The organism is Parapusillimonas sp. JC17 (assembly GCF_052180245.1).
In the GTDB taxonomy this organism is placed as follows: Bacteria; Pseudomonadota; Gammaproteobacteria; order Burkholderiales; family Burkholderiaceae_B; genus Parapusillimonas.
Genome location: NZ_CP197474.1, coordinates 2652592 through 2876207 on the forward strand (window position 1 = coordinate 2652592; position 223616 = coordinate 2876207).

Consider the following 223616-nt stretch of genomic DNA (forward strand, 5'->3'; position numbering starts at 1 on the left):
TCCACCGCCTTGCCCGTCATCGGGCCGCACGCTTGCGTAGCATTTGCTACCGGCGCATCTGATATTTATGAAGGCGCGAATTTTACCACCCCTGCCATGTCTTTCATTTCGTACTATGAAAAGTCTTCCAAATGCGCTACAATTGCGTCATGGGGTCGATCCGGCTTCGACGTGGGTCGCGAACCAGAGTAGGGCATGCCGAGCACCAGTCAGCTCGTAAATCCACTGGAAAACTACAAACGCCAACGACGAGCGTTTCGCTTTAGCCGCTTAATGCGGTAAGCCGCTGCACTAATTTGTCTTTGGGTTAGGTAGGGTAACACCTACAGCAGCGTCATTTACAAAGAATCGGACCTGATTGGGTCACTCAATCTGGTCTTAAATCAATGTGAATCGCCAAGGAAGGGCCTGTCGGCAGGCACGCTCCGCGGTTAAAACTCAAAATGTACCGACTAAGCATGTAGAACTGCCTGCAGAGGGCTTGCGGACGCGGGTTCAATTCCCGCCGACTCCACCAGTATTCTTAATAAAATCAGTACCTTACACGATAGCCAACCTCAAAAGTTGGCTATTTTTTTGGGCTGTTTTGGGTAGCATGGTCAGCATTTTGGTCAGCATTTCACTTAGCCCCACAGCCCGCCACCGAGCGGGCTTTTTTGCGTCTGGATCAGCCCGAACACCTCTCCCCCCTAGCCTTGTTATGTCCCAAAATCTGCCGGGCAGTCGGGTCGGTGATAATGTCTTGCTGGCTCACCCGGATTTCCCTCGTCCACAGGCAGCCGGCATCAATCACGGGCCCAGTTCCGGCGCAGCTCGTCAAGAGCGGCACCATCAGGCAGGCGCCCAATAGCCTGATCCACCTGCCCCCGAGATTTTGCTGCGGCCAGGGCATGAGCCGCTTGCCTTGCACGTTCATCTGATACCCCCTGATCGTATTTTGCAGAGCCGTACAGCAGCACGGCGCCGATGATGGCCAAGACGGCCAGCGCGCCGGCCAGCAGCTTCCAGTGGCTCCGGATCAATACCAGTGCGTTAAGCATCATCGGCTCCATAGTTCAGATTTCCGGCCACCCGACGCGCCCAGCCCTTACCGAAGCTGGGCCAGGTCGAAAGCTTGGTGTAAAACTCCAGCCGCGCCGCATTGAAACGGGCCAGCACGTCGGTGACGGTCATGCGCTGCACAGCCGACATCGTCACCGGCCCGATCACGCCATCATCAGCCACGCCGGCCGCCCGCTGCAGAAAACGGATGCTGTTGCCGATGCCATGGTTGACCGCGGCATCGAACACCTGAAAAGCAATGGCGCCGTCGAACTCGTCACACCGGGCCCGCTGCCAGTAGGCGGTGCGATAGATCTCGCGCGCTTGGTCACGGGTGAGTTCCCGAATGGAACCGGTGTAACCCACCTCTCGGGCCGTGCGCAGGGTGATGCCCCAGTTGGTTTCTCCGCCCGGATCATCTGGGTGGTTGACGTATCCCCCCTCGTGGCCGATCAGGCGCTCGAAGGCCAGATCAAACGTGACGGGTGTGCCAGGCGCTGGCAGCGCGGGCGGCAGGATTCTTTCGGGCGGCTTGGTGGTGGCACCAAAAAGATTCGATAGCCAGCTCATTGCGCACCTCGCACATGCTTATAAGCAACGGCCATGACGTAGCCAGCCATGGCCAGGGCCAGCGCTGCGGATCCGTCGCTTGTCCAGCCATCCGCGACGATTCGGCATGCGGCACCCGTGGCCGCAAGCGACACAGCCGACAGGCCCAGACGCTCCATGGTGGTGTCGTGGATCGACTTGGCAACCACCGCCAAGCCAGCGCCACCGGCGACAATCAGCCAGCACACCGCCGATACTGCAGCCTGGACGGTCATGTATATGGTTTGGTCCATGTCATACCCCTCGTCCGCGTATGCGATCGATGACGGCCTGCCAGATCGCGTTGATCGGAAAGGCCTGCACTGCTTCCCATGCCCGGGAAGCGACGGCCATACCAAAGAATCCGACCAGGAAGCCGGTCAGACCCTCGGGTATGCCGAGCCTCATGGAAATGTGTGGGGCGAGGTAGTAGCTGAGCAGTGCGCCGCTGGTCGCCATGCTCAGACGCTCAAGCAAGGTGCCCTGCAGGAATCGCATGGACACCACGGCCCCAGCCACACCCGCCAGCTTGACGGCTATCGCCTCGAAATTTTGCATATCAGCCATCGGCCTCTCTCGGTGGGTAGAAAAGAAAAAGCCCCACCGAAACGGCAGGGCCAGAAATGAAAAGACCGGCTCGGGGCCGGTCTATGCTTGGATGCTTGCGCCTAGGCGGAACATGTCGTCGATGCGTTCCCCAGAGAGCGGGACCAGCGGGGCCAGTGCGGCGAGCATCGCGCTGTCATGGCGCACCTTTCCACGAGCCAGCACCGTCTGCGCGGTGATCTTGTCCAGGCCGTCGGGCATCGCTGCGATGATGTCCTGCACGCGGTCCCAGACGTTCTGGCTTTCGGGGTCCTCGGGGTCGACGGGCGTAGCGCGCATCGCCACCTCGGCTTGCCAGCCTTCGATTTCTTGGGGAACAGGGATAGGTTCCGGCTCGGGCGGCACAAATTCACCGTCCTCATACGTCCACCCAGGCGCGGCCGTTTCTGTAGGCACCAACAAAAAGCCCGGAAGCGTGAATTCCGGGCCGGCTTCGATTACGTTGACGACTTGAGTGCCGTCGATGACTGCTGTTCTCATTTAGATGATCCCCCATATGCGAAGCTCACCACGAGCTCCTGCTCCTGATCGTGGCCCGGTCAGGGTTCCTCCACCTCCGCCGCCCGGGGCTTCGCCGTCCATCCCGCTTGTGGTCTCCCCTGCCGCGCCACCGTCCCCGCCGAAAACCGACACGCCAGGAGTCCTGAGAATTGCGGCAAAGCCTCCGCCGCCAGCGCCGCCGTATACGGAGTTTGCCCCGCGCCTATTGTCGGTTCTTGCGCCAAGAGACCCGGCGAAGATGGCGTCAATGTTCCCATTATCAGACCCCTTGACTGACATCTGCCCTGAATACGGGTCCGCTCCCCGAGTGGTGTCGTCAATCGACACTCGGGTATTTCGCAGGGCTGATCCGGCCGTTAACGCCCCAGACACATTCTTACCGCCATACGCCTGGATGCCCAGAAATGACGAATCTCCCCCGGAGATGCCATCGGTGCTATTTGCAGTGACCGCTGCGCCGCCGCTGCCTATAACCACTGCGCTTACCCCAGGCGGAACAGCGTCAGAGCTAATATTAAATGGAGCGCAGCCTCCGCCGGGGCCGCCGTCGACACTGCCGTTACTCTTACTGCCGCTCGCTCCGCCGCCCCATAGATGGCCGGCAAATGCTGCGTAGCCTGGCGGCTTAACAAATGAGCCGCTTGCAATGTATGTCTTCTTAAAGCCGTTCAACACTATTGATCGCAGTGCCGCGCCGTCGCACTGTATCAGCCTGACTTCGCCCGGATACATGATATAGCTGACCATGCCATCTATGGTTTCAGCTTCATTGGGATCGAGCGTGATGTCCCCTGTGCCGGAGTTTTTCAGATAACAATACCAGCCATCGTCAAGCGCTGCCGCTGCCGCGAAGGTTTGGGTGAAAGTGCCGCTTGTAATGTCAATCAGCCTGCCATTATCGGCGCTCTGTAATTGCGTGTTGCTGGTGCGTGCTACCCGCACCACTGATTGCTTGACATCCAAATCACCCGCGCCCAACAGACTTTGCCCGCCAAGCGTCTTGAGCACCAGAGCGCCAATCTGCCCATTCAGGCTCGAAACTCCTGCAACGGCGCTTACCCCTTGCACCCAGGCGCTGCCGTTATACGCTCGCAGATATCCGGTCACGGAATTGACGTAGGCATTGCCGGCCACCAATGGCGCACCACCTTTTCCCGTTGCGGGGTCGCTCGTGGCGGCCCCTAGCCAGAGCGCGTCAAGATCTGCAAGATTCTGGGCGGATTCGGCGGCCTCTTGTGCTTTGTTTGTGGCGGTCTGGGCGCTGTTCGATGCCTCGTTTGCCTTAGTTACGGCAATGCCGGCTTGCTCCGTCGCCGTGGTCGCATTGTTATGTCCGACAAGGGCGATTTCGCGATTGCGAACGGACATGGCGTTTTCCGAGTCCGCCCAGTCTTTGGCCTTTTGGTTGTAGGTTCCCGCAGGGCGATCTGCCAGCGTCGGGAACGGGGATGCCAGGACGACGTCCGGCACCGGCTGTATGGGTGTGCTCATTGCTTAGCTCCTTGTACTGCGCCTTCAATTCTCAGGGTGATCGCGGCGTGGTTCGGGCCCGCCGCCCTTACGGTTCCCGATACATCTCCAAATCCATTCAGATACTCGTACCTCGGTAGCCCCGACGCGATGAAGGCGACCGGTCGGCCCTGCACCAGGTGCAGGAGCTCGGCGGCGCGATTGCCTTCGTCTGCCGGAACCACGACGGTGCAATTGACGTTATTCGCACTGCCGCGGCGCTTGCGCGTCACGGTGCCGTCCTCTTCTCGCTTGAGGTAGCTGTAGCCCTTTATCTCGGCCTCTGCGTCGTACTCCGTGCCGCCCCAGGTCCCGGCGCCAACGAGCGTGTCCCAGTGACCGATGGAGATCAGCGCCACCTCACACATGGCCCCGCCGGCGGCCGTGATGCTGATATGGACCTCGGCTGCCGGGTAAAGCGGCAGGTTCTGCATGTAATGCTGCGTGCGGCGCTTGAGCGGCATGAAAAGCAGCTCGTATAGGCCCGCAGCCTGCTCCCAGAGATCGGCGTCGTACTCTTCGACCACGTTGCCGCCCGGCTCGTCGTAGATTTTGATGTTCAGGTGTTCGCCCGACATGCCCCACAAGCCGATGCCGGTGAAGAAATCCGGGCGCACGACATACTTGATCTCTCCTGCCCTGCGCGTCACGGTATTGAGCTCAACGTCGAACGCCGCCATGCGATTTGACGGCCCCGCGCGGAACCATTTCTTGGCGTCGGTTCCGGGCTCCACCCCTGTGTTGTCGGCAATTGCGTCCCAGAGCGAATCAGCATGATTGACTTGATCGTCAACCACATAGGCCGTTGAATTGCTCCAGGCGACCTCCCCGACGCTGGAATCAACAACGGGCACCGTAGTGCCCGCCGCGATCATCGCCGCCGTGATCTCCAAGGGGATCAGTAGGACGGCATTTACATCAGTGCTCATAGTGTCGCTGCATCCTCTGTAAGCATGGCGTTGCCGCCGGCGGTGACGTTGTCGAACTGGCTGGCGAACTGGCCAGTAGACCTTTCGATGGAGGCAAGACGACGCTCGAGGCGGGCGTTCTGCTCGCGCAGGGCCCGCAACTCGGTGATAACACCAGCATTACCCCATCCGTTGCCGGTGCCCAGGCCGCGCAAGATGTCGTCTGTCTGCCCTGCCGTGTAGACACGACCGGGCTGGCTGAAATTGACGAGCTCCGGCCCTTCCTCTCCGACCATCGCCCAGCCGGGCAAGGCAAAACCACCAGCGGCGAACTTACGTCCCTCGTATTGACCATAGGTATTCCAGTGGTACTGGGCCCAGGCTTCGGGCGACATGCCATGCGCGACGTCATAGCCTTGCAGGACGTCAGGGTTGGCCAGGAAATAATCCGTGGTCCAGCTCGACGATCCGATGCCGGCGCCGGGAACCGGCGTGTAGCCACCCGCACTTCCTCCGCCACCGCTCACCGGCGCCGCAGCCTTGTTCGCCGCGGCAACGGCTGCCGCCAAGGTCTGAGCAAACGATGCCAACGCTTCGGGAAACGTCAGCACCCCGTCCCGGATCTCCAAGAGGACGTTGTATTGCTCCTTGGCCCAGTTGATCTGCTCTTCGATGGCCGAGATCTGCCGACGTGCTGCTTCTTCGGTCGAGATCGCCGCGCGCAGCTGCTGCTCGAGCGCCGTCAGCGAGTCCTCGCCCACCAGGCCCATGCCGCGCAGAAGTCGGTATTGATTCTCCAGCTGGGTGAGTGTCGCCCGCGCCGTATCCAGCTCGGGCTGGGCGATCCCCTGCAGGGCCTCCATCTCGTTGGCCAGAATGAGATACGCTTTTTGTTGCTCGAAGAGCGACCCGTACACTTGGCCGGTGACGCCCTGCTGGGCGATGCGCAGCGTTTCCGTAAGATCGGCTGTCTGCGGCAGCTGGCGCGTGATGAGTGCGGTCGAGATCACCGCACGCGCCTGGTTGTACTGCATCCTGGCGGCTTCGGTGACTTGGCTGCGCAGATCCGCAACGCCCCGGCCGATGGTTGCGATCAGGCTGCCGAATTCGGATTCGAGCCTCTGGACGGCGGACCGGTACGCGCTCATGGCCGCGTCGGTGGCGCCGAACGACTCCTTCAGCCTGGCAATTTCGCGCTCGCCAGCCGCCACGACTTCGTTATAAGCGGTCGACAGGTCCTGGTAAGACCAGATCTGCTGCTGCAGCGCCCGGTTGCTCGCGTCCAGGGTCTCGAGCTCACGTTGGCGCAATGCGTTGGTGTTGCCAAGCAGGCCCAGCAGCTGAGACTCCAGGCCGGCACGTTCGCGCTCGATGTCGGCGAGCGAGCGGGCGGGTACGGCGACCTCTTCGACCGCTTGGGCGACCTGCCCCGCGTACTGCGCAACCTCGGCAAATGCGCCAGCCGCGCCCATGAGTGTCACATACGCCTGGCGCCCTGCCTCGGTATTGAGGTCCTGTGCCTCGACGATCGCGCGGTACGACGCCAGCATCTGCTCGGTCGAACCCGTGAGTTCGGGTATCACGACGCCAGCCGCAGCCAGGGCCGAGGTCAGGTTGTTGACCGCGATCCCGTGGCGCTCGGCTTCTGAGTAAAAGGCCTGGTAGTACGTCTGCTGCGCCGACAGGAGACCTTCCACGCCGCCAGCCAGTTGCACCAGGCCTGCAGCTGCATCAAAGCTCAGCCCGCGCAACTGCTCGAAAGGCAGGGCCTCGATGGCGGTCAAGAATTGCGTCGCTCCATCGGCGACCGCCGAGAAGCGCGTAGCCAGATCCTGCGCCGTCGCCGCGTCAATGTTGCGCAGGTCGACGCCTTCGAGCATGCCGGACAACACCGACGGCAGTTGGCCGCTGACCGCCTGGAACGCCTCGAGGATCGACAACTGGATGTCCGTCTGCAGCCTGGGCAACATCTCGGCTGAGCTCCACCCGCCAAAGCCACCGAACGTCATGTCGCTGGCTTGCGCTACGCCGATCTGGCGCAGTTGGTCGCCGATGCGCAGCATGCCGCCAGAGGCGACGCCGTTGCGATCGCCCAGGACGCTGGACTCCATGATCGCGTAAAACGACTCGATCCCCGCGTTGACGCCCACCTTGGCGAACAAGTCATTTGCTGCAGCAACAGCGCTTTGTGCTGCGGCAAGGGCTGCCTGCTCGGAACCTGCGGCTTGGCGGTCGTCCACGGCGCTGATGCCGTAGGCACCGCCGGTATAATCGATGGTCGTTCGTTGGCCGTGCCTCGTCTTCGGAGGCCCGCTATCAAAGAGGCCGAAGGCGGAGGCGGCGGCCAGGCCGATGCCGATGTAGGGCGCCGCTGCGCTGAGGCCGGCCATCAAGCCACCGGCACCGGCAGCAGCACCTCCAGCAGCTCCCGCCGCACCGGCAGCGCCAATCCCGGCGCCGACCCCCCCGCCTGCAGCGCCAACGCCAAGGCCGGGAATAAGAGCGCCACCAGTCATTGCCGCGCTGAACGACGTCGTCGCCATACCCGATGCCAGCGCGCCCGCCGCGCCACTTCCGAGCGAGGCCATTACCGACGGCGCAACAGCGGTAATACCGCTCGCGAAGGCCGTTCCAGCAGCCGAACTCAGCCCGGACAGCGCACCTTCCCATCCGCCGTTTGCTGAGATCAGCGCCCCGATGGAATCACCACCCATGGCGCCAACGAGGTTCGCGTAGCCAAGGGATGCCGTGGATGCGCCAGCCGAAGCGCCGGTCAGCGCTTGGTAGCCAGCGCCGAAGAGGGAGTTCAGCGAGCTGGCGTTCTGCAGCATGCCGCCGACGCCGCTTTGTTGTTGCGGGTTTTGGTAGCCGAAGAGCGCGCCGATCTCGTTGGTGACGAAGCCTTGCAACGACTTCATCACCGGGTTGATGAGGATGTTGAAGGTCAGCGACTTAAACATGTCGCGCAGCAAGTCTTTACCGGACTTTCCGCCGTCAAAGATTGCGTCGGTCAGGCTTTGGCCTACGCGGTCGAAGATTTGCTCAACGTCGCGGCTCCAGGCCTCCCACTGAGCTTTCTGAGCCTCCCGGAATTCGAGCTGCTGCTGTTGGCCAGCGATGCCGACCTGCAGATCCTTCAGTTGCTTCAGTGCATGGATCTCAGCCTCGATCTCGCGCACGCGCTCTGTGCTGGCGTTCGACGCGACTGCGCTGGCCTTAGCTGCTTCGAGCTTGGCGAGGGCGGAATCCGTGTCGGCCACGGCCAGGCGCGTGGCGGCGGACTCGGCCAATCCATAGACGCGCACCTGTTGCGTGAGCGTTTTGAGCTGCTCTTGCGCTGACTTTACCTGTTCTTGCGCCTTCTTGACCGACTCGGGCAGCAAGTCTGTGACTTGTTTTGCGTAGGCCGTATTGATCGACAATAAGGCCTTCGTGTAGTCTGCTGCCGAAACCTTGCCGGCTTTATGAGCCTTGCCCAGTAGGTCCAGGTTCTTGTGCAGCTCATCGAGCGCCTTATTCTGCGGAAGGTGCGTTTCCAGCAACGACTTCATCGCGCTGGCGTAGTCTTTCGTTGCCTGGGCCCCGGACTTTAGGGATGCGGTGGCCTTGTCGATTTTGTCGGCGTGCGCCTGGGCCTTGGCGAGATCTTCCGGCGAAAACAGTAGCTTGCCGGCAGCCACCATAGCATCAAGCTGCTGGCGCTGCGTCTTGAGCCCTGCGACGACGGACTGGTCAGATAGGCGCTCGAGGTACTTCTTGCCAGCCTCGTCGGTGCCTGCGAGGGCGTTGTTTAGGGTGGACACACCACCGGCTGCGGCGTTGGCAGACGCGTTCAGTTCGTTGTTCTTCTGGGTCAACTCGCCAATTCGAGCTGCCGTCTCGTTCGCGGTGGCCTGCAGAGTGGACGCGCCCGCCGCAAGGTTGCGGTACTGCTGGGCCTGCTCCGCAGTTACGCGCCCTTCTTCGACCCACTTGTCGATCAGTCGATCAACCGCATGCTCGATCTCGCCGGAAGAAAGCGTCGTATCCGACGTGATCCCCTGCACCTCGGCGCGCATTTGTGAGCGCATTTGCGCAACCGCGCGCGCACCCTTGGCGGTCGTCGGCTCGAGATCCGCGACGAAGTCTGACCATGCCTTGCCAGCTTCCCGCGCCTGATCTGAGTGAAGCTTGCCGAGCGTATCGAGCGCAGCCTGCCGAGATAGCGTACCGAGCTTTGCGAATGCAGCAGATGCGTCAGTCGCCGTGCCAGTGAGGTCCCCCAGTGAAATCCTCGCGCGCGCCGATGCGCCGTCCATGGCGACGAATGCGGCCGCAGTGAGCCCAACAGTTGCGAGCAGGCCAACGGGACCGCCAAGGACGCCAAGCAGCGAACGGCCGGCACCGCCGGCGGCCGCCTGCGCTACGGCAAGGCGCTGCTCGGCCGCAGTATGGGCCGCCGTAGCCGTAGCAAGTTGCGCCCTGCTGGCCGAGAGCCCCTGCTGCGCCTTTGTCTGCGCGAGAGTGATGCTAGTCTGCGTTACTTGCGCAGCGGCAAGCTCAAGCTCTTGCATGGCGGCCGCACGCTTGGCCAGCACATCAGCCACAGTTGCGGTCGTCGCGCCTATCGTCCGGGATGTGTAGAGTGCCAACGCGCCTGACCCGGCCACCAGGCCAACATTCAGCACGCCGCCAAGGTTCTCGCCTAGGTATGCGATGCCGTCGGCCATAGTGGCGGTGACACCATTTACCTCGTTAGCCTTGCCGATGTAGTTGGTGAACTCGTTGGCAACCTTCTGCATCGAGTCGCGCACGGTCGTTGGCATTTCTTCGACCTGCTGCATGATCGGCCCAAGTTGGCCAGCCAATGCTTGCGCTATCAGTTCAACCGACAGCTTGCCCTCGGCACCGAGCTTGCGGATTTCTTCAGCAGCCCTGCCGCTGTGCGCGGCGATGGTGTCGACAATACTGTCCAGCGAACTGTAGATCGTGATCCAGCCATCCGCGTCGAGCTTGCCTTTCTGGAGCGCGACCGAAAGCGCGCGCATGGCCGCAGCGCCACGCTCAGTGCTGGCGGCGTTCGTCACCATGAGGCCCGAGAAGGCGTCGATCGCATCCATTGACTGATCGAGCGACATCCCCATCTGGCGCAGTACTGGCGACAACTGCACGAACGCTTCGCGCGTCTCGTTGATATTCCGATAGGTGGCGTTCGCGCTCTGAACCATCCGAGCCTGCACGCGCTCATACTCGGCCGCGCTCTCCGTCGCCATCTTGATGCGGCTGGCCATCTGGCCCCAATCGTCAGCAACATCGATCAACTTCATTGCTGACAGCCCGCCAACCGCGGCAATGAGATTACGGCGAATAGAGGCCGCAGCGGCCGCCGCCGAGCTTTCCGTCTGATCCAGCGATCGATTCACGCGGTCGACGCCATCGGCGCCAAACTTCGCGTCCCTGCCTGTCTGCGTGTAAGCGCGGCCTGCATCGGCAGCCGAGCGGCCGGCACGCGCCGACGAAGAAGTGACGCGTACGCCGGCGGCATCAAGGGCATCAAGCGCTTTTGCCAGATCTTCCGCGCTCGGCTGCGCCTGCCGACTGTCGATGACAATGGCTAGCCGACTTTCTTGCGTCATGAATCAATCGCCCATAAAAAAGGCCCCAAAAATCCGAGGCCGAAAACGAAAAAACCCGCCAAAGCGGGCCGTAGAAAACAAAAAACCGCCCGAGGGCGGCTGTGGCTAGTGATTCTCTTTAATGCAGCGCAGGAAGTAAGCCTTTACTTCGTTGTCCATGATCCCGTTGAGCTCATAACCTCGGGCGACAAGCTGGTAATCAATAGAGTCTTTGGGAAGGGCGCCGCTGTCGACATAAGCCTGTAAAGCATGCCCGTCACCTTTTGCCTTGGCGCCAAAGATCAACAAGCGTGCCCGATCAAAACGCAGCTCGAGTCGAGCCTCGTGCAGCAGCCCTGTGAGCACTTCACGTACGACCGCCTCGTTTTCCTGCTGCTCGACCGTCTGCGCGAGTGCCGGCGAGCACGCCAGCGCCAGCGCCAGTACCAATAGGTACTTTTTCATACCCCCTCCCGTATCATTTTGACACCAGATCATAGCGCGGGCTGGGAATTTGGGAAGCGTTTGAAGGTTATGCGGATTCTGGTTGAGTGAATCGCATCAAATCCTCTACTTCAAAAATGGCTAGTTCGGCAGCCCTTGGGCTCACCGTTCGTCTCAGCAGGTAGTCAGCCTCATACCGCCTTTTCTTTAACGTCTGCAGTTTCTGGCCAAGCGCGCATGAATGCATTGATAGCGCTTGGTTGGGGACTGTCGGATTGCACAGCCGATGGATCAACCGCTCATGGACGCCAGCCTTACTGTTGCGAGAATCTTTGCCGGGGTACGGAAGCTGGCTGTGGAAGTCCAGGCAGCGATGATAGGCGGCATAGTACGCGCGGCTTATGGCCGCCCGGTCATCGACCTCTTCCTCGGCATGCTCATGCAGCGCACGAGCCAGATCAACTAAATCATGCTCAGAGATACTCATTAGGCGACCCCGAAACAGATATGGAAACTGTCCGGTATCGGCAGCCGATTGACTGCAATCGACTTCGACAGCTTGTCGTTCGCCTCGCAGACCAACCGCGGAGACGCATCGAGCAGGTACTCGATACAGAGTAAAGGTGGATTGTCATGCTCCAGGATTGTGATGAGTGGCGCGCCGACCGGAGATACACCCATTTCCGAGCACAACCTCGTCGCCAGAACAGTGCCGCCCCCAACGTACTCGATGACCTGTTTTACCCAAGGTAGCTTCGACAAATCATCACTTCCGCCCATGGATTTCTCACCCATCTTCCACATCCTGAAGAACTGTTGCGCCACAAAAATCGAAGTCAGGAATAATGTTGTGAATCGTATGAGCCCATGCGTGCCGGCGGATACGAGGCGCTTCATTTCTTGTATGCCAGCGAGCAAACCTATGAGCGCATGCTGTGGCCCAAACTGGGCTTCCTTGCCTGCCCCGATGATCTCAACCGCTACATTTCCAAGCACATTTGGGAACAGCCTTTCAAGACCATCAATCACTGACTTCATGTACTCGCTTAGCGCATGGTCAAGACCATCCATCCATCCCCGCTCTTCCTTGCTGAGAAGCGAGGTATCCCCCCGAACGCCGACGAAGCGCCTTCGCAAGTACTCCACCTTTGCCGCCAACAGTCCGCTAGACCGAATAATCGAATCGATATCCGGCAAGGCCTCGCCAGCGAGCTTTGAGGACTCTCCTCTGATCTTCTCTAATAAATCACACGCTATTGCCGCGGCCTCTTTCGAGTCCATTTGAGCGATTTCTTGTGAGCTTAGGATCTCTGTAGGATCGGCAAACATGGTTAAGCTGACAGCCATCAAACATCGAAACTGTCATGCTACACAGACACAGAAACATTTCAAACTGTAAATGCGTACAGCCCTACCCCTTCCCCCGCTCCTCAGCAAGCGACTCCAACCAAGCATTGTCCAGCAGTTCCAGGGCTCACCCGCGCCCCTCCTCCCAGGTCGCGATATCCTCGGCGTCCAGCCTGAAGATGCATGGGTCGAGTTCATTTCGTGGCAACGGCGATGGCCAGGCTTCGAGCACATCGCTGATATCCCTCACCGATAAGGGCTGCGGGACCGCGAGAGCCTTTTCCATTCCGCCCAATACGATATGCCTTCGAGCCTTGGCGGTTAGCCGGTAGATATTGATGATGTGAGCCACCGTAGGCGTGAGCTCCGGCGGCTCTGGGATCTCTATTCCGAGGCGGGCGGCGATCGCTTGCTGCTTTTTGCTTTGGCTGCCCCACTCGTCGTGCCAGCGGTGGTACTCGAGGACTTTCCCAGGGTTTCTTCTCGCTCCTGACGGGATTCGGCGGCAATCTCACTGGAGACGCGGATTACCCATACGAAGAATTCGATGTTGCCGCGCAAGGCGGCGGCCCCGGCTTCCGGCGTGTAGGGAACGTCGCCGCCTTTTTCGTCCTGGGCGCCTTCCCAGTCACGCAACACAAACTGGCCAAGCAGCTTGCACTGAATGGCGTGCTCGCTCTCTTCGCCCGGCACGACACCCACATCAAACTCGCCGAACTTTGCGTCTCGCGCATTTAAGCGGCGCCGCGCGCGCTCAAGGGCGACTTTGTACTCTTCGTTGTCCAGGCCGCGCAGCAGCACCTTGGTGTCCTTGTCGAAGTTTTCCCACCGTTCAGTAGTGGATACGGTGGCCTGCTTACTGACAATCAATGCCATGTGAAATTCTCCAATTAACGCCACGCCAAAAAAGAAGCGCCCCGAGTGGCGTTAGGCCCGGGGCGCTGAGAAACCCGCCTGCGCGGGAACTCGGTTAAGAGACAGTGACTGTCTCGGAGTCAGATTTGGTCGGGTCAACCGTGCTGTACGCGGTGATGACGGCAGTGCCAGCCGATACGCCGGTGACCAAGCCGCTACCATTGACCGTCGCAACCGCCAGATCGCTCGAATGCCAAGTCACTGCCTGGCTCGCGCCTCCAGGCGAAACGGATGCGGACATCTGTACGGTGTCACCAACGTCGACCTCAGGCGCGCTGGGCGTGACAGTGACGGACGTCGGCGCAGCGGCCGGCGCGCGCGTGATGGTCGGCGCGACCTTAGCCACCGTCCAATTCAGCGTGACCTGGATGATGTCGCGTTTGCCGCCGTTGGGCAGCTCGCCATCGACCTCAATCGACGGGAAGTTGAAGGTGTAGGAATTGCCCAGGCTGTCGGTAATCGGGAACTCGACCTCAAAAGCCTTGCGGCTGAGCTGCTCCTTCCAGATCTGCCAGGCTCGCTTGGACCACGCGAGTGTAATCGTTCCCGTTACGGCGGCTTCCGTTTCGATGATGGCGCCAGGCCCAAGCCGGCCCGATCCGAGGCACCGCTGCAACTGTACGGTGTTATCGATATTGATCGTCATCGCCGACACGCAGGCCGAGCCGGCAAGGGAGACGTCATCAACCTTGATGTCGCCGACCGCTAGGGACGACATGAAAGGCGTCGTTGTAGCAGCCGCGGGGCTGCCAGTTACGAATGTCGTCTCGGCGTCCCGGTAGTCCAGGCACTGGGCTCCGATCGTGAGCGTAACCTTGCCTTCCTCTGGAATATCGATCGCCGCCGTGGCCGCATGCACGCCCTTGAACAAGTGGTATGTGCCGACGTCGGTAAACGCCTTCTGGACGCTGAATGTGTTGCGCACCGCGCCAATCGTGAGAACGTCCGACGCCCACGCCCCATAGAAGGCGGCGGCCAGCCAGTCGTCAAACGTACCGTAAGACAATTCACCGGTGAGGTCGCCCGCAATGGTGAGCCCAGTCACGACCGAGCCCTGGCTGATGCGGCTATCCGTAATTTCGTCAGACACCAGCGTACTGGGCGTGGGCGACAACGTGTTGCCGGTAAGTCGCATGGTTTGCCATGTGCCACTGGCAGGCGTGGTGCCCGGCGTGACTTCCTTGATGCAATGAGATACGACTTTTGCGCCTGAACTCATGATTTTCTCTCCTGATTAGGCATAAAAAAAGCCCGGAATCGGGCGCAGAAATAACAAGCCAGACCGTTGGCCGGGCTTGTTGGGAAAAGAGGTTTTGAATAGTCCTACCCGGCTAAGAACCGGACGTTGACGTTGATCTGATAGAAGCCCGTGCCTTCTGGGCGCCCTGCCGTGTCACCGGCACCTACGTTGACTTGGCTCGCCTCCAGGCATTCCAGGTTGCCCTGCTCCCAGTAAGCGAAGTGCGCTTCAAGGTCGTCGGCCAGTTTGGTCAGTGCCTTGGTTCCCGTACCCTCGCGCGCAAAACACTGAACGACGATGCGCCCGGGTTTGCGGGTGTAGGGCTGATCGGCCATTCCAGCCATAAAGGATGGGCCGTGCAGAATCGATAGGCGGCACCATAGGCCAGCGGCTGGAGGCGTGAATTGGCCAGGCGCATTTGGGTAGTCGATGCTCGACTGCGCCACGCCAGTGAACGCTGCCATGCGGCCCACAATGGCGGCTCGGATTTCTTCGAATGTCATTTGTGCTTTTCCGCTACCGCGTCGAAAGTGACGCCGTAGACTCCAGCAGGGGCTTGAGTGGACCTTCCATCTTCCAGGGCTTCGGCATAGGGCAAATTCGTCTGCACCGTGGATTCTCCATAGGGCTTATCAATTGCGCCGATGACCGCAAGACCTTCGCTGATCGTTTCGCCGCCCGACTTGTCTTGCTTTTCCAGATCAAAGCCTGTCGAAATGCTGTCTACAGTCACTTGGTGGCTGCCTCGAAATGTCCCCTTGTCCACCGGCGACATCATGACGACACCCTGCAGCACCTCCATCGTGAGTATCCGGCGCTGCTTGGTCAGGTCTTCTTCCACGACCTTGATAAATGCGCCAGGAGGCTTGCTCCATCCAGCCATCACGCTCTCCTGATCTGAATCGAATACGAGGCGCCGGCAGGATCCTGCTCAATCTGAATCACCTTGAACGACTCGCCCCCGCGCACAATCGTGTCGCCGATCTTGACCGCATCACCGACGATTTCGGCCTGCAGCGCGGTAATCTTGATATCGGTGCGCAGAATCCGTATGCCGTCGACCACGCGCATATCGAAGCTGCCGAACACGCCCCGTCCGGCGTAGCTCTCCGTGATGGTCGGCCGTGTTTCAGTCACGGGGTCATAAGGCCCCTGCCCCACAACACGGCTCCCGGTGAACTCACTCACGGCGTCGGCAAGGTCGCTATCGAACGCTTCGGCAATGTCGGCGGTGATTTCGTCGCGTAGGCCCATGTCAGTCCTCAAATTCCAACACATCGACCCCTAAGCCGCATGTGTGATTGAATGCCTGCGCAAGCAGCACAGCCTCGGATGCGGTCTTGCCGCAAGCCATTGCCACAAGAGCCTCGCCGGCGCCGCTTCCTCTTGCTGCGAACGGATCACATGAGCGGAAGGGGTGCGGCGAAGACTCGTAGAAATAGACGGCCGGCTTCCCATCTTCGGCGCGTATCACGGTAAGCGTTGCGCCCTCATCGAGTCGCCGGTTGCTATCGGGGTACCGCTCAGGCGCCGCGCCTGCCTCATACCAAGACAACACTTCCATACCGACCGACAGGTTGCCGCTGATGCCAGCAATGCCGTCGCGAACCCTGAATATTTTGCAGACCGAGGACTTGACTGATCCGCATTCCGATTGCCTATCGGCGGCTAGGGCCTTTCCATCCCACGCAATGACAGTCATGCGCGCACCAACTTGATCATGCTGCTATTGCCCAGCCAAGGGCCGAGCAGCGCCAGGGCCAGTGTTTCGCCCGCCGATGTGACCTTATGAGCACTGGAGAACGTTTTCGCGCTCGATACATCGCCAGCCGACACGGATTTGCTTGTTACGCCCATCTCTGTATGTCCATAAATGGTGCCGGCCGCCGCCTCGCGTGCGACTTCGGCCCCGGCTTGAGTCCATTCATCGGGAATAGGGTCGAGCTCGGGCAGATTCTTATTTGTCAGCCATACATTGGCGATCAGGACGGCGCGTTCTTTCTTCTCCGGCGCCGTCCAGGTTGGTCCAAGTAGGCTGTCAACGTCAGTGACGGTGATGTAGGCGATCATGGCTTACGCCTCGACCCAGCCCAGGCGTTTGTGATCGGCCACGCAGGACGAATGCACCTTGATGGTGTCGCCATCTTTGCGCATGGCGATCAGGTGACTATCGTCAGCCTTGGCTTTGGCCGCAGGCTTTGCTGCCTCGGGAGGTTGCGCGGGCACATCAGCCTTGGCTTGCTCGATCAGCCTGGCCCGGTCGTCATCAGGCAGCGCCGCAAACTCTTCTGCCGACAAGCCCGACAGCTCGATGGCTTTCGCTTCAATCGCTTTCGCGTGATCATTAGCCGCTTTTGCCGCGGCTTCGGCGGCCAGCGCGGCCTTCTGTTCTTTGGTCAATCCAGCCATGTCGGCTCCTTGAGTGACGCCGGAGCCCGAAGGCCCCGGCAGGTTGGGTTAGCCCGCCAGAACGGCGATGTGGTCGGGCTTGATGGCGCGGCAGCCCCAGGCCAGGCGAACGTGGTAGACGATCTGCAGGAACTGGCGATACACCGCGACCTCGAACGACAGGCCGGTCACCGGGTCGGTGATGGTGATGGCGTCGTCAGCGGCGTCACCGCCCTCGGGCATGGCCGGCGCACGAGTCGCCAGCACCACAGCCGAGCGGGCGAATGCGACGTTGGGGGTGTAGCTGTTGCCCACCGTCACGGCGCCGCCATCAGCCACCGCGCCCAGAAGCCCAGGGCTGCCGATAGTGAATGCGCCAGGAGCCGCAATGCCGCCATTGACGACGTACTTCTCGCCGCCGGCGCCCACGGTAACGATGTCACCGGCCAGAAGGGTGCCTGTGCCAGTCTTGACTGCCACACTGCGAGCGCCCGCTGCCAGCGCGCCATCGGTAACGTAAGACGCGCCAGTGCCCTTGGTGTGAATGGTGATGGGGTCAGACTGGCGGATGGCCATGTTCATCACGCGGTCGGTGATGCCGTTACGCAGCAGGTCATCGCGCCCTGCCTCATTGACCTTGAACAGGCCGGATTGTTTGCCGCGCAGATTGGCAATGGCAGCATGGCCCAGGACAAGCTGCAGGTCGTTGCGCGGTGCGCCGTTCTCTTCGAGGACACGCAGCACGCCAGCAAAATCCGACAGATCACTTGCCGTCGCAAACGGCGTGGTGCCGGCGGTGCCGTAGGCGCGGGATGCGTTTTTGTATGCTTCCAGCCACAGATCCTTTTCGATCTCGTTCACCAGCTTCCGCATGGCTTGGTAGAAGCGGTCGGCCTGAATGGTGGAGAACGTGCCGGCGTTTTGCAGGCCGCGAGTTTCTTCACCGTTCCAGCGCACGGGCACGTGCTTGGACTTGGTGATCTTGACGGCCACGTCGCCGACATCGGTATCACCGGTGTTCGGCGCGGTCACGCCCGGGGTGTTATCGGCCGCTTCTTCTTCCTGCGTGACAGGAACGATGACCTCCTGATTGAGCGCAGCTCGCTCGATGCTGGAGTTTCGGCTCACCGCGGGGATGAAGCCGGTCAGCTCGCGACTGACAACATCCAGCGCCTCATAGAGGTCGGGAATCAGTTTATTGAGGGTGTTTGCCATGATTGGCTCCTATGGTTGTGCCCCGGTGGGGCGATACGGTTGCTTTGCCGGGGCACGCCCAGCGGATTGGCTTTACTGAGTCACCGTGCCACCGCCCTTGACGAACTCAGCCCGGCCTGCCGGGTCAAGTGCCTCAAAGGCTGCGCGGCCCATGGACTTCTTCCCTGCCCCGCCGCCACTTGGTTGAGCGCCGCCACCGTTGGCGCCGGAGCCCTTGAGAATGTTGTCGCGGTACGGGTATTGGTCGATCAGGATTTCAATGGCTTCGTCGAAGTCGGCGGGATCGCCCATGCGGGTCTTGGAGTAAATCGGGTTGCCGTCCTGGCCGATGGCCACGAGCTTCCCATCCTCGACCTTGAAGCGGTTGCCGAACGTCGCCCGGAGCATGTCTCCAGGCACGGCTACCTTTTCAGTGATGAACTTGGACCGAGCGAAGCTGCCGCCGATGATTTCCTCGTGGAGCTGGCTGCGGAACGTGTCGCGCTCCGTTTCCAGTGCCGTCTTGGCATCGGACAGTTGCTTGATCTGGCCCTTGAATTGGTCTTCGGCAGCCTTCAGGGCGGCGGCCTTGACCTCTTCGACCTTGCCGGCCTGCACGAGCTTTCCGGCATCGATATCCTTCACGGTTTCCAGTGCTACTTTCGCCGCTTCGGGATCTTCGATGCCTTCGAACAGCTTGACCTTGGATTCGGCGGCTTCCGCCCGCTCCCGATAGGACTTGTTTTCGCCAAACATGCGGCTGATGGTGGCTTTCGTGGCTACAGCATCAAATGCCGCTTCTTTGCCATCCTCACCCACAAACACAGGCTTCCCATCGAGCACTTCGGCATACATCTTGCCGTCTACTTCCACGGTTTTCAGCTTCATTTCCTGATCTCCTTGAGCCATCCGGCTCGACTCTTTTGGGGCGTCCGCCCCGACTCACCCGCCGGTAATCCCCCAGGCGGGCATAAAAAAAGCCGCCCGAGTTGCCACAGGCGGCCAAAAGCAAAAGGCCTCACTCGAAAGTGAAGCCCCAGAAATGAGAAAACCCGCCGAAGCGGGTCAGAACATTATTTGGTATTTAATAGGACGCGAAGAAACGACTCTGTATGCCCTCGCATCCTTGCCCTGGTAGCAGCCACTTCATCATCAAAGCCATTTGCGGCGAGCTCATCAAGCTCGTCCCTTAGGGTTCGAGGCGGCTGTCCATCTGCGCGTGCTGGATCCAAGCTGGGCGTCGTATTGCTCTGCATCATCCGATCCTCTGCACCCAACATTGGAGGCGACAGAGCCAAGGCGAAACAAGCACTTTGATTTCCTTAATGAAGTCTTCGAGCGCTATCGTGAATCGAACGCGCTCATGAAAATGCGAGCCTTGAAGGCCTTCGGCTAATTCAGCATCTGATACACGGCCGTACACTTCCCGGTCGAGGGAGCGCACGAACTGTATCTCTCGCTCTGTCATCGCCTTCATTTAATCCTCTTCAGCTCAGGCAGCATCTGGCTGAAGATGCCGCGCTGGTGGCAATGGTAACAAACGTCCTTATCAGTCACAGTGCCGCCCGATTTGCGGCCATTCTTGATGAATGCGCCGGTAACCGTGGTCATAATCGTTCGACTGCCGCAGCGGTTGCACTGGATCATGCCGTCAGGCCTAGCCCGACGCTTCACGCTCTCGCGCAGCTTCTCAGCCGGCGTCATGGGCGGTGGTGGCGGAACGATTTTAAGCATCCCGCCATTTTACGCACCAAACAGCTCTTTGTCCTTCCTTTTGAGTTCGTCAAGCGTCAGGACATTGCCCCGCGCATCGGTGAATCGGTCAATCTGAATCTTCTTGGCCCTGAATAGCTCCGCTCGTGCGGCGCCGAGAATGTCGTCTTGAACGTCTGCCGGCTGATCACGCAACCAGTCAGAAAAACCCAGGTTTGCATCGACCGGCCCGTCTTTGCTCGCCCGCTGGCCAAAAAGCTTGTCTTGGCCCTTGAGCATGGGAATCGAGCTTGAGCGGCATCCCCAGTGCTGCGGGGGCATCGGCCCTTTGCCTACCGGGAACACCTTGCCAGAGAGCGAAGCACATTTAAGCGTTGTCCTGCCATCGAGCGTGGCGACATACATCCATCCGCCAAGAATATCGCTGTTGGCCTCATAAGAATGCTGCCTCGCTACGTTGGACGTGTGGTTGACTGCCGTGCGCACCAGCGAGTCCACGCTTCGCCGCGACCAGTCCAGCAGGCCGTCAGCATAGCCGCTGGCCTTTGTGCCGCGAATCACCCGGATAATCTGGTCGTTCGTTCGCCCCTCGACAATGCCCATGCGGATCGCATCGCGTATCTTCGTCGCGGTGCCCGCCTCTACACCTGAAAGCGCTTCGCGAAGTAGCACGCCCTGGAACGGTCTCGCCATCGCAGCAGCATAAACCGTGTTGGGCGACACCGACGCCAGCGAGGCCGTGACGTGCGCCCGTTCTGCGGCGCTCTTGAGCAAAGCCAGATTAAAGTGAGCTTCGTTCTGGGTGAACTCGCGAAGAGCAGCCTTCAGGTCGCTGCCAACCTCGGTATACAAGGCCTTGAGCTGATTGCTTACCGGAACGAGCAGAGCTTGGATACGTTGAGCTTTAAAGCTCTCGGGCGCTTCCTGCAGCACTTCCTCGATCTGCGCAATCAGGCTTTTGTCTGCCCGGTTCAGTATCGCAATGAGGCGGTTTGCCACGCTGGTCGAATACCTGCCAGTGTAGATTTGATGGCGGGTGACCGCATCCAGCTCACTTGCCGCCATTGTCAATCAACCCAAGAGCTGGGCCCTCTTGCGCCACGGCTTCAAGTTCATCATCAACCTTGATATCTGGCGCCAGCACTCCAATCCGCTGTGCCTGGATGATCGCCGTGCGCTTGGTGATGAGCCCGCCTTGCTGGAAAGCCAGGATGAGCTGACCGGCCGCATCCGACAGTGAGCCCGCCGCGAAGTCCTTGTAGACCGACACGTGGCCGCCGTCGTCACCACCCGACCAGGCCGACATGAACCACAGGCATTGATCAAGGCTGTCCTCGAACGCTTCGACGATACGCTGCAGCTCGCTCTTGTTGGCCTCGGCATCGTTGTTTGCCTCGGTCGCGGAGCGCTGGCCGGGCTGCGGCATCAGCAGTTCGGCGCCTGTCTGGATCATCTGGTCTTGCAGCTTCTCCAGCGACGTTTCGCCGGCGGCAATCGCGGCACCACCGTGTTCGACGTACTTCAGGTCAGCGCCCTGCGGCAGCTTTACTGCCGCCGATGCGCCCACCGTGAGTGTGGAGCCATCCTCGGCGCCGATCATGGCGAGGATCGGAACACGGGCAACGTGCAAAATCGTGTCTTGATCGCTCTGGCTCTGCCAGTGCTTGACGTTCAGGTAGGCCAAACCCATCAGCGGCGAGCGCCCCATCATGAACCCCAGCCGTCGGCCGTAGAACGGCACAAAGGGGATTTCTGCCAGCGTCGTCGTGCCGTCATCGATCAGCACGTATTCTTTTCCTTCGCCCTGCGATTGCCACAGCTCCCAGGCGCCTGGCGTGAGCACGCGAACGCGCTTCACCTGCTTGGTGCCGTACTCGCCATCATCCTCTTCAGCCGCCTCGGCAAGCCGCAACTGCGCGAGCTTTGTCACGCCGCCCACCTTGGCTGTCTTCCAGCCAAGGATCTGGTCGTGCGTCACCTTGACCATGTACGGCCTGGCGCCCAGCTCGCGCTCTTCGGCTAGCGTGCGGATATTTCCCACCCTCGGATAGTCGACCAGGACGCCGGCCAAGCCAAAGCCCAGCACTTCGGCCAGCATCTCGCTGGCGAAAGTGTGCAGGTTGCGGCCTTCTAGATCGACGTCGTCGCACCACTCCTTGATCTTCGCCGGGACGTCGTCGCCGTAGGTCAGGGCCTTGGCAAAGGGCTTGCCAGCCATCACGCCCAACGTGCGCGGAAAGGCGGGGAACAATGTCGCCGTGCTCAGCCGCGCCTTGTAGCTGTCGGCATCCTCGTTCGGCCATTTCGGCAGGAACGTCTCGCCGGCGTCGCGCATGGCCTGCGTCTCGCCCAGCAGAGCAGCAACAATAGGCCAGTTCTTGGCCATCGTCGCCACTTGCGGGGATTGTTCGTAGACTTTCAATGCCATGTCAGATTCTCAGTGGGGTTACGCTGGCGGCGCGCTTCACAATTGGATAGCGGTGCACAAGGAAATACCCTTGCGCATCATTCGGGTGGTCATGCCCGGTCTTTTTGTCCGGCTCACCGTTTTTGTCGTACGCCTGCTGCTCCAGCGCCTCGGTCAGTGTCGGGCAGCGGTCTGTATTGATCTTCCAGCGCCGCTCTGTCTTGTCGTTCAAGATCATGGCGTTGACAGCGTTCACGCGGTCTTTCACTGCCGGATTTCGGCTGTTCACGCGAACCGTGAAGCCGGCCTGGCGCAGTATCGACAGATCAGACTCTGACGCATTCTTGCTGCTGGTGTTCTGACCGCTAGCGTCCGGGTAGATCGCCACGGCATGGCCTTTGTCGCTGAATCGCTCTTTCAGCATCCTCGCCATCTCTGGCGTGTCGCGCACCTTCGTCAGTTCCCCAACCGTAATCGGCTGATCGTCCCGGATCACGTTGATCGTCGCCGTCATGTTCAGGACGTTGAAGTCCAGGCCGATATGCAGTGGCTCACCCTTACGCTCGACTTCGCCGATGTGATTCAGGCGCCGGTCGAAATTCGGGTAGACGCTGCCGCTGGCCAGATTGACAAACAGTCCGCGCAGGTACGCTTCGATCAGCTGCGGCGGGTAAGACTCGCGCAAACTGTCGATGTAGTCATCCGGCAGATTCGCTTCGTTATCGTAGGTGCTCGCGTGAATGAGCCCGTACATCCCCCGAAGCGATGGCTTGTCCCGCAGCTGCTTCACGAACTGCTGATAGACGAACTTGAATCCTTCGGGCGTCGTCGTGACGTCAATACCGTTCTTCAGGCCGTCCAGCTTGTACCGCATCCGGGCGATGATCTTGCGCCAGGCCGTGGCAGCCTTATCGGCCTTCATCACATCCAGCTCATCGATCAGCGCCTTGCCGATCTTGAAGCCAACGATTTCACCCGGCTTTTCCATCGACCGGCAAAGAATCGTCGTTCGATACTGCCGGCCGGCGAACAGGTGAACTTCCTTGTTCGTCTCGTGAATCTTCGTGCGCAGCCCCCAGTCGTGCGCCACCTCTTCAATCGTCGGGTAGAAGATGTCGCGGATCTGCGGGTACGTTGGAGCGAAGTAGCCGGCGTTTACCCCCGGATGCTCCCATGCGTGCTGGCACAGTGCACCGCCACCCACCCAGGTCTTCCCCGAGCCGAAGCCAGCAACAAACGCCCGGAACTTCTGCGGCAGCGCCAGAAACTCAGCTTGAGGCCGGTTCAGTGTCGGGCTGATCGTCGTCACGGATTCTTGCGTCCTTGACGCTTATTTCCACCTTCACAGGCGTTGCGTTGCCGTCCTCATCAGTCGGCTCTGGCTTGTCGCGCCACAGGTCGGGCCGACGGTTCTTCAGCCAGAAGATCATGCTCGTCGGGTCAGGAGGGTAATGCTTGGTCAACGGCGTGATAGTGATCTCGCCCTGGTAGTTGCTGACATGTACGTCCGGGTGGCTGTAGCCGATGGCGCGCTGGAAGAGCTTGTCCGCCACTTCCGCATCTGCCAGTTGCTTGCCCGCCTTTAGGGCCTGTAAAAACTGCGGATGGGCCTTCTTCCAGTTGTTGATCGTCTTCTCTGTCACACCGAAGAAGTCCGCCATCTCCTTGTCGGTTGCCCCGAGCCGGCACAGCTTTTCCGCCTGTTCCGCGAACTCGGCTTTGTATCGTGAGGGTCTGGCCATAGTGCGCCTTTGAGACGCCTATGGGCGCACTCCTTTGTTTGTAACGAAAGTGTGTCTAGAATAGGCATTGCCATCACAAGGAGTAGACATGCCATCTAATGAAGACCTGAATGCCACTATCCGAAGCCTTTCCTCTCATCGCAGCACTCTGGAGATCGAGCTGGACGGCCATCTAGAAAAACTCTTACTCGAATTGGCTGCTCAAATCAAAGCGTGGATGGAGAAGGAAGTAGAGCGACAGATCGCAGCGAATGCGAAACAGTTCAGCGAAATGAGCGATGAGTCGGTGCATCAATTCAAATCGACCCTCGACGCACTCTATTCTAAGCTCCCGCAGCACGTCACCCGCGCCGGCCAGCACACCAAGACCCCACCACATCGCAGTAAGAATGCCGGCACCGCTGACACATTGACCCGAGATTACCTGCGCGAAATATTCGATCTCGTCGCCAGTGAACTGGGAAGGCCGCTATTCAACGCGAACTTGTTTAGCCCAACCATGGCGCCAGGTGCATCTTGGAGACGATCTTGCGACGGGCGTACTTACGAGTTGAGTTCTTGGGTTAGCCCTGAGTGCCCCACCTGCGATGTGTATGTGGCTACCCTTCGGGAATACATTGGAGTTTGCATCGACCTATCCAAAGCGCAAGCACAACTACAACAGGAAAATGCCCTGAGCCGCTGGAAATCAATCTGAACCGCGCCTCATCCACCCCCACCCCGCCCGGTACGTGAACGCATCCAGTGCCGGGTGACACTCAGCCTCTTCCCTCGCCTCGACCCAGCTCCGCCCCTCAACGACAGCGAGCACTTCCCCGTACCAATCCTGATCAAGGATGACTCGCTTGGCCTGGTCGCAGACGGAGAGGCAAAACAGCATCAGCCGTCCCATCCTTCAATGGTTGCGTCGGAGCCCATCACGCACCGGGCTCGACAATACACACGGGAGCTACGGTCATGTAGCGCGCGGCGCGCTCCCGCTTTGCATGATCGACTAGCTGCTTGAGCAGCGACACGACTTCGTCCAGGCGGGAATCGGCCTTCGCGCTGCCGCCATAACAGCGGAGGGTTTCGCTCGTCTCGGCATCAACGGCGACCGTCGCAACTGGGCTAGGCTTGCAGAAGTGTCCGGTTGCCGTGAAGGTTTGCACGCCATCAGCCCCTGCCGCCCGCGCAATCCCCGCCAGATCATCAGGGGTCAAGCTGATTGTGAGGTTGATGCTGGCCAGCCCATTGAGATCAGTCTTGATCCGGTAGTCGGACTGGACCTGGTTGATGTTCAGGCCGAAGTGGGCGCAGATGGCCTTGCCGAGATCGCGGCCGGTCATGAGCTTGGTGTCGGGCATGGAGGTTCCAAAAAGACTGCGCCCGCCGAATCCGAAGACTCGAGCGGGCGCGAGGGGCTGGGTGTGACAGCCTGAGGAGACAACTGGAGCGGATAGTCGGAATCGAACCGATCTCAGCTAGGGATGGCTACCCTGCGACTCACCTTGAGCTTACCCGCGAAAACGAAAAAGCCCCGCCGTTTCGGGCGAGGCTCAGAATCCTAAGCGCAATAAAGCACTGTATCGATAAACAGCATTTTAGAACCAAAAAAGGATCACGTCAATCTATAACGCCGCTTTCCCTGAACAATCCCTCTGCCCGATTCATCGCCTGTTGAATGGCGCCGAGTGTCGCGCTCTGGCCGTCCGCGCCGTTGGTGCCCAATAGGTAGTCGCGCACGCCGCGGTGCATCCGCTTCATTGTGGGATAAGACACGTTGCAAGCCTCAGCAGCATCCTGCAGATTGATCTTGTCGCCGAAGCACCTCGCCACGCACGCAACGCGAATGCCACGCTTCGTGGTGAAATCCGACGCGGTTAGTATCTGAATGGTTCTGCTGTTGGCCACCTCGTGCACCGCGTGCTGGTATTCCGGGTTCATCGACCAGCGCTGAACACGCACCGCCTTGTTCTCGACCACGATCTTATCGCCATGATTGCCGGGGATCGGCACCTGCTTTGGCGAGCAATATGCAACCAGCAAAGCGCATTCGTGATCTGACAGTTGTCCTATCAATCCACGAATCATGCCTGCCTGCGCCGCGCCATCTATACCCGACAGGCCCTTGCCAAGCGGCGCGGGCCCTCCCGCCAGGCGGTTCATAAGCGGTCGATCGTAATGCTGATGGCTGTAATTCAGCGCATAGACGATCGCAGCGTGAGCGCTCGAGAATAGGGGTTCGTTTGCCACTGCACCTCCGAATAATGATTTCATCTTGATATCGGCCTGTTCCGCCCGCCATTCTCGGCCGCGCTCGACCCGCCGGCGCTCCTGCTCCTGCTGGCGCTCGAGGACCAATGCAGGATCTCTGTACTGCCATGCCTCATAGGCCATTGCCGCCACCTCGTCGCATTGATGACTCATACTGGCTTGCGACATGCCTCATCACCGCGCAGCAGGCCATTTCGAACTCAGCAATGGCTGCCGCAAGTGCATCAATTGATGGACCCATAGCCAAAGCAAACCGGTAGCATCTCTTCACCCGCATCAGCTCGCGCTGAGCATGGCTGTGGTCGAACCGCCTTCGGTAGCGCATCTTCATCAGATCCTCCAGTACCACAGCCACCAGGCCAAATAGCCCAGGATGGCTACCCTGGTGAACTCGGTTATCGTTTCCATGCCTTGCCAGCGGCCTCCACAAATAGGGCAACCATCAAAACGATCAGGCCAGCAGCCAGCGGCGCCCAGATCGGGGACAAGACCATCGCCCATGACCACGAGACTACGGAGCCAACTTCGGCCAGCTTCAGGCCGATGAGCATCAGCGCCAACGCGCCGAGGAAAACAAGGATAAGGATCACGCTCACCTCCACACTTCCGGCAGAAACCCGCCGGGCTGTTTGTAATTGCCAATGCCATGCATCGTTTGCATGGGCGGCTGGTCTCGGTCTATGTCGGCTTGACGCGGGTGCTTGGGCAGCTTTGCAGGATCCTGCGGGCGAAACGTCGGCTGGTAGCGCGGGATGCTGGCGGTCTTGGGCGGCTCGGTATGGGTGCCGAGGAAGACATTGATGATGCTGCGCGCAGTAGTTCCGGTGCGCGGCGTGCGGCCAATAGCCAAGCAGATGTCTTGCATGGTCGCGCGGCTGGTAAGGTGCTTGCCCTGCTCTGCCAGCTTCTTGATTGCATCTGCTTTGAGTTTGTAGTCGTTTGCCATAAAACCTCCTTAGATGATGTCGGGTGAGTAGGTGGGCTGTTTGGATAATCGGTAGGCGACGATGTCGTCCCATGATCGTTTCCAGCCCCATGAGCGCTTCATTGCCAAACAATTCACAAGCTGGGCACCCGATCTGAGTTGCAGGTCTACAAGCGCATCGTGAGCAACCGGACTGGGGCCGCCAGCCCACTCATTCCATCCGCCTTGGGCACCGCCCTCTTTCTCTGATCTCATGCGGGTTTCGGGCTGTTTTCGGGCGGCTTGGGCACCGCCCTCCTTCAGCACCCGCTCCAGCTTGGCCGCATACCAGCGGGCCTTGCCGGCGTCTTGTGCCGCGGAGTCTTTATGGCCGAGTCGCCACTGGTAGCGAATCACCTGGCCGCGCAGAAAGGCGATGAAGCCTTCTCGGCCCAGCGCGGCGCGGATTGCGTCGATGCATTCGATGCCGTTCTCGGCGTGGGTGTAGTGAGCTGGACGCTCTACGCCGTCGTGAGTCATGCGACCTCCAAGGTTTCAAGGTTCAGAAGCGTGAAATGCCCCGTCGCATGCCAGCCGGCAGTGTCGATGTGGTGGACGTTGCCAAGTACCGTCACGCGATCGAGGGGTGTATGCCCAACCACAACGGCGCGCACACCTTCCACCGCCTGGGTATTCATGGATTCGATGCGGCCGCGATCCCACATTACGCGGTCACGGGTGTAGCGGTTGAACAGAAGGAGTTCGGGCAGCTCGCCCCAGTCGTTCGTCGGCACGTTGGCATGCACGAGCCCAACAATTCCGGCCTCGGTCTCGACCTCGATGGCGTAAGGCAGCGTATCGAATGCGGCGCCGAATTCCTTCTGGCGTTTATGGTCCATCGCCATGAACCAGTCGCCGCCGTTGGCGCTGTAGTTGCCGGGGTCTACGGGATTGCCCTTGGCGTACCGGATCGCGATGTCTTCGTGATTGCCCCGCACCGCGTGGAACCAGGGCTGTGCCAACCAATCGATGGCGCGCTCACACTCGGGGCCGCGGTCAACCAGATCCCCGACGCTAAGCAAGCGATCTCCCTTGGCGGGATCGAAGCCGATGGCATCCAACGCTTGCTGCAGCCGGGAGAAATGGCCATGAATGTCGCCCACTGCGAAGTCGCGGCCTTTGATGTTGCGCTCGAAGCGCTTAATCATTTGCGTCATGCTCCTAACTCCACAATCACAAATCCCTGCTTCTTGGTGTCCAGGCAGTCGTCCAGCGTCCAAGGCCTGAAAATCTTGTCGTCCACGCCCAGGGCCTTAGCGATGCCGTCGACGTAGTGCTTGATGGCCCCGATGCAGCCCTCGATGTCGCGGTTGCGCCGGTCAGGGAACGCGAACATGACGCTTACCGGCATACGATCCGATGGCGAGAACGTGTGTCTCCCGAGGGCCTGCCGGGCGGCGAGATAACCATCCTGGCGGGCGCGCACCTTCGGGGCCTGGAATGAGGCCCAGTGCTTGCCGCCCTTGGCGTTAGGGAACAGGGCCGGGTTTGGCCAGGGCAAGGTGATGGTTAGGCGGTCTAAGGTCATTCCCTCTCCCCCTTCAAAATTTCCAACGTCAGCGCGCGCTCGTGCTCGGACAATCCCGCCAGGTACGCGTCCTGCTTCTGCCGGCTGGGCCGCAGGAACTTCACGTAGCGGGCATTGCAGGCGATGCAGCCCTTTTGGTAGTAGGGCTGGTGGGTGCAGAGGGCTTGGAGCTCGGCCGGGGTCATGCCGCTCGCCTCCTGAAGCTCGGCCAGTCAAACACGACCAACTTGCCGCCGCCTTCGCGTAACCGGTCAACTACGCGCTCGCCCAGATACTGCGTCAGCGCATCAATGGCCAGGTTGCTGATCACGATGGTCGAGCGCCGGTTCTCATACCTGCCATTGATGATTTCGAACAGGATCAACTTTTCGGTGTCGCTGCCGAACTGCACGCCCACCTCGTCCAGAATCAGCAGGTCCGGATCTATCAAGTTTTGAAGTGCCTCGCGCTCGGAGACGTCGCTGTTGCGCCAGGTTTCCTTGACGCTACGCACGGCGCCCATGACGGACATGAAAAGCGCCGAACGATTGCCACGCATGAGCTCCTTGGCGATGCCGATGGAAAGGTGCGTCTTGCCGGAGCCCACGCCACCGCAGAAAATAAGGCTCACGCCCTCGCTCTCGTCGAATGTTGCAGCGTATTGCTTGGCGATTGCCAGAGCTTTAGCCTGGCCGGGCAGATCGGCGCTGTAGTTCTCCAGGCTGCGATCCTCGAACCTGGGCGGGATTGCGGAGCGCCGGAACAGGTTTTGCAGTCGCGCCCGCTCCCAGTCGGCTTGCTGCTGGGCAATGCGCTCCCGGTCTTCAGCTTCGCGCCGCTCGGCCATGCAGGCCTGGCACCCGGTCCAGCCGAAGCGATAGCGCTGGTCCGTGAAGTCACCATGCTTGTCGCATGAGCGGTTTACGGCCTCGAGGACGTTAAAAACTGCCATCCGCCCCAACTCCCGCGTGGTAGTCTTGTTTTGCAAAGTTTCCATGCTGCGATGCTCCTGCGGCCATTGCCGCCCTATCGTTTTTCATCCATGCCGCCTCAAATCCCTGCCAGCCGCGCTCGACGCACTTTCGCAGCGCCGCATCCAGTGTTATTCCGGCCCGGCCAGCCTCCCGGCGTATGCCCTCAAGAGCCAGCGAGGTCAGCACAGCACGCTTCCGTTTTCGGATTGCCAGGAACTCGTCTGCAACCTGGGCATCAACCCCATGGGCCACCAGGTCAGAAACAGAGAGCGAAGCGGGCCGCGCAGCGGCTGGGCTTTTTTGCTTTGTTTTTTCTTTAAGTGGTTCTTGGTTAATGGTTATTGGTTCTTGGTTAGCATTGCCTTCGGTATGCGTCGGCATAGCGGTCGCATTGCCTTCGCAATGCGGGTCATTTTCTTTCTGCTCGGGCTTAGGCTGCCAACGCTTTGCTGCCGACTCTGCGGCCTTGGTGCTCTTGGCCCGATACGCTTCGATCTCGCGGTCGGCCCGGCTGTTGTGCCAATACCCGTCGCGCAGCTCGAAGAACTCTTTGAGGACCACTTCGACAGCCTCGCGCTCTTCCTCTGCTCGCGCGCCAACCCAACGGCAAAGTTGCGCTTGATCGTCAATGAGGGGGGTTTCTTCGGCGTAGTAACGACGCAGCAGGCGGCTGTATACGGCGTCTTCAACAAGAGATAGGTGCATCGTTGCTTGAGCGTAGTCGCCGATGTTGTGGCTGAAGTAATTCATTCCGCCAGCACCTCGATCTCAAGCGCATACGCTTCGCGCCACACGTCGGCGTGATAGGCCTTCACAGTGCCGTAGTTCGCATCGAAGATGTCGACGGAAGGAATTCCCATTTCGGATGCGGTGCTCTTCAGCAGGCGCCAGTTGAACTTCTGGCCGTGATAGAGCATTTCCATGCGCTTGACGGTGGCGTACTGCCTTGAGCGATCCAGGTCGATAGCGAGCTTGTTTGCTTGCTTCACGGCTTGGCTTGCGGTATTCATGGCTGTAGCTTCACGCCGGCTGCCGATCTCGGCCTTGGTGCGCTCAGCAATTCTCCGGGCCTCGTATTGCTCTGCCCAGGCGCGGGCGGCAGCAGCCGGATCAGCAAAGTCAGGAATAGCGGGGGCGACTTGCGCCTCAAGCTCCTGCCAGCGGTCTACAAGCCGAGCGGTTAACTCGGGGGAAAGCTGAGCGACCACGATGATGCTGTCGCGCTTGCCTTGTTCTCCGGAAAAGACGCATACCTGCATCGGGCGGCCTGCTGTGGTCTTTTCCTCAATTTGAGGGGAAGCTATAACCCCCCTCTTCACAAGAGTTTCGATAGTGCGCTTCACGTTGTCATGGCGCCTTTCCACAAGCTCAGCGATTTCAAGGCTGGTCATACTGATGGCATCAGAAACCACCAAAGCCATTGCATTACCTTTTTGGGCTGGTACAATTTGAGTCATAGTCATTTGCACTTCCTCCTATGCGGTGTGCGAGTGAAGGCCCGGAGCACCTGCCAGTGCTGCCGGGTTTTGTTTTGTATTGAGCTTGGCGGCGCGCACCGGCTCCCACCGGCGCAGCGCATCAAAGAACACCGCCCGCTTCTCTTCCCGGGTCGCGGTCGTTCCGAAATCCAGCCAGTAATGACATGGCCCGCAGCCTGGCACCGAATACCGATCAGCCGCCTTCAGGCCCAGGCCCTTGCCCGTATCGGCCCAATTCCCATGGCAATCAACGACAGTCGGGTCGTGCGGGTCGCGCGCGCATAGGCCCGGTACGCGCAAGTAGCAGAATTCGCCCCTGCAGGCATCCAGCATCTTCTGGTCATGGTGGCCGGCGATCTTGTGCTTGCGCGATGATCTGCGCGTCATTGGGCTGCGCTTGAGCGGCTGGCCGGGGCTTTTGAATGTGCTGTTCCAGGCGTAGGTCATGCCGCCTCCTTCCGCTGCCGCAGTTGGTCGACCTGGTGATAGGCGTCCCACATGCGCAGGCTGGCCAGTCGGGCGATGTTGACGGCTGCGGCCGGTGTCAGGCGGTCGGCATCACGGCAAGGCTTCGCCGGCCGGCGGCATGAGATCCGCAGGCCGTGCGGGGTATCATTGAGCAACAGGACGCCAGAAGACGGGGAGCCGAGAGCGCCCTGCAAGCTGTCATCCCATATGTCGGCCGGCAGTGCGTAGTAATGCTTCCAGACCTTGTGCGGCCACTCTCGCAACTCAAACTGCTGGGCGTACACGTGCCGACGGCGAATGAGCCGGCCGCTGGCGTTGAGGTCGTCTACGCGGAGCGGTGACCCGACGTACTCCTGGCGCCACCACTTGTCCTTCTTGGCGTCAGCCTTCAGGTCGGCGCGACTGATCTTGATTTCGACGTCGATCAGACGCAGGTTTTCGGTAACGGCAAGGATGTCGGCCTCATAGCCCGTCCAGTTGCAATTCGGCACGACAACCAGGTACTTGCGGTTGAAGGTCTGCTGGGCCAGGGCGCTGGCGATGGTGCGCTCAGACCATTTCATGCCGGCACCTCCAGGTCTTTGCGGGTGGGCAGGCTGTCGCCTTCGGAGGGCGGGTCGATTCTTTTGAGGCAAAAAACTTCAAGGCCGTACCTATGATCGATCATTGCCGCGGTGACTTGTGCAACTTCTAGGCAGGAGGGGCATCGTCCAGGGCCACGCATAATTTCCTTCACTCGGAATATTCGACCAGCATCCGAAAAGTTCCCGCAGCAGGGGGATGGCCTTACCACCATCACCAAGTCGCCAGCTTTGATGCTCATACACCGCTCCCTAAGCTCGTCGGGCTCCACTCCACGCCCCTTTGCGTGCCGAAGGCATGCGCCAGCTCGATCAGCTCCGTCATCTGCCTGACCGTCATCTTGCTGGTGCGCTGACCCAGCAGCACCATTCCGCCGTCAATGCCCATGGCCATACGCGTCTCGCGCTTCAGGCTGGCCGTCAAAATGTCCTTCACTTCCTCGGGCGACACTTTCACCAGCTCGCCATTGACGACGAACTCGACCTGCTTGCTGATGTCAGTCAGGACAGACCACATCAGATCGTTCTGAGCCAGCGTGCGGGTCTTCGGGCGGATCTCGCAGCGATAACCTTCGGGGGCCTGCGCGATGGCGTGAGCCGCATTGCGGCGTACCAGAGGGCTGACGAGGTTGAATACCTGCTTGTCCATCACCCCGACCTCCCCTCGGATACCCCCTCCGCAGCGCGAAGTGCATTGCGCTCCATTCGATGCAGGATGACCCGGGCATCGCGCAGCAGCGGCACCAGCTTGTCTGCCTCGCCCTGGCTGATGGATCCGTCGGCGACGGTCTCGGCCGTTACGCCGGCGATTTGGCCGATCAGCATGCTGATATCCAGAAACTTGGATTGCAGCGCCGCGGCCTCACACTTCCAGCCGCCGACCGGCGCGGCCGGCACGGAGTCGACATGCATGCCTTCCAGTGCGCACAGCGCCTGCAGCCAGTCGCGGGCATACTCGGCGCCGCCCTCGTGCTCCTCCATCCATTCGGACAGCAGGCGAGCCATTTCGATATCCATCGACTCGCCGTCCAGGCCGCGCAGCTTCTTGCGCAGGCGTTCTGGATGAATAGACACGCCCCGGCGCTCAGTAAGGAAGCCTGCGGCAGCGACTACCCCGCCCTTGGTCCGGCGCACGCTGTTGTAGAGCACATCGCGCCAATCAGTGTTGGTGTACCTGTAAGTCACAGCGCTGGACCTCCGAGAATTTCAGCGTTTCGCCACGGCGAGGCCTGGCCTAAAGTCACGCCATGGACAAAAAGAACAGGGAACGGGAAATGCGAATACAGGAAGCCGGCGAGGCCAGCCACAATGCGCCCATGGACGAACACATTGCGGATGCGCTCTTTCACCGAGCGACGGACCTCGCCTACCGGCGATTTGGGGAGGCGACGACCGACGACCATATCGAGGCGGCGTACGAGCGTGTTGTCTATAACTGGCAGCGCAGGCTTGGGGATGCCGGTGTCGTGACGGTGCATTGAGTCAGGCATGGGCACTCCCAGCATCCCCGCACGCCGTAGAATCGGAAGCTCTCACACGACCTTCATCTACGACGGGGAGATTCTTATGGACGCAATGGGGTTTATTTCCGGCATCACTCAGGCCGTCTCGGCCTACAGAGCCGCAGCACAGACGCTGGATGATGCGAAGATCGCGGCGGCCACCAATGAACTTCAGGTTCAGCTCACGCATCTCGGGGCTGAGGTAATCGCCATGCAAAATCAAAGCCTTCAGGCCACCGAGCGCGAGCGCGCGCTGCTGCGAGAGAAGAATGACCTTGAAGATCGGATTCGAGAGCTTGAAAAGAAAGTTAGCGAGCGAGAGCGCTACGAGCTGGTTGACGTCCATAAGGGAGCGTTCGCCTACCGCCTTAAGGCAACGAGCGCCGACGGAGAGCCAGGACACTATGTATGTCAGGGGTGCCTGGACAACAAGGCGATGAAGGTTGTACTCCAGCGCCAGCCGGTAACGATGAATAAGGACGCGATATGCCCTCAGTGCAGGACCGAATACTGGTTCAACTGGTTCACGCGTTGAGGAGTTACGCATGGGAGGGCTCCTTATGAGTAACAGCACAGTGAGCACACCACGCAACATGAACGGACAGCGGAACCTCGAACGCATCTGTGCGTCCCGATTCCGACTTGTGCTCGATGACAAGGCCGCGCTCTATCAGTGGATCGACGGTTGTGCGGCGCGGGCCATGGCCGGACATCCATCCGCGCTCCCACCCCTGATTGGTGAGAAGCCACTGCTGGGCTTTCGTCAGACCGGTGAAGTCGAGGTTAGGCATGGGCAACCTCGCTGCTTTCTCTTCCTCCCGGCATTTCACGTAGCAAGGCGGCCAAACGCAGGGCGTCGTTTGCCCCGGCAGGGGTTGACCCCCCTTCCCAGCGAGAAAGGCGTGGCTGAGGAATCCCGGTCTTCCGTGCGATTTCCGACTGAGACAGCCCCGCCGACCTCAGTTTTCGCAGAATGTCAGTTGCTGTATCCATGACCGAATTATGCGTGATTGCATAACAACAGTCAATGCGCACTCGCATTATTCAATGGTGCATAGTTACGAAATGACACCGGCAGAATTTCTCAAAGCGCTCATGGAGAAAACGGGCGACAACCCCAACTCTTTATCGGGCAAATCAAAAGTCACCCAATCCACGATCTATCGATTTGTGGAGGGGGAATCATCCGAGCCCCGCACGAGCACATTCCAGAAGATTGCGCGTGTGTATGGTGTCCCGGCCGAGGCCTTTGTGTCAGAGCGCGTTCGGATGGATGTTGCCCGGCAGCTCGGCCTGATTGATGGTGGTGGCGGACCGAATGAGGACAGCCAAGCGCTCATCCTTCCCGCCCAAGACACGCCACCAGAAGGCTACATCCGCCTGGATCACCTGCCCTACCAACCATCCATGGGCCGTGGGCGTGCTCAAGCGGCCGATCACATCGTCCAGCACATCGATGTGCTGGAGTCGTTCGTGCGTCAGAAGGTGGGAAGCGTCAGCCCCGACCGAATCAAAATACTGACCGGCGTCGGCACCAGCATGATGCCGCGCATCAAAGACCAGGACATCGTGTTCGTGGACATCGAGCATCGATGGATCGACGCGCCCGGTTACTACGTCATCGACGTGGGCGGGCTACTACTGCTGAAGAAGGCCATGATCCTGTCCACCGGCGTCCTGATTCTCCGAAGCGAGAACATCGAGGAATACCCGGACGAGGAACGGCACGATCTACGCAAGGCCGCCGAGACGATCACCGTTTGCGGGAAGGTACTGGCCTGGTGGACCTTGGTGCAGGGGTAGGGTTGCCTGTACAGATCTTGCCGGCAGTGAGGCCTAAGCAGATGGAATAATTTTAAGAATAAATTGTTGTTGATTTTGTAGTTGATGGGTACAATCTCCGAACATCAACTCTCTGCCGCCGTGTGCGCGCCCATCCGATGCTTATCCTGTCCGAATCCGAAGTGAAAGAGTCGCTCGAACCATATTTTGGCGATATGGCGCAGCTAATAGAAATGGCTTTCAATGACTGGCGTGCATCCTCTTTCTCTGCGTCAATGCAGCATGGCAAAGTTCGCGCGAACGTAATTTGGAATCAGTTTCTTTACCATGCCAAGTCTCGATTTGATGCCCATCCAGCCGTTCGCGTCGAGATGATGCAGAACTGGGAAGGCCTTATGGTCGATGGCAAATATTTCATTCGGATGAAGAAGGGAGGGCGTGGGATGCTGTCCAGCAACTACCCAACGCGATCCGCGCTAGAGTTCAATGACGCGGGCGTTGATCTTTTCGATGGAGTGGCGCGCCTCGAACTAATCTATGGACTTGATGATCTTGGAACGGCCATCGATAGGATCATAATTGCGCAGCGGCATAAAAATAAGATCTTGTGGGCGATTGACATCTTCAATACTGGCGATGCAGACATGCAGACTGTTATCCCCATGCCTGTGCAACCTCGCCCGACACCGCCGGCCGCAAGCGTGATCAAGACAAAGCGCACCAAGACGGCGGCAACAAAGTCTGGAACAAACGATGGAAAATAGTAGACAGTTTAGGCCTGATCTAATCGGGGTTCGACGAAGAATGCTAAGCCTGAGTCAATCAGAGCTATCAAAGGAAACCGCTATATCTCAGGCCACAATATCTAAGCTTGAACAAGGTTTGCGAGCACCGAACGAGGCTCAGGTTCAAAGTCTCGCTGACGTGCTTCGATGCCCTGTCTCGTTCTTTTTTCAGAATGAGCGAGAATACGGACCACCGATGAGCGCCCATCCCGTCTTCCGAAAGAAGGCTGCTGTGGGTCAAAAAACCATGGATCGGGTTATCGCAGAGTTTAATGTTCGACTCGCCCATACGCGCGTACTGCTTAACAACGTGGAGTTTGAGCCAGAGCTGGTGCTGCCCAGTTACGATGCGGATGATTATGAAGGGCACATAGAGGATGTAGCGGAAATGGTTCGGCGGTGCTGGTACGTACCGCGTGGCCCTATTGCATCTGTAATGGAGTACCTTGAAAGATCGGGAATTCTTATTATTCCGATGAGCATGGAGTCCGCGAAAATCGATGCTGCAAGCTACAGAATACCGGGTCTCCCTCCTGTCATATTCCTTAACAAGGAGATGCCCGGGGATCGACAGCGCTTTACCTTAGCTCACGAGCTGGGGCATCTTGTAATGCATAGATTCCCAACGCCTTCGATGGAAAAGCAAGCCGATGAGTTCGCTGCTGCTTTTTTGATGCCTAAAGATGATATTGCTTCTCAGTTAAATGGATTGACTCTGACGAAAGCAGCGCAACTGAAGCCGTACTGGAAGGCGTCAATGGCTGCTCTTATTGTCAGGGCAAAAACTCTCCAAAAAATTGACGATGGCGCGTCATCCTATCTTTGGCGGCAAATGTCCATCCAAGGTTATAGGACCAGAGAGCCTAAAACCATCGATGTAACAGCAGAATCTCCCACGTTGATGCCCGCCCTATTGAGCAACTTGACAGAGGAAATGGGCTATTCCGAGGACGATTTAGAGAAAGCCCTTCACCTTCACTATAGAGAACTCTCTGATCTTTATGGTTTCTCCGCACCAAAATCAAGCGGGCTACGCCTCGTAAAATAGCCAGAAGATCGTCACCCCTCCCTTGCGAGGGGTTTTCTTTGCCCGCTCGCCGCGCATAGGCGGCTCTGTAGCCGCCCAGCGCCATCTGAGCGCCGCCCTTGTTCAATGGGCCGGCCCTGGCGAAGGCTCGATGAACAAGTCTGCACTTACACCGAACCGCGCCACCAAAGATGCAATCTGGCGAGCATTGAGCATCCGTCGCCCTGACAGGATTTCGGATACCACTCCTTGGCTACCTATCTCAGGCAGATCGGATTGTGACAAGCCGTGCTGCTCCATGAGAAAGCGCAGCATGTCACGCGGCGAAGCCTGCGGAAGCTGGTGATGCGTGTCGTCATAGTCGGCGATCAGGCCGCTTACCAGGCCGAAGAGATCGGACAGCTCGCCGCCCTCCCCCGCCAGGCCACTATCAATCAGCGCATCAGCCAACTCCACCATGCGCGTGTAGCCTTCATCGTCGTGGATTGGGCCAAGGCCAGTAAGCCCCTGGAGGGCCGCCCAGCTCGCTCGGATGTCGTTCAGGTTCATTTCTTCCAGTCCCCCTTGTCGTACTCGGAATGAGTCAAAACGTGCTTGACGTATGCCAACTGGTGCGCCGCATGTAGGAAGGCGATCAGGCGGTATTTATTGCCGCCGATGTCGAAGACATACAGATCGCCCACCCTGTCCACGCTGCCGAACTGTTGGCGCAACGCTGCAAAACTGTTGAACACATGGGCCTCCATCGCTCTGCGCCACGCCTGCAATGGCACGCCCGCATCGGGGTGCTTGGCGGCGAACTCGACAAGGCGACGGTTGGTGATGACTCTCATGGATTGATTATCTCATATTGAGATATTAAAGCAAGACATTCTCCGATCTGACCCGCCTGTTCTTGGTGGGGTTTATCCTATGCAGAAAATTATGCGTTTTCGCATTGACATTGATTATGCGTTCTTGCATAATTCGCTTAACGCATCACCCAACGCAAAGAACGGCTAGACGGAAGTCACCTAGTAGGGCGAAGACGATGCAGCAGTACCAGCAGAACAGCGCATGGCCGCGCCTTAGAAGAAATCGCCCGCAAGCCCCAAGCGTGAGACTCAGGGGAATGCCCAGCTAGAGCTGCAATCTGGTGGACGGAACGACGCGGTGACAGGGAGAGCCGCTGACCCGACAGAGCCCGACGGCTGGAAAGCGCCTGTGAGACAGATCAGGCAGCGCCAGCTGAATCAAAAAGCCCTGCCGCACGTCGCGGTATCTCGTAGCGTCAGGGCGCTTTGGTAGGGGCATTCATTCGAGTGCCCGGACTGAAGCGGAGAAAACAATGCCCAACGAAGTGAACATCGGCATCAACGGCAAGCAGAAGACGCTGAAGGGTTGGCAAGCAACGGTAGTGATTATTTGCGTGCTGACCATGGTAGGCGTGGGCCTGCTTGAAATTGCATCAGCTATCTACGGCGGCCTGCTCTGATTCATCAGCCGGCTGTCGGCGCTTGGCAATCATGCCTGGCAGCGTAAAGGCATACATGAGGAAGGTTTCAGTGAAGGCCAGCAGCTCAGCCGCTTCCTCACGCGTTACCTCATTCTCATCGTGAACTGAGATATTGCCATCGTCGCGGACGATATGCGCCCATTCGCCCATTTCTGGCGTGATCTTTCCTGCATCCCGAAGCTCATCGATTCTGCCTTTCAGCCACTTTTGAGACTCAGGTAATAAGCGCTTCGTCGCCAGGTCAAGAGCCTTGCGACTCAGCATCTGGGAGGTTTCATGCCTCTTTCGATGCAGGTTCTCGGACGCTTCGATGTATGCGGCGGCTATGCGCTCTGGTACGTGGTCGGGCGCGAGATGGGCTGGTGGCTTCGGATGGGTATCGATAACAAAGAACTCGACCGTCTGGTGAGAGACGTAGTGAGTGCCAGGAACTAGCAGATTCTCATTCAGCCCATGAGGGCCGAAGCCCTCGGTGCTAATAATGTCTACCACCAACCCGCCTTTACAGGCGTTGCACATAAAGAAGACGTTCCATCTCGTCCCTTTGCCGGCCGCAACACTCTCGACGAGCGCCTGAGCGACCGAGTCGAAGGATGTGTTCTCTCTTCCACAGTGCGGACATGTTCCGCTCCATACAGCAAAACCCGTCATGAACGAACTCTCCTATCACCAAAAAGTAATCAGCGACACGCTCGCCTGCGCCGACAGGCCCGAGGCAGCGCTCATGCAGCGCTACGAAACGACAGAGAAAGACGCCAAGGACGCCTTTGTTGTCGCCCTGATTGGCGCCTTAGTCGCAGAGCGCGCTCGTTACCTGACGAAACAATACCTCAATACCGGCCAGCACGGCGCCGATAACAAGGATAGACCATGAGGCCCTCCATAAAACACCAGATAGAGTATGCGATCGAGGCGAATGCAAAGAACGCCAAAACCCTTGTATCCATGCTTGAGCTGTATGGGAAGCTGGAGCCAGAAGGCTGGACGCCGAGAATCTACGACCAGTGCATCCGCGAGCTTTACCGCGTGCAAATGTGTGTAGTCCATCGCGGCCTTATCAATGACCTTTTCCGGCTGGCCGACCAGGTCAATGCAGACGACCTTCCAGATCGACGCTACACATATGACGACGATGGCGATGGGCCGGAGTTCGCACGACAGGATCTCCAGCGAATCAAAGATGCGCTACAGGCTGCACTTGACGGCCTGCCGCCGACATGAGCCATTGATAACACAAGGAGAGAGACATGAGCCGTATGCATTACTTGTTCAGCTACCTATGGGCCCTGGTCTTATCTGCCAATGTTGGAACGATTTACGGCATCGGCAACGGCTTGATTGCCTTTTCGGCGCTTACCTTCACGATCACACTAGTCGACGCTATTCTTTTCGCCCGCGCCACAGGAACCCAACCATGACCACTGAAACAGTTCTGCCCGAGTTCCAGATTGATAACCTGTCTGCCGGAATCTACGGGGCGCGAGCGGACCCCGCAAGAATTGACTTTGCCCGCGCCATCGAGCAAGCCGTCCTGCAATCTCCTGAGATACGGGCGCTGAGGAAGGATGCGGAGCGGTATCACGAGGTTCGCAGCCGTCTCACCGGTCAGTCCTATGACCCCTCGTTTTTCGATGGGCTCTTTATGGTGGGCTGCATGGGCCACCTGGATGACCTTGACGAGGAAGTTGATGCACATATGGGGAAATAGCCATGAGAACTTGGTACGAAAAAGCTGAGGACGAAATCGACCAGCAGCTGGCTGATGGGCTGATCGACGGCAGGGAATACCAGCGCCAAATGCGCGAACTGCGCGCAGAAATGCAAAGCGAGGCCGAGGAAGCTGCACAAGCTGCCTACAACGACGCGATGGGAGGCTGGTAGCCATGACCCATAAAACAAAAATGCCGGAGCCGGACATATTTGACGGCCTGCGGCTCGATGGCTCGATTGCATCACACGCACACAGCTCGGCGAACATGGACGCCTACGCTGATGCGAGGGTGCGGGAGGCGCTGGAACAGGCGGCGGATATTTGCGCAGGAATAGCCATCCCTACACACCGTGACGCTCCGAACAAATCGGCTGCGCTTGAATGTGCTATTGCCATCCGGCGTCTGATACCCCAACAGTAACCGGCCTGCGGGCCGCAAAGGAAAGACATGCCAAATTGGGTCACCGTAAAAATAAAGTCCTCGCCAGAAGTCATCGGCAGCATGATCAACCCGGAGACCAGCCGCATCGACTTTGCCTTGATGCTTCCATTCCCCGGCGATCATGACTGGGACGGGATCTATGGCGATGCCAAACAGATGGCCGAGATTATCACCGGCCAGCCTCTGAGCGATCACCCGCTGATTGCGACAATGCAAGCCAGCAACCGCGCCAAAGCGCGCGTAAGCGAACTGTCTGACGAATCGTTCGAGCAGTTCATCGGCATGCTTCGCAATCACCGTAAATGCGGGTATCTGCACAGCATGGAGTTTGCCCGCGACCAGTGGGGAACGAAGTGGAACGCCTGCGAGCCCAGCCATGACATTACTGCGGGCACAGCGCAATTTGACACAGCATGGTCATGCCCCGAGCCATTGCTGATCGCGCTGTCCGCAAAGTTTCCAGATCAGGAAATCGTCGTGACATATGCCGACGAAGATATCGGAAGCAACTGCGGCACCTTTACCCTGCTGAACGGCGAGAAAGTCGAATCCGACGAAGCGCCACCATGGAGCCAGCAATCCGAGGCGGATAAATCCAAATGGACCCGCTTTGCCTGCGAAGTAAAGGGCCGCGACCCGTCGGATTACGACGACGCCTAACCCTCCCGGCCCGGCCAGCCATAACCACACCGGCCACTCCCCCGCCGCGCCCGTCCTATGCGCGGTGGGGGAGCCATGAAGTATCCATCCGGCCCGGTCTATGCCCCGGGTTCAGCACAGGGACGCAAGCGGGTGGATTCTTGATGGTGAATGCGCAGGCTGATGCGCGCCTGGGATCGAGGGCGTGGAACTGGACAGCCGCTATAGGCCCCAATGCCGGGGACTCCGCAAAGGGCATTATTTGCGGTGGAAGTGGAATTGACCACGAGTGAACCCCACAAGCCGGAGATCAGCGCCGGCCACCATTAACCCGTAACACGGCGGGCCCAGCAGCATCGTTTGCGCCTTTCCTTATATCCCCGGTTGCTTTTAGGCACTTGGGGAGAGAGAAATGGGACACGTTCACGGGGTCGAGCAACCGACCACGCCGCCAGAATTGTCGCTCACAGTCGAGCGCGGGCACCAAAAAATCTACGACGAGACGTACGTGCGCGAACGCGCAGCGGGTGAATACATCCTGCGTAGCGTCTTGCGCACCGGCAGCGGCCTGCTGCACAGCCGAACGGCCACCGGCCAGAAGATCAGCTATGACGCGGGCGATCTGTGGACAGCCCTCACCGAAGACCGGGCGCCCATGGACGCGTATGTGTTGCTTGCGCCCACGACCTCGCCAGGCGCACCGGGTGTGCTGCAGCGTGCCAACGATTTTCTCAAGCCGCTCATCGACGCCTTTGTGGAAGAGCACGCGTGCAACGTCGCCGCCCACACCGCAAACCTCTACCTGATGGGTCTGGAGGAAGCATGTCGCTGACCTACTCCCTCTTCGCCCTGCTTTACGTGCTGGTGAGCCTGGCTATCGCCATGGCCATCGAGCTGGTCCAACTCGTTCGGAGCCAATCATGAAGATCACCGGAACCATCGATGCGTACCTGACCGACACGCCCTACAGGCAGGAAGCCTTTTTGGCCGCTATGAAGAACGGCTCACACTCGGAAGCCGTGGGCGCCTTGAACTTTTCGAACACCCCAGGGATGGAGATCGTCGGCTGGGTGAGGCTGGGCACGGCCACCATCACCGTCGACGTGCCCGACGAGGACGCGATTCGTCTGGGTTACGTCGAGACGCTCAAAGCGAAGAAGGCCCAAGTCCTGGCCGATGCGCAGCGCGAGGTCGTCAAGATCGAAGAGAAGATCCAAAGCCTGCTTGCCATCACCAACGAAGTGGTGACGTCATGAAGCGCCACGCTCGCGGTCCCGCGTTTCCCCGCACCCGCCGTCAGCACAAGTTCGACGGCCAAGGCGGGTTCGCCCCGAACAGCGGCTCGATACCGCCGCGCGTCATTCCGGGTTTGATCGTCTTCTTTCTGGTTTGCGCCGCCGTCGTTAAGATCGGCGCCGTGGTGGGGTTCTGACATGGCTGCCCACGTCTTCACCGTGCGCGCATCCAGTTGGGCCGGCCTGTTCGATTGTGCCCACCGATGGGAAGCCGAGCATCTGCTGGGCATCCGAAAGCCTGCCGGCATGCGGGCGCTGCTCGGCACCGCCGTGCACGCGGGCACCGCCATATTCGACCAGGGTCGCGTGGATGGCAGCGGCGTCACCGCCGATGAAGCCGCCGGCGCCGTGGTAGACACCCTGCGCAATCCCGAGTTCGACGTCGACCGTACCCAGGATGGCTTATCCCTGACCGAGTCTGAGCGCATCGGCCTGACCGCGCACACCCTGTACTGCACACGAATCAGCCCCCAGTTCACCTTCCTTGGCGTCGAGAACAAGCTCGATCCGCTGGAAATCGAATGCAGCAACAAGCTGACGGTAATTCTGACCGGGACCATGGACCGTGCGCGCGCGGCCAAGACCGAGGACGGACCGGTCATCGCCGACGTCAAGACGGGCACCCGCGTCATTGAGGATGGGCGGGCCAGCACACGGGGCCGCGCCGCACAAGTGGGCACCTACCAGCTCATGTACGAACAGACCGAGCGCGTCAGCACGGCCGGCGGCCAGATCCTCGCACTGTCCACGACCAGCAAGCCCGCCGCAGCGGTCAGCAACGTATTCGATGCCCGTCGCGTCATGGTCGGTACCGAACAGGAGCCAGGGCTGATTGAGCACGCTGCCGCGATGTTCAAGACGGGCCTCTTCCCGCCCAACCCCTCAAGCCCACTTTGCAGCCCGAAGTACTGCAGCCGCTGGAACACCTGCCTGTTCCGCGAGCGCTAAACCACACCCACCGGAGACCACCACCATGGCAACCAATATCGCCAACCTGCGCAAGGAAACGGAAACCGCTCCCGCGCCCCGCACCATCTTGCATTACCTGCAGGACGATCCACGCATCGAAAAAGGCATCGCCGCCGTCGCCGGCAAGTTCATGACGGCTGATCGATTCTTGCGCCTGGCCGTCAATGCCGTCAAGAAAACACCTCTTCTCATGCGGTGCGACCCACAGTCCGTGCTGGGCGCCTTCATGGCGTCAGCAGCGCTTGGCCTCGAGCCCAACACGATCCAGCAGCAAGCGTTCTTGATTCCGTACAAGAAACGCGCCAGGGTGAACGGGCAATGGATAGAAACTTTTGACTGCCAGTTCCAGGTCGGGTACCGGGGGTTCGTTACGCTGGCGCATCGCAGTCCACACATCAAGAGCCTTCAAGCCGAAGCGGTCCACGACGGCGACCTTTTTGAGCACATGATCGGCACGAATTCGTTCCTGAAATACCAGAAGTCATTAAAGGATCGTGGAGAGTTGATTGGGGCATTCTCATACGTCAGGCTGGAGAGTGATGTAGAAATGGCAGTCGTGCTGCCGCTGGACGAAATTCTAAAGATCCGGTCAAAGTCGGAAACCTACAACGCCCTCATGCGCCGCATCGATCAAGCGGAAGATCAGAAGGATCGGGAAAAAGCCGAGCGCACCCTTGCGGAAACGCCGTGGGTCATGTGGGAGGACGACATGGCCGCCAAGTCCGCGATCAAGAAGCACGCCAAACAGCTGCCGCTCAATTCCGGCGACTCTCTGTCGTCTGCGGCGGCAATCGACAACGACGCCGAGTCCAACATCATAGACATGGCCGCCATGGCGGATCCGGACGTCGCGCGCGGCGTGGTGCAGGACGGCTATGCGCCGCCCGCCCTGGAGGACAACGCCTCGCCCACGGTCGACATGCCCATTCAACACACTGAGCAGCGCGAAGTCATTCACGTCGACTCGTCGGCGAAAGCACAGGCCAGTGGTAGCCCGGCGCGCAGACAGGAACAATCCTCCCCCGCTCCTGACGCGGAGTACCTGGACGCCGATAAGGTGCTGGCCAGCATCCAACGGGCAAATGACCACGACACGCTTTCGGTCGCCGCCGACAGCATTCAGGACTGCGCCCCGCAACGCCAAGAAGAACTCACGCAAGCCTACCGGGCACGCTTAGACGCGCTCGATAGCGAGCCGAGTCGCCAGCGCCGCCGCGCACCCATCAACGCCGAGTAAGGATCCTTATCATGCGCATAGATCACGTACTCGCCCAGAACATCCTGGGTGTGAATCTCATAGACCTGGAGCTGGATACCCCGGTCACCCTATTTGCGGGCGGAAACCGCCAAGGAAAATCCAGCCTGTGCGAATCCATCCGTATGGCGTTGGGCGAAAACCCGATCCGCGTATCGCTCAAGAAAGACTTCAGCATGCTGGTCAAGGAAGGCGCCAAGACCGGCCGGGCCTCCGTCAGCATTGCGGGCGCGGACTCTGCCATCACGCTCCCGAAGGGAGATCGCAGCGGCAGTGACGGCGCCCCGAGTTACGCCGACACGCCCGCCCTGCCCTTTGTCCTGGATCCCGCGCGCTTCGCCGCCCTGGATACCGACGCCCGCCGCACGTTCCTGTTTGCGCTCACCGGCTGCCATGCATCCGGCAAGGTGGTTTCGGACATGCTCGCAAAACGGGGCTGCAGCTCGGAACTGGTCGCCGAGGTATTGCCGATGCTGCGCAGCGGCTTTCCTGCTGCATGCGACGCGGCCAAGGGCCATGCGCGTGACGCCAAAGCTGCGTGGAAGGCGATCACCAACGAGGCCTATGGCGACAAGAAGGCTGAAGACTGGGAGGCCGACGTGCCCGCTTTCGACCAAAAGCGCCTGGCCAGCATCGGCGCCGAACTCGACAGCGTCCAGTCCAGCAGCGAGCAGGCCGCCACGCTCCTGGGTGCGCTGAGCGAAAAAGCAAAGGCCCATGCGCGCTGGAAGCAGTCGGCCAGCACGCGCCAGCAAGAGGTTGACAGCCTGCCAGGCCTGCGCAAGAAGCTCGAGTTTGACCAGGGCGAACTCGCAAAATGGGAAAAGGAGATCCAGCGGCTTGAGGGCCTGGCCGGCACCGGTCCACGAGAGGGCCTGGTGCACGACTTGGCCCGCGAGCTCAGCGGCGTGCTCGATTCGTTACCGCAAAGCGACAGCTTCCTGGATGGGGCGTATGCCGCGCTGCGTGGGGCGTATGCCGCGCTGCGCGCCTATGAGGATGAGTATGGCCCCTTGGGCGCGAGCGGGGATCCCGACGCCGCCGATAAGCTCGGCAAGGCAACGCAGGCCCGCGACCTGATGGCCCGCGCAGTCGCCAACACGAACCGCGATATCGGTCGGATTGAGTCCATCGAGCAGGCCGAGGACGAGCCTGAAGCCGTTGCGCAGGAATCCATCGAGCAGGCCGAGGACGAACTGGCGCGCTTGCGCGGTGCACGGCAAGAGCTCGACGACGAGCGCCGCCGCCTTGACGCACTCTCTACCGCTGCGCAACAAGCGGCAGACAAAACCAAACGGGCAGCGGCTGAGTACGCCAATGTACAGGCCTGGCTGAAGATCGCAGACGCCTTGGCCCCCGATGGCATCCCGGGTGAACTGCTCTCGCAGGCCCTTGCCCCCGTGAACGCCCGGCTGCGCCAGTCCTCGATCGACACCGGCTGGCGGCAAGTCGCCATCGGCGCCGATATGCAGATCACCGCAGACGGCCGCCTCTATCAGTTGCTATCAGCCTCTGAAAAGTGGCGCGCTGACGCGATGCTGGGCGAAGCGATATCGCACCTGTCCGGCTTGCGCCTGTTGCTGCTGGACGGCATGGACATCCTGGAAGTATCGGCGCGCAGCGAACTGCTTCAGTGGCTCGATGGGCTTGCCTATGCGCGCCAGATCGACACCGCCCTGGTGTTTGCAACGCTCAAAAGCGTGCCCACCGGCCTGCCCGAAACGATGCGCGGGCACTGGATCCACGCCGGCTCGCTGGCAGAGGCCGAAGCCCTCGCATCGTAACCACCGGCATCCCAACAACAAGGACATAACACTATGAATCAGCCTGACATCCTAAGCCCAGTCCAGTTTGTCGAAGATGTGCTGCGCGGCTCGACGGAAGCATTGAGCCTGGAGGCAATCGCCAACAGCGCGGCAATCCCGGCATCGCAGGCGCGCGAAGCCCTCAAGCAACTGGCCAAGAGCGGCCAGATCGAACTCATCCCGGGCGGGCGCAATGGCAACCGCTATGCGCTCCTTCGCACAACGCCAGACACCAAAGAGCCGGACGCCCCGCTCTCGGGCGTTGAAAAGGAGCTTGTAAGCCACTTAGCGGGGGTGACATATCCGGTGCCCACCGAGGGGCTCACGTTGGGGGGTACGGTCATTCCAGCCCCTGCCGCCATCAGTTCCGCCCCGGCCGCCACGGAGCAGCGCTACATGGTGCGCGTGCCAAAGCGCAAGCCTCGGATCTTGCACGACCACGATAAGGCCCAGGCGGCAGCGCTTGCCGCGGTGCGATCTGGCGCCCCTTACGCCGAAGTTTTTCAGCTCATCCCTGCTGGCAAAGCCAATCGTGGCGCTGTCTGGCAAAACCCATAAAGGAACCACACTATGAACCCTGAAGAGCCTATCGAGCAGGAAATCCAGGCAAAGGGCCTCACCGCCCCGCGTATCACGCCCGCCGACATCGAGGCGAATATCGCCAGCGAGCGCTACTTCACTGCCGAGCAAGTCACATTCAGCACGCAAGAGGGAATACCCGACAGTCTGAGAACTTTGACTTTTTGTGTGCTCGTCCTGCAGAACGGTTTCACCGTCACCGGAGAAAGTAACTGCGCAAGCCCCGAGAGCTTCGACGCTGAGATAGGCCGCAAAATCGCCCGGCAGAACGCTATCAACAAGGTATGGCCGCTGATGGGTTACGCGCTCAAAGAGAAGCTCGCTTCCCAATAACGATCAACGGGCGCAAAGGGCCGGCGACAGTATCCCCTCTCCCTCTCCTCGACTGACGCCGTGCCCGCCCACCAAATACACAGGACCATAGACATGAAGAATGAACAAACGGCCCCTGATCCGCGCAGCATGACCGCGCAAACCATCGGGAAAGACCTGCTCTCTGCCTTGGTGACAGAACTGAAGCTGTTGCCGGACGTCTGGGTGAAGATCTCGCAATCCAAGCAGGACGACATCATCGACCGCCTGCGCGATCGGGTCGAGAACAACATCAAGATGGCGGTCCACCTGATCGCAAGCGACGGGCGCACCGTCATCCAGGGCGATCTGGACCAGGTCGTCATCAAAGACGGTGCCAAAGCCACCATCAAAATCGGGCGTGGCGCCGAGTCCTTACTGGAGCCGTACGAGGCGCAAGGCAAGGCCGTGCTGATCGTTGTGGCCGGCCAGCAGCAATATACCGGTGGCATGAACGAGGTCCGCGGCGAAACCGATCAGCGCGGCCTGAATCTCGGCAAGGAATACACGGACGAGGACGGCGCCGACATGCCGGGCGAGATCGTCGACGCTGAAATCAAGGAACTGCCGCCACCCAAGAAGCCCACCAAGAAGGAGTTGAAACAGGCCTTCGATGATGGCTACCAGGCATACGTCGACGAGCGCCCGCAAAGCGACTGCCCGGTCATGGATGGCCAGCTCTGCATCGAATGGGTCAAAGGCTGGAAGGCGGCCCAAGACGAAGACGAGCAGCCCGAAAACGCCGAGCATGAGGAAACCGAGCAATGAGCAATATCGCCCTTTTCTACGACACCGAAACCACCGGCCTGCCCCTTTTCTCGCAACCGTCCGAGGATCCGGCACAGCCGCACATTGTTCAGTTGGCCGCGGCACTGGTCGACCTGGACAGCCGCCAGACCCTGGCCAGCATGGACGTCATCGTGCGTCCCGACGGCTGGACGATCCCTGAAGAGGTTGCCGCCATCCATGGGATCACGACGGAAAAGGCCGCGGACCTTGGCGTACCGGAGCAACAAGCGGTCGAAATGTTCTTTGATCTGTGGCGCGGGCGCCTGCGCGTCGGCCACAACGAGCAGTTCGACGCCCGGATCCTACGCATTGCCCAGCACCGGTTCCCAAACCGATTCACCGAATCGGACTTCGACATCTGGAAGGGGGGGGTTGCCGACTGCACTCAACGCCTCGCCACGCCGATCCTGAAACTTCCGCCCACCGCCAAGATGCGCGCCGCCGGCCGCCACCACCACAAGAGCGCAAACCTTTCGGAAGCCTATGCGCACTTCACCGGTCAGGAGTTGCAGGATGCGCACAGCGCCATGGCGGACGTGCAAGGCTGCATGACGGTGTACTTCGCCATCAAGGACCTGGCCGAGTTATCCACATGAACTGTGCATAACCCTGGGGGCATCCTGGGGTTACGTCACGGATCCGTAATAAACGCGCCGTTGGCCGGTTCCCTGACCAACGATTGAACAGGGCAAGGCGCGCACAGATGCACCCGAGAGGGCCGATCCACAGAGCACCGTGGGAATCCGAATGCCGGTCGAGCGCTGATCTGCAGGAGGTAGGCCCGTGATGATGGGATCGCCACCGAGCCTCCGGTGATGGTCTGGACGGTCAGCTGATCTGGCCGCACCCGCTGCATATATGGCCCGCCGCAGGGTCTGACGCAGCCGCCGGGACGCGGGTAACCTGGCACCCTCACCTTCGCTAATTGGCATTCCTACAAGTGCCAATTGGCGAGAGTGCGCGGGCCCGGGGTTAGCGCCCGGGAAAATCTGAAATCTCCTCCAGTACGTGTAAAGCGGAAAGCTGCTTGATGCTAGCCGACGCACTCTCCCTCTTTCAATGGGCCACCAGTTGCAGTCCGCAATAGCAAACCTACCCCGCACCTAGGCGCGGATCGGGAAACTTAAACGGATAGTGCGCTGCTCTGCCCACCCTATTCCCATCGGAGCCAATCATGACACCCAACGAAGACCGCCCCATGACCGGCGGGGCTGGATGGTGCACGTCCAAGCGTCCGGCAAAGCTCGACCTGAGCGACAACGCAACTCGCGCTGCCGTGGCGTCATGCCTTCGCGAAGGCGGCACGGTGTTTGGCTTTGATCGCGAGGAACTGGCCGATGTCCTGCTCGCCGGCGGCGAAGAGCACGACCTCTACAGCCGCTTGGCTGCATTGATCGAGCCAGAAAACATACAGAGCCAGGACGCCCGGCAGGCGATCTGCGACGAAATCCACGAGCTTGCGAGGGCTGCGGCATGAAGACGATCTGGAGTCGAATCACCCTGGAATGCTACCGACAGCCAGGGGACGAAGAGAAAGCGCCCTGGTACGCATATCCGCTTGCCTTGGCATTCATCGTGGGCGCATATGCACTTGTCCAGACGCTTGACGCGGCGGGGTTCTGACATGAGAGGCGCGACGGAAACGTACAAGTGCGCACGCTGCGGCGACCCATTTACGGCAAGAGTGGCAGACAGAAAACGCGGCTGGGCGCGGTTTTGCAGCAAGTCCTGCAAGGCCATCAAGCAAGAGCAGCGCACTGGCCAATACGCGGCATATCTACACCGACAGGATGGCGGCGAAGAATGTTTCGCCGATGCCCACCTGTTCGATAACACTGAAATGGATAGGTAAAACAATGAGCGAAGTGCTAGAACAAGAATCGACCGAACTGGAACTGCTGCCCTCCCCGGAAACTGCGCTTGAGGTCTACCAACAGCCTAAAGGCCTTGACCCCTACATTGACCGCATTCGCGCCGAGGTTGTTGGCCATGAGCCAGACGTATCAACCGATAAAGGTCGAAAGGCGATCGCCAGCCTAGCTTTCAAAGTGCGCCGCGCCAAGTCTGCCCTGGATGCCCTCGGTAAAGAGCAGGTAGACCGCCTAAAGGACATTCCAAAGAAGATCGACGCCGAGCGCAAGCGTATGCGCGACGAGTTGGATGCTCTGGCTGAGGAAGTGCGCCGCCCGCTGGATGAATGGCAAGCAGCAGAAGATGCGCGGATTGCCGAGCACAAAAGCAACGTGGCGTGGTTCGGCCAGCAGGTTGACGCATGGGCAGGCTCTGATGCGGTAACCATCCGGGAAGCCATTGCTAGTGTTCAGGCCGTGAAGATCGGTGATCCATGGCAGGAGTTTGAAACCGAGGCGCTGCGGGCGAAGGCGGCCGCTCTTGAATCACTAACTGCCGCCCTCGCTGACCGCGAGAAATACGAATCCGAACGGGCTGAACTCGCTGAACTGCGCCGCAAGCAAGCTGAGCAAGAGCAGAAAGACCGCGAAGCCCGCATCGCCCAGGAAGCCGCAGAAAAGGCCAGACAGGAAGCCGAGGCCCAGGCGCAAGCCGAACGCGAAGCCGCCGCCCGCCGGGAAGCGCAAGCAAAAGCCGCTGCGGAACAGGCAGAGCGCGACCGCCTGGAAGCTATCGAGCGCCAGAGGCAGGCCGAGGCCCGCGCCGAAGCCGAAAAACTGGCCGCAGAGCAACGGGCCAAAGATGCCGCCGAAGCTGCCCGGCTGGCCGAGATTGAACGCCAGCAGCAGGAGCAGGCCCGCATCGAGGTCGAGCAGCGCAGGCGCGAAGCTGACCAACAGCACCGCCTCAAGCTCATGGGCGAAGCCAAACATGCCCTCATGGGCATGAACATTACTGAGGAACTTGCCCGGGCCATCGTGTTGAAGATCGCCCGCGGCGAGGTTCCGAATGTCACTATCAATTTTTGAGGACACCATGAGCGAAATCATCGAAATGGAGCGGCGCGACGCCGCTGTAGCCACACAGCAAGATCAAGCCCCGGCGGGCTCGCCGATGGCGATGGCAATTGCCGCCATGCAATCCGGCATGAGCCCTGAGCAAATCGGCGCCATGATGGATTTGCAAGACCGCTACAACGCCACTCAGGCCAAGAAACTCTACGATGAGGCCTTTGCTGCGTTCAAGGCCGAGGCCGTGAGGATCATCAAAGGCAAAGACGTTTCAGCTGGGCCACTAAAAGGCACGAGCTACGCCGTGCTGAATGATGTGGTGAAGGCCGTCACGCCAGCGCTTTCAAAGCATGGCCTGTCCTCCAGCTGGAAGCTAACCCGAGACGAACCCGAATGGATGGAGGTCACCTGCTTCTTACGCCACGTTGGCGGCCACGAGGAAAGCGTCAGCATGGGCGGCCCACCGGACGCCGGGCCGGGGCGCAACGCCATTCAGGCCCGGGCCAGCACCAAGACCTACCTTGAGCGGTACACCCTAAAGGCCATCACCGGCCTGTCTGAGCAGGATGACGACACTGACGGCAACGCTCAGCTCGATAACGCGCTTGGGGATTCCTGGGTTAGCCAGATGGCGCAGGCCGACACACTCGAAGCCGCCGAAGCCACCTGGGCAGCTGGATGCAAGGACATCGACGGCAAGAACGATCTGAATGCCTTCAAGGCATTTCGCCAAGCCTACGCAGACAAGAAGAAATTACTCAAAGAGGACAAATAATGGACGGACTCATTATCCACACAGACCCGCAAGGGTCCGATGCATGGCTGCAGGCCAGAAAAGGCGTCATAACTGCCAGCCGCTTCAAAGACTGCCGCGACAAACTGAAGAACGGCGCACCCTCAAAGAAATGCACAGACTACGCCAGGGACGTGGCGCGAGAGCGCGAAGGTGGCGAACCCATGCCAGTCTTTGTGAACGGCGCCATGCGCCTCGGCACGGAGCAGGAGCCCGAAGCCCGCGCCATGTATGAAATGCGCACCAAAAGCCTCGTCGATGAAGCCGGTTTCATCACCACGGAAGACCGCCTTTTCGGTGTCAGCGTGGATGGCTTGGTGGGCAACGACGGAATCATCGAAATCAAGACCATGGTCAGCAGTGACACGCTCTTTACCGCTTTCGTGGACGGCGATGTTTCCGCCTACACCGACCAATGCAATGGCGCGATGTGGCTGCTGGGTCGCAAGTGGGTAGATCTCGTCCTTTGGGTCCACGACCTGGGCCGCATGAAGATCATCCGAATCAACCGCGACGACGACGAAATCGAAGCGCTGGAATCGGACCTGATGGACTTCGAACGGATGGTCGCCCGGTATCAGCAATCACTCATCAATGCATTGAAGGAGGCAGCGTAATGGCTCAACTCATTGGACTGGCCCGACTCGGCCGAGACGCGGAAACGCGATACACCCCGCAAGGCGACGCCGTCACCGAGCTATCGCTGGCGTTCACCTACGGCAAGAAAGGTCAGGACGGAAACCGGCCGACGCAATGGGTGAAGGGCTCAATGTGGGGCCAGCGCGGCGAGACCCTGGCGCCCTACCTGCTCAAAGGAACGCAGGTGTACGTGGTGCTGGACGAGGCACACATTCAGACGTTCCAGAAACAGGACGGCGGCCAAGGCGTCGCCCTTGTCGGCAAGGTCAGCGCTGTCGAGTTTGCCAGCCGGCCCGAGGGCAGCGGGCAAGGCCAACAACAGACCTCACAGCGCGAGGCCCCGCCTCGGCAACAACAACGCCCAGCGGCCCCGCAGGCACCCGCCGCAAACCTTGCGGATCTGGACGATGACATTCCGTTCTGAACCATAGGCTTTTAATGGTCTTAGTCCATCGACGAGTCATACTGAAGGCGTGTGCGTAGTGTCTCGATTTCGCGCCGCCACGTTGGCTCCATCTTGGATACAGGATCAGCATCCCAGTTCCTGCCTTCCGCGTCTTCTGCATGGGGCGTGATCTCCGCAGAATGCATGGTTAACCGTCCTTTGGCATTCATTACGGCAATTCTGATCTGGTTCAGCGACTGCTTTTTCTTCTGCATGATATAGCCCCCCGCGCCACCCCGGCGCCCACCTGATTCTAACTAGCAGACCCTCCCCTCTCACCTAGAGGAAACCCCTTCCCACCGCCGTGAGGCCTCTGCGCTAGGAACCGGCAGGCCTGGGCCGCTCTGTCAGTGACTCCTTGTAGTCACCCGTATACCCAAAATGCGGTGCTTCTATCTGTTCCGCCATCCAGAAATCGGTAAATGCCGCCACATCTGGCTGGCAATGCCAATAGGCTTTCCCATTGGCATCTATTGCCCACCACCTTGCAAGCGTTGGAGCTTGCTTCCAATCAACCAAATCGTATGCCATGACAGCCTCCGGGTTGTTTATGGATAGGAGCCATTATGTCCGGATTCTGCGTGCTTGGTGTGTCCAGGCAAAAGTTGGAAACAATCGTCTCGCGCCGCGTGGCCGCCTTGGAGCGCCGGCTGAAATGCCCCCCCCGGCCAGGGTCGACCGAGCGGCGTACCAACAAGATCTTGGCAGCCATCAAGGCAAAGCCGCCGCGCGAGGTCGTCTCCCATGAGTTCAGCGCGCCGCAGTTTTGCCGTGACTTCATCGAGCTGGCAGCCAGGCATGATTTCCAGTTTCTGGTCGTGGCTCGTCGCGGCGATCGCGCCAAGGGCGAAACGTTCTGGGTGCCTTATGAGGATTGAGCTGTGATCGCCATTTCTTACGCGTCATTCATCACCGGAGCCGCGATCATCGCGGCTCTTTTCATAACCGCCCGGCAATGAGTGCCTATTACAACGAGTTCGACCCCTACGCGGCACAGTGGCTTCGCAACCTCATCACTGGGGGCCACATCGCGCCCGGCGACGTGGACGAACGCAGCATAGAGGACGTACATCCCGATGACCTACGCAGCTACACGCAATGCCATTTCTTCGCGGGAATCGGAGTCTGGTCGTACGCCCTTCGGCTCGCCGGATGGCCTGATGATCGACCTATTTGGACCGGTTCCTGTCCGTGCCAACCTTTCAGCGCGGCAGGCAAAGGAACTGGGTTTGATGACGAGCGGCACCTATGGCCAGCCTGGCACTGGCTCATCCAGGAGCGCCGCCCTGCAATCATCCTTGGAGAGCAGGTTGCGAGCAAAAATGCAGACCCTTGGGTCGACCTTGTTCAGCTTGACTTGGAGGCCTTGGCTTACGCCTTCGGGGCAACACCGTTCCCGTCTGCGGGCGTCGGTGCGCCGCACATCCGAGATCGTGGTTTCTGGGCAGCAGTGCGTGGAGATCGAAGGCATATGGTTCCCGGTCGAAATGTTCGCGGGATGGCCCACTCCTACCGCCTCGCTTGCGGACAAGGGCGTGAGGTCAACAGAGGGCGGTATTCGGGAAGCGATGCGCAGTCGCGGCCCGGATCTGGCAGCGATGGCCTGCCTCTCGTCTTGGGCGACGCCGAGAGCCAACGACGCGGAGAAGAGAGGGGATCTGGCGCCGGATCCGCGAAACGGTCTGCCCATGCAAGCGCAGCTCGCGGGCTGGACAACGCCCAGCGCCAGCGATTCGACAAGATCGGGCTCAGGGATCACGCCCAAGATGACCGGCAGCTCACTGGCGCAGCAATCCAAGGAGGCTCAAGGACCGGCCCGACTAACGGCTTCTGGCGCGCTGCTGACTGGCTCTTGTGCAGGGATGGAAAGTGGCGGCCAGTTGAACCCGGCACATTCCCGTTGGCTCATGGGGCTCCCGCCCGAGTGGGACGATTGCGCGCCTACGGCAACGCCATCAATGCTCAAGCGGCGCAGGTCTTTATTGAATCTGTAATGGAATCTACATGACTCACACCAACCAAAATACAGAGCCCCCGCCCCATCCGCGCCTCTGGCACTGCCCGCCGGGCTCCACCGTGATCCTGGCCGGCGAAGCCAAGCCCCGCGCTATCGTCCGAATCGATCACCTGCACGCCAGGTTCGCCGACGGCGCCTATGCGTCCCTTTGTCACCCGGTTGACCCGGCCTGCATGCGGTTCGGTGACGGTGCCGGGTGGAGGGTAAGAACGTGATCTACATCTACGGCGTGGCTGTTGCCATCCTTTGCGCTGCCGCCACCCTCTTTCTTTGGATGGGCAACCTTATCCACTGACTGGCTTAATAACCCTGTGGATAACCCGTGGTTACTTCATCAAACTGTAATGAATCCGCGGGGCGGTGGTCCCGTGGTCAAGGAATCACCATGCAAATCAGACCAAAGGCGGACATGAGCCGCGAAGAGGCAATCATGCTTCTGGAGGTGGCGCAGGTCGAGAATGACTCGCTGCGCCAGCAACTGGCCGAGGCCCACGCCACCATCGCCCGAATGGTGGCCGAACTTGAGGCCATCGGCGCCGGCGGCGTCTCCGCCCGGCGCATCACCGATGACGGCGCCCTCGCCGCTTTGCAGGCCTGTGAGCGGACGTACCACCAAATGATCATCCATGGCACACCGGATGCCGGCCACGCGCACGACAAGGCGAGGGCCGCATTCTGGCGGGTGTTTGGCGCACTGGAGGCGTGATGACTGACAAATACGCAGACCTTCGGGCGGCACTGGATGCCCTCAAGCCCGGAAATGCCGACGCCATGCTTGCGTATAGGGTGGCAAGTGATCCCGAAACCATCCTCGCCTTGCTGGATGAGCGGGACAGGCTGCAGGCGGTACTCGCCGAGCTGATCGCATGCGACGACCTGAAAAGACGCATCGCCGTTGAGTCGGCAACCATGATCCCCGAGACGGGCGACGACTTTGCCGAACTGGACCGCCTCATGTCCGACCTCGCGCGCCGTCAGCCAAAGGCATGGCGAGAAGCCCGCACCGCCCTCACCCCGCAGGAGCAGAGATGCGCCTCACGCCTGACGTAATCGACCGCATGATCGGTCAAACGCCCTGCCTCAGATACTCAAGGCTATGCGCACAGTCGGCAAAACAGCGGAGGGCATGTAGCCATGACAACTGATAACAAACCGACTAACGCCACCCAAGAACTACGGGCCGCAGCCGATAGGGCCTACTGCCTTTATATCGAAAAAATGCGCACAACTGAATGCCTTGGATGGGAGGAAAAGGTCAAGTCACGCAAGTTCGGACTGAAAGAATTGGAGGCGCACATCAAGGCTGGCGTTTTTCTTGGTATGAGCCGCGCCCTTTCGGAGGCCGCCGATATTGTCGCTAAACACGCCCAGCCCGTCATGCCTGCGGATGATGAGATGGCAGCCGAATACCAGCGGTGGATCGATGCCCACCATCAGGGCATGGATTACGACGATTTCCTAAAGCAGGAATTGGCCCGCCGCCGCATTGAGAGGGAATAAACATGGAAGCGACGAAATTCTTTCAGGAGTATGGGTACTGGCGCGACCGTGAGCCTCGGCTACGTGAGGTGTCAGAGGCGGAGGTGCGGGAGAAGTATGAGTCGCTTCTGATTGACGTTCTTGACGCTAAAGAAATCATGAGAGCCAAGGGCGTGACGCAAGCGCCATTTTCGGAAATGTTCCGGAAGTTTTCCGCCGAGCCGGTAGTCGCTAAAGCTCCGGTGAAGGGGCCGAGCGACGATGCTATCGAGCATCTTGCAAAGCAATACGACTGCCACACAGCGCCCGGTTTCAAGGGCTTTGCCCGCGCCCTCCTGGCCCGCTACCAAGGCGCACAGCCTGCCGCCGCGAGTGAGCCACCTTGCGGAACATGCGGCGGGATAGGGTCGGTTATCGTTGGTATAGATGGCGGCTCACCAAAAACAAAGGCTTGCCCACGTTGCGCCGCCCACGTTGCCGCACAGCCGAGCGTGCCGCTATCGATGGGCCTGCGATCCGTTGCGGCCGAGCTTCTGGCGTGTTTCGGAGCGTGGGAGCCGGGAGTGCGCGTCTTAGGCAATGTCCAAGCAAAGGATGGCGCAGATCTTATGCAAGCTATTCTCGCCACCCCATCCGCAGACGAACAGGGCCGCCGTGACTGAGCGGATCAAAGAGGTGCTGGCTGTGACAGCCAGATGTTGGAATCTGCCCCGGCCTTGAGCCGGGTTTTTATTGGAGGCTGAATGGCTGAATTCAAAGACTTACTAGGGTTGACCCTAACGGGTGTCGAAAGGATCGGCGACGACGAAATCAAGTTCACGGCAAACGATGGGCGAGTGTTTAAGCTCTATCACGACCAAGACTGCTGCGAAAGCGTTTACATAGAGTCCATTACAGGCGATCTAGACAGACTTATCGGTCACCCAATAACGCTGGCGGAAGAGGCGACGAGCGGCGAGAACCCGCCCGACGCCAAGCCAGAGATCGTCAAGTATCAGGACTGTTTTACCTGGACGTTTTACAAGCTGGCGACCATCAAGGGCTACGTCGATATCCGATGGTACGGCGAGTCGAACGGCTATTACAGCGAGTCCGTGGACTTTTGCGAAGAAGGCAAAAGCCGCTGGGGATAACCGCCCACCACCCAACACAGCGCCCACCGAGGCGCTTTTCTTTTATTTGGGAGCCGATATGGCCGTTCGATACGTGACCATAAGGAAGTTTGCCCTAGAGACGGGCTATTCCGAAGATGCTATAAGGACGAAGATCAGGGACGGTGTATGGCCTGAGGCTAACGTGTGGACGAAAGCCCCTGACGGGCGCATCCTAATAGACATTGAGGGGTATAACGAATGGGTAAGCAGCTCGACGGCGTTCGCCCGGCTTCGGAGTCGAGTATCGAGATCGACTTCTACTACAGGGGCACGCGCTGCCGCGAAAGGCTCCGGCTTAAGCCCAGCCCCTCTAACCTAAAGCGGGCGTCCAATCACCGCGCCGCGATACTGGACGCTATAGAGAAAGGGGAATTTGACTATGCAGTCACGTTCCCGAAAAGCAAGAATGTCGCCAAGTTCGCAGACAAGACGCCCAGCGGCACATTGGCGGAATTCTTAGAGCCGTGGATAGAGAGTAAAGCGCCGACCATCAAGGCCAGTACGGCACTGGACTACCGCAAGATCATCAAAGGCCATCTCATCCCCGCACTTGGCGCTATCCCGCTGGTACGCCTACGTCGCAGCGATGTGAAGGCGATGTGCGAAGGCATCCAAGCGACCAACAAGCGGCTTGCTAATATCTTGTCCGTCCTACGCTCCGCGCTGACTGACGCCGTGACGGACGAGATGATCGACGTTAACCCTATTTCTGGATGGGCATACAAGCGCAACGAGCCGCCATCGGAGGAGGATCACGTTGACCCGTTCACCGCCGACGAGCAAGAAATCATCCTCAAGACGCTATCCGGCCAAGGGCGAAATCTGATTCAGTTCGCCCTGTGGACCGGCCTTCGCACTTCGGAGCTTGTCGGGCTGCGCTGGAATGATATTGATTTCATCAGGGGTGAGGTGCGTATCAGGCGGGCCGAGACGCAGGCGGCAGCCGAGGCGGAAACGCCAAAGACCCGAAGCGGGAATCGAACCGTTAAGCTGCTATCTCCCGCCCGCCAAGCGCTCGAATCGCAAAAGGCGTTCACTTTCCTAGCTAATGAGAGGGTTTTCCATAACCCGCGCACGAATGAGCCGTGGACCGGCGACCAGCCCATACGCAAGACACTATGGCAGCCAGCACTAAAGAAAGCTGGCGTGCGCTATCGGATACCCTACCAAACACGCCACACCTACGCGTCAATGATGCTGTCAGCAGGCGAGCATCCGATGTGGGTCGCGCAGCAGATGGGCCACGCGGATTGGGGCATGATTCGCCGGATATATGGGCGATGGATGCCAGAGGCCGCGCCTGATGCTGGCCGGGCTGCGGAGGCGATGTTTTCCAATGTGCGTGGTCAACATTTGGTCAGCATTGAAAAGGCGAGCTAGTGTTTATGCGGGTTTCCAGACGAAAACGGCGGGTTCAATTCCCGCCGACTCCACCAAGTCATAGAATCCCAACCGGTTTTCGGTTGGGATTTTTTTTCCTGAAACGCGAGTGTTGGCGCGGTTCCGGGCATGGCCTCGCGAGCGGTGGGTATGTTCACGGCCCCGTTTTCGCCCTCTCCCGCCTCTCTGTTCTCGGTTTTTCTCTACTGGGCTCGCGAGCGTTCGCGAGGTCACTTCCTTTGCTGGCGCGGGTTTAGAGGCGGTCGGTTGTGGTCGGAGATTCCTGTAGCAGAGGCGACCGAGCACTATTGCGCGAACGGATTCTCCACTGTAGAATTCTTGTATGTCCTGCTCCGGTGGGCTGGGCCAATTGCGGCCCCGGTTGTGAGCGACCCAAAACGCAAAATGCCTAGTGGTGATACCCAAAGTGGATCTACCCAAGATCGGCATTGATCACATATATCCTTCGCCAGTGCAGGTCTTTTAGTCACGTGCATACGCCCGGTTTAATCGCTCAAACGGCACGCACACTTACGACTGAAAGAGGCTCATATGCGCCATGATGACGATTTTGACTACACCAAACAGGCTGCGGACCATCTTCGCGAGACCGGCGAACGTTTAGGCTTGTGTATTGGATCAGGGCACGCACACATGTTCGTCGCTGCTGCCTTGGGCTATGGCTCGCGCAAGGCCATGCAGGATGACCCCAACGGACCATGGTTTGGCAGTCAATGGCTTAGTCGAGAAGCTGAAAACGTTTCGAAGATCGAAGAAGCAATAAAGAGAATGAATAAAGCGCCTGTCCGAGAGGATCAGGCACCTATGGTTGCCGAGATAGTCCGGGCAGGACTGACACCAGCCTGCCGCGACTGCGGCGAACACAGTTCGCAAAGTTGGCCTCTTGGATATGTTGAGGCTGGTGATAATGCTGACTGGGTCTGCCCGCGCTGCTCGTCTGATGACGCACAGTATGGGCACTGTCGCTGCTGCGGGGACGATGTTCTCTACTTGCTTGATGAGTTGGACGACCAGGGACTTTGCTCTGAACATCGCGGCGAGTTTGATCTCAGCCCCGAAGAAGAGGAAGACTGGGATAGTTACATTGAGAACATTCAGAAAGATGGCTAATAGACTGCCAAAAATCTGACGACGAGCCAATAGGCCCCTCCTGGTAGGGGCCTATTCGTTACCAAGGTGGCAGTGATGATTCACCGTGCTGGATCGGCAAAGATCGTCGCACCGGCAACTATCTGTGCAGATGTACTTGGTGTGTTTTGGCTTTTCAGGGATTGAGTACCCGCATCTGGTCGCCCCAGCCGTTGGGCCAGGGGCGGCGCATCACCCTCTCCAACACCGCGTCGGGCGAACCCGCCAACCGCTCCACGACCTCCGGTGCCAGGAGAGTCATCCGCATTACCCGGCGCACCTGCGTCACGTCCATACCTTCGGCCTCCGCGATCTCGGCCATCGACGCAGCCCGCTGCTCGTCCAAGAGGCGTTGCCAGTGGTGCGCCAGTCCGAGTGCCCGCATCAAAGCTGTGTCCTGCGCAGCCGACCGGGCGTCCCGCTCCCGCGTGGCCTCGGACAGAAATTCCTGCGGCGCGTCCAGGGGATGAAGGTTTCCAACTGCACACCGCCCGCAGGTAGTGGGGTCTGATACGTCACCGGGTCGCCCTTGATGTGGCCGCGATGTTTTTTACTCATGCGCCCTCCTCCTCGAAACTGGCCATCAGTGCGTGTTGTGCCTGCCAATCGACCATCAGGCGGTTTCGCTGGAACCACATCAGCGTCAACCGACGCGGCTGCTTGCCTGCCATGAACTGTTCAATGATATCAGGCGCCAGCATGGTCGCTGCGTAGGGCCGTGTGCCCCCCATCCTGCAGCGTGACCTGACTGGGTCAAGGCCGGGTTGTCATGCAGGCAGTTTGGCTGCAAGCAGTTCGACCTTCTCGATATTGGGCGGAGAACTGAGCAAGGTCGCGGCGTTGGCCATCAAGGCCGCGGCGATCTGGCCGTTCAGATGTGCTTGGCGACCTGCCTCATCGGCAAAGGCATCGAACACACCGAACGTCGAAGGGCCAAACTTCAATGCGAACCAGGCAGTGGTGCCGGACTCGGCGTTGGCGAGCGGCAGTGCGCTGGCCAGGAAGTCGGCAAGCGCAGCCTCCTGGCCGGGTTTGGCTTCGAGACGAACAAACAGGGCGAGCTTGGTCATACTGTAATCCTTTGGGTAAATGGGTTAGGTGAAGGGCTCGACGAGACTGCAGTCTAAGTCTTCATGACAGCCATCTCTATAGGCAATAATGACAACTTTGATATCATTGTTGCCATGAAACTCCACATCCTTGTTTGTGATGGCGTGTTTGATCTGGGGCTTGCGGCGCTCACTGACACAGTGGGCTTGGCCAATGCGATGTCGGGCTCGCTGCCACAGGCTCCCGCGCACATAGAGCTCACTCTGGTGGGCGTGCGGCGTCGCATCCGAACTGCGCAAGGCTTGACGGTCCCCGTGGTCACTGCGCGTGGTGTGCCGGAACCAGACGTCGTGCTCGTGCCCGCGTTTGGTGACAAGATGCCTGACACGCTCTCGGCTCGGCTCACACGCCCCGACGTGCCCGATGCGGTCACCGCGCTACAGCAGTGGTCCACCGCTGGCGCGCACCTTGGTGCCGCCTGCTCCGGTAGTTTCTTGCTTGCAGAGAGTGGCCTGCTTGATGGGCATCGTGCAACGACGTCATGGTGGCTGGGGCCGATGTTTCGGCAGCGGTATCCGAACGTCACGCTGGACGAGTCACGCATGATCGTGAACTCGACACGCTTCACTACCGCGGGTGCCGCTTTGGCCCACGTCGACTTGGCCTTGCGCATCATCCGGGGGCGCAGTCCGGCGCTGGCGGCCCTAGTGGCACGCTATCTGCTGGTCGAGGCACGCAGTTCGCAAGCCGAGTTCGTAATTCCCGACCACCTTGCGCATGCCGACCCGATGGTGGAGCGCTTCGAGTGCTGGGCCAGACGTCGGCTCGCGAAGGGGTTCTCGCTGGCCGAGGCGGCCAGCGCCGCGGGCACAAGCGAGCGCACCTTGGCGCGGCGGCTGCAAAGCGTTTTGGGCAAGACACCGCTGTCGTATTTCCAGGACCTGCGCGTGGAGCATGCCGTCCATCTCTTGCGCACCGGAAACGCGAGCGTCGACCAAGTCGCCGCACAGGTCGGGTACTCGGATGGGGTGACCCTGCGGGCCCTGTTGCGCCGCAAGCTGGGCCGGGGTGTCAGGGAGTTGCGACGCGGTGGATGACCAGAGGCGTTTGGCGTATGTACGGCTGGAGACTGCCAGGAAACTGACGCAGGCCAAACGGCGCATTTGGACAAACTGACAAAACTACTGCCCGCCACGGCGCGCAAGCTCCAGTTTGACCCCGGACAAAGTTTTGCTGGCAATGTCGTGGTTGAGCAAATCAATACCTTGATTGAGCAACGCTGTGCCCTGACGATTCGGCGGCTCACCGACCCCGCCGCCAACAATGACGCAGCCGCCGAGCCCACCGTTTGAACTACCGTGCGGACACGGGTTCGAGGGTTTGGGAATTGAACCGACATCCCATCGCAGACGAGTTTGATGCCCGTTTCCGGCGCTATGTCGGCGAGTCAACCAGCGGGACTGGGTAAGTGCCGCGACGGAGCTAAGGCGCTGGGTCTATGGTGGCGGCAAAGTGCTGCCGGGACTCTTCGCGCGACGAGAGGCTGAAATTTCCTTACTGGACACCAAAGTGTAGGGCATCGAGTTTCTGCGACGCAAATACTTCATGCATCCCATCGTTATTCTTTGCCGATCCCCAGAAGTCCTCAGCTCCAGATCAGTCGCCAGGTTGCAACTCCACGCGCACTTCCCGTGGCTTACCGGCCCGCTCAACCGACAAGACGACAACATCTCCTACCTTTCGGTCGTCAAGCCGTGCGAGCAGTTTGGCGACATCGTCGACGGGAGCGCCGTCTATGCCTGTGATGCGGTCTCCCGGCACGATGCCTTCGGGGCCAACGGTGATACCGCTCAGCCCCGCCTTTTGCGCCGCTGAGCCAGGGGCGACGCGGAGCACAAACACGCCTTGGGTGCCGGTCAGCGCCTGCAATCGGCGGTTGAGCTGCTCGTCTACCTCGATCCCAAGCGCCGGGCGGATGTATTTGCCGGTCTTGATGAGTTGTGGCACCACACGCATGACCGTGTCCACCGGCACGGCGAAGCCGATCCCAGCCGATGCGCCGGAAGGGCTGTAGATCGCTGTGTTAATGCCGATCAGGCGGCCGGCCGAATCGAGCAACGGCCCACCCGAGTTGCCGGGGTTGATGGCGGCATCGGTTTGAATCAGGTGTTCGATGGTCACTCCGCCAGATTCCCCGGGTAGCGATCGATCGAGCGCGGACACGATGCCGTTGGTGAGTGTCCAATCCAGGCCGAAGGGGTTGCCGATGGCGAACACCTTTTGTCCCACCTTGAGGTCTGCGCTGGTGCCGACCGGAACGGCGGGCGGGCGCTGGAAGCCAACGCCGATTTTGAGCACCGCGATATCGTGGGCCGGACTCACGCCGACCAGCGCGGCTTGGTAATCGCGGCCGTCGGCCAGTTTGACCGTGGCCTCCGACGCCCCCTGGATCACATGAAAGTTGGTAACGACGTGACCGGCGTCATCCCAGATGAAACCCGAACCCGTCCCGCGCGGCACGGAAAAGACGTTGCGCGTCCAGGCATCGCGCACCAGTTGGGACGTCGTGATGTAGACCACCGATGCTCGGGATTTCTCGAACAGTTCGATGGTGGCCTTTTCATCAGCGGCCAGATCGCCACGCGGCGTGACGGTGCGCTCGGCGGCTTCGCGCGGACTGAACCAGGCCTCGATGGCGGGCAGGATCTGCCAGAACAGCATGAGTGCGGCAACGCACGCGGTGATGAAGAGCCACCGCCGGACGAATTGATCCGGAGCTGGGCGTTGTGGGTAAGGATCGGGGTAAGCCATGACGGGGGTTCCTTTCGAGTGACTTAACGCCAAAGGCCGCTCAGGCCCCGGCGTGGTGGGCGCATCGGGGCGAACGACCTTGGCACGAGATATTCCGTTTGGAACGGCAGAGTCAGCGATGACTGAGGCGCCAACGCCATCAGGCGCGCGATACGATCCTCTGTCGTCGGATGCGTGCGCAACCAGGACGGTTCGGGATTGCCCCAACCGGGCAACATCCAGGCGCGCCACGAGCGGCTCACCCGCTCGATCTTCGCCAGCGCCGAGGCGAGCCCGTGCGGATCTCCCGTCAGCTCTACGGCCATCCGGTCGGCATCGAACTCTCGCACGCGTGACAGGCCCAACTGCGCGAGCAGTGCCAGTTGCGGCGAAGCGGCCAACAGCAGCAAGCCAAGCCAGTTAATTTCTACGGCACCGGCCAACAGCGCCGGCATACTGATCAGGAGCGTAATCTGACCCAGCAATGCCAGCAGGCTCGTGAGCCGGCTGATCGAATCAGCCAGGCCCATGACACGCAGATCGTCTTGAGCGATGTGTGCGACCTCATGCGCCAGCACGGCTTGCAGTTCCCGGATACTCAGGCTGCGCAGCAGGCCATCAGTGAGGGCAATGGAGGCGTGGCGTCGCGAACCAGTAGCAAAAGCGTTGACGATGCCGCTGGGCACATAGTGGGGAACCGGCGTATTCGGCAATCCGGCGCGCGCGGCCAACTCCCGCAACAGCGACCAGATTGCGGGGGCTTCCTGGTAATGCAAGAGACGGGCGCCATAGAGGCGCAAGGTCATCGCGGAGGCAGCGACAGGTTCGATCAGCAGGGTCAATGCGCAGGTTGCCAGCGCCAGCCAAAGGCCGTTGTCGCCGAACAGCAGACTGCCAGCGGCAGCCGCGATCCCCACCAGGGTCAAAATCAGCAGCACGGTTTGAAAGCGATTGAGCCAGCGGTGCCTCGACCTGGCATCGTGTCGGCCGGCTAGACCAGAAAGGGTCATGGTCCAATTACTCGCTCTTCCGGTCGTCGCGTTCTCGCATGAGCCAATAAGTCAGCCCCAAGGCCAGTATCGTCCCCGCCAGGGCGGCCACTTTGGCAGGATCAACGTCGGGTTCTAGGATGATGAACTTGCGGGCCAGTGCCAGGACCGCGATCAGAATGACGGTCTTGACCTGGATGATGCTTTCCTTACGCTGAGCCACTTTGACGATCGAATGCTTGAATTCCATCGCGATCAGCAGCGTCATGGTGGCACCGAATACCAGCTGGAAAACCTTATGATCCAGTGGATTCAGTGCATCCATGACGAGCAGCGTGAAGACGAGCCGAATCAACTGAATCAGCGAAATCACAATGACCATCGACATGACGCCCGACAGCGTGATGGCAACAACCAGCTCGAAGCGCTCGTAAACCGTCATCAACCGCCACTGGGAGCGCATCTTGTCAAGGGCCGTGTGGCCAGATTCTTTATGCATAAGCGTTGCTCTCTCTTTCAATGAAACGTTAATGGAACGGGGAGTCCGAGAAGACGACTCGATTACACCTGGATTGCCGAGGCAATTGCGAAGCCACCCAGCGCATAATGTCCTGCGCGCCCGTGGCGCCGCCGATGGGTGGATCAGCCTCCTGCACGTCAACCCTTCGTCCCATGCATGGCATCAATCCGGCTTCTGGTCCGGCGGCAGCAATCCCAGCAGATCCGCCTGCAAATGTTGCAACTTGTCGATGCCAGCCCTCAATGCCTCGACACGGCCGGCATTTTTCATTTCACTCAGGGTGTGAGCTAAATGCTGGATGCTCTGATGCAGGACATCGACCTGATCATTGGGATCCTTGCCGAAGAACGTAGGGCGACCACTTTGATCCCGCCAGTATTGGAGTGCTTCGGGTTGAGGCGGCACTTGGGTCTTACCTGACAGATAGTCGATCATCTGGGAAATCCAGACCCGGTGGTCGGCGTATGTGAACGGCACGGGCAGCGCGGAGCGACTGTCAGGTTTGAATCCCTTCCAGGATAAGGGTACCTGCCAGGTGTGTAGCCATTGCTCGAATTCATGCGCCGGCATCGGATGCCCGATGGCATAACCCTGGCCCCACTCGCATCCCATACGCAGCAGCATTTCACCATGCTTAATGGATTCGACTCCCTCCGCGATGCAGTTCCTGCCAAACGACCTTGCCAGTGCCAGTAGCGCATCCAGGATGGCGATATCGTCCGGATCCTCGAGCATGTCGCGTATAAAACCTTGGTCGATCTTGAGCAGGTGCGCGGGCAGGCGCTTCAGATAGGTCAGCGATGAATAGCCGCTGCCGAAATCGTCGAGGGCAAAACGCAATCCCATCCTCTCGCACAGCGCCATCAACTGAGACACTTGAACGAAGTCCTCCACGGCGCTGGTTTCGAGGATTTCCAGTTCAAGGTCTTGCGGCTGGGCGCCGGGATGTCGTGACAACATACCCCGTAGATGCATGATGAAGTCCGGTTGCAGCAAGTGCCGCGCACCGATATTCACGCTGATCGGGACATAAAGGCCGGCCTTGCGCCAAACTTCGATCTGGGTCAGCGCAGCCTCGATGGTCCATTTCCCCACGTCAATCCCGAGCGGATGATTCTCAATGAGGGGTATGAAGGTGGCAGGAGATAACAAGCCACGCGTCGGATGTTGCCAGCGGATCAAGGCTTCGGCGCCCAGCACCTCACCGGTGCGCATGTTGACCTTAGGTTGGAAATAAAGCAGAAACTGCCCATTGGCAAGTGCATTCTCTATGCTGTCCAATCCTTCGTGACGGGTGCGCAGCGTACGATCCTTCTCCGTATCGAAAACGTGATATCGATTCTTGCCGGCTTGCTTGGCACGATACATAGCCTGATCTGCCTGCCGCAGCAGTTGGTCGGCGTCGATATCTTCGCCTTGCGGGTAGTAGCTCACACCGATACTCGCGCTCACCTCGCACAGTGCGTCACCAATCGGTACGGGCTGTGCAGCCACCTCGATCAGGCGATCGAGAATCGGTACGCTGACGGAAATATCCGGCAGGTCGAGCAGAATAGCGACAAACTCATCACCACCAAGACGGGCCAAGGTATCGTCTTCGCGCAACACCTGCGTCATACGCCTGGACAGGACGGACAGCAACTTGTCGCCGACTGCGTGGCCGTGCTGGTCGTTGACCTTCTTGAATCCATCCAGATCGATGAAGACAACCGCCAGGCGCATGCCACGCCGACGTGTCTGACGAATGGCCTGCTTAAGGCGGTCTCCAAGCAATAGTCGATTGGGCAAGCCGGTGAGCAGGTCGTAATGAGCAACGCGTTCAAGCTGTTGCTGGTTCTCCTTCAGCGGTGTGATGTCGGAAAACATGGCTGCGTAATGCTCGATATTGCCCCGCATATCCGGGACTGCACTGATCGTCAGCAGCGCGGCAAACTGACTGCCGTTCTTGCGTCGGCACCAGAGCTCTCCGTGCCAATAGTCGTGCTCACGCAGAGCCTGCCAAACGGTCTGATAGAACTCATCGTCATAGCGATCGGACTCGAGCAGACGAGGTGTCTGACCCATTACTTCCTCCCGCGCATGACCAGTGATCACGGAAAACGCCCGATTGACGTTGACAATGTGGCCTTGAGCGTCGGTAACGAGGATGCCCTCTCCTGCGTGCTCAAAAACTTTAGCCGCAAGGCGAAGCTCTTCCGCGGATCTTCTGCGTGAGGTGACATCATGGATATAGCCGTGCCAGAGGATGCTCCCATCAGGCATGGCTTCAGGCGACGCCTCGCCTTCGACCCAGATCACCCGACCGTCTGGAAACTGCACTCGGTACTCGTCATGCCAAAGCGCGAGTGACTGCCCCGACGCCTGTATGGTTTCATGCACACGGTCGCGGTCTTCAGGATGGAGCGCAGCGAACGCAGGAGTGGCATCTTCAACAACATCCTCCGGTGCAACCCCGTATATTTCCTGTATCCTCGCGCTGGCATAAGGGAAGTGCGAGCTGCCGTCCGGACGAAGACGGTATTGGTAAAGCATACCGGGAATGTGGCTGGCCAACTCTTCTCGCTGTCGGCGCATAGAGTTCAGCGCCTGCTCGACCCTCTTGAGATCGGTGATGTCCTCTACCGTCCCGTCTGCCGCTCTGGGCCGACCAGAGGCGTCGCCCTTGAATGTTGCCCGCAGGTGTATCCAGCGAACCTGCCCTCCGCTGACGATGCGATACCGCAGATCAAGGGACTTTCCGCACATGGCAGCATCCCATGCCCTCTCGAAGAGGGGGCGGTCTTCAGGGTGAACGCACTGCAGGAATCGCTCGAAGGCTATTGGCGCACCAACATCCAGGCCGAGCACGCGGCAGGCTTCATCGGAGCAGGTGAAGAGTTGCGAGCCAAGATCGAGATGCCAACTGCCAAAATGGGCATTCTGGTTAATCTGGCCACAGTGTCGGGCTGAGATTTGAGGAGTCTCGTTCAAAGGTGACGCTCCTTATGGGTGAAACAGAGGTTCCAAAATTTCTGCAACTGGGAACGCATTTCGTCAAAGATTGTGTGGTTGGGGTCGCTATGCATCGCGGCTACGCACTTTCTTCAAGGATCGAACAACTGATAAGCAGGGTGGTTCGCGCCGGGTCATTGCGACAAGCGGGATGTCACCCAGCGCATAATGTCCTGCGCGCCCATGGCGCCCGCCTGACGCCCAATCTCCCGCCCACCTTGGAACAGGGCCAGCGTCGGAATGCTGCGGATACCGAACTGCGCGGCCAGGTGGGGCTCTGCCTCGGTGTTCACCTTCGCCAGCCTGATCCTGGGTTCGAGCTGGCGCGCCGCTTGCTGAAACTGCGGTGCCATCATCTTGCAAGGCCCACACCACGGCGCCCAGAAATCGACTAGCAAAGGAAGATCGCTGCGCTCCACGTGGCGCCCGAATGTCGCCGTGGTCAACTCGATGGGCTCGCCCGTGTACAAGGGCTGCTGGCAGCGGCCACAGTTAGGTTGATCCGCGAGCTTGGCGGCCGGCACACGATTGATGGACTGGCAATGCGGGCAGACGATGTGAAGGTGTTCGCTCATGGTGTGGCCCCTTGGGATGTAGAGAGTGAGGTTCCGGACTGGGGGGGCGCCGACTCGCGGGATTCGGACCTCAGCCCCTGGGTCAGCTGACGGATGTCGTTTTCGTCCAGGGTTTCCCGCGCCAGCAGTTCGCGCGCGCAGCGCTCCAGCACCGCGCGGTTGGTATCGAGAATCCGGTAGGCGCGCTCGAACACGCCCATCACGATGTCGCGGATCGCCTGATCGATGCGCGCCTGGGTGGATTCCGCCACCCGGCAACCACCCTGCGCCAGCTCGGGGACGTCGAGAAAACGCGGCCTCTGTGCCTCAAAAGCAACGTACCCCAAGCCCTCATCCATGCCGAAGCGCGTAATCATGTCGCGGGCGATGTCGGTGGCCCGCGCGAGATCGTCTGAAGCCCCTGTGGACAGCTCGCCAAACACGAGCTTCTCAGCCGCGCGCCCTCCCAGGAGCACGGCGAACTTGTGCTCCAGGACGGCACGTGTCATCAGAAATCGGTCTTCGGTGGGCCGCTGCAGGGTGTAGCCGAGTGCACCGATGCCACGCGGAACGATTGAAATCTTGTGTACCGGATCGGTGCCGGGCAGCGCCAGCGCCACCAGCGCATGCCCCATCTCGTGATAGGCCACGGTTTCCCGCTCCTTCGGATTGAGCACACGGTTCTTCCTTTCCAGGCCGGCCACGATGCGCTCGATGGCGGCGGTGAAGTCTTGCAGTTCCACAGCCTGCGCCTTGCGCCGCGTCGCGTTCAGCGCTGCTTCGTTCACGAGATTGGCCAGATCAGCGCCGGAAAAGCCGGTGGTCAGCGCCGCCACCTGTTCCAGATCTACACCGTGGGCCAGGGTGATCTTCTTGACATGGACCTTCAGGATATCCAGGCGACCTTTCTTGTCGGGACGGTCCACCAGCACCTGACGGTCGAAGCGACCGGCGCGAAGCAAGGCCTGATCGAGGATCTCCGGCCGGTTGGTGGCTGCCAAGATGATGAGCCCCACCGAACTGTCGAAGCCGTCCATCTCGGTGAGCAGCTGGTTGAGGGTCTGTTCGCGCTCGTCGTGGCCGCCGATGGGCCCGCCGGCGCCGCGCGCGCGGCCCAGTGCATCGAGTTCGTCGATGAAGATGATGGCCGGCGCCTGCCCGCGGGCCTGCTCGAACAGGTCGCGCACGCGCGCCGCCCCCACGCCGACGAACATCTCGACGAACTCCGAGCCGGAGATGGAGAAGAACGGCACCCCGGCCTCGCCCGCGACGGCCTTGGCCAGCAGGGTCTTGCCCGTGCCGGGCGGGCCCACCAGCAACACACCTTTCGGGATGCGCGCGCCGAGACGACCGTAGTCCTGCGGGTTCTTCAGAAAATCGACGATCTCGACCAGCTCGGCCTTGGCTTCATCCACACCCGCCACATCGGCAAAGGTGACGCCGGTGTTCTTCTCCATGAACACCTTGGCGCGGCTCTTGCCGATGCTCAGGAAGCCGCCCATGCCCTGCTTCTCGGCAAATCGGCGGAAGAGGAAGAACCAGACGCCAAAGAACGCCACTGCCGGCAAAATCCATGACAGCAGATCGCGCAGCCAGGTGCTTTCCACGACCCGTGCATAGGGAACTTCGTATTTGGACAGGCGCTCAGCCAAATCAGGCTCGACCCGAGTCGCAACGATGGTGGTCTTGACACGGGCTTCCGGCGATTTCAGACGCCCGGTCACGGTACGGTCCGACACCAGCACCTCGGCGACGCGGCCTTCGGCCAAAGCCTTCTCGAATTCGCTGTACGGCACCGGCTCGACGGTCTGCGCCGCTTGCCAGTAGTTCTGGAGCATCAACAGCATCAGGCCGGCAACGATCCAGTAGCCGACGTTCCATTGATCTTTCTTTTCCATGGGCAATGTCCCTCGCAAGTCGTGTCGCTAGAGAATGGGGGTGAACAGACGGGCCACCCCGTCGCGCAAGCGGATGGCCAGCGGGCGGGCGCGCAACGCCATCGCCGATATCTCGTCCGCCGCATCACGGGCGGCATCAAAAAGGGATTCCAGCCGCGTAGACAACGCGGTGTCGTACACCTCCACATTGAACTCGAAGTTCAGGCGCAGGCTGCGTGCATCCCAATTGGCCGAACCCAGGCAGCACCACTTGCCGTCTACCAGCATCAGCTTGCTATGGTCGAACGGGCCAGGCCGTTCGAAGATGCGTACACCGTGCTCCAGCACCTGCCAGTAGTGGGCGCGCGCGGCCCATTGCACCGTGAGATGGTCACCGTTCGCAGGCGTCAGCACGTCGACACGCACGCCGCGCAACGCAGCCGTACTCAGCGCCGCGATCATGGGCTGATCGGGGACGAAGTAAGGTGTCCAAATGCGCACCGAATGCTTCGCCGCGCTCAAAGCGCCCATGAAGGTCCAGCGCATCCTGTCCAGGGCCTCGTCGGGACCGGCCTCGATGCCGCGCGCCCAAGAGGTTCCTTGCTCATCAGCCGTTGCGGGCGATTCGCGCCAGAAACCCTCGCTGAGCCGCTCGCCCGTGGTATCGCACCAATCATCGGTGAAGCACTGCATCAGATGCGCAACCACCGGCCCGCGCAGACGAAAGTGCAAATCGTGACAGGCCTGCTCCGGCGCATCGGGCCGCCAATACGGGCTGAAGATGTTCATGCCGCCGGTGAAACCCGTCTCGCCATCGATCACCAGCAGCTTGCGGTGATTGCGCAGATGCGCGGCATGCAGGCGCGCGGGAATCAACGTCGGGTTGAACGTCGCCGCCGGAACGCCGGCGCGTTGCAAGGCGCGGTAGGCGCTGCGGGGCGTCCAGCGGGCATAGACGTCGTCGATCAGCACCCGCACTTGCACGCCGCGCTCATGAGCCCGGCGCAGCGCATCGACGAACTGCGCCCCGATGCCTTGGCTGTCGAAGATGTACGAGGCCAGGGCGACGCTGTGCCGCGCCGACTCGATGGCAGCGAGCATGGCCGGGTAGGCCTGCTCGCCATCGACAAGCGGCTCGATACGGTTGCCGCCGGTCAGCGACTGGCCGGTGGAGCGCCCCACCAGGTGCGCCAGACCGGCAAGCAGCGGCGATACAGCCTCGGGCATCGTGGGAGAGAGGTCCTGCCGAACAGCAGGATCTGCCCCCGGGAAGCGCCGCCGCGCCCGCCGCTGGTAACGGTTGATGCCGAACAGCCCATACAGCAGCGAACCGCCCAGCGGCAACAAGGTGATCAGCAGAACCCACAGCGTGGCCGATCGAGGGTCACGCTTGTAGATGACCGCGTGCCCCGCTGTGGGGATAGCGACCGCCAGCGACACGAGGGTGGCTGCCCATGTCAGCCCGTTGGGGTCGGACACGACAGCCTCCCATCGCTCAAGATTCGCCGCCCGCCGGCTTCTTCTTGCGCGTAGCCTTGCTCTCGCCGTTCGGCGGTGCCTCGGCCACGTTCGCGGCATCGGGCTTTTCAGGCTCGGCCGGCTGCGCGGGTGGCTCCTTGCGCTCGAAGACCACCCGTTCGGCCTTGTCGTCCCAGCGTGCGCTGGCGTGATCGGCCTTGCCGATACCGCCACCTAGCATCTCGCGCGCCAGAGCGGTTTCCAGCTCGCTGCGGATCAGCCGCTTGAGCTCGCGCGCGCCGAACTCGGGTTTGTAGCCTTCCTCCGCGAAGTGGTCGATCAACGTCTGATCGAAGGCGAGCGTCACGCCCTGGCTGGCGGCGTTGCGGGCCACACGATCGAGCTGCAGGCCGACGATATGACGGATCTCTTCCTTGCCCAGCGCGTGGAAGACGATGATTTCGTCGATGCGGTTGAGGAACTCGGGGCGGAAGTGTCCGCGCAGCACATCCATCACCTCAGCCTTGGTCTTCTCGTATTCTTCGCCGGCGGCACCACGTGCCTTCAGCCGCCGCTGGATGATGTCCGAACCCAGATTCGAGGTGGCGATGATGATGGTATTGGTGAAATCCACCACCCGGCCCTTGCCGTCGGTGAGCCGACCGTCGTCGAACACCTGCAGCAGGATGTTGTAGACGTCGGGGTGGGCCTTCTCGATCTCGTCGAGCAGCAGCACGCTGTAGGGCTTGCGACGCACTTTCTCGGTCAGCTGACCGCCCTCGTCGTAGCCGACGTAGCCCGGGGGGGCGCCCACCAGTCTCGCCACGGTGTGGCGTTCGCCATACTCCGACATGTCGATGCGCAACAGTGCGCCCTCGTCGCCGTAGATGGCTTCGGCCAGGGCCTTGGCCAGCTCGGTCTTGCCGACGCCGGTGGGCCCGAGGAACAGGAACGTGGCTACCGGCTTGCTGCCCTCGCGCAGGCCGGCGCGCGACAGCCGCACCGCATCGGCGACGGCGCGCACCGCTTCGTCCTGCCCGACCAGGCGCTCGTGCAGACGCTGCTCCAGGTGCAGCAGCTTCTCGCGCTCCTCCACCGTCAGCTCGTTCACCGGAATGCCGGTCAGGCGCGAGACGATCTGGGCCACGTGCTCGGCCTTGACCTCGGCGCTGCCCGAGGCGCGCTCGCGCTCCCATTCCTCGACGCGCTTCTTGAGCTCGGCCTCCTTGGCTTCGATCCGCTTGCCGATCTCTGCCGCCTTGTCGTATTGCTTGCGGGCTGCCACGTAGTCCTGCTCACGGCGCAGCTGGTGCAGTTCCGCCTCCAGCTCCTGCACGGCGATCGGACGTGCCGTCGCAGACAGCTTCACCCGGGCGGCGGCCTGATCAAGCAGGTCGATGGCCTTGTCCGGCAAGAAGCGCGCGGTGATGTAACGGTCGGAGAGCTCGGCGGCGGCGATGATCGCTTCCTCCGAGATGCTGACCTTGTGGTGCGCTTCGAAGGTGTCGCGCAGACCACGAAGGATCATCATGGTCTGTGCTACCGTCGGCTCGGGCACCATCACCGGCTGGAAGCGACGCTCCAGCGCGGCATCCTTTTCAATGTACTTCTGGTACTCGTTGAGCGTGGTGGCACCGATCAGGTTGAGTTCGCCTCGCGCCATCATCGGCTTGAAGACGTTGGCCACGTCGAGCCCGCCTTCGCCGCCACCCTGGCCGGCACCAACGATGGTGTGCACCTCGTCGATAAACAAGATGAGTTCGCCCTGGTGTTCGGTCACTTCCTTGAGCACCTTCTGTACACGCTCCTCGAACTCACCCCGGTACTTGGCCCCCGCGACCATGGCGTTGATGTTCAGTTCCACCAAGCGCTTGTCGCGTAATGTCTCAGGCACTTCGCCGGCTACCATGCGCTGCGCCAGCCCCTCGACGATGGCTGTCTTGCCCACCCCCGGCTCGCCGATCAGTACCGGATTGTTCTTCTTGCGCCGGGCCAGCACCTCGATGGTGGTCTCAATCTCCTGTGCGCGGCCGATGACCGGATCGAGCTTGCCGTCACGCGCCATTTTGGTGAGGTCACGCGAGTACTTGTCGAGCTCAGGTGTGTTGGTCGGCGTCTCAGCGCGACCGTCCTCGGCCCCCTTGCCGACCACCTTGCTCACCTGTTGACGCAGCGCCTGCGGCGTGAGGCCATATCGGCGCAGCAGGTTGGCGGCCAATCCTTCGCCTTCCTCTGCCAAGCCGATCAGGAAGTGCTCCGGGCCGACATACGAGTGACCCAGTTCGTTGGACGCCACGAAAGCACGACTCAGTGCATCCTTGACGCGCGGCGACACGCCAATTTCGCCCTCGAACGGCTTGTCACCGCGTCTGGCTTCAGATTCGATCTGTCGCGTGAGATCATCGACCTTGATCTTGAACTGACCGAGGATGGTCTTGATTACGTCGCTGTGGTTCAGTGCCAAAAGCAGGTGCTCGGTATCCACTTCCGGACGACCGAACTCGGCCGCATACTTGGCGGCTTCCTGAAGCAACGCCTCTGATTGCTCGCTGATGCGGCTAGCGAGTCCGCTGCCTCGACGGCGCGGTGCACCTGATCCCGCCGAAGCCGGTTCGCCAAAGGAGGCATCGACCACATCATCGGTATCGGTAGTAACAGTCGTCGACTCGTCACCAATACGGAAAAAGTCGCTGCCCAGAAAGTCCTCAAACAGACCGCTGCGCGCGCCAAACAAGGCTTCCAGCGGAGAAACGGTGCGCTTCTGCTGGCGCACGAGGTGGCGGTAATGATCATCACAGAGCAGCATGGTGCTGTGACGACCATTGAGATTGGCTTCCACCCGCACCGTGGCGGGCTGACCGCAGACTTGGCATTGTTTTCTGGCCATGCTGACACTCCTTAACTTAGAGAGACAGCGAGGCACCTTATGGCACAGTGCCGCGCCGGTCGTTTGATTACTTTCGATGTGAAAAAGTTGGTTGAGGGCGTCAGCTATTGACCGGGATTGAACGCCCCTGTTTTGGTGCACTGACCTCACGCTTGTCCATGGTGATCGTCAGCACTCCGTTCTTGAAATTGGCTTTGATCGAATCCTGGTTGGCATCATCTGGCAGATTCAGGGCGCGCTGGAAACTGCCATAGGAGCGTTCGATGCGGTGAAAGCCACCCTCTTTCTTTTCCTGCTCCTGACGCTTCTCACCACGCACTACCAGCACGTCGTTGTCGAGGGTGATCTGGATATCCTTCTCCTCAACACCGGGAAGTTCCAAAGCAATCTTGTACTGTTTGTCGCCTTCCTGGATGTCCAGGGCCGGCTTCAGCATGCCCGGCCAGTCGGCTGGCAAGCGCGGAACGGCCAGTGCAGGAAATCCAAATCCCCGAAATGCATCATCGAACAGACGATCAATCTCGCGATGCAACTGCAAGATCGGACTGACCGCCCCTCCTGGCACTGGAGCATCATTGCGCTGCACAGGCAGACCAGAAGAGGCGGTTTGCTGCTCCTCCTGCTCTTTCTTGAACCAGTTCCAGGGTGCCAACTTCTTGAAGTCAATGTCCATGTTACACCTCCAAGTAGAGAAGATTCAGTTAACTCGTTTGCCTGCTGCGACGGACATTGCGCGGCTGCGACAAGTCCTGCTCGGGTGATCTCTGCTGTTCACGTTTGCGCATCACCTCCTTCTTCGTGCTGGCTTGCGTCTGATCGGCAATCCACTGATCAAGCTCGCCTCTCCGAAATCGCCATACACTACCCACTTTGAAAGCGGGGATCTTCCCTTTGGCGGCGAGTCCATACAGTGTTCGTTTACCGATCTTTAAATGGACGGCCAACTCATCGAGCGTAAGGATCAATAGATGGCCGGCTTTTATCGCACTTTCTCCATGCTCCTTCATCTGCGCGAGATTGCAAATCTTTGAAAAGATTACTCCGAACAACAAAAAAATCAAGGACACAAGGCATAGATGCTCTTCCCGTTCACACGGATACATGCCAGACGGCCGATCTATGCCCTGACGGGTACCTGGTCAGTCCCGGCGTGTTCCAGCGCTATGCGCAGGAACATCCCCAGGTGGATGTGCTGGTCAGGCAGGACAAGCAACAGGATTGGCAGTGGGTGCAAAAGCGCTTTTAGAAACTGCAGCTACACCGCAAGCACCCAAATGGCCTGAACATTTGGACCTGTGAAGTCACGGGCCCGAGGAAGTCCCGCCGACTGCATGGCTACCTCCTCGAAAATGGGTCCTTGGCACTCGCCGAAATACCGACCAACAATCCCTATCTTGCTCTGACTCAGGAAGGATGACGCGACTCGGGCAGCGACCGTCACCACCGTGTGGCGACGATCAATGCCCCGCGAAGCTGGCAACATTTGGCGAACTAAGCTACTCGGCCCGCGCCAACTCCCGTGCAAGAAACGGAGCGGTTCGGCTGCCAGACTTTCGGGCCACCTGCTGAGGGGAACCCGCCGCCACGATGCTGCCGCCGGCAGCGCCCGCGCCTGGCCCTACGTCGATCACCCAGTCGGCTTGGGCCACCGCACGCATGTCGTGCTCGATCATCACTACGGTATTGCCGGCATCGACCAGGCGCTGCAACTGCACCAGCAGCCGGTCGGCATCCGACGCGTGCAGCCCGGTGGTCGGCTCGTCGAGCACGTACAGGCTTCGGCCGCGCTGGCTGCGCTGAAGCTCGGTCGCCAGCTTGATGCGCTGCGCCTCGCCACCGGAAAGCTCAGTGGCCGGTTGCCCCAGGCGCAGATAGCCCAGTCCGATATCGCGCAGCAGTTGCAGTGGCCTTGTCACAGCGTCTTCACCCGCGAAGAATTCGCTGGCTTCGTCCACGGTCATCTGCAGCACCTCGGCGATGTTGCGCCCGTTCCATTGCACCTTCAGCGTGGCCTCGTTGTAGCGTGCGCCATGGCACGTCGGGCACGGCGCGTACACGCTGGGCATAAACAGCAGTTCCACGCTGACGAAGCCCTCGCCCTCGCAGGTCTCGCAGCGCCCCTTGACGACGTTGAACGAGAACCGTCCGGCATCATAGCGGCGGCGTCGGGCATCGGGCGTGGCGGCGAACAGCTTGCGCACATGGTCGAACAGACCCGTGTAGGTAGCCAGGTTCGACCGCGGCGTGCGCCCGATCGGTTTCTGGTCCACCTGCACCAGACGCTGTACGGCGTCCACGTCGCCCGCCAGATGGCCGCCGGTCGCTTCGATCACTGCCGGCCCTTCGCTGGTGGCGCTTTCGGCTACATCGTCTTCCGGCTCGTGGCCCAGGTGCAGCAGCACCAGCTCCGGCAGGGCCTGCGCGACGAGGCTGGACTTGCCCGAGCCGGAGATGCCGGTGACGGCCGTCAACACGCCCAGCGGAATGCGCGCATTCACGCCATGCAGGTTGTGGCGGTGAATGTCTTGCAGCTCCAGCCAGCCGGTCGCTTCGCGTGCCCGGCTTCCCGGCGCGGGGATCTCATCGAACAGGTAGCGTGCAGTACGCGATTCGGCAATCTTGCGCAGGCCATCCAGCTCGCCGCTGTAGAGCACGCGGCCGCCACGCTCCCCAGCATCCGGCCCGACATCCACGAGCCATTGCGCGCGGCGCATCAGGTCCAAGTCGTGCTCCACCACGAACACCGAGTTGCCGGCGTCGCGCAGCCGGTCGAGTGCGTCGTACAGGGCCTGGCTATCGGAGGGGTGCAGGCCCGCGGAGGGCTCGTCGAGCACGTACACGACACTGAACAGCAGGGAACTCAATTGCGTGGCCAGCCGCAGGCGCTGCAACTCGCCGGCCGAAAGCGTCGGCGTGGCCCGGTCCAGCGTCAAGTAGCCCAGGCCCAGCCCACGCAGTTGGCGCAGGCGTGCCATCACGCCACCGGCCAGGCGCTGCGCGGCGAGGCGCTTTTCTTCCGATAGCGCCGAGGTGCGGCGCACGTCGGGCGATACCGCATGGACGGCGCGACCGGAGGCCGCGCGTTCGGCACGGTCGCGTCGGGTCGCTTCCTTGTCCGTAGCCGCCCCCGCTGCATGGGCGCGGAAATCGCCCTGGGCGATGGGTTCGAGCAAGGCCGCCAACTGGTCCAGCGGCATCTGCATGAACGCGCCGATGTCCACGCCGGCGAAGGTGACCGACAGCGCCTCGGACTTGAGCCGCTTGCCGTGGCAGGTGGGGCACGGTTTGCCCTCCATGAACCGGGATACGCGCTTTCTCATCAGCGCGCTCTGGGTGTTGGCAAAGGTGTGCAGCACATACCGCCGGGCGCCGGTGAAGGTGCCCATGTAGCTCGGCTCCATCTTGCGCTTGAGCGCGGCGCGGGTTTCGGCGGGCGTGAAGCCGGCGTACACCGGCACCGTCGGTGTTTCCTCGGTGAACAGAATCCAGTCGCGATCCTTCTTCGGCAGGTCCTTCCACGGTCGGTCAACGTCGTAGCCCATGCTGACCAGGATGTCGCGCAGGTTCTGGCCTTGCCAGGCGGGGGGCCAGGAGGCGATCGCCCGCTCGCGGATGCTCAGGGAGGGATTGGGCACCATGATGGCCTCAGTCACCTCGTACACATGGCCCAGGCCGTGGCAGGTCGGGCACGCTCCCTGCGGCGTGTTGGGCGAAAAATCCTCGGCGTACAACATCGGCTGGTTGGCGGGATAGGCGCCGGCGCGCGAATACATCATCCGCACCAGGCTGGACAAGGTGGTCACACTGCCCACAGAGGAACGCGCGTTGCTGGAGCCCCGCTGCTGTTGCAGCGCCACCGCCGGCGGCAGGCCGTCGATCGCATCGACGTCCGGCACGCCGGCCTGGTCGATCAGTCGCCGCGCATAGGGGGCCACCGACTCGAAGTAGCGCCGCTGGGCCTCCGCATAGATGGTGCCAAAGGCCAGCGAGGACTTCCCGGAGCCGGAGACACCCGAGAACACCACCAGCGCGTTACGCGGGATGGAGACGTCCACCTCCTTGAGGTTGTTCTCGCGCGCGCCACGCACCTGCACGAGGCCGCTGGCCGCAGCGGTACAAGAGGATTCACCGAAAGAATTGTTTGGCATGTTCTTATCCTGTAGTTCGTCCCGCTCAGGACGGGACTTCCTGAGTGCGGGTGCCGCGGCGGCTGGCTTCGAGCGCTGCGGTGAGAGTGCGGGCGTCGTAGCTGCCGCGCAGGCGGCGACCCTCGATGAAGAACGTAGGAGTGACGTGCGCACCGCTGGCGACCGCGCTGACGAGGTCACGCTCGACACGCTCTATCACTGCGGGGCTGTCGAAATCCGCGATGAACCGATCGATGTCAAGACCCACCTCGGCGGCGTAGCCGATCAAGTCCTCTCGCTCCAGCGCATGCTGACGGGTGAACACGAAGTCCAGCCACGGCCAGAACATCCCCTGGTTCGATGCCGCCTCGGACGCCCGCGCGGCGATCGGCCCGTGGGGGTGGTGCGGCAACTGGCGCACCACATACCGCAGGTCGTCCCCGAAGTGGGCGCGCAGATCGTCCCACGAACCGGTGGCGTGTGCACAGTACGCGCACTCGAAGTCAACGTACTCCACGAGCGTGAGCTGGGCGTCCTCCGGACCGCGGATGTGATCGACCTCCGGATCGACTGGTGGCTCAAGTACCATCGGCAAATCGGCAGTCTCCTCCCCCCACTTGAGAGCGGCGACCTTGAATATGAGCCACCCCAGCAACGTGGCGAGTACCATCGACACGAGCACCCCGACCGTCGCCTGGCGGCCCAGGTCAGAGGTCGTACCGAACGCGAGCCCGATGATGAGCAGCGACACGGTGAAACCGATCCCGGACAGCGCCGCACCACCGAACACGCTCCCCATCCCGACGCCCACCGGCAGGCGCCCCAGTCCGAGGCGGACCGCGGCGAGTGTGATGAGCCCGATGCCCAGGAGCTTGCCGAGCACGAGGCCCGCGATGACGCCCCAGGTCACGGGCGAGCCGAAGGCCTCAGCGAGCAGCCCACCACGCAGGTCCACCCCGGCGTTCGCCAAGGCGAACACCGGCACGATCAGCAGCGCTGTCGGCAGCCGCAGGAACTCGTGCAGCCGCTCGTTCACCGAGATACCCTGGGACAGCCCGCAGTCCACTGCGCGAGCCGATGCGGCACTTGGAGACTGCCAGAAGTCACGGAACAACTGTCTTGCCGCGACGACCTTGTGACGTTGCGTTGCGTAGGCGGGGATCAGCAGCCCCGCGGCCATCCCGGCGAGGGAGGCATGGATGCCGGAGTACACGGTCGCGAACCACAGCACGATCACGATCAACACATAGGGCGTTGCCCGCCACTGGCGGTTGCGCCCTAGCAACCACAACCCGACGAGACTGGCGAGGGCGATCAGCAACGGGACGACCCGGATCTCCTCGCTATAGACGATGCCGATGATGGACACGGCGAGGAAGTCATCGACCACGGTCAGGGTGAGCAAGAACACGCGCAACTGACCGGATAGCCGCGGGCCGACGATCGCCAGGGTGCCCAGCATGAACGCCGTATCGGTACCGACCACCGCCCCCCACCCGTGCAGGCCCTCACTTCCGGCCAGCCCCACGATCAGGACATACACCAGCGCGGGAAGCACGACACCCGCGACCCCCGCGATCAGAGCGAGACGGGCACGGCTGCGGTCCCTGAGCGACCCGTGGGCGAATTCCTGACGCACCTCCAGGCCGATCAGGAAGAAGAAGACGACCATCAGGCCGTCGTTGACCCAGTGATGCAGATCCATGTGCAGGCCCAGCGGCCCGAAGTCAAACCCGACGTCTAGGTGCCACAACTCGAAATAGGCGTTGGATAGCGGCGAGTTCGCCCACACGAGCGCCACAACCGTGACGATCACCAGCAGCACCGCAGCGCCAGACTCCGTGCGTAGATAGTGGGCAACGCGTCTGCGTCTGATATGCGCCGAGGATTCACCGAAAGAAGAGGCTGGCATGTGCTTATCCTGTAGTTTGTGAGATCACGATGGGCTGGTTTCGGATGGACCGATCAGGCGTCCGCCTCTGGCGACGTCTCATCATCGAGCGAGCGCAGCCAAGCGAGTCTTTCTCCCGGCCTGCGCTCAACACCTCTGTCCGTTGGCTGATACCAACCCGGCCGCGCCACGCCCTCGGGAAAATAGGTTTGCCCAGCGGCATAAAAGGCTAGAAATGGTGTCCACTTAAATCAGGTGGACACCATCGCCTTTGGCGTCGGGGCCAGGAAGGTGTGTTGGCCGGACGGATACACAGAATCGGCCAAAAGCGGTCATCAGGGCTGGCTTGAATCGGGGCCGAAGGATTACGCTCTCAGCCCCATAATTGCTGGTCAGACAGTTACCACGATCTTGCCGATCTGCTGATTGGCTTCAAGGAAACGATGGGCATCCTGGATGTCGCTAAGTGCGAATGTCTTTGCGATGATCGGGCGCAACGTACCGGACTTCAACCCTTGCAGAATAAAAGCCTTCGCTCTCTCTAGGGCTTCAAGGTCGGCCACAATCTCTGCGTAGATATAGCCCTTCAAAGTCAGGCTTTTGCCCAGCACGGTAAACAGTGGGAATGGTGTCGGTTCAGAGCTAAGTGCGCCGTACACCAGCAAAATTCCGCCCCGCGCCATGCTCTGCGTGAGAGGTTCAAAGGACGGCCCGCCTACAGGATCGAATACAACGCGAGCGCCTTGACCGGCAGTTATCGTCATAACACGCTCGACGATATCCTCTTCATCGCTGACGATGACATGCGCAGCGCCTGCATCAAGTAGGGCTTGCTTCTTCGCCTGAGTTCGAGTGATCGCAATCGATGTGGCGCCGACCATACGAGCCATTTGGAAGGCGGCCAAGCCAACACTGCTTGACGCGGCGGTAACGATGACAAAATCGCCCTGCCGTAGCTTCGCCTGTTCAATCAATGCCCCCCAGGCGGTGACGTACTGCATCCAAGACGCCGCAGCCTCTTCAAAGGACAAGTTCTCAGGGCTCTTTACCACCAGGTAGGCCGGTACATTGGCCAACTCGCCGTAGGTGCCCCAACGAGCAATATCCAGAGGTGGGATCAGAGCGACCGAGTCACCAATCGTGATCTCGGTTACGTCGCTCCCAACTGCCGTTACGATGCCTGCGGCCTCGTAGCCTAAGCGGCTGGGGAACTCCGCTTCTTGCAGGTATGCGTGATTGCGGAACATCACTTCGGCTCGGTTCAAGCCAATGGCTTTAACACTAATCTGCACCTCGTTTGCTGCTGGTGCCGATACTTCCAGATCTTCCAGCTTCAGAACGCTGGCGTCACCGTATTCATGAATTCTGACAATGCGTGCCATATAGATACTTCGTTAATCAATGGGCCTCGACATACATTCGGAAGGTATCCGGGCACTCGAAAGGTGACGAAAGTTTAGTCATTGATTGGCGCTAGATAAAGGCCTATGATGGCGCATTACTAGAAACAGAGTGTTTATAATGGATCGCCTGACCCAGATGGCCACGTTCGTCAAAGCCGTTGAGCTGGGTTCATTCAGCGCCGCTGCGGACGACCTGAATCTGTCCCCTCAATTGGTAGGGAAACAGGTGAAAATGCTCGAACAACATCTGGGTGTTTCCCTGCTGCACCGGACTACGCGCAGGCAAAGCCTCACCGACTTCGGCAGGGCGTTCTACCCGCGAGCAAAACTGATCCTTGCAGACATGCAGTCTGCCGAGAACCTGGCTGCCCTCACTCGGGGCACACCAAGCGGCCGCCTTCGCATCAACGCGCCGGTCACGTTCGGAATTCGCACGCTTTCGCCACGCCTGCTGGAATACATGGTTCGGTATCCTCAGGTGTCTGTTGACCTAACGTTATCGAACGAACTGGTCGATATCGTTGATGATGGTTACGACGTGGTATTTCGCATCGGCGAGCTGGTGAGCAGTGGGTTGAAGGCAGTGCCACTGGAGCCCTATCAGATGGTTTTATGCGCTGCGCCGTCCTATCTTGCACGTCGCCCTCCCATCATCAATCCGTGGGATCTACAGCAGCAGGAATGTCTGGGGTTTACCTATTCTGATGGCCGCTCACACTGGAGCTTCGACAGTCCGGAGGGGCGTATAGATGTTCCTATTACAAGCAAATTAACGATCAATCAAGGTGATCCACTGCTGGCAGCGGCTGTAGCTGGTCTAGGTGTGGTTCTACAGCCGATAGAGTTGGTTAGCGATGCACTGCGCGATGGGACACTGGTGCGTCTGTTGCCGCAGTACCCAGTGCCGAATACCGCAATGCACATCCTCTATGCCCCTGACCGAAGAATGACTCCAAAGCTGCGCAGCTTCTTGGAGTTTGCGCGTGAGGCTTTTGGGCAGCGAGGCCCTCTCTAACGCACGAAAATCAATGTCTGCGCTATCCGGTATTCGTAAAGGACGACGATTACCGTGGCTCACCGGATATGACCAAGCACCCCTTGCTGAGGAAGTACCTGCTGTAGCACTTCGCGGCGGAAGTCGAAGAACTGAAAGATGCCATGTTCGTTGGCTTGGGGCCGCAGGTCCAGAGCGTGCTGGACCGCCTGATCCAGGAGCGGGTTCTGAATCCCGACCGGGTGATTGGCGGCATGCTGCACCGCTCCGGAAACTGCACCTACAGGATCAACTACCTCATCGGCGACAGAAGCGCGCTGGTCCCGGACGCCAACAGCCCTGTGCCTTACGACCAGGTCCGGCGAGCATTTCGGGAGCGGTTCGTCACCGCCTGATCGAACGTCGGATGAGTGGATGCGGACGCGGGTTCAATTCCGCAAACGGGAATAGAACTGGCGTCCTGTCTGATGCGCTCGGTTGGTGACCCGACCAGGGCAGAACTGGTAGGATTGCGGGCATCAAGGGCCGGATTCCGCACCTTTCTGCAGGAGTTTGCAGCGGTCGCAAGGCGCTGAGTTACATAGGTTTGGCGCAGGGTTCCACCCCACCACCAATACTGAAGCCCCAACTGTTATCAGTTGGGGCTTTTTCTTGTCTGTTTGCGCCGGTTCCGGCGTGTTGTTGGGGGTTCCTGCGAACGCCTGCGGACTTCGCCAGCCGGCTGAATTGGCCGATCCGAGCCACATTTCGCTCTCTCCTAGCCATTCCTCGCTCCCAGGAGCTGGCCCGAAGTCCGCAAAGGCCACAAACTAGCTCCATATAGCTCAACAAGTTACGCGCGGACGAATCAAGCGGTTGGATTGGAGTATTGTTACCCGACGGATACACGCATTAGTTTCAGTACGGATTAGTCGGCTGCAGTGATCGCCCAAAGCCTGGCCCGCTGCTCATCCCATAGCGCTGGCGGATCGACCGCCAGATCAAACAGCGTGACGTGGTTCGGCAATGCGTCGTCCAGGAAAATGTCCGCACCCCCGACTTTCAAATCGCCCGAAGTCTGGCTCGTCCCGACGGCCGCCGGTGCCGCCATGTTGCAAATAGTCGGTATTTACCGACGAAACAGAACATCTCAGCCAGCACTGACCTGCGTCGCGACCGTCTTGGTCGACGTCGCCAGGCACGACTCCTCGTAGGCCTCGATGTCCACCTGCCGGTAGAGCACCCGGCCGCAGAGCTTCAGGAAATTGGGTCCGATCCCTCGCTGCGCCAGCGTTCCAGGGTGGCCTCGCTGATGCTCCAGCGTGCGGCCAGTTGTTTTTGATTGAGGTGAGCGACTTCCATCTTGGTCTCCTTCCGAATGAGTTGGCAGGAGTCCATGAAGGCGCTGTTCCGCTCGCCAGCCAAGCGATAGTTGTGACCATCTCATCCCAATGAGGGACCGTGGCGCAGTTCAGGCATGTATTCGGCAAACTGCGCGACACTGGGTGCAAATGGGTGTCAATTTGGAAGCAAGACACGCAAAAAATTCCCGATCGGGAAATATATAGCTAATCCACGACCTAATCGCACTCAGCATTCCCGATCGGGAAATATCGCTTGCACATAGTCCGGTTGTGGCTGATAATTTCCCGAACGGGAAACTGAGCAAGCCATGACATCCATTCGATCACCCCAACAACTCGGCGATGCACTGCGTGCCGCTCGCAAGCAGCTCGGGCTGACCCAGCCCCAGCTGGCGCTGGCGGCAGGGGTGGGTGTGCGCTTCATTGTCGACCTTGAAGCAGGCAAGCCCACCTTAAGACTGGAAAACGTACTGCGGGTCATTGATGCATTGGGTGGAGAGGTCCAGTTGAGCGGGTGGCCATCATCTGTGACCAATGATCAACGCGAGGGTGGCGACCATGGCGCATGAGCTGGAAGTCTGGCTATTCGCAGATCGTGTCGGCACGCTGGCGCTGGTCGATGGGCGGCTAAACTTTTGCTACGCACCCGGTTGGCTGTCACACAAAGACGCCGTTGCCTTGTCCGCCTCACTCCCCCTGCAAGCGGAGCCGTTCGACGATCGCAGAACGCGCCCCTTCTTTGCGGGTCTTCTGCCTGAAGGGCAAATGCGCCGCCTGATTGCGCAGCAGTTCCAGGTGTCTGGTCAAAACGACTTTGCGCTGCTGGACCACATCGGCGGCGAATGCGCCGGGGCCGTGACCTTCCTTAAGCCCGGCCAGGCTTTGCCTGCGCCAACACGCAGCGATGACGTTCAATGGCTGAGCGACGACGAAGTCGTTGCCATCCTGGATGAATTGCCGCGCCGCCCCATGCTGGCTGGCAAAGACGGCTTGCGGCTTTCTTTGGCGGGAGCCCAGGACAAACTACCGGTGGTCTTTGAGGGGGCACGCATCGGGCTGCCCCTCAATGGAACACCCAGCTCGCACATCTTGAAGCCAGCCATTCACGCGGTTGACGATAGCGTGATCAACGAAGGGTTTTGCATGGCGCTGGCTGAGGCCATGCAGCTCAAGCCCGCGAAATCGAAAGTTCACTTTGTGCTGGATCGCTCGTTTCTGCTGGTTGAACGCTACGACCGACTGATTGATGCCCAGGGGCAGCGGCAACGGCTTCATCAAGAGGATTTTTGCCAGGCACTGGGCGTGGTGCCCGAAATGAAGTACCAGAATGAAGGTGGACCAGATCTGGTCCAGTGTTTTGATCTGGTGCGCAGTGCGACGCGCCCCAGCGCACCGCAAGTCCTGCGACTGCTCGACTACGTGATCTTCAATGCGCTGATCGGCAATCATGATGCGCACGCCAAGAATTTCTCTCTGCTGTACTCAGGCAAGACACCCGTTCTGGCACCGTTTTACGACACGCTCTCGACGGCGGTGTATCCAACCCTGACGCAGAAGATGGCGATGAAAATCGGCAGCAAGTACAAATTCAGCGAAGTCCAGGCGCGGCATTGGGAGCAGTTCGCCGAAGGCGTACGCTTTACCAAGGCGCAGGCCAAACGGCGCATTCTGGAGTTGGCAAAGTTACTGCCAGCGACGGCGCGCAAGCTCCAGTCTGACCCCGGACACCGTTTTGCTGGCAATGCCGTGGTTGAGCAAATCAATACTTTGATTGAGCAACGCTGTGCCCTGACGATTCGGAGGCTCACCGACCCCGCCGCCGACAATGACGCAGCTGCCGAGACCTCCGTTTGAACCACCATGCGGACGCGGGTTCGATTCCGGGTTTGGGATTTGAACTGGCACTGGAACGCAGACGGGTTTGATGCCCGTTCCCGGCGACCGGCATGGCTGGAAAACCTGCTTGCAGGTCTACAATCCGGCAGGCTTTTCGATGGAGTTCGCAATGGTTCGCAGCAGCCCGCAGCGCTTCGATTCCGTACTTTCAATAGTCGTTTGGTGCGGGGTGCTGCCCCACCGAGACCCTGCAGGAGTTCGAATCGTCACGCACGAACCCCCAGAAACCCTCACTAGTCCGCACGGCCCGATGCTAGGTCGTTGATTTTCAACAAGTCGCTCGATCGATCCGCGCTTGCGGACTGCGGACTTCCAATGGGCCGGAAATCTGGCTCGCCCAGACGGCTCTCGGTACCGACACGTTGCAAACAGTCGGTACTTCTCGATAACTACCCGACGAATCGGAACATCTCAGCTAGCCCTGATGTTGCCCCTGCTTGCTGACGCAGCTTGGAAGTTCTGGCTGCAATATTGCCCCCCAATCGCTGTGGAAGGTAGCTCCCTGGCAAGTGCAATCAAGGGGGGATCGCTGCGTAGGGCCGTGTGCCCCCCATCCTGCAGCGTGACCTGACTGGGTCAAGGCCGGGTTGTCATGCAGGCAGTTTGGCTGCAAGCAGTTCGACCTTCTCGATATTGGGCGGAGAACTGAGCAAGGTCGCGGCGTTGGCCATCAAGGCCGCGGCGATCTGGCCGTTCAGATGTGCTTGGCGACCTGCCTCATCGGCAAAGGCATCGAACACACCGAACGTCGAAGGGCCAAACTTCAATGCGAACCAGGCAGTGGTGCCGGACTCGGCGTTGGCGAGCGGCAGTGCGCTGGCCAGGAAGTCGGCAAGCGCAGCCTCCTGGCCGGGTTTGGCTTCGAGACGAACAAACAGGGCGAGCTTGGTCATACTGTAATCCTTTGGGTAAATGGGTTAGGTGAAGGGCTCGACGAGACTGCAGTCTAAGTCTTCATGACAGCCATCTCTATAGGCAATAATGACAACTTTGATATCATTGTTGCCATGAAACTCCACATCCTTGTTTGTGATGGCGTGTTTGATCTGGGGCTTGCGGCGCTCACTGACACAGTGGGCTTGGCCAATGCGATGTCGGGCTCGCTGCCACAGGCTCCCGCGCACATAGAGCTCACTCTGGTGGGCGTGCGGCGTCGCATCCGAACTGCGCAAGGCTTGACGGTCCCCGTGGTCACTGCGCGTGGTGTGCCGGAACCAGACGTCGTGCTCGTGCCCGCGTTTGGTGACAAGATGCCTGACACGCTCTCGGCTCGGCTCACACGCCCCGACGTGCCCGATGCGGTCACCGCGCTACAGCAGTGGTCCACCGCTGGCGCGCACCTTGGTGCCGCCTGCTCCGGTAGTTTCTTGCTTGCAGAGAGTGGCCTGCTTGATGGGCATCGTGCAACGACGTCATGGTGGCTGGGGCCGATGTTTCGGCAGCGGTATCCGAACGTCACGCTGGACGAGTCACGCATGATCGTGAACTCGACACGCTTCACTACCGCGGGTGCCGCTTTGGCCCACGTCGACTTGGCCTTGCGCATCATCCGGGGGCGCAGTCCGGCGCTGGCGGCCCTAGTGGCACGCTATCTGCTGGTCGAGGCACGCAGTTCGCAAGCCGAGTTCGTAATTCCCGACCACCTTGCGCATGCCGACCCGATGGTGGAGCGCTTCGAGTGCTGGGCCAGACGTCGGCTCGCGAAGGGGTTCTCGCTGGCCGAGGCGGCCAGCGCCGCGGGCACAAGCGAGCGCACCTTGGCGCGGCGGCTGCAAAGCGTTTTGGGCAAGACACCGCTGTCGTATTTCCAGGACCTGCGCGTGGAGCATGCCGTCCATCTCTTGCGCACCGGAAACGCGAGCGTCGACCAAGTCGCCGCACAGGTCGGGTACTCGGATGGGGTGACCCTGCGGGCCCTGTTGCGCCGCAAGCTGGGCCGGGGTGTCAGGGAGTTGCGACGCGGTGGATGACCAGAGGCGTTTGGCGTATGTACGGCTGGAGACTGCCAGGAAACTGACGCAGGCCAAACGGCGCATTTGGACAAACTGACAAAACTACTGCCCGCCACGGCGCGCAAGCTCCAGTTTGACCCCGGACAAAGTTTTGCTGGCAATGTCGTGGTTGAGCAAATCAATACCTTGATTGAGCAACGCTGTGCCCTGACGATTCGGCGGCTCACCGACCCCGCCGCCAACAATGACGCAGCCGCCGAGCCCACCGTTTGGGCTACCGTGCCGACACGGGTTCGATTCCGGGTTTGGGAATTGAGCCGACATCCCATCGCAGACGAGTTTGATGCCCGTTTCCGGCGACCAGCATGGCTGAGAAACCTGCTTGCAGGTCTACAATCGGGCAGGCTTTACGATCGAGTTCGCAATGGTTCGCAGCAGCCCGCAGCGCTTCTATTGCGTACTTCAATAGTCGTTTGGTGCCGGGTGCTGCCCCTCCACCAGAATTTCCAATAAAGCCAATAAGTTAAACAATAGCCAACTCAAAAGTTGGCTATTTTTTTGGGCTCTTCCCCATTTTTGACGGCTGGCATCCTGCTTGCTGCGGTTCCTCAAGCTCCGGTCATCCGGCTCGACGAACAGCACGCAGGGAGAATGATTTGAACAAGACTTTCAACAAGGCTCGAACCGCGACGCGTTCCGTCTCGGTTGCCGCTCGCAAGCTCGAACGTTGGGACCGGACGCGCCCCGATTTTCCCGGCGAACACCTCATCGTCGCCTTGGCGGGAATTGCCCTTCTTGTTGCGGCCGGCCGGACCCGCACCCCGATGAGATCGATGCTCTTGACGGCTGCCGGAACGGCCGCCCTGGGACGCGCGGCCAATGGCCGCGGCGGCCTTGCTCGTGTCGCCTCGTGGCTGGTGGGCAAGTAACTGGAACACTGTTCGGGTGGCCCGGCATGAATTGACGCCGGCCTAGCGTCCTGCACTGAGCTTGACCGCATCAAATGCGTTCTGGCAGGCAAACTCTGCGGCGGGCACTGGGCGCCCGAGCAGATAGCCTTGCTGAGAGTCGCAGCCCAGTTCATTCAGAAAATCCAATTGGTCCTGGGTCTCGACGCCTTCGGCCACGATCTTCAGTTGCAGCGCCTTGCCCAGGGCGATGATGGCCGACACGATGGCCGCGTCTTCGGTGTCACGCACCAGCTCGCTGATGAACCCCCGGTCGATCTTCAGCTCGCTGGCGGGCAGCCGCTTGAGATAAAGCAGGCTGGAATACCCGGTGCCGAAATCATCAATGGAAATCTTCACACCCAGCTCATCCAACTGCTCGAGGATGTCCATGCTGTCGTCCACATTACGCATGGCGGTGGACTCCGTGATTTCCAATGTCAGGAATTCGGGCGGGAGCTCGTGCCGCTCGATGGTGGCCCTGACCGTCTCGATCAGATCGGCGTGGGCAAACTGCAGCGGCGAGAGATTCACCGACACAGTCCAGTCGTGCCCCTGCCCACGCCATACCTTGAGCTGCCTGCATGCTTCATTCAGCACCCACTTGTCGATGTCCATGATCAATCCGGTTTTTTCCGCCGTGGGTATGAAAAGATCGGGCATGACCAAGCCACGTTGCGGATGCAACCAGCGCACCAGGGCCTCGGCGCCCTTGATCGGGCCATCCGGATCGTCGTACTTGGGCTGGTAGTGCAAGACCAGTTCATTTCGGTCTACGGCTTGGTGCAGGTCCTGCACCAGTTGCAGATGTTCTTCCGCATTGGCGTTCATCGAAGGGTCGAAGAATGAATAGCCATTGCGCCCCACGTCCTTGCGGTAATACATGGCGGCATCCGCGTTGATCAGCAAGGCTTGAGCATCCAGCCCGTCTTCGGGATAGATGGCAATGCCGATGCTGGTGGAAAGACGCAGCTCGAATCCTTGTATGCTGTACGGCTTGGAAATGATCTCGACGACCTTGGAGGCCAGGGTGGCGACGTCCTCGGCATCGCCGATCTGGCTAAGCACCACAAACTCGTCGCCTCCGAAGCGGGCCACGGTGTCCTCTCCGCGGATGCCTGCCTTGATCCTTTGGGCCGTCTCGATCAGGAGCGCGTCGCCGACAGCATGGCCGTATGCGTCATTCACCGCCTTGAATCCGTCCAGGTCCATGAAGAGCAAGGTAAAGCGGGTCTTGTTGCGCAGCGCCGTTTGCCTGGCCTGCTCGATGCGGTCTTCGAGCAGGGCGCGGTTGGGCAGCCGGGTCAGCGCATCGTGCAAGGCCATGTGTTCCAGCGCCTTGTTGGCCTCATGCAGTGAAAGGTGCAGCGCGCCGGTATGAGAGGCGTGCCGGCTGTCCAGCATGGTGATGATCAGGGCGATGGCAAGCACGGCAATCGTCACCATGGCGACCAGAATGGATAGCCAGTGAGTGTCGACGCCCACGTTGGCGGCCCCGCATATGCTGCCTATCGGAAATTGCGCGGCCTGCATGCCGCTGTAGTGCATTCCGACGATGGCGCAGCCCATGACCACGGCAGCGATGATTTTCAGGATGGCGCGGTACGAGGCCCGGCGTCCCAGGTGAGAGGTGATCCAGAGAGCGGCGCCCGAGGCGCTGACGGCGATGATCAACGACAATGCGAACCAGGCGGGGTCATAGACGATGCGGGGTGTCATCATCATGGCTTCCATGCCCAGATAGTGCATGCCGGCCACACCCAGTCCCATGATGACGGCGCCCGCGCAAAGGCGCGGCATGGTCAGCCTGCGGCGGCAGGCTATCCACAGGGCGAAGGCAGAGGAAGCAACGGCCACCAGCAGCGAAAGCACGGTAAGCCAGGCATCGTAGCCCAGTTCTATCGGCAGGCTGAAAGCCAGCATGCCGATGAAATGCATGGACCAGATGCCCAGCCCCATGGCAAAGGCGCCGCCGCCCAGCCACCAGCCGGCCGCCCTGCCGCTGGTCTTGGTGATCTGGCTGGCCATGCTCAATGCGGTATATGACGCAAGGATGGCGACCAGAAAAGAGAAAACGACCAGAACGGTGTTGTAACTACTTTGAAGCATAAAGTGGAGTCCTGGCGGCCTGCGGGCAATTTGAGAATGATGTTTGGCTGTCCGTGTTGGTGACGAGCATACTTCACTCGGCATCGAAGCTCCACCACCGGCTGCATATCATGCGCCGTGCAGCGTGGCTGCCAGGCCACTGATCCGCGTGGTGGGATGGTCACATTCCAGGGGGGAAATTGAAACAAATTCGAGAATAATTCTCAATTCAATTAAAATCCGTTACCGGCCGCTTCGGTCCATCAGGTTCTGGAGCGTCAGCATTTGCCCCACAACCGACTACGGAGAAAAACAACATGCGAGAAACGACCTATCCAACTTATGCTTGGGCGGTCTTGGCGATAACAAGCGGAATCATGCTGGCGGCACCAGGCCATGCGCAAGAGACCAACGCCGCATCGACATCGGGAACGGATGCCTCTTCCATCCAGACCCTGAACACCGTGACCGTCGTCGGAACCGTCGGCGATCTGCAAAGCCTCGACTTCTACGCTCCGAACTCCAGCGCAGTGCTGAATCGCAAAGACATCGAGGACCAAGGCGCTCGCAAGCTGGACCAAGCCCTGCATTACCAGGCCGGCATCCTCAGCGAACCGTTCGGCGCGGACAACAAGGTGGAATGGTTCAAGATCCGTGGTTTCGACGCTTCCATCTCGCTGGACGGCACGCCCACTACCCCGAACGGATATTTTGTCTGGAAGCCCGAGCTCTTCGGGGTCGAATCCGTAGAAGTGCTCAAGGGACCGAACTCGCTGATTTTCGGCGCATCAGAAGCCGGCGGCGTGGTCAACCTGGTGACCAAACGGCCCCACAAAGAAGAAGCCCTGCTGATGAACGCGGAGTTGGGCTATCGCAAGCGCATGGGGCTGGGCATCGACTACAACGGCATCGCCAATGACGACGGCACCGTCTACTACCGCATCGTCGCCCAGGCGCGCCGCGAGGACGGCATGCAGCGGCATACGGACATGAAGAGCTATTACCTGGCCCCCAGCGTGACCTTCGATATCGGCGACCGTACATCGCTGACGCTGCTGACCAGCATCCAGCACGAAGACGGCCGCCCCACCAACGGCTTTCTGCCTGCTTACGGCACCATCATCGGCACGCCCTACGGCATGATCGATCGCCGCCTGAATGCCGGCGAGCCCGATTTCGACCGACTCAAGCGCACGCAGGTCAGTGCCGGGTGGTTGTTGAGCCATGAGATCTCCGACGACTGGACCTTCACGCAGAACTATAAGTTCTCGCGCCTGAGCGTCGATCAGAAGAACGTGTTCGCCTATGGCTCGGACGGCAACCGCGAGCTCCTGCGCGGCTATACCTTCACGGATGGCAGCACTCGGAACCACTATATCGACAATCGGGTCAGCGGCAAGCTGCGCCTGAGCGACAACATCGAGCTGCTGCACACCGCCGGCTTCGACTATCTGAAATCGGACACGTCCGGCCAGAACAACGGCTTTGGCCTCGCCCCGAATCTGGACATGTTCGCGCCCGTATACGGCGCGCCGTTCACAGTGAACGCCACGCCTTACGATCTGCACTCCAAGCAATTGGGCGTCTATGCCTCCGCCCAATTGCGGGTGGGCAAGAACTGGAACTTCAATGCCGGCATTCGCCACGATCGCGCCAAGAGTCACGGCAACATCAGCGGTGCCGATACCAGCTACGACGTGAGCCGCAACAGCGTCAACGTTGGCGCCATGTACATCAGCGACTATGGCGTCTCGCCCTACATCAGCTATTCGGAATCGTTCAAGCCCGTCGCCGGCGTCGACGGCTATGGCAACACCTACCAGCCCTATGAGGCAAAGCAGACGGAAGTCGGCCTGAAGCTCGAGCCCTCGTGGCTGGACGGTACCCTGACACTTGCCTATTTCGATATCGAGGAAAAGAACGCGCTGATTTCGGACGCGTCCAATATCCAGTCGCAAAGCGGCAAGCGGACCAACAAGGGCGTGGAGTTACAAGGCGATTTCAACATCACGCCAAACACAGCGGTGAAGGCCTCGTACACCCACAATCATTCGCGCCAGGACATCACCGCGGCCCAGACCATCCGCACGCCGCTGATTCCGAAACACCAGGCCAGCCTGTGGATCAGCCATCGCTTCAACCTGCAGAACAGCAACCGGCTGACGGTGGCGGCAGGCGCGCGCTACAACGGCTCGACCGAAGACGAACGCTATTACCCCGGCGAGCGCATCGCCAGCCACACGTTGCTGGATCTGATGATGCAATACCAGTTCAACCGGGACTGGACCTTGCAACTGAATGCCCGCAACCTTACCGACAAAACCTATGTGTCTGGTTGCGATTTCTATTGCTACTACGGAGGCGGCAGGACGATCGATCTGCAACTTTCCTATCAATGGTAGCAGGCCGCGTTCCGATACATGACGGTTTCAAATGAAGCGTGCCACCGCGCACCCGATCGCTGGACTGCGCAGGGCCTCTTCACCGTTGCTTTTCTGGGCATTACCGCCGGCGTACAAATGAGCGATATGGGCCTGCAGGCCATATCGCTTTCCGCCATACAGAAGAGCTTTGGCGTCGGCGATGCCGCCCTGGGCGCGCTGCAAGGGCTGGCCGGCGTGCTGGTCGGAAGCGCGCTTGCCGTACCGCTTGCCCGTTTCGCGGACCGCTTTTCCCGCAAACGGGTGCTGCTGTGTCTCATTCTGGCTTCGACCGCCATGATGGTACTGAGCGCGCTAGCGCCCAATTTTCCGCTGTTCTTCATCGGCCGTTCGGCAGCGGGCATCACCGAGTTCGCGATGGTGCCACTGGTATATTCGATGATTCCAGACCTTGCGCCGGAACGACATCGCGTGCTGGCCAACTTGAGTTTCGCTGCGCTGGTGTCCGCAGGCGCGAGCGGGGGATTTTATTTCAGCGGCGCCCTGCTTTCGTCCGCCGCGGACTTGATTCCCTTGCCGATCGAGCCCTGGCGCAGCGCATTCCTGCTGCTTTCCCTTGCCGGCGCACCTCTGCTGGTGCTCTGCACACTGACCGCGGATCCTCCCCGGAGCATGGGAAATACAGATCTCGCGGCTGATACTTCGTTGAGACGTTTTCTTTGGGAGAGACGACAGTCCATCGGCTTGTTCGTCGGTGCGGCCGGCTGTCTGGTGATTGCCGTACAGGCGATCAGCCAGCTGATTGCGCTGGCGCTGGAACGCAGATTCCATGCCGCGCCCGGCCAGATCGGCCATGCCATGGGATTGATCGTCCTGATGACCAGCGTCGGCTGCCTGCCCATCGCCGGCCTGCTCGACCGGGCGCTCGCGCAACGCCTGGGCCAGGCGGTACGCCCACTGATCATGGGTGTCTGCGCGCTGATCGCGGCGCCGGTGGTGCTGGCGCTGGCCACGGTGGACATGCTCGAGCACGCCTTCGTCATCGTGGGCATGGCGCTGTTCGTGACCAGCACGGCCAATGCGCTGGTTCCCACCATGCTGCAGGATCTCGCCCCCGCTTTCCTCAGGGCGCGCAGCTTCGCAATATGGAGTTTTGTCGTCTCCGTGTTCGGCGCCAGCGGTCCGTTGCTGGCCGGCACGCTTTCCGACTGGGTATTCGGCGGGCAAATGACACGCGCGATTACCTTCACCGCCATCCCGGCCCTCATCGTATCGGCGCTCTGTTCCCTGCGGTCTTTTGTGCGAACAAGAGGCCAGGCACGGGGTCAGACCCCGTACGGGGTCTGACCCCTCAAACGGTGACATGGGGTCAGACCCGGTGCAGGGTCTGACCCCCCAATCGGTGGCATGGGGTCAGACCCCATGCGGGGTCTGACCCCTCAATCGAGCCGCCGCAATCCAGCATGGGGTCAGACCCCGTACGGGGTCTGACCCCCCACACAATGCAGGGCGAACGCCCATAACAATGCCGCCTGCGCGAATTCGCTGTTCTGGTCATCGCTTTCCTGATGGCCGCTGTCGGGATTCAGGCGCAGCACGGCCGGGTTGCCGCTGGTGGAATGATGCCGGATGTTCGCCACCAGCTTCGCCGGCTCCCAGTAAGGGACGCGGTCGTCCTTCAGGCCGGCGGTGCACAGTACGGGCGGATAAGCGGCCCGTCCCACATTTTCGTAAGGCGAAAGAGCCGCCATGTGGTCGTACGCATGCGGGTCCGAAAGCGGATCGCCCCAGTCAGGGCGCAGCAGCGGCACCAAGGGGTGATCCGCGTCGCTCATGGTGTTGAGCATGTCGACGAAAGGTACTTGCGCGATTACGCCCGCCCACAATGTGGGGTCGATATTCATGGCGCCGCTGACGAGCAGCCCGCCGGCCGACACGCCATGGGCCACGATCTTTCCGGGCGCCGCGTAGCCGCTGTCCTGCAAGTACCGCGCGCAGGCGATGAAATCGGTCATTGAATTCCGTTTCTTCTCTCTGCATCCGTCCTGATACCAACGCCGGCCTTTCTCCGATCCGCCTCGCACGTGCGCAATGGCATAGCGGAAACCGGCATCCACCAGCGCGGTGGCTGCTAGGGAAAAGCGAGGCTCGCAGGCTATGCCATAGGCGCCATATCCCGTCAGCAGCAGGGGCAGCGGTGCGTCCGCCCGTACGTCCTTGCGGGACAGCATCGTGATGGGCACGGTTTCGCCGTCGGGCGCCGTGGCATGCAGGCGTTCAACTTGGTAAGCCCCGGGGTCAAAACCGCTCAGGCGTTCCTGCCCCGCCACGGTGCAAGAGCCGTTGGCGAAGTCGATGTCCAGCCAGCGCGGCGGGCTGGCAGGGGCCTGATGCACAATACGCAGCCGCCGGGCATCATACGGTTGCGAGGGCGCAAGATCGATGACATAGGCCGGCTCATCGAAGCCGACGAACGTTTCGCTGCCGTCGGGACGCATCAGCACCAGACGATGCAGGCCGTCCGCCCGCTCGAGCCGCACCAGCATATCGGCAAAAGGCAGGATGGCAACGATGGGCGTGTTGGCGCGATGCGGTACGCGCACGCGCCGGACGGCAAAGCTCGCAGGGTCGATATCAAGCAGCTTGCGGTCCGTGGCGTCGTCGGCATCCGTCAGCATCAGCAGCGTATCGTTCCATTCGTTTATCTCGTAGCGGACGCCGCGCCGGCGCGGCCGCACGAGCCGCAGCGGAGCGGTCTCTGCTTCGGCCGCGATCAAATGGACCTCGCTTGTATCGGGACCGGCCAGCGTCAGCGCGACAAAGCCATTGGCGGCCGTACGGGCCACTTGCATGAAAATGGCCGGATCATGCTCCTCGTAGACCAGCACCGCTACGCCGCCTTCGACCGGTGAGCGGTACAGGCGTGTCGGCCGGCTGTGCGCGTCGCGCCATATCCAGAACAGATAGCGGGACGATGGCGAAAAGGTGAAACCGCCGTAGCCAAAGGCATCGGCCTGAACCACGGTGCGGACGACGCCGCTGGTCATGTCAAGGACACAAATGCGGTGACGATCATCTCCGATCACGTCTTCCGCCCATGCAAAGTAGCGATCATCGAGGCTGGGCTGGTGGTCGGTGGCGCGATAGTAGGCATGGCCGTCCGCACGCGCGCCTTCATCGAACAGCAATTGCGTGTCCCCGCCCGGATCTACGCGGGAAAAAATCCGATGTGCCCGGCCAGCGGGCAGCTTGAAATCGTAGCGCCAGCCCTTGGATGATGCAGGCAGCGGTTCGCTGATCTCGGGGGCCCGCTGCGCCATGTGCTCGTAGAACCGCTCCGCGTCGGCCTTCAGCGGAAGTAAAACGTCCTGCGCATACGCCATCTCGGCCTCCAGATGCTCACGCAAAGGCGGCGGCAGCGATTCCAAAGTGCGCGACCCGGATGGCGGGATATATTTCATCCAGGCATAGGAATCGACACGCACGCGCCCAAGCTGCCGGATCTCATGATCCAGGCGCCGTGCAACAGGAGGGGAGACTTCAGGCCAGGGGGCAGCGGATGCGGACAATGGGGCTAAGGACATGGAGAGGAAGAAACAAGTTGGCGATCTTTGATACTGTAGCGCAGCCTGGGGTCAGACCCCATGCGGGGTCTGACCCCGTCATGGCGGCGAGCGTTGGGGTCGGACCCCGCATGGGGTCTGACCCCTCCTCTGGCGCAAACTGATGGACGTTGGGGTCAGACCCCGTACGGGGTCTGACCCCTCTGGCGCGAACTGGCGCATTTCATCGTTTATATACATAATCTAATTCGATCGTCATTGCATGACCCGTGATCCGACCACTGCCGCCTGTCGAGGGCCGGGAAGACCCATTTGCACAAAGCACGCTACTGGTTGCTTCTGAAGATAGCTGAAAGGCCGAAGGTTTTCATATATGGGGCCGGGATACTGACTGCCGTCTCGCTCGCGCTGGTCGCGGTGATCATCACGGCATGGCTGGACAAAAACCAGGTCGCTCAACGGCATGGCGACGCGATGCGCATCTTCCAGGCGATCAGTGCTGAAAGCAGCGAACTGCTTGACCACCTCACCACGCACGACAAGCTGGATTGCAGCGACGAAGACCTGTTGCATCTCAATACCCATCTTTTGCTGGCCCGCTACATACGCGAGATCGGCCTGCTGGATGCAGACCGACGGCTTATTTGTTCGACCGCCCTGGGCCGTCTTGCGATCCCGATCAAGGGCGACTATCCCGTCCATGTCTCGCGCACCGGCCTGGAACTGTTGAACGGCGTGCCCCTGACGATGGCCGACAAGATGTTCGCGGCCGTCATCATACAGCGTCCGCCCTTCAATGTGGTCATCAGTCCCTACGCCACCGGCGGCATCTACGCCAGCGCCGATGCCGCCTGGCTGCGCACCGCGGACGGCCTGGCCTTGCTCAGCGCAGCCGTCGATCCCGAAACACTCGCAGGCATGCATGAGCGCGCGGGCCGGCTGGAGCATTCCGATTTCGAGCTGCGCGGACTGGGCTACGAGCTGTCCACCGCCACGCCCGGCCTCGACATGGTATTGCAGACACAGCGCAGCCTGGTGACGATAGCCAGGCAGAACGGCATGCTGCTTCCCGCGCTGCTTGCCGCCTCGCTGCTGATCACGGCCCTGGCCGTCGGCACGATCGCCCCTTATGTGACGAAGCTCCGCGATCTGCGCAACCGCATCGGTTTCCTGTGCAATGAAGCCCATCTGTCGCTGGTCTATCAGCCCGTGTTCGACTTGAAGACTTTGCGTCCCGTCGGCTGCGAGGTATTGGCGCGGATGAAGGAAGGCAAGCAGCTGTGGATGCCCGACAAGATGATCCCGGCCATCCTTGGCGCCGGACTGGAATATCGGCTCGATCACGCCGTCACGAGAAAGGCGATCCGTGAGCTGGCGGCATATCTTCCCGCTTGGGACGGCCGGTTCAGTGTCGCCCTGAACTATTTTCCAGAGAGCGTGCGTCCGGACGAACTGATTCCCGTCCTGACGAATGCGTTGCGGGCCGCCGGAAGACCCGACCTGGAGATCTGTATCGAGATCACCGAACACAGCCTGTCCAGTCAACTGATTTCCGAAGTTCGGCGGCTCAAGGAGCAAGGCTTTCTCATCGCCGTGGACGACTTCGGCACGGGATATTCCAATCTGCAGTCCGTCACCAAGCTGTCCCCCGACCTGCTGAAGATAGACCGCTCGTTCATCTACGAACTCGAAGACGCCACGGTACGCTCCAATCTCATCCCCGAGATCATCAACATTGCTCGCGCCATCGACGCTCAAACGGTTGCCGAGGGCATCGAAACCGCGGAACAAGCGCGGCTCCTGGCAGCGGCGGGCGTATGCTACGGACAAGGCTATGCGCTGGCCCGTCCCATGGAGGTCGCGCAATTTGCCGCCTTCATCGCCAAGTTCAGGTAGACGCCGCGCCACCTTGTCTTTATCGCCGCCTTGCGCAACACTGTCGCTTCGATCAACCCATAACCAAGAATCGCAATAAAACAAGGAGACTTTCACGATGAATCTTCCATCGGCAACCGCAACCTTCCGCCGTGCCTTCGCAGCCGGCGCCGCCCTGGCCGCCTTGCTGGCCGCACCGGCAACGACCGCTTTCGCTGCGGATGCAGCGTGGCCCGAGCGGCCGGTGCGCATCATCATCCCTTACGCGGCGGGCGGGGTAAGCGACGTCATCGGGCGCGCTATTTCGGAAAAGCTGGGCGAACGCCTGAAAGCGACTTTCGTCGTCGAAAACAAAGGCGGAGCCGGCGGCACCATCGGCATGGCCGATCTGGCCAAGGCCAAGCCCGATGGCTATACCTTGTCCTTCTCCGCCGTCAGCCCTCTTTCACTGTCTCCCATCTTCAATCCGGTTCAATACGATCCGCAGAAAGACCTGCTTCCCGTCGCACGCGTCATGGTGTCGCCCGTCGTACTGCTAGGAACCAAGTCATTCAAAGGCTCGAATGTCGACGACCTTCTGAAAGCCGCCAAGAGCGAGCCCGGAAGCTTGCGTTGGGCCACGTCCGGCTCCGGTTCGCTGGGGCATTTGATGATGGAGCAGTTCCAGAAACTGGGCGGCGTCCAGCTTACCCATATTCCGTACAAGGGTAGCGGGCAACAAATCAACGATGCCTTGGGTGCCCAATTCGAAGTGGCTTCCATGAACGTCAGCCCTTCCGTGACCTCGCATATCCAGGAAGGCGCGCTTCGGCCGCTGGCCATCGCCGCGCCGGCCCGTGTCGCCTTCCTGCCCGATGTACCCACCTTCACCGAGCTCGGCTACGGCAAGGCAAACATGATGTCGGTTTTCGGCTTTTTCGCGCCGGCCGGCCTGTCGCAGGACATCCTGCAGCGGCTTAATAAAGAAATCAACGCCGTCGTGAACAGCCCCGAGATTCAGAAACTGATGTCCGACAGCAGCAATATCGCGGCGCCGGGTACGCCTGAAGATTTCGCCAAGCAGATCGCCGATGAGTTTGAAGCGAATCATGCCCTGGTCGAATCCGCGGGCCTGAAGAAGCAATAGGCCAAGCCGTGGCCATGGGCCGCCACCGTGACGGCGGCGGTTCAATGGCGGGACTCGGTGGAAAACAGATGCTCGAAATCCTCAAGAGGCATGGGCGCCCCGAACAGATAGCCTTGATAGCTATGGCAGCCGTGCTTTTCAAGGAATTGTCGCTGCGATTCTGTTTCCACCCCTTCCGCGACGACTGAAATGCCCAGGCTGCCCGCCAGAACAATGGTCATCTTGGCGATCTCCGCATCGTTCGGATCGATCAGAATATCGCGCACGAATCCCTGGTCGATTTTCAGCTGATCCAGCGGGAGCCGCTTCAGGTATGCGAGAGACGAATAGCCCGTGCCGAAATCGTCCAGTGAAAAACAAACGCCCCTGGCCTTCAGAACGTCCATTTTTGCGATCACGCTCTCGACCTCGGTCACCAGCGAACTCTCGGTAAGCTCGAGATTAAGGCGATGCGGATCGGCGCCCGTGTTGTCGAGGATGCGCAATACGTCTGAAACGAAAGTATCCTGCCGGATCTGGTTGGCGCTGACATTCACGCACAAAGCCAGCTGCGACATCTGCGGATCCTGTTTCCAGATCGCCAACTGGGCACATGCCTGTTCCAGCACCCATCGGCTTAAAGGGATGATCAAGCCGGTCTCCTCGGCCAGCGGAATAAACCGAGCCGGCGAAATCATGCCCTTCTCGGGATGATGCCAACGCAATAGCACTTCGGCGCCGGTGATCCGCCGGGTGCCGGTGACCTGCGGCTGGAAGAAAAGCGAAAACTGCGATTTCTCCATTGCCAGGCGCAGGCCTCCTTCGAGTTCGACGCGCGCCTTCACCTGGGCCTGCATGTGGGGATCGAAGAACTGCACCTTGTTCCGGCCCGACGCCTTGGCCTGATGGACGGCCAGGTCCGCCCTTTTCAGAGGCTCCTCTATGCTTTCCGGATGGCCGCCGAACAGCGTGATCCCGATGGAGGCCGAACCGCGGTATTCCATGCTGCCGAGCGCATAAGGCTTGCTGAGCGCCTCGGCCATCTCTGCCGCCACGGTCCGCGCCTGGGTGGCCGCTTCGATTCCCTGTTCGCTCAGCCCGTCCAGTATCACCACGAATTCGTCGCCGGCCAGCCTTGCCACGGTGTCTCCTTGGCCAACGCACGCCAAGAGCCGCTCGGCGGCATGTTCCAGGAGCCGATCGCCCTCTTGATGGCCCGCGGTATCGTTGACGGCTTTGAAATTGTCCAGGTCGACAAACAGCAGCGCCCCCTTGCTCTTGTGGCGCTCCGACGCCCGCAGCGCATGATCGAGCCGTTCCATCAGCAGACGCCGATTCGGCAGCTTGGTAAGCGGATCGTAATACGCCAGTGTCCTGGCTCTCTCTTCCGATACCTTGCGCGCGGTGATGTCCATCAGGGTGGCAACGTAATGGGTAATTTTTCCTTTGTTGTCCTTCACGGCCCCGATGGACAACTGCTGCGGGTAGATCTCGCCATTCTTGCGCTTGTTCCAGACCTCGCCATGCCAGGCTCCCCGCTGGATGATGTCGGACCACATCCGGAAATAAAAATCCGCATCGTGCCTGCCCGAACTCAGAAGACTGGGAGTGAGGCCGACGACCTCGTCGGACGAATATCCGGTAATCTCCGAAAACGCCTTGTTGACCTGCAGAATCACCTTGTCGGCATCGGTGATGAGCATCCCGAACTGCGACTCGAAAGCGGTGGCGGTGATGCGCAGGGTATCCTCGGTCTTCTTCCGCTCGGTAATATCGCGGGCGGAACTGAAAATCACCTGCTGCCCTTCCAGGTCGACGATGCTGGATGTGATTTCTACCGGATAGATATGGCCGTCCTTGCGCCGAAAGGTGGTCTCTATGGAGGAGACGTCCTTGGTGCCCAGCAGGCGATCGACGATATTGCGTGCATCATAAGCCGACGTGGTGTGGCTCCAGCAAGAGGCATGCATGCCGGCGATCTCGTCGGCCTCGTAGCCCAGCATCTTGCGGAAGGCGTCATTGGCTTCCAGAAGATGGCCTTCGAGATCCAGGATATGAATGCCATCGCTGGCGTGCTGGAGTAGAGTCTGGCTACGCAGCGTAGCGCCTTCCCTGGAGCTGATCAGCCGCCACAGCACCCAGGAAAAAACGAGCGAAAAGCAAAGAAACAGGCCCGCCAGAATGAACGCCTTTTTGACGTCGTCATGCCATTGAAGCAAATAATCGCTTTCGCCCAGGCCGACCACAACGAACGCGGGCATTGCCGAAAGCCGCCGATAGGCATCGGTGCGTGTAATGCCGTCCGCCGTCTTCTCGCTGTAGAACGTGCCCGACGCCGCACCCGATCGCAGCAGCTGTGCGAGCTCTATGGATCCGCCCACCGCGCCGACCTGGCCCGCGCGCGACGACACCGGCGGATGCCTTGCGATCAAGGCCATGTCCAGGTCGCGCATCAATGCAATGCCATGCGGCCCCAGATCGAGGCCGGAAAGCAAGCCCTGGAAGTAGCTTGCCGGCACAGCCGCCGCAACCACGCCGGCAAAGCTGCCATCGGGATGATTGTAGCGGCGTGAAAATATATGCACCCATGCATTGGTGTCGCGCCCTTGCAGCAGGCGGCTCGCCTGTGTGCCGGCCTGAGGATTGGTTTCATGTCGTTTGAAGAACTCGCGATCGCCGTAATTGGACGTGGCGTCGCGCAAGGCCGCTCGCCCGAATCGTACGGCACCTGATGCGTCCATGACCCGCAAATCGACGACCTCTGACACCAGGTTGCCGTTGGCGCGCAACAGCTGATTCAGCGCTGATTCGTCCAGCGCACCCGATGTTCTCAGTTCCCGCTCGAGGTAGACCTGTATTTCTCTTAGATAGAAATCGACCTGGTTCACCGCGCCCATGACGTTCTGATCGAGCAGCAGCGCAAGGTTCTCCACCGTGGTGCGGACTTCGGCTTCTTTACGCTCGCGTGCGGTATCCAGGGCAAGCGCGAGCAGGCCGATCATGAATATATTCACGATCGCGACCGCGACGATGATCGTTGCGAAAACTGATTTGCTTGCTGTCTTCATGTTGGCCAGTTCTGCGGCGTGATGCCCTACCGCTTGCGGACAGGCGTGCTTCTCATGGGCTTGCTGACTGCATCATAACCAATCCGACGACATGGCGCCTGGCAGGCGCCCGCCCTGCTGCAGTAGAATGTCGGAGCATGAAAACCAAGGCAATCAACGACGAAAGGCATGCAATGCAAGAGCCGGCCCCAAGCCCGCGCACGTCAGCAGTCAAGCTGGAGACCATCAAGCTTTTTCTGATCGGCTATCTTTTGACGGCGCTTGCGTTCACCGCGATCGTGCAGGCATTGACGTTTTTCCAGGCCGAACGCGAGCTCCAGGAACTGAAAATACAGGAACAGGCGAAGGTTGCGAAAACGGCAAGCATCCTGGGCTACCGATTCGACATGATCGCATCCGATCTGCTCACACTGGCCAATGTTCCCACCATGCGCGCATTGGCCGCCGACCCCAGCGACCTGGCGATAGAGCGGTCCGCCAACCTGTTCAGCACGATTTCCCGCGAGAAGGGAATCTATCACAAGATCAGCTACCTGGACGCCTCCGGCATGGAAGTCATCCGAGTGGATCAGCGCGGCGGGCTTCCCGTGGAAGTTCCGGCCGATGTCCTGCAAAACAAAAGCGATCAGTATTTCGTGTCCGCCACCTTGCGCCAGGAACGCGGGGACGTCTACGTGTCGCCGCTGGATCTGAATATGGAAAACGGACAGGTCGAGCGGCCCTACAACCCCACGATCCGCTTCGGTACCCCGCTGTTCACGCCCGGCGGCGAGCGGCGTGGCATCATGATGCTCAATCTGTATGGGCAAACCATGATAGACCGGTTCCGCCAGTTGATGAAGGACGACTACTCGCAAGCCATGCTGCTCAGCTCAGACGGCAATTGGCTGGCCTCGCCCGATCCGGCTCATTCCTGGGAATTCATGCTGAAGAACCCGGCTGCATTTGCTCACCGCCACCCGGCAGCCTGGCAAGCCTTCAATGCCGGGGAAACCGGCCACTGGATGGACAAAGAGGCAGGACTTTTCACTTATGGCACGATGCGTCTGACACACAAGGACGAGCTCCATGCCCCGGGCACCGGCATTTCCAAGAGTGAATACTTCTGGAAGGTGGTGTCGCTGGTTCCGCTTGCCGCAATACCCTCAGCCAGCATCGTCGCAGATGAACTCACCAGAACGATATATATCGCCGGCCTCGCGTTCTTGATGCTGCTTGCCGCGTATGTCTCTCAAACAGTAGTAAACCAACGGCATCTGCGCCGCGCCATCGAGCGCTACAACCGGCGGCACCAGGAAATTACGCAGTATCTGGGAGAAGGCCTGGTCGTGCTCGATAGACAGGCTCGCGTGGTGGAAGCCAACCCCGAAGCCGAGCGGCTGCTGGGCTGGCGCCGGCAAGAGATGCTGGGCCAGAGCGCCGGCACGATTTTTCGTCCGCCCGGCGCAGGCGCGCCACCGGCCCTCTCGGATTCGCATCCCATCCAGGCCGCGGCCAGCACCGGGAAACGCTACCGCAACGAAGACGAAACCTTCTACCGCAAAGACGGGACGGCCTTTCCTGTCGGCGTGACCGCTGCGCCCCTTACCAGCGACGACGAGCTGATGGGGGCGGTCGTTTCGTTTCGCGACATGACGGACATCAAGGCCTATCAAGAAGAGATCCGTCGCCTGGCCTACCATGATCCCCTCACGGATCTGCCGAACCGCCGCCTGTTGATGGAGCGTCTTGGCCAAGCGATGAAAGAGGCCGGACGCAATCAGTACAAAGTGGGCTTGATGTTCCTGGACCTGGATCACTTCAAGCATGTCAATGATGTCTACGGACATGATGGAGGCGACGAGCTCTTGAAAGGCGTTGCCCAGCGTCTACGGCAGGCAGTGCGCGCCACGGATACGGTATCCCGGCAAGGCGGCGACGAATTCGTGATTCTCCTTGCCAAGATCGACGCCGCCGAATCCGCCGGCGCCGTCGCGCGCAAGATACTGGAAAGCCTGCAAGCGCCATTGCCCGTGATGGGCCAGCTCCTGACGGTGCAGGTAAGCATCGGCATCGCGCTGTTTCCCGATCATAGCGATGACATCGATACCTTGATGACGCTCGCCGACGCGGCGATGTACGAGGCGAAACAGGCTGGACGCAATCGTTATTGCCTCAAGGGAACCGCCCCCAGGACGCTTTGACGTTCCATACCCATGGCTCCCGATTGGCAATATAATGAGAACCATTTTCATTCAACAACAAGCTGGAATACTACGTGAATCTCTCTACTCGTCTGATCACACTGGGCAGCGCCCTTGTCTTTTCCGTCCCGGTCGCCGCTTTCGAACTCGCCCATAGCGAGGGTTCTCTGAAACTGGCGAATACGCCCAAGAAAATCGTCACTTTCGATCTGGCTGCGCTGGATAGCCTCAATACCTTGGGCGTCCCTGTCGCGGGCGTTCCAAAATCGGTTTACCAAGGCGATCTCGAAAAATTCAACCAGGCCCCGGTGGTCGGCACCTTGTTCGAGCCGGACTATCCTGTACTGCAAAAGCTCCAGCCCGACTTGATCATCGCCGGCGGCCGTTCGGCGAAAGCCATTCCCGAACTCCAGAAAACAGCCCCCACGGTAAGCTTTGCGAGCGACCCCTCAAACTTTCTTGGCACTTTCAAGACCTCCAACCTGGCACTGGCATCGGCATTCGACAAGAAAGCCCAGGCCGAAGCCGCCATTGCCTCGATAGAAAAGAATGTGGAAGAACTACGCCGCATCAACAAAGGCAAGAAGTCGGCCTTCCTCTTTGTCATGAAAGGCAACGTCATGGCGCATGCGCCGGGCGACCGATTCGGATACGCCTACGAACTCACCGGCACGGAATCCGTCCTGCCCGCGAAAGACCCCAACGCACCGGCGCAGCCGCGCCCGGAACCGGGTTCTCCCGAAGCCAAGGCAGCCGCCGAAAAACGGGCGCAAACCATTTCGGACATCGTCAAGGCAGATCCTGACTGGCTGATCGTGCTGGATCGCGGCGCCATCAACAATGGCGAAAAAACCGCTGCGGACACATTGGCCAAGCACTCCGAACTCAATCAGACGCGCGCCTACAAAGAAGGAAAAGTCTATTACGTGGACCCGAACGGCTGGTATGTCATGGGTGGCGGCCTCAACAATCTGAAGCACATCACCGACAGCTTGCTGACCGCCATGAAATAGCCTGCCCGCCATCAGGCAATGCGCCGTGACGGGCGCTGCTTCTTCTGTATCATAGATGCAGACCCGTCACCCGGAGCAGTATCATGGCATCCAGTCCCGACAACGTCAGCATGGCCCTGTTCTGCGACTTCGAGAACGTCGCGCTGGGCGTGCGAGACGCGCAATACGAAAAATTCGACATCAAGCCCGTTCTCGAACGGCTTCTGCTCAAAGGCAACATCGTTGTCAAGAAGGCGTATTGCGACTGGGAGCGCTACAAGGGCTTCAAGTCGTCCATGCACGAAGCCAATTTCGAGCTCATCGAAATCCCGCACTTGCGGCAGTCCGGCAAAAACTCGGCCGACATCCGTCTCGTGGTAGACGCGCTGGACCTCTGCTATACCAAATCGCACGTCAACACTTTCGTCATCATCAGCGGCGATTCCGATTTTTCGCCGCTGGTGTCCAAGCTACGCGAAAACGCAAAACAGGTCATCGGCGTCGGAGTCAAACAGTCCACGTCCGACTTGCTCGTGGCCAATTGCGACGAATTCATCTTTTACGACGACTTGGTACGGACGGCGCCAAGCAAGAGCCCGCGTCCCAGACGGCATGAGGCCCCCGCCGAAGAGGCGCCCGAAACGGCGCCCGACAACGACAGCGCCGTCCGGGCAACGGAAGATACGGCCACCCTCAAGGACGTCGCCGTCGCCATGGCCGTCGATACCTTCGATGCGCTGCTGTCGGAACGCGGCGAAAGCGGAAAGATCTGGGCCTCCACCTTGAAGCAGGCGATCAAGCGCCGCAAGCCCGATTTCAGCGAAAGCTACTACGGGTTCAAGGCGTTCGGAAACCTGCTCGAAGAAGCCCAGGCGCGCGGCCAACTGACGCTAGGCCGCGACGAAAAATCCGGCACCTATGTATTCCGCCCCGAACCCGCGGAACCGGCAGCCAAACCGCGCCGGCGCCGGCGCAATATGCGTACCCCCCGCAGGTAGGAGGGGTCAGACCCCGTACGGGGTCTGACCCCAAAGAACCTCACGACCGGTGGGCCCGGGGTCAGACCCCATGCGGGGTCTGACCCCCAAAGAGCCTCATGACTTGGCCGGGGTCAGACCCCGTACGGGGTCTGACCCCTCCTTCTTGCCGGCGCGGGCCATGTCGATGAACGACTCCAGATAATCGATATCACGGTCGGCCACGCGCGCGCCCAGGAATATTTGCTTGGCGATACCTTCAGCCCCCAGCCGAATGGCTTTCAAATCCATCTTTTCCTGGTATTCCTCGACGAGCCAGCGTGGCAGCGCCGCCACGCCGCGCCCGCTTTCGACCATCTGCAGCATGATGTCCGTGGTTTCGATTGCCTTGTGCCGTCGCGGCATGATGCCGGCCGGCATGAGGAACTGGGCATAGATATCCAGCCTGTCGGTTGCCACGGGATAGGTGATCAGGACCTGGTCGGCCAAGTGCCTGGGCTCGACATGCTCGGCCGCCGCCAGCGGATGGTTTGCCGCCGCCACCAGGACCTGCTCGTAATCGAAAACTGGTTCGTAGCGCAGCCCGCTCCGGTATAGCGGGTCAGGCGTGACCAGCAGGTCGATCTCGTAGCCGAACAGCGCCCCGATGCCGCCGAACTGGAATTTCTGCTTGACGTCTACATCGACGTCCGGCCATTTTGCAAGATAAGGCGCGACGACCTTCAGCAGCCATTGGTAGCAGGGATGGCATTCCATGCCGATCCGAAGGGTGCCCCGTTCTCCTTGCGCATACTGGCGCACTCTTCCTTCCGCATGTTCCAGCTGCGGCAATACGCGCTCGGCAACACTGAGCAGATACTCACCTGCCTGCGTCAATCTCAGCTTTCTTCCTTCGCGTATCCATATCGCCGTTCCCATCTGCTCTTCCAGCTTCTTCACGGTATGGCTCAACGCCGATTGCGTCAGACAAAGAATATCCGCAGCGGCGGTCAGCGTGCCTTGCCGACGGACTTCTCGGAGTATGGCCAGGTGGATGCGTTCGAGCATGGCTTCAATTTATGAAAAAATATAATCGATCGATGAAACAATACCATTTTATTTCATGATTTGTTCATCCTACCATGGCGATTCCTATCGATCAGAATGAATGGCAAGACATGGTAACGACACACAATCTCGGCTTTCCCCGTATCGGCGCACGTCGCGAACTCAAGTTTGCGCTGGAAGCATACTGGAGCGGCAAATCCAGTCGCGATGCGCTCCGGGAAACAGGACGCCAATTGCGCAAGACACACTGGAGCAAGCAGCAAGGACTGGACTTGGTGCCCGTGGGCGACTTCTCTTTCTACGACCAGGTTCTGGACATGAGCTTCACGCTGGGCAATCTGCCCGAGCGAGTACAGGACTTCCAGGGAGATGCGCTGGACAATTACTTCCGCGTGGCACGCGGCCGCTCGGCATCCCATGGCGACTGCGGTTGCAGCCATGGCGTACAGGCCGGCGAAATGACCAAGTGGTTCGATACCAACTACCACTACATCGTGCCGGAATTCAGCGCATCCACCACCTTTTCGCTGGATGCATCCCGTCTCGTGGCGCAGCTCGACGAGGCGCGTGAACTCGGGATCTCGGCCAAGCCTGTGATTCTCGGTCCCCTCAGCTATCTGTTCATCGGCAAGGCCAAGGACGGCTCCAATCGCCTGGACCTCCTGCCTCGCCTCCTGCCCGTCTATGTGAAGCTGCTGGAAGAGCTCGCTTCCCGCGGTGTGGAGTGGGTGCAGATCGACGAACCCGCGCTGGTCACGGAACTGGAACCAGCCTGGACGCACGCCTATGCCTCCGCCTACCGGGCCCTGGACACCGGCAAGATCAAGATACTGCTGGCCACCTATTTCGGCCAATTGCTGGAAAACCTTCCCCTGGCCTGCGCCCTGCCGGTGCAGGGCCTGCACATCGACGCCATCAATGGCGCGGCGGACATCGAGCCCGCCATCGCCGCCCTGCCCGGCGACAAAGTGCTTTCCCTCGGAGTGGTCAACGGCCGCAATATCTGGAAGACCGATCTCAACCGGGTGCTGGACCTGCTGGAGCCCATACATGCGAAGCTCGGCGCTCGCTTGTGGATCGCGCCTTCGTGCTCGCTGCTGCACGTTCCGGTGGACCTGGACAGCGAAACGGCGCTCGATGCCGACATCCGGTCCTGGCTCGCGTTTGCCTTGCAGAAGCTCGACGAAATCAAACTGCTGGCTCGCGCGCTCAATACCGGCCGCGCTTCGGTCCAGCCGGAACTTCAGGCGAACCAGGCGGCCATCGACTCCCGCCGCAATTCGCCACGCGTGAACAAGCCCGAAGTCAAGGCAGCGCTTGCCGGCATCGATGCCGCCCTGGGCCGGCGCCAAAGCCCGTATCCCCAGCGCGCGGAGAAGCAGGCCGAGTTGCTCAAGCTGCCCGCCTTCCCCACGACCACCATCGGATCCTTCCCGCAGACGGCTGAAATCCGCCAGGCTCGCCAACGGTTCCGCAAGGGGGACCTCGATCTGGCGGCATACAAAGATGCCATGCAAGCCGAGATTGCACGCTCGGTCCGCGAGCAGGAAGCTTTGGGCCTGGACGTGCTGGTGCATGGCGAAGCAGAGCGCAACGACATGGTGGAATACTTCGGCGAGCAACTGGAAGGCTATGCCTTCAGCCAGTTTGGCTGGGTCCAGTCCTATGGCTCGCGCTGCGTGAAGCCGCCTATTCTGTTCGGCGACATTACCCGTCCCAAGGCCATGACGGTCGAATGGATCACCTATGCCCAGACGCTCACGCCGAAACCCATGAAAGGCATGTTGACCGGCCCCGTCACCATCCTGAACTGGTCGTTCGTGCGCGACGACCAGCCTCGTTCCGTGTCATGCTTCCAATTGGCACTGGCCATCCGCCAGGAGGTGCTGGATCTGGAAAAAGCCGGCGTGCATGTCATTCAGATCGACGAAGCGGCGCTGCGCGAAGGCCTGCCCCTGCGCAAATCGCAATGGCTGGAATATCTGGACTGGGCGGTGGAATCGTTCCGCATCACGGCGAACGGCGTCAAGGATGACACTCAGATCCATACGCATATGTGCTATTCGGAGTTCAACGACATCATCGCCTCGATCGCGGACATGGACGCGGATGTCATCACCATCGAGACCTCGCGTTCGGACATGGAGCTGCTGGATGCCTTCGACAACTTCAATTATCCGAACGAGATCGGCCCCGGTGTCTATGACATCCACTCGCCCAATATCCCGACGCAGGAGCACATCGTCGAACTCATGAAGAAGGCGAGCCAGCGCATCCCCGCGGAACGGCTTTGGGTGAATCCGGACTGCGGCTTGAAGACCCGCGCCTGGGCCGAAGTGATTCCCGCGCTGAAGAACATGGTGGCGGCGGCGCAAACCTTGCGCCAAGCCTAGGCAGGCCTAGGGGTCAGACCCCGTATGGGGTCTGACCCCGGCTAAGGTGAAAAGGGTCAGACCCCATGCGGGGTCTGACCCTCGCCAGACGCTATACTTCCGGCCATGGAAAACCAAGCCAAACAAACTTATACGCCTTACGAGTGGCTGGGTGGCGAAGACCGCGTGCTTGCCCTGGTCGAGCGCTTCTACGATCTGATGGACCTCGAACCTCAGTACACCGCCCTGCGCGCCACCCATGGGCCCGATCTGAACCATGCCAGAGAACGCTTGTTCTGGTTTCTTTGCGGCTGGCTGGGTGGTCCTTCGTATTATGTGGATCGGGTCGGTCATCCCATGCTCAGGGCCAGGCATCTGCCGTTCTCCATCGGAACCACGGAACGGGACCAGTGGGTCGCATGCATGGACCAGGCCATGATCGATGTCGGCGTGGACGAAGCGCTGCGGCAACACCTGCTGCCCTCCTTCCGGCACACCGCCGATTGGATGCGCAATCGGGAAGAATGATCGCCGCATGGCGGCCAATGCGCTCAAGGCGCTTCAGACACTGCGCGTGACCTCGGCATCGATGCCTGACAAGGCAGCCATTACATCGTCGCACTGCCTGGGCGTTCGCGGATGTATCAGCAAGGACCATCTTCCTTCCTGCGTTGCGGTCTGCACGCGCTGTATGACCAGTTGGTGGTCGGGCCTGGCGGTCACGAGCCCGCCCAGAAGCATGCCCGCGATCGCACCGAAGAAGACGAAGACGGCAAGACTGCCCAGCGGCGTGGACGTGATCGCCATGATTCCGATGAGATACAGCAATCCCCAGCCGACAATGGCGATCACCGCTCCCGCCACGCCAAGCAACAAATGCGCACGCAACGCGGTCCGAACGATGCCTTGCGGCTCGGGTTCGATTTTCTTGGCGTAATCCTTTTCGTACGGCTTGATCAGGCGGATCTGGGCGGCCTGCAGATGAGCGTTGGAATGAATCGCCGCTGCGGCTGTGGCTGCGCCTTGCTCGGTGTCAAAGACCGCGGCGATTTTCGTCGTCGAGCGTTCGCCAAACAAAACATTCCATACCATACGATGCTCCTAGTGCGGCATAAGCCCTCCACGGAGCGGCAGCAATCTTTGTGCCTGAAGCGTGTTGAGGGGTCAGACCCCATGCGGGATCTGACCCCGGGGCACACCTGAAGCGTCTTGGGGGGTCAGACCCCGTACGGGGTCTGACCCCGGGAACACCTGGAACAGAGGCAGGGTCAGACCCCTTGGGGTCTGACCCTATCCATCAATGGCCGGAGTTCGGATCGATGGGTTCCTTGGAATGGAAGATGGAGTGGTCTTCCTTGCCGGTCACGGACAGTATGCCGGACAAGCCTTTTTCGACGCGCGACAGGGCATGGTCGACCAGAATATAGTTGCCCGGCACGTCGACCTTGAACTCCACCATGGTCGCGCCGCCCGGTGCCACGGTGGTGGTCTGCACGTCGGTCAGCGGGGGGCTGGTCAAGGAGCCCTGGTTGTAGACGCGATCGAACACTTCGCCGATGACGTGGAAGCTGGATGTCAGGTTGGGGCCGCCCACGCCGAAGAAAATGCGCACGGTTTCGCCGACCTCGGCCTTCAGCTTGTATTTATCGGACAGCGCGCTCATGGTCCCGTTGAACATCAGGTGCTCGGGTTTTTCGTCCAGCAGCTTTTCGAGCGAGAACTCTTGCAGGCCGAGCGAACCATGCTTCTGTGCGGTATAGAGCTCACCCTGCATGACATAGAACTCGCGATCGACCTTGGACAGACCTTCTTCGGGCTCGACCAGCACCATGCCGTACATGCCATTGGTGATGTGCTGCGCGACCATGGGCGTTGCGCAGTGGTACACGTACAAGCCGGGATGCAGCGCCTTGAAGGTAAAGCTCTTGGTTTGCCCTGGAGGCACCTGCGTTACCGCCGCGCCGCCGCCGGGGCCTGTCACCGCGTGGAAATCGACCGAGTGGATATGCGAAGAGTCCTTCGCGTTGGCGACGTTCACGGTTACCGTGTCGCCGACGCGTATGCGCAGGAACGGACCGGGCACCTTGTCGTTGAACGTCCAGTACTTGTAGGTGCTGCCTTCCGCCAGTTGGCCCACGACTTCCGTGGTCTCCAGGTCGAAAGTGATGTGCTTGGGCTCACGCTTGCCGACCGGCTCGCCGACAGCGGTGGGATCCTGGGCGATATCCAGGCCCTGGCTTTCCGCCTGCTGTATGGGTTCGCCTACGATCAGCTTGCCGAACATGCCCGCCGCCTTATGGCCCGGCAGGGTGCATAAGTATTCGAACACGCCGTTCTTGTTGGCGCGGAAGACGATGGCGGTCGATGCCCCCTTGCCCGTCAGGTTGTCGGACTTGGCGGAGAATTCGGGCACGGCAATGTCGTGGATGGCGCCGTCGCCGTTGATGAGGTTGATCTGCACCACGGCGTTTTCCGGCACCTGGAGGTCGGGATTCACTTTGCCCTTTATGGTGCCGGCATCGCCCACGAACACGAGCTTGCCGTCTGCGATATTGGTGCGCAGAGTAAAAGTGATGTCCGGCGTATAGGTGACCGACGCGGCGGCATGCGATTCGTGTGCCGCCCATGCCGCGCTTCCCACCGCATACAATACGGCCGCCATTAGAAACAGGCATAACCTTCTAAAGGTATGGCTCAACACAATGCCCATGATTCTTCCTTCCTTGCTACGTTGAATTGAGAACTGCAGTTACAATTCGTTTTGTTTGCCGCAGTTCGAATCGGCGCATGCCCCGGCATGCGCAATCCCCGTCTTTTTATCACGCACTCGATACGCCTACAATGCCCGCCACCGCCACGTCGCTCAGAGAACTCACCCTGCGGGGTATCATCCTCGGCGCCATCATCACCCTTGTCTTCACAGCGTCCAACGTCTATCTCGGACTCAAGGTCGGCCTGACGTTCGCCTCGTCGATTCCTGCCGCCGTCATTTCCATGACGCTGCTGCGCGCCTTCAAGGATTCCAATATCCTTGAGAACAACATCGTTCAAACGCAGGCCTCCGCGGCCGGGACGCTCTCGGCCATTATCTTCGTCCTGCCGGCGCTGCTGATGATGGGATACTGGCAAGGCTTCCCCTTGCTGGAAACCGCCATGATCTGCGCCTGCGGCGGCATACTGGGCGTGGTGTTCACCGTACCGTTGCGGCACGCCCTGGTCGTCAAAAGCGAACTTCCCTATCCCGAGGGCGTCGCGGCAGCTGAAATCCTGCGCGCCGGCCACGCCGATGAAGAAACGTCCGGCAAGCGGAAAGCGCAGGGCCTGCGCGACATCCTCGCCGGCAGCGCACTGGCCGGCATATTCAGCTTGATGGCCAACGGCTTCAAGCTTGCATCGGACGGCGCCAGCTACTGGTTCAGCGCCGGACGCGCCATCTTCCAACTGCCGATCGGCTTTTCTTTCGCCCTTGTCGGCGCCGGCTATCTGGTCGGCATCACCGGCGGCATCGCCATGCTGTTCGGTGTGTTCCTTTCCTGGGGCGTCGCCGTCCCCTGGCTCACTACGCTCACCCCCATGCCGGAAGGCGCCACTCTTGCTGCTTTCGCCACCGACATCTGGGTGTCCAAGGTCCGCCTCATCGGCGCGGGCATGATCGCGGTTGCGGCAATCTGGACCTTGCTCACCTTGATCAAGCCGATGTACGAAGGCATGCGCATTTCCTTGTCGGTACTGAGAAGCGGCCCCGGCTCCAGCGGCGTCGCACGCACCGATACCGATCTGTCTCCCCGGACCTTGCTGCGGACCACCGTCCTGATGATCGTCTTGCTGATGGCCACCTTCTACTCCTTCGTGGCGGAATCGGATCTGCCGGCATCGATGGCCTGGACACTGGTCGTGGCGGGCACCTTGCTGTCCTTCCTGCTGGGCTTTCTAGTGGCTGCCGCCTGCGGCTACATGGCGGGGCTCGTGGGGTCGTCCACCAGTCCGATATCGGGGATCGCCGTCATCTCCATCCTGGCCATCTCCATGATCTTCATCGGCATCGGGCAGGCGCAGGACATGCTCGACAACGAACAGCACGTTCGGTTCTTCACCGCCCTCGCCATTTTCTGCGCCTCCGTCGTGGTGGCCATCGCCGCGATCTCCAACGACAACCTTCAGGACCTGAAAACAGGCTGGCTGGTGCATGCCACGCCCTGGAAGCAGCAAGCGGCGTTGATCATCGGCTGCGTGGTGGGTGCGCTGGCCATCCCGCCCGTGCTGGAACTCCTGTACAACGCCTACGGGTTCATCGGCGCCCTGCCGCGCGCGGACATGGACCCGACGCAGGCGCTTGCCGCGCCGCAAGCCACGCTCATGATCACCATCGCCAATGGCCTGTTCGCGCATACCCTGGATTGGTCCTACATCCTGATCGGCGTCGGCGGCGGCATTGCCGTCATCATTCTTGACACGGTCCTTGCCCGTTCCACCCGCACGCTGCGGTTGCCGTCCCTGGCGGTTGCCATGGGTCTGTACCTTCCGCCGTCCATCGTTACCGCCCTGTTCGTCGGCACGCTCATTTCGTGGTTCGTGAAGAAGAGTGTCCGGGCTTCCGCAAGCAAGACCGGCGAAGACGCGGCACCGAGGCTGGAACAGGCTGAGCGCAAAGGAACGCTTTTTGCGTCGGGCCTGATCGTCGGTGAGAGCCTGGTCGGCGTCGCCCTGGCAATGATCATCGTCGTCTCGGTGGGTTCGGGGGGCAGCGATGCTCCTTTGGCGCTGGCCGGCCCCGACTTCATCCCGACCGCGAAGCTCGTCGGACTGATCGCGTTCGTGGGCATGTGCTTCATTTTCATCAAGCGCGCCCTCAGGCCATGACGACGCGCGCCCTCCATCCCGGCGACACGCCGCAGCACGCCGGCGCTTCGGCCGGTGGACTCGACCTCCAAGTCGCGCTTTATCTGGCTGGCATGGTGGTGCTATGGACGCTGCTATGCGGAATCAGTCACCAAGCGCCGGATCTCGACGGCCTGGAAGAACTCGTCTGGGCATCCAGCCTGGAATTGGGCTATACCAAGCATCCGCCTGCGCCCTCCTGGCTCATGTACTTCCTGACACAGATTTTCGGCCGTCCGGTGTGGCTGCCCTTCTTTGCGGGACAACTGATGTCCGCGCTCGCGCTCTGGTTTCTGTGGCTGCTCGGACGCGAATTCACCACCCCGCGCAAAGCCTTCATGGCCATGATGCTGGTTTCGGTCAGCATTTATTTTTCATTGCGCGGCACCATCTATAACCACAACACAGCTCAATTGTGGTCTGTGGCGGCGAGCACATGGCTGCTTTACCGCGCCTTGAAGCTTCAGGCATTGAGCACCTGGGCGTGGCTGGGCGTGGTATCCGGCTTGTCGATCCTGACCAAGTACAGCGCCGTCATCCAGTTCACCGCCTTTTTCCTGTTCATGCTCCGGCAAGGCAGCTTCCGTGATGCGCGCAACCTGAAAGGCCTCGCCCTCGCCCTGCTGACCTTTGCGATCACCATATCGCCGCATCTTTATTGGCTGGCTGCCAATGCATTCATGCCCCTGCGCTACGCCGACAACTCTCTCGAAGCGGGAGGCCACCTGCAGGCGCTCGGGCATCTGCTGAGTTTCGCGCTGGACCAGCTTGCCCGCCTGAGCCCCATGCTGGTGGTAGGGTTGGCCTGGCACTTCTGGAACAAACGCAATCGTGGCACGCATGACGGGCAGGCCCAGCCGCGCTATGGCGCCCAGTTCACGGATTGGGACCGCTCCTTCCTGCTCTGGATCGGCCTCGCGCCGGTACTCTCCACCATGCTGATCTCTGCCGTGCTGGGAACCAGGCTGGTGGCGTCATGGGGAACGACATTCTTCATGCTTTATGGCTTCTATCTGCTATGGTGGATGCGCGGCGACGAGCGGACCAATCTGCGTCGCATCGCCGTCTTGTGCATTGCCGTGCATGTGCTCATGGCGGCCGGGTATGCGCTTGCCCGCGGACCCTTGGCCTGGCATACAGGCCGCGATACGCGCTCTACGTTTCCGGGCGCCATCATCTCGCAGCAATTGAACGACATCTGGCAGCAGCACGTGCCGCAAGTTCCAATGACGCTGGTGGCATCGGACACCTGGCTCGGCGGCAACATCGCCATCCATCGCGGAATGAACACCCAGGTATTCATCAACGGGAAACTCGAAGAATCGCCCTGGCTCGACGAATCCGGGCCCCTCGCCTGCGGCGCCATGGTGGTGTACAGCCGTGAAACCCGCGGCGAACCTGATCCCGTCCTGAAGGCGCTTCATGCCGCGGCGCCGGTACAGGGCCGTATCGACATTCGATGGTCATCGGAAAAAAGCCCCTGGATCGACCTGAATTGGGGCATCATCCCGCCCGATGAGCAATGCTAGGGGGTCAGACCCTAAATAGGGTCTGACCCTGCAAGCGCGTTTCAGGGGTCAGACCCCGTACGGGGTCTGACCCCCATCCACATGGCCGCCAACCCCAGGGGTCAGACCCCGCATGGGGTCTGACCCCACCCCGCCTAGCGCCATGGCGCCAGGCGATCGCCCAGGAAATCCAGAAAAGAGCGCACCGCCGGCACCAGTCCACGCCGTGAACCGAATACGGCGTGCACGATGCCCGGCTCAGGCGCCCAGTCGTTGAAAACCGGCACCAGCCGGCCGCTCGAGATTTCTTCGTGGCACATGTAGTCGGGCAGCACGCCTATTCCCATGCCACCCATGATCGCGAATTTCAGCGTAAGGAGGTCGTCCGCCACGAAGCGCGGGCGGTGCGTCACCACGTATTGCGCGCCATTGGGCCCGAACAGCTTCCAGTATGCCCGGCCATCGCGCACCGACATTGCGACCGAATCCATCAACGTCAGGTCGCTGGGCTGCTCGGGCTGGCCTTGCCGCTGCAGCTGCTGCGGGCTTGCTACCAGCAGGCCTATCGATGTGCCCAGATGCTTGACCACCATGCTGCCGCTGTCGGCAACCGTGCCGCGTACCCGCAACGCGACATCCACGCCCTCTTCGATCAGGTCCACCACACGGTTGCTGACCTGCATGTGCACATGCACCTGGGGATGAGCGGCCTGATATTCCGGCAGAATCGGCCCGACCACCGTTTGCGCCAGAGTGACCGGACAGACCACGCGTATGATGCCGCGCGGCTCGCTTTGTACCTGTGCCACGGCGGCGGCGGCTGCGCGGGCTTCATCGCGCATGGCGTCGCAATGGCGATAGAAGAGTTCACCAGCCGTGGTCAGGGACAGTTTGCGTGTCGTGCGCTGCAACAGCCGCAACCCCAGATCTTCCTCCAGCTTGGCGACGCGGCGGGACAAGCGCGATTTGGGTATGCCCAGCGCCCGCGCCGCCGCGGCGAAGCTGCCATGATTGACGACTTCGGCGAAGTACAGCATATCGTTCAAATCCTGCATATCCCCTCTATCCCTTTATTGGCCTTATGAATAGGACAATCTAATACGTTTTAGGGCACTTATCAATACTTTGGGATTAATCGATAATTTCTCCATCGCAACATTTTGAACCCATTCTGGAGAAATTCATGAAACTTCTGCACGTAGACTCAAGCATCAACGGCGCCAATTCCGTTTCCCGCAAGCTGACCAAGGACGTCGTCGCGCAATGGCTGCGCGAGAACCCCGACACGCAGGTCGAGTACTTGGACTTGTCGGTCGAGACACCCAGCCACTTTTCCAGCGATGCCATGGGCTTTCGCCTGCCCCCGTCCGACGCCGCGCTGAGCGAAGCACAACAACGCGAAAACGCGCTTTCAGAAACGCTGGTGTCCCAGTTCCTGGCGGCCGACGTCATCGTCATCGGCGCCCCGCTGTACAACTTCGCCATTCCCAGCCAGTTGAAAGCATGGATCGATCGCCTGGCCCAGGCTGGACGCACCTTCAAGTACACCGAGAACGGTCCTGTGGGACTTGCCGGCGGCAAAACCATCATTGCCGCACTGAGCCGCGGTGGCATCTATTCAACGAGCGAAGCCGGCCAGGCCATGGAACACCAGGAAAGCTATCTGAAGACCGTTTTCGGATTCTTCGGCGTCACGGACATCCGCATCGTACGTGCCGAAGGAACCGACATGGGCCCCGATAACCGCAGCAAGGCTTTTGAAACTGCGGAAACCTGCATCAAGGCCGTTGCCACCCGCAGCTTCGAAGCCGAGACGGAAGCCGCCTGAGCAGCCTGAGGGCCGGAACGGTCATGGCGCTACAATGAGGGCCTTGGAATTTCCTCATCGCACCGTGACCGCCTCCCTCTCTTTTTCATCCCTGCCGCTGTCTTCCGCCGTCCTCGATAACCTGGCGCTCATGGGCTATCAGTCCATGACGGACATACAGGCCAAAAGCCTGCCGCTCGTCCTGCAGGGACGCGACCTCATCGCCCAAGCCAAGACGGGCAGCGGCAAGACCGCCGCATTCGGCCTGGGCGTCGTCAATCGGCTTGATCCCGCAAGACTCCAAGTACAAGGCTTGGTCATTTGCCCGACACGCGAACTGGCAGAGCAGGTCGCGACCGAGCTGAGAAAACTGGCGCGTGCGCTTGGCAACATCAAAGTCCTGACGCTTTGCGGCGGCACCGCCGCCAGACCGCAAAACGAGTCCCTGAAATTCGGCGCCCATATCGTAGTGGGTACGCCCGGCCGCTTGCTGGACCATGTCAACCGGGGTACGCTGGAACTCGAAGAAGTCCGCACTCTGGTGCTGGACGAAGCCGATCGCATGCTGGACATGGGATTCTACGAGGATGTCAGCCGTCTCGTCAGCGCCTGCCCGGGAAATCGCCAGACGCTGCTGTTTTCCGCCACTTATGCCGACGATATTCGCCACGCCAGCGCGCCCTTCCTGATGGAGCCGGAAGAGGTCCGGACCGATTCCCTGCATGAAGCGGGCAAGATCAACCAGACCTTCTTCGAGATCGAACCCGAGCGCCGCATGGCTGCAGTCGCGCAACTGCTGGAACATTACCATCCGGTCTCGACCCTCGCATTCTGCAATACCAAGGCCGCCTGCCGCGAGCTGGCCGAATACCTGGTCGGTCGCGGCTTCAGCGCCTTGGCGCTGCACGGCGACCTGGAGCAGCGCGAGCGCGAAGACGTGCTGATTCAGTTCGCCAACCAAAGCTGTTCGGTGCTGGTGGCCACGGACGTCGCCGCCCGAGGGCTGGACATCGATGGGCTCGATGCGGTGGTAAACGTGGAACTCACGCCCGACCCGGAAGTGCACGTTCACCGCATCGGGCGCAGCGGCCGCGGCGATGCGACGGGCCTTGCGCTAAGCCTTTGCGCTCCCGATGAACTGCATCGCGCTCAACGGATAGCGGATTACCAGCGCCAGCCGCTGGCATGGGGCAAGATCAAGTCGCTCAAGGCCGCGGCCGGCAGCAGGCTGCGGGCGCCGATGGTGACCTTGTGCATACAGGGCGGCAAGAAAGACAAGCTGCGCGCCGGCGACCTGCTTGGCGCCCTGACCAAGGACGCGGGCGTCGACGGCAGCCATGTCGGCAAGATCAACATCCTGGAATTCGTCAGCTTCGTCGCGCTGGACCGCGGCATCGCCCGCCAGGCCTATGCAAAGCTCAGCAACGGCAGCATAAAAGGGCGCCGCTTCAAAATGCGCTTCATGGCGGAAGTCTGAGGGGAATGAGGGGTCAGACCCCATAAGGGGTCTGACCCCCGTCTCAGTCAATACATCAAGGCCAGGGGTCGGGCCCCGTACGGGGTCCGACCCCATTTCCAGTGAGGGGTCAGACCCATGGGTCTGACCCCTTCATCTATTCTCTTTTCAGCCAATGCCCGAGCTTGACCGCCTTGGTGCTCAGGTAGGCCTCGTTATGGGGATTGCGGTTTACCTGCAGGGGTAGCCGTTCCGCTACTTGCACGCCGATTTTCTCCATCGCCCGCACCTTGCGGGGATTGTTGGTCATGAGCCGCAGCGAAAATATGCCAAAGTGTTCGAGCATAGGCTTGCATAGATCGTAGCGCCGCATGTCGGCCGGAAACCCGAGCCGTTCGTTGGCCTCGACGGTATCGGCGCCTGCATCCTGGAGATTGTAGGCGCGGATCTTGTTGATCAAGCCGATGCCTCGTCCTTCCTGCCGCAAGTAAAGAATGGCGCCCCGCCCTTCCGCAGCAATGGCCTGCATCGCCGCTTCCAGCTGTGCGCCGCAATCGCAGCGCTGGCTGAACAGCGCATCGCCCGTCAGGCATTCGGAATGCACGCGCGCCAATACGGGAAGCCCATCGCCGACGTCGCCAAGCGTGAGCGCAAGATGTTCCTTGCCCGTGCCTGGGTCGACGAACACATGGATGGCGAATGTGGCCCAAGGCGTGGGTAGCTTGCTGGATGTGATGTAATCGAGCTGATAGCCCGCCGCCGGCTTGCCATCGGAATCTGCCGCGTTCATTGGACTGCCCGCGTCAGCATCATGTTGCGACTGCATAGGTGAAACCTCGAGACTTGAATAGGCCGAAGGTCGACACTCATGCACCTTCGGTCGCGGCGCTCACCGCCGCGACCCCGCATTTTAACGCCTTATACCTTCACTCCCAGATACTTCTCGATCACCGAGTTGTCGGCATGCAGCTGTGCGGGCGTTCCCTCGTACACCATGTGGCCGTTGTTGATGAGATAACAGCGGTCCGCCAGCGACAGCGCAGCCCGCACGTTCTGCTCGACGATCACGATGGTGTGGCCGCTGTCGGCCAATTGCCGGCAGACCTCCATCAGATCGCGGACAATGAGCGGCGCCAACCCTTCGAACGGCTCATCCAGCATGATGATGCTCGCGTTGCGTATCATGGCGCGCGCAATCGCCAGCATCTGCTGCTCTCCGCCCGACAACTGCTTGCCGCGATTGCGCTTGCGCTCGGCCAGCCTTGGGAAGGTTTCATAGATTTCCTCCAGCGAACGCGCTTCCGGGGCCGTCATGGCGGCCAACTGCAGATTCTCCTGGACGGTGATCTGCCCGAAGATGCGCCGCTCTTCGGGGACCAGTTGTATGCCTCGCCGAGCGAGCTGAAAAGGCGAAAGATGCTGGACTTCGGTTCCGTTGTGAAGAATGCGGCCGCTCTTGGGTTGCACCATTCCCATCAAGGACTTGAGCGTCGTGCTCTTGCCCGCTCCGTTGCGTCCCAGCAGCGCCACCACCTCGTGCTCTTCGACGCGCAGCGACACATCGAACAGAATGTGGGAGTCACCGTAGTAACTGTTGATTTTGTCGACCTCAAGCAGACTCATGCTCGTCCATCCCCCCTAGGTAGGCAGCCTGGACCGCCGGATTGGCCCGGATCTCGTCGGGCGTGCCTTCAGCCAGCTTGCGGCCCTCATACAACACGGTGATCCGCTCGGCCAGTTCAAACATCGCGTCCATATCATGTTCCACGATCACCATGCTGCGCCCCTTGCGTATGGACTTGAGCAAGGCAACGACCAGCACTCTTTCCTCGGGTCCCAGGCCGGCCAAAGGCTCATCGAACAACAGCACGTTGGCACCCGTAGCAAGGGCCAGGCCGATTTCCAGCCGCCGCTTTTCTCCATAGGGCAGTTCGGACACCAGCGTATCCGCCTGATGCGTCAGCCCCACGAGCTCGATCGCTGCGTTGACCTGCTCATCGAGCCCTTCCGTATTGTGCAGGCCGCGCAGCATGTCGGTGCGGAACTTGCCGCGCCGCCGCGCCAGGACCGGGATCATGGTGTTCTGGCGGACCGTCAGCGCCTCGAACAACTGATTGATCTGATAGCTCTTGCTCATCCCCAGCTGGCATACTGCCGTGACGCCGATGCCCGTGATCTCCTGTCCCCGGAAATGCACCTGTCCCTCCGTAGTTGGAAGCTCGCCGGCCAGCATCGCAAAGAATGTGGACTTGCCGGCGCCATTGGGCCCGATCACCCCTCGCATCTCGCCTTCGGACAAGGAAAAGTCCACACCGCTCACCGCCGTCAGGCCTCCGTAGCGCTTGGTGATGCCCCGGGCCTCCAGCACCGGCGCGCCGGGCGAGGCGCTGGAATCGGGCGCCACGATGCTCAGCTGCGCCATCGCATCCGGATCGGCTTCGATATCAACCTCGCGGGTGGAATGGCGCCGACGCTTGGCGTAATCGAGGAAACCGCCCGCCACGCCATGGCGAAATACCGTCACCAGAACCACGAACACCACGCCCAGTATCAGCTTCCAATAGGCGCCTATATTGGCAAGCTGCTGCAGCCCTTCGTACAGGTATAGCCATATCGTGGCGCCCAGCAACGGCCCAAGCAAGGTACCGGCCCCCCCCATCACGGTCTGGATGACCAGTTGTGCCGAGGTATCGAGCGAGAAGGCATCGGGCGGCATGTAGGACTGGAACACGCCCAGCAAACCGCCCGCCAGGCCGCCATAGGCCGCGGCGATGACAAACACCGTGAGCTTGTAGCCCTGGATGGCATGGCCCAGCGCCATGGCGCGCTTGGGATTGCCGCGTATCGCCTTGAGCACTGCGCCGAAAGGAGAGCGCACGATGCGCCGCGCCACCACGAAGCCCAGGAAGAAGAACAAAGCCACGAACCAGTACATGGGCCACCCGCTTGAAATATGGATGGTGGTGAATCCCAACTCGATCACGGGCGGCGGCACGCCGGCGATGCCGTTCTCGCCGCCGGTGTAGGTCTTGAAGGCCGAATTCTCGAGGAAATAGAACATTTCCCCGAATGCCAGGGTGCTCATGGCAAAGTAGATGCCGGTGCGCCTCAGGGTCAGATAGCCAATGCACAGGCCGGCCAGAGCGGCGATCACCGTGCCGACCAGCAAGGCAATCAGCATATGGGGAACGATGCCCGAGGTCAGAAGATAGGCGGTCACAAACCCGCCCACTCCATAGAATGCCGACTGCCCGAAGGACAGCAGTCCCGTATACCCGAACAGCAGGTCAAAGCCCAGTCCGAACAATCCCCATATCAGGATGCGGGTCAGCAGGTCGGCGCTCATGCCTAGGTGGGGCAGCACGAAAGGCGCCGCCACGAGGCATAGTCCGACCAGGATTTCGCCGGCTTGCCGGCGTGCGAATGATGGATGCGTAGTCATTATTCTCTGCCCTCCTGCCCCATCAGCCCTTGCGGCCGGAAGATGAGAACCAGCGCCATGACGACAAAGAGCATGACATGGGAGTAGGCGGGATTGAAGATGGAGGTCAGGCTGAGGATCTCGCCCGCGATGATGCCTCCGATGATGGCGCCGGGAAAAGAACCCACGCCGCCGATCACGACGACAACGAATGAGTCGACCAGTATGCGGTGCCCCATGTCGGGCGACAGGGTGACAATGGGAGAATCGATCACCCCGGCATAGCCCGCCGCCATGGCGCCGATTCCGAAGACGAGCAGAAAGGTGCGCTTCACGTTGATGCCCAGCACGTTAACCATCTGCGCATCTTCGATGCCCGCGCGGACGATCAGGCCCAGGCTGGTGCGATACAGGACGAAATACAGCACCGCCAGCGTCCCGGCCGCGATGAAAAGCGCCTGCAGCCGATACAAGGGATAAATGAGCGAACCGATCTGCGCGATGCCCTGCCCCCATTCGGGCGTGGGAACCGACAAGCTGATGCCGCCATAAATGGACCGCACGAGCTCGACCAGTATGATCCCTATGCCGAAGGTGACCAGAATCTGGTCTTCGGCGGGCCTTTGGTAATACATGCGCATGATGCCGCGTTCGATGACCAGGCCCACGAACAGGGCCATCGCCGCCCCGGCGGCAATTGCCGCCAGGAACGATCCGGTCATGGAGTAAGCGGTGAATCCCGCATAGGACCCCACGACAAACAAGGCCCCATGCGCGAAATTGACCACGCCGAGCGTGCCGTAGATGATGGTCAGGCCTGTACTGATGAGCGCCAGCAACAGGCCCGTGGCGAGCCCATTGAACAACTGCGATAAGAATAACGACATGCTCGGCATCCAGAGTCCTCCTTTCTGTTCTGATTGATCGTCTCGGACTATTTCGCTGCCGCGCCTAGATGTAGGCGCCCAGCTTGCAGCCGAGCAGGCCGGGATCCGGCAAAGCGCCCTTGCCATCCACGACTTCGACAATCTCGAAATAGTCGTCGGGATTCTTCATGTCCGCCGGCTTCTTGCCCCGAACGATGGGGAAGTTGATGACGCCCTGGTGGTCGGCAGCACGGAAGGTGACATCGCCAACGGGGCCGTGTCGGACCTCGCCGGCCTCGTAGGCCTTGACCACATCGGGCGGATAGAAAGAGCCGGCGCGCTCGCACGCATCGGCCCACAGCGCGGTCTGCAGATAGGCGATATACGCGGAGTCACGCGGCTTGGCCTTGAACTTCTTCTCGAACGCCGCCACGAAATCCTTGGCAATCGGGTACTTGTCCTCGAGCGTCCACCAGAAACCTGTCGCGCCATAGACGCCCTGCATGATCTCGGGGCCGATCTCCTTTTCCAGGAAGGCAGACATGTACGGCACCACGATATTCATCTTGTCGAGCAGTCCAAACTGCTTGGCCTGCTTGATCGAATTGGCGGCATCCGCGCCATAGGCGATCACGACCAGTGTGTCCGCGCCGCTGTTGGCGATGTTGATCAGGAAGGAGCTGTAGTCCTTGGCGCCCAGCGGATGGACCTGCGACCCCACGGTCTTCCAGCCTTCTTTTTCGGTGAATTCCTTCATCGAATCGTAGGTGGTGTGGCCATAGGTATAGTCGGGAACCAGGTACACCGCCTTGCGGTCCTTGCCCATTGCCTTGGAAAGCACCGGAGCAATCGCCTTGCATGCCGGGTAGGCGAAGTAGCAAAGGCGGAACCCATAGCGCTGGCAATCGACGCCGGTGGTTTCGTTCGAGCCGCTGATCGCCGGCAGGTAGATGGTGCGTTCACGGTCGCAGACTTTCTGCAGGGCGATGGCGACGGCGCTGCTGGTGCTGCCCGAAATCATCATGGCCTTGTTGTCGTGGATGAAGCGGCTGGCCGCCTGGACGGCCGTATTCGGTTTCGTTTCCGCGTCCGCGACCGCCATCTTTACCGTCTTGCCCAGCACGCCTTTCTTCGTCAGCGGGGAAATCTTCCTGATCTCCTCGGCCCCGGCATTGATCTGTTCCACAGCCAGCTCATAGCCCTTCTGCTGGTCGGCGCCCTGAGCGGAATAGGGGCCGGTGATGTCCAGGGTCAAGCCAATGAATACCGAGTCGCCCTGCGCACCGGCCGGATAGTTCCCCACCGGCTTTTTCTCTTCGGCCGCCATCGCCATGCCGCTTGCCCCTGGCAACAGGGCTCCGCCGACAGCGCCGGCGGCACCCATCTTCAACAGCGAGCGGCGACGATTGCCGTCCGAGCCCAGAGCGCTTGATTTTTTGCTGTCTTCCATCCTTCATCTCCTTTATTGCATTGAGGGTGATGCGACAGGATTGCCGCAGTCCACTTGCTTGGTCTTTCGCCAATTCATCGTAAAACGACATCTATCCACGATATTTAACTGGCCCTGCTGTATCCGGTGACGATATATCTGGGCCTGTTGCGACGTCTTCTTTACCCCGCCTTGCCATAGAAATACAATTTGAAACTTACGCAAGCCTTACGCAACTTTCTTTCAGCCACCCTCGGCGACCGTTACAATGCGGAAATGAAGACCTGGATCGTCCTATTGAGCATGCTGGCCATTGCCGCGAGCTGGTGGTGGGGAAAACGACGCCTAGCCTCGTCACAAAAGAATTCCGGAGGCCTGTTACGGTTGATAGGCCGCAGCCTGATGGCAGGCGCCATCACCTACTTTTTCCTGATATCTATGGCATTGATTTATTTGACATTTACCAGCAAATAGCAGGAAAATTCAGGATGAAAGGGAACAAACGCTTGCGCACATCGACAAAATGAAATGTAATGGTCTTTACACTCGGCGCACGAGCCCCCACGACTCGTAACATCGTTCCGCCAGCATAGCTCTACTGAAAGATTTGGAACCATCATGGTCTTTCGATACGTTCGTCGCCTGAGCGCAGTGGCGCTTGTTGCGCTCTGCTCGGCGGCATCGGCCAATTCGGTGCCTACCTGGCCTGTCAGCCCGTCCCGAATGATTCTGGACACGCCCTATGGCACGCTCAATATCGCCACCAGCGAATACATATATGAATCCCGCTTGCGGGTCGATGACAATGACGTCGACCCGCCCGTACGGGGCATACTCAATATCACCTATGCCTTCAGCACGCCCAAGGCGCAGGTCGCCCTGGTCTCGGTCAACAGCGGCAACAACGGCTGCCCCGTCAGCTACCGCTGGGTAGTCCTGGAAAAATCGGGCTATACCGTCACGCCGGAATTCGGCTCCTGCTCCGAACATATCAAAGTGTCGGCCACCGGCCGGCTGTTCACTCTGCAGACTCCCAGTCAAAATCGGGATAAAATCGACATCTACACTTTCGATGGGAAAACCATCAAGCGCCGCAGCGCGCCCTACCGTTAGTAAATACTCATTGACTACAAGCACTCAAGAATCCTGGGGTTTCCTGCACCCTGAATGCCACGGCCAGAACGCCTTGTTGTTTTTCAGCTGGGACCTCGCCAAGACAATCGAGCAGCAATTCCAGCTGCATGCCGGATCCCCGCTTTCCGTCCAGCTCCAAGAAGCCCAGAAAGCCGTTGATCGCCTGCTGAAGCAGTACGTTCAAATCCAGGCGAATCCCACGGCTTTTGAAGGTCAAAGCATCACCCTGCATCTAGAGGAAAGCGAAGAGGCCCCGGGCGAAGCGGTGCTGGCCCTGGAAACGTCTCCTCATCTGGAAAGCCTGATCTTGCAAGTCCAGGCGGACGAGCGCGCGCGCAGCACCCTCAACTGAACGGCGCACGCCGCGGGAACCCATATGACGACACCACCCTGGGGCTATGAAAGAGCCTACTGCACAGGAGACCATGCGCTCGCCCTCTTCCTGGACGACATGGAGCGCGTGGTGGAACACTATGCAAACCTGAACGGCGCGCAGCTCGACGCCCGCGTTTTCCAGGCCCAGGCAGCTGCCAACAAGCTGCTGCAGGCATACGCAAAGAATGCCCGCAAGACCACAGCCTTCAATGATCAGTTCATCGAGATCAAATCTTTCGTGAACGCCGCCGGCCAGACTCAGCTGGTGCCGATATTTTCCAGCGGCCTCAAGCAGGCCCTGATCAGATTGCTGAACCGCAGCAACCAGACCACCAGGCATTGAAAGGGGTCAGACCCGTGGGCTGTCCCCCCGGGGAAAAGGGTCAGACCCTCGGCCGCTCTGTTGAAAGGGGTCAGACCCGTGGGTCTGACCCCGACTCTTTGCCGCCTGGAAAAGGGGTCAGACCCCGTACGGGGTCTGACCCCAGCGCCACAGCTGCTTAGCCGCAGGCCCCGATGGCACCGCATACGGTGCAGAACTCGCATCCGTCTTTCTTGATGACCGCGTGATTGCCGCATTCGGTGCAGCGCTTGCCGACCATGGTCGGGCTGGCGGCGATATGCTGGCGCACGGGTTCGTCGGCGACCACTCCCATGGCGTTGATCGGCATGCCCTCTTCCGTAAGAATGCCCAGCATCGCGTAGCGATGGATCACCAACCGCGCGATATACGCCACGGTGGAAGGATAATTCGCCTGCTTTTCGCTGCCCGGCACGCGTGCAAGGAAGTCGCCGCGCGGTTCCGCGTAATTCAGCAACTTGCGCAGCTTCATGCCGATCCAGGCCGGATCGATGACCCGCATGTCCAGGCTGAGCAGCTTGCACAACCCGTCGAGCGCCACCGGATGCGCCCCGGTCAGCCACATGCTGTAGGGCCGACGGCTGCCGTCGGGCATCTGCAGCTCTTTCAGCATGAGCACGAAATCGTCGTCCGTGGAAGGATTGCGGACGTCGGCCACCCAGGCCAGGGTTCCATCCGTGCCCGTCTTGGGCTCCCGGGGGGCGAAAAGCGCGTTGAGCACCGGCGTGGGGTCATCGTCGCGCACCGCCAGAGCGCCCAGGTCGTTATAGCGCCATTCCACCAGCCTGGCGAAAGCCGCCGTCGCGCTGGGCACCTGGACCAGGTCGCCCGAAGGCGGCATGGGCATCTGGAAGCCGTCGCCGTATGCATGCGCCAGGACCGACAGCTTCTTGCGCAGCCAGCCACGGTCGTTGGCGCGCATGTCGCTGGACAGTGTTTTGGCGATCGCGTCCAGGCCGCGCGGCGGCTGCCCGCCCAGCACCCATACCTCGAACGGCACCTTGTCCTTGTCGGCAACGACGACCGCGAACTCGCCTTGCGGCGAATGGATGGTTTCGCTCACCCATCCCGCTGCCCCTGCCGGCAGCGTCGGACGAGAAGGCCAGCGCAGCGAGGCCAGAGGCGGAGACTTCGCCACCTCGGTCAGGACCAGGCGCTTGTCCTGCTCGGACAGTATGATGGGCTGAGGCGCACTGGCCGGCGCTTCTGGTGTCACAGACAGCACCGCGCCGAGGATGGAGTTGGGGCGATAGGTCGTGATGCCCTTCAGGCCCTTGTGCCATGCCTGCAAATACAAATCCTTGAAGTCGTCGTACGGATAGTCCTCCGGCACGTTGACGGTCTTAGAAATTGCGGCGTCGACATAAGGCGCCACGGCGGCCACCATCAGCATATGATCAATGGCGGAGATCTCCAGGGCCGAGACGAAAGCCTCGGGCAGCTTTTCCGTGTCGCCGCCCATCGCGTGATAGACACGATAGGCATGATCTTCGACGATGTAGTCTTTTTTGCTGCCATCGGGCATGCGCTTGGTGCGCGTATAGAACCACGAAAACGCGGGCTCGATGCCATTGGACGCATTATCGGCAAACGCCAGCGAAATCGTGCCGGTGGGCGCGATGGACGTCAGATGCGAATTCCGGATGCCATGCTTCTTTATGGCGCGCTTCAGTGCATCGGGTAAACGCGACGCGAAGCCGCCCTTCAGGTATTCGTCGGCGTTCAGCAGCGGAAAGGCCCCGCGCTCTTTCGCGAGTTCAACCGAGGCCTCGTAGGCGGCATCACGCATCTCGCGCGCCATGTCGGCGGCCAGGCTTCGGCCTTCTTCAGAATCATAGCGCAGGCCCAGCATGATGAGCGTGTCGCCCAGACCGGTGAAGCCCAGGCCGAGCCGCCGCTTGGCATCCGCTTCGCGCTGCTGTTCTTCCAGCGGCCACTTCGTGGCGATGAGCACGTTGTCCAGCATGCGCACGGCCAGCTTCGTTGCCTTGCGCATGGTGTCGAAGTCGAACACGGCTGCATCGCTGAAAGGGTTGGACACGTATGCGGTGAGATTCAGGCTGCCCAGGCAGCAGCATCCATAATCGGGCAGCGGCTGTTCGCCGCAAGGGTTCGTGGCCTCGATGGACTCGCAATACGACAGGTTGTTCTCCGCATTGATCCGGTCCAGGTAGAGGACGCCGGGCTCGGCCGCCGCATAGGTGCTTTGCATGATGAGATCCCAGACCTCGCGCGCCCTTACCTGGCGATACACCCACATGCCGTCGGCGCGCAAATAAGCGCCCTGGGACTTCAAGTCTTCATTCGGCTCCGTGGAATGCACGAGCTCGAACATGCCGTCTTCTTCGACGGCGCGCATGAAGTCGTCCGTCACTCCCACCGACACGTTGAAGTTGTTCAATTGGCCGCGCTCCTGCTTGGCCGTGATGAACTCCATGACGTCGGGGTGGGTGACATTGACGACCGCCATCTGAGCGCCCCGCCGCGCACCCGCCGACTCCACGGTTTCGCAAGAGCGGTCGAAGACGCGCATATAGGAAAGCGGACCGGATGCGCTGCTGCCCGTTCCCTTGACCCGTGCCCCTTTTGGGCGGATTGCCGAAAAGTTATACCCCACGCCGCCGCCGCGTCTCATGGTTTCCGCTGCCTGAGCCAGCGCGGTATAGATCCCGGGCTTGTTATCGACCTCTTCGGTGATGGAGTCGCCGACCGGTTGAACGAAGCAGTTGATGAGCGTGCTTTGCAGGTCGGTGCCCGCCGCGCTGTTGACCCGCCCAGCCGGGATGAAGCCATGCTTCATGGCCCAAAGGAATTCCTCGGAGAACTTCTTCCGTTCGGCCGGTTCTTCGACCTGGGCCAGGGCTCGGGCGACCCGGGCGCGTACTTCATCGATGCTGGACTCACCGCCTTTTGCGTACTTCTCGATGAGGACCTCGGTGGAAATGGCCTGCGGCTCCGCCAATGCGATGGCTGTACTTTCCATGTGTTGCATAATGTAATCCTGTACGTTATGCCCGCGCGAATCGGCAAGCGGACATAGGTGTATTCCCTGTAAAAAGATATCATAACCAATGAACGCAACCCTTGATGTTCGTTAAATATATGCCTGTCGTCCATCCGACCGAACAACTGCTCGCTCATCGCCTGCTGGTTCTCAGCCAGCGCTTGAACCGGGGCGTCGAGGTCCTGCTGGAAGCCCAGCTGGCTCTGTCGGTGCGGCAGTGGCGCGTGCTGATATACCTGGCCAACCATGCGCCGGATTCCATACAGGCCATCGCCGATTTCTGCCGATATGACAAAAGCCAGAACAGCCGGGCCGTGTCGGAGCTCATCGAAAGAAAGCTGCTGCGCTCGCGACCTTGCCCCGATGATGGGCGCCGCAGCCTGATCAGCTTGACGACAGCAGGCCGACGCGTCTACGAACAAGGTGTGCCGCTAAGCCTGGCACGGCAGAAGCAGCTTACCGCCACGCTCACGCCTGAAGAACTCAAAGCCTTCGAACAAACGCTCGACAAGCTCACCCGCCAAGCCGATCAAGTGCTGCAGCATGCGCAGCATGAAAAAGCACGCCGTCAACCTGCTTCCGAATGAACTTGCAGCGCCTTGGCCCGACTATAATCCGTATGCTGGCGTGGGGTCAGACCCCGCATGGGGTCTGACCCCAAAGACCAGTGCCGGCATTCTCTTGAACGTGAACGCCGGCTGTGCAATTCTCAAGAACAATGCAATGATTCCAAGGGTGGACAATGATGAAAAGAAATAACCTGGGTAGGGGAATGGCGGCGGCCATCGCCCTGGTCGGCATGGGCGCGCTCACTGCTTGCCAAACGCCTTCCGGCTCACATGGGCAGTCCCGCAATTCCGAGTTCAACTGCATTGCCGGAACGATCGGCGGCGCGGTCGTCGGCGGCCTGCTGGGCAGCACGATAGGCGGCGGACGAGGCCGCACAGCGGCCACCGCGGTCGGCATCGGCGCCGGCGGCTATCTTGGCAACACCATGGGTTGCAAATAATGGAGCGCGCTGTCATGAATAAACTTCTCACGCTTTCCTTCGCATTGGCCCTGGCCGGCCCGGCCGCAGCGTTTGCCCAGGGCTCGCACGAAGGCCTTACGCAAGCGCATTTCGATCAGCTCGACACCGACAAGAACGGCAAGGTCAGCGAAGCCGAATACCGGCAGTTCATGGAGGGCGCGTTCGACAAACTCGACACGGACAAAAACGGCAGCCTTAGCAATGCCGAAGCCGGTACCGTGCTCACGCGCGAACAATTCTCCATCGTCGACCGCAACCAGAACGGCCAACTGAATCGGCAGGAATTCATGGATCAGGTCATGAGCGACTTCCATCGCCAGGACCAAAACCGGGACGGCCACCTGCAGCCCTGACCCTGGGCGCCAGGCATACGAAGGATCTCCAGGCATGGGCCTTGCTGGCTGCGGTAGTGCGCGCCAACAAGGAGACCAGCATGGCTCAAGCCAAGATAGAACCGGGCGAAACCGATATTTCGCTAGCCGGCGGGAAAGCTTCACGCAAGCAGGCCGACACCGCTGCGCCGGAGCGCGATTCGCATGCCGACCCGGGGCGCAAGCCCTCGCCGAAAAAGAAGAATGACCAGCCCAAGGCCAGCCCCCTGGATCGTGGCATAGACTTGGGATGAGGCCGAAGGGGTCAGACCTCATGCGGGGTCTGACCCCGTTCAGGATGGCTTGGGGTCAGACCCCGCATGGGGTCTGACCCCTCAACCACTCCATGTCACAAGCCTGTCATGCACATGCGCCATGCTGGCGGGATGCAAAGCATCCAATACATCAGTTTACCGTCGCTGATCGACACCACGGCCAGCCTGCTCGTGGCTTTCTTGCTGGGCGGCGCCATCGGCCTAGAGCGCCAGGTCCGGCAACGCACGGCGGGATTGCGCACGAATGTGCTGGTCTGCACCGGCGCGGCCCTGTTCGTGGACATCGCCGTTCGATTCCATGAGATCCACGGCGGCACGCCCGGCCCCCTGCACGTCCTCGCTTACGTGGTGTCCGGCGTGGGGTTCCTGGGCGCCGGCGTCATCATGCGCGAGGAAGGTAATGTGCGCGGCATCAATACCGCCGCCACCTTGTGGAGTTCCGCCGCGGTAGGCTGCGCGGCCGGGGCCGACCTGCTCCTCGAAGCGGTTCTGGGCGCCCTCTTTGTGCTCGCGGCCAACACCTTGCTGCGCCCGATGGTCAACCGGATCAATCGGCAGCCCATAGACATCGTCATGGTGGAAGCGACTTATTCGATTCGGCTCGTGGCGGATCTGGCGCATCGCGATCAGGCACGCGCCAGCCTGGAAGCCGCCTTCGACGCCGGAAAACTGCCTCTGCGCGACATAGAAATCACGGCCACCCGCCCGGACGAAGTCGAAATCGAAGCCGTTCTTCTGCCCACTTCAGTGGATGGCGACGAGCTCGACGCCTTGCTGGATCGCCTGCGTCGTCTGCCCTACGTACGCCAGGCATTCTGGAGCGCCAGCACGACCGAATGAGACGCATGGGCTGGGGGGGTCGGACCCCGTACGGGGTCCGACCCCAAAAGCCATCCTGAACGGGGTCCGACCCCATGCGGGGTCGGACCCCAAAGCCGACCTGGACGGGTCAGACCCCGCATGGGGTCTGACCCCTCAACCGACAAGCCGGGTAAACAGAAACAACAACAGCCCCACCAGTCCCCCGACCAAGGTGCCGTTGATGCGGATATATTGAAGATCCTTGCCGATATTCAATTCTATCTGGCGCGACATCTCCCTTGCGTCCCAGGCGTTCACGGTATCTCGGATGTGGCGGGTCAGGAATTCGGAAAACTCCGGTGCCAGGGCGCGCGCGATATTTTCCATGTGTCCGTTCAGTGACGCCCGCAGCGCCTGGTCTTTGTCGATCGCCTGGCCTATCCAGCTTCCAGCCGCCCCCAGATTGAGCCGAAGGCTGGATTCCTGCCGGTTCAGGTCGTTCTGCAGCCAGGCGCGCAGGGAAGACCAGATGTCTTCGATATAGCCCGCAAAGACGGCGTCGTTCTTGATGTATTGCTTGAAGGCTTCTGCCTTGCGGGCGGTCTCGGGATCTTGTTTGAGCACAAGAATGAACGATGCCGTCAAGGCATCGAACTTCTTTCGCAGTTCGTGGCCTTTGTCCTGCACGATGGCATTGAGGATGTCGTTGACGATTTTGGCCACCTGATCCGCCGTGTTTTCCCCAAGCCATTCGGTAGGGGCGATCTTTTCCGCAATCGGGTGCCTGCGCTTCAGCCATTGCGCCAGTTGCGCAGCGATCATCTCCCGGGTGCCCGGCTCATCCAGGTAGTCGATACAGCGGAGAATGAGTGCGTCGAGCAGTTCTTGATGGCGCCCATCCTTGGTCAGGGAGTCCAGCAAGGTGGCGCTGGCGCTGGTCAGGTCCAGCTTGTCGATCATGGTATCGAAGGCATCTTTCAAGAAGGCCTGGATCCGTGCGTCATCCGTGATCTTCAAACCACCCTGCAATAGGCGGATCAGATAGACGCCCAGGCGATCGGCATTTTCCCGCTCGATAAGCCATCGGCTGATCAGGCCGGCCGGATCGTGCCGCCGGATGAGCGCGACGATCGAATCCGGGTCCAGGAATTTTTCCTTCACGAATAGAGCTAGATTGCTGGCGATGGCAGTCTGATTGCGAGGAATGATCGCCGTATGGCGCGACACCACGGGAATGGGGACGCGCCTGAACAATGCCACGACGGCAAACCAGTCGGCCAGCGCACCCACCATGGCCGCTTCGGACACCGCTTTCAAGCCGAGTATCCAGACATTGGGTGGACAAAACAAAGTGATCACGAACGTCGTGGCCGCCGCGAGAAACAGGGACAAGGCGAAAATCTTGGCGTTTCTGAGTTCTTGTTCTTTGGTCAGATCAGCGGGCATGTGGCACGGTAAGCGTGAGATTCATCAAGCGGTCAGGCGGATCCGGCGGTCATTCCCAGCGACTCCATGACGACGCGCAAAACGTAGGCGACAATCGCCAGGACGGCGATGCTGCCCGCCCATATCGCAAGCAGCCATGCCAGCCGCGCCGGCCATCCGTTCTTTCCCCGAGGGGACTTGGTGGGCTTGTGCATCAATGGTAGCCCTCCCCCGATTTCACCTTGCCACGGAATACATAGTAAGACCATGCGGTGTACATGAGGATCATCGGTATGATCAGCAAAGCGCCCACCAGCGTGAAGCCTTGGCTTTGCGCGGGGCCCGATGCATCCCATATGCTGACGTCCGGCGGAATCACATAGGGCCACAGGCTGATGCCCAACCCGCTGTACCCAAGAAAAACCAGGATGAGCGTGAGCACGAAAGGACCACCGTGGGGATCGTCGCGCAACGAACGAAGCAAGGCGTAAGCTGTCAGGGCGACCAGCACCGGCACCGGTGCGAACCACAAGAGGTTCGGCATGCTGAACCAGCGATCGGCAATGTGCGGATGCGCCATGGGGGTCCACAAGCTGAGCACGATGATCACGACGAGCAGCCCCAAGGTCAGCGGGCGGGCCAATTGCACCATGCGTCGCTGCAAGCGTCCCTCGGTCTTGAAGACGAGCCACGTGCAGCCCAGCAAGGTATAAGCCACGACCAGGCCGAATCCCGTAAAGACAGGAAAGGGACGCAGCCAGTCCAGGGGGCCGCCCGCGTAGGCGCCGTTTGCGATCGGTATGCCGTCGATGTAGGCGCCCAGCGTTACTCCCTGGAAGAATGTCGCGGTGATCGAACCGGCAATGAAGGCCTTGTCCCAGAAGTGCCTGCGGGACGCGCTGGCCTTGTACCGGAACTCGAAGGCAACACCCCGAAAAATCAATCCAAGCAGCATGAAGACCAAGGGCAGCATGAAGGCACTGAGGATCACAGCATAAGCCAAGGGAAAAGCGGCCAGCAGACCCGCCCCGCCCAGTACCAGCCAGGTCTCGTTGCCGTCCCAGACGGGGGCCACAGTGTTCATCATGACATCGCGGTCGTCTTTGTCCGGCACGAAAAGATACAGGACGCCGATCCCCAGGTCGAAGCCGTCCATGACCACGTACATCATGACGCCAAAGAGAATGATGATTGCCCACAACAGGGCCAGGTCGATACCCATGATGTCACCCCTGCTTCGGTAGCGCAGCCGCAGTATCGTCGGCCGCGGACAGCGGACGGCTGGGCGTGCGGTGCTCGCCCGGCCCGCCTTCCGGCGTGTCCTCGACCTGAGGCACCGGCCCCCTGCCTATGAGCTGCAGCACGTAGGCGGTGCCCGCGCCGAACAAGACGAAATATACGACAATGAACAGTGCCAGGGTGACTGCGAGCTCGGTCGCGCCGTGCGGACTCACGCCGTCGGCGGTGCGCATGACGCCATACACGATCCATGGCTGCCGCCCAACTTCCGTGGTCACCCAGCCTGCCAGTATGGCAACCAGGCCTGAAGGCCCCATGTATAACGCAAAGCGCCACAGCGCACGGGAAGCAAACAGGCGGCCGCGCCATCGCGCCCATGCGCCCCAGGCAGCGAGCGCAATCATCAGCAAGCCCAATCCGACCATCAGCCGGAAAGTCCAGAACACCACGGTGGCGTTTGGACGGTCTTCCGGCGCGAATTCCTTCAAGCCCGGAAACTGCCCATCCCAGCTGTGGGTGAGCAGCAGGCTTCCCACATGCGGAATCTCCAGCGCGAAGTGGTTTTTTTCCTCCTGCATGTCCGGCCACCCTATCAAGGTAAAGGGAACCGCCCTGCCAGGCTCGTTTTCCCAATGGCCTTCAATGGCCGCGAGTTTCGCCGGCTGATGCTGCAGCGTATTGAGTCCGTGCAAGTCGCCTATGAGCAACTGCGTGGGCGCCGCAAACAACAGCATCCACATCGCCATGGACATCATTTTGCGCACCGCCCGGTTATCGTTGCCACGGAGCAGATGCCAGCCTGCCGCCGCGGCGACCATGAGCGCCGTCGCAAGAAACGCCGCCATGCTCATGTGGACCAGCCGGTATGGGAAAGAAGGATTGAAGATGACGGCGACCCAATCGACCGGGACGGCGCGTCCATCGATGATCTCGAAGCCCGCCGGCGTCTGCATCCAGCTATTGGACGCGAGTATCCATGTTGCCGAAATCAGCGTGCCCAAGGCGACCATGAACGTGGCAAACAGATGCAGGCCCGGACCGACTCTTTTCAGGCCAAAAAGCATGACGCCCAGAAAGCCGGCCTCGAGGAAAAATGCCGTCAATACTTCATAGGCGAGCAGCGGCCCTGTGATGCCGCCGGCAAACTGAGAAAAATAGCTCCAGTTCGTGCCGAACTGATAAGCCATGACCAGGCCCGATACCACCCCCATGGCGAAGTTGACGGCGAAGATCTTGAGCCAATAGGCATACAGGTCGCGATAAACGGACTTGCCCGTCTTGAGCCAGCAGGCCTCGAGCACAAACAAATAGCTTGCCAAGCCGATGGTGATGGCCGGAAAAATGATATGGAAGGAAATCGTGAATCCGAATTGAATCCGGGCAAGCATCAATGCATCTGCATCCATAATCGCTCCTTCTGGGCCGTAATCGTTCTGCAGGCTGCCATCGTGCGCAGGGATGCCGGCACAGACACGGTATCACACAATACAAGCGTTTTTGTTCTGCAAGAAGCGAAAAAGAAGCATCAAGAAACGACAGCTTCGTCTGGCACCGCGCAGACGAAGGCAAGCTTATTGCCTTCGGGGTCGCGGCAATAGGCCGCATAGAAGTCGGGCGCATATCTCGGCCGCAACCCGGGCGCGCCCTCGTCCTGGCCGCCGTATTTCAAGGCAAATCGCCAGCATGCGTCAACGATTTCCCTCGCAGGCGCTTCGAAGCTGACCTGACAGCCATTGCCCCAGTTTGCAGGCAGGCCATTGAACGGTGGCGCCACCACGAACGACGGCCAGCGTCTTTCCGGCACACGCCAGATGACGCCGGCCGGCCCGGCGGATTCCCGGTTGTTGATTCTGTGCAAGCCGAGCGGCTCCAGTACATGGTCATAGAAGTCGATGAGGCGTGGCCAGTCTCTTGCTCCTATCTGAATATGGGTATACATATGAACGCTCTAAGCTGCTCGTAGAACTTATCCCCACAAAATGTGAATAAGCCGAGGGATAACCCGTGGGCACTTCAAGAAACTGTAATAAATACGCGGACCTGCGGTTCAGTGGTCAAAGAATCATCCGCCCTCTTTCCGAAGGAGGATCGGGGCTTGAAGCTATAAATCCCTGGCCCTGCCACCGAACGTGGCTGCAAAGCTCGCGACGAATGCGCCCAGCAAAAGCGAGGCGAAGGCCCATAGGAAAAAGGTAGCCGCCGCTTTGCGAGCCTCATCCGCTACTTCTCGCGCCTTTATTTCCACTTCGTCTGCAGCCTTCCTGACTTGCGTCAGTCGCGCCTGCGCTTCCGATTCGCTGACGCCCGCACGCTGGGAAATGACCTTGACCAAATAGGCCTGGTCTTCGTCGGACAATTCACCCTGCGCAAGACTTCTGCCAAGCATCCGGGTGACTTCCCCGCGTACATCGGATTGATTATCGGTCGAATCGGGATCTGTACGGCGCAGCAATGCATCAGCAAAGTAGTCGATGGAGAAACCATCGCTGTCGCCCGCTTGCCCCGCCGCGACGGCAACCGCAGCCGTCCCTGCTCCGGCCATGGAGGCGCCGGCTTTCGCCGTACCCGAAACCACGGAAGCCGCCGTGGAACCCAGTAAAGCCAGGCCCACTACGGAGCTTAATGCCCAGACGAGAAAGCCATGCGCCGTGTCTCTGAAATAGACTTCATCACGCCTTGCGTCCGGCCATTTCGTCCTTAACCGACCCGCCACGTAGCCGGCAATTCCGTAGGCCACGATCTGGGTCACGAACAGCCAGACCACAGTTCCGACTGCGATCGTGGTGCCCGACGCACCATCATTGCGCCATGGCGACGCGGCCAGGAAGCCCAGGCCGGCACCTCCTGTGATCAAGGTCGCTGTCAACGCAGCGCCTATGACAGCGCCTGCTATGACAGCCCCCCATGACACTGCCGAACGTGTGGACTCGCTTAAGACACTTGGATTTTGTACATACCCTGGAGCGGATTCGGTTCTTTGCATGACATGTCCTTTTAATGGTTAGCCACAATTCACACGCCAGAAACTCAATGCCAAAACAATGCCAGCAAGATAATGATCGGAATTGGAACACCCAGCAGCCACAAAAGAATGGATCGCATATTCGCTCCTTTCAATTTTTAGAAACGGGTCGCCATATTTGGCGAGTTCCTCAAGAAATTGTACAGATGGGCGGCATTCAGCCAACTGAAATCACTCAATAAAAAATTTGGCTACTTTTAGTCACCTAGGAGGGGATGTCAGCAGGCTCATCGCCGAGAACTTCGGACGTGGAGCAAATCCGTGACGAGACAACGGCCGCACGGTGCGCGACAACACCGCCATGGCGAGTTCACTGCGCAACGAATCGGCATAACTGGAAGCCGGCATGCAAAGTTTCCAGGTGTAGTGCCTGCAGGCGGAATTGCAGACTGCTGCGCCGGCCTTACGGATCTGCAGTTGTCCACTGAATATGTGGATAACTCTAGGGATAAACGTTGGTTACTTCATCGAACTGTAATGAATCCGCGGGTTTGGGGGGCCCTGGCCAAAGAGTCGCCATGCAATGAAGGCGCAGCCATGGCTCCGGATATACTGGTCGGAACAGCTTGGCCAAACCTTCGATGCAGTGATGGGCACGCAACTGGCTGGACTTGTGCAAGAGAGTCCTGCCCGGAGGCGAGCATGCGCAGACTTGGAGCGCTCTTGATGATTATAGGCGCCAACCTTGTAGCTGGTTCAATAGCCATTGGCTTTTATCTGGCAGCCCTTGGGTGTGCAATGGGCGCGACAGATGGCAACTGCAGCCAGGGAGCCATGGAGCTAATCGCAGGCCTGATGGGGTCCGGCGAGGGCTCGATCTTCTGGGTGGTGATCGTCATTGGTGTACTGGTGTTCTGGAGAGGAAAAAAGAATGCGGTCGCACAGTGCCGGGTGATCGACAGGTTGGCGCCGGCACCGGTTCTGATGCGCCAAGCGCCAGCCGTAGATTCAATCCATTGAGCCTGTCACAGATGCCATCCAGTCGGTTTCGGTAAGCTTCTGAAACCAAGCGTGGCGGAAGCGGCTTCATCAGCGTCCTAGAATAAACGATGACTTTATGCCAAAGCACTCAAGGAGGATGGCATGGACAGCGCAACGCCGGGCTTGGCGAAAGAGGACATCCGTAGATATTTACATGGGATCTGCGAAGAGGCTAAAGATTTGATGCGAGCCTACGACCCGCAACGAATGTTAGATTGGACGAAGACCAATATAGCCGATGGGGCCGCCTTCCAGGCCGATATCCGTATTCAAAAAGACGGCGCCCATGCAGGCAGCGTGGCCGTGACGCTGGAGAAGGACGACATATTGCAACTAGGCGGGCTCTTTGGCACACTGGCAGGTAAAAATAGCATTGCCGACTATTCGCTTGATATAAAAATCAAGGATGTCATTTCACACGGTGCCGACGCTGCGACGGTCAAAGTGACATGGCATGAACACATCGTGTTCCAGATGCCCTCTGGCGCCGGCCAGGATAATAATGGCCGGGTTACCGTCGATGTGAAAGCCGATTGCTGCCACCTGCTTTTACGCGAAGACGGACGCCTTGGCATCGGTTTGACGCTATGCTCTGGCGAGGCCCGCATGCTGAATTCAGACTAAGAGGGGCACACCGCTCCGGCAAACTCACGATTATTCCCGCCCGATAGAGCAGGCCTTCGCGCCTACCCCATCAGGCACGCCGTATGCTCAAGCGTATTGCCATACCCCGCTGGCAGCTCTTAGAGCAACCCGGGATAATGGGACGCTAGGAGTCAACCATGCCTCAAAACCAGCCCAACCAACCAGGGAAGCAACACGCTCCGGGACAACAAGACCAGAACAAGTCTAGTCAGCAGCAAAGCGGGCAGCAAAAGCCCGGTCAAGGCCAATCCGGGCAAAAGCCCGGACAACATAATCCAGGAAAGTAGCCGTCGGTTCAAGCTAACCGCACATGACTGGCTTGGGCCCCTTCAAGGAGGGGGCCTTGCAGGTCCAGTTGACGTTTTGGTCTCGGTAAGAGACAGAGAAGGAAAAGGCCGCTTGATTAAGCGGCCTTTATCTAGCGGGTTTTCTTTTGCTTGCCTATGCTGGCACATGCGCCGGCTTAACCTCGAGCTTCCGCCCCGAATGTTCGGCCTGCCACAGATCATAGTCGGCCTGCATCTGCAGCCACATGATAGCGGTAGGCGCCGGGATCCATTTGGACAGACGAATGGCCAGATCGGGCGTCACGCCTGAGCGGCCGTTAATGAAGCGCGAGAACTGGACACGCGACACGCCCAGTTGCTCCGCGGCCTGCGTCACGGTGAGGCCAAGCTCCGGCAGGACATCCTCCTACAGGATACTGCCCGGGTGCGGGGGATTGTGCATTGCATAGTCATGCTCCTAGTGGTAGTCCTGGTAGTCCACCAAGACGGCGTCCTGCCCTTCGAAAGCAAAGGTCAGACGCCAATTGCCGTTGACCCACCCCGACCAATGCCTTTGTAAGTCGGCACCACGCAATGGGTGCAGTCGCCAGCCGGGCACATCCATATCTTCGGGCTGACTGGCTCAGTTCAACGCAAGAAGCTGCCGTTGAAGTTTGCCAGCATGAGCTGGCCTGGATCGTTCTGAATGCCTGATCAGCATTGAGTCGTAACCGCCCTTCCTTACATATCCCCTTGCCCTCGGCTCGGCGATGACGGCCGGCCGCGGCGCCACCAATGCTCGCTGCATTCGTCACCATCAAGCCGCTGAAGGCGTCGATCGCATCCATCGACTGATCCAGAGACTGCCCATTTGCCTGAAGACTGGCGACAACTGCACGAACGCTTCCCGCAATAAGCCGGGAACCGAAGCTGACCACAAGGCCGCGCTAAACGAAATCTCCCGGCTGCGCCGCTGGCCTCCGGACTGTAGGCCACGTGATGGCCGCCATCATCCTGCGCACCCTCCCAGTCGCGCGCAACGAATGCCCCAGAAGCAAAAACGCCACCGTACAGGGTGGCGTTAAGTGCTTGATTCGCTAGGGGAAAACTGGTGGGCTGTGGGCGGCTCGAACGCCCGACCTACGGATTAAGAGTCCGCTGCTCTACCAACTGAGCTAACAGCCCCCGTGTGCTGCGAAGAACGAAATTCTACCGCGAAAACTTGCTTTATTGCAAGCGGGGTACGAAGCGCGGACCAGACTCCGAAAATGAAGGGGGGTCAGACCCCGTGCGGGGTCTGACCCCTGCCTCCCCTGCCTCTTAAATTTTCTTCGCCAGCTCGGCGGCAAGGCCCACATAGCTGCGGGGGGTCATGGCCTGTAGCCGCTGCTTCGGCTCGGCGGGCAGGTCCAGGCCGGCGATGAATTCCGCCAGGCCTTCGCGATTGATGCCTTTGCCGCGGGTCAAGGCCTTGAGCTGCTCGTAAGGCTGTGGCAGTCCATAACGGCGCATTACCGTTTGCACGGGTTCGGCCAGCACTTCCCAGCAATTGTCGATGTCGGCTTCGATGGCTGCGGCGTTCAGTTCGAGCTTGCCCAGTCCGCGCAAGCAGGCGTCATAGGCCACGGCGCAATAGCCGAATGCCACGCCCAGGTTGCGCAATACCGTCGAGTCGGTAAGGTCGCGTTGCCAGCGGGACACCGGCAGCTTCTCGGAAAGGTGGCGCAGCATCGCGTTGGCGAGTCCAAGATTGCCTTCCGAGTTTTCAAAATCGATGGGATTGACCTTATGAGGCATGGTGGACGAGCCGACCTCTCCTTCTTTCAGGCGCTGCTTGAAATAGCCCAGCGAGACATAGCCCCAGATATCGCGATTGAGGTCCAGGATGATGGTGTTGGCCCGAGCCACGGCATCGAACAGCGCCGCCATCCAGTCATGCGGTTCGATCTGTATGGAGTATGGGTTCTGTTCCAGTCCGAGGCCGTTCAGCACACCTTTGCTGAACGCCGGCCAGTCGATCTCGGGATAGGCGGCCAAGTGCGCGTTGTAGTTGCCTGTCGCACCGTTCATTTTTGCCAGCGGCTGCACGGCCTGCACCGCATCGATGGCGCGCTCCAGGCGTGCGGCGACATTGGCAAACTCTTTGCCCAGCGTGGTGGGGCTGGCCGGCTGACCGTGGGTGCGCGAGAGCATGGGCTGGTCGGCAAACTGGCGCGCCAAGCCCTTCAGGTTATCGCACAATTCCGTCAGGCGCGGCACGATGAAGTCGGAGCGCGCGCGACCGAGCATCAGCGCATGCGAGGTATTGTTGATGTCTTCGGATGTGCAGGCGAAATGGATGAACTCGGCCGCCGCAGCCAGTTGCTCATTGCCGGCCACGCGTTCTTTGAGCCAATACTCGACGGCCTTGACGTCGTGATTGGTCGTTTTTTCGATTTCCTTGATGCGCGCGGCGTCATCCTCGGAGAACTCGGCCACCAGCGACTTAAGCAAGGCCTTGGACGCTTCGGAAAAAGAAGGCAGTTCAGGCAGGCCCGCTTCGGCAAGCCCAAGCAGCCACGCGACCTCGACTTCGACTCGGTGCGCCATGAATGCGGCCTCCGACAAGGATTGACGAAGGACCTTTCCTTTGGCGGCGTAACGGCCGTCCAAAGGGGAAAGGGCGTTCAATTGGCTAAGCTGGTCGGCAATTTGCATCTTGAGTTCACGCGAATGTTGGTCAACAGAGCATTTTAGCATTTGGCCTTTGGACGGCCGCAGGCCCCTACCCCAATTCGACTGAAAAGTCACACGTTTAAAAATTCATAAGCATATAAACGACACATTACCTTCGCCGTCCCGGCCGCACAGCCTATCAAGGGCGTTTCACGGCTAATATGAGTAACGTTCCTGCTATACTTTTTTTGCCTGTAACTTCTGACCTTTGCCATGAAACTTATTGGTTCGCTCACCAGTCCATACGTCCGCAAAGTGCGTGTCGTCATGGCCGAAAAAAAGCTCGATTACGAATTCATACTCGAGGATGTGTGGGCCGAAGATACTCAAATCCAACTCCATAACCCACTCGGAAAAGTGCCCTGTCTGCTCATGGACGACAATGGCAGCTTGTTCGATTCCCGCGTCATCGTCGAATACCTCGACACGCTTTCCCCCGTAGGTCGCCTGATACCGCAAACAGGTCGCGACCGCGCCGCAACCAAATGCTGGGAAGCCATCGCGGACGGTATCCTGGATGCCGCCACAAGCATTTTCATCGAGAACCACCGCCGCGCGCCCGAATCGCGCAGCCAGCAATGGGTAGACCGCCAGCACAAGAAAATCACCGTTGCCCTTGAGTCGATGAATGACAGCCTGGGCGAACAGGCTTTTTGCATGGGCATCAATTTTGGCCTGGCCGACGTCGCCGTCGGCTGCGCCCTGGGGTATCTGGACCTGCGTTTCCCGGAATTGAATTGGCGCTCCCAGTACGGCAATCTCCAAAGGCTCGATGAAAAGCTCCAGACGCGTCCGTCGTTCGTGACCACAGCACCGCCAAGACCCTGAGCGCCCTCGCCGGATGCCTTCCAGGCAAGCAAGACCTCGCCACGGCGAGGTCTTCTTATGCGGCCTCGATCAACAGTTCAGCGATTTCAGCGCCCAAGGCCAGGTCGGCGACCTGGCCGAAATGATGCTGCCTGAGGCGGCCCTTTGCATCGATGAGTATCAGCGTGGGTGTGCCTTGCATTCCGTATGCGCGCATGGTGCGCGGCAAGCCGTCCCGGCCGCCGGGCATGTCGACGCCGACCGGGAAAGTGATCCGGTATTCGTGTAGAAAGGCTTGCAGAGAAGTCGGCGTCATGGCGGCATGGTGCTCGAACACGGTGTGCAAGCCAATGACCGCCAGCTTCGATGACGGGAATGTCTGGCGCACCCTTTGGGCCTGCGGCAGGCCGTGCGTGACACAGCCGGGACAAAGCATCTGGAAAGCCTCCAGGACGATCACCTTGCCCCGCAGGGAATCCAGAGTCGGCGCCTGGTCGGTGTTGAACCATTGTTCAACCTCCCATGCCGGCGCCCGCGGGTGATAGGTCTCGTCCATGTGGCATTCTTCCTAGGCAGGGCCTGTTAACGCTAAAAGGCCCTAGGTTGTAGGCGGAGGGGTCAGACCCCTTACTTGTAGACGGAGGGGTCAGACCCCGTACGGGGTCTGACCCCTGGTTTGCTGTGGCCCTACGCGGTATACCCGAGATACGCTTCGTAGAGCATGTAGCAAGCCAGTGCGAACAGCAGGCAGGCGAACACCCGCTTCAGCGTCGCGACCGGAAGGCTGTGCGCGCATCGTGCGCCAAACGGAGCGGTCAGCACGCTCATGGCGGAAAGCACCAACAATGCGGGCCAATATATATAGCCCAGCATGCCGTCCTGCCCTTGCACCTCTTTGAAGCCGGAATAAATGTAACCCACGCTGTTGGCGACGGCAATGAAAAAACCCAGGGCGGCGGATGTCGCGACCGCGTTGTGCACCTTGACGTTGCTGCGCGTCATGAACGGCACCGACAGGAAACCGCCCCCCGCGCCCAGCAGCCCCGATGCGAAGCCGATGCCCACCCCTACCCCTGCTGTGACGGCCTTGCCGGGCATGGTGCGCGACTGGGCAGGCGGTTTGCCCGAGAGCATTTTGATTCCTGAGTACATGACGAACAGCCCGAAGATCAAGGAGAGCCCCGCACCACTCAGGTAGGAGAAAACAGCGCCTCCAGAAAGCAGCCCGCCCACGATCATGCCGGGCGCCATCACGGTGACGATATCCCACAATATCGCCCGCTTCGCATGATGGGCGCGCATGCTGGATACCGAAGTGAAGACGATGGTGGCCATGGAGGTGGCGATGGCGGCGTGCACCACCAGGTCCTTGGGTACGCCGTACAGCGGAAACAGCATGGTCAGAAACGGAACCAGCATCATGCCGCCCCCGATGCCGAGCAGGCCGGCCGCGAAACCGACCACGGCGCCAAGGCCGACCAAATATAAGATGAAAACTGGATCCATATCGTCCTGCTTAGATTGAGTAAGGGAAACCGGTGATTCGCGCCGCGTCGAGCGCTACGTGATGATACCGCCTCCGAGGCAGATATCGCCGTCGTACAGCACTGCGGACTGGCCGGGCGTGACGGCCCACTGCGCTTGCGAAAATGACAAGCCGAATGTCTCGGCAGAAACGGGATCCAGGCGACATGGCGAATCCGTCTGCCGATACCGCGTCTTCGCTGCGTAGGCGCCGGGCGGAGGCGCGCTGCCGGAAATCCAGCTGGCGTCCTGGGCTTTCAATTCACTGGACAGCAGCCAGGGATGGTCATGCCCTTGGACGACATACAAGGTATTGTGTTCGAGGTCTTTCCGGGCGGTGTACCAGGCATCGGCGGTGCCGTCGCTCCGCTGGCGCCCTTTTACGCCTCCGATGCCCAGCCCCTTGCGCTGTCCCAGCGTGTAGAAAGACAAGCCCTGGTGCGTACCCACCACCTGGCCTTCAGGCGTCTTGATCGGCCCCGGGCTGGTTGGAAGATAACGATTCAGGAAGTCGCGAAAGGGACGTTCGCCAATGAAGCAGATGCCTGTGGAGTCCTTTTTGGCGGCATTGGGCAACTGAAGCGACCTGGCGATGCGCCTCACTTCGGTCTTGGGGATTTCGCCCAGGGGAAACAAGGTCCGGGCAAGCTGGTCCTGATTCAGGCGATGGAGGAAATAGCTTTGATCCTTGGTGTGGTCGATGGCTTTGAGCAACTGGTGCTGAGGCGCCCCGGCCACATCCATGGTCCGGCGCCGGGCGTAGTGGCCGGTGGCGATCAAGTCCGCCCCCAAGGACATGGCATGATCCAGGAATGCCTTGAATTTGATTTCCGCGTTGCACAGGACATCCGGGTTGGGCGTGCGGCCGGCCGAGTATTCGCGCAGGAAATCCGCGAAGACGCGGTCCTTGTATTCGGCTGCGAAGTTCACGGCTTCGATATCGACGCCGATCACGTCGGCGACACTGGCGGCATCGAGCCAATCCTGGCGGGTGGAGCAGTACTCGGAATCGTCGTCGTCCTCCCAGTTCTTCATGAACAAGCCAAGGACCTCGTAGCCCTGTTCCTTCAATAACCACGCGGCCACCGACGAATCGACGCCACCCGACATGCCAATGACGACACGCCCCTTCTTTCCAGATATGTTAGCCATATCGGTATTTTAGCCGTCTTCGTCCAAAGAACCTTGGAACGACTGGTCGCGAATCAGCTCAAGGCCTTGTCGACGACTTCGATCCAGTGGCGCACGGGAGTGGGCGTGCCATTTTGCAGATGCGTGATGCAGCCGATATTTGACGAAACGATGCAATCGGTTTGCGTCGGCGCGATGGCTTGCAGCTTGCGGTCCCGCAGCGTAAGGGATAGCGCCGGCTGCGTGACCGAGTAGGTGCCCGCGGACCCGCAGCACAGATGCGACTCGTTGAAGGGCTGGAGCGCGAAACCCAGTTCCGTCAGCAGGCCTTCGCTGACGCCCCGCAAGCCCTGCCAGTGCTGCAAGGTGCATGGAGGATGGAAGACCGGCCTGTCAGGCAGGCCTTTCAGGCGATGCTTGAGCAGCCCGGCATGCGGCGCAAGGATCTCTGCGATATCGCGCACCTTGTCCACGACCCGCAAGGCCTTGGCCACATAGTCGGGATCGTGCCGCAGGTGATGGGCGTATTCCTTGACCATTGCGCCGCAACCCGACGCATTCATGACGATGGCCTCGACCTTTCCGCTATCGATCAAAGGCAGCCAGGCATCGATGTTGGCACGCATCTGCCGCAGGGCGTCTTCCTGCGCATCGAGGTGAAAGTTGATGGCGCCGCAGCAACCGGAGCCCGGTACGACCCGCGTGCCGATGCCCACGGCATCCAGCACCCGTATGGTGGCGGCGTCGATCGAGGGCATCATGGACGGCTGCACGCAACCGGCCAGCATCAGCACCTGGCGATCATGGCGTTCCACGTCCGCGGGCAACGCGTCGGCCGCGCGAGGCGCAGGCAGCTTGTTCCGGAGCGTTTCGGGAAGGAAAGGACGGAGCATGCGTCCCAGGCTGTATGCGGGTCCGAACAGCGGTGAATTCAGCATGCGGCGCAGGCCGGCGCGCTGCAGTTTCTGCGACATGGGCCTTTCGACTCTTTCGTCGACGATCTTGCGCCCGATGTCGACCAGGGCGCCATACTGGACGCCCGACGGACAGGTCGTTTCGCAATTCCGGCAAGTCAGGCAGCGATCCAGATGCTCCTGCGTCGCGCGCGTCGGTTCGACGCCCTCCAGCACCTGCTTGATCAGGTAGATGCGGCCGCGGGGGCTGTCGCGCTCATCGCCCAGCACCTGATAGGTCGGGCAGGTCGCGAGACAGAATCCGCAATGGACGCAACGCCGCAGGATTTCATCGGCTTCCGTGCCCAGCTCGCTGTCACGAGCCCAAGATGCGAGTTTGGTTTGCACAGTGGTCTCTTAAAAGTCTGGAAACATGCGATTTGGATTGAAGATGCCCGTGGGATCCAGCTCTTGCTTGAGCCGCCGATTGATATTGCTGAGTCCCGGCGACAAGGGATGGAACACGGGTACGTCGGGCTTGCCGGGGCCGTGCCGGAACAAGGTGGCATGCCCGCCAAGCCGGCTCGCTATGGATCGCAGTTCCGGCGCGTCGCTTACCCCGGCGATCCAGCGCAGGCCGCCGTTCCATTCCACAAAAGTCTGGGGGTAATCCAGGGCGCCGGCATTCGACGGCAAGGCCACGCGCCACAGGGGACGCGCGGCAAAAAAGGGGTGGGTGTGATCGCGGACGCTTTCCCAGAAAGAAAATGCTGCGGCGGGATCCATGGCCTCGCCCCCTATTCTTTTTACGCCATTCGCGATCGCCGGTCCGCTGCCTGAAACCCTGACGTAAAGACGGCCCTGCGGCCCGGATTCTTCGGCGTGCCACGCGGTGGCGCTGATCGGCATGGGCAGCCCGCGCCATTGCGAGAAGCGATCCAGCGCGGCGGCCTGGGTCAGTTCCAGGACCACGGTGGCTTCCTCGAATGGACGGGGCGCAACTTTCACGGAGACCTCGACCATGGGCCCCAATATGCCCAAGGAGCCCGCAAGCAGGCGCGAGATATCGTATCCCGCGACATTCTTCATGACTTCGCCGCCAAATGCCAGCACCGAGCCCGAGGAGTCCAGCAGCTTTGCGCCCAGCACGAAATCGCGGGCGCTGCCCGCCGCCATGCGCCGCGGCCCCGACAGGCCGCTCGCGATACAGCCGCCTATGGTGGAAGCGCCGCCGAACCGGGGAGGCTCGAATGCCAGCATCTGGTCCTGCTCGGCCAGCAAGGCCTCTACTTCGCTCAGCAGCGTGCCCGCCCTGGCCGTGATCACGAGTTCGGAGGGCTGGTAGTTCACCACGCCCTGGTAGCCGGACAGGTCGAGCACGGCCGTGTCGTGCACGCTTTCCTGGTCCACCGGCTCGCCATAAAAGCGCTTGGTACCCCCGCCGCGTATATGCAGCGGTCGCTCGGCGCCTCGGGCCGTCATGACTTGCTGACAGAGTTCGGTCAATACGAAATCCATGCGGGCCTCTTAGAAACGCGGCAATTCGGGAAAGCGGATGTCTCCGCCATGGACGTGCATTTTCCCGTACTCGGCGCAGCGCGCCAGAGTGGGTATGACCTTCTCGGGATTGAGCAGCCCATAAGGATCGAAGGCTCTTTTGAAAGCCAGAAAATAGTCGAGTTCCTCACGCGTGTACTGCACGCACATCTGATTGATTTTTTCCATGCCGACGCCATGCTCGCCGGTAATCGTGCCCCCGACCTGCACGCACAGTTCGAGGATGGCGGCGCCGAATTTCTCGGCGCGCTCGACCTCGTCGGCCGAGTTGGAGTCAAAGAGAATGAGCGGATGCAGATTGCCGTCGCCGGCATGGAATACGTTGGCGCAGCGCAGGCGGAACTCGTCTTCCATTTGCTCTATCGCACCCAGGACGCGGCCGAGATGGCGGCGCGGAATGGTCCCGTCCATGCAGTAGTAGTCCGGCGAGATGCGGCCGGCCGCGGGGAATGCGTTCTTGCGCCCCGCCCAGAAGACCAGGCGCTCCGCTTCCGTAGCGGAGACCTGCAGGCGTGTGGCGCCGGCGCCTTGGAACACCGCCTGCATGCGCGCGATTTCGTCCTCGACCTCTTCTTCCGTGCCATCCGATTCGCACAGCAGGATGGCTTGCGCGTCCAGGTCGTACCCCGCATTGACGAATGGCTCGACCATGTGCACCGCCCGCTGGTCCATCATTTCGAGTCCCGCCGGTATGATGCCCGCCGCGATGACATTGGTGACCGCCAGGCTGGCGGATTCGACGCTGCCGAAGCTGGCCATGATCACCCGCGCGCAGGAAGGCTTGGGTATCAGTTTTACCGTGATTTCGGTCACGATGCCCAGCATGCCCTCGGAGCCGATGAACGCGGCAAGGAGATCCAGCCCCGGGCTGTCGGGCGCTTCGGAGCCCAGCTCGACAATGTCGCCGTCTATGGTGACGACGCGCACCCGCAGCACGTTGTGGACAGTAAGCCCGTACTTCAGGCAATGCACGCCCCCGGAATTCTCGGCGATATTGCCGCCGATGGTACAGGCGATCTGGCTGGAGGGGTCGGGCGCATAGTACAGGCCGTAGGGCGCGGCCGCGTCGGAAATCGCCAGGTTGCGCACGCCAGGCTCCACCACGGCGGTAGCCGTCTCCTGGTCGATGTTCTTGATGCGGTTGAGTTTGGCCATGCCCAGCAGGACGCCTTGCGCATGCGGCATGGCGCCGCCTGACAGCCCCGTGCCGGCGCCGCGCGCCACGATGGGAATATTCAATGCCTTGCACTCGCGCAATACGGCGACGACCTGCGCTTCGTTTTCGGGCAGGATGACCACCGGCGGCAACGCGCGATACAAGGACAAGCCGTCGCATTCGTAAGGGCGAGTGTCCTCGACCTTGGACAGGATGCAGTGCCTGGGCACGCTGTCGGCCAGCCTGGCGATCAGTCCGGCAAAATCCGGCGCCGTTTCCGGCGCTGGACTCAACAGGGATTGGTTCATTGTCTCTCTTTGGTTCTTGGTATCGTTTTGTGTTCTACGTCAGTCCAGGCCGTCAAGCCGGGGGAATGATCTTGCCGGGATTGAGAATATTGTGCGGGTCGAAGGCTTGCTTGAGCGCGGCCATGAGGTCGAGCGCGTCCCGGCCATGCTCTGCCACCATGAATTCCATTTTGTGCAGCCCGACTCCATGCTCGCCTGTGCAGGTTCCTTCCATGCGAATCGCCCGCTCTACCAGCCGGCGATTCAATTGCTCGGATTCTTCCCATTCGGTGGGGTCGTCGGGATCGAGCAGCATCAGCACATGAAAATTGCCGTCGCCGACATGGCCCACTATGGTATAGGGGAAGCGGGCCTGGTCCAGCTCGGCCGCGGTTTCGCCCACGCACTCGGCCAGCCTGGAAATGGGCACGCATACATCGGTGGTGCTGGACCGGCAACCCGGACGCAACTGCAAGCCGGCAAAATAGGCGTTGTGGCGCGCCGTCCAGAGCCGGCTGCGGTCTTCGGGCTGCTCGGCCCATTCGAAATCCATGCCGCCGTTGCCGCGCGTGATGTCCTGGACGACTTCCGCCTGTTCCTTGACGCCCGACGGGCTTCCGTGGAATTCGAACAGCAGCAGCGGGGATTCCTTGAGGCTCAGCTTGCTGTAGGCGTTGGTGGCCTTGACCGCCGCGGTATCCATGAACTCGACGCGCGCAATGGGAACGCCCATCTGGATGATTTCGATCACGCTCTGGACGGCAGCGTCGAGAGTGGGGAAATTGCATATGGCCGCGGAGACGGCTTCAGGCTGAGGGTACAGGCGTACCGTGACCTCGGTGATGATGCCCAGCGTGCCTTCGCTGCCGACGAAAATTCGGGTCAGGTCGTAGCCCGCCGAGGACTTCCTGGCCCGGTTGGCGGTTTCTATCACGCGGCCGTCGGCGGTGACCACTTTCAGCGACATGACGTTTTCGCGCATGGTGCCATAGCGCACGGCGTTGGTGCCGGATGCCCGCGTGGCGGCCATGCCGCCAAGGCTGGCGTCGGCGCCCGGATCGATGGGAAAAAACAGGCCGGTATCGCGGATCTCTTCGTTGAGCTGCTTGCGCGTCACGCCCGCCTGGACGGTAACGGTGAAGTCTTCCGGATGCACCGCCAGCACCTGATTCATGCCCGACAGATCCAGGCTGATGCCGCCCTGTATGGCCAGTATGTGCCCTTCAAGCGAGGATCCCGCGCCGTAAGGGATGAGCGGCACCTTGTGATCGTGGCAATGACGCGCCACCCACGCCACCTCGTCGGTGGAGAGCGCGAACACCACGCCGTGCGGCAACATGGCGGGATAAGGAGACTCGTCGCGGCCGTGATGCTCGCACACGGATTGCGCCGTGGAAAACCGATCGCCGAAGCGGCTTTTCAAGGCGTCCAGGAATCCGGCCGGGATTTCCCGGCGCAAATGCGGCGTGTTGGCTGGCGCGTTCATGCTTTCAGACTCCTTGACTTCCATGATGATGTCGCTATCCCGATACTACTGTTTTTTAGGCGTGGCTGCCGATCAGGGCATTTGCTGATTGCGCGCATGCCTGGCGGCGTTTCCGCACGGCCTCGGCAAGACGCTCCAGCACCTGGACCGAAGCGTCCCAGTCGATGCAGCCGTCGGTGATGCTCTGACCGTAAGCCAGCGGCTGACCTTCGACCAGATCTTGCCGGCCGCCCACCAGGTTGCTTTCCACCATGACACCGAAGATCCGCTCGTCGCCGGCTTCCATCTGAGCCGCAATGTCGTCGAGCACGAGAGGCTGGTTGCGGTAATCCTTATTGCTGTTGGCGTGGCTGGCATCGACCATGATGCGCGGATTCAAACCGTTCTTCATGAGCACCTGGCATGCCGCTTCAACGTTTTCCGCATCGTAGTTGGGGACTTTGCCGCCTCGCAGGATGACGTGGCAGTCGTTGTTGCCGACGGTGGAGACGATGGCGGAATGGCCGCCCTTGGTCACCGAAAGGAAGTGGTGCGGCTGCGATGCGGCCTTGATCGCGTCGATGGCGATTTTCGTGTTGCCGTCGGTCCCGTTCTTGAACCCGACCGGGCACGAAAGACCGGAAGCCAGTTCACGATGCACCTGGCTTTCGGTCGTTCGCGCGCCGATGGCTCCCCAGGACACCAGGTCGGCAATGTATTGGGGGGTGATCATATCGAGAAATTCGCATCCGGCGGGCAGGCCGAGGGCATTGACGTCGATGAGGAGTTCCCGGGCGGTGCGCAGCCCCTGATTGATATTGAAGCTGCCATCCAGGCCAGGGTCGTTGATGAGCCCTTTCCAGCCTACTGTCGTGCGGGGCTTCTCGAAATACACGCGCATGATGATCTCGAGCTCGCCCTGGTGGCGGATGCGTTCGGCCACAAGACGCTTGGCGTAATCGATGGCTGCTGCCGGGTTGTGTATGGAGCAAGGCCCGATGACCACTGCCAGCCGGTCGTCCGTGCCTTCCAATATGCGGTGCAGGGCGTTCCGGGCGCCATAGACCGTAGAGGAAATAGCGGTCGTACACGGAAACTCGCGCATCACGTGGGCCGGGGGACTGAGTTCCTTGATTTCGCGTATACGTAAATCGTCTGTATTGTGTGACACAGCTTAACTCCTGGTTTTGTCAGCTAGCGAGCGGTACAAAAAAAGCCGCCTAGCTTCGCTGGCGGCTTTTTGGGAATTTGGTTCTTTTTTACTGCGTACAACGCTTCCCTTCCTCCACCAGCGGTTTCGGAAAAGCAAAAAAATAAAAGAAGAAAAATTGGGATGCGCGGTACATAAGCGTAGATCCTAGCACAGAGTTTCTTGTCTGCCAATCAGAAATTTCGTCGAATTAATCCGCGTGCTATTGATTTGAACTGAAATGATTATATGCGTTATCATTTCAAGGGGTCAGACCCCATGCGGGGTCTGACCCCGGCAAAGCGGCCGCTGCAATGATCTGGGGTCAGACCCCGTACGGGGTCTGACCCCTCCAACACACATGGGGTCTGACCCCTCCAACAAGAAAAGGACCCGCGATGAACGAACGCCTTAAGAAAACCCTGAAGCGCACATTGACAGCATTTGCCGCCGTAGGCGTGCTCGCCTTTCAGGCTCAGGCGGCAAGCCTCGCCGACATTAAGAAGCGCGGCACGGTACGCATCGCCGTGGCCAACGAGATCCCTTACGGCTATATGGACATGGACGGCCAGGCCAAAGGCATGGGGCCGGATGTGGCCAAGCACATCATGGAGCAACTGGGCATACATAAGATCGAATGGATCACGACCAATTTCGGCTCGCTGATTCCCGGGCTGCGTGCCAATCGCTTCGATATGGTCGCGGCCGAAATGGCCATCCTGCCGCAACGCTGCAAGGAGGTTCTATTCTCGGAGCCGAACAGCTCTTATGGAGAAGGCCTGCTGGTCGCCAAGGGCAACCCCGACGACGTCCACACCTACGAAAGCTTCGCCCAGTCGGACAAGAAAGTAGCCATCATGGCCGGCGCCGACCAGTTGGAGATGCTGCAGGCGCTGGGGGTGCCGGCCAACCGCATGGTGACGATCTCCAACAATGCCGACGCCATCTCCACGGTATCGACCGGCCGGGCGTCCGCCTACGCGGCAACCAGCCTGACCGTAAGCGAATTGGCCGCCAAGAGTGACAAGGTGGAAGCGGCAACGAATTTCACGGATCCCGTGATCAACGGAACGCCGGCTCGAAGCTGGGGCGGCTTCACCTTCAGCCAGGACTCCGCCGACTTCCGTGATGCCGTAAACGCCGAGCTTACCAAGTTCAAGCAAACCGAAGGTTGGGCCAAAACCATGTCGCACCATGGCTTCAGTGCCACCGACGCCAAGGAATCATTCAACAAAACGACTGAACAGCTCTGCGCGGCAGGATAAAGCGTCCGCCTCATGAACTGGCTAAGCTATATGCCGCCCTTGCTGGAGGGCGCATGGGTCACGATTCAGCTGACGGTCTATTCCACGATACTGGGCGCCGTATGCGCGTTCGTGTTCGGCATAGGCAAGGTATCGGGAAACAGGCTGGTGCGTGGGGTGGCCATCGTTTTCATCGAGGTCTTCCGCGGCACTTCGCTCCTGGTTCAGCTGTTCTGGCTGTACTTCGCCCTGCCCTTGCTTGGACAGGCCATAGGAATCGACTTGCGCCTTCCCCCCGTCCTGGCGGGAACCCTGGCGCTGGCGCTGAACATCGGCGCCTACGGCGCCGAAGTCGTGCGGGGCGCCATACAGGCGGTGCCGCCTGCGCAGCACGAGGCCGCCAAGGCCCTGGACTTCACGCCGCGGCAGATACTCTGGCGCATTTCGCTGCCACAGGCCATTCCGGAGATGATGCCCAGCTTCGGCAATCTGGCGATACAGAACCTGAAGGATACCGCCCTCGTTTCCTTGATCAGCCTCGGCGACCTGGCTTTCCGCGCCGAGCAGGTCCGGAACTTCACCCAGGACAGCGTCACCATCTATACGCTTCTGCTGTTCATGTACTTCGGCATGGCCCTGGTATTGACCGCGCTCATGAAGATTCTTGAAAATTCCGTGGGGCGCTGGCGCGCCGGGAGGTCCTGAGCATGCTGCTGGGCATAGAATGGGACACCGCCAACAACTGGGTTTTCGCCTGGTCCATCCTCCCCATCCTGTTGAAGGGGCTGGTGGTCACGCTGCAGGCAACCGTCCTGGGTTTCGTCGTGGCCGCCATACTGGGCCTGATTCTGGCGGGGCTGAAGTCGTCGCGGCTGCGCATCGTGTCCTGGCCGGCGCGCTTCATCACCGAATTCATCCGCGACACGCCGCTACTGGTGCAGCTGTTCTTTCTGTACCATGTGCTGCCCGAATACGGCATCGTCCTGCCGGCCTTCCTGACCGGCGCGCTCGCCCTGGGTATCCAGTACAGCGCGTATACGTCCGAAGTCTACCGCGCAGGCATCGAATCCATCGCGCATGGCCAGACTGAAGCCGCGCACGCCCTCGACCTGTCGGCGCTGCGCACCTTCAGTGTCATCATCGTGCCCCAGGCCATTCCGAGGATCATTCCGGCACTGGGAAACTACCTGGTGTCGATCATGAAAGACGTGCCGGTGCTTTCCGTCGTCTCCGTGCTCGAGATGCTCAATGTAGCCAAGATCATCGGCGACCGCACTTTCAATTATCTGATCCCGCTGTCCATGGTCGGAGGACTGTATCTGCTGCTGACGCTGGCGGCGGCGGCCGGCGTGCGCCATCTGGACACCCGCCTTCCCAAGCAAGGACTTCCCCTGCGATGACAAACGACATCATTCAGTTCGACAAGGTCACCAAGAAGTTCGGCGACGTGACCGTGCTCGACGCCCTCGAATTCTCCGTCGCCAAAGGCGAGAAGGTCACCATCATCGGACCCTCCGGCTCGGGCAAATCCACGGTGCTGCGCATCCTCATGACGCTCGAAAATATCGACGAGGGGGTCATCCATGTCGCCGGCAAGCCACTGTGGCACGAAGAACGCAACGGGCAGCTCGCCCCCGCCGGCGAAGACCACCTCCGCGCCATGCGCAAGGAGATGGGCATGGTCTTCCAGCAGTTCAATCTCTTCCCCCACATGACGGTCCGCCGCAATATCACGGAAGCGCCGGTGCATGTGCTGGGGCTGGACAAGCGGAAAGCCAATGAGCGCGCCGAGGAATACCTGGAGCTCGTGGGCCTGTCCGACCAGGCCGACAAGTTCCCCAGCCAGCTTTCAGGCGGCCAGCAGCAGCGCGTGGCCATTGCACGCGCCCTGGCCATGCGCCCCAACATCATGCTGTTCGACGAACCCACGTCGGCACTGGATCCTGAGCTGGTCGGCGAAGTCCTGAATGTCATCCAGCGGCTTTCGAACGAGCATGACCTGACCATGCTGCTGGTCACGCACGAGATGCAGTTCGCCAAGCAGATTTCCGACCGCGTCTGCTTTTTCGACAAGGGCCGCATCGTCGAGGAGGGACCGCCCGAGCAGGTATTCTCGGCCCCGCGCGAAGAGCGCACGCAAGAATTCCTGAAGGGCTTCCTGAGTCCCGAGCCCCATTGACAAAGCAGCCCGCAAGCCCGGCGTATCGCCGGGCTTGCGGGCTGCGCGTCCCGTATGGGCGGGCTCACACCGCCCTGCTTGCCTGCTGCTTCGTCACGCGTACGCCGCCGTCTCCTGCGGAACCAGGGGGTCGAAGCTCTTGCGCGTGGCGATGTGCTCCGGACGCGGACTCAAGCCATACTTGGGTGGTTGAAGCGCATTCTCCACGCTGTTGTAAACCATGAATACGTTCGCGCGTGGCCAAGGCGAGATATTGCCATTGGATCCATGCATCGTATTGCAATCGAAGAAAATGACGGATCCGGCGGTCGCCTCCATTGCCTTGATGCCGCCCTGCTCGGCCAGCAGCCGCAGGCTCACGGGGTCGGGCACGCCGTACTCCTGCTTCTTCAGCGACTTCTCATAATGGCGGTCCGGCGTCTTCCCCTTGCATGCTATGAACTGCATGTGCGAGCCGGGTACGAGCATGAGAGGGCCATTGCAAGCGTTGTTGTCGGTCAGGAGCAGCGAGCAGCTGATGGCGCGCATGCCCGGCATTCCGTCCTCGACGTGCCAGGTCTCGAAGTCCGAATGCCAGTAGAACTCCTTGCCTTTGAAGCCGGGCTTCATGTTCGCCCGGGATTGGTGCATGTAGACCTCGGATCCCAGAATCTGGCGGGCGACGTTGATCAACCTGGGATCGCGTGCGAGTCCGCTCAATAATTCGCTCAACTCGTGCACCCGGAAGATCGAACGTACCGCATCGCTTCCGGGTTCGGTGATGGCTTCGTCCAGTCCGGTGATGGCGGGATCGCTGCTCATGCGCTGCACTTCCTGCAGCAGCGCGGCGACCTCCGGTCCACTGAAGAGATCCTCGATCAACAGAAAGCCATCGCGTTCATAGCTGGCCTGCTGGCGCTCGTCGAGCGCATCGGCATAATTGCCGCCGCCATAGACGACCGGATCCTGCCGGGCAATGATGGCGGCGTTCCGATCCGTACGCGACACATACAGATCCTTGATCGCTGTTTTCATACTGTACTCCTTTGATTCAGGCGGCATCCGACACGGCGGGATAGACGCCTTTCTCGTCGTGCACCTCGAAGCCGGTAAGAGGCGGATTGAAGACGCAAATGACGCGCAATGGCTCTTTGCCGCCGCGCAGCCAATGCTCGTCGTTCTCGTCCAAGGCATAGACGACGCCTGGTCCCAAGGCATACTTGCGGCCGTCGGCAATGGTTTCTATCTCTCCGTCCCCCTCGATGCACCACACGGCTTCAAGGTGATTCTGATAATGGATATGGGTTTCGGTCCCGGGAAAGATGACGGTCTCATGGAAGGAGAAACCCATTCCGTCCTTGCGCAGCAGCACACGGCGGCTCAGCCAGTTTTCCGTCTTGACCTCGTTGTCGGTTCCAATGACGTCCTTGACGTTCCTTACGATCATCGTGCTCTTCCTCCAAGCTTGAATACCTGCGCGCCCGCGGCCGTTTCCGCCAAGACCCGGCCCAGGCCGCGCTCTATGATTTCCAGACCACGCATCAGCTGGTCGTCTTCGATGGTCAGGGCCGGCAAGACTTTCAGGACTTCGTCCTGCGCTCCCGACGTCTCGATCACGACGCCCTCTTCGAAGGCCGCCTTCGCGATCCGGTTTGCCATATCGTGCCCGGGTGGAACCACCAGTCCTTGTATCAATCCCCTGCCCCGGACACTCAGCCCCGCGCGCGGGTAGCTATGCACGATGTTCTCGAGCCAGTCCCGCACCAGGCGCTCCTTCCGTTGTATCGCTCCCGCAAAGCTTTCGTCTGCCCAATAGCTGTCCAGCGCCTGCGCGGCGGTGACGAAGGCCAGATTGTTGCCACGGAAGGTACCGCTGTGCGCGCCAGGCTTCCAGATATCGAGTTCAGGCTTCATCAGCACCAGCGACATCGGCAAGCCGAAGCCGGACAGGGACTTGGACAATGTGATGATGTCGGGCCGGATGCCCAGCGAGTCGAAGCTGAAGAAGTTGCCGGTACGGCCGCAGCCCACCTGGATGTCGTCGACGATCAGCAGCATGTCGTGCTGGCGGCAGAGGCGTTCCAGCTCTTTCAGCCAATTGCGGCTGGCGACGTTCACACCGCCTTCGCCCTGCACCGTCTCGACGATGACCGCGGCGGGCTTGTCGAGGCCGCTGCTCGTGTCTTCCAGCATGCGTTCGAAGTAGGCAATGGTATTGACGTCCGGCCCCATATAGCCGTCATAGGGCATGAAGGTCGTGTTCGCCAGCGGAAAGCCCGCTGCGCCGCGAAACTTGGCATTGGCCGTGACGGCCAGCGAGCCCCCGCTTACGCCATGGAAGCCGTGGGTGAAGGAAACGACGTTCGGCCGGCCCTTCACCTGGCGCGCGAGCTTCAAGGCCGCTTCCACGGCATTGGTGCCCGTTGGCCCCGTGAACTGCAAGGTGTATTGCCAGCCTCTGGGTTTGAGCAAAACGCGCTCGAATGTCTCGAGAAAATACTTCTTCGCCGTGGTCGCCATGTCCAATCCATGCACGACCCCATCCGACTCGAGATACTCGATCAATTTCTGCTTCAGGAGCGGGTTGTTGTGGCCATAGTTCAGCGTGCCGGCGCCACTGAAGAAATCAATGTATTCCTTATTGTCTTCATCGATCAGCACGGAGCCTTTGGCTCGCTTGAAAATGACTGGAAAAGACCGGATGTAGCCCCGCACCTGCGACTCCATCCGGTCAAATATTTTTAAGTCCATCATGTTTCTTCCTCTCTTGGTTATGAAAATCTATGAAAGAGCGGTCCCTTCCGCGACACGATTGGTGCGGAAAAGGGGTTGTTGCTGCTGCAGGGATCATCGAACCGGATTCGGCCCTGGCTGATCCAAAGACCGGAATGGTCCGATGCGAAGCAAAGGCTCATCGTCGTGCGACTGGCCACCGAACAGGTCCGCGTCGAACAAGGGGCTTTCCTTCAAGGGTGCCGACAGATCGCGCGCCAGCCGCTCGAAGACGCTGCGCGATGCCTGGTTGCCCGGACCCACGGTGGTTTCTATGTATTTGACCTGCGCCAGCGCGTCGCGCCGCAGCAGGCGGGTGAGCATATGATGCGCCAGCCTGCGCCCCCGCGCCTCGGCATGCACGGCGACCTGCCAGACAAACAGGACATCGGATCGTTGCGGACGCGTGTAGGCGGAAACGAAGCCCAGCAAGCGGTCTTCCGAACCGGCCACGATGCAGGTCTGGCGGAAGTGCTCGCTGAGCAGGAGATAGGTATAGAGGGAATTGAGATCCAGCGGCGGACACCGCGAGATCAAGCGATGGATGTCGGCCGCATCGGACCGTTCTGGCGCTCGCAGCCAGTACATGTCCCGGTCGCGCGAGGATGCGCTGGCTGCCGGTTCGGGAGATAAGGTTGAAATGCTGGGGTCTGTGCTGGTTTCTAAATTCACACTGCCAATCCGGATTCGGGCAACGCCCCGCTTATGGGCACATCAAGCAGGGGCGATGCAGGTTCTCCTGGAGGATCTGCCGGAAGAGTGCCATCCGACTCCATCAGGTCGACGATGCGCTCGAGCGACAGGGTGATGGTCGCCTGCTCAAGCTCGGGTAAAGCCTTGAGGGCATCGGCCAGTTTCTGCTGCAGCGGCGATGGGGTCTCGCTCGCCAGCTTGACGCCTTCGGGCGTCGCGGAAACGAATACGATGCGCCGGTCTTCCCGGCCGCGTTCGCGCCGGACCAGGCCCTTGTCCTCCAGGCGATCCAGAATGCCCACCACGGTGCTGGCACTGACGTGGATTTCACGGCTGATCGCCGTTGCCGTCAGCGGTCCACGTTCGATGACGGCACGCAGGCAGACCAGCTGAGGCGCCGTGATATTGCTGAATGCAGCCAATTGACGGGAATGCAGCGCGACGGAACGCGTGATGCGCCGCATGGCGCGCAGGATGCGCAAGTCGTACTGCTGCGAAGAGTGGGAGGTCGTCATGGTGACACGAAGGATCAAAAAATAGTAAGGGCCAAAGTCATTTCTACTGAAATGATAAGGCCAGCAAACAATCGTGTCAACGTGGGGTCAGACCCCGTACGGGGTCTGACCCCATGCACAAAAGAAAACAGGGTCAGACCCCGCATGGGGTCTGACCCTTGGTCGAAATGAAGCAGGGGTCAGACCCGGCGGGTCTGACCCTTTGAACGAACTTCAGAGCGTCGCCGGGTAGATTCCGCCATCCATAAGCAGATTCTGGCCAGTGATGTATCCCGCCTGGGCACCACATAAATAGGCACACGCATCCCCCAGTTCTTCCGGATTGCCAAAGCGCCCAGCCGGTATGTTTCGCCTACGGGATTCCATGACCTGATCGAAAGGTACGCCTGATGCCGCCGAAGCGTGTTGCACGAAGCCCTGCAGGCGGTCCGTCAAAAAGGGGCCCGGCAGGAGATTGTTGATTGTCACGTTGTGCTGGATGACTTGGCGCGCCAGCCCCGCCATAAAGCCGGTTAGCCCGCTACGTGCACCATTGGACAGCCCCAGCTCCGCGATAGGCATTTTGACGGCCGCAGACGTGATGTTGACAATGCGCCCGAACCGACGGTCAATCATTGCGTCGATCACGCCCTGCACCAGCGAGATGGGCGTATACATATTCGCATTCACCGCCCGCATCCAGTCTTCCTGAGTCCACGCCCGGAAATCTCCGGGTGGAGGCCCGCCGCAGTTCGTGACCAGTATGTCCGGCCTTTCCGCCGCCTGCAGCGCGGCTTCCCGGCCCCCCGCCGTGGTGAGATCTGCAGCAACGAAGGTGATCTTCGCCCCTGTTGCGGTGCTGATTGCGTCCGCCGCCTCTTGCAATTGCGCGCCTCCCCTGGCTACCAGGATGACGTCCACGCCCTCGCGCGCAAGCGACATCGCGCATGCGCGGCCAAGCCCCTTGCTGGCGCCACAAACCAGTGCTCTCTTGCCATGCAATTGAAGATCCATCGACGAGCCTCCGCCCCGTGTCTATAACGCCATTTATATCCTGAAAGCAACCGTTCGATCGGCACGGACCTTTTCCAGCAGGCCGACCTCCCAACTCAGATACTGGTGCATGGCCTCCTCGATGCCGGTTTCTCTATCATAGGGCCTGTACCAGACATCGTCGGTTTCCGTCAGGAAGTTGGGCGCTTCGCCCGTCAGGCACGACGGCGGAAGAGCATGCACACCACCATTCAAGAAGACGGCATCGTGTCCAAGCGCCCGGGCGTCTTGGGCAGCCAAACTCGATATTTCGCCAGTCTGGCAGGTGAAAACTAGTTGTGAAGTTTTGTCCAGTCCCGCCAACGCCCTGGATAGCCTAGAACGCACCGTCCAGGCGGCTCCCGCTAGATGTGCCTTCCGATACGCTCGCGAATCCCCTACATCGATGATGATGGCCTGCTCCGGGATGGAAGCCAGCTCTAGGGCATGCTCGTCCACGCCAGCGAGGGGCCGCGGCCGCTGCACCAACTTTTCGGGCGCTACTGTGCATACATAGACCTCCCAACCCATTCGATGTAGCCAGGTCGCGGTCATGGGCGCTTGAACGCCATCGGTATCGAACACCACGATTCTTGCATTCCGGATGGGGGCATACTGATCTGTCTGCTGCACCAGTTGACCACCAGGCGCCGATACGGAGCCATCCAGACTGGACCGCTCGAACAAAGCGGGATCGCGGACGTCGAACAGGTAGGTGACTCGCTCGGCATCGCTGCACAAGGATTGAGTCTCGTCAGGAGAAAGAAACCCGATGCCCAGACGCTCGGCTTCCCTGCGCGCTGCTTCCCGGGCACCCGGCGCGACGGGACGATCCAGATAGCTGTCCGTCCGGTCTCGATCCAAGGGCAGCCCGGCCAAGTACTGGCCCATTGTACCGTTCTCGAGTGCGCGCACATTGTTCAAGCCTGCATTGATCAGCGATTGCGCACCGAGAATGGAGCGCGTTCTTCCGGCGCAGTTCACCACGATCGGACCTTCATGCTCAAAAGCTCGAGCTACGAGTTCGCCTCCAGGGCATGAATAGGCACCAGGAATGGACATCATGTGAAATTCTTGTTGCGTGCGGCTGTCCAGAACAAGGATGTCTTGCGTCGTGCGCAGCTCGGCCAACTCCTGCGCTGTGATATGAGGCGTTCCATAATGATGCTCGACAATTTCGCCAAAAGCCTTGCTCGGCACGAAAACGCCAGAGTAAACTGGAAATCCGGCGTCGTTCCATGCCTGCTGCCCGCCCTTCAACACAGCCACGTTGTGGTACCCTGACAATTGCAGCTGCCGGGCCGCGCTTACCGCCAGGCCATCGTCATCGTCGATGAGTACAATTCGTGTATGCGGCGAAGGTAGCCCTAAAGCGATCCGCAACTCGAGCACGGACAAAGGCATGGACGCAGCATGGAAAATATGCCCCTGCGTGTAAACGCCGTTTTCCCGCACATCCAAGATTGCGAACTCTTTTCCATCCGTCAGCATGTCATAGACAGACCGAGCATCGATCCATGGAGCGTAGGTCTCGGGAATCGCCATGAAGCGCGAATAGGCTCCCCCGGTTTCCGAAGTGAAATTCACACGGCCGCTGAGGGTATCCAACGCCCTGCCATACAGGTGCAAATGTAGAGAGTCTTCTTCGGAAACGACTTCTATGGTGTGGAAGACCTCTCCGCTCAACGTGGCGGCATTGCCGGCTCGAACCGTCAGCTCATCCACTTGCTTCAGGATCCCTTGCCCCTCCACGGAGCGGTCGTCTATCCGCTCGAAAAACACATTGTGCTCCTCGCCGAATACGCCTGCTATGACTGCCCAGGTCGTATGATCGTGCGGCGGCTGCTTCTTTCCGGTTTTGCCGGCGGAAGCATAAAGCGCCAAATCACCGTTCAAACCCCGCCATAGCTGATACAGGCCACCCGGCTTTCCGGGACGTAACGAAAACTCGTCCGGGGGGAAGAGCTCGGTCTGGTTGCCCAGCTCTATCAGCAACGGAGCGATCCGCTCGCGCAGTTGCTGGCCGGTATGGCGTACGGCCAAGTCTTCCAATGTTTCCATAAACGTGCGCACAGAATCGTAGCGCTGCTGCATGATACTCATTCAATCCTCCGACAGCGCCGGGCCAGGCGCCGAATTTCCTTGCCTTCCACGGCATTACTGCACTTTGATGTTCTGCTCTTTGATCAGCTTCGACCACATTACCGTTTCCGACTTGATCAAATCGGTGAACTCCGCCGCCGTGCCGACACTGGGTGTCATTCCTAATTGCTTCACTTTCTCGACGATGTCCGGCTCAGAAAAAAGCTTCGAGAAGATTTCCTGGTAACGGTCGACGATGGCTTTAGGTGTATCTGGCGGCGCAATGACTCCAAGCCAGTTGGTGACTTCATAGCCAGGTACCGTCTCTGCGATGGTCGGCACATCTGGAAACCTGGACTCCCTATTTTTCGTTGTCGTCGCGATCGCTTTCAAGCGTCCTGCGGAGATCAACTCATGCGTGGCCGTATCGCCGAATCCCAGCGTCGTTTCCCCGCCCATCGTAGACATGAGAGCCGGGCCTCCACCTTTGTATCCGATTTCCCGCAACTGGCTCGGCGCCATCGCATTCAATAAATGTCCCGTCATGGAATTCGACGTTCCAATGCCCACTGAAGAATATGTCACATCTCTGACCTTGCTGGCCTCGATCACGTCCTTGACCGTATTCAGATCTTTGTTATCGGGCTGCGTCACCAGCATGTAGCCCATCTGCACCATGAGATTGACGGGGGTCAGTCTGAGCGGGTCGTAACTGATGGGCTTAAGCAGAGGCCATATGGTCAGCACGCCCGGACCCGACCAGGTAATGGTTCTACCGTCGGGCTTAGCGTTGGCGACGAACTCCGTCGCGATCAATCCACCCGCTCCCGGTTTGGGCATAACTATCAAAGGCTGGCCCAACTCCTGAGACATGCGCTCTTGCAATACCTGGGATAAGGCGTAGTGTCCGCCGCCAGCCCCGTAGCCAAGAATTAGGGTAACTGGACCGTCGGGCTTCCATGGTTTATCGGTTGCATGCGAGAGCGCCGGCACCAGGCACCCCGTCGCAACACAGATGGCAAGCTTGGTCAGTGCTAGTTTCATCTTTTTCTCCTTTGTCTAATGTCACTTTTGCAATGCCGCCGAATCCCAGTGCGTGGCGACGAACGCGACGCGGTCTCCACTATGTACAACGGGATCACGGCGAATGCCGATGATGATGCAATCCTTGGGAAGCGTGACGTCGCATACAGTACGGCCATGCATGTCCAGCACCTGTCCGATCGCCTGATTTGCCGGTATTGTTTCCCCCGGCTTGCGGGTCGAAAGAAACAATCCCCCTTCCTTAAGGATGACCCATTGGCGTGCCGTGACACGCCTAACCTCCGAACCGGCCTGCGGCGTTCCCTCGAGAATTCCGAGCTCTTGGGCGAGCTTCATCAAGCCGGACACGGCAAGCTCCACGTTCTCCGGGGTGTACCAGCTTCCTTGACCCAGCTCGACCATGAATGCCGGGATGCCAACAAGCAGACATTGATAGTCGAGCGCGCCCGCGATATTGCCGGGTAGTTCGCCGGCGCCACCGATATCCATGCGGCACGAGACGGAGGGTTCGAAATAAGAGGTCATACGCAGTAGTTTTTCTTCCGCCACGGCTCCGCCACCATATACCTTGTAGACGCAGTAAGGCTTGCTATCGTGTATAGACCCCATGGTGTGGAGATTCACCAGACAAGAAGCAACGGACTTGACTTCGCTGAACAAGGCATGCGCCATCTGATTGGTAGTCAGCCCCCCCGCGTTTCCCGGAAAAGCCTGGTCCAGGTCCTGCAAATCCTGCGGTGCAGTTTTCGTATGATTATCCAAGCCGAGAGGGTTAGCCGTGGGAGTAATCACGACGCTTCCCGACATGGATTCGGGCTTCAATCGCCGGCCCAGTTCCACCGCAGCGACGACGCCGTTCAACTCATTGCCATGCACTTGGCCGTTCACCCAAAGGCACGCTCCGTCGGAGCGCCCCTTGACGATCGTCACTGGTATGGAAATCACCATTCCAGAGCTCATGGTGCCCACCCGCAACCGCTCGTGCGCGATAGTCCCGGGTCGCATTTTCTTCAACAATTCGCTGATCATCTATTGCTCTCCTCCTCGATCAATCCAACACTTCGAATGCCTGGCGTAGATCCGCCTGAAGATCCTCGATGTTCTCCAGACCGATGTGCAGGCGCACCAGTGGACCGCGATATGGATCCGATGCGATGCTGCGCTTTCCCGCTGTATCGGCGGGCAGCACCAGACTCTCGTATCCGCCCCAACTCGCTCCTATGCTGAACAAGGACAGGGCATCTATGAAACGGTCGCATTGCTCTTGGCTGCAAGGCTTGAGCGCCATGGTCATCAAGCCCGATGCTCCGCTCATCTGCCGCTGCCACAAGGCATGATCGGGACTGCTTTCCAGCGCCGGGTACAGCACGGTCTCAACCTTCGGCTGCGCCATAAGCCATTGAGCCATCGCCACCCCGTTCTTATAGTGTCGCTCCATCCGAACTCCCAGCGTGCGGATGCCTCGTGCCATAAGATAGGCATCGTCAGGACTAATTGCCAGGCCCTGGACTGCAGCTTCGGAACGAATCTGCAGCCAGAGGTCAGGGTCCACCGTGGCGATCGTGCCCATCATGACGTCCGAATGTCCTCCGAGATATTTTGTAGCTGCGTGAATGGAGACGTCGATCCCGTGCTCGAAGGGGCTGAAGAAAATCGGCGTGGCCCATGTATTGTCCGCCACTACCTTTGCGCCAGCTTCGTGCGCTGCGTCTGCCAGCGCCTTGATGTCCTGCATCTCCATCGTCAGGGAGCCGGGACTTTCGCAGTACACGACGGCAGTATTCGGGCGCGTCAGCGACGCGATATTCGAGCCCGTGTAAAATTCCACCTCCACGCCTCGCGCACGTAAGACCTTCTCGCAGTATTCCCGGCACGGGAAATAGACGTTATCGGGGACCAGGATATGAGATCCTGGCAGCGCCAGAGCATTCAGCGTCGTGGTGATCGCCGACACGCCGGAAGGCGTTAGAACAGCGCGATAGGCGTTTTCCAAAGAGGCGATCAGATGCTCGAGCTCCTTGGTGGTGTATGTGCCTAGCCGCCCGTAACGCACGTTATCAAACTTCGATCCGCGGGTAGCCCTGTAGTCCGCCATGGAGTCGAACACGACCGTGGATGTCCTATATACCGGTGTATTCACCATGCCCTTGCGCGAATCGGAATCGCGACCTGCATGGACCAGGAGAGTACTCAGTTGCATTAGGAATGCCCTATCATGTGATTAATAGAATTAATATGTCATGACTGAAAATCAGGGGTTTCAGCCTAGGTGAAAATTATTCTATTCATCCGAATTGGGATTTACTAATGAATTATTTTGCCCATTCATTATTTGAATTCATGTATCCAAGTAAAGCATGCAAAACGTAGACATAGGACTGCTGCGGACCCTAGCCACGATCGCAAAAACCGGCAGCTTTTCAGATACCGCGGTGCACTTGTGCAAGACTCAGTCGGCAATCACTCATCAGATGCACCGGCTCGAAGAACTGCTGGGCGTGACCCTGTTCAAGAAGCAGGGACGGGCCAGGGTATTGACCGAGGAAGGTCTGCGCGTGGTGAAGTACGCAAATCAGGCGCTCGCTATCAACGATGAGATTTTCCGCGTCTTCAAGCACGGCCAGTTGCAAGGCACGATTTATATCGGATCGCCCCACGACGCCGTCGAATCGCTACTACCCGCCATCCTCAAGTACGCGCGCTCCACGCTGCCTCAGATCAAGATAAAAGTCTGCATAGAGCGGGCACCCACACTGATGGAACAACTCATCACCGGGGAAATTGACTTAGCTATCTCCATTCGCTTCGATCAAGACTTGCAAGGCTTAATACTGAGAAGGTCTCCCACGGTATGGCTCTGCGCAGCCGACTACGTGTACGATGCCAAAGCACCATTGCCGCTTGTCCTCGCGGATGGCGTCAGCATCTATCGCGATATGGCTCTCACAGCGCTGGAACAATCCCATACGCGCTGGGAAATCGTCCAATCCGTTCCCAATTTGGTGGATATCAAAACGCTGGTGCGCGCCGGCCTCGGCGTTACACCACGCTGCATAGACTTACTGACACCGGATATGCGAGTTCTCGGCAGCAAGGATGGCCTGCCTACCCTGCCCGACGTCACTTATCATTTATGCATGCGTCCCCATTCGGCCAACACGCTGGCCCGACAGGCCTACGAGCAGCTCAAGCGAGACTGGAAGCTTATCGATGTCAGCGAGCTGCCGGGAGACGCATGAAAACGGCGGACGTCAATAGATCTGACCTTCGATCGAAATGAAGCAGGGGTCAGACCCCGGCGGGTCTGACCCCAACTCAATCCGACAGCACAGCTTCGATCAGAAATGGCCCTTGATACTTCAAGCCTTGCTCGAATGCCTCGATGAATTCCGATACGGTGGAGACTGCACGTGCCTTCACGCCTAGGCCTTCCGCAAGCCGAGTCCACCCGATATCGGGATTTTCCAGGCTCAACATGCTTTGCGCGTTGCTGCCCATATGCGTCACGCCGACGTTCGCCATCTCGTTCTGCAATATGGCATAGCGGCGATTCGCGAAAATCACGGTGAGGCAGTTCAGGTTCTCCCGAGCCTGCGTCCATAATGCCTGCATGGTATACATGCCGCTGCCGTCCGCCTGCAGCGCGACCACCTTGCGATCCGGGCAGGCGATCGCGGCGCCGGCGGCCAAAGGCAGCCCGATGCCGATGGCGCCGCCCGTCAGTTGAAGATAGTCATGCGGCGAGGATCCATGGCTATGAGAAAAGAAACTGCGCCCTTGCGTCACACCCTCGTCAGTGACAATGGCGTTGTCGGGCAACAGCGCCGCGACCACCCGGCACACCGACTCGCCGTTCAAAGGCCGGGCCGCAGCGACCGGCAAAGCGGGACGCTGCACCGACTCGGGCGCTGCCAGCTCGCCGACGCCAAGCAAAGCCATCAGGCGCTCCAGAGCGTCTTCGATGTCCTGCTGCGGCGAAGCCAACTCGGTGTGACGGCACTCCGCTGGAGCGAGCACGCTGGGCTTGCCCGGATAGGCGAAAAAGGCAACAGGATAGCGGGAGCCAACACAGATCATTTCGCGCACGGATCTCAATCTGGCAATGGCGGCATCGATGGGATAAGGCAGCTTATCGATCGGCGGCGCGCCGATTCCGCGCTGCATGCGTGCGTTGGAGCCTTCGGCAAGCAGATCGGCACCGGTATGGCGAGCAATCGTGTGAGCCAAGGCCAGCGCCCGGCCGTGCAAAGCGCGGCCACCTACGAACAGCAGGGAAGCATCGGACTTCAAGGCCGTCGCGGCCCGCGCAATGATGTCGTCACTTACTCGCGGCGAGGATGGAAATGCGATCTTGGTGGGCTTCAACCCTTTCGGCACGTCGCTCCACGCGACATCGGCCGGAAGGATGATCGTGCTGACGCCCCGATGCGGACGCATGGCGGCCTCGATTCCCTGGTGGATATCCCGCTCGATCGTTTCAGGCGACTCCGCCGTCAGCACATGATTGGATACCGGCAGGGCAATTCCCTTGATATCGCTGGTCAGGGGCGCATCGTAGACAAGATGGTGGCGCGCATGGTCGCCTACGATATTGACCACGGGCGACCGCGCCCTTTTGGCGTTGTGCAGATTCGCAAGACCATTTCCCAAGCCCGATCCGAGATGCAAAAGCGTTGCTGCCGGCTTTCCCGCCATGCGTGCATAGCCGTCCGCAGCCCCCGTGACCACGCCCTCGAAGAGCCCCAGCACACAACGCATGCCGGGCTGCTTGTCGAGCGCTGCAACGAAGTGCATCTCCGATGTGCCGGGATTGGCAAAGCAGACGTCAATGCCATTGATCAAAAGGGATTCGCATAGGAATTCCGCTCCATTCATCCGTAGTTCTCCAAAGAAATCGCTATTGAGTTGCAAATGTGCAGTGCGCTGCCGTAACGGTATATTGGGATCAGACCCTATGCAGATCTGATCCCAATCACTCAGCCCGCGCTGATGGCGCGCGCCGCACGCACGACCATGGGACCCAGCTCGTGCCGCGCGCGGGCGACATCCCACCGAGGTTTGGGAACCGAGATATTGACCGCCGCAACTGGGTAATGATCTTCGTTGAGTACCGCCGCTGCGACATTGACATCGCCCGCGAAGAACTCTTCGTCGGCATAGGCAAAGCCTTCCTCGCGTGCCGTATCGATGATTTGGCGCACCCGGTTCACATCCATGGTTGTGCGCGGCGTATGACGGACGATAGGCGTATGCTCCAGCAGCCTGCCGGCCTCATCCGCAGGAAGACTGGCCAGTACCGCACGTCCGGAGGCGGAGGCCGTGATCGGAATCCGCGCACCGATCGGCATATAAATCGGCACATGCTTGAACGTATGAAGGCGCATGACAAACACCATGTCGCCACCATCCGGCACGGAAAAATTGACACTTTCGCCGCATTCCTGATGAAGGCGGTGAAGAATGGCGTGAGCCGAACGGAATAGCCGCTCTTTCGCCAGATACGAATAGCCAAGGCTCATCGCCTTGATACCTAGCCGATAACGCTTGCTGCCGGCCTGCCTGGTGATGTAGCCGAGTTGCTCGAGCGTATAGGCTACGCGCTGCGCGGAACTGGTGCTTATGCCGACGGTGCGCGACATTTCCTGCAGATTCATGGACTCATGCTGCGCGAATGCCTCCAGGACCAGCAAGCCTTTTTCGAGAGATTGAATGAACAACGGTGAAAGACTCACGCGGCGCCTCTGTACCTTTCCCCATTGACAGCGGGGCAAAATTATTGCCAAAATATTGAATACCGGGAACTAACTATCGCTATTCGATAATTATAGCAATTGATTGAGGAGCTTTGCAAGATGGCACATGCCCGAATATTCAACTACCAGGAGGCGACGGTCATCGATGGTCTCGTGTTTTACAGTGACGGGAACAATCGTGATGTTCGCGCAGGCGGCGTCACCGCGATGAACGTAACTATCACGGAGATGTCCGCGCAGTTCGAGCAGGCGGTACAGGACATCGCCACCTGGAGAAAACGGTGCAGGGAGAATCCCACGTGGATACTCGTCGAACAAATCGCGGACATCGATCGAGCGAAGCAGAGCGGCGGAGTCGGCCTCATCATGGGCTGGCAGAATGCAAAACCATTCGGAGAACATCTTGATCGTATTGCACTGTTCCATGAACTGGGATTGCGCGTGGTACAGCTCACGTACAACGAAGCGAACTTGATCGGAGACGGCTGCCTGGAAACGCGAAACGGCGGATTGAGCCGCTTTGGCATCGAAGTGGTCAAAGAAATGAACCGCATGGGCATGGCAATCGACGCCAGCCACTGTGCGGAGCAGACATGCCTTGATGCGTGCAAATATTCTTCGAGTCCCGTGCTGCTGACGCACGCAAATGCCAACGGCGTCATCAAGCGCCCGCGAAACAAAAGCGACGAAGTGTTGAAGGCGGTGGCCGCAACCGGCGGCGTCGTGGGCTGCAGCATACACGGCTATCTGAATTGGAGGGGCGATCCAGCACGCCAATCCAGCCTCGAGGATTTCGTCGCCAACGTCAAATACATCGGCGACCTGGTGGGGTATGAGCACGTCGGCATCGGCACCGATTTTCCGTCCGTGGATACATACGAAGCCGTCCGGCATGTCATGGTCATGTCCCGCACCAAGTATCCGGCATCGGGGGGCGACCTGGCTGCGGCATTTGGCGACGTCATGGAGGCGCGCTATCCCAGGGAAACACCAACCCCGGCTCAGTTTCCGGTTCTGGCGCAAGCTTTAGAGGACGGCGGCCTGACCGACGTTCAGATCACAGGTGTGCTCGGCAAGAATTTTTATCGCGCGTTCGGCGAATGCTGGAAATCAAACTAATTAAACGGAGACTCCCATGAACAGCAAGAAACTCAGCAGCTTACTGGCCGGCGTGGCCGTACTTTTTTCTGTCACCGGCACTGCACAGGCCTCGTCCTATCCATCGCATCCCATACGCATTATCGTTCCATATCAGGCGGGCGGCTCGACCGATACGGTGATCCGCCGATTCGCCGAAATGGTATCGCCCAAACTCGGTCAGCCAATCATCATTGAAAACAAGGGTGGCGCGGGCGCGACCATGGGCGCCCGCGAAATCGCCAAGGCCAAACCCGACGGCTACACGCTCGCCATCATCCCCAGCCCTGTATTCCGCCTGCCCCACATACAGAATGCCGGCTACGACCCGCTCAAGGACTTCACCTACATCATGATGCTCAGCGGCTACACCCTGGGCGTTGCGGTCAAGGCGGACTCCCCTTATAAAACCTGGGAAGACTTCGTTACCGCCGCAAAGTCCCGCACGAAGGAAATCACCTACGGCACTGCCAGCGTTGGCAGTGCCTCGAATGTGATGATGGAGCAGATCGCTGAACACTATGGTGTCAAATGGACGCACGTACCCTACCAAGGCGAAACCGGAGTGATCCAGGCGGTCATGGGAGACTTCGTCGACGCCTACGCCGGTTCGTCCACCATCGTACCCATGGTCGAGAGCGGCAAGATGCGCGTGCTGGTGACCTGGGGAGAGAAGCGCAGCGCGATTTATCCGGGTACGCCGACTTTACATGAGCTTGCCTCCGAGATCCCGCCCGTCTATGCGCCCTTTGGCATCGCCGCGCCGAAAGGCATTCCCGGCGACGTCATGACCAAGCTTACCAGTGTATTCGAGGAGGTCGTCAAATCACCGCAGTTCGCAGAAATACTCCAGAAGTATGGTCAGGAGCCGGTCTACTTGAACAGCGCGGACTACGCTGCATATGCTGAAAAGACGTTTGCAGAAGAAGCGGAAATCGTCAAGCAGCTCGGACTGGCAAGCAACTGATCCCATATGGAGCCGTTACAGTCTTTGCCGGTAAAAGTCGACGTCGCCATCGTGGGTGGAGGCATCATCGGTATTTCCACCGCGTACGCCCTCACCCGGGCAGGCGTCTCCGTCGCGGTTTTTGAGAAAGGCACGCTCGCATGCGAGCAATCATCACGCAACTGGGGATGGGTCAGAAGCCTGATGAGAGATATCCCCGAGATACCGCTCGCCCTGCTCGCCAACAAGCGTTGGACCGAGATCCAGCAACAAACGGATGTCGGCTTCCGGCAAAGCGGTATTTTGTACCTGGCCCGCACGTCGGGTGAATTGAACGATTATCGCTTATGGCTGGACAAGGCGAAGCCCTTGGGCGTCGACGCCGTCTTGCTCGATCGCGGCGGCGTCTCGGCCCACTTGCCCGAAGCCAAAGAGAACTGGATCGGCGGCTTGTATAGCCAAGGCGATGGCGTCGCCGAACCCGGCCTCGCGACACAGGGGATCGCCGAACTCGCTCGCCGCCACGGAGCGCGCATCTACGAACACTGCGCGGTAAGGGCCGTAGGCAGACAAGAGTCCGGCGTTTCGACGATACATACCGAGCATGGAACACTGGCGGCAAATGCGGTGCTGGTAGCCGGAGGGGCTTGGTCACGGCTGTTTTGCGGGAATCTGGGCATCTCCCTTCCACAGCTCAAGGTACGCGCTTCTGTGCTCAGCACCTTCCCCGTCACTCCACCTTTGGATATCGCTGTCAATGGACGCGATTTCACCTGCCGCCCACGAGCCGATGGCGGATACACTGTCTCGCAATTCAACGCCTCGTATACCGATATCGTGCCTGACAGCTTTCGCTTGTTCCGGCAGTTTCTGCCTGCCTGGATAAAAAACAATGGGCTAGTGAAGCTTCGACTCGGCAAAGCTTTCTTTCGCGAAATGTCGATCAGGCGCCGATTTGGTTCGGATGACATCAGTCCGTTTGAAGAGCACCGTGTCCTTGATCCTGGCCCCATGCAGTCGGCGCTGAAATCGTCCCTGAAAAAACTGGCACAAGTATTTCCGGCTTTTGAAGTGGCAGAGGTGCAGCGCATGTGGGGAGGATATATAGATGTGACACCCGATGCTTTGCCTATCATATCGCCGGTTACAGGACACGCAGGACTGTACATTGCGACGGGGTTCTCCGGCCATGGATTCGGAATCGGTCCGGCCGTAGGGGAAATGGCCGCGAGAATGGTGTTAAACCAAAATCCAGAGATTGATCTCACACCATTTCGGCTATCCAGATTTTGACCGACGTGGGGTCAGACCCCGTACGGGGTCTGACCCCTCACGCAAAAGAAAACAGGGTCAGACCCCGCATGGGGTCTGACCCTTGGTCGAAATGAAGCAGGGGTCAGACCCGGCGGGTCTGACCCCATGAATCAGGCGGTGCCACCGACGGTGAGCCCCTCCATGCGAACCGTGGGCATGCCGACGCCGACAGGGACGCTTTGGCCTTCCTTGCCGCAGGTTCCGACGCCGGGATCAAGGCGCATGTCGTCGCCGATCATGCTGACACGGTTCATGGCATCCGGGCCGTTGCCGATCAGTGTCGCGCCCTTGACGGGATAGGTGACCTTGCCGTTCTCGATCATGTAGGCTTCGGACGCGGAAAATACGAACTTGCCGCTGGTGATGTCCACCTGGCCGCCGCCGAAGTTCACCGCGTACAAGCCCTTTTTCACCGAGGAAATGATGTCGGCAGGCGCGTGCGAACCAGCCAGCATGTAAGTGTTGGTCATGCGAGGCATGGGCAGGTGCGCATAGGATTCGCGGCGCCCGTTGCCGGTGACGGCCATTTTCATCAAGCGCGCGTTCATGGAATCCTGGATATAACCCTTGAGGATGCCGTCTTCGATCAGCACATTGCGCTGCGATGGATTGCCCTCGTCGTCGATATTGAGCGACCCGCGTCGATCGGCGATGGTTCCGTCGTCCACCACGGTGACCCCCTTGGAGGCCACACGTTCGCCGATCCGGCCGGAAAACACACTGGACCCCTTGCGATTGAAATCGCCCTCGAGCCCGTGGCCGACCGCCTCGTGCAGCAGAATGCCGGGCCAGCCGGACCCCAGGACAACCGTCATTTCACCGGCGGGCGCGGGCCGGGCCTCGAGATTCGTAAGGGCCTCGTGCACTGCACGGTCGACATAGGACCGGAGTATATCGTCGGTGAAATAGGCCAGGCTGCATCGCCCGCCTCCGCCGCCGTGGCCCATTTCGCGCCGGCCATTGCGTTCGGCGATGACAGTCAGGGACAAGCGGACGAGTGGCCGAACATCGGCGGCCAGCCGGCCATCGCTACCGGCCACCATAATGACGTCGTACTCCGCACCCAGGCCCGCCATGACCTGGATGATGTGCGGGTCCGCGGCGCGCGCCATGGCTTCGATGCGCTCCAGCAGCGCGACTTTCTCGGGTGCCGACAGCGTGTTGACGGGGTCGATCGCGGGATACAGCGACCGGCCCGGCGCCGGCTCTCCGGTGAGCACTTTCTGCCGTCCGGCGCCGCGGCGGGCAATGGTGCGCACGGTGCGCGCGGAAGACAGCAGCGCGTCGGGCGTCAGCGCGTCCGAATAGGCGAACGCCGTCTTTTCCCCGCTGATTGCCCGCACGCCCACACCCTGCTCGATAGAAAAGCTTCCGGTCTTGACGATGCCCTCTTCCAGGCTCCAGCCTTCGCTGCGGGTATATTGGAAATACAAGTCTGCATAATCGACTTTATGCGTGAAGATCTCGCCGAGGGCACGCGCCATGTGCGATTCGTCCAGCCCCCAAGGGTCGAGCAAAACCGATTTGGCCGTAGCCAGGGCGTTGATGGCAGGATCAGCTATTTTCATGAATCAGGATACCGTATGAATGTTGATTACATCGTGCGATGCTTGAGCGCAGGCAGGGAAGTCCGCACATCGGCAATACGCTGGGGATCGACGGTTCCGCAGATATGACCGGGACCTTCCTCCAGGCATTCCACGATCTCGCCCCAAGGGTCTATTAAAACAGAATGCCCCCAGGTCCGACGGCCCGTTTCGTGCTTGCCGCCCTGCGCCGCCGCCAGCACGTAGCATTGGTTCTCGATGGCCCGTGCTCGCAGCAGGATCTCCCAGTGGGCCGAACCGGTCGTATAGGTGAACGCCGCGGGAAGCACGATGAGATCGAGCTCGCCCATGGCGCGGAAAAATTCCGGAAAACGCAGGTCATAGCAGACGGACAGCCCCACGCGGCCGAACGGCGCATCGAATACCTGGGGCTTGTTTTCCCCGGGCCTGATGGAGATGGACTCGTCATACGATTCGTCACCCTTGCGGAAACCGAACAGATGGATCTTGTCGTAGCGAGCCACCTGTTTTCCAGCGGGATCGTAGACCAGGCATGCATTATAGATGCGGTCCTTTTCCTCGTTATCAAGGGGCAGCGTGCCACCTACGAGCCAGACGCCGTGCTCGCGGGCCTGCCCCGCCAGGAAATCCTGTATAAGCCCGCTGCCCGGCGGCTCTTTGATGGCGAGCTTGTCGGCGTCGCGCCGCCCCATGAAGCAGAAATACTCGGGAAGCGCAATCAACCGGGCGCCATCCCGGGCGGCCGAAGCGATGAGATCCGCCGCTTGGCGCAGGTTTTCCTCGACACTGCTGGAAGACACCGTTTGAATGGCGGCAACGCGAAATGAATTATTCGTCATATTATTCATGGTGATCATGGAACATTATGGTGTCCGTCTTTAAAGAACGGGATTTACTTCTTCATACATATAGCCGAGTCAAGGAATCGATACGACTACGTTAAAATAACTGCGCATTATTAAAATAACTGCGCATTAATAAATATAAATGCCGTATATGGCGAATGGCCTCATCCACATATACGCGTATTCAACATAAAACGGAAGCGTCCAATGGCCCAAAGCTCATACACCACCATAAAGCAGAAAATCGAAAAAGAAATACTCAAGCTTCAGAAGCAGGCGCAGGCCCTGCGTGGCCCGGTGATAACATCGCTCATCAAGACCATGCGCGAGTACGATATCACGCCCGACGACATCGCCGCCGCCTATGCCAGGAAAAACACGCGCGGCGGGGCGAAAAAAGCGGCTCCTGCGGCAGCGGGCGCCAAACGCAGCGTGCCTGTGAAATACAAGCATCCTGAAACTGGCGAAAGCTGGACCGGGCGCGGCAAAGCCCCTCGCTGGCTGACCTCTGCCGAAGCCGAGGGCGCCAGCCGCGACTCCTTCCTGGTCAAGTAAACATTTGGAAACGACGCGCGCCGGGCCACCCCGTGGCCGTCGCCACGGTGCGCCTTCCGCCTCACCGGCGCAAAGGCGTCATTGCCGGACGGCCCTCAGCGCATCCTGTCATAGGTGACCTCGCGCGTCTGGCCGTTATTTCCCGGGAAATCATCGAATACGGCCCGTGCCAAATAGGGCATGATCTGTATCAGCCTGTCGTCGGTGCTGTTATGCACGGCGCTCGACCGATAGACCTCGGCCTTGTTATTGCTGTTGTCCTTGATAATCACGGTGAGCGCATTCTTATATACGGTCACCGGCACATCCCTGGGATAACTGCTCATGAATATGCCGCCGCCCCAGCCGCCGCCATAAAAGCCGCCGAAAGCCGGGCCGAATCCCCAGCCGTCATTCAGATAATAATCATCGTATGTGCGAACCCAGGTTTGAGTAGCGGGATTCCCATATTCGATCGAAACAATGAAACGGGCCGCTCCGGCTGACGGCGCCTCCACCAGGCCGATGGGACCGATCGACGCCCGGACCATGTCGGCAACCGTCTGAAACTCAAGATTATTGACCTGCGTGGGCGCCGGTTCGATCCGATAGCTTGCGCCTTGCGCATTGGCCGGCCATTGCTGGAAACTGGTTACGCTTGCGGACAAAGTCGAAGCGCAACCACTTACCAATACGGCAGCCGTCAGAACGAGGGAAGCGCGCCATGCACCCTTTCCATATTGCTGTAATCTGTTCCACATAAGACCCCCGTGTGTATGCTGAAACCGGACGGAGCAGCGCACGCCATTTTATCCAAAGCGCGCGCCTCAACCTATAGGATAAGACCACGGCGGCGGCTCAAAGGTTTCATATCGGTAAAAATTGCTGCGGTTGTACAATGGCCCGACGGGGCGGCATGCCCCGCAATCCGTAGCACTGATCCATGGCACCGAACATTGAAATAAAAGCCGCCGAACTACCCCAAGACCTCTCCGTTGTCAGGGAACTGTTCCGCGAGTACGCCGAAAGCCTGGATATCGACCTGGGCTTCCAGGATTTCGAAGCCGAATTATCAGCCCTGCCGGGGAAATACGCCGCTCCCGCAGGGCGGCTGCTCCTTGCCTGGACCGGCACGGATGCAGTTGGCTGCGTCGCCTTGCGCCCCATTGACGAAAACACCAGCGAAATGAAACGTTTATACGTAAAGCCGGAAATGCGCGGCACTCGCCTGGGGAGCCGGCTCGCCGCACACATTTGCCAGGAAGCGCGCCGCGCCGGATATTCACGCATCTGTCTCGACACCCTTCCGACCATGTCGGCTGCCGTCAGGCTTTATACGTCGCTGGGATTCAAGCCTACGGAGCCCTACGTGTTCAACCCCATTCCGGGCGCCCTGTTCCTCGCCCTGGATCTGCATTCGCAGGACGGCAAGGAATCATAGCGGGCCCGCCGCCCGAAAAAAATCCCGATGGCCTTTGGAGCAAGACGGCGGCGCCATTCCACTTTGCGGTCGCCAGATCGGTCGTAGACACTACAATAGAGCGTCGAGAATCCATTTCTGTCCAATGCCATGCGTACCGATACCGCGCCTACCATTTCGCGTCACGATTATCAGCCTTATCCATACCGGCTGCCTCATGTAAAGCTCAGCCTCGATCTTGATCCCGCCCGCACTCGCGTGCATGCGCAATTGAATTTCGAAAGCACATCCGCCAGCCGGCAAGCATTGATACTCAACGGCCAGGATCTCGAACTCGAGTCCATCGCGATCGACGGCCGGCCCCTGGCCGCCGAAGAATACCTGCTGCAGGCCGAGACGCTCACCGTCTACCCGAAGACGGAACGCTTCACACTGGATATCGTCAGCGTTTGCAGACCCGAGGAGAATTCCAGCCTCATGGGGCTGTATGTGTCGGGCAACCATTTGTTCACCCAGTGCGAGGCCGAGGGCTTTCGCCGGATCACATGGTTCCCGGACCGCCCGGACGTCATGTCACAATATGAAGTCGTTCTGCGCGCCGACAAGCAAACATACCCCTTGCTGCTGTCCAACGGCAATTTGCTCGCACAGCGCGATCTTCCCGATGGACGCCATGAAGCGCACTGGGAGGACCCGCATCCCAAGCCCAGCTACCTGTTCGCCGTCGTGGCGGGCGATTTCGACTGTCGCGAAGAACATGCGCAAACGCAAAGCGGACGCGACACCTTGCTTCAGGTCTACAGCGACCGGGGCTCGTTCGGAAAAACGCAATGGGCCCTGGACAGCCTGCGCCGCTCGCTCGAATGGGACGAGCGCCGCTTCGGCCTCGAACTGGACCTGGACCGTTTCATGATCGTGGCGGCACGCGACTTCAACATGGGCGCAATGGAGAACAAGGGGCTCAACGTCTTCAATTCGTCCTATGTGCTCGCTGACAAGGACACCGCCACCGACGCCGCGTACCGGGCGATCGAGGCAGTCATCGGGCACGAATACTTCCATAACTGGACGGGCAACCGGGTCACTTGCCGAGACTGGTTTCAGTTGTCGCTCAAGGAAGGCCTCACGGTGTTCCGCGACCAGGAATTTTCCGCGGACATGCTGGCGCACGGCCTCTCGGGCGCCGAAGCCGCCAGCGCGCGAGCCGTGAAGCGCATCGATGACGTCAGCATGCTGCGCATCGCCCAGTTTCCCGAAGACGCCGGCCCCATGGCTCACCCCATCCGTCCGGAAAGCTATCAGGAGATCGGCAATTTCTACACGGCGACCGTGTACGAGAAAGGCGCCGAGGTCATCCGCATGCAGCATACGCTTCTTGGCGAAGAGGGATTCCGAGCGGGAATGGACGAGTATTTCCGCCGTCACGACGGCCAGGCCGTCACTTGCGACGATTTCGTCAACGCGATGGAGTCGGTGTATGTGCGGAAGTACCCCGGCAGGAAGCTCGACATCTTCCGACGCTGGTACGCCCAGGCGGGCACGCCCAGGGTTGCCGTCACCATGCGCTACGACGCCGATGCCCGAAGCTGCGCCGTCACGCTCGCCCAGCGATGCGACCCGGTCGGCATCGAGAAGCTGCAGGATCCTCCCGCCGAAAAACCGCCTTTGCATATCCCGTTCGCCCTGGGCATGCTGGACCGGAATGGCGCGCCACTGGCACCCGAACTGGACGGCACCGCTCAGGACACCGTCCTGCTCGAACTGCGCGATGCGCAGCAGACATGGATATTCAACAATATTCCCGATCGCCCTGTGCTGTCGCTGCTGCGTAATTTTTCAGCGCCGGTCATCGTCGAATACGACCGCCCGGACACCGAGCTGATGTTGCTGGCCCGCCATGACACCGATCCGTTCGCCCGCTGGGAAGCCGGCCAGGAACTGGCCACCCGCCGGCTGCTGGCCATGGTCGACGCGCTGCGCCAGGACCAAGCCCCGGCGGCGGACGAGGCGCTGCTCGATACCTGGCGGCACTTGCTGGTTGATGCGACGCTGACACCCGCCTATAAGGCGCGTGTCCTGAGCCTGCCCGCCGAAAAAGAGCTGCTCGAGAAAACCTCGCCCATGGACCCGATACACGTGGTTCAGGCGCGGCGCCTGCTGCGTGCGCAATTGGGCGAAGCTCTGGCTGCCGAATGGCTGTCCGCTTATCGCTCGGCGCCGGATGACGGCGACTACAGCCCGGATCCTTTATCGGCGGGCCTGCGCTCGCTGAAGAACCTCGCGCTGTCCATGCTGATGGCGGGGGCGCATCCACAGGCCGAAGCCCTTGCACTCCAGCAGTATGAAGACGCCGGCAACATGACGACCCGGATGGGCGCCCTGTCCGCCCTGGTCCATCATTCGAAATCCGCGGAATGCGCCCAGGCGCTCAGCCACTTCTACGAGCAATGGCAGCACGATCCGCTGGTCATGGACAAATGGTTCACCCTGCAAGCGACAGCGCCCGGCACAACGGTGGAAACGGTGCGCGCACTGATGCTGCATCCGGCTTTTTCGCTGCGCAACCCGAACCGGGCCCGCTCGCTGATTTTCCAGTTCTGCATGAACAACCTGGAAGGCGTGCATAATGCCGACGGTTATGCCTTCTGGGCCGAGCAAGTGATCGCGCTGGATGCCTTGAACCCCGAGATCGCCGCCAGGCTTGCGCGTGCCTTCGACAACTGGGCGCGCTTCGCCGAACCTCAGCGCAGCGCCATGCAGTCGGCGCTGCGACACATACAAGACCAGGAAAAATTATCGCGCAACGTCGCGGAAATCATCACCAAAGCCCTAGCTGTCGGAGTAAAAAAATGACACGAAAAACGCTTACCCAGTATCTGGTGGAGCAACAGCGCCGAAAGCAGGCGGTATCCGCCGAGGTACGCCTGCTCATCGAAATCGTCGCCCGGGCCTGCAAGGCCATCGGGCATGCCGTGAGCAAAGGCGCCCTTGGCGGCGTGCTTGGCAGCCTGGACAGCGAAAACGTGCAAGGCGAGGTCCAGAAGAAGCTCGATGTGCTCTCCAACGAGATCCTGCTCGAAGCCAATGAGTGGGGCGGCCACCTGGCGGGCATGGCGTCCGAGGAGATGGAGACCATACACCTGATTCCCAACCGCTATCCGAAGGGCGAGCACCTGCTGCTGTTCGATCCCCTGGACGGCTCCTCGAACATCGACGTCAACGTTTCCATCGGCACCATCTTCTCGGTGCTGCGCGCGCCGCACCATGCCTCGGGCCGCGACATCGAGGAAGCGGACTTCCTTCAGCCAGGCAGCCAGCAGGTTGCGGCCGGTTACGCCGTGTACGGGCCGCAAACGATGCTGGTGCTGACCGTCGGCAACGGCGTGGTCGGCTTCACGCTCGACCGCGAGATGGGTTCATGGGTGCTCACCCACGAAGACATCCAGATTCCGCAACAGACCGCGGAGTTCGCCATCAACATGTCCAACATGCGCCACTGGGAGGCACCCGTCAAGCGCTATATAGACGACTGCCTGGCCGGCAAGACCGGCCCGCTGGGCAAAGACTACAACATGCGCTGGATCGCCTCGATGGTGGCGGACGTGCACCGCATCCTGACGCGCGGGGGCATATTCATGTACCCGCGCGATGAACGCCCATCCGGCAAGAAAGGCAAGCTGCGCCTAATGTACGAAGCCAATCCCATGAGCTTCATCGTGGAACAGGCCGGCGGCGCGGCCACCGATGGCTCGGAGCGCATTCTGGACCTCCACCCGGAGGCCCTGCACCAGCGCGTAGGCGTGGTGCTGGGCTCGAAGGAAGAAGTCGAACGCGTCAAGAAGTACCACGCCTAAGGGTTCGCCCAAGGGGTCAGACCCCGTACGGGGTCTGACCCCACGCCCAATGAAAAAGGGTCAGACCCCGCAGGGGTCTGACCCTATGTCCAATGCGGGGTCTGACCCTGCCGAGGCAGACCCCGCAAGACATTAGTCCAGCGTGAGTATGGTCGCGCCGGTGGTCTTGCGGCCGGCGAGCGCGGTCTGGGCTTCGCCGGCGTCGGCCAGAGCAAAGCGCTGGCCGATGTTGATGCTGATTTTCTTCTTGGACACCAGTCCGAAGAGTTCATCCGCCGACGCCTGCATTTTCTCGAGTGTCGCCACGTGCGCGCCCAAGGACGGACGGGTCACGAACAGCGATCCCTTGCTGGCCAGAATGCCGAGATTGACGCCCTCGACCGGGCCTGAAGCGTTACCGAAGCTGACCATGAGGCCGCGCGGTTCGAGGCAGTCCAGGGAAGTGAGCCAGGTGTCCTTGCCCACGCCGTCATAGACCACAGGCACCTTCTTGCCGTCGGTGAGCTCTTTGACGCGCTCCACGACGTTTTCCTTGCTGTAGTCGATGACTTCCCATGCACCGTTTGCCTTGGCGAGCGCCGCCTTTTCGGGTGTGGATGCCGTGCCGATGAGCTTGACGCCCAAGGCTTTGGCCCATTGGCAGGCAATCAGGCCTACTCCCCCGGCCGCCGCGTGGAACAGGATGGTTTCCCCGCCTTGCAGGCGATAGGTCTGACGGAACAGGTACTGAACGGTCAGCCCCTTCAGCATGAGCGCCGCGGCCTGCTCGAAACTGACATTGCGAGGAATCTTGACAACCTGGTTGGCAGGGACATTGCGCGCTTCGGCGTAGGCGCCCAGCGGGCTTTGCCCATAGGCGACACGATCGCCGACCTTCAGATGCTTGACGCCGCTGCCGACCGCTTCGACTACGCCCGAGGCTTCAAAGCCCAGGCCGTGCGGCAGCGGATGCGGATAAAGCCCCGTGCGGAAATAGATGTCGATAAAATTCAGGCCCACCGCCTTTTGGCGTATAGTTACTTCGCTGTCCTGCGGCGCGGGCACGTCCACCGTTACCAGTTTCAGTACCTCTGGACCACCGTGCTCCTCGATGCGTATTGCTTTCACCTGCGTTTTCAAGACCGACTCCTTGCAAGAAAATTGCTTGTCCGATAATGCGGCTAGTTTAAATCGTAAATGCGACTCTGTATCTGAAAATATGAATCGTCAACGTGCACTTTTTGCGATTCATGTCGCGGCCGTATTGTTTGGCCTGACGGGCATCTTCGGCGAACTCATCAATTCCGACGCCACCGTCATCACCGCCGGCAGAGCCGGCTTTGCATTCGCCGCCCTGTATCTGTTCATGCGCTTTCAGGGTGCATCCATCCTGCATGGCATCAATCTGCGCAACCTGGCCGTGCTCGCCCTGGCCGGCGCCATGCTCGCCACCCATTGGGTGACTTTCTTCATTTCGGTGAAGGTGTCGGGCGTGGCCATCGCCACCCTGGGATTCGCAAGCTTCCCGGCATTCATCACATTATGTGAACGGCTGGTCTTCAAGGAGCGGGTCAGCGCCCAGGAATGGCTGATCGTGGGCCTGGTCACCCTGGGCCTGGTCCTGGTGACGCCCTCCATCGATCTTCGGGATGATGCCACGATCGGACTAGGCTGGGCCGTGCTTTCGGGTCTGACCTTCGCGCTGTTCACCCTCATCAATCGGCGCGCGGCGGGCCATCTGCCCGCGCAGCAAGTGGCCTGCTGGGAAAACCTGTTCGTGGCAATGCTTACGCTGCCGTTTTCATTTCCCGCCATCACGCACATTCAGGCGCTGGACTGGTTCTGGGTCGCCTTGCTGGGCATACTGTGCACGGCGCTGTCGCATTACCTGCTTGTGGCCAGCCTGAGCGTGCTGAACGCGCGCAGCGCCGGCATCGTGATCGCCCTGGAGCCCGTTTATGCCATTTTCTTTGCGGCCGTCCTGTTTGCGCAATACCCCTCGACGCGCGCCCTGATCGGGGGCGCCCTGATGATCAGCGCCATCGTGTGGTCGGGCTTGCGCAAAACCCAGCGCAAGCCTGCAAGCAGCGCCCCGCACTAGAGGCTGTCAACGCCCGAGGCGGGGTCAGACCCCGTACAGGGTCTGACCCCTCGCTTGCTGATCGGATCAGGCCGCCGCCACGAGTTCGGCGATTGCCTTGCCGACTTCGCTCGTGCTTGCGGAGCCGCCCATGTCGGGCGTGCGCGGCCCGTTCTCGAGCACGGTCTCTATGGCCTTGACGACACTCGCGGCCACATCGGGATAACCAAGGAATTCGAGCATCATCGCGCCGCTCCAGATTTGCCCGATGGGATTGGCGATGCCCTTGCCGTAGATGTCGGGAGCCGAGCCGTGCACGGGCTCGAACAGCGATGGAAACTTGCGGTCCGGATTCAGGTTCGCCGAAGGCGCGATGCCTATGGTGCCCGTGCACGCCGGGCCCAGGTCGGAAAGAATGTCGCCGAACAGGTTGGATGCCACGACCACATCGAACCAGTCTGGATGCTGCACGAAATGCGCGCAGAGGATATCGATATGGTATTTGTCCCAGCGTACGTCGGGATACTGGGCAGCCATCTCGGCAACGCGTTCATCCCACCATGGCATCGAAATGGAAATGCCGTTGGACTTGGTTGCCGCGGTAAGATGCTTGCCCCGCTTTTGTGCAAGATCGAAGGCGAACTTCAGCACCCTGTCGGCGCCCACACGCGTGAATACGCTTTCCTGAATGACGACTTCCCGTTCGGTGCCCTCGAAGAGACGGCCGCCGCTGTTGGAGTATTCGCCTTCGGTGTTTTCGCGCACGATGTAGAAATCGATGTCGCCCGGCTTGCGGTCCGCCAATGGAGATCGTACGCCCGGCATCAGACGCACGGGACGCAGATTGATGTACTGGTCGAACTCCCGACGAAACTTGAAGAGGGATTCCCAAAGCGCGACATGGTCCGGCACCGTGGCCGGCCATCCTATGGCGCCGAAGAAAATCGCCTCGTGCCCGCCAATGCGGGTCTTCCAGTCCTCGGGCATCATGCGCCCATGTTTGGCGTAGTAGTCGCAGCTCCAGTCCAGCGTATCCCATTCGAACTGTATGCCATGGCGGCCGGCAGCGGCCTCGAGCACCCGGAGCCCTTCCGGCATGACTTCCTTGCCGATGCCGTCTCCGGCAATCACCGCGATCTTATGCTTGTTCAACATGCGTTTCCTCACCTCTCTTGAAATAACGAGACGGGCCCACGCCCGCCTGATTCTTGATTATTGCCTTGATCAACGTTTGCCGACCAGCGAACCCAATACCCCGCGCAGCAGCTTGGTTGCGGAACTGCGTATGGCGCTCTTGACGGCCGATTGCACGACGCCATCCCGGCGGCCTCCGCGCGGGCCCGTGGAACCGAACAGAAAGTCGTTGACCGAGCCGAGCAGCCCGCCGTCGTCCCCGTTTGCCGCGGTGCCTTTGCCCGCCGACGCCGCGGCCGACCGCGCGGCCTCTTCCGCCCGCTTTTGCAGGATTTCGTAGGCGAATTCACGATCTATGGATTGCTCGTACTTTCCGGCAAGCAGGGAGCCCGACCGTATCGCCTGTCGCTCGGACTGTGATGCGGGGCCGATGCGGCTGCCGGGTGCGACCATCCAGACCCGTTCAGTGATGCAGGGCCGCCCTTTTTCATCCAGCATGGATACCAGTGCCTCGCCCACGCCCAGCTCCGTGATCGCGGCCTCGATGTCGAGCCCGGGATTCGGGCGCATGGTCTGCGCCGCCGTCTTGACGGCCTTCTGGTCGCGCGGCGTAAAGGCGCGCAGGGCATGCTGGACGCGATTGCCCAGCTGCCCCAGCACCGTATCGGGAATGTCCAGCGGATTCTGCGTGACGAAATAGACGCCCACGCCCTTGGAGCGTACAAGCCTGACCACCTGTTCGATTTTCTCGAGCAGGATCCTGGGGGCATCATTGAACAGCAGATGCGCCTCGTCGAAGAAGAAAACGAACTTGGGTTTGTCGGGGTCTCCGATCTCCGGCAGGCGTTCGTACAGGTCGGACAGCAGCCACAACAGGAAAACGGCATACAGCCGGGGCGACTGCATGAGCTTGTCGGCCGCCAGCACGTTCACGACGCCCCGGCCGTTCGCATCGATGCGGATCATGTCGAAGACGTCGAGCATGGGTTCGCCGAAGTATTGCTCCGCGCCCTGGCCCTCCAGGCGCAGCAGGCTGCGCTGTATCGCCCCGATGGAAGCCGAGGACACGTTGCCGTAGCGGACACGGAGTTCGGCAGCGCGATCCGCCACGTTCTGCAGCATGGCGCGCAGGTCTTTCAGGTCGAGAATCAATTGGCCTTCGTCGTCGGCCACCTTGAAGACCAGGCTCAGCACGCCTTCCTGCGTGTCATTCAGTTCCAGCATGCGCGCCAGCAGCAGCGGCCCCATGTCGGATACCGTGGCGCGCACGGGATGCCCTTGTTCGCCGAATATGTCCCAAAGCACCACAGGACTGCCGCCCCAGGCCGGCTCGGGCAGGCCCAGCTTGGCGAGCCGTTCCTGAAGCTTGGGGCTGGGCTCCGCCGCCTGGGAGATACCGGTCAGGTCGCCTTTCACGTCGGCCACGAAAACCGGCGTGCCCATGCGTGAAAAGGCTTCGGCGAGCACTTGCAGCGTAACCGTCTTGCCCGTGCCGGTTGCGCCGGTGATGCAGCCATGGCGATTGGCCAATTGCGGCAGGAGTACGCATTCTGCATGCGCGTTCTTTGCGATGACGACGGGATCGGCCATATTTTCCATACACTGCGGACAGGACTGAAATCGGAAGCCCAAGTGTAATTCGATGCCCGCCGTTCTGCACGCGCTAAAATGGCTACTTTACCTTTGATTTGATGAGACTTTATGGCCGGTCACAGTAAATGGGCGAACATCCAGCACCGAAAAGGTCGCCAAGACGCGAAGCGGGGCAAGCTCTGGACAAAAATCATTCGTGAAATCACCGTCGCGGCGCGCGCCGGCGGCGCGGATCCGGACGCCAACCCACGTCTGCGCATGGCCTGGGACAAAGCCACCGCAGCCAACATGCCCAAGGACAACGTCCAGCGCGCCATCCAGCGCGGCGCCGGAGGGGCCGATGGCGCAAACTATGAAGAAGTTCGCTACGAAGGCTACGGCGCCGGCGGCGCGGCGGTCATCGTCGACTGCATGACCGACAACCGCACCCGTACCGTGGCGGAAGTGCGCCACGCGCTCAGCAAGCATGGCGGCAACCTGGGCCAGGAAGGCTCGGTGGCGTTCATGTTCAAGCATTGCGGCCAATTCCTGTTCGCGCCCGGCACACCCGAGGAAAAAGTCATGGAAGTCGCGCTCGAAGCCGGGGCGGAAGACATCCAGACCGACGAGGAAGGCGTGATCGAAGTCATCTCCGCACCGGCGGAATACGCAGCGCTGAAGACGGCATTCGAAGAAGCGGGGCTCGTTCCTGAAGTCCAGGGCGTCATCATGAAGGCCCTGAACGAAACAGAACTGACCGGCGAGGACGCTGAAAAAACGCAGAAGATGCTCGACGTGCTCGAAGGCCTGGACGACGTCCAGGAGGTTTACACTACCGCCGTCTTCGACGAAGCCCAGTAGCACGTCCGCGCCCCGGCCCGACACCCATCCATACAACTTTGCCCCGCAAGGGGCCATCAAGCTCGAATCTATGAAACTTCTCGTTATCGGCGGCGGCGGCCGTGAACATGCTCTCGCGTGGCGCCTGGCCCAGTCTCCCCGGGTCCAAACCGTATTTGTCGCGCCCGGCAACGGCGGCACCGCCACTCACGCCCAGATGCGGAACATCGCCATCACCTCGGTCGACGAGCTTGTAAAATTCGCCCAGTCCGAAAAAATCGCCTTTACCGTTGTTGGCCCCGAAGCACCGCTTGCCGCCGGCGTGGTCGACGCATTCCGCGCCGCCGGCCTGAAGATCTTCGGTCCCACCAAGGAAGCGGCCCAGCTGGAAAGCTCCAAGGACTATGCCAAGGCTTTCATGGTCCGCCACAGCATTCCTACCGCCGCCTATCAAACCTTCACCGATCCGGCGCCGGCCAAGGACTACATCGCGCAACAGGGCGCACCCATTGTCGTCAAGGCCGACGGCCTGGCCGCCGGCAAAGGCGTCGTCGTCGCTGAAACCGTGGAAGAAGCCCAGCGCGCCATCGACATGATGCTGGGCGACGGCACTTTCGGCGAGGCGGGCGCCCGCGTCGTCATCGAAGAATGCCTGCAAGGCGAAGAGGCCAGCTTCATCGTCATGTGCGACGGCCAGCACACGCTGGCGCTGGCCACCAGCCAGGACCACAAGCGACTGAAGGACGGCGACCAGGGTCCCAATACCGGCGGCATGGGCGCATATTCGCCCGCCCCCATCATCACGCCCGCGCTGCATAACCGCATCATGCGCGAAGTCATCCAGCCGACCATCGCAGGCATGGCCAAAGACGGCCTGCCCTATACCGGCTTCCTGTACGCCGGCCTGATGATCGGCCAAGGCGCCGATGCGAGCCGCCCGCTCAAAGTGCTGGAATTCAATTGCCGCATGGGCGATCCCGAAACCCAGCCCATCATGATGCGGATCAAAAGCGATCTTACCCATGTGTTCGAACTCGCGATCGCCGGCAAGCTGGACCAGGCCGATATCGAGTGGGATCGCCGCACGGCGTTGGGCGTCGTCATGGCTGCCAAGAACTATCCCGACACTCCGCGCACGGGCGATGCCATCGAGCGACTGGCGCAGGACACCGACGAGTGCGTCACCTTCCACGCCGGCACCCGCCTCGAGGACGGCGTGCTCAAGACCTCGGGCGGCCGCGTGCTGTGCGTCACCGTCCTGGCGGACTCCGTGAAACGGGCGCAGGCTTCGGCCTACGCCGCCATCGCCCAGACCCATTTCGACGGACAGCAATACCGCAGCGATATCGGCTGGCGCGCCGTGTCCGCCACGGGCGGATCCTCTGCCTGAAAGCGGATTCCTTCTCAATACAAGGACCACTATGACCGTTCCAATTTCAGTCGCCTACGATTATTTTCTCGACCTGCAGTCGCGGATCGTACGAGCTCTCGAAGAGGCTGACGGCAGCGAGTTCAACACCGACCAATGGACGCGCGACGAAGGCGGAGGCGGCCTGTCGCGCTATCTGGAAGGCGGGCCGCTGTTCGAGCGGGCGGGCGTACTGTTCAGCCATGTGCGTGGCAAAACGCTGCCGCCATCGGCAAGCGCGCACCGCAGCGAACTGGCGGGAAGGTCGTGGGAAGCCATGGGCGTGTCCATGGTCTTGCATCCGCGCAATCCGTACGTCCCTACCACGCACATGAACGTTCGCCTGTTCGTGGCGCACGCGCCGCATGACGGCGGGGCCGACGTATTCTGGTTTGGCGGCGGCCTCGATCTGACGCCCTACTACCCTTTCGAAGAGGATGCGCGCCATTTCCACCAGACATGCCACGATGCGCTTCAGCCTTTCGGCCCTGAGAAGTATCCGGCTTACAAAAAATGGTGCGACGAGTACTTCTATCTTAAGCACCGCAAGGAAACGCGCGGCATAGGCGGCATTTTCTTCGACGACCTGAACGAGGGCGGCTTCGATCACAGCTTCGCCTTGACGCGCGCGGTGGGCGACTGCTTCCTGAACGCTTACATGCCCATCGTGGAAAAGCGCCGGGGCACCGAGTACACCGAAAGGCAGCGCGACTTCCAGGCCTATCGTCGCGGGCGCTACGTGGAGTTCAACCTGGTGCTCGATCGGGGCACCCTGTTCGGGCTCCAGTCGGGTGGCCGCACGGAGTCCATTCTTCTTTCCATGCCGCCCACCGCCAACTGGCGCTATTGCTGGACACCCAAAGAAAACTCGGCCGAAGCCGAACTCTACGATTACCTGAAGCCGCGCGAATGGCTATAAAGATCGGCCTGCTGGGTGGTAGCTTCGATCCCGTCCATCTCGCGCATGTCGCCTTGGCGGAAGCGGCCTGGCAGGCGCTGGAACTGGACAAGGTCGAACTCGTACCCGCCGCCGATCCCTGGCAAAGACGCCCGTTGGCCGCCAGCGCGCCGCACCGGCTCGCGATGCTGGAGATCGCCATCCGGCGCCGGCCTCGCCTGGCGGTCAACGACGTCGAAATACGCCGGGGCGGGAAGACCTACACCGTGGACACGCTGCGCCAACTTTCCCGCGGTCCCGAGTATTATTGGATATTGGGTTCCGATCAACTGGCCAATTTCTGCTCATGGCACGACTGGCGGGAAGTTTCCCGGCTGGCCCGGCTGGTCGTGGCCCAGAGGCCGGGCAGCACGCTGGAGCCGCCGCCGGCATTGCAGACTCACCTTGAAATCTTGGGGCGACGGCTGGCCATCCTGCCGTTCAAACCGCAAACCATCTCGTCCACCCAGGTACGCGAACGCCTGGCCACGGGACAATCCACCAGCGGCATGCTGGATGCCGAGGTCGCCGAGTACATACGGCGTCACGGGCTATACAGCGCCGCCGACGTTTAACGACACGATAAAACACCACTCTATGGATATTCAAAAAATGCAACGCCTGGTCATCGACGCGCTGGAAGACGTCAAGGCGCTGGACATCAAGGTGTTCAACACCTCCCACATCACCGGTCTCTTCGACCGCGTCATCATCGCCAGCGGCAGCTCCAACCGCCAGACACGGTCGATTGCATCCAACGTCGCGAACAAGGCTCGCGAGCACAAGATTCCCATCATCGCGTACGAAGGCGAGGACACCGGGGAATGGGTGCTGATCGACCTGGGCGACATCGTCGTACATTGCATGCAGCCCGAAGTCCGGCTGTACTACAACCTGGAAGAAATATGGGGAGGCAAGCCGGTGCGCGTCAAGTTGCTGCCCCAGTCGACGCAGCCCTACATGCCTTCGGCCTTCAACTACAGCGACGACGATGACGCCTGAGCCATGAAGCTTATCGTCGTCGCCGTTGGCGTCCGCATGCCGGACTGGGTGGAAACCGGCTGGAAGGAATACGCCCGCCGGCTGCCCGGCGACTGTCCGCTGGAGCTTAAGGAAATCAAGCCCGAACCGCGAACGTCGGGAAAAACGGCCGCCCAGATGATGCAGGCCGAGGCCCGGCGTATCGAAGCCGCCATCCCGCCCGGCGCGCTGCGCATCGCCCTGGACGAGCACGGCAAGGACATCAGCACCATGGCGCTCGCCCGGGAGCTTGAAAATTGGCGCGCGAGCGGGCAGGATATCGTTTTCCTGATTGGTGGTCCGGACGGCCTGGATGCCGAGCTCAAGCGCAGCTGCCATGGCAAGCTGCGGCTGTCATCGCTGACGCTGCCGCACCCGATGGTGCGCGTGCTGCTGGCGGAGCAGCTGTATCGCGCCTGGTCCATCATGACAGGCCACCCCTATCACCGCGCATAAGCGCAGGAGCCTCCATCAATGAGTCCAACCAACGCGCCGCGGCGCCGCACGAAAATCGTCGCAACGCTCGGACCCGCCAGCAGCAGCCCCGACAGCATCGAAGCGCTCATTCTCGCGGGCATGGACGTGGCCCGGCTGAACTTTTCGCACGGCAGCGCCGACGACCACCGCAGCCGCGCCGAGCTGGTGCGCAGCCTTGCCGAACGGCATGGCCGGTTCGTGGCGATCATGGGCGACCTGCAGGGGCCGAAGATACGCATTGCGCGCTTCAAGAACCAGGCGGTGGTGCTGAAGGTCGGACAGCGCTTCACGCTTTCCAATCAACACCCCTCCGGCGAAGGCGATGAGACCATCGTCGGTATCGACTACCCCAGCCTGGTTCAGGACTGCCATCCCGGCGACGAGCTCCTGCTCGACGACGGCCGGGTGGTGCTGTCCGTCGATACCGTCGAGGAACACGCGGTACACACCACGGTCACCGTGGGGGGGCCGCTTTCTAACAACAAGGGCATCAATCGCCGCGGCGGCGGCATCTCGGCCCCCAGCCTCACCGACAAGGACCGCGAAGACATCAAGCTGGCCGCCGAGCTGGACATGGACTACATCGCCGTCTCGTTTCCCCGGTATGGCAGCGATATCCAGGAAGCGCGCAAGCTCGTCCAGGAAGCGGGAAGCAAAGCCTGGATCATTGCCAAGATCGAACGCGCCGAAGCAGTGGCGGACGACCGTGCGCTGGATGCCATCATCAAGGTCAGCGACGGCGTCATGGTCGCCCGAGGCGACCTCGGCGTCGAGATCGGCGACGCCCGGCTGGTGGGCATCCAAAAACGCATCATCCAGCACGCCCGCACACACAACAAGCTGGTGATCACGGCAACGCAGATGATGGAATCCATGGTGGGTAGCCCCATGCCAACCCGCGCCGAGGTCTCCGACGTCGCCAATGCGGTGCTCGACTACACCGACGCCGTCATGCTTTCCGCCGAGACCGCTTCGGGCCAATATCCCGTCGACGCCGTCAAGGCCATGGCCCGCGTCTGCCTGGGCGCCGAACAGGAACCCACCACCACCCGCTCCGGCCACCGTCTCGGGGAAACCTTCTCGCGCTGCGACGAAACCATCGCCCTCTCGGCGATGTATGCCGCCAACCATTTCCCCGGCATCAAGGCCATCATCAGCCTCACCGAAAGCGGCCATACGCCGCTGATCATGTCGCGCATCCGTTCAGGCGTGCCCATTTACTGCTATACGCGGCATCCCCGCACGCAGCGGCGGGCCGCCATGTTCCGCGGCGTCTACACCGTGCCTTTCGATGCCGCCAAGATCGATCCCGCAGAGGTCAGCGACCAGGCCATCGATCGCCTGAAGACGCAGGCGCTACTGCGCAAGGGCGACTGGATCATCCTCACAAAAGGGGATTTCTACAGCAACAGCGGCGGAACCAACGGGATGAAGATCCTCAAAGTGAAATAGGGGCGCGCATGAGCTTTCCAAGCATTTATCTCGCCTCCGGCAGCCCACGGCGCCATGAGATCCTGCTGCAGATGGGCGTCGACCACGACGTCCTCAATATACCGGCCCCGCCGGGCGAAGACGAACCCTGGCTGCCGGGCGAAGATGCTGCTGTCTATGTCAGGCGGACCGCGCGGGAAAAGGCCATTCGCGCCCGTGCCTGGGTGGCTGTGCAACACGCCTCCGTCGACGCGAATCGACCGATACTCACGGCCGATACCACCGTGATCCTGGAAGGCGATATCCTGGGCAAGCCTGACGATGAACAGCATGCCTGGCAATTGCTTGCCCGCCTGTCGGGCACCACGCACGCCGTGCACACCGCCGTCGTGCTGTCCGCGGGCGAGCGCTTGCTCGAAGACGTCTCCATCACGGAGGTCCGTTTCAAGACGCTGACCGATGCCGAGATCCATGACTATTGCGCCAGCGGCGAACCCATGGGCAAGGCCGGCGCCTATGGAATACAAGGGAAAGCGGGCATGTTCATCGAGCACATATCCGGCAGCTATACGGGCGTCATGGGGCTACCGATGTTCGAGACGGCAAGGCTGCTGCGTCGGCTCTGACGGCAGTTTGGAGGGGTCAGACCCCGTACGGGGTCTGACCCCATCGCATCACTCCACCGCCCCCGCCTTGAACAAGGCATCGATTTCCGCGTCACCGTAACCATACTCGCGCAGCAGCTCGCGCGTATGTTCGCCCAGCATCGGCGCCGGCCGGGTGATCTGTGTGGGCGTGCGTGAAAAATGGATGGGGCATCCCAGCGCCCGCGTCTTGCCGGCTTGCGGATGGTCCAGCTCCAGCACCATGTTGCGTGCCAACGCCTGTGGATGCGTCAATGCCTGCCCTATCGTGTGCACCGGACCCACTGGAACACCCGCCCGGTCGAAAGCCTCCAGCCAATGGCTTTGATCATGCTGCGACAGCACCGCTTCCATTTCCACGGTGAGAGTCGCCAGATTCTCCATGCGGGCCGTATTGGTGGAAAATCGCGGATCGTCGCGCCATTCCGGATGGCCGAGGACCTCGGCGATGCGCTCCCAGTTCGCCTGGTTGGCGCCTCCGATATTGATCCAGCCGTCCAGGGTCCTGAAAGCCTGATACGGCGCGGCAAGCAGGTGCGCCGAACCGGTCGGCCCCGGTGACTCGCCGGTCGCGAAGAACATGGCCGCATGCCAATAGGTCTGCTGCATCGCGGCCTCCATGAGCGAAGTATCCACCACCTGCCCTTCACCGGTGCGCAATTTGTGCGCATACGCGGCGGCGATGCCCAGGGCGGCCAGTATGCCGGCATTGGTGTCGGCGATGGAGTTTCCCGTCTTGACCGGCGGGCCGCCCGGCTCGCCGGTGATCGACATGATCCCGGAGAATCCCTGGGCGATGAGGTCGAAGCCGCCTTTGTCGCCGTATGGGCCGTCGCGGCCATAGCCCGATACCGCGCAGTAGATCAGGCCCGGGTTGATGCGCGACAGGACCTCATCGTAGCCGAGGCCCAGCTTCTCCAACGTGCCGCGACGGTAGTTTTCCGTCAGGACATCCGCCTTCTCGACCATGCGCAGCAGGATTTCCCTGCCCTGCTCGGTCTTGAGATTGAGCGCAATGCCTCGCTTGTTGCGGTTCAGGATCATGAAGGGCGCGGACACACCGTTGACGCGAGGCTCTTTGTAGCCGCGGGAATCGTCCCCGCCGGGCAGCTTTTCCACCTTGATGACGTCTGCCCCCATGTCGGCCAGCATCATCCCGCAGGTCGGCCCGGCCATGATCTGCGCGAGCTCGAGCACGCGCATGCCGCTCAGCGGACCTGTATGTTTCGATTTCGTCATTCTTCGACCTTTGTGCTTGCGTAAGGCCATGCCGCCATGCGGCATGGCGCGGTCAGCGCCCGGTGAACCCGGGCTTGCGCTTGGCCAGGAACGCGGCATAGCCCTCGCGAAAATCCTGCGTATCGAAGCAGTCGAAGCATTCGTCGTATTCGGCTTCGGACAAGGGACGCGGATCGGCAAGTCGCCGTGCGAATTTCTTGTGCCACCGCGCCACCAGCGGCGCACCGTCGGCGATGCGCCGGGCGGCAGCGCGCGCCTCGGCCTCGACCTGGTCGTCAGCGACCACCCGAGTGACCAGCCGCTTCTCTTTCGCTTCCGCCGCATCGAAGATCCTGCCTTCCAGAAGGATCTCCAGCGCGACGTCCGGTCCGGCAAGGCGGACCAGGGGTGCCATTTCCTGATAGGCCATGACCAGCCCGAGATTCTTGATGGGCGCGCCGAACCGGCTGGATACGCCGCAGATCCGGATGTCGCACAAGGAAGCGATCTCAAGGCCACCGCCTACGCAAATACCGTGTATCTGCGCGACCAGCGGATGCCTGCATTGGGTCAAGGCCTCGGCGGTCGCATGCATGATGCGACCGTACTCGATGGCTTGGCGCTTGTTGGAGCGATCCGTCTCGAACTCGGCAATGTCGTTGCCGGGCGAGAAGGATTTTTCGCCCGCGCCGCGCAAGATGATGCAGCGCAAGGTGTCGTCGGCCGACAGCGTACCGACCGTGGTTCCAAGCGTCTGCCACATCTCGCGCGTCATCGCGTTGAGCTTTTGAGGCCGATTCAGTATCACCGTTGCGATGTCGCCTTCGCGCTCGACCAGGATGAGTTCGCTCATTTGGCCGCCTCCGAGCTGGCATTGCCGCCGTGGTTGCCATTGCGCCCATTGCCGGCGCCTCGCAGCAGCCGCAACGCATAGGGCACCAAGGGCCAGAACAGCATGATCAAGGCCAATGTGGTGATGGTGCCGACCAGGCCGTTCGACCAGAATACATGCAGGCCGGTGCCTGGACCGAGCATGGCCTGGCGGAACGCGTCTTCCATGCGGTCGCCCAGCACCAGTGCGAGGATCATGGGAGCGAGCGGATAGGACAGTTTCTTCAGCACATAGCCGATGACGCCGAACAGCAGCATCAGCCAGACGTCCAGCATCGCGTTATGCACGGAGTAGGCGCCAATGGCGCAAACCACGATGATGATGGGCGCCACGATGGCGAAAGGAATGCGCAGGATGGCGGCGAACAGAGGCACCGTGCTGAGCACCAGGATCATGCCGGCAAAGTTGCCCAGATACATGCTGGCGATGAGGCCCCAGACAAATTCCTTTTGCTCCACGAACAGCAGCGGCCCCGGCTGCAGGCCCCAGATCATCAGCCCCCCGAGCAGCACCGCGGCCGTCGCCGAACCTGGGATGCCCAGCGCCAGCATGGGCAGCAAGGCGGATGTTCCCGATGCGTGCGCGGCAGTTTCGGGCGCGATCACCCCTTCGAGTTCGCCTTTGCCGAATTTATGCCCATTGCGGGAGAAGCGCTGCGCCAGGCCATACCCCATGAACGACGCGGCCGTCGCGCCGCCGGGCGTGACGCCCATCCAGCAGCCGACCAGCGTGCTCCGGATCAAGGTCATCCAGTACTTGGGCATTTCGCGCCAGGTCTGCAGCACCACCTTGAGGTTCATCTTGCCGTTCTTGCCTTCGAACTTGAGCCCCTCTTCCATGCTGACCAGGATCTCGCCGATACCGAAGAGGCCGATCACCACGACCAGGAAGTCGATGCCGCGCAGGAGCTCGGACAGGCCGAAGGTCATGCGCAAGCCGCCGCTGATCGTGTCCATGCCGATCGCCGCCAGACCGAAACCCAGCATCATCGAAATAATGGTCTTGAACGGTGTTTTCTTGTCGGTTCCCACAAAGCTGCAGAAGGTCAGCAGGAAGACCGCGAAGAACTCCGGCGGGCCGAATTGCAGCGCAAAGCGAGATACCAGCGGCGCAAGAAAGGTGATGAGCAGCACGCCCGACAGCGCGCCAAAAAAGGAGCCCGTGAAAGAGGCCGTCAGGGCGTTGCCGGCCTTCCCCTGCTGCGCCAGCGGGTATCCATCGAACGTCGTCGCCACCGAGGAGGTTTCCCCGGGTATGTTGAAAAGGATCGACGTGATGGCGCCCGCGAACAGCGAACCCCAATAAATGCACGACAGCATGATGATGGCTGAGGTGGGCGGCATGGTGAAGGTAAGGGGCAGCAGGATGGCGACGCCATTCGGGCCGCCCAGGCCCGGTAGCACCCCGATGATTACACCCAGCACCAGGCCGATCATCATCATCCAGATGTTGTACCAGCTCAATACCGTGGCGAATCCATGAAGCAAAGAATTGAGTTCATCCACAATGGATCTCCTGTTTCCGGTTCAATAGCCCAACATGGCTTCCAAAGGTCCTTTGGGCAAAGGAACCATGAACTGGATCTCGAACATCCAGAACAGCAATACGTTGACGCTGACGCTGATCAGCACGGTCTTCAGCCATCCTATCCGCCCGAGCAGACGCATGAAGCCGCCGATGAACAGGACGGATGCGACATAGATGCCCAGGAACTGGATCAGCAGGATATAGACGCCCGTGGGGACCAGCACCAGCAGCACCAGGCGGAAACGCGCCCAACTGACGAAGATCTCGCGATTGCGGTTCTTTCCGAATATCGATCCCAGGAACACCGCGACGCTGGCAATGCACAGGATGGCACCGATATGGAAAGGGAAGTAGCCGGGCTCAGGCCCGTCGGACGCCCATGATATGCCGATGCGATGATTGTCGAGCATCATGACCATGCCCAGGATGAACACGACCACCGCGGTGATGGCATCGACGTGACTGTGAGACAACCCGCCTTTCGGCGGGCTGTCCTGAGTTTGCTCTTGACTCATTAGCAGCTCCGGTTGCTTATTTCTTGGCAGCCAGGCCAGCTTCCTGCATCAGCGTTTTGTGATTGGCTTCGTCTTTTTCAAGGAAGCTGACAAAGTCGGCGCCGGTCAGGTATTGGCCATGCAGGGCCTGTTTCGCGAGGTATTCCTTCCATTCGTCCGTTTCGCTGACTTTCTTGAGCAGGTCCGCGTAATAGGCGGATTGCTCGGCTGTGGTCTTGGGCGGCAGGAAGAAGGCGCGCAGCATCTGGTACTGGACGTCGTAGCCCGCTTCTTTGCAGGTCGGGATGTCGGACCAGGCAAGTTCCTTGGTGATCTTGTCCTTGTAGGTCATGCGCTGCTCGGAAAACACGCAAAGCGCCTTGACCTGGTCGGCACGCCATTGCGCGACGTTCTCGCTGGGATTGTTAACGTTGGAATCGGTGTGCTTGCCCACCAGCTGCGTTGCGGCTTCGCCACCGCTTTTGTAGGGCACATAGGTGAACTTGACGCCGGCGGCTTTCTCCAGTGCGACCGTGATGATCTGGTCTTCGCGCTTGGCGCCCGTGCCTCCCATCTTGAATTTGCCCGGACCGCCCTCCTTGACGGCCTTCAGGTAGTCGGCCGCAGTCTTGTACGGCGCCTCGGCGTTGGTCCACAACACGAATTCATCCTGCGCGATCATGGCAACGGGATTCAAGTCGCGCCAATTGAACGGCAAGTTCACGGCGATGGGCAAGGTATAGATGGCCGAAAAGGCCACCATCAACTTGTGAGGGTCGCCCGCCGATGCCTTGGTCTCCATGATGCCTTCGCCGCCGCTTGCGCCGCCCTTGTTCAGCACCAGGGTGGACTGCTTCATGAGCTTGTGCTTGAGGATGATGCTTTGTATGGTGCGCGCCATTTGATCCGAGGCGCCGCCCGCGCCCGCCGGCACGATGATTTCGACCGAACGAGTGGGTTCCCAGGCATGGGCCGGCATGGCGACGGTGCCGGCCAGAACGACCGTCGACGCAAAAAGATAGGACTTCTTTGACAACCTGCGAGTCAGATGCTTCATGTGGATCTCCTCAATTGGTGCTGCAGAATACGTCCTCTGTCGGAACGCGGTTGGTATGCGAGCCTGTACTGCGATGGGCGGCTCGGCGGCCGCCTTATTGTTCTAGATCGAATGCCGCCTGGGGTCAGACCCCGTATGGGGGTCTGACCCCGGCCCCTAGCTTGGACCCCGTACGGGGTCTGACCCCGGTCTGGCCTGGCTTGGGGGTTCAGCGTGTCATGCCGCCTTGACCGCGGGCGCCGCGACGGAACCGGCGAGGTAATCCATAGCCGCCAGGACGCCGCCCTTGCGATGCGGCACGCCGGCTTTTTCGAGTCCCATTTCGATGCCGGCCAAGGTGCCGCAAAGCGTCAGGTCGTTCAAGTCGCCCAGGTGCCCGATGCGGAATACCTTGTCCGACAGCTTGGTAAGCCCTTGGCCGAGCGACATGTTGAAATGCGTGAGCACTGTCTTGCGGAATGCGTCGGCGCTGTGCCCTTCCGGCATGATGACCGCGGTGAGCACGGAACTGTACTCCGCCGGATTCTTGCACAGGATTTCCAGGCCCCAGGCATTCACGGCCCGGCGCGTGGCCTCGCCGAAGCGATCATGCCGGGCAAAGACGTTGTCCAGGCCTTCGGAGAAGAGCATTTCGAGCGCTTCGTGCAGACCATACAGCAGATTGGTAGCCGGCGTATACGGAAAATAGCCCTTGCCGTTGATGGCGATCATTTCCTTCCAGTCCCAATAGGAACGGGGCAGCCGCGCGGACTCCGACGCGGCGAGCGCCTTGGCGCTGACGGCATTGAAGGACAGCCCGGGCGGCAGCATCAAGCCTTTTTGGGAACCGGATACGGTGACATCGACCCCCCATTCGTCATGGCGATAATCGATGGAACCCAGGGAGGAAATCGTGTCGACCATCAGCAGGGCCGGGTGCTTGGCGCTGTCGATGGCCTGCCGGATGGCGGCGATATTGCTGGTTACGCCGGTGGCGGTCTCGTTGTGCACGACGCAGACTGCCTTGATCTCATGCTGGGTATCGGCCTGAAGCCTGGCCTTGACCTTGTCGGCGTCCGCGCCGTGGCGCCAGTCGCCGTCCATGAATTCCACGTCGAGGCCGAGCTTGACCGCCATTTTCTTCCACAGCGTGGCGAAATGGCCGGTTTCCGCCATCAGCACCTTGTCGCCCGGAGACAGCGCATTGACCAGCGCCGCTTCCCACGCGCCGGTACCCGATGCCGGGTAAATGATGACGTGGGATTCGGTCTTGAACACTTTTTTCATGCCGGACAGCACCGCCCTGCCCAGTTCGCCGAATTCGGGACCGCGGTGGTCGATGGTGACGTTGTCGATGGCGCGCAGCACACGATCAGGTACATTGCTCGGCCCCGGAATCTGCAGGAAATGGCGACCGGAGGGATGTGAATGTAAGGGAATCATGGAACGCTCCTGGCAATATTTGGTATACAAAATACAAATGTTCATGAATAATAAGAAGAAAGAAGATTACCTGCAAGCATTATTTCGTGATGCACCACAACATAAATACAAAAAGCAAACCGGTTAGAATAGGAGACCCGCCCTTCCCGCCTGCACGCATGACACAGACTACCCTGCCTGCTTCAGGCCTACATGCTTTTTGTATACCAATATGAAAACACCGCAAGCCAGCTACGATTCCCTTCTTGCGCCGTACAGCGCCTCCGCCCCCATCACCACCGATGCGGTGGACCGGCGCACGCTGCCCACCGCCGTCGCCGACCGCTTGCGCGAACTGATCATCGAGGGCCAGTTGCCCGCCGGATCGCGCCTGAACGAGCGCGCCTTGTGCGACCTGCTGCAGGTTTCGCGCACGCCGTTGCGGGAAGCATTTCGCCTGCTGTCCGCGGAAGGCCTGGTACGCATGCAGCCCAATCGGGGAGCGCAAGTCATTGCGTTGTCGGAAAAAGACGTACGCGAAAGCTTCGAGGTCATGTGCGCGCTGGAAGCGCTGTCGGGCGAGCTGGCCTGCCAGCGCATCAGCGAGGAAGAAATCGCCGAGATCAAGGCGCTGACCTTCGAAATGCAGGCCTGCCACGCCCGCCGGGACTTATCGTCCTACTACCACGTCAATCGGCAAATACATGACCTGATCAACGCCGCCGGCCACAACGACTTGCTTTCGACGGTCTACAAGACCATCAATCTTCGGCTGCAGAACCTGCGTTTCCGCTCCAATCTGAATCACGACAAATGGGATCAGGCCATGCGCGAACACCAGGACATGGTCGATGCCCTGGTCGCGCGCGATGGAGCCCGCATGGCAAACGTCATGCGCCTGCACCTGCAGCGCAAGGGCGAAGCCGTCCTCGAAAGCCTGAATCCGCCTCCCAACTCCGATTAATCACGGCCGCAGGCCTTGCAACCACCTCGACAGGATTACGATGAACGCGCCCCTTTCACAGCAACACTTGAAACAAACGCATATCGCACGCGACGAGATGGCAAGCCGCCTGCGCAAGATCGTCGAGGGCGAGGTCCTGTTCGATGCCGCCTCGCGGGGCCGCTATGCGACGGACGCTTCCATCTATCAGATCGACCCGGTGGGCGTTCTCGTTCCGCGCAGCTTCGGCGATGTCACCGCCGCAATCGACCTGTGCCGGGAAATGCGCGTACCCCTGGTGGGGCGCGGCGGCGGCACGTCTCAGTGCGGGCAGACCGTGGGCGCCGCGCTGGTCATCGACAACAGCAAGCATCTCAACCAAGTGGTGGACCTGGACCTGGATGCCATGACCGTGACGGTGGAACCCGGCATTGTGCTGGACCACCTCAATGCCTGGCTCAAGCCGCACGGGGTGTGGTTCCCGGTGGACGTCAGCACGGCGGCTCAGTGCACGATAGGCGGCATGGCCGGCAACAATTCCTGCGGCTCACGATCCATCGCCTACGGCAACATGGTGCATAACGTGACCGCTATCGACGCCGTGCTGGCCGATGGAACGCAGGCGCGGTTCGCCGCCGAATCAAGCATGGCGGGCGCGCCGACGCGCATACAGAACATCATTGCCGGCCTGCGATCGATCGCGGCGCGCGAGCATGATGAAATCGCCGCGCATGTGCCGGCGGTGCTGCGCCGCGTGGGCGGCTACAACCTGGATATCTATCATCCGCAAAATCCCCGCCCCTATACCGACGATGGCAGCGTCAACCTGGCGCACCTCCTGGTTGGCAGCGAGGGCACGCTGGCCTATTCCCGCCGGCTGGTCTTGAAGCTATCGCCCCTGCCCCGCAGCAAGGCTCTGGGGGTGGTGAACTTCCCGACCTTCTATCAGGCCATGGACATGACGCAGCATATCGTCAAGCTGGGGCCCTGTGCTGTCGAACTCGTCGACAGCACCATGATAGAACTTGCCCGCGGGAATCCCGCTTTCCGCCCCGTGATCGACAAAGCACTGATCGGTTCGCCGGAGGCGATCCTGCTGGTCGAATTTGCCGGAGAATCGCAGCAGGAACAGTTGGCGCGGCTGGCGCAGCTGGTGGAACTCATGGCCGACCTCGGCTTGCCGGGATCGGTGGTCGAAATGCCTGATGCAGGTCCTCAGAAGGAACTCTGGGAAGTCCGCAAAGCGGGGCTCAACATCATGATGAGCATGCGCGGAGACGGCAAACCGGTGTCGTTCATTGAAGACTGCGCCGTCCCGCTGGAGCACCTGGCCGAATACACTAGCCAGTTGACCGAGGTCTTTACGCGCTACGGCACACGCGGCACATGGTACGCCCATGCCTCTGTCGGTACGCTGCACGTGCGCCCGATTCTCGACATGCGCCGCGACGGCGCCCAGAAGATGCGCGCCATCGCCGAAGAGGCGGGTGCGCTGGTGCGACGCTACAAAGGCGCGTTCTCGGGCGAACACGGCGACGGCCTGGTCCGCAGCGAATGGGTCGGCTGGCAGTTCGGCCCGCGGTTGACGCACGCCTTCGAAGAGATCAAAGACCTTTTCGATCCCGACGGCCTGATGAACCCCGGCAAGATCGTACGCTGCGAAAAAATGGACAAGGTGGAAACCTTCCGGTTCAAGCCGTCGTATCAGGTGATTCCGCTCCAGCCCGCGCTGGACTGGTCGTCCTGGGACGTCCAGATCGATCCCGTAAGCGAACGCGTCAGCGCGCCCGGCACGGGAGGCGATGCGGCCCGCGGCCTGGCCAAGGCCGTTGAAATGTGCAACAACAACGGCCACTGCCGCAAGTTCGACGCCGGCACGATGTGCCCCAGCTATCGCATCACGCGCGACGAGCAGCACCTGACGCGCGGGCGCGCCAACACGCTGCGCCTGGCGCTGTCGGGGCAGCTTGGACCCGACGCCCTGGCCTCGGAAGCCGTGCGCGATGCAATGGACCTGTGCGTGAGCTGCAAGGGCTGCAAGCGCGACTGCCCAACGGGCGTGGACATGGCCAGGATGAAGATCGAATTTTTGAATCAATGGCGCAAGCGGCATGGATTGACCCTGAAAGACAGGCTCATCGCGACCATGCCGCAGTGGGCCCCTTGGGCAGCGCGGCTTCCTTGGCTGTTCAACTTGCGTAACGCCATGCCGATGCTGGCGAAGCTGTCGGAAAAGCACCTGGGCATCTCCGCCAAGCGCAAGCTGCCCGCATGGCGTCGCGACACCTTCGTCAGGAAGGCGCCGGATCATCCGGCCGAACAAGCGGATGTCGTGCTGTTTGCCGACACCTTCAACAATTATTTCGAATCAGAGAACGCCCACGCGGCATTGCAGGTCTTGACGGCGGCCGGCTACAAGGTACATGTCGCCCGCGCCGTGCCGGGCAGTCCCCAGGAAAACCGCCCCTTGTGCTGTGGGCGCACCTATTTGTCCGCAGGGCTGGTCGACAAAGCACGGGCCGAAGCGCGCCGAACGCTCGACGCATTGCGTCCGTTCATCACGCGCGGCATTCCCGTCGTGGGGCTTGAGCCGTCCTGTCTGCTCAGCCTGCGCGACGAATTTCTGGTCATGGGTTTGGGCGACGAGGCCCAGGCGCTGGCCAAGCAATCCTATCTGTTCGAGGAATTCCTCGCCCGCGAACTGAAGGCGGACCGGCTGAAGCTCGATTTGAAGCCGCTGCCCCAGAAACGCGCGCTGCTGCATGGGCATTGCCACCAGAAAGCCTTCGATGCCGTCAAACCGGTCCAGCAGGTGCTGGCGCTGATTCCGGAATTGAAAGTCGAGCTGGTGGAGTCCAGCTGCTGCGGCATGGCTGGCAGCTTCGGCTACGACGCCTCTCATTACGAGGCGTCCATGAAGATGGCCGAACTATCATTGCTGCCGGCCCTCCGGGAGGCCGACGCGAACACCCTGCTGGTTGCCGATGGAACCAGTTGCCGCCATCAGATCGCAGACGGCCTGGAAGAGCATTCCGGGCGCCGGGCCGAGCACGTGGCGATCATTCTGCGGCGTGCGCTGGAATAGTATCGGGCCAGGCGGCCTCGTCCAGTGGATAGACCGGCCGCCGCACCTTGCTGAAGGGAAAGAGATCGTAGTTGGAGCTGGTCACGCCCTGGCTGTCGCACTCGACGAACCCGCGGGCAATCGGGAAGAACACAGGGCGGCAGTACATGCGCGACTTCAGCAGCACGAAGCGGCTGGAGGCCGGATCCACTCCCATGCAGGTGAACACGCCCAGATCCCAGGGTTCATGGGTTTTTTCCGTGACCACGATCCGTGCGCCATCGATGGCGAACAGCGCCGTGCGGCCCATGCCGCATTTCATGCCCCGATAGGTGGGACCTGAAATGACGTATTCGCCATCGCCCAGGCGCAGCACTTTGCCGGTCAGCACAGGCGGGGTCTTTGTGATGCCCAGGCTGGTCAGCGCCCTTTTGTTGCCCAAGGGCAGCGTGACCGTCGCGCCCTCGCCGGCCTTGAACAGTGCATCGACCGCTTCGGGATCGCACAAGGGGCCCACGGCGATGTCCGTCAGGCCTTGAGCCAAGGCCTCTTGCAGGACGTCCATGGTGTCGCAGGTACCGCCCGACATGCAGTTGTCGCTGTGATCCAGCAACAGTACCGGTCCGTCCGGATTGCCGCAGCCCTCCTGTGCCTCGCCCGCCGTTTCCGCCAGGGCCTTGGCCCGGCCGACGGAGTCTTCGAGGCTGGGGCTGGCGTAGACGAATCCCTCGCGGCGGCTCCAGATCTGCTGGGCCAGGGAGTCTGCCGCCCACTGGGCCAGGGCCTGGTTCCGGCCGACAACGACGACGCTGAGGCACGGTGCGGGGATGTCCGCCAAGGCAAAACCCGCCATGACCGTCACGGCATCTATGCCGTCCTGCTTTTCGATCTCGATGGCGCGCGCAACGGCCGCCTTCATCTCGGGCGCGTGCGTGGAGCTCTTCAGGGTGTGCGTCATCAGCGGCAGTTGCCGCCATGCGAGCGCCGGCCGCTCGCCGCCTTGCAGCATCCGTTCCAGAATGCGGCCGGCGAGCTGGCCGGCCTCGTACATATCGGTATGAGGATAAGTCTTGAACCCGGTGATGATGTCGGCGTTGTCCACCATTTTCCGGGTGACATTGCCATGCAGGTCCAGCGACACGGCAATGGGCACGCCGGGGCATGCGGCACGCAGCCTTTCGAGAAGATCGCCTTCGCCGTCATCCGTGTCTTCCACCACCATCGCGCCGTGAAGATCGAGCATCAATGCATCGCAGCCTGGCGCCGCGTCGACAATGCACCGGCACATGGACCGATAGGCCTCTGCGTCGACCGGGCCGCTGGGATAGGCGGTGGCCGAAAGCGGCGTGACGATGTCGGCGCCCCAGGATTCAGCCAGATCGATGAAGGCGCCCATGGCCGTCACTGCGCCTTTGTTTGCCTTGTAGGCATCCGGCCCGTAATCGGGCCCCCGGTCGCCGAAGGCGGACAAGGGCGTTGGCACGGGCGAAAACGTATTGGTTTCGTGGTTGAGTCGGGCAATCAGTACTTTCATCGGGTTCAAGATCTGTTTACGATTCGGCGATGCCGGCTTGCTCGAGCATGGCCTGCAGCAGCACGTTGCAGCCGGCCTCGATGTGCTCGGGCAGGGCATCCTCGATTTCATTGTGGCTGATGCCGTCTTTGCACGGAATGAAAATCATGGCCGTCGGGGTGACGCGCGCAAGATACACCGCGTCGTGCCCCGCCCCGCTGACGATGTCCTTGTGCGAGTATCCCATGCGCCCGGCCGCCCGCCGCACCGCGCCGACCTGTTCGTCATGAAAAGGCTGTGGCTGGAAATACACGACCTGCTCCAGCTTGACCTCGACCCGGCCTTCATTCCGCAGTCCATCGCACAATGCCTTGAGTTCGCGATCCATGGCGCTGAGGACGTCGTCCGAGGCCGCGCGCAGATCCACGCTGAACTTGACCGTACCCGGAATCACGTTGCGTGAATTCGGATAGGCATCGATCCAGCCGACAGTGGACCGCGCATGCGGCGCGTGATCCAGGGCGATCCGGTTGATACCCTGGATCAATCCGGCGGCGGCCAGCAAGGCGTCCTTGCGCAGCTCCATGGGCGTCGGCCCGGCATGCGCCTCCATGCCCGTCACCACCACGTCGTACCAGCGCTGGCCCAGCGCACCGGTGACCACGCCGATCACGGTATCGGACGCCTCCAGGATGGGACCTTGTTCGATATGCGCCTCGAAGTAGGCCTTGATGGGGAAATGGGCTGCCTTTTCCGTTCCGGCATAGCCGATTTTCTTGAGTTCGTCGCCTACGCTCTTGCCTTCGGTGTCTTTCTGCTTCAAGACGTCCTGCAGGCCGAATGCGCCCACGAACACGCCTGACCCCATCATGACCGGCACGAAGCGCGAACCTTCTTCGTTAGTCCAGACGACGACTTCGATGGGCGCCCGCGTCTGCACGCCTTCGTCTATGAGCCGGCGTATGACCTCGAGCCCCGCCAGCACGCCGTAATTGCCGTCGAACTTGCCGCCCGTGGGCTGCGTATCGATATGGCTGCCTGTGAGGACCGGAGGCAGCGTGTCGTCCATTCCGGCACGGCGGGCGAATATATTGCCGATCTCGTCGACTCGCACGGTGCAGCCCGCTTCTTTCGCCCACTGCGTGAAGAGATCGCGGCCCTGCCGATCCAGGTCGGTAAGCGCCAGCCGGCATACGCCGCCTTTAGGGGTGGCACCGATCCGGGCAAGCGACATCAGGGAATCCCACAAGCGCTGCGCATCGATGCGCATGGCGGCGGTCGGTATTGCGGTTGTATCCATTTCTACCTCGATATGAAAAATAGCGCCAAACGCGTCAATCGGCGACGCCCACGCCCAGGTATTTGTCTTTCACTTCGGCATCGGCCATGAAGGCCGCATTGTCTCCATGGTACACAATGCGGCCGCTTTCCAGAATATAGTGCCTGTCGGCAAGCTGCGTGCAGACCTCCAGGTTCTGCTCGACCAGCAGGATGGCAATGCCGCTGCCGCGTATCAGCTTGAGCTGTGCCACGATCTCTTCGACGATGACGGGCGCCAGGCCCTCAACCGGCTCGTCCAGGATCAGGAGTTCCGGTGAATTCATCAAAGCGCGGCCTATGGCAAGCATTTGCTGCTCTCCGCCCGACAGCTGCCCTCCTCCGTTGCGCCGCCTTTCCTTGAGCCGGGGGAATATCTGGTAGATGTCGTCGAGCGACCAGCGCGCGCCTTTCTGGGCGGCGAGCTTGAGGTTTTCTTCGACGGTCAGCAGGCGGAATATGCCCCGGTGCTCGGGCACGAAACAGATATTGCGATCAGAGATGCGGTAGGTGGGCAGCGCGGTGATGTCGCTGCCGCGAAAGGTGATCCTGCCCTGGCGTGCCGGCACGATGCCCATGATGCTTTTCAGCGTGGTGGATTTGCCCGCGCCATTGCGGCCCAAGAGACAAACCAGCTCGCCTTCCGCGACCTGCAGGGAAACGTCCTGGATCACATGGCTCTGCCCGTAGTAGGCATGGATATGCTCGACGTTCAATAGCATCAGGCGCCTCCTGTAATCATATTGCCCAGGTAGGCCTGGCGGACTCGGTCGTCGCTCTTGACCTGATCGGGCGTTCCTTCGACCAGAACCTTGCCCAGCTGCATCACCGTGATCGTGTCGGAAATATCCATCACGATACCCATGTTGTGCTCGATGAGCACGACGGTAAGGTCCGCACGCAAGCCCTTGATGATGGCCTTCATGGCGTCGATGTCGTCGATGCCCATGCCCGAAGTGGGTTCGTCCAGGAAGATGATCTGCGGCTTGGCCGCCAGCGCCATGCCCACTTCCAGGCGGCGTTGCTGGCCGTGCGACAGCTGGCTGCTGACCCGATCGATGCAGTGCGTAAGTTCGAGGCGGGCCAGGATGGAGTCGATCAGTTCGGCATGGGCGTCCTTGAGCAAGGACTTGGACCAGAAATGCAGCGCCTTGCCGGGCTGTATGCCCTGCGCCGCCACCCGCAGGTTTTCGCGCACGGTCAGAGTGGGGAAAAGCGACGTGACCTGGAAGGAGCGGGCCATGCCAAGCTGAACGCGCTCGTGGTCGGGCATGCCGCCGACTTCCTTGCCATTCAGGGAAATGGAACCTGCCGTCAACGGCACCGTGCCCGTCAGGGTATGGAACAGCGTGGTCTTGCCCGCGCCGTTCGGCCCGATCACGGAATGGATGGTGTTGGGCATGACGCGCAGGTCGACGCCCGAAAGGGCCTGGAACTTACCGTAACGCTTGACGACGTTCCTGGCGTCCAGAATCGGCTGGCTCATGACGCCTCCTTTTTGGTTTCATTGCGAGCGCCGCGCGGTTGAAACCACATTGCGCCCAGGGCCCGGCAGGCTCCCCAGAGGCCGCCTTGCATGTACAGGCTTACCGCCATCAGCAGCAGGCCGAACAGCAGCAGCCAGCGCGGCCATAGATGCGACAGCCAGTCCGACACAATGACGTAGAACGCCGCGCCCAGTACGGACGCAATGAGCTTGCCGGTGCCGCCCAGCACGGTGACCAGCAGGATGACTTCGCTCATGTGGTAGTTGATGCTGGTAAGCGGCGCGATGCCGGTCATCATTGCGTACAAGGCACCCGCGAGCGCGGTGATGGCGCCGGACAGCATGAAGGCCACCATCTTGAAATGGATGATGTTATAGCCCAGGGCCGTCGCCCGCGCCGGGTTGTCGCGGATGGCCAGCAAGGTGCGGCCGAAGATGGAATCCACCACGCGCTGCAGCGCCCAATAAGCCAGCACGAACAGAATGGCGACGAAGGTGTAGTATTCCCAAGCCGTCTTGTTTGGCAGCACCGTATGGCCGAAAACGGTGAGCGGAAGCATGGGGATATCGAGCAAGCCGTTGTCGCCGCCGGTGAGCTCAGGCGTGGAATAGGCCAGGAAGTAGAACATCTGCGTCAAGGCCAGCGTCAGCATGACGAAGTACACGCCTTTCTGCCGGATGGCGAGCCAGCCGACGAGCCCTGCGACCGCCGCGCCCATGACAATGGCCAGTACAAGCACGAAAGTCATGGGCAGACCGGTACGCGTAAGCAGGATGCCCAGGGTATAGCTTCCTATGCCGAAGAATATCCCTTGGCCGAACGACAGCAGCCCCGCGTATCCGAGCAGCAGATTGCATCCCAGTGCAGCCAGCGCGAAGATGAGCACTTCGGACGCCAGCGAACCGGAGGTCAGTATCACGGGCAGGATCAGCACCGACAGCACCGCCATCAGCAGATAGCGGTTTCTCTTCAAGAACGAGATCATTGGCTTCTCCCCATCAAGCCGTCCGGACGAAGCAAGAGCACCAGCGCCATGGCTACATAGATCATCAGGCTGGCACCCTGCGGCCACAGGGTGCTCATCACGCTTTGCACGATGCCGACCAGAAGTCCTCCGAGAAGCGCGCCGCTGAAGCTGCCCATCCCGCCCACGACCACCACCACGAAGGCGACGGCCAGCGCTTCTATGCCCATGAAAGGCTCGACCCCACGCAAGGGCGCCGCCAGTACGCCGGCCAGTCCGGCGGTCGCCGCACCGAGGGCGAAGGTCAGCCCAAAGATCTTGTACACGTTGATGCGCAGCAGCGTCACCATCTCGGGCGATTCGCTACCCGCGCGGATGATGCTTCCCAGGCGGGTGCGCTCCAACAGCAGCCAGATGACTAGAGCAAGCAGCGCTGAAAACGCAATGAGGAAAAGCCGGTACTTGGGGTAGATGAAGGTGCCCCACATCACGACGCCGTTCAATCCGGCGGGCGGCGACACGTTGACGCCCACGGGGCCCCAATACAGGATCACGAGCTCTTGTATCGCCCAGGCCAGCCCGAGCGTGAACAGGATGTGGAATTCGTGCGGCAAATCATAGATGCGGCGCAGGAGAAGGCGCTCGGCCACCCAGGCGCAAAAGCCCACCACGACGGGTCCGACCAGCAACGCCAGCCAGAAGCTGCCGCCCAACTGCATGAATGCGTAGCATGCATAGGCGCCCATCAGATAGAACGCGCCATGCGCGAAGTTCACGAACCGCAATAACCCGAACACGATGGACAGGCCGACGGCCAGCAGGAAATAGATCATTCCTATGCCGATGCCGTTGACCAACTGCAGCAAGTATAAATTCATAGTCGATCGCTACCCTGACCCTTTGCCATATTGCAGCAAGAAAACGTGGGCTTCCGGACACCGCCCGAAATCGGCGACGGCCCGGCCAGCACGCGGACTTGCGGCGCTGAACAATTACCAATGAAACCAATGAATCGAGCACCTGCCGGCCGGACCGCCGCCCCGAGGAGCGGCCGGCCCTGCAAGGCGGAATCAGGCGGGCATCTTGCAGCCTGCCTGCTCGGGAGTCAGGAAGGATTGACCGCCGTGGACAATGTCGCAGTAGTCGTCCTTGTCCTTCATGGACGCCTTGGCCTTGCCCTTGAGCAGATAATAGTTCTTGATGACCTGGTGGTCTTCCTTGCGTATGGTCTCTTTGCCGGTGAGTCCATCATAGGTAGTGCCTTCCATGGCCGCAATCACTTTTGGCACGTCGGTGGAATTTGCCTTGACGATGCCATCGGCCATCATCTTGGTCAGGATATATGCCCCCGCGAGGCTGTAGTTCGGATTGATCTTGAACTTGTCCTGCGTACGCTTGACCAGCTCGTGATTGAGCGGGGAATCGATGCTGTGCCAATACTGCACACCGAAATACACATCCTGGCAAAGATCGGCGCCCAAGGACTCGAACTGTTCCAAGCCAGACGCCCACGCCATCAGGATGATGGTGTTGGTCTTCATGCCGAAGCTGACCGCCTGGCGCAAGGCTTCGGAACTTTGCGAGCCGAAGTTCAACAGCAAGAGGACATCGGGTTTGGCTGCCATGGCGTTGGTCAGGTAGCCGCTGAACTCGCGCTCGTCCAGGGAGTGATAGCTGTTGCCCACGTGCTCAAGCTGGTTTTCCTTCAGGATATTCTTGGTGGCGGTAAGCAGGCCTTCGCCAAACACGTACTGCGGGGTGATGGTATACCACCGCTTGGCTTCGGGATGCAGCTTGATCAGCGGGCCGACGGTCTCGCGGATGGCGCCATAAGTAGGCACCGACCAGCGGAAGGTCGCCCGGTTGCAATCGGTACCGGTGATTTCGTCCGCGCCCGCGGTGGTGACGAAAATGCCGCCCAGCTTGTCCAGGCCCTTGCCCATGGCCAATGCCTCTGAAGAAAGAATGCCGCCGGCGAAGAATCGGGCTTTCTGTTGTTCAAACAGGTCCTGAACCTGGCGGATGGCGGTCGCGGGCTTGCCTTGGGTATCGAGGATCTTGTAGCCGACCGGCTGTCCGATCAGGGTCTTGTTGTGCTCCACGAAGAGCTCGACTCCCATCTGCGCGAACTTGCCGTTCGCGGCGAAGGGGCCGGACATGGGGTTGGGGACGCCAAAGAGGATGGGGTCAGCGGCAAATGCCGGTTTCATGCCTAGGGGCGAAGCAAGAGCCGCAAGCCCGCCGAGCTTCAAAAGATCACGTCTGTTCATAGAGTCTCCGGAATATTTTTCATTATGACGACCATTGCATTCGGCAGCGCATGATGCGCCGGCTCAAAATGTGCGAATGATGCTATCACAAGCCCTAAAGTGGAAAAATATACAGCCTGGTAACAGATAACTAACTGTACAGCGGAAATTTATCACACTGTATAGGCATCTATATGACTCGACGGACGATGAAAAGCATGAGGAGGCGCCACCCCGGTGCCGGGGTCAGACCCCGTTCGGGGTCTGACCCCTGGAGCATACACCCCGGCTTGTCGGGCTTGGGGTCAGACCCCGACTGGGGTCTGACCCCTGAAGCAGACGCCCCGGCTTGAGCTGCTCCTGCGTGGCGGGCTTGGGGTCAGACCCCGTCCGGGGTCTGACCCCTAAAAGAAAAACCCCCGAGCGCTGGGCGCTGGGGGGTTTTGGCAATAAGAGCCTGACGATGACCTACTTTCACAGACGTACGTCCACTATCATCGGCGCAAAGGCGTTTCACGGTCCTGTTCGGGATGGGAAGGCGTGGGACCACCTTGCTATGGTCGTCAAGCGTAACTGGGTGCTCGGGCCCGTTCTTGAAGGGCGGGCCATGAGCCAATCTGGTAGAAGCCCTGTCTTGCCTGGGGCAAGACAGCAACAAGTAATTGGGGTGTGTTCTTTTGGTTCGCGGGTTGCGATGGGTACCGAGCTTCTTAGCTCAGCCTGTGCGCTGCCCTGTTTTTTTGGGGCAGCGACTTTCACTTTGTTTGAACGGCACTTGAACACCCACAACCTGCAAGGTTATAGGATCAAGCCGCACGGGCAATTAGTACTGGTTAGCTACACGCATTACTGCGCTTATACACCCAGCCTATCAACGTCCTGGTCTCGAACGACCCTTCAGGGGGGTCTAGCCCCCGGGATACCTAATCTTCAGACGAGTTTCCCGCTTAGATGCCTTCAGCGGTTATCTCTTCCGTACGTAGCTACTCGGCAATGCCATTGGCATGACAACCGATACACCAGCGGTACGTCCACTCCGGTCCTCTCGTACTAGGAGCAGGCTCCGTCAAGTATCCAACGCCCACGGCAGATAGGGACCAAACTGTCTCACGACGTTTTAAACCCAGCTCACGTACCTCTTTAAATGGCGAACAGCCATACCCTTGGGACCGGCTACAGCCCCAGGATGAGATGAGCCGACATCGAGGTGCCAAACACCGCCGTCGATATGAACTCTTGGGCGGTATCAGCCTGTTATCCCCAGAGTACCTTTTATCCGTTGAGCGATGGCCCTTCCATTCAGAACCACCGGATCACTATGTCCTGCTTTCGCACCTGTTCGACTTGTCAGTCTCACAGTCAAGCACGCTTATGCCATTGCACTATCAAGACGATTTCCGACCGTCTCTAGCGTACCTTCGAACTCCTCCGTTACACTTTAGGAGGAGACCGCCCCAGTCAAACTGCCCACCATGCACTGTCCCCAACCCGGATAACGGGCCAAGGTTAGAACCGCAAACAAACCAGGGTGGTATTTCAAGGATGGCTCCCTTAGATCTGGCGACCCAAGTTCAACGCCTCCCACCTATCCTACACAGGCCGGTTCACAGTCCAATGCAAAGCTACAGTAAAGGTTCATGGGGTCTTTCCGTCTAGCCGCGGGTAGATTGCATCATCACAAACACTTCAACTTCGCTGAGTCTCAGGAGGAGACAGTGTGGCCATCGTTACGCCATTCGTGCAGGTCGGAACTTACCCGACAAGGAATTTCGCTACCTTAGGACCGTTATAGTTACGGCCGCCGTTTACCGGGGCTTCGATCAAGAGCTTGCACCCCATCACTTAACCTTCCGGCACCGGGCAGGCGTCACACCCTATACGTCGACTTTCGTCTTGGCAGAGTGCTGTGTTTTTAATAAACAGTCGCAGCCACCGATTCTCTGCGACCCCTTCATGCTCTGGGCGCGGGCCCATCACACTACGCAGGGTATACCTTCTCCCGAAGTTACGGTATTAATTTGCCGAGTTCCTTCTCCTGAGTTCTCTCAAGCGCCTTGGAATATTCATCCCGTCCACCTGTGTCGGTTTGCGGTACGGTCTCGTAGGACTGAAGCTTAGAGGCTTTTCTTGGAACTGCTGCCGATCAGTCTAGAGCCTAAGCTCTATTCAGCCACACCCTTGAATTACGCGCCCGGATTTGCCTAAAGCGCCTTCTTCGATGCAGCAACGGGGACATCCAACACCCCGATGACGTTTCGCAATCCGTCCCCCCATCGCATCCTACGACGGTGCTGGAATATTAACCAGCTTCCCATCAGCTACGCATCTCTGCCTCGCCTTAGGGGCCGACTCACCCTGCGCCGATGAACGTTGCGCAGGAAACCTTGGACTTACGGCGAGGGGGCTTTTCACCCCCTTTATCGCTACTCATGTCAGCATTCGCACTTCTGATACCTCCAGCAGACTTCTCAATCTGCCTTCGCAGGCTTACAGAACGCTCTCCTACCGCGTATATCAAAGATATACACCCGCAGCTTCGGTCTATGGCTTAGCCCCGTTACATCTTCCGCGCAGGACGACTCGATCAGTGAGCTATTACGCTTTCTTTAAAGGGTGGCTGCTTCTAAGCCAACCTCCTGACTGTCTATGCCTTCCCACTTCGTTTCCCACTTAGCCATAGTTTGGGACCTTAGCTGGCGGTCTGGGTTGTTTCCCTCTTGAGTCCGGACGTTAGCACCCGGTGCTCTGTCTCCCACGCTCATACTTGCCGGTATTCGGAGTTTGCCATAGGTTGGTAAGTCGCCATGACCCCCTAGCTATAACAGTGCTCTACCCCCGGCAGCAATACGTGAGGCACTACCTAAATAGTTTTCGGAGAGAACCAGCTATTTCCAGGCTTGTTTAGCCTTTCACCCCTATCCACAGTTCATCCCCTAATTTTTCAACATTAGTGGGTTCGGTCCTCCAGCACGTGTTACCGTGCCTTCAACCTGACCATGGATAGATCGCCTGGTTTCGGGTCTACACCCAGCGACTAAATCGCCCTATTCGGACTCGCTTTCGCTACGCCTTCCCTATTCGGTTAAGCTTGCCACTGAATGTAAGTCGCTGACCCATTATACAAAAGGTACGCAGTCACGGGACAAGCCCGCTCCTACTGTTTGTATGCACACGGTTTCAGGATCTATTTCACTCCCCTTCCGGGGTTCTTTTCGCCTTTCCCTCACGGTACTGGTTCACTATCGGTCGATTACGAGTATTTAGCCTTGGAGGATGGTCCCCCCATCTTCAGACAGGATTTCACGTGTCCCGCCCTACTTGTCTGACGCCTAGTTCCAACAACTGAATTTCGTCTACAGGGCTATCACCTGCTACGGCCGCGCTTTCCATCGCGTTCGACTATCCAATTGCCTAAATCGTCAAGGCTGCTCCGATTTCGCTCGCCGCTACTTTCGGAATCTCGGTTGATTTCTGTTCCTCGAGCTACTGAGATGTTTCAGTTCACCCGGTTCGCCTCCATGACCTATGTATTCAGTCAAGGATAGGGTATCGCTACCCTGGGTTTCCCCATTCGGACATCTGCGGATCAAAGCTTGTTTGCCAGCTCCCCGCAGCATTTCGCAGGCTACCACGTCCTTCATCGCCTGTAATCGCCAAGGCATCCACCATGTGCACTTAGTCGCTTGATCCTATAACGTTGCAGGTTAAAAACCTAACAAGTTATAAAAACTTTGAGTTATGCGTGTTTGTGCCGTTCATCATTTTCAAAGGCCATGTCTTTAAACATGTATTTTTGAGAACTATTTGAACAAAATTGTTTAATGCAATCACAACCCGTACTTACGAACTCACCGTCACTTAAGACGATGCGCCGCAATTACTTCGTTGTGCTTCTTCCAGATTGTTAAAGAACGAGTAAAACCATTTATAAGCCTAGCTACTGCCTAAGACTTAACGAGCAACCCAGGCATCGCTGCCCAGACTCTTCGTTAACCCCTAATCAACCAGCCGATGAACCAACCCGCGGCGCGCTTGGTGGAGGATGACGGGATCGAACCGACGACCCCCTGCTTGCAAAGCAGGTGCTCTCCCAGCTGAGCTAATCCCCCTTCGCACCGATCAATCCTGCTGGTGGGTCAAGTTGGAATCGAACCAACGACCCCCGCCTTATCAAGACGGTGCTCTAACCGACTGAGCTACTGACCCAGCTTTCTGTTGCCAACCCATCTCGGGCCTTACTCTTTCTACCATCAACAGCCAATAAGTGTGGACGCTTTCGCTTTGGCATCCGAGCATTTTGCTCTGAAAGGAGGTGATCCAGCCGCACCTTCCGATACGGCTACCTTGTTACGACTTCACCCCAGTCATGAATCCTACCGTGGTAATCGCCCTCCTTGCGGTTAGGCTAACTACTTCTGGTAAAACCCACTCCCATGGTGTGACGGGCGGTGTGTACAAGACCCGGGAACGTATTCACCGCGACATGCTGATCCGCGATTACTAGCGATTCCGACTTCATGCAGGCGAGTTGCAGCCTGCAATCCGGACTACGATCGGGTTTCTGGGATTGGCTCCCCCTCGCGGGTTGGCGACCCTCTGTCCCGACCATTGTATGACGTGTGAAGCCCTACCCATAAGGGCCATGAGGACTTGACGTCATCCCCACCTTCCTCCGGTTTGTCACCGGCAGTCTCATTAGAGTGCCCTTTCGTAGCAACTAATGACAAGGGTTGCGCTCGTTGCGGGACTTAACCCAACATCTCACGACACGAGCTGACGACAGCCATGCAGCACCTGTGTTCCGGTTCTCTTGCGAGCACTCCTCTATCTCTAAAGGATTCCAGACATGTCAAGGGTAGGTAAGGTTTTTCGCGTTGCATCGAATTAATCCACATCATCCACCGCTTGTGCGGGTCCCCGTCAATTCCTTTGAGTTTTAATCTTGCGACCGTACTCCCCAGGCGGTCAACTTCACGCGTTAGCTGCGCTACTAAGGCCCGAAGGCCCCAACAGCTAGTTGACATCGTTTAGGGCGTGGACTACCAGGGTATCTAATCCTGTTTGCTCCCCACGCTTTCGTGCATGAGCGTCAGTATTATCCCAGGGGGCTGCCTTCGCCATCGGTATTCCTCCACATCTCTACGCATTTCACTGCTACACGTGGAATTCTACCCCCCTCTGACATACTCTAGCCCGGCAGTTAAAAATGCAGTTCCAAGGTTAAGCCCTGGGATTTCACATCTTTCTTTCCGAACCGCCTGCGCACGCTTTACGCCCAGTAATTCCGATTAACGCTTGCACCCTACGTATTACCGCGGCTGCTGGCACGTAGTTAGCCGGTGCTTATTCTGCAGGTACCGTCAGCGGCGCCAGGTATTATCCGGCGCCTTTTCTTCCCTGCCAAAAGTGCTTTACAACCCGAAGGCCTTCATCGCACACGCGGGATGGCTGGATCAGGGTTGCCCCCATTGTCCAAAATTCCCCACTGCTGCCTCCCGTAGGAGTCTGGGCCGTGTCTCAGTCCCAGTGTGGCTGGTCGTCCTCTCAAACCAGCTACGGATCGTCGCCTTGGTAGGCCTTTACCCCACCAACTAGCTAATCCGATATCGGCCGCTCCAATAGTGAGAGGTCCGAAGATCCCCCCCTTTCCCCCGTAGGGCGTATGCGGTATTAGCCACGCTTTCGCGTAGTTATCCCCCGCTACTGGGCACGTTCCGATATATTACTCACCCGTTCGCCACTCGCCACCAGACCGAAGTCCGTGCTGCCGTTCGACTTGCATGTGTAAAGCATCCCGCTAGCGTTCAATCTGAGCCAGGATCAAACTCTTCAGTTCAATTCCTGTAATCGTAAATTCCTCAAGCATCTAAAATAGACGCTCGGGACATACGTCGCTTCACTCAAACGAAAAAGACAAGTGTTCTAATTTCTTAAAACCTTACTTCTTCATTCTATGTGAGCACTTGATAATAACGTTGGCAAAAGTCCTTCGTGAAAAGAACCTCGCTCGCGCCGCATTCCAAGCGCCCACACTTATCGGCTGTTTGATTGTTAAAGAACAAGGGTGATGACCCGGCGCCTAGCTCTTTTGCCCAGCGCCTGCCCATCGGCAATTCTGCTCACCGCTTCCAACTCCGGCTGCACCTGCGTGCCGCGCTGTGTTTGAAGCAGAGAAACGAGATTATGAAGCAGTTTTTTGTCGGTGTCAAATCGGGGCTGACTTTATTTCCTTCAACCCCCTTGCGCTGCAACCCATCCGCAACACAAGGCACCGGCCTTGCCGCCGCACGACCTCGCGGTCTTGCTGCCCACTGCCGACTAGGGAAAACCCTAGATGTCCGTCAGCGAGGAAACGAACTATAGCATCAATTCTTCACGCCGTGCAAGTCAAGTTGTCATCTAAAGCGGGTAAAGATCCGGACTATCGGGTAAACCCTTGATTGGTAAGGGGTCAGACCCCCTGCGGGGTCTGACCCCGGGATGAACTCCGGGACGGCGTTTGGTTGGGGTCAGACCCTGTTCGGGTCTGACCCCTGGACCTTCACGGATGACGCCTTTGCCGATTTGATTTATCTTTGAGCGGTCCGGGCGTTGCTTCGCGCTATCGCTCCTCCTTTCTCAACAACGGCATCTGCACATGACTGAAGACATACTCATCAACGTCACTCCTTTCGAGACTCGGGTCGCACTCGTCGAGCAGGGAGCGGTGCAGGAACTGCATATAGAGCGCAGCATTCAGCGTGGGCAGGTGGGCAATCTGTATTTGGGCAAGGTCGTCCGGGTGCTGCCCGGCATGCAAAGCGCCTTCGTCGACATCGGCTTGGAACGCGCCGCTTTCATTCATGTCGCCGACCTGCGCCAGAATCGGTCCGAGCGTAGCAGCGGAAGCGCCGTCACGCCCATCGAGAAGCTGCTTTTCGAAGGGCAATCCCTTATCGTGCAGGTCATCAAGGATCCTTTGGGCACCAAGGGCGCCAGGCTGTCGACGCAAATCAGCATTGCAGGCCGCATGCTGGTCTATCTTCCTTACGACCCCCACGTCGGCATCTCGCAAAAGATAGAGTCGGAAGAAGACAGGATTTCGCTGAAAGAACGCGTACTGCGCTTTCGCGGCGAAGAAGACAAGGGAGGCTTCATCGTCCGCACCCAGGCCGAAGGCGCGACCGACGAAGAACTGCAGGCGGACCAATCCTATTTGCGCACGCTATGGGACAGCATACAAGGCAAGGTCAAGACCCAGCCCACCCCATCGGTGCTGTACACCGACCTGACGCTTGCACAACGCGTGCTGCGCGATATGGTCGGGCCTCATACAGGCACCATATTCGTCGACTCCAGAAGCACGACCCAGCAACTGCAGGAATGGGCAAAGATCTACACGCCTTCGGTACTCGACCGCATCAAGCACTACAGCGGCGAGCGCCCCCTGTTCGACACCGCAAACGTGGATGAGGAAATCGCCCGGGCGTTGTCCCGTCGCGTGGACCTGAAGTCGGGCGGCTACCTGATCATCGATCAGACCGAGGCGCTCACCACGGTCGATGTCAATACGGGGGGATATGTCGGTGGACGCAATTTCGACGACACGATCTTCAAGACCAATCTGGAGGCGGCGATTGCGCTCGCACGCCAACTGCGCCTGCGCAACCTGGGCGGCATCATCATCCTGGACTTCATCGATATGGACGATGCCGAGCACCGTAGCGCCGTGCTGTCGGAATTGAACAAGGCACTGGGCAAGGACCGGACACGCATGACCGTCAGCGGCTTCAGCCAGTTGGGCCTGGTGGAAATGACACGCAAGCGCACGCGCGATTCGCTGGCCCACCAATTGTGCGAACCCTGCCCCACCTGCCAGTCGCGCGGCAATGTCCGCACGCCCCGCACGCTGTGCTACGAGATTCTGCGCGAGATCCTGCGGGAGTCGCGGCAATTCAACCCCAAGGAGTTCCGCATCCTGGCTTCCCAAGCCGTCGTGGACCTGTTCCTGGAAGAAGAAAGCCCCCACCTGGCCATGCTGGGCGACTTCATCGGCAAGCCCATATCCCTGGAAGTGGAATCACAGTACAACCAGGAACAATACGACATTGTGCTGATCTGAGCCTTAGTCCCGGCATGGCCCAAGGTGCTTAAAGCCCCAGGAACTTGAATGGCTGGGCTTCCTTGAACTGGTCGTTGGCCGCGCCGGAATAGATGCGCTCCTGGTTGGGGCCAAGATCGAGCCTCAGGACTTTGCCGGTGTTTTCCGAGAAGTCCAACTTTGCCAGGTCAACCCAGAAAACATTCGGTGTCAGCGCGGACTCAAAGAAATATCGCATGCGCTTCTGGTCGGCGACCGTACGCCAACGTGTCGAGGAAATATTCGGCTCTTCCGGCGTGGCGATGCCGTAGGGAACGGAGACATTGCGGATCACGGAAAAAACGCTCGCGATCGATTCGAGCTCGTTCGTGCTTTTCGGAATCGCATTCGCATAGAACATGGCGCGCGCATAGCGATCAGAGGCGCGATTCGTGCCTGGCAGCATGACGGTTCCACCAATCTGCTTCCAGTACTCCTCCATGGCAAGCTGTTTTTCGAAGACCGGCGAATTGGTCATTACCTGATAGGCGCGGCTGTGATGAATGACTTGCTTCCCGTCGATATACTCGATGATTGCACTGTCACCCGAGGCGTCTGAAAGCGAAAGGTGCAAAGTCGCCAGCCGATTTTCTCCCGGGACTTTATCGGTAACCAAGGTAAAGGGCTGCTTTTTCAGCGCGTCGACCGCATCTTGCACAGTGGCAAAGTTGTCGAGTACATATTGCGCCCAAGCCGCGATCGACAGGCCCGGCGTTTTGCCGTCATAACCAGGATAAGAGGATTCGACCAGCCACAGCACGTTGGCGACAAGACCCGCCTCGTTCATGCCGTCGGTGGTAGAGATATCGTACCCGGAGGCAATGACGCTGCCGTATTTCGAGGTCCATAGCACCGAGTTTGGTCCCGCCTCTCCGGAGCGCTGCATGCCGCGTGGAAACACCCAGAGGTTTGTTCCGACGTCCGTCTTCCAATCCATGGACCGAGCAGTGATGATTTCGTCGCCTGCGCCATGGTAGACAAAGCGTGTGCAGGCGTTTGCCGAAGGGGCGAGCGCGCCCGCGTACAAAAGCGCGGCGGCACAGAACGCCGCAACAGGTTTCGTCAAGGACATGCAATCATTCCCATAAAGATGTCATACAGCCCTGTCGAGCTTAATGAATAACTCCGATCGTAAAGGCCATGTGTACCGCAGCCGCTTGAGCGGGCCGGTTCTGGGCCTGACCTATCGATTCTGAACTTGCGCTGATGAGCTTCGTATACCGTAGCTCATCGGGCGGACTGCTCCTTGGGCTCCGGTGCCGGTGTGGGATCCCCTTTGCAGAGTTCCGGGTGCGAGAAAATGCGCAGGACGTGATCTACACTGTCTTCGACGTCCGCATTCCAGTAATAGGTGTATATAGTGGCCTTCACGCGTTCATCGTGCAGGAAGTTGGCCTTGTGCTGGACAAGATCCAGCATGACCGCGTGTTCCAGGGTGTCCGTCCCGGCGGGGTTGTAGATGATGGTCGCGTAGCTGGTCTGGCCGGCATCCACCTTGAACGTGAGGACTTCCCCGCAGGCGGCCTGATGCTTGAATAGCGCGCCTTGGAGCTTGGGGAAGTTCATGCCGATAAGCTTTTCGCCACGCATCAGCTCGGGGTTCCGCAGGTCGGTCTCTCGCAACCCTTGCTGTTGGGCCGCGCACCCAGCCAGCAGCGCCAGCGTCAACACCATCGCCGTCTTCTTCATATTCATTCCTTGCACTGCGCGACCGCATGCCGCTGGGCATGCCGGAACGCTTGATTAATCTTGATCCCGAAACTGCATCTGATAAAGCGAGGCATATAGCCCTCCTTGCGCCAGCAGCTCTTCATGCCGGCCTTGCTCGACAATGCGGCCGGCATCCAGCACCA

Annotated in this window: 224 protein-coding genes, 3 tRNA genes, 3 rRNA genes, 1 other RNA gene and 6 pseudogenes (1 of these 237 running past the window's edge); 101 read left to right on the forward strand and 136 right to left on the reverse strand. The window is 60.2% G+C overall.

The genetic code is table 11. The annotated features are described in order from the left end of the window. Positions 1 to 151 precede the first annotated feature (151 nt). Positions 152 to 517, forward strand: a transfer-messenger RNA (tmRNA) gene (gene ssrA / locus ACSBPU_RS12695). Between the two features lie 268 nt (positions 518 to 785). Here the strand turns inward: ssrA and ACSBPU_RS12700 are convergent. The 9 genes from ACSBPU_RS12700 to ACSBPU_RS12740 form a co-directional block, all read right to left on the reverse strand. Next, on the reverse strand, positions 786 to 1043 hold the full coding sequence (locus ACSBPU_RS12700) for a hypothetical protein (RefSeq protein ID WP_442592454.1): 258 nt from the start codon (positions 1041 to 1043) through the stop codon (positions 786 to 788). After that, entirely contained in the window at positions 1033 to 1611 is a 579-nt protein-coding gene (locus ACSBPU_RS12705) for a glycoside hydrolase family 108 protein (protein WP_442592455.1), read from the reverse strand. The genes ACSBPU_RS12700 and ACSBPU_RS12705 overlap by 11 nt, the downstream gene beginning before the upstream one ends. Beyond that, positions 1608 to 1883 (reverse strand): hypothetical protein, encoded by a 276-nt coding sequence (locus ACSBPU_RS12710; RefSeq protein WP_442592456.1) that lies wholly within the window; start codon positions 1881 to 1883, stop codon positions 1608 to 1610. The genes ACSBPU_RS12705 and ACSBPU_RS12710 overlap by 4 nt, the downstream gene beginning before the upstream one ends. A 1-nt stretch (position 1884) precedes the next feature. After that, positions 1885 to 2196: a hypothetical protein gene (locus tag ACSBPU_RS12715; RefSeq protein ID WP_442592457.1), complete on the reverse strand. Its 312-nt coding sequence runs from the start codon at positions 2194 to 2196 to the stop codon at positions 1885 to 1887. 81 nt (positions 2197 to 2277) lie between these two features. Continuing rightward, complete coding sequence (locus tag ACSBPU_RS12720) at positions 2278 to 2715, reverse strand: hypothetical protein (RefSeq protein ID WP_442592458.1); 438 nt, start codon at positions 2713 to 2715, stop codon at positions 2278 to 2280. After that, positions 2716 to 4227 (reverse strand): glycine-rich domain-containing protein, encoded by a 1512-nt coding sequence (locus ACSBPU_RS12725; RefSeq protein ID WP_442592459.1) that lies wholly within the window; start codon positions 4225 to 4227, stop codon positions 2716 to 2718. It abuts the gene before it with no gap. Next, positions 4224 to 5174: a hypothetical protein gene (locus ACSBPU_RS12730; protein ID WP_442592460.1), complete on the reverse strand. Its 951-nt coding sequence runs from the start codon at positions 5172 to 5174 to the stop codon at positions 4224 to 4226. The genes ACSBPU_RS12725 and ACSBPU_RS12730 overlap by 4 nt, the downstream gene beginning before the upstream one ends. After that, entirely contained in the window at positions 5171 to 10768 is a 5598-nt protein-coding gene (locus ACSBPU_RS12735; RefSeq protein WP_442592461.1) for a tape measure protein, read from the reverse strand. The genes ACSBPU_RS12730 and ACSBPU_RS12735 overlap by 4 nt, the downstream gene beginning before the upstream one ends. A 105-nt stretch (positions 10769 to 10873) precedes the next feature. After that, a complete protein-coding gene (locus tag ACSBPU_RS12740) occupies positions 10874 to 11212 on the reverse strand; it encodes a hypothetical protein (protein WP_442592462.1) in 339 nt (112 codons plus the stop codon). A gap of 265 nt (positions 11213 to 11477) precedes the next feature. Between ACSBPU_RS12740 and ACSBPU_RS12745 the strand changes: the two genes are divergently transcribed. Next, a complete protein-coding gene (locus ACSBPU_RS12745) occupies positions 11478 to 11657 on the forward strand; it encodes a hypothetical protein (protein WP_442592463.1) in 180 nt (59 codons plus the stop codon). Between the two features lie 20 nt (positions 11658 to 11677). Here ACSBPU_RS12745 and ACSBPU_RS12750 read toward each other — a convergent pair whose 3' ends face one another. From ACSBPU_RS12750 to ACSBPU_RS12830, 17 genes are all read right to left on the reverse strand, one after another. Then, positions 11678 to 12520, reverse strand: a complete 843-nt coding sequence (locus tag ACSBPU_RS12750; RefSeq protein ID WP_442592464.1) for a hypothetical protein — start codon at positions 12518 to 12520, stop codon at positions 11678 to 11680. Between the two features lie 145 nt (positions 12521 to 12665). After that, positions 12666 to 12890: a hypothetical protein gene (locus ACSBPU_RS12755; protein WP_442592465.1), complete on the reverse strand. Its 225-nt coding sequence runs from the start codon at positions 12888 to 12890 to the stop codon at positions 12666 to 12668. A 32-nt stretch (positions 12891 to 12922) separates the two neighbouring features. Continuing rightward, on the reverse strand, positions 12923 to 13414 hold the full coding sequence (locus tag ACSBPU_RS12760; protein ID WP_442592466.1) for a hypothetical protein: 492 nt from the start codon (positions 13412 to 13414) through the stop codon (positions 12923 to 12925). Between the two features lie 94 nt (positions 13415 to 13508). After that, the gene (locus ACSBPU_RS12765; RefSeq protein WP_442592467.1) at positions 13509 to 14672 is read right to left on the reverse strand and encodes a phage tail tube protein; all 1164 of its coding nucleotides are present in this window, start codon (positions 14670 to 14672) and stop codon (positions 13509 to 13511) included. A 104-nt stretch (positions 14673 to 14776) separates the two neighbouring features. Next, positions 14777 to 15196 carry a phage tail terminator-like protein gene (locus ACSBPU_RS12770; RefSeq protein ID WP_442592468.1) on the reverse strand — a complete coding sequence of 140 codons (420 nt, stop codon included), beginning with the start codon at positions 15194 to 15196 and terminating at the stop codon, positions 14777 to 14779. Beyond that, the gene (locus ACSBPU_RS12775) at positions 15193 to 15576 is read right to left on the reverse strand and encodes a hypothetical protein (protein WP_442592469.1); all 384 of its coding nucleotides are present in this window, start codon (positions 15574 to 15576) and stop codon (positions 15193 to 15195) included. Before ACSBPU_RS12775 ends, ACSBPU_RS12770 begins: the two co-directional genes overlap by 4 nt. Next, positions 15576 to 15947, reverse strand: coding sequence for a hypothetical protein (locus ACSBPU_RS12780; protein ID WP_442592470.1), 372 nt, complete (start codon positions 15945 to 15947; stop codon positions 15576 to 15578). Before ACSBPU_RS12780 ends, ACSBPU_RS12775 begins: the two co-directional genes overlap by 1 nt. Position 15948: 1 nt before the next feature. Beyond that, on the reverse strand, positions 15949 to 16395 hold the full coding sequence (locus tag ACSBPU_RS12785; protein WP_442592472.1) for a hypothetical protein: 447 nt from the start codon (positions 16393 to 16395) through the stop codon (positions 15949 to 15951). Then, positions 16392 to 16763, reverse strand: coding sequence for a hypothetical protein (locus ACSBPU_RS12790; protein WP_442592473.1), 372 nt, complete (start codon positions 16761 to 16763; stop codon positions 16392 to 16394). Before ACSBPU_RS12790 ends, ACSBPU_RS12785 begins: the two co-directional genes overlap by 4 nt. A 3-nt stretch (positions 16764 to 16766) precedes the next feature. Next, a complete protein-coding gene (locus tag ACSBPU_RS12795; RefSeq protein WP_442592474.1) occupies positions 16767 to 17102 on the reverse strand; it encodes a hypothetical protein in 336 nt (111 codons plus the stop codon). A gap of 48 nt (positions 17103 to 17150) precedes the next feature. After that, positions 17151 to 18296: a P22 phage major capsid protein family protein gene (locus ACSBPU_RS12800; protein ID WP_442592475.1), complete on the reverse strand. Its 1146-nt coding sequence runs from the start codon at positions 18294 to 18296 to the stop codon at positions 17151 to 17153. A 72-nt stretch (positions 18297 to 18368) separates the two neighbouring features. Then, positions 18369 to 19163 (reverse strand): DUF6651 domain-containing protein, encoded by a 795-nt coding sequence (locus tag ACSBPU_RS12805; RefSeq protein ID WP_442592476.1) that lies wholly within the window; start codon positions 19161 to 19163, stop codon positions 18369 to 18371. 585 nt (positions 19164 to 19748) lie between these two features. After that, positions 19749 to 20009, reverse strand: a complete 261-nt coding sequence (locus ACSBPU_RS12810; protein ID WP_442592477.1) for a hypothetical protein — start codon at positions 20007 to 20009, stop codon at positions 19749 to 19751. A gap of 9 nt (positions 20010 to 20018) precedes the next feature. Beyond that, positions 20019 to 21053 carry a phage head morphogenesis protein gene (locus ACSBPU_RS12815; RefSeq protein WP_442592478.1) on the reverse strand — a complete coding sequence of 345 codons (1035 nt, stop codon included), beginning with the start codon at positions 21051 to 21053 and terminating at the stop codon, positions 20019 to 20021. Next, positions 21040 to 22416: a DUF4055 domain-containing protein gene (locus tag ACSBPU_RS12820; RefSeq protein ID WP_442592479.1), complete on the reverse strand. Its 1377-nt coding sequence runs from the start codon at positions 22414 to 22416 to the stop codon at positions 21040 to 21042. The genes ACSBPU_RS12815 and ACSBPU_RS12820 overlap by 14 nt, the downstream gene beginning before the upstream one ends. 1 nt (position 22417) lies before the next feature. After that, on the reverse strand, positions 22418 to 23704 hold the full coding sequence (locus ACSBPU_RS12825) for a terminase large subunit domain-containing protein (RefSeq protein WP_442592480.1): 1287 nt from the start codon (positions 23702 to 23704) through the stop codon (positions 22418 to 22420). Then, a complete protein-coding gene (locus ACSBPU_RS12830) occupies positions 23664 to 24137 on the reverse strand; it encodes a terminase (protein WP_442592481.1) in 474 nt (157 codons plus the stop codon). The genes ACSBPU_RS12825 and ACSBPU_RS12830 overlap by 41 nt, the downstream gene beginning before the upstream one ends. An 88-nt stretch (positions 24138 to 24225) precedes the next feature. Here ACSBPU_RS12830 and ACSBPU_RS12835 point away from each other — a divergent pair, with 88 nt between their 5' ends. After that, positions 24226 to 24834 (forward strand): hypothetical protein, encoded by a 609-nt coding sequence (locus ACSBPU_RS12835; RefSeq protein WP_442592482.1) that lies wholly within the window; start codon positions 24226 to 24228, stop codon positions 24832 to 24834. A 220-nt stretch (positions 24835 to 25054) separates the two neighbouring features. Here ACSBPU_RS12835 and ACSBPU_RS12840 read toward each other — a convergent pair whose 3' ends face one another. The 15 genes from ACSBPU_RS12840 to ACSBPU_RS12910 form a co-directional block, all read right to left on the reverse strand. Continuing rightward, complete coding sequence (locus ACSBPU_RS12840; protein ID WP_442592483.1) at positions 25055 to 25483, reverse strand: hypothetical protein; 429 nt, start codon at positions 25481 to 25483, stop codon at positions 25055 to 25057. A gap of 259 nt (positions 25484 to 25742) precedes the next feature. Then, positions 25743 to 26561, reverse strand: coding sequence for a hypothetical protein (locus tag ACSBPU_RS12845; RefSeq protein WP_442592484.1), 819 nt, complete (start codon positions 26559 to 26561; stop codon positions 25743 to 25745). Between the two features lie 227 nt (positions 26562 to 26788). Continuing rightward, positions 26789 to 26983 (reverse strand): transmembrane Fragile-X-F family protein, encoded by a 195-nt coding sequence (locus ACSBPU_RS12850; protein WP_442592485.1) that lies wholly within the window; start codon positions 26981 to 26983, stop codon positions 26789 to 26791. Between the two features lie 2 nt (positions 26984 to 26985). Next, a complete protein-coding gene (locus tag ACSBPU_RS12855) occupies positions 26986 to 27339 on the reverse strand; it encodes a hypothetical protein (RefSeq protein WP_442592486.1) in 354 nt (117 codons plus the stop codon). A 9-nt stretch (positions 27340 to 27348) separates the two neighbouring features. After that, entirely contained in the window at positions 27349 to 27837 is a 489-nt protein-coding gene (locus tag ACSBPU_RS12860) for a DUF3310 domain-containing protein (protein ID WP_442592487.1), read from the reverse strand. Further along, a complete protein-coding gene (locus ACSBPU_RS12865; protein ID WP_442592488.1) occupies positions 27834 to 28514 on the reverse strand; it encodes a metallophosphoesterase in 681 nt (226 codons plus the stop codon). The genes ACSBPU_RS12860 and ACSBPU_RS12865 overlap by 4 nt, the downstream gene beginning before the upstream one ends. Then, on the reverse strand, positions 28511 to 28885 hold the full coding sequence (locus tag ACSBPU_RS12870; protein ID WP_442592489.1) for a hypothetical protein: 375 nt from the start codon (positions 28883 to 28885) through the stop codon (positions 28511 to 28513). Before ACSBPU_RS12870 ends, ACSBPU_RS12865 begins: the two co-directional genes overlap by 4 nt. Continuing rightward, entirely contained in the window at positions 28882 to 29070 is a 189-nt protein-coding gene (locus ACSBPU_RS12875; protein ID WP_442592490.1) for a hypothetical protein, read from the reverse strand. The genes ACSBPU_RS12870 and ACSBPU_RS12875 overlap by 4 nt, the downstream gene beginning before the upstream one ends. Next, the gene (locus tag ACSBPU_RS12880; RefSeq protein WP_442592491.1) at positions 29067 to 29816 is read right to left on the reverse strand and encodes an ATP-binding protein; all 750 of its coding nucleotides are present in this window, start codon (positions 29814 to 29816) and stop codon (positions 29067 to 29069) included. Before ACSBPU_RS12880 ends, ACSBPU_RS12875 begins: the two co-directional genes overlap by 4 nt. Continuing rightward, positions 29803 to 30588, reverse strand: coding sequence for a YdaU family protein (locus ACSBPU_RS12885; RefSeq protein WP_442592492.1), 786 nt, complete (start codon positions 30586 to 30588; stop codon positions 29803 to 29805). The genes ACSBPU_RS12880 and ACSBPU_RS12885 overlap by 14 nt, the downstream gene beginning before the upstream one ends. Beyond that, complete coding sequence (locus ACSBPU_RS12890; RefSeq protein ID WP_442592493.1) at positions 30585 to 31301, reverse strand: Rha family transcriptional regulator; 717 nt, start codon at positions 31299 to 31301, stop codon at positions 30585 to 30587. Before ACSBPU_RS12890 ends, ACSBPU_RS12885 begins: the two co-directional genes overlap by 4 nt. Before the next feature lie 12 nt (positions 31302 to 31313). Next, entirely contained in the window at positions 31314 to 31763 is a 450-nt protein-coding gene (locus ACSBPU_RS12895; RefSeq protein ID WP_442592494.1) for a nuclease domain-containing protein, read from the reverse strand. After that, positions 31760 to 32347 carry a hypothetical protein gene (locus tag ACSBPU_RS12900; RefSeq protein WP_442592495.1) on the reverse strand — a complete coding sequence of 196 codons (588 nt, stop codon included), beginning with the start codon at positions 32345 to 32347 and terminating at the stop codon, positions 31760 to 31762. Before ACSBPU_RS12900 ends, ACSBPU_RS12895 begins: the two co-directional genes overlap by 4 nt. A 256-nt stretch (positions 32348 to 32603) precedes the next feature. After that, positions 32604 to 33014: a recombination protein NinB gene (locus ACSBPU_RS12905; protein WP_442592496.1), complete on the reverse strand. Its 411-nt coding sequence runs from the start codon at positions 33012 to 33014 to the stop codon at positions 32604 to 32606. Continuing rightward, positions 33014 to 33550, reverse strand: a complete 537-nt coding sequence (locus ACSBPU_RS12910; protein ID WP_442592497.1) for a hypothetical protein — start codon at positions 33548 to 33550, stop codon at positions 33014 to 33016. The genes ACSBPU_RS12905 and ACSBPU_RS12910 overlap by 1 nt, the downstream gene beginning before the upstream one ends. Positions 33551 to 33639: 89 nt before the next feature. Here ACSBPU_RS12910 and ACSBPU_RS12915 point away from each other — a divergent pair, with 89 nt between their 5' ends. After that, entirely contained in the window at positions 33640 to 33846 is a 207-nt protein-coding gene (locus ACSBPU_RS12915; RefSeq protein ID WP_442592498.1) for a hypothetical protein, read from the forward strand. Between the two features lie 7 nt (positions 33847 to 33853). Then, positions 33854 to 34402, forward strand: coding sequence for a hypothetical protein (locus tag ACSBPU_RS12920; protein ID WP_442592499.1), 549 nt, complete (start codon positions 33854 to 33856; stop codon positions 34400 to 34402). A 248-nt stretch (positions 34403 to 34650) separates the two neighbouring features. Here ACSBPU_RS12920 and ACSBPU_RS12925 read toward each other — a convergent pair whose 3' ends face one another. Then, positions 34651 to 34908 carry a helix-turn-helix domain-containing protein gene (locus ACSBPU_RS12925; protein WP_442592500.1) on the reverse strand — a complete coding sequence of 86 codons (258 nt, stop codon included), beginning with the start codon at positions 34906 to 34908 and terminating at the stop codon, positions 34651 to 34653. A 24-nt stretch (positions 34909 to 34932) separates the two neighbouring features. On the opposite strand from ACSBPU_RS12925, the gene ACSBPU_RS12930 reads away from it, so the two are divergent. From ACSBPU_RS12930 to ACSBPU_RS12945, 4 genes and pseudogenes are all read left to right on the forward strand, one after another. Beyond that, on the forward strand, positions 34933 to 35670 hold the full coding sequence (locus ACSBPU_RS12930; RefSeq protein ID WP_442592501.1) for a LexA family transcriptional regulator: 738 nt from the start codon (positions 34933 to 34935) through the stop codon (positions 35668 to 35670). A 161-nt stretch (positions 35671 to 35831) separates the two neighbouring features. Next, on the forward strand, positions 35832 to 36413 hold the full coding sequence (locus ACSBPU_RS12935; protein ID WP_442592502.1) for a hypothetical protein: 582 nt from the start codon (positions 35832 to 35834) through the stop codon (positions 36411 to 36413). Between the two features lie 40 nt (positions 36414 to 36453). Next, a pseudogene (locus ACSBPU_RS12940) lies at positions 36454 to 36585 on the forward strand (helix-turn-helix domain-containing protein); the annotation flags it as partial. Positions 36586 to 36630: 45 nt separating this feature from the next. Next, the gene (locus ACSBPU_RS12945; RefSeq protein ID WP_442598343.1) at positions 36631 to 37482 is read left to right on the forward strand and encodes an ImmA/IrrE family metallo-endopeptidase; all 852 of its coding nucleotides are present in this window, start codon (positions 36631 to 36633) and stop codon (positions 37480 to 37482) included. Positions 37483 to 37584: 102 nt separating this feature from the next. Here the strand turns inward: ACSBPU_RS12945 and ACSBPU_RS12950 are convergent, their stop codons facing one another. Then, on the reverse strand, positions 37585 to 38010 hold the full coding sequence (locus ACSBPU_RS12950) for a helix-turn-helix domain-containing protein (RefSeq protein WP_442592503.1): 426 nt from the start codon (positions 38008 to 38010) through the stop codon (positions 37585 to 37587). Next, positions 38007 to 38294 (reverse strand): type II toxin-antitoxin system HigB family toxin, encoded by a 288-nt coding sequence (locus tag ACSBPU_RS12955; RefSeq protein ID WP_442592504.1) that lies wholly within the window; start codon positions 38292 to 38294, stop codon positions 38007 to 38009. Before ACSBPU_RS12955 ends, ACSBPU_RS12950 begins: the two co-directional genes overlap by 4 nt. 494 nt (positions 38295 to 38788) lie before the next feature. Between ACSBPU_RS12955 and ACSBPU_RS12960 the strand changes: the two genes are divergently transcribed. Next, positions 38789 to 38935 (forward strand): hypothetical protein, encoded by a 147-nt coding sequence (locus ACSBPU_RS12960; RefSeq protein ID WP_442592505.1) that lies wholly within the window; start codon positions 38789 to 38791, stop codon positions 38933 to 38935. Here ACSBPU_RS12960 and ACSBPU_RS12965 read toward each other — a convergent pair. After that, positions 38909 to 39607, reverse strand: coding sequence for a DUF4145 domain-containing protein (locus ACSBPU_RS12965; protein ID WP_442592506.1), 699 nt, complete (start codon positions 39605 to 39607; stop codon positions 38909 to 38911). The genes ACSBPU_RS12960 and ACSBPU_RS12965 overlap by 27 nt on opposite strands. Here ACSBPU_RS12965 and ACSBPU_RS12970 point away from each other — a divergent pair. From ACSBPU_RS12970 to ACSBPU_RS13075, 22 genes are all read left to right on the forward strand, one after another. Continuing rightward, complete coding sequence (locus ACSBPU_RS12970) at positions 39606 to 39830, forward strand: hypothetical protein (protein ID WP_442592507.1); 225 nt, start codon at positions 39606 to 39608, stop codon at positions 39828 to 39830. The genes ACSBPU_RS12965 and ACSBPU_RS12970 overlap by 2 nt on opposite strands. After that, positions 39827 to 40177, forward strand: a complete 351-nt coding sequence (locus ACSBPU_RS12975; RefSeq protein ID WP_442592508.1) for a hypothetical protein — start codon at positions 39827 to 39829, stop codon at positions 40175 to 40177. Before ACSBPU_RS12970 ends, ACSBPU_RS12975 begins: the two co-directional genes overlap by 4 nt. 26 nt (positions 40178 to 40203) lie before the next feature. Further along, positions 40204 to 40374: a hypothetical protein gene (locus tag ACSBPU_RS12980; RefSeq protein ID WP_442592509.1), complete on the forward strand. Its 171-nt coding sequence runs from the start codon at positions 40204 to 40206 to the stop codon at positions 40372 to 40374. Further along, positions 40371 to 40664: a hypothetical protein gene (locus ACSBPU_RS12985; protein ID WP_442592510.1), complete on the forward strand. Its 294-nt coding sequence runs from the start codon at positions 40371 to 40373 to the stop codon at positions 40662 to 40664. Before ACSBPU_RS12980 ends, ACSBPU_RS12985 begins: the two co-directional genes overlap by 4 nt. A gap of 2 nt (positions 40665 to 40666) precedes the next feature. Then, positions 40667 to 40837, forward strand: a complete 171-nt coding sequence (locus tag ACSBPU_RS12990) for a hypothetical protein (RefSeq protein ID WP_442592511.1) — start codon at positions 40667 to 40669, stop codon at positions 40835 to 40837. Between the two features lie 2 nt (positions 40838 to 40839). Beyond that, positions 40840 to 41088: a hypothetical protein gene (locus ACSBPU_RS12995; RefSeq protein WP_442592512.1), complete on the forward strand. Its 249-nt coding sequence runs from the start codon at positions 40840 to 40842 to the stop codon at positions 41086 to 41088. 27 nt (positions 41089 to 41115) lie between these two features. Beyond that, complete coding sequence (locus tag ACSBPU_RS13000) at positions 41116 to 41769, forward strand: hypothetical protein (RefSeq protein ID WP_442592513.1); 654 nt, start codon at positions 41116 to 41118, stop codon at positions 41767 to 41769. A 391-nt stretch (positions 41770 to 42160) separates the two neighbouring features. After that, a complete protein-coding gene (locus ACSBPU_RS13005; RefSeq protein WP_442592514.1) occupies positions 42161 to 42580 on the forward strand; it encodes a hypothetical protein in 420 nt (139 codons plus the stop codon). A gap of 88 nt (positions 42581 to 42668) precedes the next feature. Continuing rightward, positions 42669 to 43004, forward strand: coding sequence for a hypothetical protein (locus tag ACSBPU_RS13010; protein WP_442592515.1), 336 nt, complete (start codon positions 42669 to 42671; stop codon positions 43002 to 43004). Beyond that, on the forward strand, positions 43001 to 43180 hold the full coding sequence (locus ACSBPU_RS13015; protein ID WP_442592516.1) for a hypothetical protein: 180 nt from the start codon (positions 43001 to 43003) through the stop codon (positions 43178 to 43180). The genes ACSBPU_RS13010 and ACSBPU_RS13015 overlap by 4 nt, the downstream gene beginning before the upstream one ends. Position 43181: 1 nt before the next feature. Beyond that, on the forward strand, positions 43182 to 43991 hold the full coding sequence (locus tag ACSBPU_RS13020; protein WP_442592517.1) for a RecB family exonuclease: 810 nt from the start codon (positions 43182 to 43184) through the stop codon (positions 43989 to 43991). Positions 43992 to 44016: 25 nt separating this feature from the next. Continuing rightward, positions 44017 to 45249, forward strand: a complete 1233-nt coding sequence (locus ACSBPU_RS13025) for a recombinase RecT (protein ID WP_442592518.1) — start codon at positions 44017 to 44019, stop codon at positions 45247 to 45249. Between the two features lie 11 nt (positions 45250 to 45260). After that, a complete protein-coding gene (locus ACSBPU_RS13030; RefSeq protein ID WP_442592519.1) occupies positions 45261 to 47051 on the forward strand; it encodes an AAA family ATPase in 1791 nt (596 codons plus the stop codon). 33 nt (positions 47052 to 47084) lie between these two features. Further along, positions 47085 to 47630: a hypothetical protein gene (locus ACSBPU_RS13035; RefSeq protein WP_442592520.1), complete on the forward strand. Its 546-nt coding sequence runs from the start codon at positions 47085 to 47087 to the stop codon at positions 47628 to 47630. Between the two features lie 12 nt (positions 47631 to 47642). Beyond that, positions 47643 to 47984: a Gp49 family protein gene (locus ACSBPU_RS13040; RefSeq protein WP_442592521.1), complete on the forward strand. Its 342-nt coding sequence runs from the start codon at positions 47643 to 47645 to the stop codon at positions 47982 to 47984. Positions 47985 to 48077: 93 nt separating this feature from the next. After that, positions 48078 to 48770, forward strand: coding sequence for a cell division protein FtsK (locus ACSBPU_RS13045; RefSeq protein WP_442592522.1), 693 nt, complete (start codon positions 48078 to 48080; stop codon positions 48768 to 48770). Further along, entirely contained in the window at positions 48767 to 49387 is a 621-nt protein-coding gene (locus ACSBPU_RS13050) for a 3'-5' exonuclease (protein ID WP_442592523.1), read from the forward strand. The genes ACSBPU_RS13045 and ACSBPU_RS13050 overlap by 4 nt, the downstream gene beginning before the upstream one ends. A gap of 578 nt (positions 49388 to 49965) precedes the next feature. Continuing rightward, positions 49966 to 50268, forward strand: a complete 303-nt coding sequence (locus tag ACSBPU_RS13055; RefSeq protein WP_442592524.1) for a hypothetical protein — start codon at positions 49966 to 49968, stop codon at positions 50266 to 50268. 379 nt (positions 50269 to 50647) lie between these two features. After that, a complete protein-coding gene (locus tag ACSBPU_RS13060) occupies positions 50648 to 51730 on the forward strand; it encodes a hypothetical protein (RefSeq protein WP_442592525.1) in 1083 nt (360 codons plus the stop codon). 7 nt (positions 51731 to 51737) lie between these two features. Continuing rightward, on the forward strand, positions 51738 to 52487 hold the full coding sequence (locus ACSBPU_RS13065) for an ERF family protein (RefSeq protein ID WP_442592526.1): 750 nt from the start codon (positions 51738 to 51740) through the stop codon (positions 52485 to 52487). Beyond that, positions 52487 to 53122: a lambda exonuclease family protein gene (locus ACSBPU_RS13070; protein ID WP_442592527.1), complete on the forward strand. Its 636-nt coding sequence runs from the start codon at positions 52487 to 52489 to the stop codon at positions 53120 to 53122. The genes ACSBPU_RS13065 and ACSBPU_RS13070 overlap by 1 nt, the downstream gene beginning before the upstream one ends. Then, positions 53122 to 53568, forward strand: a complete 447-nt coding sequence (locus ACSBPU_RS13075; protein WP_442592528.1) for a single-stranded DNA-binding protein — start codon at positions 53122 to 53124, stop codon at positions 53566 to 53568. Before ACSBPU_RS13070 ends, ACSBPU_RS13075 begins: the two co-directional genes overlap by 1 nt. Positions 53569 to 53588: 20 nt before the next feature. Here ACSBPU_RS13075 and ACSBPU_RS13080 read toward each other — a convergent pair whose 3' ends face one another. Next, entirely contained in the window at positions 53589 to 53804 is a 216-nt protein-coding gene (locus ACSBPU_RS13080; protein WP_442592529.1) for a hypothetical protein, read from the reverse strand. 103 nt (positions 53805 to 53907) lie between these two features. Then, a complete protein-coding gene (locus ACSBPU_RS13085) occupies positions 53908 to 54120 on the reverse strand; it encodes a hypothetical protein (RefSeq protein WP_442592530.1) in 213 nt (70 codons plus the stop codon). Positions 54121 to 54155: 35 nt separating this feature from the next. Between ACSBPU_RS13085 and ACSBPU_RS13090 the strand changes: the two genes are divergently transcribed. From ACSBPU_RS13090 to ACSBPU_RS13130, 9 genes are all read left to right on the forward strand, one after another. Continuing rightward, positions 54156 to 54467: a hypothetical protein gene (locus tag ACSBPU_RS13090; RefSeq protein ID WP_442592531.1), complete on the forward strand. Its 312-nt coding sequence runs from the start codon at positions 54156 to 54158 to the stop codon at positions 54465 to 54467. Positions 54468 to 54544: 77 nt separating this feature from the next. Continuing rightward, positions 54545 to 55597 (forward strand): DNA cytosine methyltransferase, encoded by a 1053-nt coding sequence (locus ACSBPU_RS13095; RefSeq protein ID WP_442592532.1) that lies wholly within the window; start codon positions 54545 to 54547, stop codon positions 55595 to 55597. Positions 55598 to 55991: 394 nt separating this feature from the next. Beyond that, entirely contained in the window at positions 55992 to 56312 is a 321-nt protein-coding gene (locus ACSBPU_RS13100; RefSeq protein WP_442592533.1) for a hypothetical protein, read from the forward strand. Beyond that, positions 56312 to 56656, forward strand: coding sequence for a hypothetical protein (locus ACSBPU_RS13105; RefSeq protein ID WP_442592534.1), 345 nt, complete (start codon positions 56312 to 56314; stop codon positions 56654 to 56656). The genes ACSBPU_RS13100 and ACSBPU_RS13105 overlap by 1 nt, the downstream gene beginning before the upstream one ends. Before the next feature lie 84 nt (positions 56657 to 56740). Then, positions 56741 to 57106 (forward strand): hypothetical protein, encoded by a 366-nt coding sequence (locus ACSBPU_RS13110; protein ID WP_442592535.1) that lies wholly within the window; start codon positions 56741 to 56743, stop codon positions 57104 to 57106. 2 nt (positions 57107 to 57108) lie between these two features. Further along, the gene (locus tag ACSBPU_RS13115) at positions 57109 to 57747 is read left to right on the forward strand and encodes a hypothetical protein (RefSeq protein WP_442592536.1); all 639 of its coding nucleotides are present in this window, start codon (positions 57109 to 57111) and stop codon (positions 57745 to 57747) included. Between the two features lie 81 nt (positions 57748 to 57828). Continuing rightward, positions 57829 to 58218: a DUF7448 domain-containing protein gene (locus ACSBPU_RS13120; protein WP_442592537.1), complete on the forward strand. Its 390-nt coding sequence runs from the start codon at positions 57829 to 57831 to the stop codon at positions 58216 to 58218. A 219-nt stretch (positions 58219 to 58437) separates the two neighbouring features. Then, positions 58438 to 59619 carry a tyrosine-type recombinase/integrase gene (locus tag ACSBPU_RS13125; protein ID WP_442592538.1) on the forward strand — a complete coding sequence of 394 codons (1182 nt, stop codon included), beginning with the start codon at positions 58438 to 58440 and terminating at the stop codon, positions 59617 to 59619. 552 nt (positions 59620 to 60171) lie between these two features. Continuing rightward, on the forward strand, positions 60172 to 60750 hold the full coding sequence (locus ACSBPU_RS13130) for a hypothetical protein (protein ID WP_442592539.1): 579 nt from the start codon (positions 60172 to 60174) through the stop codon (positions 60748 to 60750). 154 nt (positions 60751 to 60904) lie between these two features. Here ACSBPU_RS13130 and ACSBPU_RS13135 read toward each other — a convergent pair. From ACSBPU_RS13135 to ACSBPU_RS13145, 3 genes and pseudogenes are all read right to left on the reverse strand, one after another. Continuing rightward, positions 60905 to 61326: pseudogene (locus ACSBPU_RS13135) on the reverse strand (hypothetical protein). Further along, positions 61323 to 61469, reverse strand: coding sequence for a hypothetical protein (locus ACSBPU_RS13140; RefSeq protein ID WP_442592540.1), 147 nt, complete (start codon positions 61467 to 61469; stop codon positions 61323 to 61325). The pseudogene ACSBPU_RS13135 and the gene ACSBPU_RS13140 overlap by 4 nt, the downstream one beginning before the upstream one ends. A 66-nt stretch (positions 61470 to 61535) precedes the next feature. Further along, positions 61536 to 61838 (reverse strand): putative quinol monooxygenase, encoded by a 303-nt coding sequence (locus ACSBPU_RS13145; RefSeq protein ID WP_007182542.1) that lies wholly within the window; start codon positions 61836 to 61838, stop codon positions 61536 to 61538. 63 nt (positions 61839 to 61901) lie between these two features. Here ACSBPU_RS13145 and ACSBPU_RS13150 point away from each other — a divergent pair, with 63 nt between their 5' ends. From ACSBPU_RS13150 to ACSBPU_RS13160, 3 genes and pseudogenes are all read left to right on the forward strand, one after another. Beyond that, a complete protein-coding gene (locus ACSBPU_RS13150; protein WP_033471737.1) occupies positions 61902 to 62915 on the forward strand; it encodes a GlxA family transcriptional regulator in 1014 nt (337 codons plus the stop codon). A gap of 66 nt (positions 62916 to 62981) precedes the next feature. Next, entirely contained in the window at positions 62982 to 63170 is a 189-nt protein-coding gene (locus ACSBPU_RS13155) for a hypothetical protein (protein ID WP_442592541.1), read from the forward strand. A gap of 82 nt (positions 63171 to 63252) precedes the next feature. Then, positions 63253 to 63393: pseudogene (locus ACSBPU_RS13160) on the forward strand (glycoside hydrolase family protein); the annotation flags it as partial. An 81-nt stretch (positions 63394 to 63474) separates the two neighbouring features. On the opposite strand, the gene ACSBPU_RS13165 reads toward ACSBPU_RS13160, so the two are convergent. The 10 genes from ACSBPU_RS13165 to ACSBPU_RS13210 all read right to left on the reverse strand — a co-directional run bounded on the left by ACSBPU_RS13165 (position 63475) and on the right by ACSBPU_RS13210 (position 76951). Continuing rightward, on the reverse strand, positions 63475 to 64629 hold the full coding sequence (locus ACSBPU_RS13165) for a S1C family serine protease (RefSeq protein WP_442598345.1): 1155 nt from the start codon (positions 64627 to 64629) through the stop codon (positions 63475 to 63477). A 23-nt stretch (positions 64630 to 64652) separates the two neighbouring features. Next, positions 64653 to 65618, reverse strand: coding sequence for a zinc metalloprotease HtpX (locus ACSBPU_RS13170; protein ID WP_442592542.1), 966 nt, complete (start codon positions 65616 to 65618; stop codon positions 64653 to 64655). 7 nt (positions 65619 to 65625) lie between these two features. Beyond that, positions 65626 to 66096, reverse strand: coding sequence for a phosphate-starvation-inducible PsiE family protein (locus tag ACSBPU_RS13175; protein WP_442592543.1), 471 nt, complete (start codon positions 66094 to 66096; stop codon positions 65626 to 65628). A 183-nt stretch (positions 66097 to 66279) separates the two neighbouring features. Further along, on the reverse strand, positions 66280 to 69087 hold the full coding sequence (locus ACSBPU_RS13180; protein ID WP_442592544.1) for a sensor domain-containing protein: 2808 nt from the start codon (positions 69085 to 69087) through the stop codon (positions 66280 to 66282). Positions 69088 to 69242: 155 nt separating this feature from the next. Further along, on the reverse strand, positions 69243 to 69683 hold the full coding sequence (gene trxC, locus ACSBPU_RS13185; protein WP_442592545.1) for a thioredoxin TrxC: 441 nt from the start codon (positions 69681 to 69683) through the stop codon (positions 69243 to 69245). Continuing rightward, positions 69680 to 71560, reverse strand: a complete 1881-nt coding sequence (ftsH, locus tag ACSBPU_RS13190) for an ATP-dependent zinc metalloprotease FtsH (RefSeq protein ID WP_442592546.1) — start codon at positions 71558 to 71560, stop codon at positions 69680 to 69682. Before ftsH ends, trxC begins: the two co-directional genes overlap by 4 nt. Before the next feature lie 27 nt (positions 71561 to 71587). Then, the gene (cls, locus tag ACSBPU_RS13195) at positions 71588 to 73018 is read right to left on the reverse strand and encodes a cardiolipin synthase (RefSeq protein WP_442592547.1); all 1431 of its coding nucleotides are present in this window, start codon (positions 73016 to 73018) and stop codon (positions 71588 to 71590) included. 16 nt (positions 73019 to 73034) lie between these two features. Next, positions 73035 to 75884, reverse strand: a complete 2850-nt coding sequence (clpK, locus tag ACSBPU_RS13200) for a heat shock survival AAA family ATPase ClpK (protein WP_442592548.1) — start codon at positions 75882 to 75884, stop codon at positions 73035 to 73037. Between the two features lie 100 nt (positions 75885 to 75984). Then, positions 75985 to 76557: an Hsp20/alpha crystallin family protein gene (locus tag ACSBPU_RS13205; RefSeq protein ID WP_442592549.1), complete on the reverse strand. Its 573-nt coding sequence runs from the start codon at positions 76555 to 76557 to the stop codon at positions 75985 to 75987. A 28-nt stretch (positions 76558 to 76585) separates the two neighbouring features. Next, the gene (locus tag ACSBPU_RS13210; protein ID WP_442592550.1) at positions 76586 to 76951 is read right to left on the reverse strand and encodes a helix-turn-helix domain-containing protein; all 366 of its coding nucleotides are present in this window, start codon (positions 76949 to 76951) and stop codon (positions 76586 to 76588) included. 65 nt (positions 76952 to 77016) lie between these two features. Between ACSBPU_RS13210 and ACSBPU_RS13215 the strand changes: the two are divergent. Beyond that, positions 77017 to 77301: pseudogene (locus ACSBPU_RS13215) on the forward strand (conjugal transfer nickase/helicase domain-containing protein); the annotation flags it as partial. 79 nt (positions 77302 to 77380) lie between these two features. Here ACSBPU_RS13215 and ACSBPU_RS13220 read toward each other — a convergent pair. From ACSBPU_RS13220 to ACSBPU_RS13235, 4 genes and pseudogenes are all read right to left on the reverse strand, one after another. Next, positions 77381 to 80032 carry an excinuclease ABC subunit A gene (locus tag ACSBPU_RS13220; protein WP_442592551.1) on the reverse strand — a complete coding sequence of 884 codons (2652 nt, stop codon included), beginning with the start codon at positions 80030 to 80032 and terminating at the stop codon, positions 77381 to 77383. A gap of 25 nt (positions 80033 to 80057) precedes the next feature. Beyond that, entirely contained in the window at positions 80058 to 81923 is a 1866-nt protein-coding gene (nhaA, locus tag ACSBPU_RS13225; RefSeq protein ID WP_442592552.1) for a Na+/H+ antiporter NhaA, read from the reverse strand. A gap of 53 nt (positions 81924 to 81976) precedes the next feature. Next, positions 81977 to 82126: pseudogene (locus tag ACSBPU_RS13230) on the reverse strand (recombination factor protein RarA); the annotation flags it as partial. Between the two features lie 168 nt (positions 82127 to 82294). Further along, positions 82295 to 83284: a zinc-dependent alcohol dehydrogenase family protein gene (locus ACSBPU_RS13235; protein ID WP_442592553.1), complete on the reverse strand. Its 990-nt coding sequence runs from the start codon at positions 83282 to 83284 to the stop codon at positions 82295 to 82297. 139 nt (positions 83285 to 83423) lie between these two features. On the opposite strand from ACSBPU_RS13235, the gene ACSBPU_RS13240 reads away from it, so the two are divergent. Beyond that, the gene (locus ACSBPU_RS13240) at positions 83424 to 84320 is read left to right on the forward strand and encodes a LysR family transcriptional regulator (protein WP_442592554.1); all 897 of its coding nucleotides are present in this window, start codon (positions 83424 to 83426) and stop codon (positions 84318 to 84320) included. A 143-nt stretch (positions 84321 to 84463) separates the two neighbouring features. Beyond that, on the forward strand, positions 84464 to 84694 hold the full coding sequence (locus tag ACSBPU_RS13245) for a hypothetical protein (protein WP_442592556.1): 231 nt from the start codon (positions 84464 to 84466) through the stop codon (positions 84692 to 84694). A 512-nt stretch (positions 84695 to 85206) separates the two neighbouring features. Here the strand turns inward: ACSBPU_RS13245 and ACSBPU_RS13250 are convergent. Beyond that, positions 85207 to 85389, reverse strand: coding sequence for a hypothetical protein (locus ACSBPU_RS13250; RefSeq protein WP_442592557.1), 183 nt, complete (start codon positions 85387 to 85389; stop codon positions 85207 to 85209). A 561-nt stretch (positions 85390 to 85950) separates the two neighbouring features. Between ACSBPU_RS13250 and ACSBPU_RS13255 the strand changes: the two genes are divergently transcribed. Continuing rightward, complete coding sequence (locus ACSBPU_RS13255) at positions 85951 to 86211, forward strand: helix-turn-helix transcriptional regulator (RefSeq protein WP_442592558.1); 261 nt, start codon at positions 85951 to 85953, stop codon at positions 86209 to 86211. Then, positions 86201 to 87496: a type II toxin-antitoxin system HipA family toxin gene (locus ACSBPU_RS13260; protein ID WP_442592559.1), complete on the forward strand. Its 1296-nt coding sequence runs from the start codon at positions 86201 to 86203 to the stop codon at positions 87494 to 87496. Before ACSBPU_RS13255 ends, ACSBPU_RS13260 begins: the two co-directional genes overlap by 11 nt. A 632-nt stretch (positions 87497 to 88128) precedes the next feature. Here ACSBPU_RS13260 and ACSBPU_RS13265 read toward each other — a convergent pair. After that, on the reverse strand, positions 88129 to 88431 hold the full coding sequence (locus ACSBPU_RS13265; RefSeq protein ID WP_007182542.1) for a putative quinol monooxygenase: 303 nt from the start codon (positions 88429 to 88431) through the stop codon (positions 88129 to 88131). 63 nt (positions 88432 to 88494) lie between these two features. On the opposite strand from ACSBPU_RS13265, the gene ACSBPU_RS13270 reads away from it, so the two are divergent. From ACSBPU_RS13270 to ACSBPU_RS13280, 3 genes are all read left to right on the forward strand, one after another. Then, positions 88495 to 89508, forward strand: coding sequence for a GlxA family transcriptional regulator (locus tag ACSBPU_RS13270; protein WP_033471737.1), 1014 nt, complete (start codon positions 88495 to 88497; stop codon positions 89506 to 89508). 66 nt (positions 89509 to 89574) lie between these two features. Beyond that, positions 89575 to 90003, forward strand: coding sequence for a hypothetical protein (locus ACSBPU_RS13275; RefSeq protein WP_442592560.1), 429 nt, complete (start codon positions 89575 to 89577; stop codon positions 90001 to 90003). 143 nt (positions 90004 to 90146) lie between these two features. Beyond that, positions 90147 to 90419 carry a hypothetical protein gene (locus tag ACSBPU_RS13280; RefSeq protein WP_442592561.1) on the forward strand — a complete coding sequence of 91 codons (273 nt, stop codon included), beginning with the start codon at positions 90147 to 90149 and terminating at the stop codon, positions 90417 to 90419. A gap of 42 nt (positions 90420 to 90461) precedes the next feature. On the opposite strand, the gene ACSBPU_RS13285 is transcribed toward ACSBPU_RS13280, so the two are convergent. Next, positions 90462 to 92546, reverse strand: coding sequence for a putative bifunctional diguanylate cyclase/phosphodiesterase (locus tag ACSBPU_RS13285; protein ID WP_442592562.1), 2085 nt, complete (start codon positions 92544 to 92546; stop codon positions 90462 to 90464). Positions 92547 to 92842: 296 nt separating this feature from the next. Here ACSBPU_RS13285 and ACSBPU_RS13290 point away from each other — a divergent pair, with 296 nt between their 5' ends. Then, entirely contained in the window at positions 92843 to 94927 is a 2085-nt protein-coding gene (locus ACSBPU_RS13290) for a TonB-dependent siderophore receptor (protein WP_442592563.1), read from the forward strand. A gap of 18 nt (positions 94928 to 94945) precedes the next feature. Then, entirely contained in the window at positions 94946 to 96253 is a 1308-nt protein-coding gene (locus tag ACSBPU_RS13295) for an MFS transporter (RefSeq protein ID WP_442592564.1), read from the forward strand. A 122-nt stretch (positions 96254 to 96375) separates the two neighbouring features. On the opposite strand, the gene ACSBPU_RS13300 is transcribed toward ACSBPU_RS13295, so the two are convergent. Beyond that, on the reverse strand, positions 96376 to 98490 hold the full coding sequence (locus tag ACSBPU_RS13300) for a S9 family peptidase (RefSeq protein ID WP_442592565.1): 2115 nt from the start codon (positions 98488 to 98490) through the stop codon (positions 96376 to 96378). A gap of 291 nt (positions 98491 to 98781) precedes the next feature. On the opposite strand from ACSBPU_RS13300, the gene ACSBPU_RS13305 reads away from it, so the two are divergent. Together ACSBPU_RS13305 and ACSBPU_RS13310 are read left to right on the forward strand one after the other, a co-directional pair. After that, the gene (locus ACSBPU_RS13305) at positions 98782 to 100365 is read left to right on the forward strand and encodes an EAL domain-containing protein (RefSeq protein ID WP_442592566.1); all 1584 of its coding nucleotides are present in this window, start codon (positions 98782 to 98784) and stop codon (positions 100363 to 100365) included. A 97-nt stretch (positions 100366 to 100462) separates the two neighbouring features. After that, the gene (locus ACSBPU_RS13310; RefSeq protein WP_180067964.1) at positions 100463 to 101470 is read left to right on the forward strand and encodes a tripartite tricarboxylate transporter substrate-binding protein; all 1008 of its coding nucleotides are present in this window, start codon (positions 100463 to 100465) and stop codon (positions 101468 to 101470) included. Between the two features lie 41 nt (positions 101471 to 101511). Here the strand turns inward: ACSBPU_RS13310 and ACSBPU_RS13315 are convergent, their stop codons facing one another. After that, the gene (locus ACSBPU_RS13315; RefSeq protein WP_442592567.1) at positions 101512 to 104517 is read right to left on the reverse strand and encodes a bifunctional diguanylate cyclase/phosphodiesterase; all 3006 of its coding nucleotides are present in this window, start codon (positions 104515 to 104517) and stop codon (positions 101512 to 101514) included. 137 nt (positions 104518 to 104654) lie between these two features. On the opposite strand from ACSBPU_RS13315, the gene ACSBPU_RS13320 reads away from it, so the two are divergent. The 3 genes and pseudogenes from ACSBPU_RS13320 to ACSBPU_RS13330 all read left to right on the forward strand — a co-directional run. After that, a complete protein-coding gene (locus tag ACSBPU_RS13320) occupies positions 104655 to 106700 on the forward strand; it encodes a diguanylate cyclase domain-containing protein (protein WP_442592568.1) in 2046 nt (681 codons plus the stop codon). A 74-nt stretch (positions 106701 to 106774) separates the two neighbouring features. Beyond that, positions 106775 to 107713, forward strand: coding sequence for an ABC transporter substrate-binding protein (locus ACSBPU_RS13325; RefSeq protein WP_442592569.1), 939 nt, complete (start codon positions 106775 to 106777; stop codon positions 107711 to 107713). A gap of 83 nt (positions 107714 to 107796) precedes the next feature. After that, a pseudogene (locus tag ACSBPU_RS13330) lies at positions 107797 to 108621 on the forward strand (NYN domain-containing protein); the annotation flags it as partial. 165 nt (positions 108622 to 108786) lie between these two features. Here ACSBPU_RS13330 and ACSBPU_RS13335 read toward each other — a convergent pair. Beyond that, on the reverse strand, positions 108787 to 109716 hold the full coding sequence (locus ACSBPU_RS13335; protein ID WP_442592570.1) for a LysR family transcriptional regulator: 930 nt from the start codon (positions 109714 to 109716) through the stop codon (positions 108787 to 108789). A gap of 110 nt (positions 109717 to 109826) precedes the next feature. Between ACSBPU_RS13335 and metE the strand changes: the two genes are divergently transcribed. Both metE and ACSBPU_RS13345 read left to right on the forward strand, forming a co-directional pair. Next, positions 109827 to 112109 carry a 5-methyltetrahydropteroyltriglutamate--homocysteine S-methyltransferase gene (gene metE, locus ACSBPU_RS13340; protein ID WP_442592571.1) on the forward strand — a complete coding sequence of 761 codons (2283 nt, stop codon included), beginning with the start codon at positions 109827 to 109829 and terminating at the stop codon, positions 112107 to 112109. Positions 112110 to 112214: 105 nt separating this feature from the next. Continuing rightward, the gene (locus ACSBPU_RS13345) at positions 112215 to 112616 is read left to right on the forward strand and encodes a group II truncated hemoglobin (RefSeq protein WP_442592572.1); all 402 of its coding nucleotides are present in this window, start codon (positions 112215 to 112217) and stop codon (positions 112614 to 112616) included. A 33-nt stretch (positions 112617 to 112649) separates the two neighbouring features. Here the strand turns inward: ACSBPU_RS13345 and ACSBPU_RS13350 are convergent, their stop codons facing one another. Continuing rightward, positions 112650 to 113180: a hypothetical protein gene (locus ACSBPU_RS13350; RefSeq protein WP_180067957.1), complete on the reverse strand. Its 531-nt coding sequence runs from the start codon at positions 113178 to 113180 to the stop codon at positions 112650 to 112652. Between the two features lie 205 nt (positions 113181 to 113385). Further along, positions 113386 to 114750, reverse strand: a complete 1365-nt coding sequence (nirK, locus tag ACSBPU_RS13355) for a copper-containing nitrite reductase (protein ID WP_442592573.1) — start codon at positions 114748 to 114750, stop codon at positions 113386 to 113388. Positions 114751 to 114929: 179 nt separating this feature from the next. Here nirK and ACSBPU_RS13360 point away from each other — a divergent pair, with 179 nt between their 5' ends. Both ACSBPU_RS13360 and ACSBPU_RS13365 read left to right on the forward strand, forming a co-directional pair. Next, the gene (locus ACSBPU_RS13360; RefSeq protein WP_442592574.1) at positions 114930 to 116948 is read left to right on the forward strand and encodes an OPT family oligopeptide transporter; all 2019 of its coding nucleotides are present in this window, start codon (positions 114930 to 114932) and stop codon (positions 116946 to 116948) included. Continuing rightward, positions 116945 to 118495, forward strand: coding sequence for a glycosyltransferase family 39 protein (locus tag ACSBPU_RS13365; RefSeq protein WP_442592575.1), 1551 nt, complete (start codon positions 116945 to 116947; stop codon positions 118493 to 118495). Before ACSBPU_RS13360 ends, ACSBPU_RS13365 begins: the two co-directional genes overlap by 4 nt. 134 nt (positions 118496 to 118629) lie before the next feature. Here ACSBPU_RS13365 and ACSBPU_RS13370 read toward each other — a convergent pair whose 3' ends face one another. Further along, positions 118630 to 119529: a LysR family transcriptional regulator gene (locus ACSBPU_RS13370; protein ID WP_442592576.1), complete on the reverse strand. Its 900-nt coding sequence runs from the start codon at positions 119527 to 119529 to the stop codon at positions 118630 to 118632. A gap of 128 nt (positions 119530 to 119657) precedes the next feature. On the opposite strand from ACSBPU_RS13370, the gene ACSBPU_RS13375 reads away from it, so the two are divergent. Further along, positions 119658 to 120302 (forward strand): FMN-dependent NADH-azoreductase, encoded by a 645-nt coding sequence (locus ACSBPU_RS13375; protein WP_442592578.1) that lies wholly within the window; start codon positions 119658 to 119660, stop codon positions 120300 to 120302. Between the two features lie 34 nt (positions 120303 to 120336). Beyond that, positions 120337 to 121758, forward strand: coding sequence for an ATP-dependent RNA helicase DbpA (gene dbpA, locus ACSBPU_RS13380; RefSeq protein WP_442592579.1), 1422 nt, complete (start codon positions 120337 to 120339; stop codon positions 121756 to 121758). 136 nt (positions 121759 to 121894) lie between these two features. Here the strand turns inward: dbpA and ribA are convergent, their stop codons facing one another. The 5 genes from ribA to ACSBPU_RS13405 all read right to left on the reverse strand — a co-directional run bounded on the left by ribA (position 121895) and on the right by ACSBPU_RS13405 (position 127474). Beyond that, positions 121895 to 122527 (reverse strand): GTP cyclohydrolase II, encoded by a 633-nt coding sequence (gene ribA, locus ACSBPU_RS13385; protein ID WP_442592580.1) that lies wholly within the window; start codon positions 122525 to 122527, stop codon positions 121895 to 121897. A 128-nt stretch (positions 122528 to 122655) separates the two neighbouring features. After that, a complete protein-coding gene (locus ACSBPU_RS13390; protein ID WP_442592581.1) occupies positions 122656 to 123360 on the reverse strand; it encodes an ABC transporter ATP-binding protein in 705 nt (234 codons plus the stop codon). Beyond that, positions 123347 to 125179, reverse strand: a complete 1833-nt coding sequence (locus tag ACSBPU_RS13395; protein WP_442592582.1) for a branched-chain amino acid ABC transporter ATP-binding protein/permease — start codon at positions 125177 to 125179, stop codon at positions 123347 to 123349. The genes ACSBPU_RS13390 and ACSBPU_RS13395 overlap by 14 nt, the downstream gene beginning before the upstream one ends. Continuing rightward, entirely contained in the window at positions 125179 to 126045 is an 867-nt protein-coding gene (locus ACSBPU_RS13400; protein ID WP_442592583.1) for a branched-chain amino acid ABC transporter permease, read from the reverse strand. The genes ACSBPU_RS13395 and ACSBPU_RS13400 overlap by 1 nt, the downstream gene beginning before the upstream one ends. A 64-nt stretch (positions 126046 to 126109) precedes the next feature. Further along, positions 126110 to 127474, reverse strand: coding sequence for a substrate-binding protein (locus ACSBPU_RS13405; RefSeq protein ID WP_442592584.1), 1365 nt, complete (start codon positions 127472 to 127474; stop codon positions 126110 to 126112). A 189-nt stretch (positions 127475 to 127663) separates the two neighbouring features. On the opposite strand from ACSBPU_RS13405, the gene ACSBPU_RS13410 reads away from it, so the two are divergent. The 4 genes from ACSBPU_RS13410 (at position 127664) to ACSBPU_RS13425 (ending at position 129305) form a co-directional block, all read left to right on the forward strand. Continuing rightward, positions 127664 to 127927, forward strand: coding sequence for a hypothetical protein (locus ACSBPU_RS13410; protein WP_442592585.1), 264 nt, complete (start codon positions 127664 to 127666; stop codon positions 127925 to 127927). A gap of 144 nt (positions 127928 to 128071) precedes the next feature. After that, positions 128072 to 128566, forward strand: coding sequence for a hypothetical protein (locus tag ACSBPU_RS13415; RefSeq protein ID WP_442592586.1), 495 nt, complete (start codon positions 128072 to 128074; stop codon positions 128564 to 128566). Between the two features lie 10 nt (positions 128567 to 128576). Next, positions 128577 to 128939: a hypothetical protein gene (locus ACSBPU_RS13420; RefSeq protein ID WP_442592587.1), complete on the forward strand. Its 363-nt coding sequence runs from the start codon at positions 128577 to 128579 to the stop codon at positions 128937 to 128939. A gap of 24 nt (positions 128940 to 128963) precedes the next feature. Continuing rightward, a complete protein-coding gene (locus tag ACSBPU_RS13425; protein WP_442592588.1) occupies positions 128964 to 129305 on the forward strand; it encodes a hypothetical protein in 342 nt (113 codons plus the stop codon). A 157-nt stretch (positions 129306 to 129462) separates the two neighbouring features. Here the strand turns inward: ACSBPU_RS13425 and ACSBPU_RS13430 are convergent, their stop codons facing one another. Further along, positions 129463 to 132315 carry an adenosylcobalamin-dependent ribonucleoside-diphosphate reductase gene (locus ACSBPU_RS13430; protein ID WP_442592589.1) on the reverse strand — a complete coding sequence of 951 codons (2853 nt, stop codon included), beginning with the start codon at positions 132313 to 132315 and terminating at the stop codon, positions 129463 to 129465. 95 nt (positions 132316 to 132410) lie between these two features. On the opposite strand from ACSBPU_RS13430, the gene ACSBPU_RS13435 reads away from it, so the two are divergent. The 5 genes from ACSBPU_RS13435 to ACSBPU_RS13455 all read left to right on the forward strand — a co-directional run bounded on the left by ACSBPU_RS13435 (position 132411) and on the right by ACSBPU_RS13455 (position 134843). Continuing rightward, complete coding sequence (locus tag ACSBPU_RS13435) at positions 132411 to 132914, forward strand: MarR family winged helix-turn-helix transcriptional regulator (protein ID WP_442592590.1); 504 nt, start codon at positions 132411 to 132413, stop codon at positions 132912 to 132914. Between the two features lie 155 nt (positions 132915 to 133069). Next, positions 133070 to 133336, forward strand: coding sequence for a glycine zipper 2TM domain-containing protein (locus ACSBPU_RS13440; protein WP_442592591.1), 267 nt, complete (start codon positions 133070 to 133072; stop codon positions 133334 to 133336). Positions 133337 to 133350: 14 nt separating this feature from the next. After that, positions 133351 to 133710, forward strand: coding sequence for an EF-hand domain-containing protein (locus tag ACSBPU_RS13445; protein ID WP_442592592.1), 360 nt, complete (start codon positions 133351 to 133353; stop codon positions 133708 to 133710). 80 nt (positions 133711 to 133790) lie between these two features. Then, entirely contained in the window at positions 133791 to 133982 is a 192-nt protein-coding gene (locus ACSBPU_RS13450; RefSeq protein ID WP_442592593.1) for a hypothetical protein, read from the forward strand. A 132-nt stretch (positions 133983 to 134114) separates the two neighbouring features. Continuing rightward, complete coding sequence (locus ACSBPU_RS13455; RefSeq protein ID WP_442592594.1) at positions 134115 to 134843, forward strand: MgtC/SapB family protein; 729 nt, start codon at positions 134115 to 134117, stop codon at positions 134841 to 134843. Between the two features lie 135 nt (positions 134844 to 134978). On the opposite strand, the gene ACSBPU_RS13460 is transcribed toward ACSBPU_RS13455, so the two are convergent. The 6 genes from ACSBPU_RS13460 to ACSBPU_RS13485 form a co-directional block, all read right to left on the reverse strand. Next, positions 134979 to 136250 (reverse strand): DUF445 domain-containing protein, encoded by a 1272-nt coding sequence (locus tag ACSBPU_RS13460; RefSeq protein ID WP_442592595.1) that lies wholly within the window; start codon positions 136248 to 136250, stop codon positions 134979 to 134981. 32 nt (positions 136251 to 136282) lie between these two features. Further along, positions 136283 to 136444: a DUF2474 domain-containing protein gene (locus tag ACSBPU_RS13465; protein WP_442592596.1), complete on the reverse strand. Its 162-nt coding sequence runs from the start codon at positions 136442 to 136444 to the stop codon at positions 136283 to 136285. After that, entirely contained in the window at positions 136444 to 137451 is a 1008-nt protein-coding gene (cydB, locus tag ACSBPU_RS13470) for a cytochrome d ubiquinol oxidase subunit II (RefSeq protein ID WP_442592597.1), read from the reverse strand. Before cydB ends, ACSBPU_RS13465 begins: the two co-directional genes overlap by 1 nt. A gap of 4 nt (positions 137452 to 137455) precedes the next feature. Then, positions 137456 to 138874 carry a cytochrome ubiquinol oxidase subunit I gene (locus tag ACSBPU_RS13475; RefSeq protein ID WP_442592598.1) on the reverse strand — a complete coding sequence of 473 codons (1419 nt, stop codon included), beginning with the start codon at positions 138872 to 138874 and terminating at the stop codon, positions 137456 to 137458. 119 nt (positions 138875 to 138993) lie between these two features. Further along, a complete protein-coding gene (locus ACSBPU_RS13480) occupies positions 138994 to 139407 on the reverse strand; it encodes a VOC family protein (protein WP_442592599.1) in 414 nt (137 codons plus the stop codon). Positions 139408 to 139569: 162 nt separating this feature from the next. Further along, positions 139570 to 140334, reverse strand: coding sequence for a hypothetical protein (locus ACSBPU_RS13485; RefSeq protein ID WP_442592600.1), 765 nt, complete (start codon positions 140332 to 140334; stop codon positions 139570 to 139572). Between the two features lie 798 nt (positions 140335 to 141132). Between ACSBPU_RS13485 and ACSBPU_RS13490 the strand changes: the two genes are divergently transcribed. Both ACSBPU_RS13490 and ACSBPU_RS13495 read left to right on the forward strand, forming a co-directional pair. Then, entirely contained in the window at positions 141133 to 141450 is a 318-nt protein-coding gene (locus ACSBPU_RS13490; RefSeq protein ID WP_442592601.1) for a hypothetical protein, read from the forward strand. A 123-nt stretch (positions 141451 to 141573) separates the two neighbouring features. Continuing rightward, a complete protein-coding gene (locus ACSBPU_RS13495; protein WP_442592602.1) occupies positions 141574 to 142095 on the forward strand; it encodes a hypothetical protein in 522 nt (173 codons plus the stop codon). Between the two features lie 462 nt (positions 142096 to 142557). On the opposite strand, the gene ACSBPU_RS13500 is transcribed toward ACSBPU_RS13495, so the two are convergent. From ACSBPU_RS13500 to purB, 4 genes are all read right to left on the reverse strand, one after another. Further along, positions 142558 to 142779, reverse strand: coding sequence for a HigA family addiction module antitoxin (locus tag ACSBPU_RS13500; protein WP_442592603.1), 222 nt, complete (start codon positions 142777 to 142779; stop codon positions 142558 to 142560). Positions 142780 to 142860: 81 nt separating this feature from the next. After that, complete coding sequence (locus tag ACSBPU_RS13505; RefSeq protein ID WP_442592604.1) at positions 142861 to 143007, reverse strand: type II toxin-antitoxin system RelE/ParE family toxin; 147 nt, start codon at positions 143005 to 143007, stop codon at positions 142861 to 142863. A gap of 484 nt (positions 143008 to 143491) precedes the next feature. Continuing rightward, positions 143492 to 143567: transfer RNA gene (locus tag ACSBPU_RS13510), tRNA-Lys, on the reverse strand. A gap of 135 nt (positions 143568 to 143702) precedes the next feature. Further along, positions 143703 to 145079: an adenylosuccinate lyase gene (purB, locus tag ACSBPU_RS13515; protein WP_442592605.1), complete on the reverse strand. Its 1377-nt coding sequence runs from the start codon at positions 145077 to 145079 to the stop codon at positions 143703 to 143705. Positions 145080 to 145310: 231 nt separating this feature from the next. Between purB and ACSBPU_RS13520 the strand changes: the two genes are divergently transcribed. Continuing rightward, the gene (locus ACSBPU_RS13520) at positions 145311 to 145925 is read left to right on the forward strand and encodes a glutathione S-transferase N-terminal domain-containing protein (RefSeq protein WP_442592606.1); all 615 of its coding nucleotides are present in this window, start codon (positions 145311 to 145313) and stop codon (positions 145923 to 145925) included. 55 nt (positions 145926 to 145980) lie between these two features. Here ACSBPU_RS13520 and ACSBPU_RS13525 read toward each other — a convergent pair whose 3' ends face one another. The 8 genes from ACSBPU_RS13525 to aroG form a co-directional block, all read right to left on the reverse strand. Next, positions 145981 to 146460: a redoxin domain-containing protein gene (locus ACSBPU_RS13525; RefSeq protein ID WP_442592607.1), complete on the reverse strand. Its 480-nt coding sequence runs from the start codon at positions 146458 to 146460 to the stop codon at positions 145981 to 145983. 131 nt (positions 146461 to 146591) lie between these two features. Then, positions 146592 to 147410, reverse strand: coding sequence for a TSUP family transporter (locus ACSBPU_RS13530; protein ID WP_180067923.1), 819 nt, complete (start codon positions 147408 to 147410; stop codon positions 146592 to 146594). 54 nt (positions 147411 to 147464) lie between these two features. Beyond that, a complete protein-coding gene (gene mnmA / locus ACSBPU_RS13535) occupies positions 147465 to 148580 on the reverse strand; it encodes a tRNA 2-thiouridine(34) synthase MnmA (protein ID WP_442592608.1) in 1116 nt (371 codons plus the stop codon). A gap of 53 nt (positions 148581 to 148633) precedes the next feature. Further along, positions 148634 to 149860, reverse strand: a complete 1227-nt coding sequence (gene glcF, locus ACSBPU_RS13540; protein ID WP_442592609.1) for a glycolate oxidase subunit GlcF — start codon at positions 149858 to 149860, stop codon at positions 148634 to 148636. Between the two features lie 9 nt (positions 149861 to 149869). Further along, complete coding sequence (gene glcE, locus ACSBPU_RS13545; protein WP_442592610.1) at positions 149870 to 150970, reverse strand: glycolate oxidase subunit GlcE; 1101 nt, start codon at positions 150968 to 150970, stop codon at positions 149870 to 149872. Between the two features lie 9 nt (positions 150971 to 150979). Further along, positions 150980 to 152473, reverse strand: coding sequence for an FAD-linked oxidase C-terminal domain-containing protein (locus ACSBPU_RS13550; RefSeq protein WP_442592611.1), 1494 nt, complete (start codon positions 152471 to 152473; stop codon positions 150980 to 150982). 52 nt (positions 152474 to 152525) lie between these two features. Further along, positions 152526 to 153938 (reverse strand): FAD-binding oxidoreductase, encoded by a 1413-nt coding sequence (locus ACSBPU_RS13555; RefSeq protein WP_442592612.1) that lies wholly within the window; start codon positions 153936 to 153938, stop codon positions 152526 to 152528. A gap of 55 nt (positions 153939 to 153993) precedes the next feature. Beyond that, positions 153994 to 155088 carry a 3-deoxy-7-phosphoheptulonate synthase AroG gene (gene aroG, locus ACSBPU_RS13560; RefSeq protein WP_442592613.1) on the reverse strand — a complete coding sequence of 365 codons (1095 nt, stop codon included), beginning with the start codon at positions 155086 to 155088 and terminating at the stop codon, positions 153994 to 153996. 416 nt (positions 155089 to 155504) lie between these two features. Here aroG and ehuB point away from each other — a divergent pair, with 416 nt between their 5' ends. The 4 genes from ehuB to ehuA are packed head-to-tail and all read left to right on the forward strand — an operon-like array spanning position 155505 to position 158529. Next, positions 155505 to 156371, forward strand: a complete 867-nt coding sequence (ehuB, locus tag ACSBPU_RS13565; RefSeq protein WP_442592614.1) for an ectoine/hydroxyectoine ABC transporter substrate-binding protein EhuB — start codon at positions 155505 to 155507, stop codon at positions 156369 to 156371. A 12-nt stretch (positions 156372 to 156383) separates the two neighbouring features. Then, positions 156384 to 157055 (forward strand): ectoine/hydroxyectoine ABC transporter permease subunit EhuC, encoded by a 672-nt coding sequence (gene ehuC / locus ACSBPU_RS13570; protein WP_180067915.1) that lies wholly within the window; start codon positions 156384 to 156386, stop codon positions 157053 to 157055. Between the two features lie 2 nt (positions 157056 to 157057). After that, positions 157058 to 157750, forward strand: a complete 693-nt coding sequence (ehuD, locus tag ACSBPU_RS13575; protein ID WP_442592615.1) for an ectoine/hydroxyectoine ABC transporter permease subunit EhuD — start codon at positions 157058 to 157060, stop codon at positions 157748 to 157750. Continuing rightward, entirely contained in the window at positions 157747 to 158529 is a 783-nt protein-coding gene (gene ehuA / locus ACSBPU_RS13580) for an ectoine/hydroxyectoine ABC transporter ATP-binding protein EhuA (RefSeq protein WP_442592616.1), read from the forward strand. The genes ehuD and ehuA overlap by 4 nt, the downstream gene beginning before the upstream one ends. Before the next feature lie 93 nt (positions 158530 to 158622). Here ehuA and thpD read toward each other — a convergent pair whose 3' ends face one another. From thpD to metC, 10 genes are all read right to left on the reverse strand, one after another. Further along, positions 158623 to 159543, reverse strand: coding sequence for an ectoine hydroxylase (thpD, locus tag ACSBPU_RS13585; protein ID WP_442592617.1), 921 nt, complete (start codon positions 159541 to 159543; stop codon positions 158623 to 158625). Positions 159544 to 159559: 16 nt separating this feature from the next. Then, on the reverse strand, positions 159560 to 159955 hold the full coding sequence (locus ACSBPU_RS13590; RefSeq protein ID WP_180067912.1) for an ectoine synthase: 396 nt from the start codon (positions 159953 to 159955) through the stop codon (positions 159560 to 159562). Then, the gene (gene ectB / locus ACSBPU_RS13595) at positions 159952 to 161259 is read right to left on the reverse strand and encodes a diaminobutyrate--2-oxoglutarate transaminase (RefSeq protein ID WP_442598347.1); all 1308 of its coding nucleotides are present in this window, start codon (positions 161257 to 161259) and stop codon (positions 159952 to 159954) included. Before ectB ends, ACSBPU_RS13590 begins: the two co-directional genes overlap by 4 nt. A gap of 96 nt (positions 161260 to 161355) precedes the next feature. Next, positions 161356 to 161961 (reverse strand): diaminobutyrate acetyltransferase, encoded by a 606-nt coding sequence (gene ectA, locus ACSBPU_RS13600; protein WP_442598349.1) that lies wholly within the window; start codon positions 161959 to 161961, stop codon positions 161356 to 161358. Then, on the reverse strand, positions 161949 to 162488 hold the full coding sequence (locus ACSBPU_RS13605; RefSeq protein ID WP_180067911.1) for a MarR family transcriptional regulator: 540 nt from the start codon (positions 162486 to 162488) through the stop codon (positions 161949 to 161951). Before ACSBPU_RS13605 ends, ectA begins: the two co-directional genes overlap by 13 nt. Positions 162489 to 162701: 213 nt before the next feature. Further along, positions 162702 to 163481 carry an SDR family oxidoreductase gene (locus ACSBPU_RS13610; protein WP_442592618.1) on the reverse strand — a complete coding sequence of 260 codons (780 nt, stop codon included), beginning with the start codon at positions 163479 to 163481 and terminating at the stop codon, positions 162702 to 162704. Positions 163482 to 163514: 33 nt separating this feature from the next. Continuing rightward, positions 163515 to 165602, reverse strand: coding sequence for a rhodanese-like domain-containing protein (locus ACSBPU_RS13615; RefSeq protein ID WP_442592619.1), 2088 nt, complete (start codon positions 165600 to 165602; stop codon positions 163515 to 163517). 54 nt (positions 165603 to 165656) lie between these two features. Continuing rightward, positions 165657 to 166625: a tripartite tricarboxylate transporter substrate binding protein gene (locus tag ACSBPU_RS13620; RefSeq protein WP_442592620.1), complete on the reverse strand. Its 969-nt coding sequence runs from the start codon at positions 166623 to 166625 to the stop codon at positions 165657 to 165659. A gap of 21 nt (positions 166626 to 166646) precedes the next feature. Continuing rightward, entirely contained in the window at positions 166647 to 167654 is a 1008-nt protein-coding gene (locus ACSBPU_RS13625; RefSeq protein WP_442592621.1) for a M14 family metallopeptidase, read from the reverse strand. Positions 167655 to 167673: 19 nt separating this feature from the next. Next, a complete protein-coding gene (metC, locus tag ACSBPU_RS13630; RefSeq protein ID WP_442592622.1) occupies positions 167674 to 168825 on the reverse strand; it encodes a cystathionine beta-lyase in 1152 nt (383 codons plus the stop codon). A gap of 157 nt (positions 168826 to 168982) precedes the next feature. Here metC and ACSBPU_RS13635 point away from each other — a divergent pair, with 157 nt between their 5' ends. Then, a complete protein-coding gene (locus tag ACSBPU_RS13635; protein ID WP_442592623.1) occupies positions 168983 to 169864 on the forward strand; it encodes a LysR substrate-binding domain-containing protein in 882 nt (293 codons plus the stop codon). Positions 169865 to 169940: 76 nt separating this feature from the next. Here ACSBPU_RS13635 and ACSBPU_RS13640 read toward each other — a convergent pair whose 3' ends face one another. Together ACSBPU_RS13640 and ACSBPU_RS13645 are read right to left on the reverse strand one after the other, a co-directional pair. Further along, positions 169941 to 171500 carry an acetolactate synthase large subunit gene (locus ACSBPU_RS13640; RefSeq protein ID WP_442592624.1) on the reverse strand — a complete coding sequence of 520 codons (1560 nt, stop codon included), beginning with the start codon at positions 171498 to 171500 and terminating at the stop codon, positions 169941 to 169943. A gap of 101 nt (positions 171501 to 171601) precedes the next feature. Then, positions 171602 to 172357, reverse strand: coding sequence for an IclR family transcriptional regulator (locus ACSBPU_RS13645; protein WP_442592625.1), 756 nt, complete (start codon positions 172355 to 172357; stop codon positions 171602 to 171604). 120 nt (positions 172358 to 172477) lie between these two features. Here ACSBPU_RS13645 and ACSBPU_RS13650 point away from each other — a divergent pair, with 120 nt between their 5' ends. Genes ACSBPU_RS13650 through ACSBPU_RS13660 form a run of 3 tightly spaced genes read left to right on the forward strand, consistent with a single transcriptional unit; the run spans position 172478 to position 175754 of the window. Next, positions 172478 to 173497: a dipeptidase gene (locus ACSBPU_RS13650; RefSeq protein WP_442592626.1), complete on the forward strand. Its 1020-nt coding sequence runs from the start codon at positions 172478 to 172480 to the stop codon at positions 173495 to 173497. Between the two features lie 16 nt (positions 173498 to 173513). After that, positions 173514 to 174482, forward strand: coding sequence for a Bug family tripartite tricarboxylate transporter substrate binding protein (locus tag ACSBPU_RS13655; RefSeq protein WP_442592627.1), 969 nt, complete (start codon positions 173514 to 173516; stop codon positions 174480 to 174482). Positions 174483 to 174488: 6 nt separating this feature from the next. Further along, the gene (locus ACSBPU_RS13660; RefSeq protein ID WP_442592628.1) at positions 174489 to 175754 is read left to right on the forward strand and encodes an NAD(P)/FAD-dependent oxidoreductase; all 1266 of its coding nucleotides are present in this window, start codon (positions 174489 to 174491) and stop codon (positions 175752 to 175754) included. 131 nt (positions 175755 to 175885) lie between these two features. Here the strand turns inward: ACSBPU_RS13660 and tldD are convergent, their stop codons facing one another. Both tldD and ACSBPU_RS13670 read right to left on the reverse strand, forming a co-directional pair. Continuing rightward, entirely contained in the window at positions 175886 to 177343 is a 1458-nt protein-coding gene (tldD, locus tag ACSBPU_RS13665; RefSeq protein WP_442592629.1) for a metalloprotease TldD, read from the reverse strand. 26 nt (positions 177344 to 177369) lie between these two features. Beyond that, complete coding sequence (locus tag ACSBPU_RS13670; RefSeq protein ID WP_442592630.1) at positions 177370 to 178191, reverse strand: carbon-nitrogen hydrolase family protein; 822 nt, start codon at positions 178189 to 178191, stop codon at positions 177370 to 177372. A 204-nt stretch (positions 178192 to 178395) separates the two neighbouring features. On the opposite strand from ACSBPU_RS13670, the gene ACSBPU_RS13675 reads away from it, so the two are divergent. After that, complete coding sequence (locus ACSBPU_RS13675; RefSeq protein WP_442592631.1) at positions 178396 to 178743, forward strand: H-NS histone family protein; 348 nt, start codon at positions 178396 to 178398, stop codon at positions 178741 to 178743. A 95-nt stretch (positions 178744 to 178838) separates the two neighbouring features. On the opposite strand, the gene ACSBPU_RS13680 is transcribed toward ACSBPU_RS13675, so the two are convergent. Then, on the reverse strand, positions 178839 to 179390 hold the full coding sequence (locus ACSBPU_RS13680) for a DUF4136 domain-containing protein (RefSeq protein ID WP_442592632.1): 552 nt from the start codon (positions 179388 to 179390) through the stop codon (positions 178839 to 178841). Between the two features lie 275 nt (positions 179391 to 179665). Here ACSBPU_RS13680 and ACSBPU_RS13685 point away from each other — a divergent pair, with 275 nt between their 5' ends. From ACSBPU_RS13685 to ACSBPU_RS13695, 3 genes are all read left to right on the forward strand, one after another. Continuing rightward, positions 179666 to 180163, forward strand: a complete 498-nt coding sequence (locus tag ACSBPU_RS13685) for a GNAT family N-acetyltransferase (RefSeq protein WP_442592633.1) — start codon at positions 179666 to 179668, stop codon at positions 180161 to 180163. 129 nt (positions 180164 to 180292) lie between these two features. Further along, complete coding sequence (pepN, locus tag ACSBPU_RS13690; RefSeq protein WP_442592634.1) at positions 180293 to 182995, forward strand: aminopeptidase N; 2703 nt, start codon at positions 180293 to 180295, stop codon at positions 182993 to 182995. After that, positions 182992 to 183996, forward strand: coding sequence for a class 1 fructose-bisphosphatase (locus ACSBPU_RS13695; RefSeq protein ID WP_442592635.1), 1005 nt, complete (start codon positions 182992 to 182994; stop codon positions 183994 to 183996). Before pepN ends, ACSBPU_RS13695 begins: the two co-directional genes overlap by 4 nt. A gap of 132 nt (positions 183997 to 184128) precedes the next feature. Here the strand turns inward: ACSBPU_RS13695 and ACSBPU_RS13700 are convergent, their stop codons facing one another. Continuing rightward, positions 184129 to 185115, reverse strand: a complete 987-nt coding sequence (locus tag ACSBPU_RS13700) for a quinone oxidoreductase family protein (RefSeq protein ID WP_442592636.1) — start codon at positions 185113 to 185115, stop codon at positions 184129 to 184131. Between the two features lie 79 nt (positions 185116 to 185194). Between ACSBPU_RS13700 and ACSBPU_RS13705 the strand changes: the two genes are divergently transcribed. Further along, positions 185195 to 186076 (forward strand): DMT family transporter, encoded by an 882-nt coding sequence (locus ACSBPU_RS13705; RefSeq protein ID WP_442592637.1) that lies wholly within the window; start codon positions 185195 to 185197, stop codon positions 186074 to 186076. Between the two features lie 66 nt (positions 186077 to 186142). Here ACSBPU_RS13705 and ACSBPU_RS13710 read toward each other — a convergent pair whose 3' ends face one another. After that, the gene (locus ACSBPU_RS13710; protein ID WP_442592638.1) at positions 186143 to 187210 is read right to left on the reverse strand and encodes a tartrate dehydrogenase; all 1068 of its coding nucleotides are present in this window, start codon (positions 187208 to 187210) and stop codon (positions 186143 to 186145) included. Positions 187211 to 187279: 69 nt separating this feature from the next. After that, positions 187280 to 188779 carry a helicase HerA-like C-terminal domain-containing protein gene (locus ACSBPU_RS13715; protein WP_442592639.1) on the reverse strand — a complete coding sequence of 500 codons (1500 nt, stop codon included), beginning with the start codon at positions 188777 to 188779 and terminating at the stop codon, positions 187280 to 187282. A 111-nt stretch (positions 188780 to 188890) separates the two neighbouring features. On the opposite strand from ACSBPU_RS13715, the gene ACSBPU_RS13720 reads away from it, so the two are divergent. From ACSBPU_RS13720 to ACSBPU_RS13755, 8 genes are all read left to right on the forward strand, one after another. After that, positions 188891 to 189622, forward strand: coding sequence for a YebC/PmpR family DNA-binding transcriptional regulator (locus ACSBPU_RS13720; protein WP_442592640.1), 732 nt, complete (start codon positions 188891 to 188893; stop codon positions 189620 to 189622). Positions 189623 to 189692: 70 nt separating this feature from the next. Beyond that, positions 189693 to 190991, forward strand: coding sequence for a phosphoribosylamine--glycine ligase (purD, locus tag ACSBPU_RS13725; RefSeq protein ID WP_442592641.1), 1299 nt, complete (start codon positions 189693 to 189695; stop codon positions 190989 to 190991). A gap of 31 nt (positions 190992 to 191022) precedes the next feature. Continuing rightward, positions 191023 to 191928 (forward strand): oxygen-dependent coproporphyrinogen oxidase, encoded by a 906-nt coding sequence (hemF, locus tag ACSBPU_RS13730; protein WP_442592642.1) that lies wholly within the window; start codon positions 191023 to 191025, stop codon positions 191926 to 191928. Next, positions 191919 to 192521 (forward strand): nicotinate (nicotinamide) nucleotide adenylyltransferase, encoded by a 603-nt coding sequence (gene nadD / locus ACSBPU_RS13735; protein WP_442592643.1) that lies wholly within the window; start codon positions 191919 to 191921, stop codon positions 192519 to 192521. The genes hemF and nadD overlap by 10 nt, the downstream gene beginning before the upstream one ends. A 22-nt stretch (positions 192522 to 192543) precedes the next feature. Next, positions 192544 to 192948 (forward strand): ribosome silencing factor, encoded by a 405-nt coding sequence (rsfS, locus tag ACSBPU_RS13740; RefSeq protein WP_442592644.1) that lies wholly within the window; start codon positions 192544 to 192546, stop codon positions 192946 to 192948. Positions 192949 to 192951: 3 nt separating this feature from the next. Then, entirely contained in the window at positions 192952 to 193422 is a 471-nt protein-coding gene (rlmH, locus tag ACSBPU_RS13745; RefSeq protein ID WP_180067894.1) for a 23S rRNA (pseudouridine(1915)-N(3))-methyltransferase RlmH, read from the forward strand. 18 nt (positions 193423 to 193440) lie between these two features. Beyond that, positions 193441 to 194895 (forward strand): pyruvate kinase, encoded by a 1455-nt coding sequence (pyk, locus tag ACSBPU_RS13750; RefSeq protein WP_180067893.1) that lies wholly within the window; start codon positions 193441 to 193443, stop codon positions 194893 to 194895. Between the two features lie 8 nt (positions 194896 to 194903). Beyond that, the gene (locus ACSBPU_RS13755; protein WP_442592645.1) at positions 194904 to 195500 is read left to right on the forward strand and encodes a Maf family protein; all 597 of its coding nucleotides are present in this window, start codon (positions 194904 to 194906) and stop codon (positions 195498 to 195500) included. Positions 195501 to 195548: 48 nt separating this feature from the next. Here the strand turns inward: ACSBPU_RS13755 and ACSBPU_RS13760 are convergent, their stop codons facing one another. From ACSBPU_RS13760 to ACSBPU_RS13785, 6 genes are all read right to left on the reverse strand, one after another. Beyond that, complete coding sequence (locus ACSBPU_RS13760) at positions 195549 to 196757, reverse strand: CaiB/BaiF CoA transferase family protein (RefSeq protein WP_442592646.1); 1209 nt, start codon at positions 196755 to 196757, stop codon at positions 195549 to 195551. Positions 196758 to 196809: 52 nt separating this feature from the next. Continuing rightward, entirely contained in the window at positions 196810 to 197589 is a 780-nt protein-coding gene (locus tag ACSBPU_RS13765; protein ID WP_442592647.1) for an enoyl-CoA hydratase/isomerase family protein, read from the reverse strand. After that, positions 197586 to 199133, reverse strand: coding sequence for a tripartite tricarboxylate transporter permease (locus tag ACSBPU_RS13770; protein WP_442592648.1), 1548 nt, complete (start codon positions 199131 to 199133; stop codon positions 197586 to 197588). The genes ACSBPU_RS13765 and ACSBPU_RS13770 overlap by 4 nt, the downstream gene beginning before the upstream one ends. A 21-nt stretch (positions 199134 to 199154) precedes the next feature. Then, positions 199155 to 199670, reverse strand: coding sequence for a tripartite tricarboxylate transporter TctB family protein (locus ACSBPU_RS13775; protein ID WP_442592649.1), 516 nt, complete (start codon positions 199668 to 199670; stop codon positions 199155 to 199157). 16 nt (positions 199671 to 199686) lie between these two features. After that, positions 199687 to 200706 (reverse strand): Bug family tripartite tricarboxylate transporter substrate binding protein, encoded by a 1020-nt coding sequence (locus ACSBPU_RS13780; protein WP_442592650.1) that lies wholly within the window; start codon positions 200704 to 200706, stop codon positions 199687 to 199689. Between the two features lie 216 nt (positions 200707 to 200922). Continuing rightward, on the reverse strand, positions 200923 to 202128 hold the full coding sequence (locus ACSBPU_RS13785) for a pyridoxal-phosphate-dependent aminotransferase family protein (RefSeq protein ID WP_442592651.1): 1206 nt from the start codon (positions 202126 to 202128) through the stop codon (positions 200923 to 200925). A gap of 211 nt (positions 202129 to 202339) precedes the next feature. Between ACSBPU_RS13785 and ACSBPU_RS13790 the strand changes: the two genes are divergently transcribed. Next, positions 202340 to 203071: a GntR family transcriptional regulator gene (locus ACSBPU_RS13790; RefSeq protein WP_442592652.1), complete on the forward strand. Its 732-nt coding sequence runs from the start codon at positions 202340 to 202342 to the stop codon at positions 203069 to 203071. Positions 203072 to 203111: 40 nt separating this feature from the next. Next, the gene (locus tag ACSBPU_RS13795) at positions 203112 to 206135 is read left to right on the forward strand and encodes an FAD-binding and (Fe-S)-binding domain-containing protein (RefSeq protein WP_442592653.1); all 3024 of its coding nucleotides are present in this window, start codon (positions 203112 to 203114) and stop codon (positions 206133 to 206135) included. Here the strand turns inward: ACSBPU_RS13795 and ACSBPU_RS13800 are convergent. The 12 genes from ACSBPU_RS13800 to ACSBPU_RS13855 all read right to left on the reverse strand — a co-directional run bounded on the left by ACSBPU_RS13800 (position 206110) and on the right by ACSBPU_RS13855 (position 219480). Continuing rightward, a complete protein-coding gene (locus tag ACSBPU_RS13800) occupies positions 206110 to 207648 on the reverse strand; it encodes a M81 family metallopeptidase (protein ID WP_442592654.1) in 1539 nt (512 codons plus the stop codon). The two genes, ACSBPU_RS13795 and ACSBPU_RS13800, sit on opposite strands and share 26 nt — an antisense overlap. A gap of 16 nt (positions 207649 to 207664) precedes the next feature. Next, complete coding sequence (locus ACSBPU_RS13805) at positions 207665 to 208927, reverse strand: Zn-dependent hydrolase (RefSeq protein ID WP_442592655.1); 1263 nt, start codon at positions 208925 to 208927, stop codon at positions 207665 to 207667. A gap of 34 nt (positions 208928 to 208961) precedes the next feature. Continuing rightward, on the reverse strand, positions 208962 to 209666 hold the full coding sequence (locus ACSBPU_RS13810; RefSeq protein WP_180067882.1) for an ATP-binding cassette domain-containing protein: 705 nt from the start codon (positions 209664 to 209666) through the stop codon (positions 208962 to 208964). Continuing rightward, positions 209666 to 210430 carry an ABC transporter ATP-binding protein gene (locus tag ACSBPU_RS13815; protein WP_442592656.1) on the reverse strand — a complete coding sequence of 255 codons (765 nt, stop codon included), beginning with the start codon at positions 210428 to 210430 and terminating at the stop codon, positions 209666 to 209668. The genes ACSBPU_RS13810 and ACSBPU_RS13815 overlap by 1 nt, the downstream gene beginning before the upstream one ends. After that, the gene (locus ACSBPU_RS13820) at positions 210427 to 211416 is read right to left on the reverse strand and encodes a branched-chain amino acid ABC transporter permease (protein ID WP_442592657.1); all 990 of its coding nucleotides are present in this window, start codon (positions 211414 to 211416) and stop codon (positions 210427 to 210429) included. The genes ACSBPU_RS13815 and ACSBPU_RS13820 overlap by 4 nt, the downstream gene beginning before the upstream one ends. Further along, positions 211413 to 212273: a branched-chain amino acid ABC transporter permease gene (locus ACSBPU_RS13825; RefSeq protein WP_442592658.1), complete on the reverse strand. Its 861-nt coding sequence runs from the start codon at positions 212271 to 212273 to the stop codon at positions 211413 to 211415. Before ACSBPU_RS13825 ends, ACSBPU_RS13820 begins: the two co-directional genes overlap by 4 nt. Positions 212274 to 212465: 192 nt before the next feature. Next, entirely contained in the window at positions 212466 to 213665 is a 1200-nt protein-coding gene (locus ACSBPU_RS13830; RefSeq protein WP_180067878.1) for an ABC transporter substrate-binding protein, read from the reverse strand. A 434-nt stretch (positions 213666 to 214099) separates the two neighbouring features. After that, positions 214100 to 214212: ribosomal RNA gene (gene rrf / locus ACSBPU_RS13835) — 5S ribosomal RNA — on the reverse strand. 234 nt (positions 214213 to 214446) lie between these two features. Beyond that, positions 214447 to 217333, reverse strand: a 23S ribosomal RNA gene (locus tag ACSBPU_RS13840). Positions 217334 to 217677: 344 nt separating this feature from the next. After that, positions 217678 to 217753: transfer RNA gene (locus ACSBPU_RS13845), tRNA-Ala, on the reverse strand. Positions 217754 to 217773: 20 nt separating this feature from the next. Continuing rightward, positions 217774 to 217850: transfer RNA gene (locus ACSBPU_RS13850), tRNA-Ile, on the reverse strand. 99 nt (positions 217851 to 217949) lie between these two features. Next, positions 217950 to 219480, reverse strand: a 16S ribosomal RNA gene (locus tag ACSBPU_RS13855). Together the 16S, 23S and 5S rRNA genes with 2 tRNA genes alongside form the textbook arrangement of a ribosomal RNA operon. An 801-nt stretch (positions 219481 to 220281) precedes the next feature. Between ACSBPU_RS13855 and rng the strand changes: the two genes are divergently transcribed. Beyond that, positions 220282 to 221745: a ribonuclease G gene (gene rng, locus ACSBPU_RS13860; RefSeq protein WP_442592659.1), complete on the forward strand. Its 1464-nt coding sequence runs from the start codon at positions 220282 to 220284 to the stop codon at positions 221743 to 221745. Positions 221746 to 221773: 28 nt separating this feature from the next. Here rng and ACSBPU_RS13865 read toward each other — a convergent pair whose 3' ends face one another. From ACSBPU_RS13865 to msbA, 3 genes are all read right to left on the reverse strand, one after another. Then, on the reverse strand, positions 221774 to 222835 hold the full coding sequence (locus tag ACSBPU_RS13865) for a linear amide C-N hydrolase (RefSeq protein WP_442592660.1): 1062 nt from the start codon (positions 222833 to 222835) through the stop codon (positions 221774 to 221776). Positions 222836 to 222990: 155 nt separating this feature from the next. Beyond that, the gene (locus ACSBPU_RS13870; RefSeq protein WP_442592661.1) at positions 222991 to 223452 is read right to left on the reverse strand and encodes a hypothetical protein; all 462 of its coding nucleotides are present in this window, start codon (positions 223450 to 223452) and stop codon (positions 222991 to 222993) included. Between the two features lie 54 nt (positions 223453 to 223506). After that, positions 223507 to 223616, reverse strand: partial view of a lipid A export permease/ATP-binding protein MsbA gene (msbA, locus tag ACSBPU_RS13875; protein ID WP_442592662.1) — the 3' portion only. Its footprint extends 1666 nt past the window's final position; only the last 110 of its 1776 coding nucleotides appear in the window; the start codon falls outside the window, past its right edge — the gene reads right to left on this strand; the stop codon is at positions 223507 to 223509.

What these genes read in the sequence shown, in the direction of transcription:
- ACSBPU_RS12845 (WP_442592484.1), bottom strand. Translation starts at nt 26,561, where the DNA reads ATGTCGCAAGCCAGTATGAGTCATCAATGCGACGAGGTGGCGGCAATG.
- ACSBPU_RS13240 (WP_442592554.1), top strand. Translation starts at nt 83,424, where the DNA reads ATGGATCGCCTGACCCAGATGGCCACGTTCGTCAAAGCCGTTGAGCTG.
- ACSBPU_RS12955 (WP_442592504.1), bottom strand. Translation starts at nt 38,294, where the DNA reads ATGAGAGTCATCACCAACCGTCGCCTTGTCGAGTTCGCCGCCAAGCAC.
- ACSBPU_RS13320 (WP_442592568.1), top strand. Translation starts at nt 104,655, where the DNA reads ATGAAAACCAAGGCAATCAACGACGAAAGGCATGCAATGCAAGAGCCG.
- ACSBPU_RS13805 (WP_442592655.1), bottom strand. Translation starts at nt 208,927, where the DNA reads ATGGATACAACCGCAATACCGACCGCCGCCATGCGCATCGATGCGCAG.
- ACSBPU_RS13405 (WP_442592584.1), bottom strand. Translation starts at nt 127,474, where the DNA reads ATGGAAGACAGCAAAAAATCAAGCGCTCTGGGCTCGGACGGCAATCGT.
- pepN (WP_442592634.1), top strand. Translation starts at nt 180,293, where the DNA reads ATGCGTACCGATACCGCGCCTACCATTTCGCGTCACGATTATCAGCCT.
- ACSBPU_RS13170 (WP_442592542.1), bottom strand. Translation starts at nt 65,618, where the DNA reads ATGACCCTTTCTGGTCTAGCCGGCCGACACGATGCCAGGTCGAGGCAC.
- ACSBPU_RS13290 (WP_442592563.1), top strand. Translation starts at nt 92,843, where the DNA reads ATGCGAGAAACGACCTATCCAACTTATGCTTGGGCGGTCTTGGCGATA.
- ACSBPU_RS12975 (WP_442592508.1), top strand. Translation starts at nt 39,827, where the DNA reads ATGAGGCCCTCCATAAAACACCAGATAGAGTATGCGATCGAGGCGAAT.
- pyk (WP_180067893.1), top strand. Translation starts at nt 193,441, where the DNA reads ATGAGTCCAACCAACGCGCCGCGGCGCCGCACGAAAATCGTCGCAACG.
- ACSBPU_RS12745 (WP_442592463.1), top strand. Translation starts at nt 11,478, where the DNA reads ATGGATCAACCGCTCATGGACGCCAGCCTTACTGTTGCGAGAATCTTT.
- ACSBPU_RS12810 (WP_442592477.1), bottom strand. Translation starts at nt 20,009, where the DNA reads ATGCTTAAAATCGTTCCGCCACCACCGCCCATGACGCCGGCTGAGAAG.
- ACSBPU_RS12720 (WP_442592458.1), bottom strand. Translation starts at nt 2,715, where the DNA reads ATGAGAACAGCAGTCATCGACGGCACTCAAGTCGTCAACGTAATCGAA.
- ACSBPU_RS13695 (WP_442592635.1), top strand. Translation starts at nt 182,992, where the DNA reads ATGACACGAAAAACGCTTACCCAGTATCTGGTGGAGCAACAGCGCCGA.
- ACSBPU_RS12790 (WP_442592473.1), bottom strand. Translation starts at nt 16,763, where the DNA reads ATGATCGCCTACATCACCGTCACTGACGTTGACAGCCTACTTGGACCA.
- ACSBPU_RS13150 (WP_033471737.1), top strand. Translation starts at nt 61,902, where the DNA reads ATGACAGCCATCTCTATAGGCAATAATGACAACTTTGATATCATTGTT.
- ACSBPU_RS12765 (WP_442592467.1), bottom strand. Translation starts at nt 14,672, where the DNA reads ATGAGTTCAGGCGCAAAAGTCGTATCTCATTGCATCAAGGAAGTCACG.
- ACSBPU_RS12770 (WP_442592468.1), bottom strand. Translation starts at nt 15,196, where the DNA reads ATGACATTCGAAGAAATCCGAGCCGCCATTGTGGGCCGCATGGCAGCG.
- ACSBPU_RS13060 (WP_442592525.1), top strand. Translation starts at nt 50,648, where the DNA reads ATGAGCGAAGTGCTAGAACAAGAATCGACCGAACTGGAACTGCTGCCC.
- ACSBPU_RS13685 (WP_442592633.1), top strand. Translation starts at nt 179,666, where the DNA reads ATGGCACCGAACATTGAAATAAAAGCCGCCGAACTACCCCAAGACCTC.
- ACSBPU_RS12945 (WP_442598343.1), top strand. Translation starts at nt 36,631, where the DNA reads ATGAGCGCCCATCCCGTCTTCCGAAAGAAGGCTGCTGTGGGTCAAAAA.
- ACSBPU_RS13610 (WP_442592618.1), bottom strand. Translation starts at nt 163,481, where the DNA reads ATGGATCTTCAATTGCATGGCAAGAGAGCACTGGTTTGTGGCGCCAGC.
- ACSBPU_RS13590 (WP_180067912.1), bottom strand. Translation starts at nt 159,955, where the DNA reads ATGATCGTAAGGAACGTCAAGGACGTCATTGGAACCGACAACGAGGTC.
- ACSBPU_RS13555 (WP_442592612.1), bottom strand. Translation starts at nt 153,938, where the DNA reads ATGAACGCGCCAGCCAACACGCCGCATTTGCGCCGGGAAATCCCGGCC.
- ACSBPU_RS13635 (WP_442592623.1), top strand. Translation starts at nt 168,983, where the DNA reads ATGCAAAACGTAGACATAGGACTGCTGCGGACCCTAGCCACGATCGCA.
- rsfS (WP_442592644.1), top strand. Translation starts at nt 192,544, where the DNA reads ATGGATATTCAAAAAATGCAACGCCTGGTCATCGACGCGCTGGAAGAC.
- ACSBPU_RS13715 (WP_442592639.1), bottom strand. Translation starts at nt 188,779, where the DNA reads ATGGCCGATCCCGTCGTCATCGCAAAGAACGCGCATGCAGAATGCGTA.
- nadD (WP_442592643.1), top strand. Translation starts at nt 191,919, where the DNA reads ATGGCTATAAAGATCGGCCTGCTGGGTGGTAGCTTCGATCCCGTCCAT.
- ACSBPU_RS13800 (WP_442592654.1), bottom strand. Translation starts at nt 207,648, where the DNA reads ATGAAAGTACTGATTGCCCGACTCAACCACGAAACCAATACGTTTTCG.
- ftsH (WP_442592546.1), bottom strand. Translation starts at nt 71,560, where the DNA reads ATGGAAAAGAAAGATCAATGGAACGTCGGCTACTGGATCGTTGCCGGC.
- ACSBPU_RS13300 (WP_442592565.1), bottom strand. Translation starts at nt 98,490, where the DNA reads ATGTCCTTAGCCCCATTGTCCGCATCCGCTGCCCCCTGGCCTGAAGTC.
- ACSBPU_RS13640 (WP_442592624.1), bottom strand. Translation starts at nt 171,500, where the DNA reads ATGAATGGAGCGGAATTCCTATGCGAATCCCTTTTGATCAATGGCATT.
- ACSBPU_RS12740 (WP_442592462.1), bottom strand. Translation starts at nt 11,212, where the DNA reads ATGAAAAAGTACCTATTGGTACTGGCGCTGGCGCTGGCGTGCTCGCCG.
- ACSBPU_RS13145 (WP_007182542.1), bottom strand. Translation starts at nt 61,838, where the DNA reads ATGACCAAGCTCGCCCTGTTTGTTCGTCTCGAAGCCAAACCCGGCCAG.
- clpK (WP_442592548.1), bottom strand. Translation starts at nt 75,884, where the DNA reads ATGGCCAGAAAACAATGCCAAGTCTGCGGTCAGCCCGCCACGGTGCGG.
- ACSBPU_RS13365 (WP_442592575.1), top strand. Translation starts at nt 116,945, where the DNA reads ATGACGACGCGCGCCCTCCATCCCGGCGACACGCCGCAGCACGCCGGC.
- ACSBPU_RS13130 (WP_442592539.1), top strand. Translation starts at nt 60,172, where the DNA reads ATGCGCCATGATGACGATTTTGACTACACCAAACAGGCTGCGGACCAT.
- ACSBPU_RS13020 (WP_442592517.1), top strand. Translation starts at nt 43,182, where the DNA reads ATGGCTGCCCACGTCTTCACCGTGCGCGCATCCAGTTGGGCCGGCCTG.
- ACSBPU_RS13260 (WP_442592559.1), top strand. Translation starts at nt 86,201, where the DNA reads ATGGCGCATGAGCTGGAAGTCTGGCTATTCGCAGATCGTGTCGGCACG.
- ACSBPU_RS13465 (WP_442592596.1), bottom strand. Translation starts at nt 136,444, where the DNA reads ATGCACAAGCCCACCAAGTCCCCTCGGGGAAAGAACGGATGGCCGGCG.
- ACSBPU_RS13035 (WP_442592520.1), top strand. Translation starts at nt 47,085, where the DNA reads ATGAATCAGCCTGACATCCTAAGCCCAGTCCAGTTTGTCGAAGATGTG.
- ACSBPU_RS12780 (WP_442592470.1), bottom strand. Translation starts at nt 15,947, where the DNA reads ATGGGCCTACGCGACGAAATCACCGCCGACATTGCCGAAGCGTTCGAT.
- ribA (WP_442592580.1), bottom strand. Translation starts at nt 122,527, where the DNA reads ATGAACGCGGCAGATTCCGATGGCAAGCCGGCGGCGGGCTATCAGCTC.
- ACSBPU_RS13400 (WP_442592583.1), bottom strand. Translation starts at nt 126,045, where the DNA reads ATGTCGTTATTCTTATCGCAGTTGTTCAATGGGCTCGCCACGGGCCTG.
- ACSBPU_RS12750 (WP_442592464.1), bottom strand. Translation starts at nt 12,520, where the DNA reads ATGTTTGCCGATCCTACAGAGATCCTAAGCTCACAAGAAATCGCTCAA.
- glcE (WP_442592610.1), bottom strand. Translation starts at nt 150,970, where the DNA reads ATGGATTTCGTATTGACCGAACTCTGTCAGCAAGTCATGACGGCCCGA.
- ACSBPU_RS13205 (WP_442592549.1), bottom strand. Translation starts at nt 76,557, where the DNA reads ATGGACATTGACTTCAAGAAGTTGGCACCCTGGAACTGGTTCAAGAAA.
- ACSBPU_RS13295 (WP_442592564.1), top strand. Translation starts at nt 94,946, where the DNA reads ATGACGGTTTCAAATGAAGCGTGCCACCGCGCACCCGATCGCTGGACT.
- ACSBPU_RS12860 (WP_442592487.1), bottom strand. Translation starts at nt 27,837, where the DNA reads ATGACTCACGACGGCGTAGAGCGTCCAGCTCACTACACCCACGCCGAG.
- ACSBPU_RS13625 (WP_442592621.1), bottom strand. Translation starts at nt 167,654, where the DNA reads ATGATCAGCGAATTGTTGAAGAAAATGCGACCCGGGACTATCGCGCAC.
- ACSBPU_RS13030 (WP_442592519.1), top strand. Translation starts at nt 45,261, where the DNA reads ATGCGCATAGATCACGTACTCGCCCAGAACATCCTGGGTGTGAATCTC.
- ACSBPU_RS13140 (WP_442592540.1), bottom strand. Translation starts at nt 61,469, where the DNA reads ATGCTGGCGCCTGATATCATTGAACAGTTCATGGCAGGCAAGCAGCCG.
- ACSBPU_RS12710 (WP_442592456.1), bottom strand. Translation starts at nt 1,883, where the DNA reads ATGGACCAAACCATATACATGACCGTCCAGGCTGCAGTATCGGCGGTG.
- ACSBPU_RS13525 (WP_442592607.1), bottom strand. Translation starts at nt 146,460, where the DNA reads ATGGACGAGACCTATCACCCGCGGGCGCCGGCATGGGAGGTTGAACAA.
- ACSBPU_RS13270 (WP_033471737.1), top strand. Translation starts at nt 88,495, where the DNA reads ATGACAGCCATCTCTATAGGCAATAATGACAACTTTGATATCATTGTT.
- ACSBPU_RS12855 (WP_442592486.1), bottom strand. Translation starts at nt 27,339, where the DNA reads ATGGCAAACGACTACAAACTCAAAGCAGATGCAATCAAGAAGCTGGCA.
- ACSBPU_RS13105 (WP_442592534.1), top strand. Translation starts at nt 56,312, where the DNA reads ATGACTGACAAATACGCAGACCTTCGGGCGGCACTGGATGCCCTCAAG.
- trxC (WP_442592545.1), bottom strand. Translation starts at nt 69,683, where the DNA reads ATGAGCGAACACCTTCACATCGTCTGCCCGCATTGCCAGTCCATCAAT.
- ACSBPU_RS13345 (WP_442592572.1), top strand. Translation starts at nt 112,215, where the DNA reads ATGGAAAACCAAGCCAAACAAACTTATACGCCTTACGAGTGGCTGGGT.
- ACSBPU_RS13825 (WP_442592658.1), bottom strand. Translation starts at nt 212,273, where the DNA reads ATGAATTTATACTTGCTGCAGTTGGTCAACGGCATCGGCATAGGAATG.
- ACSBPU_RS13045 (WP_442592522.1), top strand. Translation starts at nt 48,078, where the DNA reads ATGAAGAATGAACAAACGGCCCCTGATCCGCGCAGCATGACCGCGCAA.
- ACSBPU_RS12705 (WP_442592455.1), bottom strand. Translation starts at nt 1,611, where the DNA reads ATGAGCTGGCTATCGAATCTTTTTGGTGCCACCACCAAGCCGCCCGAA.
- ACSBPU_RS13450 (WP_442592593.1), top strand. Translation starts at nt 133,791, where the DNA reads ATGGCTCAAGCCAAGATAGAACCGGGCGAAACCGATATTTCGCTAGCC.
- ACSBPU_RS13505 (WP_442592604.1), bottom strand. Translation starts at nt 143,007, where the DNA reads ATGGATGTGCCCGGCTGGCGACTGCACCCATTGCGTGGTGCCGACTTA.
- ACSBPU_RS12785 (WP_442592472.1), bottom strand. Translation starts at nt 16,395, where the DNA reads ATGACTGTCATTGCGTGGGATGGAAAGGCCCTAGCCGCCGATAGGCAA.
- dbpA (WP_442592579.1), top strand. Translation starts at nt 120,337, where the DNA reads ATGAGGGCCTTGGAATTTCCTCATCGCACCGTGACCGCCTCCCTCTCT.
- ACSBPU_RS13615 (WP_442592619.1), bottom strand. Translation starts at nt 165,602, where the DNA reads ATGAGTATCATGCAGCAGCGCTACGATTCTGTGCGCACGTTTATGGAA.
- ACSBPU_RS13175 (WP_442592543.1), bottom strand. Translation starts at nt 66,096, where the DNA reads ATGCATAAAGAATCTGGCCACACGGCCCTTGACAAGATGCGCTCCCAG.
- ACSBPU_RS12715 (WP_442592457.1), bottom strand. Translation starts at nt 2,196, where the DNA reads ATGGCTGATATGCAAAATTTCGAGGCGATAGCCGTCAAGCTGGCGGGT.
- ACSBPU_RS12885 (WP_442592492.1), bottom strand. Translation starts at nt 30,588, where the DNA reads ATGAATTACTTCAGCCACAACATCGGCGACTACGCTCAAGCAACGATG.
- rlmH (WP_180067894.1), top strand. Translation starts at nt 192,952, where the DNA reads ATGAAGCTTATCGTCGTCGCCGTTGGCGTCCGCATGCCGGACTGGGTG.
- ehuC (WP_180067915.1), top strand. Translation starts at nt 156,384, where the DNA reads ATGAACTGGCTAAGCTATATGCCGCCCTTGCTGGAGGGCGCATGGGTC.
- ACSBPU_RS13655 (WP_442592627.1), top strand. Translation starts at nt 173,514, where the DNA reads ATGAACAGCAAGAAACTCAGCAGCTTACTGGCCGGCGTGGCCGTACTT.
- ACSBPU_RS13785 (WP_442592651.1), bottom strand. Translation starts at nt 202,128, where the DNA reads ATGATTCCCTTACATTCACATCCCTCCGGTCGCCATTTCCTGCAGATT.
- rng (WP_442592659.1), top strand. Translation starts at nt 220,282, where the DNA reads ATGACTGAAGACATACTCATCAACGTCACTCCTTTCGAGACTCGGGTC.
- ACSBPU_RS13100 (WP_442592533.1), top strand. Translation starts at nt 55,992, where the DNA reads ATGCAAATCAGACCAAAGGCGGACATGAGCCGCGAAGAGGCAATCATG.
- ehuA (WP_442592616.1), top strand. Translation starts at nt 157,747, where the DNA reads ATGACAAACGACATCATTCAGTTCGACAAGGTCACCAAGAAGTTCGGC.
- cydB (WP_442592597.1), bottom strand. Translation starts at nt 137,451, where the DNA reads ATGGGTATCGACCTGGCCCTGTTGTGGGCAATCATCATTCTCTTTGGC.
- ACSBPU_RS12925 (WP_442592500.1), bottom strand. Translation starts at nt 34,908, where the DNA reads ATGCGAGTGCGCATTGACTGTTGTTATGCAATCACGCATAATTCGGTC.
- ACSBPU_RS13165 (WP_442598345.1), bottom strand. Translation starts at nt 64,629, where the DNA reads ATGGCTTACCCCGATCCTTACCCACAACGCCCAGCTCCGGATCAATTC.
- ACSBPU_RS13795 (WP_442592653.1), top strand. Translation starts at nt 203,112, where the DNA reads ATGAACGCGCCCCTTTCACAGCAACACTTGAAACAAACGCATATCGCA.
- ACSBPU_RS13065 (WP_442592526.1), top strand. Translation starts at nt 51,738, where the DNA reads ATGAGCGAAATCATCGAAATGGAGCGGCGCGACGCCGCTGTAGCCACA.
- ACSBPU_RS12730 (WP_442592460.1), bottom strand. Translation starts at nt 5,174, where the DNA reads ATGAGCACTGATGTAAATGCCGTCCTACTGATCCCCTTGGAGATCACG.
- ACSBPU_RS12830 (WP_442592481.1), bottom strand. Translation starts at nt 24,137, where the DNA reads ATGGCCAGACCCTCACGATACAAAGCCGAGTTCGCGGAACAGGCGGAA.
- ACSBPU_RS13115 (WP_442592536.1), top strand. Translation starts at nt 57,109, where the DNA reads ATGGAAGCGACGAAATTCTTTCAGGAGTATGGGTACTGGCGCGACCGT.
- ACSBPU_RS12815 (WP_442592478.1), bottom strand. Translation starts at nt 21,053, where the DNA reads ATGGCGGCAAGTGAGCTGGATGCGGTCACCCGCCATCAAATCTACACT.
- ACSBPU_RS12840 (WP_442592483.1), bottom strand. Translation starts at nt 25,483, where the DNA reads ATGCCCGACACCAAGCTCATGACCGGCCGCGATCTCGGCAAGGCCATC.
- ectB (WP_442598347.1), bottom strand. Translation starts at nt 161,259, where the DNA reads ATGGACTTAAAAATATTTGACCGGATGGAGTCGCAGGTGCGGGGCTAC.
- ACSBPU_RS13395 (WP_442592582.1), bottom strand. Translation starts at nt 125,179, where the DNA reads ATGACTACGCATCCATCATTCGCACGCCGGCAAGCCGGCGAAATCCTG.
- ACSBPU_RS13015 (WP_442592516.1), top strand. Translation starts at nt 43,001, where the DNA reads ATGAAGCGCCACGCTCGCGGTCCCGCGTTTCCCCGCACCCGCCGTCAG.
- ACSBPU_RS12725 (WP_442592459.1), bottom strand. Translation starts at nt 4,227, where the DNA reads ATGAGCACACCCATACAGCCGGTGCCGGACGTCGTCCTGGCATCCCCG.
- ACSBPU_RS13650 (WP_442592626.1), top strand. Translation starts at nt 172,478, where the DNA reads ATGGCACATGCCCGAATATTCAACTACCAGGAGGCGACGGTCATCGAT.
- ACSBPU_RS12915 (WP_442592498.1), top strand. Translation starts at nt 33,640, where the DNA reads ATGCGAATACAGGAAGCCGGCGAGGCCAGCCACAATGCGCCCATGGAC.
- ACSBPU_RS13455 (WP_442592594.1), top strand. Translation starts at nt 134,115, where the DNA reads ATGCAAAGCATCCAATACATCAGTTTACCGTCGCTGATCGACACCACG.
- ACSBPU_RS12820 (WP_442592479.1), bottom strand. Translation starts at nt 22,416, where the DNA reads ATGGCATTGAAAGTCTACGAACAATCCCCGCAAGTGGCGACGATGGCC.
- ACSBPU_RS12875 (WP_442592490.1), bottom strand. Translation starts at nt 29,070, where the DNA reads ATGACCCCGGCCGAGCTCCAAGCCCTCTGCACCCACCAGCCCTACTAC.
- ACSBPU_RS13055 (WP_442592524.1), top strand. Translation starts at nt 49,966, where the DNA reads ATGACACCCAACGAAGACCGCCCCATGACCGGCGGGGCTGGATGGTGC.
- ACSBPU_RS13530 (WP_180067923.1), bottom strand. Translation starts at nt 147,410, where the DNA reads ATGGATCCAGTTTTCATCTTATATTTGGTCGGCCTTGGCGCCGTGGTC.
- ACSBPU_RS13265 (WP_007182542.1), bottom strand. Translation starts at nt 88,431, where the DNA reads ATGACCAAGCTCGCCCTGTTTGTTCGTCTCGAAGCCAAACCCGGCCAG.
- nhaA (WP_442592552.1), bottom strand. Translation starts at nt 81,923, where the DNA reads ATGCCAGCCTCTTCTTTCGGTGAATCCTCGGCGCATATCAGACGCAGA.
- purD (WP_442592641.1), top strand. Translation starts at nt 189,693, where the DNA reads ATGAAACTTCTCGTTATCGGCGGCGGCGGCCGTGAACATGCTCTCGCG.
- ehuB (WP_442592614.1), top strand. Translation starts at nt 155,505, where the DNA reads ATGAACGAACGCCTTAAGAAAACCCTGAAGCGCACATTGACAGCATTT.
- ACSBPU_RS13235 (WP_442592553.1), bottom strand. Translation starts at nt 83,284, where the DNA reads ATGGCACGCATTGTCAGAATTCATGAATACGGTGACGCCAGCGTTCTG.
- hemF (WP_442592642.1), top strand. Translation starts at nt 191,023, where the DNA reads ATGACCGTTCCAATTTCAGTCGCCTACGATTATTTTCTCGACCTGCAG.
- ACSBPU_RS12735 (WP_442592461.1), bottom strand. Translation starts at nt 10,768, where the DNA reads ATGACGCAAGAAAGTCGGCTAGCCATTGTCATCGACAGTCGGCAGGCG.
- ACSBPU_RS12760 (WP_442592466.1), bottom strand. Translation starts at nt 13,414, where the DNA reads ATGGCATTGATTGTCAGTAAGCAGGCCACCGTATCCACTACTGAACGG.
- mnmA (WP_442592608.1), bottom strand. Translation starts at nt 148,580, where the DNA reads ATGGCTAACATATCTGGAAAGAAGGGGCGTGTCGTCATTGGCATGTCG.
- ACSBPU_RS13815 (WP_442592656.1), bottom strand. Translation starts at nt 210,430, where the DNA reads ATGAGCCAGCCGATTCTGGACGCCAGGAACGTCGTCAAGCGTTACGGT.
- ACSBPU_RS13285 (WP_442592562.1), bottom strand. Translation starts at nt 92,546, where the DNA reads ATGCTTCAAAGTAGTTACAACACCGTTCTGGTCGTTTTCTCTTTTCTG.
- ACSBPU_RS13415 (WP_442592586.1), top strand. Translation starts at nt 128,072, where the DNA reads ATGGTCTTTCGATACGTTCGTCGCCTGAGCGCAGTGGCGCTTGTTGCG.
- ACSBPU_RS13315 (WP_442592567.1), bottom strand. Translation starts at nt 104,517, where the DNA reads ATGAAGACAGCAAGCAAATCAGTTTTCGCAACGATCATCGTCGCGGTC.
- ACSBPU_RS13390 (WP_442592581.1), bottom strand. Translation starts at nt 123,360, where the DNA reads ATGAGTCTGCTTGAGGTCGACAAAATCAACAGTTACTACGGTGACTCC.
- ACSBPU_RS13780 (WP_442592650.1), bottom strand. Translation starts at nt 200,706, where the DNA reads ATGAAGCATCTGACTCGCAGGTTGTCAAAGAAGTCCTATCTTTTTGCG.
- ACSBPU_RS13495 (WP_442592602.1), top strand. Translation starts at nt 141,574, where the DNA reads ATGGACAGCGCAACGCCGGGCTTGGCGAAAGAGGACATCCGTAGATAT.
- ACSBPU_RS13070 (WP_442592527.1), top strand. Translation starts at nt 52,487, where the DNA reads ATGGACGGACTCATTATCCACACAGACCCGCAAGGGTCCGATGCATGG.
- ACSBPU_RS12920 (WP_442592499.1), top strand. Translation starts at nt 33,854, where the DNA reads ATGGGCACTCCCAGCATCCCCGCACGCCGTAGAATCGGAAGCTCTCAC.
- ACSBPU_RS13605 (WP_180067911.1), bottom strand. Translation starts at nt 162,488, where the DNA reads ATGACGACCTCCCACTCTTCGCAGCAGTACGACTTGCGCATCCTGCGC.
- ACSBPU_RS12775 (WP_442592469.1), bottom strand. Translation starts at nt 15,576, where the DNA reads ATGGCTGGATGGAGCAAGCCTCCTGGCGCATTTATCAAGGTCGTGGAA.
- ACSBPU_RS13335 (WP_442592570.1), bottom strand. Translation starts at nt 109,716, where the DNA reads ATGCTCGAACGCATCCACCTGGCCATACTCCGAGAAGTCCGTCGGCAA.
- ACSBPU_RS13660 (WP_442592628.1), top strand. Translation starts at nt 174,489, where the DNA reads ATGGAGCCGTTACAGTCTTTGCCGGTAAAAGTCGACGTCGCCATCGTG.
- ACSBPU_RS12700 (WP_442592454.1), bottom strand. Translation starts at nt 1,043, where the DNA reads ATGATGCTTAACGCACTGGTATTGATCCGGAGCCACTGGAAGCTGCTG.
- ACSBPU_RS13095 (WP_442592532.1), top strand. Translation starts at nt 54,545, where the DNA reads ATGAGTGCCTATTACAACGAGTTCGACCCCTACGCGGCACAGTGGCTT.
- ACSBPU_RS13865 (WP_442592660.1), bottom strand. Translation starts at nt 222,835, where the DNA reads ATGTCCTTGACGAAACCTGTTGCGGCGTTCTGTGCCGCCGCGCTTTTG.
- ACSBPU_RS12880 (WP_442592491.1), bottom strand. Translation starts at nt 29,816, where the DNA reads ATGGCAGTTTTTAACGTCCTCGAGGCCGTAAACCGCTCATGCGACAAG.
- ACSBPU_RS12895 (WP_442592494.1), bottom strand. Translation starts at nt 31,763, where the DNA reads ATGACCTACGCCTGGAACAGCACATTCAAAAGCCCCGGCCAGCCGCTC.
- ACSBPU_RS13080 (WP_442592529.1), bottom strand. Translation starts at nt 53,804, where the DNA reads ATGCAGAAGAAAAAGCAGTCGCTGAACCAGATCAGAATTGCCGTAATG.
- ACSBPU_RS13480 (WP_442592599.1), bottom strand. Translation starts at nt 139,407, where the DNA reads ATGTATACCCATATTCAGATAGGAGCAAGAGACTGGCCACGCCTCATC.
- ACSBPU_RS13820 (WP_442592657.1), bottom strand. Translation starts at nt 211,416, where the DNA reads ATGATCTCGTTCTTGAAGAGAAACCGCTATCTGCTGATGGCGGTGCTG.
- ACSBPU_RS13370 (WP_442592576.1), bottom strand. Translation starts at nt 119,529, where the DNA reads ATGCAGGATTTGAACGATATGCTGTACTTCGCCGAAGTCGTCAATCAT.
- ACSBPU_RS13040 (WP_442592521.1), top strand. Translation starts at nt 47,643, where the DNA reads ATGAACCCTGAAGAGCCTATCGAGCAGGAAATCCAGGCAAAGGGCCTC.
- ACSBPU_RS13010 (WP_442592515.1), top strand. Translation starts at nt 42,669, where the DNA reads ATGAAGATCACCGGAACCATCGATGCGTACCTGACCGACACGCCCTAC.
- thpD (WP_442592617.1), bottom strand. Translation starts at nt 159,543, where the DNA reads ATGAAAACAGCGATCAAGGATCTGTATGTGTCGCGTACGGATCGGAAC.
- ACSBPU_RS13830 (WP_180067878.1), bottom strand. Translation starts at nt 213,665, where the DNA reads ATGAACAGACGTGATCTTTTGAAGCTCGGCGGGCTTGCGGCTCTTGCT.
- ACSBPU_RS13005 (WP_442592514.1), top strand. Translation starts at nt 42,161, where the DNA reads ATGGGACACGTTCACGGGGTCGAGCAACCGACCACGCCGCCAGAATTG.
- ehuD (WP_442592615.1), top strand. Translation starts at nt 157,058, where the DNA reads ATGCTGCTGGGCATAGAATGGGACACCGCCAACAACTGGGTTTTCGCC.
- ACSBPU_RS12900 (WP_442592495.1), bottom strand. Translation starts at nt 32,347, where the DNA reads ATGAAATGGTCTGAGCGCACCATCGCCAGCGCCCTGGCCCAGCAGACC.
- ACSBPU_RS13245 (WP_442592556.1), top strand. Translation starts at nt 84,464, where the DNA reads ATGTTCGTTGGCTTGGGGCCGCAGGTCCAGAGCGTGCTGGACCGCCTG.
- metE (WP_442592571.1), top strand. Translation starts at nt 109,827, where the DNA reads ATGGTAACGACACACAATCTCGGCTTTCCCCGTATCGGCGCACGTCGC.
- ACSBPU_RS13360 (WP_442592574.1), top strand. Translation starts at nt 114,930, where the DNA reads ATGCCCGCCACCGCCACGTCGCTCAGAGAACTCACCCTGCGGGGTATC.
- ACSBPU_RS12990 (WP_442592511.1), top strand. Translation starts at nt 40,667, where the DNA reads ATGAGAACTTGGTACGAAAAAGCTGAGGACGAAATCGACCAGCAGCTG.
- purB (WP_442592605.1), bottom strand. Translation starts at nt 145,079, where the DNA reads ATGCAAATTGCCGACCAGCTTAGCCAATTGAACGCCCTTTCCCCTTTG.
- ACSBPU_RS12870 (WP_442592489.1), bottom strand. Translation starts at nt 28,885, where the DNA reads ATGACCTTAGACCGCCTAACCATCACCTTGCCCTGGCCAAACCCGGCC.
- ACSBPU_RS12795 (WP_442592474.1), bottom strand. Translation starts at nt 17,102, where the DNA reads ATGGCTGGATTGACCAAAGAACAGAAGGCCGCGCTGGCCGCCGAAGCC.
- ACSBPU_RS12835 (WP_442592482.1), top strand. Translation starts at nt 24,226, where the DNA reads ATGCCATCTAATGAAGACCTGAATGCCACTATCCGAAGCCTTTCCTCT.
- tldD (WP_442592629.1), bottom strand. Translation starts at nt 177,343, where the DNA reads ATGAAAATAGCTGATCCTGCCATCAACGCCCTGGCTACGGCCAAATCG.
- ACSBPU_RS13085 (WP_442592530.1), bottom strand. Translation starts at nt 54,120, where the DNA reads ATGGCATACGATTTGGTTGATTGGAAGCAAGCTCCAACGCTTGCAAGG.
- ACSBPU_RS13550 (WP_442592611.1), bottom strand. Translation starts at nt 152,473, where the DNA reads ATGAACCAATCCCTGTTGAGTCCAGCGCCGGAAACGGCGCCGGATTTT.
- metC (WP_442592622.1), bottom strand. Translation starts at nt 168,825, where the DNA reads ATGCAACTGAGTACTCTCCTGGTCCATGCAGGTCGCGATTCCGATTCG.
- ACSBPU_RS13490 (WP_442592601.1), top strand. Translation starts at nt 141,133, where the DNA reads ATGCGCAGACTTGGAGCGCTCTTGATGATTATAGGCGCCAACCTTGTA.
- ACSBPU_RS13220 (WP_442592551.1), bottom strand. Translation starts at nt 80,032, where the DNA reads ATGCCAAACAATTCTTTCGGTGAATCCTCTTGTACCGCTGCGGCCAGC.
- ACSBPU_RS13475 (WP_442592598.1), bottom strand. Translation starts at nt 138,874, where the DNA reads ATGGATGCAGATGCATTGATGCTTGCCCGGATTCAATTCGGATTCACG.
- ACSBPU_RS13460 (WP_442592595.1), bottom strand. Translation starts at nt 136,250, where the DNA reads ATGCCCGCTGATCTGACCAAAGAACAAGAACTCAGAAACGCCAAGATT.
- ACSBPU_RS13790 (WP_442592652.1), top strand. Translation starts at nt 202,340, where the DNA reads ATGAAAACACCGCAAGCCAGCTACGATTCCCTTCTTGCGCCGTACAGC.
- ACSBPU_RS13710 (WP_442592638.1), bottom strand. Translation starts at nt 187,210, where the DNA reads ATGTTGAACAAGCATAAGATCGCGGTGATTGCCGGAGACGGCATCGGC.
- nirK (WP_442592573.1), bottom strand. Translation starts at nt 114,750, where the DNA reads ATGGCGGCCGTATTGTATGCGGTGGGAAGCGCGGCATGGGCGGCACAC.
- ACSBPU_RS12930 (WP_442592501.1), top strand. Translation starts at nt 34,933, where the DNA reads ATGACACCGGCAGAATTTCTCAAAGCGCTCATGGAGAAAACGGGCGAC.
- ACSBPU_RS13430 (WP_442592589.1), bottom strand. Translation starts at nt 132,315, where the DNA reads ATGCAACACATGGAAAGTACAGCCATCGCATTGGCGGAGCCGCAGGCC.
- ACSBPU_RS13765 (WP_442592647.1), bottom strand. Translation starts at nt 197,589, where the DNA reads ATGAGCGAACTCATCCTGGTCGAGCGCGAAGGCGACATCGCAACGGTG.
- ACSBPU_RS13425 (WP_442592588.1), top strand. Translation starts at nt 128,964, where the DNA reads ATGACGACACCACCCTGGGGCTATGAAAGAGCCTACTGCACAGGAGAC.
- ACSBPU_RS12985 (WP_442592510.1), top strand. Translation starts at nt 40,371, where the DNA reads ATGACCACTGAAACAGTTCTGCCCGAGTTCCAGATTGATAACCTGTCT.
- ACSBPU_RS13075 (WP_442592528.1), top strand. Translation starts at nt 53,122, where the DNA reads ATGGCTCAACTCATTGGACTGGCCCGACTCGGCCGAGACGCGGAAACG.
- ACSBPU_RS13250 (WP_442592557.1), bottom strand. Translation starts at nt 85,389, where the DNA reads ATGGCGGCACCGGCGGCCGTCGGGACGAGCCAGACTTCGGGCGATTTG.
- ACSBPU_RS13670 (WP_442592630.1), bottom strand. Translation starts at nt 178,191, where the DNA reads ATGAATAATATGACGAATAATTCATTTCGCGTTGCCGCCATTCAAACG.
- ACSBPU_RS13720 (WP_442592640.1), top strand. Translation starts at nt 188,891, where the DNA reads ATGGCCGGTCACAGTAAATGGGCGAACATCCAGCACCGAAAAGGTCGC.
- ACSBPU_RS13675 (WP_442592631.1), top strand. Translation starts at nt 178,396, where the DNA reads ATGGCCCAAAGCTCATACACCACCATAAAGCAGAAAATCGAAAAAGAA.
- ACSBPU_RS12950 (WP_442592503.1), bottom strand. Translation starts at nt 38,010, where the DNA reads ATGAACCTGAACGACATCCGAGCGAGCTGGGCGGCCCTCCAGGGGCTT.
- ACSBPU_RS12995 (WP_442592512.1), top strand. Translation starts at nt 40,840, where the DNA reads ATGACCCATAAAACAAAAATGCCGGAGCCGGACATATTTGACGGCCTG.
- ACSBPU_RS12865 (WP_442592488.1), bottom strand. Translation starts at nt 28,514, where the DNA reads ATGACGCAAATGATTAAGCGCTTCGAGCGCAACATCAAAGGCCGCGAC.
- ACSBPU_RS12890 (WP_442592493.1), bottom strand. Translation starts at nt 31,301, where the DNA reads ATGACTATGACTCAAATTGTACCAGCCCAAAAAGGTAATGCAATGGCT.
- ACSBPU_RS13350 (WP_180067957.1), bottom strand. Translation starts at nt 113,180, where the DNA reads ATGGTATGGAATGTTTTGTTTGGCGAACGCTCGACGACGAAAATCGCC.
- ACSBPU_RS12970 (WP_442592507.1), top strand. Translation starts at nt 39,606, where the DNA reads ATGAACGAACTCTCCTATCACCAAAAAGTAATCAGCGACACGCTCGCC.
- ACSBPU_RS13000 (WP_442592513.1), top strand. Translation starts at nt 41,116, where the DNA reads ATGCCAAATTGGGTCACCGTAAAAATAAAGTCCTCGCCAGAAGTCATC.
- ACSBPU_RS12905 (WP_442592496.1), bottom strand. Translation starts at nt 33,014, where the DNA reads ATGGACAAGCAGGTATTCAACCTCGTCAGCCCTCTGGTACGCCGCAAT.
- ACSBPU_RS13870 (WP_442592661.1), bottom strand. Translation starts at nt 223,452, where the DNA reads ATGAAGAAGACGGCGATGGTGTTGACGCTGGCGCTGCTGGCTGGGTGC.
- ACSBPU_RS13760 (WP_442592646.1), bottom strand. Translation starts at nt 196,757, where the DNA reads ATGACGAAATCGAAACATACAGGTCCGCTGAGCGGCATGCGCGTGCTC.
- ACSBPU_RS13120 (WP_442592537.1), top strand. Translation starts at nt 57,829, where the DNA reads ATGGCTGAATTCAAAGACTTACTAGGGTTGACCCTAACGGGTGTCGAA.
- ACSBPU_RS13810 (WP_180067882.1), bottom strand. Translation starts at nt 209,666, where the DNA reads ATGCTATTGAACGTCGAGCATATCCATGCCTACTACGGGCAGAGCCAT.
- ACSBPU_RS13755 (WP_442592645.1), top strand. Translation starts at nt 194,904, where the DNA reads ATGAGCTTTCCAAGCATTTATCTCGCCTCCGGCAGCCCACGGCGCCAT.
- ACSBPU_RS12960 (WP_442592505.1), top strand. Translation starts at nt 38,789, where the DNA reads ATGCCCAACGAAGTGAACATCGGCATCAACGGCAAGCAGAAGACGCTG.
- ACSBPU_RS13050 (WP_442592523.1), top strand. Translation starts at nt 48,767, where the DNA reads ATGAGCAATATCGCCCTTTTCTACGACACCGAAACCACCGGCCTGCCC.
- ACSBPU_RS13110 (WP_442592535.1), top strand. Translation starts at nt 56,741, where the DNA reads ATGACAACTGATAACAAACCGACTAACGCCACCCAAGAACTACGGGCC.
- ACSBPU_RS13025 (WP_442592518.1), top strand. Translation starts at nt 44,017, where the DNA reads ATGGCAACCAATATCGCCAACCTGCGCAAGGAAACGGAAACCGCTCCC.
- ACSBPU_RS13435 (WP_442592590.1), top strand. Translation starts at nt 132,411, where the DNA reads ATGTTCGTTAAATATATGCCTGTCGTCCATCCGACCGAACAACTGCTC.
- ACSBPU_RS12800 (WP_442592475.1), bottom strand. Translation starts at nt 18,296, where the DNA reads ATGGCAAACACCCTCAATAAACTGATTCCCGACCTCTATGAGGCGCTG.
- ACSBPU_RS13705 (WP_442592637.1), top strand. Translation starts at nt 185,195, where the DNA reads ATGAATCGTCAACGTGCACTTTTTGCGATTCATGTCGCGGCCGTATTG.
- ACSBPU_RS13440 (WP_442592591.1), top strand. Translation starts at nt 133,070, where the DNA reads ATGATGAAAAGAAATAACCTGGGTAGGGGAATGGCGGCGGCCATCGCC.
- ACSBPU_RS13620 (WP_442592620.1), bottom strand. Translation starts at nt 166,625, where the DNA reads ATGAAACTAGCACTGACCAAGCTTGCCATCTGTGTTGCGACGGGGTGC.
- ACSBPU_RS12980 (WP_442592509.1), top strand. Translation starts at nt 40,204, where the DNA reads ATGAGCCGTATGCATTACTTGTTCAGCTACCTATGGGCCCTGGTCTTA.
- ACSBPU_RS12805 (WP_442592476.1), bottom strand. Translation starts at nt 19,163, where the DNA reads ATGAAGCTGAAAACCGTGGAAGTAGACGGCAAGATGTATGCCGAAGTG.
- ACSBPU_RS13520 (WP_442592606.1), top strand. Translation starts at nt 145,311, where the DNA reads ATGAAACTTATTGGTTCGCTCACCAGTCCATACGTCCGCAAAGTGCGT.
- ACSBPU_RS13310 (WP_180067964.1), top strand. Translation starts at nt 100,463, where the DNA reads ATGAATCTTCCATCGGCAACCGCAACCTTCCGCCGTGCCTTCGCAGCC.
- ACSBPU_RS13090 (WP_442592531.1), top strand. Translation starts at nt 54,156, where the DNA reads ATGTCCGGATTCTGCGTGCTTGGTGTGTCCAGGCAAAAGTTGGAAACA.
- ACSBPU_RS13375 (WP_442592578.1), top strand. Translation starts at nt 119,658, where the DNA reads ATGAAACTTCTGCACGTAGACTCAAGCATCAACGGCGCCAATTCCGTT.
- ACSBPU_RS13255 (WP_442592558.1), top strand. Translation starts at nt 85,951, where the DNA reads ATGACATCCATTCGATCACCCCAACAACTCGGCGATGCACTGCGTGCC.
- ACSBPU_RS13775 (WP_442592649.1), bottom strand. Translation starts at nt 199,670, where the DNA reads ATGAGTCAAGAGCAAACTCAGGACAGCCCGCCGAAAGGCGGGTTGTCT.
- ACSBPU_RS13445 (WP_442592592.1), top strand. Translation starts at nt 133,351, where the DNA reads ATGAATAAACTTCTCACGCTTTCCTTCGCATTGGCCCTGGCCGGCCCG.
- ACSBPU_RS12965 (WP_442592506.1), bottom strand. Translation starts at nt 39,607, where the DNA reads ATGACGGGTTTTGCTGTATGGAGCGGAACATGTCCGCACTGTGGAAGA.
- ACSBPU_RS13125 (WP_442592538.1), top strand. Translation starts at nt 58,438, where the DNA reads ATGGGTAAGCAGCTCGACGGCGTTCGCCCGGCTTCGGAGTCGAGTATC.